This window comes from Fulvivirga sp. M361, assembly GCF_007097395.1.
Taxonomy (GTDB): Bacteria; Bacteroidota; Bacteroidia; order Cytophagales; family Cyclobacteriaceae; genus Fulvivirga.
This window is the reverse complement of sequence record NZ_VKDC01000018.1, coordinates 57,672-238,075: the sequence shown is the minus strand read 5'-3', so window position 1 is coordinate 238,075 and position 180,404 is coordinate 57,672. Positions and strand designations below refer to the sequence as shown.

Here is a 180,404-nt window from a genome sequence, read left to right as displayed (position 1 = left end):
ATAGTAAAAAAGAACTGATCGAAAGAATCTACCAGGGAATAAGTGCCATCAATGAAGAACCCGTCGTATTCAAATGGAAATACAAAATGGATGATTTGATTATTATTTGATATGATATTTAAAGAACGGTGTACTAGTTTCGTAAGCTACAGGCATACTGTTGATAATCTCTATTTAATACATTTTTTAACTTATAAATAGCCAATGAAATATTAATTTTAAATAAATATTATAATTTTAACATTAATAAAAAATATAATATTCTTATAGATGACGTGTTGTTTTTACTTTCTGTTTAAAACCTATAAACCTAACTTTCCTCATTCGCTTTTCAACTTCAAGCATAAGAAGTGGGATAATTACAGATGTTTGTCAGAAATTTCACATATATTGTTTTTAAAGATAAATTAATTGCAATTCAACATGGATGATGTGAGCCAACGGTACAATTCCGGGGGACTTATTTTTCATAAATAATTAATTATTAAACATTTAATAATGAGGTTTTCAATAATCAGCTTTAGACTCTTGCTACTGATTCTTTTTGTCAGTTTTTTTATCAGCTGCAGTAAAATAGGAATGTATTCTGTGATTCTGCAAAGCCCGGTTCAACACGAGAAAGAAGAATTAAATGAGTTGGAAAGTAAAATTTACCGCTATAAAAAAGTGAATTTCCCTGTATCTATAACAGACATGAGCGAAAGTACCAGGACGCAGAAATATCAAGCATTTCAACAACTGCCGACACATCAGTTAGACACTACAATAAAAATGAATCTTACCAGTGTACCCGCACAAGCCATCGTTCAAACACCGATTTGTAATAAGGGAATCGCTATGGTCATTCACAAGAACTCACGACTTCGAAAACGAGGAAAACTGCTGGATATAAGTTTGGAATATGTTTGTGTTCAAGAAGATATCAATATGAACTGGATCTCGGATGGAAAATATCTGATTGAGCCCATAGGTGATGGTGTTTGCTCATCGGGTTTCCATTCTATCGAATGGATGTTTTACAACGCGGGCACCCCGAAATTAGCCAGGGTTTTATATGTGTGTGGTGAGCGTTAATTAAACTATTTTATGAAAATATCAACAGACAGAATTCCTCGCACAGAATTGAGCACATGGCATAGCAATGGTCCTTTCCCCATCGAATTGATGTATCGGGCTCAACAAAAAGGAGAAGTGAGTTATGACTTGCATTATGCCACAGTTATAGAAATACAAGGATTGTTGAAAGAATGTTTGGAAGAAGGAAAACGATTTCGTGCCATTGGTTCTCGATGGTCACTAAATGACATAGCGTTTAATGGCAGTAGGATCCATGCCAATGCAGCGTTAGATATTCGCTTACCAATTACAAGCGATCAGTTACACTTGGCGAATCAAACGATTAAATATGATAATTTGGTATTCAGCCAATGCGGAGCTACGGTGAACCAATTAAATGTGTTTTTAGAGGATCGTCAAAAATCATTAAAAACATGTGGAGGCAGTAATGGTCAAACCATTGCCGGAGTCATTTCGACCGGTGTACATGGCAGTGGTTTAGAGCGTCAGTGTATGTCAGACTATGTGAGGGGAATGCATTTAATTATTGGGCCGGAAGAAAATGATCGTGTGTACATTGAGCGTGATTCAGAACCAATTCTGAATGATGAATTCGTCACGAATCAACTACGTAGTCGTGTGATACGTAATGATGCGCTTTTTAATGCTGCTCTGGTTGGTTTAGGGTCTTTTGGCTTTATTGCGGCTGTTGTGCTTGAAGTGGAAGATATTTATTCTTTGAAGCGCTATATTAAACCTATCGAGTACAAAGACGCCATTCAATTACTTCAAACATTAGACTTTAAAAACTCCGCGTTTCAAGTGAAAGAAGAGTTGAATGATGAAGGAGAACCCATTATCCCCTATCACTTTAAGCCTTATATCAATCAATATACTAAAAAGAACACCGTAGCTGAAGTTATTTACAAAATTCCTTATCAAGCAGGCACTCGTTCTGAATATGATATCGCCACGGAGCTACATCCTGATATGTTTAGTATCATTCATTGGGCATTGGAAAAAAGTGAAGGGAAGCTTACCAGGCTTATTACAAAGTTGTTGCAGGGACAAGTATTCCCTGATCCTAAAAAAGAGATTAAACCGGTAATTGGAACCCTGGGAGATATTTTTCATCCGGTAGATTTTGATTCACCCGGTTTTTCTTGGGCCATTGCAGTTGATCATTCCAAAATAAGTGATGCCATGGCAGTGTTTTGCGGTATATTTAAAAATCATAAAGTACCTGGTTTATCAGCCATTAAGCTAGTTCAACAGACTAAATCGACCCTCGGGTTTACCCGTTTTCCTCTAAGTGCCGTGATTGGCTTGGATGGCATCCAATGGAATCCTTTCGGAGATTTAAGGTCTCAGGAGGAAGTTGAACAAGTAATTATAGAAACTTTTGTCAATGCCGGTATTGAGTTTACGGTCCACTGGGGTAAGAATACGGACTGGAACCGTCCTGATTTGGTTAAGACGATGTACGGAAACGATAAAGTGAATGAATGGAAGCTACAACGAAACAACCTGCTTCGACCGGAAATGATGGAGGTATTCGACAATGATTTTTTGCAACGTGTGGGGCTAAACAAGGAACGGATTGCTTAGTCAATTCTTTTGGTGAAAATTGGATGACGTACCATAAAACCATCTGACATGAGCGCGGAGAATAGGTGAAAGTTTGTTGCAAAACTTAGACATGGATTATGAAAACAACGACTGAAAAAGATTTTGACTGTGTTAGTACCGTTCGAAAATCCCGTGAAAGGATCGTACAAGATACCAAAGGAAAATCTTCAAAATTAATCGACATTTTGTGACAAATGCCCAAAAATTTCCGCAATACGAGGTACGAGTATTTAATACAAGATCAGATATATAAACTGTATGTTAGCCTGCGCATAATCGAGGTTCAATATCTCAATTAAAAGAAATTATTTTCTGATCACCCTGTGCCACTCGGCTTTATTCTCAACAGGTACTTTTATAATGATCGTTTTGGGGAGTTGCCCCGGAAGTCTTGTGGTGTGATAGGTTTGATTTCCAACAGGCTTAAGCGAAACTTTGCCAAGGTAGTAACCAGACAGGTCATATAATTCTATATTTTCAGTAAGCCCTGCCTTTTCGGGCATGTGAATAAACAGCTGATCCTCAAAGGGGTTTGGATAGACACTTGTCTGTTGAACTATTGGTTCAGGGATGTTAAGCACAGGATCAGGAGGAAATAATCCTTTAGAGGTAAGAAGAGACTTTCGTCTTGGACTGTTTTCAAGGACTGTGCGCATGCGTTTGACCTGATCCCTCGTGAATATATTCATGCAGGCATCGTCGCTGTAATCCATATAATTTTCAATCATAGCCTTGGACCCATCACAGGCAAGTTTGTTAGCAGGACAACCAGTGGTAAGATCAGACGTAGGGGGAGTATCTTCACAAAAGTCATCACCATTGCACGTACCTTCGAATTTCGCAGGCCCCCAGGTGTGGTACAACCCAAGGAAGTGTCCTGCTTCATGTGTCCCCGTTCTTCCAAGGTTATAACTTGATTCAAGATCGACCCTTCCAAAATGATTGGCATTAATGGCTATGCCATCGAGATCTCTGACTGCAACACCATGTACTGTCTCAAATCCTGGTATGATAAGTTCCTCTTGCCCATCAGGAAGGGGAATTAGATCCGTTATCGGAAACCTTGCATATCCCAATCCGAAATCAGGAATGGAAGGCACCGAATAAACATTGAGGTATTCATGTGGATCCCATACATTGAAACTCCAGCCAACTGCAAGCAGGTCTCCACTTAAGTTAAGATGGTCGGATGTGGTCATATCGATGCGCACAATGCCGTTAGTCGGTTCACCATCGGGAGAGGTTTTGGCTAATATGAATTCAATTCCGGCGTCTGCCCCATCCGGATGTTCGTTGTATCCAGATGTACCTTCTTTCTTTCTGAAGTCCTGATTCATCACTTCTATTTGTGAATGTATTTGCTCTTCGGAAAAATTAAAGCCCTCTCCCATGGGGTCCCCCATATGCAGTACATGAACCACTACCGGAATACGATAGATCACATCAGAGGTAATGCTGTACCCTCGTTGTACGGATTTGGATTGTAGCCAGGATTCAAAAAATTCAAAATCACCAGGATCTTTCACCAGGCAGTCCTGTCTTTGATCGACAGACTGGGCGGAAATACATTGGATTACCACTAGGCTGATAAGAGCGCTGATCTTTATCCGTTTCATTATAAGCAATTTTAGCCTTTGGTATAAACAATACGTACAAAGATCTTAATGGTTGAGATACTGTCATGAGAGGCCAACGTTCATAGCGTTTCATGTAATACAATGTCTAAATGAAATTAGTTTGGACATTATTCCAAATCGACCTGATATACTGGGTCAAAGCGAAACATACTACAAACCGGCTACCACCCTGCATTTACCACGGATCTTCCCGGTCAAACTTATCCATTGTGGTAGCACGCTAATTTTTCGCTCCGCAGGTTGTGCGTTTGGCAACAAGAATTGCATCGTTTGTTACAATTTAACAAGCGTCGTTATTGGTATCCCGTCTTAAACTGTAAAATCAAACGGATATAATTATGAAAAAGAATTTGTTTCTGATTACGGTGATCACAGGGATCATTACCGTCGTAGTTGTTTTTACCTTATCGGCAAAAGGTGACATACTCAGTGAAAATGAACTCAGAAAAACAGCCAAGAAATTTGTAAAAGTTGTCGATGATAACAATGCAGAGGCATTAGAAAAAATGCTACACCCACAATTGATACAGTATGTTCAATTGGGTGAAGATCTAATTCCTTTCAAGGCTGCTGACCTCATTCAAATGGTTGCTGATAAGAAGATTGGAGGTACACCCAGAGAGGTTACTTTTGAATCATCCACTATCGTACGAGGTAAAACAGCCAGCGTTGTGGTGAATGCAGTCAGTCATGAATATGATTTTATGTACCAGTTGTCAATGGTAGAATCAGAAGGCCAATGGCTTATTGTTGGGATCCTGGTCGATATCCAAAAGGTATAGGTATAATGAGACTACTAAAAGTATTGGCGCCTATGTTTTTCCCCTTTGCGTTGATGGCGCAAGGGGAATCTTTAAAGGTGGGTGGAATGGAATTTTCCTACGCAGTGAGAGGAGATTCAGTAGATATCTCACTCTCTGCCCCGACACTCGGTTGGATAGGCCTGGGGTTTAACGATCAGAATAGCATTGTAAGAAGCGACCTGTTACTTTTCCATGTAGTAAATGGCAAGACTGAGGCGATTGATATGCATGTAGTGAGCGCAGGTAACCCTAAAAAGGACACCGCATTAGGAGGATGGCACTCAATCAGGATCAAAGGTGGGCAGGAAACTGGTAGTAAAACTATTGTCCATTTTTCCATTGCACTTCGTAACGATGACTGGTATGACTATCAACATGAATTGTCGAACGATTTTTGGCTGATCCTTGCCTATTCCACTCATGACGAGTTTGCGCATCATTCCAGCATGAGGAAGCATGTAAAATATCGTTTTGAGAATAATTGAATTAACTTTGAAGCGTGATTTTTTTTAAGCGTAAACATCTTATTTACAATTTCCTTATTTGGTCTTTGGTGGCAGTATTTACTGCCACTCAACTTTTTTTAAAAGGGTTCCAGTCAGGATCTGAAGGTACCAGTTGGATAGGCCATTTTCGAATACAACTGCTTGTTTGGTGGGTTTGGGGGGTGATCACACCACTCATTTTTTGGCTGGTCAATCGGTTCAGAATTGATAAAGGTATTTTGCTTAAAAGCATTTTTTTTCATCTTTTTTCATCCGTATCCATTGTGGCCATTTACCTCGCCTTTTATTCAATCATTTGGAATACAGTGGCATTGAATTCGCTTACCTATCCAATGTTCCGGACCATTTACATTGCCCTGTTCTTAAACCTCTTTCACTGGCACCTTTTTATTTATATGGCTATTTTGGGAGTGATGCACGCACGAGAATTCTATTTTGAGGTGAAAGAAAAAGAACTGCGGAGTATTCACTTAGAAAAAGATTTATTAGAGAGTCGGCTGATGACACTAAAAATGCAACTACAACCTCATTTTCTTTTTAATGCTTTAAATAGTATCGTCAGCTCTATCCATCGTGAAAGGTTGGATACTGCTATTAACATGACTACAGGCCTGGGTGAATTATTGCGAATATCGCTGGCTGAGGCAGACAAGGAATTAGTACCCCTTTCTAAAGAGTTACATCATTTAAAAACCTACTTAAACATTGAAACACATAGATTTAAGGATCTGGAAATAGTCTATGATGTTTCAGAAAAGCTTATGGATAAGTTGGTTCCAAACTTTTTACTACAACCCATTGCAGAGAATAGCATCAAACATGGTATCTCAAAACAGCAGGATGCCAAAAAAATTACTGTGGCCATTAAGCAGCAAAAAGGTGCAGTTTTGATCAGTATTTTTAATGAAGGCCCTCCATTAGCGAAAGAAAAAAGCGAAGGAATCGGGATTTCCAATATTAAAAAACGACTACAAACTTCTTATGAGAAAGGGGCTTCGTTTGCTATGAAAACAGTTCAAAACGGTGTGTTAGCTGAAATACACCTGCCAGTATGAAGTATACAGTCTTAATTGTAGATGACGAAGAGGATGCCAGGGAACTGCTAAAAGTTCACCTTAAGCGACATCCGGACCTTCAGTTGGTGGGTGAGGCAAGCAACGGCTCTGAGGCGCTGGAGTTCATAGAAAAAAAACAACCGGAAATTGTGCTTTTAGACATACAAATGCCGGAAATGAATGGAATTGATGTGGTGGAAAGAACTGAGGCCTCCCCGGTTTTTGTTTTTGTAACGGCTTACGACCAGTTTGCAGTGAAAGCCTTTGAGTTGAATGCGCTGGACTATCTTCTTAAGCCTATTTCCAACAGCCGCTTTGATCAAACGATTCTAAGAATTAAATCAAACCTTCAACCTTCCCAGGGGAAAGAATATAAAGACCTGGTAACTCATGTAGCTGCGACACTTTCCGGGCGAAAAGGGTACTTGCAGCGCTTTACCTATCGATCCGGACTAAAAACGGCCTATATTTCAACGGACGAAGTAACGATGATTTCATCTGCTGATCAATACGTGGAGATCCATACCACAGATAAAAAGTATTTACTGAGGCTTAGTATGGATTATCTTGAGCATGTACTGGATCCGGCCATTTTTTTCAGGACGCACCGCTCATTCATTATTAAGGTGGACGAAGTATTGTCAGTTGAACAATATGAACCTAGAAATTTTATTATTCATTTAAAAAGTAGCCTCACAGCGAAGCTTACACGAGATAAAAAAGACGACTTGAACAGGTTATTAACCGGAAGGCCATAACACTCTTATTCAGCAGGATATTTTTTAAACATCTTCCTGATCATTTTCTCCACCTTCTTTTTCCTGTTACCTGGTTTTATACGCAGAAAAGACTCTCCCATCCACACTCCCGTCCAAACAATTTTGTCACTCTTTTTATCTATAATTTTTACTACCAGTCGGGCTTTTTTTCCTTCTTCTAAAGATGTGGTATATACAGGGCCTACATACATGTTACTTGACCCCGGAGCCATATGATTCCTGGAGTAAACCATATACGAATGTTTTTTTACATCGATTACTTTTCTGAAGCCTATACTAACTTCTACAATGGCATCGGCTTGGCCCGTCATCTTTTGCATCCCTTTTTTACCCAAGTTTTCAATTAAGACCTTAGCTATATAGGGCGGGTTTTTAAATTTTCGAACCAGGTGATAACTTGATTCACTAAAGTCAAACGTTTTCAATGATTTAAAATCAAAATCTTTATTATAAACTACCGAGATCTTTTTTTGAGCAGTAACAGTGCAGTAAATCAAGGTGAGACAAATGATAAGGTGAAGTTTCCTCATCTGAAAAATTTTAAATAATCGACAATTTGCTGAAATAGACTACAAGTGATCGGGCGGTCAATTTTATTGATTTGCCTTGTCAGACTTATGAGAATCAAAAAAAGATGTCCAAAGTTTTTTGGCCTTTGACAGATCAAAGGGTTTAATGAAATAATCAGTTACTGAAGGGAATTCCTTAGCTTTTGCTATGTCCTCCGGGTTATTCGAAGAGCTTATAAAATAAACGAGTGATTGAGGGTATTTCTGCCAATACAAGGCTTCATACCTTTCAACGAACTTGAAGCCATTCATAATAGGCATATTTATATCCACGAAGATCAAATATGGGAAGTCTATTTGTGCTGTTCTTAGAAAGTTGAGCGCTTCTATACCGTTCTTCGATTCGAACAAGTTGGTATGATCAAAAACATGCCTAATGAGTGATATGACAATCATTCGATCAATCTCGTTATCGTCGATAATTAGAACATTAATAACTTTTTTCAAGGTTCCGTAGTTTTTGTTTTTGATTTCTCATAAAACGGAGGGAATTTTCACCGGAAAATGTAATAGAAATCGCGGTGCACGAGCGCTCTTCTTTTGTTATAAGAGAGCGTCGCAAAAGACGCTCCCTTATAACCTTTATTCGTTCTTTGCCTTGGAAAACGGGCGGCCTTAATTATTTTTAACCACACTATAATGCGTCATGATTTTGGTATTTAAGATGAAGGAAGACCGGAAAGTGTGTAGATTACGCATTAGATAAGCCTATATAATTATCAATTGGTTTCTTTTTCAGGTGGTATAATGGCAATCCCAAACCGGAAGTATTGGCTATTGGCTATATCATAATTATCATCGTCAAATAGACTGCCCTGAAGTTCTACCCTTCGGGCCACCGAAACACCTCCGGAAGCTTCCAGTTGTATAACTTTACCTATCCGATAGCTTAGAGAAGGCCCGATGATAACCCTGGTATAGACCAATTTATCAACGGGTTCCGTAGCGTTGAGAAAGTTGGTCCTTGAATAATTGACATTATAGCGTGAACCACTGGCTGCCATCTGTAACCCTGCAGTAAACCTTCCAAAAAAGCGATCATAAGTGATATTTCGAGGTAAGAGTACCTGGAATTTGCTGTTTTCTGAGCGGATTGTTAATTGTAGTGTTGGGATCAAAATAGGCTCTCCAAACCTGGACGTGAAGGCGATACCCCCTCCGTATGACAAGCGGTCAGACTTTTTCTTAACAAATTGTAAAAGACCATTGAAAAGGAAATCATCCCATTCCAGCGCTGTGTTGAACGTAGAAGATAACGTAGGATTTAGTGAAACTAATGCACTCCAGTTATTGGCTAACGGATGAAATGCCATCACGCGGTAACCTATGAGATGAAGGTGCTGCTCATCCAAACCCAAATTGAGATTATTATCTGTAAAAGTGGTCACCAGCCGATATTGAAGTCCGTTGATTAAAATGGTCTTCTCATTTTTAAGTCGCTTGGGAAGATTCAGAAAGAAATTATATTCATTTACTTCTACTTCCTGGTCCAATGGTGAGTCTGTTATTTGAGCACCTGGAAATCTTGTAAAGCTGATTCCTGCCAGTTGAAGGTCTTGTGACCAGGTGGGTAAGCTGCTTAATAAGAGTAGCCCACATACTATGTTCCATAGTAGTTTATAAGAACGCATCTTAAAGTAATTTTTTATATAGTGTATCGGAATACTCATAGTATGGCTACTTTATAAAATAATTTGTAAAGCACTGGCACCAATACCAGTGTGATAACCGTTGCAAAAAGCAACCCGAAGATGATGCCTATCGCGAGGGGTTCCCACATGTCACCTCCCCCCAGCCATAGGGGAATTAAACCCAAAGAAGTAGTAAAGGTAGTGAGTAGAATGGGACGGAATCGTTCCTGTGCAGCGACTAATATGGCATCGTATGGAGTTCTTTTATTCTCATCCAGCTCCAATTGGATCCGATCGATAAGTACGATGGCATTATTGATCACAATACCTGATAGAGAAATGATGCCCAGGAATCCGGTGAAGCTCAAATTGGTACCGGTGATCAACAGTCCACCCACAACACCAATGATCCCAAAAGGAACGGCAAGTAATACGATGCTACTTTTTCGTAGGGAGTTAAATTGCATCACAAGAAGCAGTACGATGATGAAAAATGAAATGGGAAGTTTGGCCATGACCGCCCCCATTGCATTACCGCTTGCTTCGGACTCTCCTCCAAGTTCAAAGGTATAATCACTCCCCCATTCATCCCGCTGCCCGTTCAGCCATTTCAATAATTGGCCAGTGATCTCAATGGCCGTATATCCAGTCTGTAGCTGAGATTCTACTGTAATGGTTCTATTAAGATCGCGCCTGATAATTTTAGCCAACTGCCAGTCCACACTGATATCTGCTACCTGGGCCATCGGCACAGTTTTACCTGTTCGTTGGCTGTATATACTCAAGCCTTCAATATCTTCATATGCTACTTCAAGACTACCTTCCGTTCGCATGGCTATGGGAATGTTGTCCTCTTCTTCGCGGTATTCCCCTACGGTATAGCCAGACAAGGTAGTGTAAGAAGATAACGCAACATCCTGATTGGTCAATCCATTGTAACTAAGCTTCGATTGATTGATATCTACATAAACCTTCTTAATTTTTGGGCCCCAATCATCATCTACATTGCTGCTTCCGGCAATTGTCCGTAGCTGATTCTTCGTTTCGGAAGCAATCCGGGTTAACTTTTCTGCATCAGGCCCACTAATTCTGACTTGAATGGGGACACTGGCCCCACCCCCGCTCGTTAGTCTTTTTACCGTGACTTTGGCATCTGGAAGATTATTAAAAGCAAACGCATTGATCCGGTCGATGACCAACTGATTATCGTTACCGGAAGATGTATTGACCAGCAAATGTGCGTAGTTAGACTGTTTTTGGTCAGGCTGATAACCCAAATCATAAGACTTAGGGCCTTCACCAATGAAAGAAGACCAGCTCCGTACACCCTGAGACCTCTCACTATTGATGAGCAGGCTGTCAGACAGGTACCTTTCTATCTTTAAGACTTGTGAATCGGTCGTTTCTAAACTTGTACCGGTGGGTAATATAATATCAACGGTAACAAGGTTACGATCACTATCCGGCATAAACACGAACCCAAGTTTACCCATACCTACAAATGATAATGCGAGACACCCCAGAACCACCGACAAAATCAAAATGGGTTTAGACAATGACCAAACGATGATTTGCCTGTAATGAATATTGAGTTTTTCGAAGAAACCTGGCTTTTGATTACTGCTGTTTGACTTAACTTTAATGAACAGAATAGCCAGCATGGGTACAATGGTCAATGCCATTAGCCATGATGAGAGCAACGTAATGGTGATTACTGAAAATAATGGCCCCATAATCTCCCCCATAATTGAATCTGCTATGAAAAAAGAAAGAAAGGCCGCCGAAGTAGTCAAAGAACTTGTCAATAAAGGCACCATCAGCTCTTTGCTGGAAGAAACCGCAGCATCGAGCGCCTTACTACCTCTTTCCATTTTCACCATCATCGATTCAGCCATCACGATGGCATTATCTACTAACATTCCTAATGCCATGATCAGTGCGGCAAGTGAAACCTGGTTGAGTCCAATGTCAAACGCTCCCATTAAAAACGAAGACATCACAATGGCGGCGGGTATCAAACTTGCTACGACAATCCCTGTTCTAAGCCCAAGGAACATCAGCATAACGGCCAATACAATGACAACACTTTGAATGAGGTTAGAGAGAAAATCACTAACACTTTTAGATACTGAGGTATCCTGTGAGGCAATTCGCTTTCCTGTGATACCCACAGGAAGGGTTTGGTTGAAGCTGTCAAGTAATTCGTCAACCTCTTCGCCTAATTGAATAATATTGGCTCCTTCTTTCAGTGAAATATGCAGTCCAATAGCTGGCCGGCCATTCATCCTTGCTATGGTTTCCCGAGGAGAGATGTAGTCTTCATATACTTCGGCTATATCTTTCAAATAGACTGATTCTCTGCTGTTTCCCACTGGAATAAGCATATCCTGAATGTCCTGGATGGTTTCAAAATTTCCGGAAGGCTCCAGAATGACGCGTTCATCTTCTATACTGATCTCACCTGCTGGTATAATAATATTTGTGCCGGATATGGCATTCTTAAGCTCATTAGCAGACAACTCGATTTTTGCCAGTTCTGCATCGTTATAATCGATAAATACGCGTCGTTCCGACACACCAGAAAGCTCTACTTTAGCGGCATCTCTTAATCGGATCAGCTCATTTCTAAGTTTATCTGCATACTTCTCCAACTCCTTGGGTTCGTATCCGTCATTTGCTAAACCTACCGCTATACCATAGGTAATTCCTAAGTCCTCGTCTTTCAAATCCGGGCCTACAGTAACTCCTGAAGGCACAACTACATTGTCAATTTTCCTTCTTAGACGGTCCCAAATGGGTCTAAGCTCCGACTCTCCAATATTTTCTTTCAGAGCAACTTTAACAATGGAGATACCTGTTCTGGATTCACTTTGGATATAGTCTACTTCAGGAATCTCTTGTACTACTTTTTCCAGTGGGTCAGTTACAAGAAGCTCCATTCTTTCGGGGCTCGCCCCAGGGAAAATCGTGACGACGCTTGCCATTCGGAGCGTAAAAGGTGGCATACTATCTCTTGGTAATGAAGTATATCCCGTAACCCCCAGAATGAGGACGATCCCCATGAGCAAATAGGTAACACGATTATTATTGATGGCAATAGCAGTAAGGTTCATCATTATTGCGTTAGAAGTGTGACTTTCATTCCATCATAAAGTGTCCTCAGACCAGCAATAGCTACGATTTGATCCTCTGTCAAACCAGACCTCACGATAAACCCTCCGGAAGTGAGACTGCCAATTTCTACGATCTTTTTTTTTGCTTCATAGACCTGATCACTCAGTGGGTTCAGGAGGTACACAAATTGCCCGTTTTGATCTTCGCCCACTGCCTTTACAGGGACTATGAGTTGCTTTTCCTGGTTCTCATCGCCGAAGGTGAAGGTGACCTCTACCGGCATCCCTGGCCTTACCTGGTTTGAAGGATTATTAATTGAAGTGATTACCGGATATGTACCTCCGGAAGAGGTATAACCTACTTCGGTAATGACCCCGTCAAAATTGCCGGATAGCGTGGGGATCCTTATGTTAGTTGGGCTTCCTTGCTTCAACTTGCTGATGTACTTCTCAGGTACACCGGCTTGTGCTTCTATATCCCTGGAACCTTCCCTGCTCATGGTCAGGATGGGCTGACCAGGCCTGACTACTTCGTTAGTCTCTACACTTACTAAAGACACAATGCCAGACATTGGAGCTGCGATGGTGGTATAGGAAACTTGTGACCGCTGCAGGTCCAACCTCTTCACAGAGATCTCATAGGAGCTTTGCGCACTGGATAACGTACTCTTTGCCTTCTCGTAATCACTTAATGAAGCATTATTGGTTTGGTAAAGTTGCTGGGCACGTTCAAAGCTGGCGGAAGCAGTTTCCAGCTGGACTTTGGCATTTTTTACATCCGCTTCAGCCTGCTGTAGTGCGAGTAAGGCATCCGTTTGGTCTAACTGTGCGAGTAGTTGCCCCTTTTTTATACGTTGGCCTACTACCACATTCAATCTTGTAATCAACCCTCCGGTGCGAAAACTCAATTTAGTCTCCGAACCGGAGTGCGTGATCCCGTTAAAGGTCCGTGTGGTTAGACCTCCAAATGATTCCACCACTCCGCATTTGATAGGTTTGACCAATGCTGCCTTTTCTGACTCACCTGAATTTTCGCATCCATAAAGAAAGGTGAGTGAAAGGAGTGCCAGGTAGGCATGTTTCAATGTTTTCATTAGTTCTGATTCGTTAAGTATTGTTGAAATCGGTTATTGAATGCCTGAAGCTGATCTTCGGGCATTAACATGATAAAGGAACCCACGTTGAATTCTAATTGAAGGTGGGCCTGGATATATTCATAGATGGAAAAGGCGGCCGCTAACCGGGCTTCCAATGCGGTCTGCTGCGCATCTATCAATTGAGTAATCGTTACCTGACCCTGTTTGTAATTTTCCTGGATCAACTCAAAGTTCTCACGGGCACTCTCTGATGCAGATTTGCTAAATCGAATGTTTGTACTGGCACTCAATAAATCAAGTACGCCGGCACGAACGCCCAGTTCCAGGCTCTGATCGAGTAGTGTTTGGGAATAATCCAATTGATCAAGGCTGACCCTGGATTGTTGAATAGCCGCCTTTCTGCTGAGTCCGTCAAAAAGCGGGAATGAAAGTGAGATCCCTGCAAACCAGGAATTGTCTTGTAATTCATTCATTCCTAATGCCATAGCAGAAGCATCCAGTGTAGAGCCTACCCCTCCTCTGCCTAAAACCCGGGAGGTCTGTGCCTGTATCGCCACTGTGGGTGTATAAAGCAATCTCTTACTCCGTGTGAGCTAACGATCTACCGCATGTATGCTTTCCGCCAGCTCTTTCTTATTGGGGTTATAGCGTTGACTTTCTGCCACTAAAAAATCTGAAACTACCTTCAGACGTTGAGGCGTTTTTACAACTTCAGCAAGTGGACCCTGGCTAAAAGCTTTAAACAAATCGTCCTCTAAGGATATGTCCTCAACGTCAAATTCTGACTCCAAAGTATTCGCTAACAGTGTGTTCAACTGAAGTTTAGAGGCAAGAAGTGTTGTTTGAGCATCAATCAGAGACTGGTTGGCAAAAGCTAATTCTGATTCCCATCGATAGAGATCAGTATTATTAGACGAACCAAGGTCTACACGGATACTTGCCAGGTCCTTGTTTTTTTGAGTGTTTAAGAGGTTTTCCCGCTGTATCAGCACGTTTGTCTTGGCCGACAATACATTTAAATAAGCCGTATAGGTCTCAAGCATCACCCGTAATACCTCAGCTTCCGTGTTGTACTCCTGCGCTTTTTGTAAATACTGAGAAATCTTAAATGTCGCTACAGCCTGTTCTGAATAGATCAACTGGCTAAAAGTAAGATCTGCCGTTAAAGACCTCTCCGGCGTATTGAATGCAGCATTGGCCCTTTCTTCATTGATCTGTGAAGCAGTCAACCCTGACTCCAATGATGGAAATAAGTTTGCCTTGACGGATTTTATGCGAATCTTACTCAATTCCACATCCTGGTAACTGATTTGAATGTTTAGGTTTGCTGTCAAAGACTTTTCGGCAATCTCTTCGAACGAGTATGTTTTAAGCGCTTCTTCATCATTACCTATAAGAGTAGCCGTAAAAAGTACTTCAAAAGGAATAGGGAGCCCGATTTTACGTGCTGTAGTAATATTGATATACAGGTTTTCTTTAGTGTCCAGCCTAACAGACATAGATGAAAGTTCCGACCCTGAGGCAATTCCATCGATCATTATGGCGAGCTTTCGAATCACCTGTTGCAGATCGTTTTCATTGGCCATAGATCCAAGCACTCCATAGTCAAGTAGCCTGGCGTTACCGGAAAATGTTGGAACTTTCCGGTCATTTAATTGATCGATCAGTAACTGGACCTGGGACTCGGTTTGACTAAGGAGAACCGTAAAATAGGCAGCATCGATTGATGCAGGTATTTGATTGATCACTTGCCTGATATCGGAGCCGACCGGAACGATGGAAAGTTCGGTATTCCATTTTTTCGAAAGCGAATCAATAAGGATCCGCACTTTTTGCTTATTAACAGTTGATGCGGCTTTCTCATCGGCAAAAACTACCACTTTCTTGAAATCATGGATCTTATTAAAAGCTTCCAGCTCCTTATCCAGGTCCCGTGTCTGCCAGATGTACGTGAAATTTTGCTTTCCGGAGGCTCCATTTACATATGGAATTTCCTGCAAATTGGGGTCGATAATTCCTAAAGCAACAACAGGTGTTGAGAGGTCTCTCATCAATGACAGACCTTTAGCCGTGATACTTCCTAATGCGATGACGAGATCAGCCTTACCATCCAATTGGCCATAAGATCTTTGAGCGGACTCAGTATCGGTAATTCCAAAGAAGGTGGCTTCCAAACTGATCTGTCGTGATGCGCCTGTCGTCCGGCTTGTCTCTTGTATCATTTCATATACAATGGCCTCCAAATTAGTCGAATGCTCAAAGTCAGAGATCACACCAATTTTAAAGGGTTGTGCCTGTACAGGAGCCCAACACGCAAGCAAGACAAAACTTATCGCAAACTTCATGATTTAGCTATCTGGAGTGTTCAATTATTTGGTCCGGGTCCACTCAAGATCTGCGGATATAAATCGGGCGGTTACTTCCAGAAGAAGTTTATCTCCTTCCACCTGACATGCTACATTTAAAAGCCTGCCTCTTTTTTTGGAATATATTTTACCCACCCATTTTCCTTCTTTATACTGAAGATTTAGAACTTCGATTTCCTGATTTCTTTCTCCCTCCGAATTGATAGGGTTTCCTATATATCTTTCATCCACTTTATAGATTTCTACTTTTCTTTCACCAGTATCCCAAACTGCAATTATTTCATCTTGCTTATCTTGAGCGAAAAGATGGGTGGATAGGACCCATAAGGTAATGGCGAACAAATGATTGATAATTCTCATGCTTGTATAATTTTGATTTCGATGCGAAACTATTTCGGTAATCCACCAACACGAAAAAATATTTACGAACCATTAGCGTCTCTAAACCAAATGACGATTGTGATGAACAAAGCCTTTTAATTATCGAAATGGATCATTCATACACCAAAAACATCATTTCATTCATTTCATAAGGTTTCAATAAAATCTGAGTATATTATTGTAATGATGAGTAAAGCATTATCGAGGACGGAACAATTTCTCAAAGTGGGCCCCTACATCCTTTGGTTTGGGATGCATATCGCCATTACCCTGATATTAAGTTATCAGAGAAGTATGGTAGATACTGTTTACTATTTGGTCACCTATGTCTTTTTTGGCTCCCTGATTATTTGGCTTTTTGGATATAAATTCTTTCCGGAATATTTAGCAGGGGAAGGAAAAATCAATCGAAGACTCGGATTATTGATGGGGATCAATATCATTTTTTTTGTCATCGGAATTTATGCTCATACCCTAATGGCTGAAGTACTGAAATTATCACAAATCCGTGACCAATATGCTCCCAAATCTGTCCGGGTAGCCATATGGCTATTGATGGTTCTGCTGGGCATTATCTTTATGGCCAGTATCCGGGTAGCACGTGTCTATTATCTCAATGCTGTTCAAAAAATTGAGCATAAAGCGCAAAGAGCAGAGGCCGAATTGAAATTGTTAAAAAGTCAAATAAGCCCGCATTTCCTTTTTAACACACTCAATAACATTTACGGTCTTGCCTATTTAAGAGATGGACGAGCCGCTGAAATGATCTCAAAACTATCCAAGCTGCTGCGCTATTTATTGTATGATTGTGATCAGCCCAAAGTGCGATTGACTAAGGAAAAGGATCTGATAGAACACTATTTGAGCATACAGCTTCTTAAACATGAAGATGCCTTGAACGTAGATTTTTACCATGCCGGGGTCACTCATCACCAAATGATTGCACCAATGATCCTGATCAATTTTATAGAAAACTGTTTTAAGCACTCCGATTTGGAAAGCAACCGCCAAGGTTGGATCAAAATCAGCCTGGAGGCAGAAAACAACAAAGTGAACTTCCGAACAGAAAATACGATCAGGAAAGAAGTGAAGGAGGACCCAATGGATCGCAGGGGAATCGGACTTACAAACTCATTGAAATTGCTGGAAGCTAATTATCCGGGAAAACACGAAATTGAGATAACTGAGGAAGGCCATATTTATCAGTTAGATCTAAAGATTATACTATGAATATGAAATGAGCATAGATCGAGAGTCCTTTGATATGTCCGCGGAGGGATCAATAGATTTATGGGAATTCCAGGTGGCCTATAAAAATTAAAACACAATACACAATGAAATGCCTTATTGTCGATGATGAACATATTGCCCGAAAAATTCTTTCGGATTATGTCAGTAAAGTTCCCGAATTGGAACTGGTTGCCTCTTGTAATTCTGCACTAAAAGCACTCAACCATATTAAAAGTGATCGTATAGATGTTTTGTTTCTTGATATACAAATGCCTGATCTTACCGGTCTTGATTTTCTGAAAATTTTACCGAACAGGCCTGCCACTATCTTAACCACCGCATATTCCGAATATGCGGTACAGAGTTATGAATTGGATGTTGTGGATTATTTATTAAAACCTATCGATTTCGACCGGTTTTACAAGGCCATCACCAAAGTCATCTCTTTGAAAGATGCCAGGGTCGAATATCACTCTGATTCTACCTCCCCCCAACATACGGATAAACTTTTCATCAAGGCCGATAACAAGATTATTAAAGTTGCATTTCATGAGATAGTAGTTATTCAAGGTCAAGGGCCTTATGTTCAGATTATCACCGTAGATGGTCGCAAAATAATGTCATTGCAGTCCATGAGTAAGTTAGAGGAATTGCTTCCCGCTAATTTTTACAGGATCCATCGCTCCCACATTGTCAATATCGACCATATAGACAGCATTGACGGCAATATGATCAAATTACAAGATCAGACGGCCATATTGAGCAAAAACAAACGAGACGAATTCCTGAAGTTGATCGATCAGCTCAATTTATTAGGAGATTGATTTATTTAATTTATGGCTTCTTCATGTTTATCTTAATAAGGACGTCAGGTAGGTTTTGATAGTATACCAGCAATATATTCAGGCATTTCTACACTAATTTTATTGCTGGTATACTATTAAATAAGTGATAATATTATTTACTAAAATTCATACTTCAACCCCATCATCACCGTAAACCCATTCCCCTCTTTTCTTACTTTGCCAAAGTTATCACGTACGCTGTATTGTATTTGCCGGGTATTGGGATCGAAGCTTTCAATGTTGTAAAGGTCTTCATTGATGATATTATCAAACCCTCCCCATTCTTCATCAAGCAGGTTGAGAAAATTGAAAAAGTACACATTAAATACCAGCCGGTGTTCCTTGACTATAGGGATCTCCTGGGTTACCCGCACGTTCATTTCCGTTCTCCATGGCTTCAGCCCTCCATTGGGCTGTGCATACCTGCCGATATTATCTTCCAGGTACTATCTATCCTGTGCCTGAGCGAACTTTGGAACCGTTGAGATCCGTACTTGCGATGTTGACTGAAAACTGCCCCCTTCTCACGGCATTGAAAAATACTCCTACCGTGTTACCTCCAAACTTTGGGGTAGTCAGGTTGACCATGACCTTATCGCTGAAATCCTGAGGTGAAAAGCCGTTATTGATAAAATCATAATCAAAGTAAGATGCCCCGGTAAAGCGCTGGTCGTCTTCATTTCTAAACCTGTCCGCACGACGGCTAAGCAGGGTCCCATACAGCAGAGGTCCTTACGAGGAAAAATATTGGTTTTATAAATATGATATGTATAATATCAATTTGATTAATAAGCTCCGGGTCTAAATATTTACATCAAAAAACAAATTCGGATGAAGAGAAAATTATTAAGTGTATCCATTATCCTAGCCGTAACTACAGCAGCGGTGTTAACGGTTTTGCCTTCTTTTAACTCCAGGGAAAACAATGGGGAAAAGAAGGCTGGCGAAGGTTGCCCCTTTGGATTTGATAAATTAGGTAAGTCTACAGGGGAAGTAATTAAAAGTGAGGGAAATACCGTACGTGATTGGTGGCCAAATCAGCTCGATCTAACCGTTTTGCGTAAAAACGCTATGCTATCTAATCCGCTCGACGAAAATTTCAATTATCAAAAAGAGTTTGAAAGCCTTGATTATCATGCATTGAAGAAAGACCTGGAAGCTTTGATGACAGATTCTCAGGATTGGTGGCCTGCAGACTTTGGTCATTATGGTGGTTTATTTATTAGAATGGCGTGGCATAGTGCAGGTACGTATCGCACGGGTGACGGTAGAGGTGGAACCAGAGAAGGTAAACAAAGGTTTGCCCCGCAAAATAGCTGGCCTGATAACGCGAATCTTGATAAAGCCAGAAGATTACTTTGGCCCATAAAGCAAAAGTACGGGCAGAAAATTTCCTGGGCTGACTTATTTATACTCACAGGGAACGTAGCATTAGAGAGTATGGGTTTTGAGACGCTTGGTTTTGCCGGTGGACGTGTGGATACGTGGGAACCACAGACGAATGTGTATTGGGGCGCTGAAAAAGATTGGTTGGGTGATGAACGGTTTGATGAAGATAGAGAGCTTGAAAAACCATTGGCGGCGGCACAAATGGGATTGATCTATGTGAACCCTGAAGGCCCTAATGGGAACCCTGATCCTGTGGCGGCTGCTCATGATATCCGAAAAACATTCGGTAGAATGGGGATGAATGATGAAGAAACGGTGGCACTGATAGCAGGCGGTCATACTTTAGGAAAAACACACGGACAGGCAAGCGGAGAAGAGCATTTGGGAGCGGCACCGGAAGGTGCAGACATTGAATCTATGGGGCTGGGCTGGTCCAGCGATTTTAAATCCGGTAAAGGCCCGGATGCCATTACTTCCGGTTTAGAGGTAATTTGGACTGAGACCCCTGCGAAGTGGAGCCACGGTTTCTTCGAAGGACTATTTGAAAACGAATGGAAATTAGTCAAAAGTCCTGGGGGTGCATGGCAATTTGAAGCGGTAAATCCAAAAAAACTATACCCGGATGCATTTGATCCAACTAAAAAGCATAAGCCAACCATGCTGGTGACAGACCTTTCATTAATTAAAGATCCGGCTTATGAAAAAATCTCGAGGAGGTTCTATGAAAATCCGGAGGAGCTGGATAAGGCATTTGCGAAAGCCTGGTTTAAACTAACTCATCGTGATATGGGGCCAAGATCTACTTACCTGGGGCCAGAAATTCCAAAAGAAGAATTTATATGGCAAGATCCAATCCCAGCAGTTGATCATGAATTAGCGGATCAGAAGAATATTGCTGCTTTAAAAGGTAAAATCCAAAATTCAGGGTTAACCACCAATGAGCTGGTAACTACGGCCTGGGGTGCAGCTTCTACTTACAGAGATTCTGACAGAAAAGGAGGTGCAAATGGTGCCAGGATCCGGCTTGAGCCTCAGGTGGATTGGGAATCAAATAACCCTAAGCAGCTAAGGAAAGTAATTGCATTCTACGAAAAGGTAAAAGCAGATTTTGACACAGACGGCAAAAAGATCTCCATGGCAGACCTAATTGTTCTTGGTGGAAATGTTGCCATTGAAGAAGCGGCTAAAAAAGCAGGGTTTGATATTAACGTGCCGTTTACTCCTGGCAGAATGGATGCTTCTCAGGAACAAACCAGTCTTCAGAGTATGGAATTGTTAGAGCCGATGGCTGACGGTTTCAGAAACTACCAAACAAAGGAATATACACTTACTTCGGAGCAATTATTGGTGGATAAAGCACAGCTACTTAAGCTTTCAGCACCTGAGATGACTGTATTGGTCGGTGGAATGAGAGCATTAGGCGCTACTTATGATGGATCAGATCTTGGAATTTTAACCGATACTCCAGGGACTTTGAATAATACGTATTTCAGGAATCTGCTGAGCATGGATTTTGAGTGGAAAGCGGATGATGATAAAAAATACATTTTCAATGGGTTTAGGAGGGGTACCACCGAAAAAGTTTGGACCGCTACACGTGCTGACTTGATTTTTGGTTCAAATTCCGAGTTAAGAGCATTGGCTGAAGTATATGCAAGTGATGATGCTAAAGAGAAGTTTATCAACGACTTCGTAGCTGCCTGGACTAAAGTGATGAACCTTGATCGGTTTGATGGCACTAAAATAGCCATGTAAAGCAAAACATAGATTTGGAAATAGGTTAATTAGTGCATCGAAACCATTATATCCGTTTCTTTTTTCGAATATCCGATTTCAATAATTCAATGTGATAAGAGAGTATGGCTGACTATAAACTGTAGCTGCCACTCTCTTTTTTTTCGAAAAGCAAAGGCCAACCAGTCAAAGCCATCAGGGCCCTTTACACGAGACCCTGATGAGGAGAAAGTCTTGGTTAATTCTCAAAACCATTATAGTTTTTGATAAGCTCTTCCTGAATATGAGCAGGTACAGGCGCGTATTCAGCAAATTTTTCCTTGAAACTGGCCCTGCCTTGTGTCAATGATCGCAGCGAGGTAGTATAACGGTCTAACTCGGCGGTTGGTGTCTTGGCTTTAACCAGCTGATACTGGCCTTTAGCTTCGATTCCCGTGATGGTAGATCTTCGCGTTTGTAAATCGGTCATTACATCACCCAACAGCTCTTCGGGCACTAAGATGTCTACCTGGCTTACAGGCTCCAGAATTTTTGGGCTGGCTTTAATAAAGGCCTGCTTGAAGGCTTTCATACCCGCGATCTTAAAGGCAATATCATTAGAGTCCACTGCATGCATTTTACCATCATAGACAATTACCCTGACATCCCTCACATAGGAGCCGGTGAGAGGCCCCTCTGCCATTTTCTCCATGACACCTTTGAGAATGGAAGGTAAAAACCGGGCATCGATTACCCCACCTACTATGCAATTATAAAACACGAGCTTACCTCCCCACTCCAAATCAATCACCTCCTTATTGCGAATGTTTACCCCGGTAGGTTCCGGCATACCTTCATGATAAGGCTCAACTCTCATGTTGACTTCTCCAAATTGGCCGGCACCGCCGGATTGCTTTTTATGTCTGTAAGACGTATCCACCATTTTTTGTATCGTTTCCCGATAAGGAATTTTTGGCTTGACAAAGTCTACATTTAACTTATGGATGTTCTCAATGCCCCATTTGGTAACAGTCAGATGCAATTCACCCTGTGTCGATACAATCAACTGTTTCAGTTCAGGCGAAAATTCATAAGTAAACGTTGGGTCTTCCTGATGGATTTTGTGTAGAACCTCTCCTAATTTATCATCATTAGAATTGTTTTGGGCAACAATTGCCATGTACATTTTGGGGCCCGGGAATTCAATGGGTTGGACACCCACGTTGAAGTTTTGACTGCAAAGGGTATGATTGGTCTCAGTTGACTTAAGTTTTAGCGCTACTCCTAAATCTCCTACTACAAGTCGATTGATCGGGTTACGCTTGTCACCATCCATGATGAACAATTGACTGATCCGTTCCGTCTGACCGGTTTGATGATTGATCAGTTCATCTCCAGTAGTTACCTGGCCCGATATTACCTTAAAGAATGACATTTTGCCCAAATTGGGTTCTATCACTGTTTTGTACACAAAAAGAACCTCGGGGCCGTCCGGACTATGAGACAGCTCCTTGCCATCTTCCAATACTTCCGGTTGAATATCTACGGATGAAGGCGCCACATTGTCGATGAAACCCATCAGACGGCCGCTGCCCATGTCGTTTTTTGCTGAAATGCAGAACACAGGGAATACCTCGTGGTTACGCATGCCGATCTTCAGTCCTTCACGCATTTCATTTTCATTTAAGGTGCCTTTTTCAAAATACAATTCCATCAAATTTTCATCGTTTTCGGCTGCCTTTTCTACTAACTCATTATGCAGTTGATTGGCCTTATTTGCTTCACTCTCCGGAATAGGCAATTTTTCAGGTTTCCCTCCTTCCGGTGAAAATTTGTAGTACCTCATTTTTAACAGGTCGATGATACCGTTAAATTTTTCGCCTTCATTTACCGGGTATTGCATTAAGGTAACAGCGTTTCCGAATTGATTTCTTACTGATTCTAACGAAGCCTCGAAATTGGATTTGGGATGGTCGAGTTGATTGAACGCGAAAATGGTAGGCTTTCTAAACTGATCTACATAATTCCAGATCAGCTCAGTACCTACTTCAACACCGTGTTGTGCATTGATCAGGAAAACGCATGTGTCAGCTACTCTTACCGATGAGGCCACCTCACCCACAAAATCGTCCAGGCCAGGAGTATCTATAATATTGATCTTATAATTACGCCACTCCGTGTGTAACAAAGTGGCGTAAACCGAGCCTTCACGTTCATGCTCTATTTCATGATAATCGGAAACCGTATTTTTGTTTTCCACAGTTCCTCTGCGATTGATCAATCCGGCTTCAAATAACATTGTTTCGGCTAACGTAGTTTTACCAGATTTTGGGCTGCCGAGTAGTACAATGTTCTTTATGTGTTTTTCGTCATAGACTTTCATGGGCTAAAGGGATAAAAGGGTTAAACAAAGAGTGAGAGGGCATGTCATATATCATAAAAATAGAGACGCATGTTAACATTAAAGATGTTACAGGTCAGCATTTATAATGACGTTTGTTTTGTGTTTTGTGACTTAGACCTAAATTCCGGATAACCAAATTGAAGTACACAGGAAGACTTCGGAAAAGTCATGCACAATCAACCGAAAACGTCATTTAATTTAAGAAAATTTAAGGAAAAATACCTGCTGATCCAGGATCATTATCACCGTTTGAAGTTACTCATGGAAGGGGGATCAGGTAATCTGATTTTTCATCGTCTGTTTGGATAACCAGGTCAATGGCATGCTTAAACCTTATTACCCTTTAGCAGACTCTAATAATCATCAAAAAAGCCATATTGCCGATGATAACAGACACTTCTATTGCAATCAGACGTTTCACCTTGTTTGTTGAATTTAATAACCAGTGGTTCCAATACCAGATGATCAAAAGAAAAGAAGAGGCTTCCAAATATCTGAATACTAACACCGTCCAATGGTCTCCGGGAGAATCCGTAGAATTGGTAATGGCATTCATTGCAGGGATAAACGCTGCAAGAATAAAGGGAAGGTACTTCTCGGCCTTTGACATGGTTGAAATGTACTAATAAAAACCATAGTCCGAAATACTTTCATTGCATGGACTGCTCCTGTTGGGCCTGAAGCTTGATAAGGCTGAATGAAACGGTATTTTTTGACTCAGTCTGGTGTCTTGCCCGCTTTGCTTGCTGATTATTTGACCCTTGAATATTGCCGTATTAATTTGACCAATTGTCAACTAAATTTCTCAGGTTCATCAACATAGGGTAACAATGAATCAATCGCTTCTTAAAGTATCTTAGATCTCATGAATTCAAAATCATACTCACCTGTATATTGAAGAAATCTTGGTGCCAAAAGTCTCGTGTTGGTGGGTATGATGTTTCGGTTTTCAAGTTTTTCTTCCGGTATAATTTCCAATCGAATTTGACGATCTTTGTATGAATATATGATATCCTACAGGTATAATGTGTTTTATGCGGTTGCTGCCAAGCGAAGTTTTTCAAAGGCTGCTGATGAATTATTCATCTCCCAGCCTGCAGTAAGTAAGCATATAAGGCAGCTGGAACAGGAAGTAGGTGTGGCTTTGTTTAAAAGAGAGCGGAACAACATTTCTTTGACCAATTCCGGAGAACACTTGTTTGAGAAGTTAAAAGAAGCAAAACTTATTGAAAAATCCGTAAATGATATTTTCCTTTCAAGAAAGAAAGAACTGGAAATAGAAGGAGAAATATGTATCGGGGCAAGTACCACCATTTCGCTGTATGTCCTGCCAAAAATACTGGCCTCCTTTCACAAGAAATTCCCTAGTGCGCGGATAAAATTACTGAATAGAAATAGTGAACACATCCTTGAGCTTTTGGCCCATCATGATATAGATATCGCGTGTGTGGAATCTAGTCACAGGGATCATTCTTTTCATTATGAGAAATTTATGCAAGATTGTATCATCGCAATTTGCTCGGATCACAGTCCGTACGGACTGTCTAAGTTAACCGTTTCTCAATTGCCTTCTATACCTTTAGCCTTGAGAGAACGTGGTTCAGGAACGCAAGAGGTAGTTTCTAAAATGTTAGAAGAAGTAGGACTGAAGCTGAAAGACCTGACGATCATCGCCAGACTTGGAGGCACTGAGGCACTCAAAAATTATTTGGTGCAGGCGGAAGCCATAGGTTTTCTATCTGAACTTTCAGTTAAAAAGGAATTGGAAACCGGTGAGCTGAGAAAAGTGGATATTGAGGGGTTGAAAATAGTCCGATCGTTTTCATTTGTGAGCAGGACAGGTGAGGAAAAGATCGGGTTACCCAGATATTTTGTAAAGCACGCAAAAATGACATCTACCTCATGAATCAGATTAGGTAAGCCAAAAGGAGCAAGTCACCCAAAGTATTCGGCTAAATAGAGAAGGCTTTACTCCAGATTGTCTTAGCCGGTCCGTAGAGACCAAAGAACCTGTGAAAAATAGTCCGACGATCATTCTTTTTTTATTCGCTAAGTAGAGTTGGCTGAGACAGGCATTCCTAAAACCAATATCATCCAGAGGTTTAATAGGTGCCAAACAAATCCATAAAGAAGGGGAAGGAATACTCACTTCCTGACTACGAAACTTTTCAAAGACCGTACATCTGATTTGACTTGTAATGATGTTAAAAATCAGAGGAGTATATTGTCAGGATCTTATCATAACTATTTGTTATGGGTTATAATTATTTCGAATTCTTTAGTTATATAAAATCCATCAATTTTACAGAGCTATTTAAAAAAATACTCACGCTGCCATGGATCACATTTGTTCGGCCACTTTGGTCTGCTCACATTGCATGTCAAATTATGATATCACTCAGGTAAATACTTTTTGCCCAAACTGTATCAAACCTTTTCTGGTTGAATTCGATCTTCCGCTCTGTGAACCATCAAAAGTCATTTATCAGGACGAACATTCCATGTGGAGATATGCTAATGTACTGCCGCTTATGGATCAGTCCAATCGGGTATCCTTGGGAGAAGGCATGACTCCCCTATCACAAATGGACATTCTGGGAAAAAGTCATGGGTTAACTAATCTTTGGCTCAAAGATGAAGGGCTCAACCCCACGGGTTCATTTAAGGCAAGAGGACTGAGTATGGCCGTTTCGAAAGCCAAAGAATTGGGAATAAAAAAGTGTGTGATCCCAACGGCAGGCAATGCCGGGGGAGCTTTGAGTGCCTATTGTGCGAAAGCAGGTATAGAAGCCATAGTAGTCATGCCTAATGGCACACCCCGAATATTTCAGATGGAATGTGAACTACACGGAGCTAAATTAACTCTTGTGGACGGACTGATTGATGCGTGTGGAAAAAAAGCAAAGGAAATCAAGGATGAAACGGGGGCATTCAACATCTCCACTTTGAAGGAACCTTACCGGATTGAGGGAAAAAAGACTATGGGCTATGAAATTACGGAACAAATGAGCTGGTCACTGCCTGATGCCATCATTTACCCCACAGGAGGAGGTACCGGACTGATCGGTATGTGGAAGGCATTTAACGAGATGGTCCGGATGGGATGGGTTAATTCCCGATATCTACCTAAAATGATAGTGGTACAGTCGGAATTGTGTGCTCCGATGGTTGATCTCTTTAAAGGAAAAAAGTCAGCCCGTTCATTTCAAATGTCCATTGCCAATGGGCTTTCAGTGCCAAAGGCATTCGGTGAAGATTTGATTATGAGTGTGCTAAATGAGTCTGAAGGCACCGCTTTGACCGTGTCTGATAAGCAAATGGTGGAAGGTATGCATGAATTTGCCCAAAAAGAGGGTATCATCGTTTCACCTGAAGGAGCTGCTGTGTGGGAAGCAACGAAACAATTAGTCGATCTTGAATTTCTTCATCCCGATGAAAAAATTTTGATGATCAATACCGGCAGTGGTTTTAAGTATTTCGAGAATATCGACAGGGACCTGTTGAATTGACTGGATCATGTAAAGCCCATGTAATATATTCATTCACTGCATGAATACCCTATCAAAGACTTAAGTCTAATAAAGCAGTGTTAGTGTCGTGCCATAGATTGACACGACACTGGTAATTCAAATAGTGCTGCTGGCGAACACCTACCCCTTAAAACTGGCCTGGACGTCTCGTAGACTCAAAATAGCCTCTGACTAATCTTCAAATTGGGGAACATTTGGAAGTGAGTATGGTGTATAAGGTGCTCCTGATTCCATTAGCTGGTCTTGTAAGCTTTTCAAATCTTCATTCACCAGCTTTTGTAATGATTCGAGTATAGATTTAAATTCTTCAACTGCAACCGCATAGCTATCCCTATTGGTCTGAGTTGGATCAGAAGTGGAGGCAAACAATTGATATACCAACATTCCAACCCGATTACCAACGCTTGGTGGACGCCCCATATCCAAAGTGCCTGCTACCCCATCCCCACTTAGTTGAGTACTGATCTCAGCAACTGTCTTTTCTAAATTCCTGGCATTTGTGACCAATTCACCATCATGTTGCACCTCTGCTCTCACAAGTGCATCGTTGATATGCTTCATCTGGTTGTTAATTTCACGCAACGTCTGTCGGGTTGCTCCAACACTACCGGATAGTTTTAATACCTTTCTATTGAACTCGTTCAATGCAAGGCGATCGGTAGCTGGAAGTGACTTGTTATTTAAAGTTTTGATCGTAAACGAAACGGGTCCTGCAATTTGTATCACATCATCTAATACAATTTTGGATAAAGTAACTGTGTAGTCCCCGGGAGATACCAAAATCCCTTTATCACTGTCTCCCCAGGGATTGTAAAATGAGGGTTTAGACAGGTTAATGGGATCCGTATCGGTGTATCGCAGGTCCCAGGTAACCCGATTCAATCCTTTACCTGGCTTGGTCATGATTTTTCTTACTACATTACCCTTACTATTGCTTACAGTAAACAATAATTGCGGCGCTTTTTCTTCACGTTCCGCTTTCAAAGCGTCATACGAAGGATATGGATTATTCTGTCCTGTCTTCTTCGCCTCTTTCTCTCTTTCCTGGCGTCGCTCCTTCAATGATTTAATGTCATCTTTCAAATAATAAGTGAACATAGCAACAGGTCCCAGATTATCCCCCAGGTAGTAGCTATCTCCCTGGAATGAGACGCCCGGTAAGCCTAAAGGATAGCTATGTTCATACAGGTAAGGGTCTCTAACGTCAAACAATTCCGCTTCTTTTGCAAGAGTAGATTCACCGGTGTTCCTTAAAGCGGAGTAATCATCCAACACATAGAATCCACGTCCGAACGTTCCCAACACCAGGTCATTTTCCCTACGCTGAATGGCAAGATCACGTACGGCAATGGTGGGTACCCCGGCTTTCATTTGTTTCCATTTTCCTCCCCCATCGTTACTTACAAATACGCCAAACTCTGTCCCTACGAACAAAAGGTTTGGGTCTACATGATCCTGGACGATGGAATAGCTTGAGCCTCTTCCAGGTAAATTAGACGTGATTGATCTCCAGGTTCTTCCTTTGTCTGTACTCTTAAACACGTATGGTTTAAAATCTCCGTTTTTGTGGTTATTGAAGCATGCAAACACGACATTCACATCATGTTGTGAGGCTAAAACCATGTTGACATACGTTCTTGAAGGAACGCCCGGGAAACTGCTTATCCGGGTCCAGCTATCACCACCATTTTCAGTGACCTGGATCAATCCATCATCCGTACCTACATAGAGCAGGTTTTCATTTTTTGGAGATTCATCCATGGCAACGATGGTTCCATAGGGAGAGGTAGATCCATTTTTGGCTATGGCATCAATGCCCCAAATCCGGCCCATAACCTTCAATTCATTCCTATTGATTTGTTGGGTCAGGTCCTCGCTGATCACTTCCCAGCTGTTCCCCTGATCATTGGAACGAAAAACCTTATTAGCAGCGAAATACAAACGCTTGTTGTCGTAATTACTAATAACCAGTGGCGCATCCCAGTTCCAACGATATGCATTTTCATTTTTTCCGGGTTGTGGCTGAATGCCAACTTCCTCACCACTGGACTTGTCATACCTCACCAACACACCATATTGTGACTGGGCATAAATGATATTGGCATTGGTTTGATCTACCTGTGTTTCAAATCCATCGCCTCCATGTGTGATCCACCACTCTTCGTTGGCAATTCCATTGCCGCTGACAGACCTGGAGGGCCCTCCCAGGCTAAAATTATCCTGTGTACCGCCGTAGACATTATAGAAAGGTTCTGCGTTATCTAATGCAACTTTATAAAATTGGGTCACGGGAAGGTTGGCTTTAAAGTCCCATGTCTTAGCACCATCCCATGACTCATAGATACCTCCGTCACAGCCTGCGATAAAATGATCTGAATCGTTGGGATCGATCCACATGCAGTGATTGTCTACATGTTTGGAAACTTCACCTAATGCTTTGAAAGTTTTTCCTCCATCACGTGATACCTGCATCCAGGTGTTCATCCCATAGATGGTTTCCGGATCGTTAGGATCGACCACAATTTCCTGGTAATAGTTTCCGCTGGATTGATAGCTTCCCTGCTTAACCCATGAAGCTCCTCTGTTTGTTGTCTTGAAGAAACCTCCTTTTCCTTGCGAAGCTTCAACAATGGCATAGATGATCCCAGGATTTGATGGAGCCATCGCCAAACCTATTCTACCCATGTCTACTTCCGGCAATCCTTTGTTAATTTTATCCCAGTTGGCGCCCCCATCAGTGGTCTTATACATTCCTGAACCGGGCCCTCCACCGAGGTAAGTAAAGACATGCCTGCGTCGTTGATAGGCTGCAGCATATAATACATCCGGATCTTCAGGATCCATAATGATATCATTCACTCCTGTGTGCTGATCTATTGTCAAAACAGCCGTCCAGGTCTTGCCTCCGTCTGTGGTTTTGTATACCCCACGATCGCCTCCTTCACTCCAAAGTGGTCCAATAGCCGCTACATATACCACATCCGAATTCCGGGGATCAATAAGGATCTTACCAATGTGTTCAGAATCTTTTAACCCCATGTGAACCCAAGACTTACCTCCGTCTGCAGACTTATATATACCGTCTCCATAGGCAACACTTCGCTGGTTATTATTCTCCCCGGTTCCGACCCAGACAACATTTGGGTTATTTGGATCGATAGTGACACATCCAATAGAATAGCTTCCTTCACTGTCAAAGATGGGGGTATAGGTAGTCCCTGCGTTGGAGGTCTTCCAAACTCCACCTGAGGATACCGCTACATAATATTCCTTCGGATTCGTTGAATGGAATGCAAAGTCCGAGATACGTCCGGAAGTCAAGGCCGGGCCGATACTTCTAAACTTCAAGCCAGGAATAGAAAGCGCTTCAAATGCACTTTTTGCCTGATCACCATTTTCGCTTTTTTTTCGTTGCGCATCAATGGTAAGCGATAACAGTGTTAACAGGAGAATGAGAATTCGAGATTTCATGTTTAGGTTACGTTAAAATTGGGAACTCAATTTAAATCAGGCATCTCAAAATAAGACTCAATCCTGGATAAATTTGATAAGCGGCTTGGTAATAACTAGTTCATCATTTGTCCTACAAACACCGGTTCAGAGATCATCTTTAATTCTTTTATGTAGTTTGATTATTTCTACTTTATCCAGGGGTTTATCAATAGTGATGATTCTAGTAATCTCGATGTCATCCGAAAATACCATTAAAGTTTTAATTACGGTATTGCCGGTAAAAAAGCGACGGTAAGAATAGTTACTGATTATCCCCCTGGAAGCAGATTTCCTCAACATCCTGACCCGGGAAGTCACCTGACGTTTTTTTACTCTGTTGTTAAAGCTTATTGTTTTCAATCACCAGCTCTATTCTACATAGGACAATATCCACAAATCACATCAATTAAGAATAAACTATGTGTATTGCCATGTCGAGCGAAAAGGAAAGAACATTTTAGCCCCTACTTCTTGATAAATTTTATCCGCGTGCTGAATTGACCATTCTCTTCCGCAATACGGACCATGTACATTCCGGCAGGTAAATCAGATACATCCAGACGTGTGTTGTATTTTGCTTGAGAAGCCGAATTGTTTATCAGGGTCTTCATTTTCATTCCTGAGGAATCCAGGATATCCAGACTGGTCCAGGTTGATCCCTCATTCTTTAAGGTTATGTTCAAATGATCTGCAACAGGGTTTGGAAACCACCTGATTTCATTTTCCAATGCTGCACTCAAACTTGTCACTTGATCTAAGGTAAAAGTGACCGTAATTTCCATATTATCATTCATTACCAGTGTTTCCGGATTAGTAGTACCAGACAGGTCATTGCTCCACCCTGTAAAAGAATATCCCTCCGCAGGAATAGCGGTAACGGTAACGGTAGTACCCTTGGCATATATACCGGAGGGTGGATCAAGCGTAACTACGCCATTACCCTCATGATTGATGGTAAGCATCGCCTGGTTCTCCAGGTTCCTTAGATATACCGGCCCCGTATTTTCTGCTGTGGCTACAGGCTGGATAGTTACATCATGCGGAGACTCACTACAGCCTAAATCCTTTGCAGCAATATCGACCGGTCTTGACTGTTGCATTAAATCAAGTGCTACCGTGTGATCAGTTTCAAGTCCATCATATTCGGGGAAAGCAGGAAAACCGGGTACAGCAGCATCAATAGCCGGACTATTGACTGACAAGCCATAATAGCCTTCACTATTTATTTCCATCTGTGGATCATTGTTCGTGAGCCCATTGGCAGGTAGGGTAATTCCTAAAAAGCCGCTGTAAATATTGCCCAGCCAGGTTTCTGTACCTGTGGCATCATCAAACAAATTTTCAGCAGGCTGTGTGAAGATATTATTGGCAAAGGTAATGTTGGTGGGTTTATCATCGCCTGATTCACTCAGTCGTATCTCTTCACTACCGATGAAAGAATTGAATGCAACCGTAATATTGCCTACCGGGAAATCAGCGTCATTTTGCAAATAGAGTGAGCGTCTGGTAAGCCCCGAGAAGTAATTGTTGAAAATTACATGTTCCCGGCCCTCGCGAACTCTTACCCCACCCATGCCGTTAAGGAAAAAATTACCATATACCACGGCCTGGTTTCCATGACGCAGCACTAACTCGGCTAAGGGGTTATCCTCAAAAGTATTATATCGATAAACGTTTTGAGTGGCTTTACTTGAAATTAACTCACCATCTCCATTGCACTGGGTGAAGTAGCAATATTCTACCGTCGACCGGCTGATAAACTCTGCCTGGGTACTTACCCCGATTCTTATGGGCTCTATGCCCAAATCGTTGCCACTGCCATCAAAATTCTTGAAAGAGCAATATTGAACTACATGGTAGCCGGGTTCTGTATCATCCACCAGGATGGAAAGAATATTTTGATCATCAAGATTTATTCTATTTTCGAAATTACAATAAGCGACGGTATTATATCTGCATTCTTCTTCTATGATCAGATACTTATAGCTGGTGTAATCCTTTATATTTAGTTGTTCAAAAGTATTATGGCTTCCTCTGCTTCTTATCACATGGTTCGTTCCAATATCACCATTTAAAAACTGAAACCCTTTAAGTGTTATATCGCTGCCATTGACAGTTACTCTGGAAGCTCCGGTAAAAATAGTTTGCCCCAATACTTCAGCCATGATCACCAGGTTACTCTCATCAATTTCCAAATGGATATCCTGATAGGTACCCGATTTCCACAAAATGGTATCGTTCTCCGATGCACTTGTTAGTGCAATATTAAATTCGGATTGCGAACTCACCGGGAATATACCGGCCTCCAAAGGTAGCTTCACAAACAATACAAGGACAACTACGCAAATAACTAAACCTGTTCTTTTCACTATATTATGCATCTCTAATAATCTGTTCTTATAGATTGTATAACAATACTGTGAAGCAAAAGTGGCTACTGAACACTAACATTTCACTATTTTGAAGTTTTATTATTGCTAAACAGTTGTTTAGAAGCTGACAAATGAACCGTTTTCTTCCAGGGAGATGAACTCCTCAAATTGATTGGGAACCGGATTTGATTGGACTGATCTTCTCCATCGCCTTTTCCTGAGGTAGGTTAAATATGATATTTAGGAATACTCCTAAAGCATGTATATAGAAGGGCCGGTAATGGCTCATTTCTAATGAACATATTCATGGGCCAATAGGTCACTCAATTATAAGGGCTTTCATTTCAAATTACCTATCTACATGACTCCAATCATATTCCTATTATTAGTAGAAATCTATCTTGCAAAAAAAATGGAATGAAAATCCTCCTTATCTCACCTACCATCGATGCAGAAAAGAGAACCAATAAAGGGCTGATGATGCCCCAACTGGCGCTCTACATATTGGAGGGCCTGACACCCAAGGAGCATACCGTAGAGATCATTGAAGAGGAAGCGGAAGATGTAGACCTGGGGTATGATTGTGATCTGGTCGGTATCAGCTGTATGACTGCCAATGCCCCCAGAGCCTACGAGTTATGTCAGGAATTCAAAAAGCGAGGGAAGACCGTAGTACTTGGTGGGGTCCATCCCACCATTCTGCCGGACGAGGCGTTACAGCATGCCGATAGTGTAGTGATAGGTGAAGCGGAAGGTGTCTGGGAATCCTTACTCCTGGATATGCAGAACGGAAAGCTGAAAGATAAGTATCATGACCCCATACCTGATCTGCAGAAATATATCCCAAAAGACTTTAGTAAAATTCTAAAGAAGCGGCTATTCAAACTCTTGCCGATCATGACTACCAGAGGCTGTCCTTATGACTGTGACTTTTGCTGTGTCACGGATCTATTTGGTAAAAAAATCAGGCATGTAGCCATTGATAATGTAGTCAGGGACATCAAAGAATCAGGCGCCAAAAACTTCATGTTTCTCGATGACAACATCATCGGACGACCGAAATATGCAAAAGAACTATTCAAAGCGCTCAAACCGCTAAACATATCCTGGGTGGGTCAGGCATCGGTATCCCTACTGGTAAAAGACGAAGAACTCATGCAGCTGGCAGCGGATAGTGGATGCAAGGCACTATTTTTTGGTGTGGAGTCCGTATCCGAAGAGCAGCTCAAAACCATGCGAAAGGCTTTCAATGAAATCGAAGACATGGAAAAAGCCTTCGCAAAAATCAAGAAAATGCGCATTCTCATCCATGCGTCCATGGTTTTTGGGTTTGACAATGACAAAAAAGAAATATTTGACGAGACCGTCGACTTTCTGATCAAGAATAAAATCAGCACCGTTTCATTCAATGTCCTAACCCCCTATCCCGGCACAAGGATCTATGATAAAATGAAGCGGGAAAATCGTCTGACGACGACGGACTGGAGATATTATGATCACAACACTGTCGTATTCAAACCCACCAACATGACTCCCTACGAACTCCAAATGGGTAAGATCAACGCCCGAAAAAGATTCTACAAGAAGCGTTCGGTCCTCAAACGACTCACCGGCAACCTATACAATCCGATCCTCTATTTTGCCACCAATTATGGCCATATGAAACAAGTAAAAGTGGAAGCCAGTCGTATGGAAAGAATAAAATCCGACCTGTTTGATCTGAATCAGAGAAAATAAGGATGGTTGCCGGTAATGATCGGGTGCTGATAAGTTGCAGATGAGGTTAGTATCCGGTTTTCAACCCGAGGCTATATCTAATATAACACCAAGACGTTTTCCCGGATTATGAGCAATGTTTGATTCCTCATAGGTTGAAGACCCATCCTAAAGTCAGCGTCAACTTTGTGACTAAAGTTACATAACCCCCATTTTGAGAGAAAATCATATAAAAGTCTGATTACAATCATACGTGTGCGGCTTGCCTGTATATACCTTCGGTGACAACAAATAATAAAAACGTCATCAAGCAATGAAGACTACGCGACGGAATTTTATAAAAATATCAGGTGCTGCGCTGGGAACGGCCACCCTGGCCGGAGCTACCTTTGACTGGGTTTCCGGCAGTGCTCTCAATAAGGTTTCGCCATCTGCACTGCAAGCCATTCGCACCCCCACCTACTGCGAAGTATGCTTTTGGAAATGCGCCGGATGGGTAACTAAAAATGACGACGGCGATATCTGGAAAGTAGAAGGGCACAATGATGACCCTCATTGCAACGGACGACTTTGTCCCAGAGGAACCGGAGGTGTAGGCATGTACTATGATAAAGACCGGTTGAAACACCCGTTGATCCGGGTGGAGGAGAACGGGAAGCAAATCTTTAGAAAGGCCACCTGGCCGGAAGCTTTCAGGGTAATTGGCGATAAGATGAGAACCATCGCCGAAAAGCATGGCCCGGAATGTGTTGCGCTCTTCACGCATGGCTCAGGGGGTAAATTTTTGGGTCACTTATTAAAAGCCTACGGATCGCCACATATCACTGCACCCTCTTTTGCACAATGCAGGGGACCGAGGGAAGTTGCCTTTTACGCCACTTACGGAGAAGGGGTGCTTTCGCCTGAACGTACCGATATACGGGATACCAAATGCCTGGTCCTGATTGGATCCCATCTGGGAGAAAATATGCATAACGGGCAAGTACAGGAAATGTCTCAGGCTATAGATAAGGGAGCTACCATTATCACTGTTGATCCGCGTTTTTCTACCGCCGCCAGCAAATCCAAACATTGGTTACCGATCAAGCCGGCGACTGACATGGCTTTATTGCTGGCATGGATGAACGTGTTGATCAGCGAAGGTTGGTATGATAAAGAGTATGTGGAAAAAAACACCTATGGTTTTGATCAGTTAAAAGCCCATGTTCAGCCTTTTACCCCCGAATGGGCCTATGGCATTACCACCATTGAGCCGAAAGCGATCCGTGACACTGCCAGGGAAATGGCCAATGCATCTCCTGCCGTGATAGTGCATCCGGGCCGGCATGTGACCTGGTATGGTGATGATACTCAGCGACTACGGGCCGTAGCGATCCTGAACGCGTTGCTTGGGTCGTGGGGAAGACGAGGTGGTTTCTATAACCCGGAAAGGATCAGTATACCGGACTTTCCCCACCCACCTTATCCAAAGTCAAAAAAGTCCTACCTTGATGCGCTTGACGGAAAATATAGCCTGGCCACAGAGGTGATCTCTAATGGTATCTGTGAAATGACCACCCCTTCTCCGGAGCGTGATTGCAACATCAAAGGCTGGATTGTGAACGGAACTAATCTCATTCATACCCTCCCCGATCAGGAGGCCACTCTCAAGGCCATTGAAGCACTGGAAATGCTGGTAGTTATTGACACCATGCCTATGGAGATCACGGGGTATGCTGATGTGGTGCTCCCGGAATGTACTTACCTGGAAAGATATGACGCCATCAGGAACTCCCCACACCGTGAACCGGTCCTATCGCTACGCATGCCTGCCGTAAAGCCAAAATATAATTCGAAACCCGGTTGGTGGATCGCCAAACAACTAGGCACAGAGATGGGACTGGAGAAATATTTTCCTTACAAGAATATTGAAGAAGTGCTGGACTGGCAACTGAAACAGGTGGGTAGCTCCCTGGAAGAAATGAAAAAAACAGGTGTAAAAAAATTCAAACGAGAATATGATGACTTATACTTTGCAGATAGCCAGGAATATGAATTCAATACCAATACCGGTAAGATAGAACTATATTCCACTGAAATGGCTGCTGCAGGCTTTGATCCTCTGCCTCAATATACGGAACACGAGCAGCCCCCGGCAGGATTTTACCGGCTGAACTATGGCCGTTCTCCTGTTCATACCTTTAGTCGTACTGCCAACAATCCCAATCTTACGGACATTATGCCTGAAAATGATCTTTGGGTCAATCCACGTGTAGCAAAACAATGGGAGTTAAAGAACGGGCAGTACGTCTGGCTGAAAAACCAGGATGGAATTGTGTCTGACTTTTCTATTAAAGTAAGGTTTACAGAGCGCATCCGGTGGGATTCCGTTTACATGGTGCATGGCTTTGGGCATGGCGCAAAAAAACTCACCCGGGCCTTCGGAAAAGGAGCCAGTGATACACAGATGATAAGTAATGTTAAAGTAGACCCTGTCATGGGGGGTACGGGGATGCGATCCAATTTTGTGACCATCCTTTTGGAAAAACCGAATGAAAAGGAGGTGACATCATGAGATATGCTATGGCCATAGACACCAAAAAATGCGTAGGCTGCAGTGACTGTGTGATCGCTTGCCAGCTTGAAAACAATGTACCCGTGGGCTATTGTCGTGAATGGGTGGTGGAAAGTACCAATGGTACATATCCTAACCTGGAAATGGAATTTCGTTCTGAAAGATGCCACCATTGCGCCAACCCACCCTGTGTAAGGTGCTGCCCTACGGGTGCCAGCCACATAGAGGAAGGCGGCGTAGTGTTGGTTACACATGAACAATGTATTGGCTGTGGTGCTTGTATTGCCTCATGTCCCTATGATGCAAGGTACCCGCATCCTGAAGGATATGTGGATAAATGTACATTTTGTATCCACAAGGTGCGCAAAGGTGAGCAACCTGCCTGTGTCAGTGTTTGCCCTACTCAATGCCTTTATTTTGGTGACCTGGACGATCCTAATAGCGAAGTGTCCAAAAAAATTGCGATACGCAAATACAAACGCCTGAAAACCGAAGCAGGCACTGACCCTCAACTGTACTTTCTAATTTGATATTACAATGGAAGAAGAATTGATCATTAGCGGCCGAATGAATTACAAAGTAGACCCTATGCTGCACATATGGGGCTGGGAAATACCTTTTTACCTCTTTGTAGGAGGGGTAGCAGCAGGCATACTTTTTTTTGCCTCTTTTTATTATCTCCGGGGTAAGGAGCGTGTTTACCCTGCTACGATTAAAATAGCCCCATTGCTTACCCCTTTTCTATTGATTACAGGTTTAGTAGCATTGTTTATGGACCTGAACCATAAAATGTATTTCTGGAGGCTCTACACCCATATCCGTATGGAGTCTCCTATGTCCTGGGGGGCGTGGACGTTAATGGTGGTTACGCCGTTATCCATCATCTGGAGCTTTACCTATGTCCGTGAGGTATTTCCCAAAATAGATTGGAAGAAAAGATGGATTTATCAGTTGGAGGCTTTCCTTGTAAAACACAGAAGGACAATGGCATGGATCATGGTGTTTTATTCTGTGATCCTGGGTATTTATACAGGGATATTATTATCAGCCTTCAATGCCAGGCCCTTGTGGAATACTTCTATTCTTGGTCCCCTCTTCCTGGCCAGTGGGTTGTCAGCAGGAGCGGCTTTGATCATTGTATTTGCTAAAAACAAGATAGAACGAAAACTCTTTAGCCAGATCGACATTGTGATCATTGCGGCAGAGCTTTTTTTCATTGTTCATATGTTCATGGGGTTCCTGGCCAGTACAGAAGTACAACAGGAGGCTGCTGCCATGTTTCTTGGAGGTCGGTACACCTTACCCTTCTGGATCTTTGTAGTCTTTTTGGGGATGATCGTTCCGGCGATACTTGAATTACTCGAACTTCGGGGGCAGCGCATACCGGTTTATATTCCTGCAATACTGATCCTTATCGGTAACATCATGCTAAGATTTATAATAGTAGAAGCCGGCCAGGCGAGCCGGTATTTGTATTGAGTACGTAACAGGGCCGACCGCCTGAAATAGTCGCGTGACCTTCAGGTTCAGCGGTCTATGAATATACAGAACAGAGAAGTCATGAAAAGAGAACGTTAAACAACTAAAAAACGATGTCACATCATAATTATATTACAGGTACTACGAAGTACATGAACCCTTATGTAGCGGGGATACTTCTGGGTACGGTCCTGCTATTGTCCTTTTACCTCACAGGCAGAGGACTCGGCGCCAGTGGAGCGATGAAGAGTGTGGTGGTAAGCGCTGTAGATGTGGTGGCGCAGGATCACGCCGGGACTTCCGGGTTTTACAGTAAATATATTGCTGATGGAAAGAACCCGTTGAACAGCTGGTTGGTTTTCCAGGTGCTGGGTGTTTTGGTAGGTGGGTTTTTATCCGGAGCTCTCGCCGGGAGACTTACCTGGAAAACAGAGCACTCTCCCAATATTACTTCAAGAAAGCGTATCATGCTGGCCATCGCAGGAGGTGTGCTTTTTGGTTTTGGCTCGCAGTTTGGCCGGGGATGTACCAGTGGAGCGGCACTTAGTGGTATGGCTACTCTGTCGCTGGCGGGTTTTGTGACAATGATGGCCATTTTCGGCACCGCCTTTTTATTTGCCTACTTCTTTAGAAAAAACTGGATTTAAACTATGGGACCGATCATACCAATCAACGATATTTCTACTGAGCTCAATTATCTGATCGCTTTTCTGATAGGGATAGGCTTCGGGTTTGCGCTGGAGCAGGCCGGGTTTTCCTCCAGCCGCAAGCTGGCAGGCATGTTTTATGGCTACGATACCGTAGTGTTAAAAGTGTTCTTTACCGCTGCCATCACCGCTATGCTGGGGCTGGTTTTTCTTAACCACTTTAGAATGATAGACCTGAGCATTGTGTATGTTAACGAGTACTATATTGAGTCAGCGATCATCGGTGGAGTAATTATGGGAGTGGGATTTATTGTAGGAGGCTTTTGTCCCGGAACAGGTATCTGTGCTGCTGCTATCGGTAAGCTGGATGCCATGGCCTTTCTTGGAGGTAGTTTGCTGGGGATTCTATTGTTTGGAGAGACCTACTCTCTTTGGGAAGGGATCTACATGAAAAGTTACCTCGGAGGAATAAAGCTTTCCGAAGTGATCGGTATTTCCGACGGCCTGCTCGTGTTGGCGATCATTGGAGCTGCCGTGCTCATGTTCTGGGTGGGCGAATGGGCGGAAAAACGATTTCAGAGACCAGATATTACTAAGGACATTTAAATAAACAGCCTAATGAACACAAGACTAACCCTTTCAACCATCATTTTGGCGTTGGGCACAGTAGCCGCTATGCTACCGGGGAAAGAAAATGATTCCGTCATGCTTAACGAGCGGCAAGTGCTGCAGGAAATGCTTTTAGATGCTAACTATTTTTCTGTGGATGAGCTGGCACACCTGTTGATCAGCGGAGACCCATCCATTCAGCTTATCGATATCAGGCCTGCAGCTGATTTTAAAGAACCTATCAGAGGAGCTATCAATGTGCCTTTTGACAGTATTTTCACTGATAACTTTGCTTACCTGTTTGACCAGGGGGTAATGAAGAACATACTTTACAGTGATGACGATCATACTGCCGCTCAACTCTGGATGATCACTACACAGCTGGGCTACCAAAACAATTACCTGCTGAAAGGGGGCCTTACGGAATGGAAATCCAGTATTTTGGATCCTAAATATCCCGAAAGCACGGCCCCAAAGGAGGCTTTCGACCTTTATCAACGGCGGGCCGCAGCCAGTCAGTATTTTACAGGCGCCAGGGCGTTGCCACCGACCGATCTGTTCAAGCCATTGTCACCCATAAAAAGAAAGAAAAAGAAGAAGGTAGAAGGTGGATGTAGTTGATACATTATAAAACAAAAAGCAATGAGATCTACAATACTTACATTAGGCATTATCATGGTCGCCTTTTTTGCTTTGCTTATCATAGTAACAAGCGGGGTTGAAAAGAGCAGTTTTAAGCATAGCGCACAGGAGATGCACCGGTTGGCTACTACCACGGACTATGTCATTCTACCCTCGGAGTTAGCAAAAATGCCTGAGTATAGATTGATTGACCTGCGGAAGCCAAAAGCCTTTATCATTGCTCACAAGGATGGAGCACTGAATATTCCTGTTTCAAATATATTGGATGACGAGTTCAAAATGCTTTTTGCCTCGGCAGTTCCAAAGGTATTTTTAGCACATGATCCCATTCATGCTCATGAGACCTGGATGTTGCTCTCTCAGCTGGGATATCAAAACCTGCTGGTGATGGAGTTATTAGAAGAAGATTGAACTTTATCTGAGCCGGCGAAGTGATCCGGATCAAAATCACAGTTTTTAAAGAAGCAACAGGCTTTTGTTGCATGTTTTACGTCCTTTAATACCTCAGGTATTCCGCCCGGAGGTTAATATACTTACCCGGTTTGGTCCCTTGGGGATTTTCCCCTGGTCCTATTGCCTGTCTTTCCTTTTATGATTTGGTTATCCGATCTTACTATTTTTTCCTGTTTGTATATCAGTAACCGGTCAAAGGCCCCGGCACCGTTCAATTTCGATAAGATGTGTCAAAATGCGACAAACGCTTATCTCAAAGTGTGTCAAAATAGAACGAAATAGATTGCTAAAATTAAATACAAATAATTGAAAATCAATGATTTATAATCATGGCACGAAAATTTCGCTTGATGATTATAGAAAATAGACTCACCTAAAATGATTTTGAAACACCTGAAGACGTCAATTCGCAACTTTAGACGCCACCGGATTTATTCAACGTTGAACATACTTGGTCTTACCATTGGGTTGACCACTTCCTTCCTTATCCTTCTGTATGTTCAGCATGAGTCCAGTTATGACCGATTCCATAAGGACGCTAATCGCATTCACAGGGTGACCATGTCCTTCAAAAATGGTGATGCTTACACAACTACTACTACCAGTCCTTATAAAGTGGCACCTATGTTGGAAGAGCATTTCCCAACCATTGAATCTACTCTCCGCCTGTTTTATACCTTTAATGACAGAAGTGAAATCATTTATAACAGCCAATCCACAGAAATTACGGATTGGTTTACCTTCACGGACCCCAATCTCTTCTCATTTTTTTCATTCAAATTATTATATGGTGATGAGGAGTCTGCCCTTACTAAACCCAATTCGATCGTTATAACCCAATCTGAAGCGAAGAAGCTATTTAGGGATAAAGATCCCACGGGTCAATTAGTCACCTTCAGGAATATCTATGATGGAACTCAGACAAATTTAACGGTGACAGGTATTATGGAAGATATGCCGGTTAACAGCCACATCCCTTACCGCTACTATATCTCCATGAAAACCAAGGAAAACTTATCAAGAGGTATGACCACGTCCTGGGGTTGGACCTCTCAAAACAATTACTTCAAATTAAAGGAAGGCGCCGATATTGCAGCCATCAAAAATAGATTAACAGATGTGGTAAAGTTAAGCACACCGGAATGGTTTCAAAATTGGGCTTATCTGGACACACAACCTTTATTGGATATTCACCTGCATTCCAACCTTAAAGAGGAGATTCGTCCGGGAGGAAACGTCACCTATGTGCAGATGTTAAGCACAATAGCATTTTTTGTGTTATTGATCGCTGCTATTAACTATATGAATATATCCACTTCCCTTGCCAGTAGTCGGATGAAGGAGATTGGGATCAAGAAAATTGTAGGTGCTGATCGCAGACACCTGGTAATGCAATTTCTATTTGAGTCTTTCCTGCTGCTGATCGTTGCTTTGATGACGTCCATAGCGCTGATCCAATTCATCCTGCCTGATTTCAGCCAATTGGTGGGGAGGCAATTGTACATAGACAATATTCCCCTGATCTATTTTGGTTATGCCACACTGATCGTTTTGGTACTTGGGCTTATCTCCGGAAGTTACCCTGCTTTGTTTTTATCTTCGTTTAAAATTGTCAGTGCACTTTCCGTTGATCGTTATCGGTTTGGGAAAAAAGCAGCTGCCTTTCGCACAGGGCTGGTCATTTTGCAATTTGTCATTTCCTCGTTCTTAATTTGTTCCACTCTGGTGATCCTGAACCAATGGGATTACCTGAAAAATCGTGCTTTGGGATTGGATACAGAGCAAATCATTTCCATTACCCTTCCTTCACGCTCAGCCCAGGGAAATTACGAAATTTTCAGAAACGGAATTATTGGTCAGTCAGATGTTTTGGAAGTGGGCACGTGCAGCAAAGAAATGACAGGTTGGTATGATAATTTTGGAATTTTTTCCTACCAGGGCCTGGAATATAGCGTTCCCATAGAACGTGCCGATAAGCATTTTTTCGAGGCGGTGAAAATTGAATTGGTAGCTGGCCATTACTTCCAGGGGTCTCCGGCAGATTCTAATGCTATTGTCCTGAATGAAAAGGCATTGATCCAGCTTGGTATTAATGACCCTATTGGTGAAGTAATCAATGCGAATGATAAAGAGTATAAAATCATAGGCGTGGTAAAAGATTTCCACTTTGAACCTCTATATACTGAACTCGGCCCGATCGTATTTTTTAAAGCTGTAAGTGGAGCAAATTATGTATATGCTAAATTAAACATGTCCAATATTGGTGAAACCATTTCGGGAATAGAAGAGGTTTGGAACGAGCTTAACCCCGGGCGTATCATGGACTATTCCTTCGTGGACAGCGAGATAGAGAGGGCATACCAGTCAGAAAAACAATTTTTCGGAGTATTTACTTTGTTCTCCGCACTCGCCATCTTAATTGCTTGCTTAGGTCTGTATGGTCTGGTGACCTTCAGCGTGTCGCTGAAAATTAAAGAAATTGGTATTAGAAAAGTTTTTGGGGCTTCTACAAAATCAATCCTGGCATTATTGTCTGAACGTTTTTTTATATTGATACTGATATCCAATTTGTTATCATGGCCATTGAGCTTCTATGCCATGTCTCGATGGCTGCAAAAATTCCCATACCGCGTAGATTTCAGCCTTACCATTCTCATCATTGGCACCCTTATTTCCTTGGGAATATCTTTGTTTGTGATAGGTGCCAGGTCTTTGCGCGCCAGTTCTTTAAATCCGGTAAGCGCCTTAAGGTGTGACTAATGGCTTACAGCGCCTTTCTGTCCTTAGCCGAACTTGATGGAAACCAAATGCTAAAAACCTTTGATCCTACCTGTTGTAGCTGCGCTTTAGCTGGTTGAGTATGGCAGAAGTTAACTTTGAGGTGTATAAAAACAAGGGATGACATGCTACCAAAGCGCATAGCACCCCTTGTTGAATTTCTTATGGACCTATCCTGCTCCCAGGGTCATCTACAGATCCGGGACATATTCCCATAATGTATTAAATGTTTCGTTCCTATTCCCAATCCCAATATATGCCTTGTCATCGATCACCAGGCTGACACCAAAATTCATTGTCCCTCCTCGAAAATCGTCTTTACGACTCCAGGCATCTTGCGCAGGGTCATATTCCCAAACTTCGGACAGGTCGGTATTACCACGTATCCCTGTAGCCACAAAACCTTTCCCACCTAATGAAAATGTAACGGCACCTCTAAACCCATCACCCGGCAAGCTGGCCTTTTGCGTCCAACTATCGGCGCTGGCATCATATTCCCAAAAGTCGTTCAAGGGGGTGATCGACGCAATTCCAAAGCCTGCGTATATCTTATCATTGATCACAACACCAACTGTCTGACTTCTTGCGTTATTTCCCGGAAGCAACGCTTTTTCTGACCAGGAATCGTTTTCAGGATCGTATTCCAAGAGAGTTCTATCACCCTGAATATACCCTTTTCCGGCGGCATTGAGACCTCTGCTCCTGAGAAAGGACCTGGATACATTGTTTTTCTTTGTCCAGGCATCAGCCTGCGGATCATATTCCCAAAAGTCCGATTGACTACCGTTTCTGGACACTCCCAAGCCCATGTACGCTTTATCATCAATGACAAAACCCGCCATCGCAAACCTGTCACCCCCTCCAAAAGCGGCTTTTTCAGTCCATGTGCCAGTCATAGGGTCGTACTCAAAAAGTTCATCGTAGCGTGTACTGCCGAAGCTGCCTCCTACAACATACCCTTTCCCTCCGATCACAAAACCCGCCATTTGATTTCTAACGGATACATTTTCCTTGAATGAATTACTTTCTATCCAGGTATCCAAAATCGTGAAATTTTCATCACTGATCGTGACCTGGTTCCCTACCCTAACTGAAATTTGACCGGCATCTGCTCCTTCCGGAACCACTACAGTCAATTCATCAGGTGCAGCGGAGATAACTTCGGACGAAACACCGTTAAACTCGACGGTGTTATTGGCTGCAGTGCTGGAAAAATTCGTACCTCTCAACACCACCTCTGCCCCGGAAGCCCCCCGGGCAGGTGTAAAGCTTATGATAACGGGTGATGCCGGAAGTACGGTAAACGCATTGGCGCTGGTGGCCGTGTTATCCCCAACCCTGACCGTGATATTCCCTGTGGTAGCTTCCGCAGGCACAACTACAACGAGTGATGTGCTGGATGCAGAAGTAACGGAAGCGGCTACATTATTAAATGTTACTGTATTACCCGCGATGTCCGGTGAAAAATTGGTGCCGTTAATGGTTACCGTAGTACCGGGGCTCCCGTTTTGCGGTATAAAAGCGATGATGGAAGGGTCGCCGGGCGCTGTAGGAATGACTTCAAAATCCGTCGTGCTGACTGCCGTTTGATTGCCTACAGCCACACTTATTTTGCCTGTGACGGCCCCTCCGGGTACCAGTACACTTAGGCTGGTAGCAGATGCCTCTCCTACCGGTGCGGTAATTCCATTAAATGTAACCTTGTTTTCACCAGGTGTTGGTAAAAAATTGGTGCCGGTAATAGTGACGCTCGTTCCGGCCTCACCACTTGTAGGAGAAAAGCCGGTTATAGTAGGAGCATCAGCCGTTTTGGGTACCACGGTAAAATCCCGGTTACTCTCGACTTGCCGGCCATTTACCTCGAGGGTAATTTTACCCGTACTTGCCCCGGCAGGAACGGTGGCTACAAGTGAAACATCCGAAGCCACTGAAACGGTGGCCGGCGTGCCATTGAATTTTACTACGTTTTCACTGGTAGTAGTAGAGAAGTTAGTGCCAATGATGGTGACTACGGCACCTTCTGTTCCCTCTACAGGAGTGAAACTAACCAAAGTGGGCACAGCGGGAGGTGGATCTCCGTCATCATCATTCCCACATTGCCAAAATAGAATTGAAAAAATGCTCAATACAACTATAAAACGAGTTAAGTGGTTTAGCATAATAAAATATTTAAGTGGAATATTTATTAATTATAAAAAGTATGCTACTCATGAAGGCCTACAGCAAAAAATGTCAGCCCAGGAAAGAAGTATGAAAGAATGACAAGCTTAGTCTTGTTCGGCCAATGATTGAATTTCACTTGTGGTTAATGTTCTGTTGTAAATTACCAGATCATCCATAGCCCCATTGAAAGGAGCACACAAACCTGACGCACAAGAGGCTGTTCCAAAATAAAATGGACTTTCTGACTCCACAAATTCATCACAGATATCGCGGGCAAGCCCTGACTCAAAGGTGGCATTATCTCGAATAACGCCATTCACATAAAGTTTAAAGGCATTATTATTCTCAGTTCTTCCATCCCAGGTGCCTGCTATATGATACCAGGTGTTGAGCTCAAAAGTATTGGCAGAGGTTGTTCTCCCTCTATATTTGTTTGAATTCGTGCCATATGTCATTCTCAGGCTGCGATCAGATTGGATAATCAGATTAAATCCTATTCTATTGCCGGGGGTACATTGATCAAGAAAAGATCCCTGACCGTTGAAATTGCTGATAATTCCCATGCTAGCCCCTGTCTCGGTTGACAAATAGATCCAGGCAGCAAAAGTTACCCCGTTGCCCATAGTATTATCCAACTCATTAGTCGTTCTTACGTGGCCATTGGAATCATCAAAACTTAGTGCCATCCCTGGCCGGTCATTGCGATCAGTAGCAGGTGTTATTCCACCAAAAAGAGTGCCGTCAAACCCCATAGCTCCATTATCTGTTCCATTTCCGTCAAAAGGGTAGTAAGCAATTAAACCGACGTCAGGTAGGTCAGACACCAAGATATACTTGTCTTTTGTTTCTGTTTCAGAACTTGTAGCGTTCGATACAGTGAGCGAGACCTTATATAACCCCGGGGTAGAATAGACCACAGAGGGACTTGAGACTGTTGATGTGGCTGGGGTACCTCCTTCAAAAGACCATTGCCAGTTGTTGGGTGTTCCGAGCGATAGATCAGTAAAACTAATTTCTTCCCCAACGTTAGTACTCAACTTATCTGCCTCAAATTGGGCCTTGACCGTCCCGACAACAGTAATAAAAGCTTCCTTTTCTTCCGTGTCCGAACTAGCTTCATTACTCACATTTAGCGTTACGCGATAGGTGCCCGCTGTAGAATAAGTAACCTCAGGGTTTGAATCGACAGACGTGCCTGGCGTGCCACCTTCAAAAGTCCAACGTCTGCTTTGAAGTGTCCCTTCAGAAGTATCTGTAAAATTAACCTTACCTCCTTCATTAATGGTCATCTGATCAGCGGTAAAACTTGCATCTACCGGCAAAAACACCTTGACGAATTCCTCTTTCTCTGTCATGTCGGCAGAACTTCCATTGGAAGCCGTTAACTTCACAGAGTATTCCCCTGGTTGATCGTAGGTGACTTTTGGGTTCCTGCCCGAAAAACTGGAAGGACTTCCGCCTTCGAAGCTCCATTCCCAGTTGGTAGGTTCTCCTGTTGAGGTATCGGTGAAAGTAACCTCTTGTCCTACAACTATTGAGCTGTCATTCACGAAGAAATCGGCTTTGATCTCTGAGATGACCACAATAAGTTCCTCTTTTTCTATGGTGTCAGAATTTCTCCCATTGGAGACGGTTAACTCAACAGAATATTCCCCGGGTTGATTGTAAGTAACTCTTGGGTTCCGATCTGAAGAACCAGAAGGGTTTCCTCCTTCGAAGCTCCATTCCCAACTGGTCGGCTCTCCTGTTGAGGCATCGGTGAAAATAACTTCTTGGCCCACTACTATTGAGCTATCATTCACGGAGAATTTCGCCTTCACCGGCATAGGAGACCCCTCGTCATCTCCACAGGAAAAAAACACTATTGGAATCAAAAATATACTGGTGAGTACATTAATTAATTGCTTCATTTTCAGGATTTTAATTCCCGAAGTTGTTAAGCTCAGATGGCAAAATGTCATGATAATAAGGGTCTGGTTCTGTTTGAGCGGTTATTCCGACCTGTTGTAAAACACTTGATAATAGAAGCCTTAATAGAGTCAAAAAAATATAATAGTAATGACCTGAGGTCATAAACAAACACAAAGCTATGACCATACAAACACCTAAAAAATGACCAAGGTTGGTCATTTTTTAGGTGTATTTAGGCAAGTGCCTGCGATAAGATTGAACTGAAAGATCCTGTCATAGGATATTTTTAATGCCAGTATGACAAGTATGGACTGACTAATGGCGACAGGTTAATGGTATCAAAGCTTTCTGCCGGCAGGTAGGACGTTTACCATTCTCTTTGGCAAATTTCACAGAACAAAATGACTGTTTTAGCTCTTGCATCCTGTCTGTAACAGGTTATGCTTTCTATGAAAAACGCTGAGCCGGTTTAACCTGCATGATGCAACGAGGCAGGATAACAAAAGACCAAAAAACTGATCAATGCGGGAACGAATGTTTGCTAAATGAAATGTCGGTGCTTCTGAGTTGAGGAAAGTACATGTTTCGGATGAGCTACCTCATTCCCGGTTCGCATGCATAAACCCTACCGTCCCGGAGGTAGTTCCTTCATCCGGGCCTTCGGTCCAGTTAAAAACGGACGATATCCGGATGTTAACAGATTGCCCTGTATCGCCAAGGAACCTTCCTTTACTATTCGTAAATGCATCGAAATTGGCCGTTCTGCCATCCTGTGTCAATTCCCCTTCCTGTACTCTGAAACGAAGGCCGAACTCATCTCCTCCCAGATCATCCGGGCCACGGATAGATCCACTAACATTGAGTGTTCCTTCGGGATTCTCAAATCCTTCAAGATTGGTGGTGAAATTTACCAGCTGGCCGGTAAATGTCTGGGCTTCGAAATCCAGCGTAAATTCTACATCGGCGAAGTAATCCAATTTAGTGTCAGAGGTGGTATTTCCTTTAAAAAACTCCCCCGTATGCATTCCTTTATAGATCATGACGCCACTTTGGGGGAATCCGGCCTTTCTCGTGAGTCCTAGTGTGAAACCCTCTCTCAACACCTCATACTGAGCTTGTGCATCAGCAAACGAGCGCTGTGAATTGTCATCATTATCTGCAGTGGGCTCATCGTCTTCACCACAACTCCAAACGGCCAATGAGACTAAAAAAATAAGTGAGATCTTCTTCAGGATATCCATAAGGATTATAACAATAGATTATCAAATTATACTTTCGACCAAAAGTAAAGATCAACACTACGTTCTTATGCCACAAATCCGGCAAATGCTTGTAATATCCCGACATGGGAGGGGTTAAGGTAAATCTATGCAAAGGGTAGTTTTCAAGCGTTGTGTTAAGCAGCGCTACACTTTCAAGATTTATTCAAAACTCAGCCTGAACCCATATGAATAGCTTTTTTCCAGCAATCGATAAATGTCTATTGGCCGGGCTTTCATGCTCCAGGAATCAATCCCTCCGACCCCTGCCTGGACCAGATCTATGTTTAACGTGTAATAACCGGCATCCTCCAGTTCCCAGGTGAAGTTGGAAGCTGCTAAATTCTCTTCGCTAAACGGCCATACGGCAAAAGCAATTTTATCCCGGGCTTCAATCTTTAACATTTCCCCATTATCTGTTTTCATTTCTAGCCATTCTACACCGGTCCTGTTACCGCATTCCTGCGGTTTTACATAGGATTCGGTCAATGCATTCGTAGGCATAGCATAGACCCCCTTGAATGCTGACCGGTTGCGATCTATATAGTTTTCATGAGGCCCTTTTCCGTAAAAACGGGTTTTCACAAAGTCTTTGTTAATGCCGGTTTGCATGCCCACTCGAATCATTTCCGGGGCAGATCCATCAATTTGTATATCAAAATTCACCTCTATTGTTCCATTGCCATCAATCGTGTATTTTTCCTCGATTTGAGCTGCATTGGGGACACTACGTTTCACCGATACTTCTATGAGCTTACCTCGTTGCTGTGCATTAATGCTTTCAACTTTCATGTTCGACCTGGCCTTTTCCCAGACCGCAAGCTTCTCATGGGTTCCCCATCCCCAGCCGTCATTATCAGTCGCCGGTCTCCATAAATTGGGGAGCAGCGGTTTTTTTATGACTTCTTTACCCTGAAATGTTAATTCTGACAACGCTCCAAGTTGTTTATCAAAAACTACTCTAAATTTTGAGCCCGTTAAAGAAATGGTCTTTTCATCCTCGTCCATTTGAGGCGCTGTAGCTGCCAGTGGTTTCAGTATTGGATCATTATCTTTGATCATGAGTTGTTCTTCCGCCACCAGGTAACCGGTATCCGCCCAGTCCTTTCTTTCCCCGGAGAACATTTTGATCTGCACCCAATAGTCATGCCCTTTCTTTTGCCTGATATTTTTGTATTTTAATTGTACCTCTCCCTTCTCTCCGGACTCAATATCCGGCCCTTTGAACTCTCCCTTTTGGACCGTATGACCACTTTCCACCACCTCCCAGGTAAAATGGTATGACGAAAGGTTAGTAAAGTTAAATCGATTCTCTAATGCGATGACCCCTTTCTCAACATCCACTGCGCTTATTACCACGGGTTGGAATACATATTTACACTCGTAGGTCTGCGGTCGCAAACTTTTATCCGAATTGAAAATACCATTTATGCTCACATTTTTGTCGTTAGGAACATCTCCGAAATCACCTCCGTAGGCAAAATACTTTTTACCATTCTTCGCGGTCCTTTCTATTCCCTGGTCGATCATGTCCCATATGTAGCCTCCTATCAAATTTTCATGGGAATAGATGATGTCCCAATACTCTTGAAGGTTACCCAGGGAATTACCCATGGAATGGGCGTATTCACATAGTACGATGGGCCGATTGATATATGGACTTGTGGCCATCTCTTTTAACTGTTCCAGTGAAGGGTACATGCGGCTCAGCACATCTACATAGGCAGGGTCCGTTGGGTTGGCATAGTACTTTTCATTATAAGTCCTGTACTTGTCCGAACCTACTTTAGTGTATTCCGGATGATTGGGGTCACCCTGGGCCCCTTCGTAGTGAATAAATCGTGTGGGGTCAAAATCCCTGACATACCCTGACATGCCTGCGAAAGTGGGCCCGCAACCCGATTCATTCCCAAATGACCAGGAAATGATAGAGGCGTGGTTCTTGTCCCGTTCCACCATTCGCACCACCCGGTCCATCATGCTGGCTGCCCATGAGGGGTCATTGGCCAATGCTCCACGCACACCATGAGACTCTATATTTGCTTCATCGATGACATAAATCCCATACTTATCACACAAGTCATAGAGGTAGGGATCATTTGGATAATGCGAAGTGCGAATGGAATTGAAATTATTTTGCTTTAACAGAAAGACGTCCTGCTTCATTTCTTCACGTGTTACTGTTTTGCCCCCGGCAGGGCTGTGATCATGCCGGTTGACACCGATCAGTTTAACCGGCACACCATTAATCAGTAAGGCACCGGATTTGCTAAACCGAACGTCCCTAAATCCTATTTTGGCACTACGGGCCTCAACGGTATTTCCGCTTTTATCTATCAGACTTAACACCAAAGTATACAAATAGGGGGTTTCGGCATTCCAGGTGATTACCTCCCTTATTTCTGCCTCTAACAGCCCAAAGTATACATTGTCTCGCTGAGGGTAAAACTCGTTCGTTACAGCATCAGCATTTAGTTTTAATTCCTTTGCCAAAACAGGGTCGTTCTCCTGATTGAATAGTTGAGCAGTAATGGTATAATCTTTTGATTTTATGTCTTTTGAAAGATTGATTTCCGGCCTTACCTGAAGCAATGCATTGGAATAAGTCGAATCCAGTTTAGTACGAACGAAGAAGTCGTTAATGGTGATTTCAGGCTGAGCCAGTAACATCACTTCACGATGAATTCCACTCATTCGCCAATGGTCCTGGTCCTCAAGGTAGCTGCCATCACTCCACCGGTATACCCGAACAGCTAAGGTGTTTTTTCCCGGGCGCAAAAGCTCGCTAATAGTAAACTCTACCGGTAAGCGGCTGTCCTGGCTGTAGCCTACGAATGCTCCGTTTACCCAACAGTAAAAGGCCGAGCTTACACCTCCAAAATGAAGAATAACCTCCTTGTCCTGCCATTCTACCGGAAGTTCAAACTCTTTGATGTAAGAACCTACAGGGTTATCCCGATCAATAAAAGGCGGATCTGCTGTGAACGGATAGGTTGAATTGGTATAGATCGGTGTACCGTATCCCTTCATCTCCCAACATGAAGGTACTTCGATGGTTTTCCAGGATTTGAAATCAAAATCCTCTTTATAAAACTCGTCTGACTTATCTTGTTCCCTGGCTGCAAATTCGAATTGCCACTGGCCATTGAGCATTAAGACCCTGGCATCTTCCCTATCGCCCATTAAGGCAGTCTTTGTGTCTTCATAAGAGTAGGATGTTGCCCTGGCAGGCAATTTATTGACACCAAATACATGCTGATTTTCCCACCAATCCGGTTGCATCATTTGCCCGGTTGCCTCCAGGTTAAATACCAATAAACCGATAGAAAGAATGGCAAAATTTCGCAAGTGACTCATTTTATATATTTGATTCTCAGTAACTTATATATCATAATTTCATTCAATCTCACATGACTTGCATCATAAAACCCCATTGGGTATTATTTTGAAAACCAGTGTATGCTCCAAACCGGAGGCTTGGGGGACCTGTATGGTCAGCTTTTCTTCTGTTTGTTCAAATGTCATTGCTTCATTGTGACCCAACAGCGCTATGGATTTTATATCAATATGGGAGGTATTGAGGTATTTGATCTCAATTACTTCCTCCGAAGGGACCAGGGCAAATACATAGAGCATGTTGTCTTTGGTGGTAAAGCGGATGTCTTCAGAAGTAAAGCGTTTGTTTTTATTTTCAGAGAGGTGACCTGTATTGGTTTTGGTGGGGCCTTCCCCATACACCTCCCAGTAACGTGAGCCATATATGGCTTCTCCGTTGATGTCTAACCACTTCCCTATGTCCAAAAGTGTTTTTTGCTGGTCTTTTGGAATGGTACCGTCTTTTTTCGGGCCAATATTGAGCAGGAGACATCCATTTTTACTTACAATGTCCACCAGATCAGTGATCAGTTCACCGGCCGACTTTGGGATCCAGTTTTTGGCATAATACCATGAATTTTTGCCAATGGATGTGTCTGTTTGCCAGTATTCACTTCTTAGAGAGTCCATTTTACTACGCTCCAGATCCAGCATATGCGTACCTTCTTTGAAGGATTCATAGTTTAAGTTTTTAGTTTGAAGCACAACTGTTTTATTTCTTCTGAGACCGGAGTTGTAGTAGTAAGCTGCTAATTTCTTATGATAAGGAGCGAATTCCGGACGATCCAGGTAAAAATCAAACCATAAAATATCGGGTTGGTATTTATCTATGATCTCCTTTGTCCGCGGCCACCAGGTATCGGCTAACCACGCTGCACTTGCAGGAGTGTAAGGCTCATGCGGAGGAGCATATAAATCTGCATATTGTGGATCTCCGGTATCAAAATGGGGTTTTTGAGTATAGTAGTTCCAATTAAAAGCTAAATGCGAACTTGCTCCACAAATTAAGCCTTGTTTTTTAATTTCGTCAGTAAGTTCTTTAAAGACATCCCGTTCAGGCCCCATGGCCTTCGCATTGTACGGTGTGATGCTTGACTCATAAAGTGCATACCCATCATGATGTTCAGCCACCGGCACCACATACTGTGCTCCTGCTTTCTTGAAAAGATCCACCCAGGCTTTCGGGTCGAAGTTTTCCATTGTCCACATGGGAATTAAGTCTTTGTAACCAAAATCTTTGGGGTTACCGAATTTTTCTTTGTGGTAAACAGACGCGGGGTGAGGGACGTCATTCACCTTTTTTCCTGTCGTATGGTTAACATGTCCTGAATCAAGGTACATCCAACGCGGGTACCAATCGGTGTGTAATTCTGCAACGGAGTTTGGACCCCAATGAATGAAAATCCCAAATTTGGCATCTTTCATCCACTGTGGAATTTCGTAGTTCTTTAAGCTTTCCCAGTTTTCTTCAAACTTAAAAGTAGTCTCCTGCTGCTTTTGAGAGGTACAGGAGACAAGAACACAAATGACTATTAAATTTATGGCTCTCATCGTTAATTTTAATAAAGGTTTACTCACGTTAAGGGTTTAAATAGCCTTCGTTATCTGGTTCAACCGTTTTTGAAGTTTTCTGCATTTCGATACTTTACCGTTTGTAAGTGTTCACAATACAATACCAATTCTCCTGGTTGCTTATATACCTCATAACTCACTGTAATAAGGCCCATTTCATCGTATTTTGGTGTTTTATTCAAATGCGTGCGCACAGTATAAATTGTGTCATCAATGAAAACAGGTTTTATAAAGCGCAGTTTGTCATAGCCATAACTAAACGTATTTACATTGTTGTTGGCCATCAGGCCTAATCCGAGCGCAAATACCATTGCTCCTGCCACCAACCTTTTTCCGAAAAGCCCTTCTTTTTCAGCGAAGACCTGATCACCTACATAGGGATGCATGTCTAACACCAATCCATTAAAAAGCATGGCTTCTCCTTCTGAGATCGTCCGACTTATGGATCGATCTTTCTGACCAATTTGAAAATCTTCGTACATCCATGTTTCTGTATTATACAATGGGATATCTTTGTGTTGAGATAGAGGTGTGTTCTCTGGCATATTGATCTTAAGCAAAAAGTTTGTTCTTATATCAGTTTAGAAATTATTTCTTAATTGATTTTAAACACAAATGCATGTTCACAGGGCTTATTGTCAGGTAACTGAATTTCTAATGCAGTGACCTTCTGCTCCCATGCTAATTTGGATTTATGACCTATTAATTCAACCTTTTCTATTTTACCATTGTACAGCGAAGAGCTCAATGATTTAATAGGAAGAATGCCTGACTCAGGCCATCCTAAAGCAATAGCGTACAATTGTCCGTCGCGGGTGGTGAAACGGATATCTTCATCGCTGAAACCATGGAACTTTTGATCGGCCAAATGGCCTGTTTTCGTTTTGGTCGGGCCTTCACCGTAGATTAACCAGGGACGACTTTCGTAAATAGCTTCTCCGTTGAGCCTTAGCCATTTTCCCATGGCTCTCAAACGTTGTTTCTGCTCCTCCGGGATATACCCGTCAGGGTGTGGTGCAACATTTAGCAACAGGCATCCATTCTTACTGACAATGTCTACAAGGTCATCAATCAGGCGGTTTTCCGTATAGCATTCCAGGTCTGTCGACCAGGTCCAGGAGGTACGAGATACGGAATTATCAGTTAACCAGGGCTCCGGATATATTTCAGGCATACGAGCACGTTCCAGGTCAACAGTTCCTGTCCCTAACGGAAAATCCGGACGTTTAAACGTAAGCACAAAATCCTGTTCAATTTCAACAGCATGATTGTATGCATAGGCCATCATTTTTTGGCGCACCTCTTCCGAAAGTATTTGTACACGATTGTCAAACCAAAGCAAGTCGGGAGAATAGCCGTCAACTACCTCTTTCACTTTTTCGAGCCAAACACGTTCGAACCCGGCACTTGGCATCGGGTCGACTTTGTAATAGTTTTCAGAGCTTTGCATTCTCCACGCTGTTTCAGGTACTTTTTCTCCATACAGCACTGCATTGGCAGGGTCGTAACAATCGGTGCCTTTCTGCCAGGTTGGAAACCAGCCCCAAAGCCACGAATGGTGTAAACTCACTACATATTTTAATCCGCGCTTACGGATGGCTTTTTCCATCTCAGCGACAATATCACGTTTTGGACCTTTCTTTACCGAATTCCAGGGGTTTACTTTTGAGTCCCACATAGCGAAACCGTCAGCATGCTCTCCAACCGGTCCTGCAAAACGGGCTCCTGCCTCAACAAATAGATCGGCCCATTCATCGGCATCAAATTTAGGCGCCGTAAAAAGTGGAACCATGTCCTTATAACCGAATTTGTCCAGCGGCCCATAGGTTTCCAAATGAAATGTATTGTTTGGATGCCCTTCTACATACATATTATGACCATACCAGTCCGGGGTTCCCGGGCATTTGGCAGTGGAATAGACACCCCAATGTGCATAAATACCAAACTTAGCATCCTGGAACCACTCCGGGCATTCATACTGTGATAATGATTCCCAGTTGGGTTCATATTTTTTTTGAGATTTTTGAGAATAACTATTTTGACTAAAATTTAAAACTATCAGCCATACAATCACAATTACGATTTTGTTCATTGTTCCAGTTTGGTTTTATTGTTATGGTTTTAAAGTACTATCATATCTTTCCATTTCTCCTGAATGGAACTTTCAGGGTCTGTTCTTTGAAATTTGGCTACATAAGCCTGCCATTCTTCTTCACGAGGCAGCTTTTGCCATTTTGGACCAACTTCTTCCAAATTGAAACCGGGTTTCGTATCCATGATTAAAACGACCTGTTCCTTGTGTATATAGATCTCCATGTCTTTAACGCCCACAGATTTCATGTTTGCGGTAATTTCAGGCCATGCCTGACCAATACCATGTACTTTTTTATACTCGGCAATTAACTCCGGGTCTTCTTCCAGCAGCAATGTCCATACGAAACGTTTATAAGGTTTAACGGTAGTTTTTAGTTGTCCCTCAACGGGTTTGTAACTCACTTTCTGATCCAGTTTGTAAATGCGTTCCAATGCCTGGTCGTGTTTTGGAAATACCACTCCCAGGGCGCTCAGGCTGTTTTCAAAAGACAAAAAGCCTTCGGATCCCTTAAGCATACCCATCAACTTCTTGCTGTTAAATGAAATGTCAACATCAAAAACCAGGAAATAGTCACTTTCTTTTTGGTAGACATTTATCTCATGAATACCTTCCATGACTTTCAGTTTAACCCATGAATCAGATTGAAACAATTTGGGTAATTCCTTATTTTGAGATTGGATAAAAAAGGTAAAGCGACGAAATTGATTTTCAATAACTCCCTTATTTTCAGATGTAGTATTTGAAGACTCTTGTGTTTGGTTTTTACAACCAATACATGCAAGGATTAAAAATAAGAGGATGTGTTTCAGTGTTCTCATAGTATCATGCCATTACTTCAATGATAAACCAAAGCAGGATTAAGAGTAACAGAACCGCACTCCCAAGGATGCGGTAATCGAGAGCGCTTTTAACTTTTGTGAAATATGCTGATGATGAGAAGGTGTAGCCTTGTTGTTCTGTGGTGGGTTGTGGCGTTAAATAACTTACCAGGATAAAGATAGAACAGCAAATTACAAAAGCCCACCACGCTTGCATCATAAAAGGGATGCCCCAGGAATCTGTGATAAGTTTCATGCCTTCCGCATCAGGAAAATCAAATCCAAACATAAGCCCGCCTATCAATAGTCCAAAGGCAAACGTTATCTTTGCGGCTTCTTTTGTACCCCGTTTCCAAAAATAGCCTAATATAAAAACGGCTGAAATGGAAGGTGCAATACTGGAACCGATAGAATTTACAATAGTGATAATAGAACCACCTTTGGCACCTGCCACCAATGAAAACAGGATGGAGATAACCATGACTGCAAAAGCGGTAATTCTACCGATATAAACTAACTTATTGTCTTTTGTATCCGGGTTCAACCGTTTTATGATGTCTATTGAAACAAGTGTTGAAGTACTGTTTAAGGCCGCAGCTACTGAACTCATTAAAGCAGCCAGTAAAGAGGCAATGACAATGCCTATCAAGCCGGTGGGCAGTACTTTACTTACTAAAATGGAATAGGTCTGTCCGGTACCGGAAGCATCTATGGTGTCTTTGAAAAGGATGTAGGCGATCAAGCCGGGAAGCAACATAAAAAATACCGGTGCCAGTTTTAAAACCGCGGTGAACATCGGACCGATTCGGGCATCGTTTTCCGATTTTGAGCCCAGGGCACGTTGAACGATGGTCTGGTCGGTAAACCAGTACCAAATACCCAAAACGGGGTAACCTAAAAGTACAGCATACCAGGCAATTCCACCGGTTTCTTTTACTACTGCATCACTACGCAGCATGGACAAACTTCCGGGCTTAATGGCCGCTTTAAAATCTTCAAAACTACCAATGCCGGCCTCAGGCAACATATACAGTCCGAAAACCGTGATCAAAATGCTACCCCCCAAAAGCATCACAGATTGAATGGTTTCCGTTATAGCGACAGCTTTTAAACCGCCAAGGATGGTATAAAGAGCCGTTAGAAACGAGATCAGGAGTACACCCCAAAACTGGTCTAATCCAAAAAACTCTTTCATAATGGTAGCTCCTGCATATAAACTTATGCCAATATGAATTAGCAGGGCTGTTAAGATGGCAAATATGACCATGAATGTCCTGGAGGAACCGTCGAACCTTTTTTCGAAATATTCCGGTAGGGTAGCAATCTTTTTTCTAAAATAGAACGGGGCAATAAAGATCCCCAGGAATATGAGACACGGAATGGCCATCCATTCGAATATTCCGTCGGACAAACCGGAGGTAAAACCGGACTCGGCAAACCCAACGATATGGACCGTTGAAATGTTGGATGCAAAGAGTGATGCGCCAACAACCCCCCATCCCAGCGACCTTCCCGCCAGGAAGTATTTGTCAGACGATTGCTTTTTGAAGCCACCTCCGGCCCAAATACCTATGACTACGATACCTACCAGGTAAACAGCAATGATCGTAAGGTCAAGAAATGAAATATTCATAGTATAACGGGCCTAATGATGTACAGCAGTTTCAAGAGGTCAGGTTAGGTTTAGTGATAGTCAATAATGGCTTTGATCAGTGATCCTCCGTATTCATAAAGGTCCTTAAATTTCTCTGGCACATCGTTAAAATCCATCCGGTGGGTGATGTAGCTCCCGGGATCTATTTTTCCTGCTTCTATCAGCCTGATGATCCGACTGAAATCAGTACTTAGTGCGGCACGGCTGGCTTTTAGCGTCAATTCTTTTTTATGGAAATAAGGGTCATTGAAAACTACATCTCCCTGAAATAGTCCAATGAAAACGATAGTACCCCCCGCCGAGACATACTTAAACGTATTGAGCATGGATTGGGCACTACCTGTTGCATCCAGTACGATGGTGGGTAAATCACCTTCCAAAAGGTGCATTAAATCTTCTTCGATATGGTCCGACGCGAGTAGAGTATCTTTCACCTGGGTAATCTCCCGTGCCTTTTTAAGTTTGCCCGGATCAATGTCCATTGCGATTACCCGCGCTCCTGCCAATTGTGCAAACTGGATTGTGCCTAACCCGATAGGCCCCGCCCCTATCACCAGTACGATATCGTCATGCTTCACCTCAGCCCGGTCAACCGCATGACATCCAATTGCCAATGGTTCAATCATAGCCAGTTGATCATCTGACAAATTATTGGATGGATGCAGAAGCGCAGCCGGGACCTTCATAACTTCCTGCATCCCGCCGTCTACATGGACGCCATAAACTCTTAAATGATCTCCGCAATTTGTTTTTCCTCTCCTGGCGGCCTGCCCTGTTTTTACATTATAATAAGGTTCAACAGAACACCTGTCTCCCGCTTTCACATGGGTGACCTCCGCTCCTGTTTTCAATACTTCCACTGCTAATTCATGCCCTAGTATTCTTGGATAAGCAAAGAACGGTTGGTTACCCTTGAATGCGTGCAGATCGGTACCGCAAACTCCCATTTTATTTATCTTAACAAGCGCTTCTCCTGCCTGTAAATTTTTGTCAGGTTCATCTGTCGAATAGGTCTCCCAAAGTCCCGGCTCTTTTAGTCTTATTACTTTCATCGTGTGCTTAGTCTGGTATCTTGCTCAACAATTTCTTTATCCAACTTGCCTGATTTCCGATCCAATGGTGCTTATAGTGTAGTTTCCGATATAAGAAGGTCTGTTCATCCATTAAAAATTCACGGTTGCGCCACCATCTACCGGTAATACTACTCCCGTTATGTATCGCGCTGCTTCAGAACTTAGAAACACAGCAGCATTACCGATATCACTGGTTTGACCGAAACCGTCCATGGCAATACGGTTAGTGATTTGTTGCTTGCGTGTTTCGTCCTGGTTGATGGCATTCAAAAACATATTGGATTCGATCCAGCCCGGTGCAATAGCATTCACACGGACATTGCTGGTGGAATATTCTGTTACCAGTGCATTGACTAATCCTGTCAAAGCGGTTTTAGACGTTCCGTAAGCCACTACCTTGTCAATGCCGAATAAACCAGCCATGGAGCCAATCATCAGAATAGAACCGCTTTTTCTTTCCAGCATGTATTTGGCACATTCACGTGTAAGTGCAAATACACTCATGACATTGGTCTGAAGGATGCTCTCGAAGACCTCATCGGAGGTTTCCTGGGCCATTGCCTTGTGGTGTATTCCAGCATTATTCACCAAAATTTCTATCGGCCCAATGGTCTTTTCTATCTCTTGTACCAGGGCCGGGATCCCTGCTTTATCGGTAATATCATTTACCAGATACCTTGCCCCTTCTCCTAATTCAGCAACTGCTTCTTTCAATACTTTTTCGCGGCGACCTGTAATCACCACGCGCGCACCAGCTTCGATGAAGGCTTTTGAAATGCCTAAACCAATTCCAGTACCCCCACCGGTCACAATCGCCAGTTTTCCTTTTAATGAAAATACAGACAATGCCATGTTTATTTAATTTCCGTTAATCTGTCTTCTATAAAACTAAACCCCCAGCCCGGTAGATCATGTGGTTGTGCATAACCATCCTTTATCACCATAGGGTTATCAATTAAAGGATCCACCCAATCAAAAGACTCGGCTCCTACCCCATTCTGGATCGTACATAGCAATGGCACGTCATAATCCTTGTAGTAATGCGGTAATACCGGAAGGTGAAAACTGTCCGCCAAAGCTGCACTTGCTCTCCAGGCCTCCACTCCTCCTATTCTCAATATATCAGGTTGCCAAATATCCAGTGCATTCCTTGACACCAATTCGCGAAGTGGTAAGGTGTCAAACTCTCTTTCTCCCATGGCGAGTGAAATGCCTGTTTGATTTTTCAATATTTCATAAGCCTGAAAGTCCTGGTGATCCACAGGTTCCTCGAACCAGTGGATGTTCAAATCTTTTGCGCCGTTGGATAACTTAATGGCTGATGGCAAATCCATACCCTGATTGGCATCCATCATGATGTCTACCGTATCTCCTACTGCTTCACGGACCTTTTTAAGACGTACTAAATCCGTACTGACTTTGGGCGATCCTACCTTGATCTTTACCGCTTTGAAGCCACGGTCAGCATATCCTGTTACCTCTTCGATCAATTCATCAATAGAGTAAGAAATCCATCCGCCACTACCGTAAATACTTACTTTCTCCCGGGCAACCCCCAGTAGTTTATGAACGGGTTGCCCCTGGGATTTTGCCCAGGCATCCCACATGGCAATGTTCACCGCTGCCTGTGACCATCGGAGTAAGCCCTGATTGCCAAAATACTCAAAAAGAGTTTCTAATTTCTGGTATATAAATCCTGTTTCGTAAGCTTTGTGCCCCTTTACTGCCGGGATAACATCCTTCAAGGCACCCATAATGGCATAAGGAGAATATTGGAATGACAAGAGGTAGGACTCACCTACCACCCCATTTTCCAGTTGAATTCTCATCACGATAAAGGAAATCTCCGTCAGGGTATGGGTTGAATCCGAAATGGGTTTCTTGAGCTCTGAAGATGCTTTGTATATTTTTACATCCCTTATGACCAGGTCATTCATATTGGTATTTTAACCATTTTATTGAATACAAATATTGTGTATTGAAATGAAGAATCGATACAGCATATTGCACATTTTGTACACTATATTGATTTTTCAATCTTATAAACTAAAATTTTAAGTTAATAATAGTCATTTTAGCAGAAGCTTTACAGAACTGGTAGAACATGAAAGCCCATCTTAGAGAGGTCACCACTTCACCTGACAATTCTTTTAAGGTCAAAGTTTTTGAAGATAAAGAATTCAAAGCCGAATGGCATTTTCATCCTCAATACGAACTGACCTACATGGTGAGAAGTACAGGCATTAGATATGTGGGAGATTCTATGCACCCTTTCAAGCGCGGTGACCTGGTCTTGGTCGGTAAAAACGTGCCACATTCGTGGAAAACCATAGATGCCAAAAGCGAGCATGTTAAATGTGTCATTATACAATGGGACGAAACGCTCCTTGAGGGCTGGCTGGACAAACCTGAATTGACTCCCATAAAAACTTTGTTACAAAAGTCATCTCAAGGGGTATTCTTTGATTACGAAACGTCCGTGTCCCTGGAGTCGTCATTTGTTTCCCTTATTGACCAGGCGCCTTTCGAAAGACTGATGACCTTATTGAACATTTTAAATACACTGGCTACCCGATCCAAAACAGAATTGTTGGCCGGCCCGGGTTTCGGCAAAGCCCTTTCTTCCAAAGAAAGTCATAGAGTTAATGTAATTAATAATTACATCAAAGATAATATTCATGACCAGCACTCTCTGGAAACACTTTCGGAGAGGTTATCCCTCAGCAAAGAGGCATTTTGCAGGTTCTTTAAAAAAACCTTTGACAAAACTTTTTCAAAGTATGTCAATGAATATAAAGTCACAACAGCGAGCAAAATGCTTATTGAAACAGACCTGTCGGTTTCCGAAATAGGGTATCGATCAGGTTTTAACAACCTGTCTTTTTTTCACAGGCAGTTTAACCTATACAAAGAAATGTCTCCTAAAAGTTATCGTCAGCAGTTTCAAGGGTTATGATGATTGCAATGTGTTTTCTTTATGTGCAGATTTTTATCCGTTTGACCAGCGCAGGGGCAGGAATAATAACCTCTTAATCCTACTATTGCCGCTAACTATATCCAGTGCATGTTGATTTGAATGCGGGCTAACATCTCATGTCGGATAAGAAACACTGCTATTTACACGTTGTTTGTTGCCCATCATTCCCTTTGTCATCTTCAACTCCAAAATGTTGTGTTGCTTAATTATTAGCACTTGATTATTTCGCGCCTACTATCGTTCGTAACCTATTCACAATAGCCTGGAGCATTCCATAAACCAGCTCGGAAGAAAAGCCTCCCAGCAAGGCGAAAAGTAATCGATTCATTTCTACGGACTGTCCGTCAAGGTTGCTCTGATTTAATACGATCATTTCAGACATGATCAGGCCACTAAGAATACCCATAATGAGCATAGCGTAGTAGTAGGTAATATCGTTTTTTACCAGGGTAGCCTCCTTGACTTCTTTGGTAAGTTTGGATAAAAGAAAGAACACGGTTCCTATGCCTGCTCCGGAGCAAAGAAAAACAAGGTTTTTTAATAAAGGTAATCCTGAGTTATTAAGAATACCTTTTGATAATATTTCGCTATTGACATCTTCTGATAACCCTATGCCTAATAATAATGTGACCGATAAAAGTGCTATGACGATAAAGTTTCGTGCCAACGGAATAGGGCTGAATAGATACGGTTTGGAATGGAGGTATTGTCTGAGGTATAAGATAGATTCCGGAGTAGAAGGTTTAATAAGTTCACACAATTGGCCATGGGCCAGCAGCAGCTCGCTTAGCTTATGACTGACAATTAACTGACAAACCTGTTCAGGGATCTTCTTCCCTTTACCAAGTACGTAAGTAGTGATGATGTCTACTTCTGAGCGAGTTGTAGTAAAAATGTCTTCTGAGTCTGAAGGCATATTCACGGGTTTCTGTGCAGTTTCTTCCAACGCATATTCATATTCGGACACGTCATCATTTTGCACTGTTGCTGCCGGATCTTCATATTCAGCATCGTTACCTTCTTCCACTGTCTCAGTGTCGTCTGTACTATCCTCCTGCGGAAAGTCCTCTACCGCATATACTCTTCTATGTTTTATTTTGTCCTGAATATTCATTTCTAAAACACTATTATATAGTTCAATTTATCTGAACAGAAATGATATCGAGCTCCCTTTTTAAGGAGCTCGATTAATGGATTAATTGATCTATTGATCATGGTTAAATTCACAAGGAAGACGCATAATTTTCCAGCATTCTTTCCCAGTTATCTGCATTATTTAGGCTTTTCGCCGTACAAAGTTTTTGACTACTTTTTCCATAGTCCCAATCTTCCGTACGCTTCACATCTTTCCAGTGTGTGGCTTCATGAATTAATGTTCCCCACCGGGAATCATAACCGGTCATTTTCAAGGATTGGAAATAGAACTTGGTAAGGGTCATTTTATGCGTCATGTCTTCTGCGTAAACAGAAGCCAGGTATGGCTCCTTTTTTTCATCAAGACCTATACTATCGTAATTGAAATTGTCGCGTTTCAGTGCGTCAATTGTAGCTGCGGTCTTCAGAAAAAAACCGGCATAGGCACTCTTGCGTTCCGGCGTTGGTCTAATACTTAGATACTTTGGTATTAAAGTATCAAATGAAGTACCTGCTGTCGTTATATTTTCTGCGGCAGATTTCAGAATTCCTGTAGCAATTCCTTTAGCTTCAACGACCATACGCCATTGCTCATTATTTAATACGGTACACATGATTAATTATTCATTCGTCGGATTTCATTCTCGGCCAGGTTGGCATTGCTAAGCTGTTCGAAGGCATAGTCTTCATTGTAGGCATCGTTAAAATCGTCATCTAAGGGCCTTACCAGGTGACCACGGGAGGGGTGTGGCTTACGAATAGTTCCATCTTCGTCGAGAAATTCATAGAGACGTATTCGTGATTCAGAATCAAATTTTCTCAATTTCTCTTCAAGATTTTTCTTATTCTTTTTTACAATATTCTCCCTCCTCTTACTTCTTATCGATTTTATAGCATTTTCTGCCTCTTCGTAGCTCAAATTATCACTTATTACCACCAATTCTCTCACTTCTCCCAGCTCCAGGGTTGCGTTAATTCTGACATGGTTTGGCTGGCGGTTCCTCAGCGGATGCCATCCAACGTTATCAGCATGAGGGTGCTCTTGTGTTAATCGGCCATTCTCGAAATATAATGTAGGGGGTTGGCCGCTACCCTGCGTATATCCAATATACTCTCCGGATTCTTCTTTAGTAAATCCCATAATACTATTTGATTAAATTTTTGCCTACTCTACGCAGTTTTCGGCTTCCCTGGTTCCTTAATTTTTATGTTTATCAAACCACACTTTTTATCAGATGATCATTGATCCTGAGGAATGATTCCGAGGGATCTCCTGCTTCAAAGGTGATTTGGATGTCTGCTTTAGCCTGGTCCTTGCCAAACTTGCCACCACTACCCCCCATATCAATGTCCAGCGAAGCTTGCATACCTTCCTTTTCCTTATTGCCATCGCTGATCTTTATCTTACCCAGGGCCACCTGAAAGCTTACTTTCATCTCCTTGATCTTAATGGCGGAAGGTGGCAGCAGGCTCATCAGCGGTACTCTGAGTGTTACCATGTTGTCAGGGTCATCGTCGGGGTCCAGTGAAGGCACCTGCATCTCCTGAATAATGGGCAAGCCGTCATCATCAAAGTATTTACTGATTTGATGAATGTGCTGCTCTTCGGTGAGTTCCTGCGCCCTGAGGACAGCATTGTGTATGGCCTGTAAAAGGTGATCGAATCGCTGTTGTGACATTGTTATGAAGTTTTAATGGTTATCATCCAACCAATGAGGCTTGCGTTCAAACCCTATATGGTAGGTTGTTTTTTGCATGTTCATTTGATGTTCACCCAACTGAAAAGTCGCGATGGTTAAATCCCTGCCTATGATCTTACCCCTTGGATAATCATTCAGACATCGGTTAAGCAAATCCATTTGCTTGTCATGTTCTTCTTCTGAGAATGTAATCTGTGGGTTGACAGACCCTATGGCAATCTTCTTTACAAACCGTACATGTTCGAGTGAAAACTGTTTTGGGGGCGACTTTAGTGGGTTACTATTCATTATTCTTTGTCTTTCTCTATGGGTTTGTTTTCAGCATCCAGTAGTACCGGCTTCTCTTTGATCTTACCGTTTTCATCTCTGCCGATCTCACCGTTCTCGTCAGGTTTGTACTGTTCTACTCTTCTTGGGGCCACCGCCTGGTTCATCATGTCCAGTACCCGGGACAGGCCTTCCGGTAATCCGAAATTGGCAGCGTTGATCTCGACATGATATTTGGCAGAACTGTCACTGGAGCGGGTGTTCTCACTACTGGAAGAAACTGACCCGGAAATGCTGACGGAACCTGAAACCGGTCCAAAGCCAAAGGTGGCGCTGGCTTCAAGGCTTGCCTCTTTGCTGGATGAATCTTTGGAAGAGGTAGAACTTTTCACCTCCATGTCAAACGTAACGTCTACATTATTTACCTGGAGGTTAGGTATAGGAACAATGGCGAGGATCGGAACTTTGAGTTTCACAAGGTCAATGGCAGGATTACCATCTGCATCGGTTCCCGGTTTTTCAAAAGAGAAGTCTACCATCCTCGGGGCTCCGGGGAGAATATTGCCCTCTGCATCTCTCTCCGGCAGAAAACCGACATCTTTAATAAATGAAGAAGTAGCCTGGGCCATCAAAATGTTGGCATCGCATGCGGCTTTGAGTGGCCCCCCTATAAGACTTTCCATAGGCAGACCTTTAAATTGATTTGCAATTTCCATATTACTTATTGTTTATATTTACTGGGTTAAAAATCCTTCTCTTCTAAAAGAGTGTATGTAAATGAGTTGCCGTATAGCTGTACTGCTTTCCGGCATAGGTTCATAAAGAAGTTAAAGTCATGGACACGCTTAAACACCTGGCATCCTGCTGACCATTTTTCCACCCTCTCCGATTCGGAACTGGCATTACTTCTATGAATGTTGATCCCGAAGATGCCCGTATAAATGGTTCCGTTCATGTCAAGGACATCATCGTTGTTTTTGTCCCGCCAGACTTTCATGTCAGCCTTTTGGCACAGCGCATCGTATCGGCCCTGGTGTTTTCTTATCTCGTGTGATCCTCTGTATTGCCCGGGCACCAGGATAGCGGTACCATTGACGTTGGTAGGATTTTGAAGCCAGTAATTACCAGGATCGGTAGTGACAGGAAACTCATGTAGCTGTGTTTCCAGCGCATCGTTTCGAAAGATAAGATAAAGCCAATCGTCAAAACTATTGGCTACTTGTTCGTTGCTGCGTATCCCAATAATATTTAGGTTATAAGGCTTGTGAGCATCGAAAAACTTATATCCTTTTTGTTTCAGGACATCTGTAATTTGTTCAAGACTGAATTTCATAATGATTTTTTTATTGATATTTCAAACCTGACAAGTTCCCATTAAGGGTCACACTTACCAGGCGGCTGATGGATCAAACTTGCTAAGGGTCAGAAGGAAAGAAAAAACAGATGAGCGGTTGAGGTAAATACTTGTGTGTGTATATATAATTATTGAGTAAATGATTTTAAAAAAGAAGAATAATCCGGTACGTTATTGACTTTTATTCCATGAAAAAATGTGATAACATTATCAACACAATCGTTCTTGATTGTTTGCATTTTTTAACCCAAACCAATATTTATTATGTCCTCCTTCATCGTCACTGACTCGTCAACGTCCACCAACTCTATACACTTTGATATTCCTACAGGCGACCTTCTTTCGTTTTTAAAAAACCTGAATATGGGGCGGGGAACAAAAAGCAGGCCTCTGCCCATCGAGAATTTTGTTGAAGTATTCAATCATGATGGAAAACCAATTACAGGAGTGCCTAGCCTGAAAACGGACTACCTGGAGTTAGAATGCTCACATGAGGGAAAAGATATTATCACTCTATCGCATTGCATGTTGGATATAGTTGGTGATATACCCATTGAAGGCGTATTTGACACTCATAATGATACTCGAGAGACAAGAAAGAACATAGGTGAGATCACAGTAGCACCTGATGATTTTCTGTTCATTAAAAGTTTCGAAAATAAATGTGGCATTAAAATAAAGCCCCGCCTAAAGGATGTTTTTTTGAATTACAGAGTGGTTTTTTCAATACTTTTTTCCGAAGAGTCTGAGGGAAACCTATCTTCTGAGATTAATATGCCTTATTACTGTATTTTAGACCCTTTTGTAAAAGTAAGTTCAGGGAATTAGAATCCGCAATAGCCATGACCCATTGGTTTTTATCAATGTGCTTTAAACCTTTAGTGATCAGTAGCATGTTATTCTTCCAGGATGTTAAAACCACTGATAGTTTAATAAAACAGCTTGATGAAAAGGACCTTACTACAATAGAAATAGCGCAGCTTAAACGTCGCATAGCTTTCTATCATACCGACTATGTAACAGGGCTTAACTATGCCACGCAATCACTTGATTTGTCGGAGACTATTGGCAACAAGGTTTTGCAGGCAGAAGCATGGGAAGAAATAGGTCATATTCAACGAAGATTAGGGAATACAACCGCTTCGTTTGAAGCAGCTTTAAAGGCATTGGAAATTTTTGAATCACTCAACCTGAAAGAAAAGCAAGTCGCTGTTTATAATCAAATTATTCAGAATTATGTCGTTGATCAAAACTTTGAGGAAGCTATAAAGTATCTTAAGACGGCGATAGACATATATAGAAACATACCTGATTCATTGAGGTTTGCATTGACCATGATAAACCTGGGTGAGGTGTATCGCATGGGGGGACAACCGGACAGTGCTTTATCCTCTTTTGAAATGGCATTGTCTATGAACCATTCATTAAAAAGTGAGGTAGTGAGGGGATATTCGATCGGTAATATGGGCATGGTCTATTCTTCGAAAGGTCAGATGGTACTGGCAAAAAAAAACTTAACGAGTCAATTGATATCATTACACCGCTTCAGGACCCTTATTCTTTATCCGTATATCTTGCCGAACTGGGTCACATTTATAAAGTAGAAGAGGAATGGAAGCTGGCGGAAGACAAAATAACACAAGCGCTGAATATTGCTATTCAAGCCGGACTTAAAGAGCAAATTCGAGATATCAGCGCCTTTGCCGTTAGCTTATACGAACAAATCAACCAATTTTCTCTTGCACTGAAGTACCAGAAGCTTTATCAGGTCTATCAGGATAGTCTGGTTAACAAATCCAATCTTCAAAAAATAGAACAGATAAAGGCCAGCTATGAAATTGCCAAACGTGAGTCTAAAATAACACTGCTCAACAAAGTAAATGAGCAGCAGCAAGACATCAACATGGTACTGGTTCTTGGAACGATTTTATTGATCGGGCTGATGGTATTGATTTATTATGGAAATAGAAAATTGAAAAAATCGAACATAATTTTAATTGATCAGAAAGTGGCTATTGCCAGGAGAGAAAAAGAAAAGGCACTTTTACTTAAAGAACTCAACCATCGTGTAAAGAACAACTTGCAACTGGTTTCAAGTTTACTCTCATTGCAAGGTAGGCAGCCGGCTCATAAGAAGGTGAAGGAGGCCTTGATGAAAAGCAGGTCCCGGGTGGAGGCACTGTCCCTGGTACATGCTATGCTTTACCGGCAAGGAGCGGATACTAAGGTAGACCTTAGCGTTTACATAAAAGAGTTAGCGCTGAACCTGTGTCATTACCATAAAGTGAAGCTGAAACTCAGCTTCAATATGGACAGTATATCTATGAACATTGACAAAGCGGTTTCTTTGTCTTTGATCGTAAATGAGTTAATTAGTAATGCGCTGAAGTATGCATATCCGGATATTTCTAACCCAAGGCTAACCATTGCCCTGAAAGAAATCGATCAACAATTAATAATTGATGTAATCGACAATGGAATCGGTTTTAAAGACCATAATTCCAAAGGTTCTTTCGGCCTTTATCTCATCAAGTCACTGACAAAGCAGTTAGGTGGGTCCTTTGAAAAGGTGGCCTCTCCGGGCACACACTGGAAAGTAATTTTAAGATATAGAAAGTTTGTTAATTGAAATGGAAAATGACGGATAAGGCTTTAAATGCGAAAATTCTGGTGGTTGAAGATGAAGTATTACTCGCCAAAGATATTTCGCTCAGACTTGAGGAGATGAACTACGAAGTGGTGTCCATGGTGCATGATGCCGAAAGCGCACTCAACGCAATTGAAAAACACTCTCATATAGATGTTGTTTTGTTGGATATTGTTTTAAACGGTGACCTGGATGGTATAGAACTAGCACAGATTGTTAAAGAAAACTATGCTATACCTTGCATATTCCTCACGTCTTATTCGTATAAAGACTTCATTGTACGGGCTAATGACGTAAGGCCGGGAGCGTACATTCTTAAACCTTTTAACGACCGTCAAATTAGTGTAGCTATTGAAATGACGCTGATTGGTAATCCAAAAAATGATGACAGTGAGCAACAAGTGCCTGGAAACAGTTTGACTCTCGAACCCCCTATTCCTCAAATAAAAGACAGCTTATTCCTGAAGAAGGATCATCATTTTCTCCGTGTGCCGCTGAGTGAAATACTATACCTTGAGGCCGATAGTAATTATACAAATATCTTCACGATCTCAGAGAGGTATGTTTACTCCACTGTGCTGAAAAAGATAGAGGTTCAACTGCCCAGAAGTCAATTTTTACGGGTTCACAGAAGCTATATAGTCAATATTCAGTCAATCCGTGGCTATCAGGGAAATATGGTGTTCGTAGGTGATGAAAAGATCCCGGTGAGCTCAGCTAATAGAGAAGTCGTTTTTAAACTGTTTAAAACACTCTAGGCAAATTAGAGCTTGTTTTAGTATACAAAAACATGTCAGCCTGAATCAGAGCCGAAAACGCTTGATGAAATGCTCTGAAGTTATCAAAGGTTAAAATCCAATGTAATTTTAAAGCTATTCGCCTTATCATCCAGTGGGATACCTTCCAGGTCTAAGTCAAGGGCTTGTTCGTGATGGTCCCATTTTACGGACGTGCCGCTGCTCAGATGTGTGATAGAAATAACATCCTCTTTCCTTAACTTAAAAGAAGCGTTGAGGGATGGGATGCTCAATTTATCGCCCGGGTTACCTAAACAGGTGGCATACAGAAAATCCCCTTTGGTAGTAAACCGGATATCTTTGTTTGAATAGGCAATACCGGCGAAATGATTGTTGTGATGAAAAGAATAGTTACCCAGGGGGACTTCATTGGGTCCTTCGCCATAGATGAACCAGGGAGAAGTGCCGTAGATGGCCTCTCCGTTTTGTCTGAGCCAATCACCTAATTCAGTAAGGGTAGCTACCACCTGTTGCGGGAATGTACCATCAGCCCTGGGCGGGATGTTGAGCAGAAAGATCCCGTTTTTACTGACCACATCCACGATCATATCTACCAGTTCATCCGCCGACCGAAGCGGTATACCCTCTCTGTAAAACCACCCATGCGTTTCCCAGTCGGGGGGCACGCTCATATCCATGTCAGTCATCCATGGGTCGTAGGCGGTTTCGCTGAGAATACCATTTTCAAGGTCCCGCATACCCACACCCGGAGGGATGTCGTTGGATTTGTAAACAAACTCCACTTCTTTACCCCTTTCAATGGCCCGGTTGAAGAAGTGCGTGATAAAAGCGCGTTGGTATTTTTCCGGAAAGACCGGCCTGTCGGCTTCAGCCTGCCCCACATACCTGGTGCGAACCAGGGTCTTGTGATGATTAGCCCCTTTCGTTCCTCCAAAGCTCGCATCCACCCAAAAAATGTCAGGATCATATTTTTCTACCCCTTCCTTGGCAAAGTCTATCCAATCCTGCTTTTCTATGGAGTGGTAGGATACCAAAAATTTCATACCTTTTTTTCTAACGGCTTTCGATACTTCACCTACAATATCAATTTTCGGCCCCATAGCAGAAGAGTTGTATTCGGAGAGGTCACTATCCCAATGTTTAAAGTCACTTCCATGCCAACCGATCACGCCACCAAACTTTGCTCCGGCAGTTTCAAACAATGCCGCCCAGTGATCTGCATCAAACTTCTCTCCCTTAAACAGCGCTATTCGTTCATCTACAGACAGGTCGGCATACTCAGGGATATATTCCAGTGTCTGAATACCCCAGTGGCAGTAGATGCCAAATTTGGCATCGATCAACCATTGCGGTGTTTGATGCTGCCTTAAGGAGGTCCAGGTGTTATCAAATGGCTTAAGCGGTGATGCTTCTTCTTCCTTTTCGGGTGAGGTGCAACTGATGACCAGGGGGATCAATGTGCCCAATAGTAGTTGTTTTAAAATTTTGATTTTCATTGGGTTAATTATTATATATTAAATTATTAATTTAATTAATAGGTCATTGAAGTACTACATCACACAAGTTACCCTCCCATACATATATCAAATTGTTCCTTTCAACATACTTTGTTTAGGCATGTGAAAATATAACTGTCAGCCCGGATCGTAATCGCACTTGGTTGAGTAAGCAGATCATACTCCAAATATGACTAGAATCGAATTACCGGTCAGGGGGTAAAACGGAGATAAAAGCAGGGGGAAAATGAAACATGAAAGCCCAATGACGATGGATGTGTGATGACACGTGTTACCGGAGATTTTAACAAGCCGGACTAGCTCATTATTCAAATTGATGCTGCCAGCAACATTACTTAACTCAAGTAAACTATTAAAAAGCAGGACGCTACTTTACGGTGCCTCCTTTTAACCCGGGTTTACTCCCCTATTAAATTCAGTTAAACCAAACCGCATAGCGCTTCCTTCTCAACTCCAGCGCCAGCTGTTCCTCCATCTTCAGGGCTTCTGCCCGGGTGGCCATGGGCTCAATATGATTGTAGAGATTAGGACGAAGGTACATGCCATATTTCTGAACAATATTAGAGGACAGTTTATGACCTTTCTTGTTCCTGTACCCTCTTTTGTGTTGTTCGAATCGTTCCTTAGGTGTTTTGCTGGTCATCCCAACGTACAAACATTCCAGTACACCGTTGAACTGTGGATTGGCAGTTCGAAACCGGGTGTTTTCTGTAAATACCTTTTTGGATAATTCGATAACGTATACCCGATAGATCAATCTCATTGGACATTTACCCTGATCCCCTGCGAATGACTACTAAACTCAGGAGCATACATGCACTGAATAGTGGTGACCCCGTTCGAAAAATCCCCCTTTTGAGACGCTCGTAAGTCATATTCAAATACGTAAGTTCCCTTTGATAAGTAGCCCATGAAGAAGTTCGTGGCAAGATCCCCGGGGCTCTCATAGTAATGCAACCCATCCTGATACTTGTATGTTGATAGCGTGGATACGGGTTCAAAACCGGCAGCACGCATATCCTTGAGGTGTACATACTCCATGTCCCTGTCTACCCGCAGTTCAACCCTTAACTTGACAAGATCTCCAATCTTGAAAGACGATTGATCATTGACAGGAGTGATGACTGGTCCCCTATCCGTATTCTTCTGAACAAAGAGATCTTTCTTAATTTTTAAAGGCGTCTCGGCAGGCGATATTTTGTCCAGTTGTTCGAAGTATTGCCAGTAAACAGCTCCCCAGGCGACTCCGTCATCTTTCTTAGTCACTTTGATGTTGCCCATCTCTCCGGTAATAGCTCCAGCTTGCCAGGCGGTTTTGAAGTAGCCTGTACCTGCTTCCACCCTGGTGTCTTCACGTTTGGAAGGATCAATCACTTCATTGCCGACGGTCACTTCGACCAGCTCAGTACCAGCCAGCGCATCGGTTCCTTTAAGAAGCAACGCATAGCAGGCCTCTGCTGTCGCTTTAGTTGTTTTCCAATCCTGGGTTTGTTTTTGTTTGAGCAACCACACTTTCAGGTCTTCTACAGATTTAATGTCCTCAGCTACTTCTTCGTACACCTCTATCATAAGGGCTTGGGTCTCTATGGGTGCCTGGTACCAGTAGTATCCTCTTTCGTTTTTCCAGTACATCCCCATCTCTTCCGAATGCAAGGCACGCTCGCTAAATGATTCGATCATATCAGCAGCTACTGTCTTTTCACCAAATCGATGGAGGGCTAAGCAGGCCATTGCTTGTATAGACAGTGTATTTTTTGTCCAGTACTTCTTTGCTTGTCCTAAGAAGTAATCAAAAGCCTTTTTATCACGCTCAGATACTTCCACATCCATAAAGAAACTCCGCATATACAAGTATTGAAACTGAAGCTGGGAAATATGTCTGTCACTCATTTTTATCGTTCCTTTCTTCTCCAGTCGCAATAATCTATCGTGATCCGCCTTGATTTTGGTGTCTAAAAACCCAATGCCATTGACCACCACAGTCCGGGTACGATCATCCTCCCTGACGGATTTTACACCCAAATGATCCAGATGCCCCATACCCGTTACAATGTGCTGGGTCATGTATCGATCTTCCGGCATACCAGGAAACCAACTGAACCCACCATTAGAAGTCTGAGCTTTGCGAAGCTTTTCCAGTGACTTCTCCTGCTGTTGCGACATCTTATTCAGATCAAAGAGCAATCCTACGTTTCGTTTTCTTTGACTTTCATCTTTGGCATGCAATACCCAGGGGGTCTCTTCCAGAAGTGCAGATTTCAATTCCTGGTTCTTCTCTAAATTCGATAGTAAAGCATCGGGCTGGATGTTTTTCCAGGTATCAAATACCTTTTTAATCTTCGGGTTAGCATTTGAAATATGAGTTGCAATGCTGTTGGCATAAAACTTACTAAACGTTTGCTCCACGCACTCATAAGGATATTCCATCAAGTAGGGCAATGCTTGAATGGCATACCATGCCGGGTTGGAAGTGAATTCCAAGGTATACCGATGATGGCGCAGTGTTGTCGACTTATTCTTTAGGAGTTTTTCGAATCGAAATTCTTTCGTTTGGTTGCCACGAATCGGCAAAGGCAAACTCTCGGTCACAAGCATCCTATTGGTCACTACGGGTAGGGTCATCTCCTCGCCATCCGAGAAGTCCCCGGCCCTGGCTACGATTCGATAACTGATGGCCTGCAGCCCCTCAGGGATTTCGATATCCCATTCCATACTGGTGCTCTGACTTGGCTTCAAACTAAAAGACCGGCTCCTGGTTTGGTTCTTCATGAGATTATCCACTGACTTCATCGTCAATGCATCAAAGAACTCCAATTGGGCAGTTCCTGATAGCTCTTTGTCCACCAAACTGCTGATTTTGGCGGAAAACTTCATCTTGTCATTTTCCCTGAAAAATCTTGGTTGGTTAGGCACGACCATGAGCTCTTTTTGGGTTACCAGCTGGTTATAAGCATAGCCTGACTTCAGATCTTTGGTATGGGCAAAGCCTAGCATCTTCCAGGTGGTTAATGCCTCGGGAATAGTGAATTTGACGATAATCTCCCCTTTTTCATTGGTTTGTAAATGGGGGTAAAAGAAAGCGGTCTCATTGAAGTTGGTTCTTACTTTTACTTCCGAAAAATCCTCAGCTTCTCCCGGTTCTTCAGCGACATTAGGAGCAGAGGCGTTTTCTTCAACAGAAATATTGTCCATTTCTGCTTCTATATCTTCTGCAACTATCTCAAATGCGACTTCTTCCATAGGCGCTTCTGCACTCATCGATTTCATCATCATTCTATCACGCCTACCACCAAATCGATAGTAGTTATAATCGAACCAGTTGAAGTAGGGATAAGAAGGCGAATTGTATCCCTTTGAATTATAATAATTCCACCCATCGGTATATCCTATTGCATGTTCTGTGGTAAAGCCATTGGTGCTGTGCCAGGATAGCTGTCCATATTGCGAATCATAGAAGTAGGCGGAAAAACTGTAGGCGCTAAACTCATCCAACGACTGATCATAGAGCGTAGCAACCATTTCAGCCACGATCTTGTCGGCATTTTTTCCTTTCACCACAATCTTCCATTGCTCCTCTTCGCCCGGTTTCAGCTTGTCGCGAAACGTCTCAAAAGACACGTCCAGTTGCTTGTTGGTATGAGGCACATAAACCGTCACTTGCCGTGTGTACATTCTGTTGTCCTTCACAAAAGCATATTGCGCAGTGACATTTCCCCGATAAGCTTCTTTAATTGGGACTTCGATCTTTACTTTTTCATTTTTCAGCGACAACCACTTCTTTTCTACGATACGTCCATCGTGTTCTAATTCATACAATAATTTCACATCAGGCTCAGAAGTTCCCACATAGAAAGATGCCGTTTCTCCGGGTTCCGCGGTCAGTTTTTCTTCCTGAAAATACTGAATGGCAGGAACGGAAAGCTCCTTTGCTGAGTTAGCCAATACTTCAAAATAAGACACCTCTTTTACTACTTGCTCATTCTTATCTTTGGATTGAATTTCAAGGATATAAATACCACTATTCCAGGATTTTAAACCTCCTATTTTAAAGCTCTTTTCCTCCCCTGTATCGAAATTAGTGGCAAACACTTCTTCCCCTTTTTCCCATTTGTATTGATTGCTTTCATCTTTATACTGGTCATGAGGAAAGTGATCATAATATTGCTGCCGCGAATAAATGGTACGGTCAGCCTGTGGCCACAATCTTTTTCTGAAGGCCCGGTCAGGCATTTCCAAACGAGAGATTTTAATACTTCCTTTTGCCGCTAAAAATACGCCCGACTGATTAGTAGTGCGAATAGCAAATTGCCTGTCCGAAGACAAAGTATCCTTATCTATGGTACCCATGCTAACCCCCACCCTCAAGGATTTGTAACCGGCTGCCATATATGTTGATGAACTGTGGGTTTCTCCATTGATGTCCGTTACATCAGCGTAGATGGTATAACTAAACGTTGGATCAGAATTTGGGTCTACGGACAAATCTGGCAGCGCCTCAAAGGCAATCTTGAATTTACCATTTTCATCTGACTGGGTTTCACCGCTTGTTATCTCCATTTCAGGAGAAGTTGGATAATATCCCCAACGACACCACCACCAAAATGGAAAATTGGCCTGACGAACTACTCTATAGTTGACATTCGCCCCATCTATCTGCGCACCGGAGTAGGCAGTGGCGTACCCTTCCACGTTGATTTCATCGTTCAGCTGGAATGCTCCTGTTACGGGGTTGAATCCCACATAAAACTTAGGCCTTTTATATTCTTCCACATGAAAATAAGTGCTTCCGCTTCCATCTGTGTTGCTGAGTTGCATCCGTCCTGTCAGGCCACCAGAAGGAGCCGTAAAGCTGCCGCTGAACGTTCCGAACTCATTCGTTTTGACCTCCAAATTCTCCTTAGGCTGATAATTAACATCTATCAGCTGGATAGTGGTCGAATAATTTGGTTTGATCGTAGGGTTTTTCTTGTCCGGATGGATGACTAAACCTTTGAAATAAACCGTTTGTCCGGGTCGATAAATAGCCCTGTCTAAAAAGAAAAAGGTCTGTGCGGGCTGCTCATAATGCTCTTGTTTGTATTGACTAAGCATACCTCCCCCATGACGGTAGCTATCTATAGGCTCGGTACTGTTAAAATCACCCTTTTTCCTAAACTCAACATAGAAACTCCTTCTTTCACTGTTTTTGATATAGCCCACCCTGGCATAACCGTCTTTATCGCTTGTGAAATTACCTATGTGGATCGTTTCATATTTCCGTTTTTTATAATTGTATTCGTTGGATATAACTTTCAATGTGACCTCCTTCACAGGCTTTCCGGAGGTTCTGTCCAATACATAAAACTCCGTCTCGCCATCAGGTGTATTTCTATGCATATAGCTGATATCCGTTACAATCGTAAACGCATACGCCATACCATTTTTGGAAGGGACAAAATCTTTATCATGGCTAAATAGTACCATGTACTCCCCCACCGGAAGTTCATCTAACTTTACTTCTACACCGTGCATCTGGAAATCTCCATCATCTGTCAATTCAAAACTGCCGTTCTGGACAGGGAAGACTGACGAAAATTGTTTTATAAATTCTTTCTCGCGATCTACATCATAATTTTCATTCAACTTTTCTCTTAATGCTCGGATAGCCTTCCTGTCTACTTTGATGATGCGATAGTGTAACTGGTCGAGGTTCTGGTATTTAACCAGGGCTCTAAACGGTACGCCCGGCACATTCTGTTCTTCCATGGTCACTTGAAGGTTTTTATACTTAAGTTCCTGCTGGAAGTTGAAACAGGCTTTGGCGCCATCAGAGTCAGGAAACCGAGTTCTGGCTTCTTCACATAGCTCCATAGCACGTTTCAAGTCCCACTTATGATCGTCAGAAATCAAAGGCTTGTATAAGTGGGCCGTTTCCTGATACGTTTTCGCGAGTTCCAGTATGACCTTCGCTATGATGGGATGATCTATCACGCGCTGTCGCAATGTTTCCAGGGCTTTTCGATAGTGTTCAATGGCATTGGGAAGCGTTAGATTACTTTTCACAAACTGTAACCTCGCCAGATCCAACTCCACCAGGGCAGAAGGGTTCTCATCCTGTAAATGAAATTGAGTCAGGTCCTGGTAAATCGTCAGAGCATAAAACTTCATGGATAATTCATCCTTCGTTTCCAGTTTCAACCTGGAGAAGCTTTCAGCATCCGTTAGGTATTCCTCCTTGTTCAAGGTAAAAGCGTAAGCAGGTTTGATCAGTCCCGGCTCTTCTGAAGAGAAAAAACCAACCGCTCTATGGGCCAGGAAATCATATAAGGTAGGACGATAGCTAAGACCCAATTCATTTCCGCTCCTATAAATGATTTCAAAATCAGTGATATCTTCTTTTTTGCTTTGTTCAGAAGAAGCCAGGCTCAAATTATATTGCTTCAACGTCTCCTTTACGATCTTAGCCAAACTCCAGGTTTCAATATCGGAGTCATCAAAATCAGTGGTTTCACTACGATTTAGAAAGGTATATCTGTTATTTTGATAATACTGCCAGTACATTTCGCCTAGCATGGAGTGCAGGATAGGCTTGGCTGGAAAAGAAGCCTGATCTGCTTCGGATTTTAGTCTATTAAGATTTTTAATAAAAGCATTTTCCTCTTTGTAATCTACAAACTTGAGTTGGTGAACCACTGCTTTAATTAGTTGGCCTGTGTTTTTTTCAGCCCTGGCAGCAGCATATATTTCATCAACAAGTTTCAAAGCGGATTCAGGAAGTTGTTTGTTGCTCAACTGTGTGACTTCTTTCCAGGCTTTATCGTAATCAAATGTGGGCATAGGTTCCGAATTGTTTTGGATAAAAAGTATTGGACTGATGAATAACACCAATATATATAGCACTTTACTCATAGTTAGTAGGGTTGGATGCTTTGTATAAAATTCAAACGCATTGTTCTGATGATTTCTATCGTTAAGATGCAGTCATTCATCGGATTCCATAAATGAAAAAGAGAATATTTTTTTACCAGCCTATTCCCTTAGCTACTTAATGGACAAAGGTCCTAAAAGTCACTAAAGTCAACCCGGTTTAAAGGAATAATTCGATGCTCCCTGTCTGGTGAGTAAATGTTTTATGGATCATTCACTTATTGATGAATCAGTTGGGCATAATCAAATTCACAATTACTTTGCGCTTTTCCCAAGTCCAATGGTAAATCCAAAAGACAGTCCAAAGAAACTTAGATCAATGGTTCCTATTGTCTGGCCATCTGGTAATTCAATATCCGCTTTTGGAGTGAAATTGTATTCTAACCCAATGATTAACTTATCGAATTCAATCCCTCCCCGTACTAAGAGCCCTACTTGATTACTGACGCTTCCTTTAATTTCATCTTCGGAAGCATTCGCTTTGTCTAGCTGAGTAACTTCTATGTAGGTACCCAATAAATAGTACCCTACGCCTAAACCTAAGTAAGGACGAAAAAAATGCTTATTCAAAAAGATATTTTCATTCAGGTAATGGTCAAAGGTTGGTACAAACGAAATGATCCCGTTACCTGACTTTTCATTGATGATATATTCAAAATCGGCATTATTTCCAGTGGTTTGCGTATCAATTGTACTGACACTTTTTGTTCCTGAATAGCCAACAACTCCAACTCTCAATCCGATGACGGAATTTTTTGTAGCTCTTACTTTGGGCTCCACATTAAGGAATAACCCTGGTTTTTCGAGATCAAACCCGGCTTCTATTTTTAGTTTTATATTGCCCTGTTCCTGAGCATTTAAATTGAACAACCGGAACAACAGTGTTACAAGTAGTAATATCTTTCTGAGCACGGTACTTTTATGGTATAACGATTTCAGCTAAAATATCTTATAAACATTTAATTATCTTATGGTTAAGTATGGATCTTAGGCTTGCTTTTTTATCTCCAAACCGGAGCTTCAAACGAGCCTGACTTACTGTCCGATCAAAAGTAGCAGGTCCAAGTTACTGTATAGAGATCCTATGCTTCTGAAAGAACTGAGTCTGTTCTGGTTTGAATCATTGGACGATACAAATCTTCATTTATTCTTCGTCTCCATATTTATAACCTTTCACTGTAATCTTAACTGTGTAGACATCAGAAAAGAATCTATCATGATCATTAGGGTTGGCAGGTTTTAAAATATATTATTTTGCAAACTTAAATTCGAGCTGCCCAATTAGAATAAAAAACCTGTCGAATGGAGTTTCCGATTAAAAGAGTTGCCACCGGCTTATTGTCTTAATTTGACAAGGTCATAGCCTATGATTATTCCATGAAATGGTTGATTCTGGAACACCCAAGACTCACTTCCATCACCATGTGCTCTTTCCCAACCATATGCATATCCAACATCCCATTTCTGAATTCCTAAATTCAAGTAAAACCCTTTCTGAGTTGTAAGCGCTTTTCTTGAGAAATTGTAGACTGGAGCTCGAGTCGTCTTGTTGTTTATATCAGTAGTGCCAAACCCAAAAAAACCTCCTATTGTAAGATCAAATGTAATTTTTTTACCATCTGGCTGATATTGGTTTCTAGTAATTGTATACCCCATAGCAAGGGCTGGACTGAATGAAGATGACCATGTGGAAGGGAATGTATCACGAACTGCCTGAGATAGTCGTTCATCAGGATTAAATCTATTTTTAAAAGTAATGTTTACTGCCTGCAGTGATAGATTCAAGCTAGTATAACCCTTTGCGCTTGACGAAAAATCCTTGTCTGGTAGGTAGTAGCTTCCAGGTGATAATGCAGATCTGAAAGGATCCGTTACCTTGCCAGTCAAAGTAGTGCTACTAACAGATGAAGTCGAAATGGTTGAGCCTGGACGGGGCGAAATAATAACTCCCTTACCTGCCACTTCAGTAATATTAACGTTTACACCATCTGTGACCCTTAAAGTCTCGATTCGATCGTTCCCACCAACAGCGCTAATTTGGTAGATAATCTGACCTCTATGGATTCGATTCGCACAGCTTGACCATAGTAAAACGGCAATAAATATTAAAACTATACTTTCGGTTCCTCTCATGAGTTAGAATTCATATTAGGGCTATTATTTAAAAATGCCGTTAGTTCAGATGAAGAAAAATCTATTGATTTTACTCCTTCAGACCAGAAGCGTTTTATTACCTTATCGTAATAGATATCATGATCACTTTGAAGCATAGCTGCAGATGCAACAAACTGACTCATTCTGTTTTGAGAATATTGAACAAGATCGGAATCATTATTGTCTAAAAACACCTCTATGACTGCACTCGCATTAAGTTGGTTAAATATTCGGTAAGCAATAACTTTCATTTATTCTTTTTTCTGGTAAGGTATCCAGATCTTCTTGAGAAGAAAATACCCAACCTTGGGTATTTTTCATCACTAGAAATGAGGGTTGAGTTAGAAATTAATCGCTACTAATCTCCTTTGCCAGCCTGATTTTGTAAAAAACTAAAGCCGTCAAAGTTCAAGCGATTGAAGTCATTTAGACGAGGTGCTCAATTGCAATAATAAGTGGAAAGGGTGGTTGTTTAAAGGAAGAAAAACGAAGTATTAATACTTCATTATTTTTCTTGCAGTTCTTTTTCAGCTAAGATCAGAGAGTCGAATAAAAAATTCAGATCGCATCATCAAATCCGTACAGAAATTGTACAATACCTGCTCGACGAACTGAATACTAACTTTTTATGGTAAAGCTTCTAAATCGTATATGAGGCATGTGGTTCTTTAACCACATAACGGATTAATATAGCCAGATAATAGATTTCTTGAATTGGAAATTACTGAATCCCTTTGAAATACCGTATTAATTAATCACTCATTTATGATCGGCTATTGCTAAGGATTATCATTTGTTTATAGCAGCAACCTATGCCTTTCTAAATAACACTGATTGCCTTCCCTTAACCCGACGATCTTCTCCTCTCCCGTTACCTTGATTTTATCATAGGAATATTTTTTGAGTTCCTTGCTCAACATAATTTTACCCGTCTCATCAAATGAGATTAGTTTTTTATCGAAAAGAGCATCATAAGTTGGAGACAATAAGATGCCGTTATCAACATCCAGTCTTTGAGCATGAGTAGATTCCTTCCAGGGCAGGATGTGAGAAGCTATTAGCACCTTGGGATTATTGAAGGCCGTGACCGCACATTTATATTTCCATCGGTGAAGGATACTTTTACGATAGGCGCCTTGCCCTACTCGTGATGTTACAAGGCCTTTTCTTTCTGTTTTGTTGGGAAGCCTGATTCCGTAAGGTTCATTTTCCTCATGGGCGAGGCTAAAGTTCAATTCATCTGGTATCTCATACAATCTTGTGGCTTCACGCTTAAAAAAGAATTTAATACCCATACGCACTTTCCCATTTGTATCATGAGTTTCAAAGTAATCGCAATCCAAAAAACCAAGTTCATTGATATACTCTACAGTGCCTTTTGCGATGTATTCGAATAGGAAAACTCGTTTACCATTTATTAAGTGATCTCTTAGCGCAAGGTTACCTTTTGTAAATTGCATATCTCCCACTTGCCCCTCCCCTGTATATGAAAAGATATCTTCATTCAACCATTCATCTTTATAGCCATACTGATTTCCGCTAGCTCCGGTAAAAATAAAAATGTAAGGGTTTGTTGCTGAAGGACAAATACCACTTTGCCGATTGCCACCATATCGGTCGTGAATTTCACTTCGTTTATACACTTGTCCCTCAACAAACATATTGAGAGTAAATTACACAATTTATCTTATGGAAAAGTGATTCATTATTATCTAATAATAAAGTTATTCGTGACCTTGACCCAGTATCTATACCGAACCGTACACTTTCATTTCGGCTCCTTAGGCCTAATCAGTGTCAAAGTAAACCAGACAAAAACCCACATAACTCACTTTATTCCATAATCTTCGACCCAATTGCATACTTTTACCGTATACCGAGTGTATACCCGTAAAATATACAGCGCATGATTTACAACGGAAAAGAAGTGGAATTCCCGGCCGTAATGCAGATCAGTTTCTACAAAGTTATAGAAACCCTGGAGCAAATGGCTAAGGACAAAGATAAGGATACAGCGACCTATGCCGGGCAAATGCTGCAGGAAGTGGAAAAGCATCCGGAATTAAGAGATGGCATTGCTGACGTGGATCAGCTGGACAGGTTAATGGGGTCGGTCCGAAAAATAACGCGTGTCCTGTTTCCGGATGCACTCACCACGAATGAGATCAAGGCTATTACACCCCCGTTTTTTTTCAAACCTCTCCATACGTCCACACGATTTGATAACATCATCAAGGCCTCCGGTGAAGCGTTTGATTATAGCATGAAGGATGTGGATGAAGACACCTTCTACTTCTATTGCTGTTATTTCATCCTGGGAAGCTATTATGGTTACCCCGCTCCCGGTGGTGGGTCGTGGAAGCTGGACATCCTGAATAAAGATCAGGGCCTTACCCGCACTTACAAAATGCTGATCAATGCGGATATGTCGGAATTCATACCTACCGATAAGGCCGTAGACATCACCCGGGAAGACTTCGAAGAGCTCATCGATAATTTTGGAGACATCAGTCTTTGGAAGAAAAAATTCCCGCCCAACAGCTGGATCATGCGTGGGGTGAACATCATTAACCTGGTGGACGTCACCATTGACGAATCTGTCGGATCGATTACTTCCAACCTTCTCCAAAAATCCGATGACACCTTTGAGAATATTCAAAACGGAATGCGGAGCTTGCTTAACAACGCTGAACTGGAAATTGGTGTGCTTACGTTGGAAAATAACCACTTGATACCCATCGGTAAAGAACATGTAAAAAGCGTTTTGCTAAAAACCAATGAAACGTTGGATTGCAGTTTGGAAATGTGCGAATACGTATCCGGTCAATTGCTGCAAAGGAAGGAACCGCTGGTCATTTCAGATGTAGACCGTTTTCATGAACGGTCCGAGAGTGGCATGTCTTCCAAACTGGTAGCGTCCAAAACAAAAAGTTATATTCTTGTTCCCTTGCTTCATGAAGAGCAGATGCTGGGCTTCATAGAATTAGCCTCTCACAATCGGTATGCCCTGAACAACGGCACGCTTCATAGATTAGATGAAATTGTACCTATCATCGCTATGGCCCAGAAGCGTTTTATCGATGAGGCCCAGAACCGGATTGAAGCCATTATCCAGCAGGAATGTACTACGATCCACCATTCGGTAAAATGGCGTTTTGAGCAAGAAGCAGAGAAATTCATGCACAAGCAGTTCAACAATGAGCAGCCGGTTTTTAAAGATATTATTTTCAACAATCTGTACCCCTTGTATGGGCAGATGGATATCAAAGGCTCGTCCGTTAAACGGAATAAGGCGGTCAGCAGTGACCTGATCAAACAGATCAACGGGGTCAAAAAGGTATTGAAATATGCCTGTCAACAAACCCGCATGCCTGTATTTGAAGAATTGATATTTCGTTTAGAGAACTACCGGTCTGATCTTAAGAAAGGGCTTTCTGCCGGTAGTGAGCATAGAATTTTGCGTTTTCTGAAATCCGATGTCTATCCGGTTTTTGACCACTTAAAGGAGACGGATGGCCCGTTAAGGAAATTAATCCGGCAGTACGAAGATACGCTGGACCCTACCCTGCAAACCGTTTACGAGGAAAGAAAAAAGTATGACACGAGCATCAACCAGATCAACCAGCGCCTGGCATCCTTTTTAGACCAGAAGCAGGTAGATGCTCAGAAGATGTTCCCGCATTACTTCGAACGATATAAAACCGATGGGATAGAATACAATATGTACATCGGCGAATCTATCACGAAAAATGAGAAATTCAATACGATCTATTTGCGTAACCTTCGCGTATGGCAGTTGATGATCATGTGTGAAATGGAAAACGAATTCCATAAGATGCAACGGGAGCTGCAAACCCCGGTGGAAATAGCTTCTCTTATTTTAGTATATAACACGCCTCTCTCCGTGCATTTTCGAATGGATGAAAAACGGTTTGACGTAGAAGGTGCGTATAATGCACGTTATGAGATCATAAAAAAACGGGTGGACAAAGCCCTTATCAGAGGTACTAATGAGCGCATTACCAAACCGGGTTCGATCGCTATTGTCTATTCACAGGAGCAGGATGCTAAAGAGTACCGGGAATACCTACATTTTCTGGCGGCAAGAGGTCATGTGAAAAAGCAATTCGAAGACCTTGAATTAGAAGACCTGCAAGGCGTAACGGGTCTGAAGGCCTTAAGGGTGGAAGTGGTGTATGCAGAGGAGTTGTCTGTGGGTAAACTCATGGAAGCGATTGAAAGCGGATCAGCTCATTAGCGCAATTCTTTACATTAACCTATGGAGGTTTATGGCTGCATAACCCATTGCAAACATCTGTGTCTTTTGCAGCTTTTCGGTCACTCGATGGCAGGTTTTAGTAGTGTTCTGCCTTGAAACCTGTTCTTTTAGTTAATTTTTGAGGTTTCAAGCTCTCATCAGTTCACTAAAAATTTTGTTTGGTGTACCTCACCTATAACGCTTGTCTGAAGTATGTACAAACCTTTGCGGAGCGATCGGATATCCACTCTAGAATCAGTGTTCGATAGCTGCCCGTACAGCAGCTTTTTGCCGTTGAGGTCAACGATGTTCCAACGTGCCGTCTGGTCCGTATTTTTGATGGAGATATGTAATTCATTCTTTGCCGGATTGGGGTATACTGCTATGGGATTAGACCGGAGTGGGTCATGAACACAGGTCACGGTATCCTCATCGTCCGGTTCCGGAAGGGTAGTTACTTTCACTTCCTGTTCCAAAATTGAGATACAATTCGCACTGTTTATCACATACAGGCTTACGGTATAGTTGCCGTTTGCGGCGTAGGTATGCTCACGCGTGTCCGAGTCACGATCTTCATCTGAACATATCTTGTTTCTGTAAGAGCTTTGACCGTCGCCGAAGGTGATGGAGTAAAAGTCCAGGTCTGATGTGGTGGTTGTGATGTCGAATGAGACCTTGCCCGGCTCTTCCTGGGAGGAGATGGAAGACGTCAGTTGTACATCACTGTCACAGGCCTCAGGCGCTTTATGCAGCAAAACAGAGTCACTCAGCGATATGCCGAAGTATGGGCTGGAAGCATCGGTGTCCTCAATGGTCATTTTTAATTTCGTCGTGGTATTTTGGCTGTCCATGGGCAAGGCTACGGCAGACAACCCCAGTCCGGCCTTTTCCTTGTCCTCTACCTGCCATGAGTACATATAATTGCTGCCAATATTCCGGGCCATCATATAGATGGAATCCTTTTCGGGCCAGTAGTTGAACAATGCGGAAAAATCCCAGGGACTGCAAAATGAATCGTCCACCTGCACCACTTTTTGGAAGGTGCGCTGGCAATTCGCATAGAACACTTCCAGTTCAACCGTATGCTCCCCATTGGTTTTGAACAGGTAATCCACAGTTTCCTGTTCAAACACCTCCTCATGATCGAATTTCCACACCACTTTGTCAAATACAGCGCCGGGGTCGGGCAGGTTATGTGTGAAGGTAAAGCGGTGTTTCTGGCTGTTGGGTAGGTCTTCTTCAAAGATGGAGACCTCCAGATCCTGGCATTCCTGATCCAGTTCGAAGATCTCAATGACCTTGCTGGTTTCCATCAGTGTACAGCCGGCCATCGATAGTACCTTGAAAGACACCGTGTAAGAGCCGTTCTGTGCATATTTATGGGATGCTTTACTGTAGTAATCGTAATCGAGAAGAGCTGAAGTCCTTGGAATTATCTTCGTCTCGCCGTCACCAAAATCCCACTGTATCTCCCTGGCCTGAAGCCAAAAAGCGTAGGCATGATGTTGCATCAGGTCATTGGTTTCAGGCGCTCCCGGGTACTGGATACGGAACGTCCTTTCTCCGGGTGTCAGTTCTTTGCCAGGCCATTGGATATAACTTTCCAAGGTAAGGTCTCGCTGCCATGCATCGCAGTTGGGTACTACGGGAATGTCAGATACGTTCACCATCGCCTCTCCCGTGACATCGCATTGAAACAGGTTGCCTTCAGTGTCTTCAAAACTGAAGGCCCTTCTACCCTTGACGTTATACTCTCCTTCTTTCAGGTACATGTGCTGCCCTGGTGAAAGGTGTATGTAGGGTTGTGTCTGCTTATATACTATGTTTCCCTTATCTGTAAAGTAGTCATTAAACCCCCTGGGAGTTAATCTTTTGACGGAGGCAAGCGAAGTGGGTACCGTGATCATGACAATACTATCGTCATATTCGTAGATCTGATGTTCTGCAGTGAATTGATAAGGCTCCGGAAGATCAAGATCGAACGATAGCTCTGACCATTGCACTTCGTAGATCCCCAGGTCCTCATTCACCAACTGTACCTCCATAGAAGCGCTGCAATTTATGGAATGCTCCGCTCCGGCTACTTCGATGGTGTCTTCGATGCTCATAAAACAATCGGGAGACATAAGGTACAGGTGGATAGCGTATTGCCCGTTCAGGTCAAATTGCAATGTTTGCTCAAAATTCCCGGTGGTGAAATCATAATCGTGGATCTCCTGGTCTTTAGATGGATAATTCGCATCCAGATAGATGATAAAAACCGACAAATGGGCATTATCAAGTACTTGTTCTGTAGAAAATGAAAGAAGGTATTCTGCAGGCTGGTTGCCCGGTGTGATCACCATTTTTGCACTTTCGTCAGGACAGTCATTGGCTTTGGCTCTAAGGCCTGTGAATAATGTTAACAACACCAGAAAACTCCTGATAATAGCATGTGGTATTTTGAGATGGTTCATTTTGTTGAAAAGGTTTAAACGGTATAATCAAAAAATACATTTGGGTATGTAAATCCCTATGTTTGAATTGTTTAATGGTGGTTGATCGACCATAGTAAACGATAACCGCTTGAAAATGGGAAAAGTGAGCGTCTACAAAGTGTATACAGTGCCCGTAGAGTTGTTTAACGCAGGTTTTTTGATGTTACGGCATGAAATTCTTCTATGCTATTTTGGTATCTTCAATGACTTGCGGGCCTTATATAGCTATGAGATTAAGCCTTACCCCTGGTCACAAATCAAAAAGTGTGAGCTGAAAGCAGTTGACCGGGAAAACCAGTAGTTACCTTTTGATAATATCATTTCAATAGTTCTATGGCATATTCAAGTTGTGCATCTCTGCCCTGGTCATATGCCTCAGATGAGTGTGGAATAAAAATATCTGGTGCCAGTCCCGAACTTTCATATACATTTCCATTCAGTGAAATGAATTTACAGGAAGACAATTGTACGCTCATAAAATTTTCAATTTCAAATGATCCACTGGCATATACCTTGAAAGGTATAACCGGACTTGTGGCACCAAAAGTAGTTTCACCTATAAAAATACCTTGTGAAAATGCCATTATGGCGTTCGTTATAACTTCTGATAGTGATGCAGAGTAATTATCCGCCAGCACAACTATAGGCAATTGCACATTTTTTGTGCTTGCCCCAGGGTTAACATAAGCTTTTATCCGGGGGGTAAGATCATAGCAACTATCACCATTTTTGTACTGGCAATAACCGATATGCAACGGCTGATCAACCAACTTTCCCAAGAGAAAATTAAGGTCTTCCAGATTGCCTCCCGGATTATTTCTTACGTCTATTATAATCCCTTTTGAGCTTTCTAAGTTATTTTCAACCCAATTGAAAAAGAAATCAAGGGTGGCTTTTATATTCTCACCAGTGTTTGAATAGTAGGACTTTGACAGTTTGAAAAAGTTGCAGGAAAAATATAAGATATCTCCATTTATTTCACCACAGATAATAGTTAATGGTTGGTTATTGAGCGTATTTTGAGCATCATGACCTACGAAATAGCCTGTATCCAGGTAAACGGTATCCCTGAGAAAGTAAGAATAAGGTTCATTCAAAACTCCCAGATTGTTTTTTCTTTCCAGTAGAGGGTCTATGACAGAATCCACTATAGCGGGATGAGAGAAACTGATCCGGCAGTGGCCGTCCACCAGGTATTTAGTCATTTCACGGTAATACCTGACAGATGACCTTACATCGTTTTCATCGTTTAGATTGAGTTGAGAGAATATTCCTTTATATTGGGGATAGATCCCATCCCAATCCGTGGAATCAATATCCCAGTAGACGTAATTTTTATTCATTTGCCGCCAAAATGACTCAAATAACTGCTCAAAATCCACTGTTGTACCTGTAGGGGCCGGATCTTCCTGATGACAGCTTACAAACATGATCAAAACAAGGGGCTGTAAAAGAATATTGAGGTATTTCATTTTAATGCAGTTGATACATGACTCCTGTGGACATAACCAGTGTTCTGTTGACTATGGAAGATCCGTTATCATGAGATTTTTTTTGTTGGCTGATCAATGCATGTTGATAGCCAATCCGGATACTTAGCGACCAGGTAGAATTAATAGTATAGATGACGTCTGATTCAAATAAAAGTCCGAATTCTAAACGGGTATAATTGTCTCGATCCAGATTATTTCTTGTTGAATATTCAGAAACCCGGAAGTTTTGAACCATTTCCTCGTTTTCGATGGTGGTAAAAGTGTCAAAGGCATTGGGGATAGTACCTTTGATGGAAGATGAGAGCCAGTATCCGCCAGAAACTCCGGAACTCAGGGTGAACCTGGTCTTTTTTGTGGAAATGAGCGGTAAGCCGATACTAACAGGTAGTTGTAAATAGTGATTATTAATTTGTTTATAAACAGCGTTAAAGGGAGAAACACGTCTCAGTCTATACCTTTTTTGGACCCACTCACTTCCTAGTTTGAAAAAGAGTCTTTTATTGACATAATACGTAAAAACCATTGCCACATAGCCTCCACCCGAAGCTTCTATGTCTTCAAAGGTGATGGATTTGAAATCCTGACTCAGTTGGTTGCGGGTATAACCGCCTCTTATCTCTATGTACGTTTGTGCATAGATTTCTGAAATAGTAACAAAAAATAAAAATGTTAATAAGAATGATCTAGGCCAGAACATAACGGTGGTGATTAACCAAACTTTGAATATAAGTAAAGGTTTTTTGCATCTGAATATTATCGTTTCATAGAGAACTGCCACAGGAAATATGCCTGTGACAGTTCTAAAACCTATTTTTGTCCTCCTGTGATTTAGATAATAATGAATGTATAAGATATGCCTCTAAAAACTAAAAGTATACCTTACCGGAAAACGGTTGTAGACAAAATCGCCGTTAGCGAAGGTAATCCTAACCGCAACACCCTCGGGTAAGCTGGAAAGACCGGGCGAACCGACTTCATATAAGCCGTTGAATCCTATCGACTGAAATTGTGATAGCGGACGGAAAACCACGTTGTTTTTGAATTTAAGGATCCATCCGGCTTCTATGTTAACGACATCATTGCTTATTGCCGGGTTTAAGATCAGTATATTATTGAAAAAACCGTTTGGTGTCTTTACTTCTATTCTGATATCATCACGGTTGGGCCCCAGAATGAGCCTTCTTTGATTGATCTGTGCTGCGTCAGAATAGTTCATTACCCCCCAGGGAATGGACTGCAATGCTCTGGGCTGATTCGAATGGACGGCATCATTACGAAGGTATACTTCTACGGCGCCTCTCGGCGTGGTTAATGAAATGGTTCCATCAAGAGAAAGGTCTGCCTTCAATGAAATATTATAAGTAGGCGCTTTACCGGAACCTGTCAAAGCGTCGATAATACCAGCTGCAGCACTAGTAATGGCAAAAGGGTTTTTGGCGATGTTCTTAACAATATTTTTGAAGGTGCGTTCTCCAAGTTCCGGGAGTTTGTCCCAAAATTTGGAGGTATGAGAGGTGACCTTATATACTGTCCCACTCACACTTTTTTTTGAAGGCTTTGGCTGTGCTACTCCATCGATAGTACCTCCTCCCTCAAGATTGACATTATGGGTGGCTACTTCGCGGAAATTCATCACAAAGCGTGCTTGTCGATGGACGGAGGCATCATAAGCCTGAAGGTTAAATTCAGTCACCATCCATTCCTGAGATCCACTTTTCGTAGTGGCAAATTGTTCAGTCTCATCAACAAAAAGAAAGAGGTCCGGTACGGTAACAGAATTATCAAAGCTTAATTCAGTGCTTTGATAAGTGGTTAACAACTCTGATGTTTTTAGGGCACATACCCTTAAAAGACCGCGGTATTTGTTGTATATGATGATCCACGGTATTCTGGGGGCATCATTAGGGGTTCCAAAGTCCCTGGCCACCAACATCCAACCATCAGAGGCTCTCATATCTATTTTAGCAGGGTCTGCATTTCCGTAGACCGGATCATTAAAAAAGGGGTTTACAGTATTTACTGCAGGGCTTACATTACCATTAGCACCTCGAAAATAGACCGTCCACTGGGAGCCCTCCCAATTCCAATTTGCATTCAGGTTGGGGTCACCGGGTAAAAGAGGTCTTGTAGCGATTCCATCCTGTACCGGAATGTAGGGAGTAACATTTTCCTGGTTTTCGCAAGCCGACAATGCCAGGACAATAAAGCAAAAGCAAAATAACTTTTTCATTGTTAATAGGGGTTTTAAGTTTATAGGAGTTACAAAATAGGTGTTCAGTACTATCAGCGATTCAGAGGCTTAGTTTTGTATTAAGAGCACTGTCACAAGTTTATAATCGCAACAGTCTTCCTACTATCTTATTCCTCTCAGTTGGTTTTATTATAGATCAGGTATTTTTTAATGCTAAAAGTCCAGTGTATCAGCATTGGTTTTGACCGATGAGGTGCTATTCAAACGGCTTGAAGTTAATCAGGTATGCTGATCCTAATCAGGACATTATGAAGCAAAAATTTATTCGTTACATTATTATAATTGTTTATGGCAAATAGCTCTAAAGTGGGCTGCCTGGAAGAATGTTTTCCAACTTAGTCACTTCCGGGTAACCGTTACAGGGGAAACTATTCCCAAGAAAGGAAATTATGATCAAAATATAAATTGTTCTATTTTTTTTATTTTATCTTCAATAGACAGATTGTGTATTAAATATTTGATTGTCAAGTCATAGTATTTTTCTAAGAAAATTAAACTTGAGGTAGTATCTCGTTTTCACACCATTCGCTACTAACTTCCCATTGTTATTTACGATTTGATAAATTATATTCGTATTAGTTATGTCTTAAAAAAACACATTAAAAAAAAAGAATTATGAAGTACTCATCAAATGAAATTAATGCTATGATGGACAGCATTAAACCGGATGCTTTAGCGGAAAGTAACTGGTCTACCTCAAACGTTAGCCCCAGTTGGGTTAGTCCTTCCATCTGTAGCGAAGACTCTTCTGCATTTTGCGAGGACAGGTATCCAGGATTTAACGAAGATTAAGGAATCTTGATACTATTTGCTAAAAACCACTAGAAATCCCGAGCATAAAATCCGTTCGGGATTTTTGTATCTCAACCAACGACGCCCATGAATAAAGAAGTTATTTTTATTCTCAATACACATATGCCTTATGTGCTGAATAATGGTCCGATTTTCCAGGAAAAAGAGAACTGGCTATTTGAAGCCATCACTGAAACTTATATTCCGCTGTTCGAGGCATTTGAAGCATGGGACCCTACAGTCCAGGGGGGTAAAAAAATGATCTTTTCCATGACTCCATGCTTGTTCAACCAACTGGTTGAAGGCAAAGAGCGTTACCTGGCTTATTTGGACATCATGGAAAAAATTGGAGTGTATGAAGTAGAACGAACCTCAAACCCTCATGAGTACAACCGCTTCTTAAAAAACAAAGCGGACATACCTTCCGACCAACTGGACCTGGTGCATGACATGGCCCATTTCTACTTAAATCGTGTTCGCAAAAGCCGCGCTTTTTGGGAAGATCGGGATATCGCAGCTTATTTAAATGATTTGTTTGATCGTAAAAATGAAAGCATCGATGTATGGACCTCCTGCCCTTTTCATAATTTTATCCCATTTTTTGAAGGCAGGACCGTCGATCACCTTATTCGAAGAGGTGTAGAAGAATTTGAAAACGTATTTGACCGAAAACCTGATGGCTTCTGGATGCCTGAGTGCGCCTATTTTCCGGGAACGGAAAAGTACATGAAAAAATATGATATCGGCGCCACGGCATTAACTGTCCCGGGAATAGGTGCCTATTCAGGAAAAGACAAGAGTGGAGTCTATCGTCATGGCGACCTCGATATTTACGCCCATGACTACCGCCTGTCCATGTACTTATGGAAAGCGCCTGATACTACTTTTCCGGCAGATGGCCCCTACCGTGAGTTCTTCAGGGATATTGGCTTAGATGTAGTTCCAGAGTATTTCAAACATATCGGAGTAGAAGTACATACGGGTAAAGCCAGAAATGCCTGGACAGGATACAAATACTTTTCAATCACCGGTGAGGGCGTAGACCTTGGGTTTAAGTCGTTGTACAACCGAGCTGCGGCCAGGCGTAAACTACAAGAGCATCTGGTGGATTTTGATGAGATCCTTGAAGACCACCGTGCTTTCAGCCATGACGGCAGCACATTCATTGTGGCTTTTGATACAGAGCTGTTTGGCCACTGGTGGCACGAAGGGGTCGAGTGGTTGTCGGGTTTAATGCAGTATCAATTTGATCATGAAGAAGTACTGACGTAATACTACCATTTAAGAATTCAACAAAACGAATCATGCTGACTACTGCCCCTGAATTGCCTAAGCTTTACTATTCCACCTGGGGATATGATTTTTACAGCGAAGCCTGGATGGCTGAAGCAAACTGCTGGATGTACTCGATGATCAAATTTGCCGAGGCCAATATCGATCTGGAAAAAGACCGGGAGGCCACTCCACTGTTCGAGCTCTTTTCCGGTAGCGACTACATTTTCATGCACGCAGACCCTACTCAGTGGCCTGCGGCCCAGGAATCCTTTTTAGCCCAGTATGAAAATGCGATGCAATCTGTACCGTTAAGAAAGAAGGAAGTGATCAGCGTATTTCCGGTCGATCCTTTTCTTAGTTTTTTCACGTACATATCCACGGAAAAACCCAAAACCCCACCGGTTTTTGAAATCTACAAACTGATCGCTGAAGGCGATGAGGTTCCCCTGGATAACCTGAAACATGTGAAGCTTGACCCAAAGCTATACGAAAAAGGCGGGTTGTTTATCTATGGCCAGTATTTCCTCTTACACCCGGAATCTCACCACATGTTCAAAGTTTCCGGTTCGCAAGAGTCTCCGTACTATTTCAAAAGCCCTGACTTTGGTTTACCCATGCTGACCATGAACAACATGCGGGTACATGCCAAATACGATTATTCAAAACTTTCGGACCAATTAGAAGGGATCTGGGATGTGAAAGAACGGATTGCAATCGATCTTGAACATAAGAATAAGAGTGTTGCCATCTTCAGAAAAGAAGAAGTGGAAAATGTGCTGCGTGGAAAGAATGTAGCCATTTTTAAATATAACAAAGAAGCTTACAGCCTGCTGCGGTTCCATGATACGCTTTCGTTTGAGCCCGTAGTGGTGTTTGATGATACGGTGGAGCTGCAAGATTCCTCTACGTACATCTATTCGAAAAAAACATCGATACCGGTAGTCAATGATATTGACGCTATCGATACCATGGATTTTGATGCCATTGTCCTCACGTGCTCCTTAAATTTCGAATCTGAAGTTCATTTTTTGAAGCGTATCATGCGCCGAGCCAGGGCAGAGAAGATGCCGGTGATTTCCCTTTACGACGATGTGCTGATGTACACCGATATCTTTGACGGATCAGAAGATAACAGCCATTTTTATAAGATCCATGTCCAGGATTTTTCAATCACCAAAGCTGATAGCAAGAAATACCACCAATTCAAACCGAAAAAGACACTGGGAATATTTGGCACGGATACCGTGCAAGGCAAGTTCACCACTCAGATCTATCTACGCGAAGCGCTGAAAGATAAGCTGCGTGTAACTCATTTTGCTACTGAACCTACAGGTACGCTGGTGGGCGCCGATATTGGATTTTCCAGGGTGGAAGATGAAGATGAAGGAAAGCGCCTTACCATACATCGTATGTTACAGAAAGAACTGGAGATAAAAAGCGATTTGCTGATTACCGGAGGTCAGAATTCTATGATCTATTCGCCCAGGGACCAAACCCACCGGGGTAATGCCTCTACCAAGATCTATCATCAGTTCCAGCCTAACTATATCATCCTGACCATGTCCGTAGACACTTCTTCAGAGACAGTGACGAAAACCCTTGACTATATCCGGGAGCTGGCCCGGGAACGTGGTATACACTCAGAAGTGCTTGGTTTTGCCATTATGGGAGGGCGAAAGATACAAGGATCACGCTGGACGGAAACTTATTTTATGGATGTACGGGATGAAATGATTGATCAGGCTAAAGAAAGGATTGAAAAACTCACGGGTATCAGCGTATTTTCAGTTCCCGAAGAAATGGACAAACTTATGGATACCGTGCTATCTGCCATTTCTAAATCAACGCAACCGGCAATACAACCGGATTGAATACATAGCTTGGAGAACCTGAAGGTTCTGTGACTTGACGACTTTATCAACAGAGCAGTGAAAGACAAAAAAGAAAGGAAAAATATAGGCCTAAAGCAATCTTTTCGATATTTCCTTCGATTGACCCGGCTGATACGCCCTTACTGGTCTTTACTAGGAAAGGGAATTGTTCTTGGGCCTGTCATTGGTTTACTTGCTATCATAACGCCTTTTTTAAGTAAACTACTTTTTGATTCTGTATATCCTACCGGTAGTATAGCCCTGATGGAAGTGATCGTTGTGGGCATTTTGGCAATCACCATTGCCTCGACTTTTGCAGATATAGCGCTGGGGTATTATACCTCTTATATCAGCACTAAAGTAGGAAGTGTATTTAATCTGCACTTTCTCAATCACCTGCAGCATTTGCCCTCTTCCTTCTTTGTTCGCCACCAGGTAGGCGAGATCAAAAGTCGCTTTACGGACGGGCAGAGTGCTTTGAACGCTATTGTCAATGCGGTACAGGTATTATTTGGACAAGGGATCTATCTTCTGATCGTCCCTCCTTTTCTTTTTTTTCTGCATTGGAAATTGGCCCTCGTGGCTATCCTGGTCATACCTGTTTCAGGGCTGATCACATTTTTATCGGGTAAATATTTGCGCAGCAGCTGGAAGGACGTTTCAGAAGCTCATGCCGACTTTGATGCCCTCCAGGTGGAAATGTTGAACCAGGTGCAAACCTTCAAGGGGCTTGGATTAGAGCATTATAACTTTAAGCGGGGAGCAGCTATCCAGCAGAAAGCCTTGAAATCACATCTCCGGGCACATTCGATCAATTCGGCATTGGGGATTTCAGACCGTCTGCTGAGCGCACTGAACATGGCTTTGTTTACCTGGCTTGGTTGGAAATACATCATTCAGGGTGAAATGAGCCTGGGAGATTATGTAGCATTTACGGCCTATATCGGATACATGTATGGGCCATTTTCAAACCTTGTCAATTTATTCACCAGCTTCCAGCACGCGGCGGTCAACTTAAACCGTGTGTATGAATACCTGGATGCAGCACCCGAGCAAGATCCGAAGTTAGCGTATGAACCACCGCCGGAAATTAAATTACATCTGCAGGGAGCTATAACGTTTAACAATGTTTCATTTTCTTATCAGCGTAACCGGCCCATACTTGAACGGATCAGCTGTAAATTAGAAAGTGGCAAGTTCTATGGCCTTGTAGGAGCCAGTGGCTCCGGAAAAACGACCCTTTTGCGATTGTTGAGCAGGTTCGAAAAACCTGTGGAAGGAAGCATCTACTTTGATGACGTTAACTCGGAACACGTGCCACTTATTGATTTTCGCAGACAGATCGCTACCGTGTGGCAAGAGGTTCAACTGATCAAAGGTACGGTTTGGGAAAATCTCACGTTAGGGTTGGAAAACCCTTCCCTGGATGAAGTGAACGAAATTATTAAGATCTCACATTTAGATGATTTGATCCGTTCTTTTCCCGAGGGGTATCAAACACCCATATCGGAATGGGGATCGAGTCTGTCCGGCGGACAGCGGCAAAGGTTTGCCATCGCACGGGCGTTGATAAGAAAGCCACGCATCCTGATACTTGATGAAGCCACTTCCAACCTGGATGTCAATACTGAAATGGGATTGATCAATAGCTTATCCATGTTTATCAGCAAATATGGGATAACCACCATTTTTGTTACGCATCGGGTGAAAAACCTGATCCATTCCGATGAGATCTTTATTTTGAAAAATGGCGCAGTTGAGTCAAAAGGCTCGTACACTGAACTAATGAGTCAAAACGAGCAGTTTCGTGATATGATCTCACATGCCGATGTGCCCGGGCCAATGGCCAATGACATGAATACCATCTACTTCAAATGACCAGGGCAAAATGAAAACAAATAGTGATCACCATACCCGGAAGGCAGACCATTCTCTTCCCAGACTTGAAGACCCCGATCATCCGGGTATATTTTTGATCTCTCGTATCGTATTGTTTTCTGTGGCACTCTTTCTTACATTGATCTCTCTCGCTTTCTATGCAACGACCAGTGTTTCATTAAACTTTGAACTACCCCTCAATGGAATTATGGCGTCGGATCATATCGTGTTATATGCTGAAACGTCTAAAGCATCAGTAATTGAACCCGGAGATAAGGCAAATGTGGTGCTTGACAATGGTGATGTGATGGAAGCTGAAGTCGTCGATATCCGGATAGATCATATGAAGGGAAACAAGCGTAATTCTATTGTACTCAAGCCTGCAAAGCATTCAGAAGACGCCTCACCCTATCACATGAAGAAGCAGCGTGTTGGACAACCGCTTTCAGCTACTGTTTTTACCAGGTCTCGTACGTTGTGGTCGTTTATACGGGACAAAACTGGTTTCTGGCCTGATAAACTTCCCTAAGGATTTCCGGGCGAACGATTTTATACATTAGATCTTTTCCAGCCAACCTAACCTTTTTTGTAAGCGTTTCTCCAGTGCCCCTTGTATCCGCTGTTCTTCCACCAACCTTTCTTTCCCAAATTTTGCTTCGATGGCTATTTTTCTTTCACCAGGATTCCATTCGTCCCGGGACGGCAAGTAGTTTGAAAAACCAGGCATGCTCGCAGGGCAGTTCACATAGGGATAATCGAGTTTTTCAAACTTAGGTACATTTCCACCTACGAAAACACCTTCACTATCACCACAACCACAGGCGCCGCACACAAAAGACCCGGACTTTTTTTTACTTTCAATTCTAAAGGCACACGCGGAAATGGTATCGCCATCCCCATTGCAACTTACTTTTCGCGTTTTCTTTATGGATAGAGGTACTTTACCTGTTGGCACAATGACCCTGGAAAGCATGGATTTCAAATACCACCGGGCTTTTTCCGAAAATTTCGGTTTGGGAGGTGCTGAAAATTCATGATCGTTATTAGGCTGGCTGACCGTCGTAAAGTTTAGCTTATCCAGATCGGGTAGTCTGACGGGTTTAGCTTCATTAAGACGTGATGAGGTGATTTGTGTTCTGATCATTTTACTTAACACCAGGGCGCTGGCAGTTTCATTTGAGAGCGCCTGTTTCACCCACGTTCCGTTTTCATAAACTACCACGGATTTTTCATCCACAATAACATCAGGGTTACTGAAAGTAAATCCGGCTTCCATAAAACCACGATCGGAAACAGAAATGACATGTTCAAGCAACGCAGGGAAAGCCGGGGGTACGCCAACAGGGCAAATAATTTTACAACCTTGTTCGTGCAGTTTTTGTACCCACTCATTTTGCTGCCTTTGGTATTTCCCTTCCTGGCTGGAAAAGCTCACATGAACAAAATCCGGTTGAATCACTTCCGCCATCCATTGCAATGCCGTGGTGAATGCCGTCATAGCATCTTCCGCCGGAAACATCGGGACCTGGGCGATATTGAATGCAATATCATCGTATGAGGTCATGGCCTGAAGCAAAAGGCTAATAACTTTTGTATTGCTTGTGACCCTGTTTTCGCCGTTTAATTTGACCTCTTCTCCGACCCAGGCATTAAGTTGGTCTGTGTAAAATTCTGCTTTTAATGTTCCTGTTCCATCAATGTGAACCAGTCTGTTGAGCAGGACAGGATGTCGCTGAAGCAGCGTTTTATCCATACCATCCCCTATCAATCCTACTTTTAGCATAGAGTAATAAAGCTAGCCAAAAGGAACTCTGAAAAGAAGGTTATTTAGGCTTAGGTTTAACCGTATTCTAGTCAAATGAAATTCTAACAGGTCCTCGTTTGCCGAACGTGGACCTGTTAGAGTAGTGACCTCTGATAATCATCCCTGCGTATGTGCTCTTAAAGTAAAGTCTCATTTACCCTTCCCCTGCCGCACAAATACCCGGAAATGTATAATTTGACTATTATATTTCAGTGAATCCGTTTTTAACCATACTGTCTACCGCACTGTTCAGTTGTATAGTATGTACATGGCTTAAATCGCGGATCTGCAGAACTTTAATTTCTTCCCTGTTCGGCGCTAAAACGTATAAGAACTGATCAGAACAGATCAAAACCGGGCTGGGTTCTTCCATCTTTCTAAGGATTTCTATTTCTGAACGTGAGGACCTGCCGTTCGTTGTTTCCATAGCTGGTATGTTTTCCATTTCTACCACTCTTTCGGTGATAGCATTCCCATTTTCAGCATCATACACTCGTATCGTGTTATCTTCTGTGTGTACAAGGTAATACTCGCCATTGAAGCTCAACATATCACTGACCACATCAGACCCTTCATATAAGCTGGTAAGATCCTGCGATACGGGATCTATGACATATATCCCCAGTTCCCTGGCCCTGCCAAAGAATAGGTTGGTATTATCATGCCCTTTTAATGTCCCTATCCAGTTTCCACTTTCACTGTTAAGATCTCCGGTATTTTGGATTAGACTAATGTTATCCTGATCATCCACTAAGATCACCCCGTCGGTAGAACCGAAAACTCCAAAGACACCATTGGTGGCGTCGCCGTGGATACCAGTAACTTCTACCTCACCGTTGTCGTCTATTACCGTTCCGTCAGCGTTAATGAATTTCACCATTTGAGGAAGCCCCCCGGGTTCGTTGGTATTTTTGAAGGTAATGGCAAATTTCCCGTTTTTCAACCTAAACCCTGCGCCGTGATGTGCCACAGTGTTCTCAAACGTTATCACATTGGGCTCATACGATGGAATCTCTAGTTGCGCCTCGTTAATATGGGTAATAGAACCGTCTCCATCATTGAAAACGACCATATGGCCACCGGTACTGGCGTAATGCGTAGGTACAGGAGCATCCACCGTTTTATCCAGCCATCTCGTGGCTTCCTGATGACCATGGTCTGCATGATTGATCACTCCTGAGTCAAAAAACCGGAGTTGATTGCCACTTCTATCAATTACTGCCAAATACTGACCGGAATTACTGGTATAAAGACGGGCTGCTTCCGGTAGACTTTCATTCACCGAACTTACAATTTGGCCTGTATTCGCCTGCATGAGGTCTATCCCGCCTTCACGCAGAAGGGTAATACGTACCCAATCACTCTCACTTTCTTCAAAAGTGATGGGCTCCGTATTCAGTGAATTATCGTCATCATCACACGCCACGGTGAAGATCAGTAAAGCCAGAATAGACCAAAGTTTTAGCGTTAGTTTTTTCATCATAGTTATTGTTTTTGTTTGTTATTGGATGGATCACAACCTAAAGCTGAGGAAGCTTGATACATGAGACTTAGGACAACCTTCTTTCAGGCCACGGTCATGATATAGTGTAACTTGTTTAAAAAGATCTGACAGAAATATTTCCGTTAGCATCTTCCGCCCAGATCGTAAGGGTTTCAGTATCGCCCATTTGACGTACTGCTTCTTCTCCTGCCAATAGTCCGGCCAGGTCTATATTCTGAGGATTAGCCAGGCCTTCGCCAGTATCACCTCTGAACTGGTGTGGCCAGTTTGACTCCCCCCAAACCCATTCCTTCCGGATCTCCCCTTCCTGTGCAGGGTTGCCAAAGTCAGGCCGTGAAATGTAGGCCCATAAGAATGTAATATCCGATGAAAATTCATGGTCCGAATTCCTGCGGACGCTCCCTTCCACAGTGCCTGTGGTCCTGTCTATTGCGTCCACATGTATCAAAGGAGCATATTCGCGATGAATGTAGAGGGTGGTATGGTAGGTCGAGTTATCCGCATAAGAAGTTTCATTACCCTCTGTATCTGTGGCTTTGATGGAAAAATGATAAGGTCCCGCCAATATCAGTCCGTTATTGGGTATCAACACGTTCCTGTCGTCCAGGTAAATGCGCAGATCATCGGCCACTTCACTTTGAAAGAGCCTGGGATCTTCCAGGTCTTGCTGCCTGATCGTATGGCTGTAGCCGAAAAGCACAAAGTTATTCGAGTTGGCCTTTCTGCCATGGGTATGGCCGTCAAAACCACTGTGCGACTCAATCGTGATCTCGGAAATACCCGTTTCATCTTCCACTTGAAAAGCCAATGGAATACTAAACACTTTCGTCCCAACTTCCAGGAAGTAACTGGGCATGATAGTCTGCATATCATCGACTGACCCAATGATCGGGCCTTTCAGATCTAAAGTATCCTCATCCCCTGAATCTAAACATGCATTGAAAAGAAGGGGAAATAGGGCTAAAAACAAAACAAAACCTTTTTTCATGGGCGGATTTTTAGATGCAACATTATTGCAAATATAATGGTTGATATTTTATATGCAACAATGTTGCATTTATTATTCTCACAATTTTACCGGCACTTTGAGAGACACCACAAGGTTCCTTCCTTGTTCCGGGAGGTTGATGAGCCTGTATCTGCTGATGTGATTGAAGTAAGAGCTGTTGAACACATTGTTTACGTTCATTCTGAATTGTAGCTGGCGTCCGGCAACTTGTATACGGCACCCCATACCAGCGTTGAGGATAAAGCTGTCCGGGGTCGTTCGTTCATTCCTATCCACCCTGCTTTGCTCAAAAACCTGTTCCGCACCCGTAAAAATATAAGCATCACTGAAAATCGAATGGGCCCAGTTAAAACCACTATATTCCAAATTTAGCAGTACAGATGCAGCCGGGGTAAGTGGCAAAGGCAGGTCAGTGCGCAGATTGAGGTTTTGGACCCACTCAACGGCCATTTCTACTTTCAGATCAAATGGGAGTTGATAATTGGCCATCAATTCCAGGCCATTGAACAAAGCGTCATCCTGCCGGTATTGCCATAAGGTCCCTCCCGATGACAGGTCAGAGAACCTGCCTGTGGGCGCCAGGTAGATGTATTGCTGGTAGTAGGCATAAAAGGCGGAAAGTTCAAAAAGCAGGCGCTTACTCTCGTGTGAGAAAGTAACATCTGTTTGATAGCCTCTTTCAATATCCAGAGAAGGATCACCGGCTTCGTGTCGGAAGTTTCCATGATGTACCCCGTTACTGGACAGTTCAATGGCTGAGGGAAATCGAAAACTATTGCCGAAATTCACCTTTATGTTATTTCCAGGAGTTAAGAGGTAGTTCACCCCCGCCGCACCGCTGAAATTCTCAAATTCCCGGTCGAAGTCGGGTGTCCTTTCCATGAACTCGCCGGTTGGCTGTAAAGTAGCTCTGTCATAGAGCGGCTGCAAGTGTTGTTGAATGGTATGTTGCCCATGGTCATAGCGTATACCTGCATTAAGTATCCATTTGGGGTTGACCTCCCAAACATGATAATTGAAAAGCCCGAATTGTGCAGAATAAAAATCCGGGAGTAAAAATTCGAAGCCCTCTCTTTCGTTATCCATATATTGGGCCTGCCCTCCAAATAGTACCTTATGACCATGGGCCCAGCTTGCCTGGTAGCGTACATTCGCCGTATAAGTAGTGAGCCTGAGGCCCAGCGCCAAATTACTATTGACCGCAGAGGCCTCGATACCATGAGCACCTGGAAATGACAGCTCTTTACGCTGGTTCCATTGGATCCCCAGGTCTATTTCGAGTTTATTCTTTCCCAGGGTAAAGGTATTATTGTTCACCAGCATCAAATGTTGGTTTTCCTGCCTTGGAAAATCTATGTCCCGGTGACGGTTTTCATGCCTGAGGTTATAGCTTCTGGGAAGGCCTATAGCTCCGGTAAAAATACCTGCCTCCTGGTTAAAAGCGGAAAACCGGACCGTAGAAGTAACGTGCTCACTTGTTCGCCCCATCATTACACTGTAGTGTAACTCCCGGCCTGCTGTGTTCTTCAACCGGTTCTCATAGATCGGTAAATTGAACCCGGCATACGTAAATTCATTGGCCGGCACGGTATAATCTCCATACGCCTGATGGGTAAGCCGGGCACCGTACACCCAATTGTTTTTTCTGCCTTGCCAGCCCATAGAGTTAGAAAATGCATCATTGTTGGACTGGTAAGAGGAAATCCAGTTGATCCGGTCTCCATCAGCTTCTAAAAATTTATCGGCGCGGATATTGATCACACCTCCCAGGCCATCAGAACCATACAGTAACGATGCGGGTCCCTTTATGACCTCTACTGATTCTACATCAAACGGATCAACCTCAAGACCATGATCTGCTCCCCATTGTTGCCCTTCTTGCTTTATACCCCGGTTATTGACCAGTATCCTGTTAAAACTCATTCCCCGGATCACCGGCTTGGCAATACCCACTCCGACATTCATGGTGCTCACGCCGGGTAGCGAGGCCAAAGCCCCGGAAAAAGTACCTGTATTATTCTTTTCAATAAATTCTCTGTCCACCACTTGTATGGGCTGGCTTTCCTGTACCATTGCGGTTAACAGGTTTTGATGGTATATCTCCACTGTCTGCAGAACTTGTACTGCGTCGTGCATGGTGATGATTATGTTGACATGGTTTTCAATATCCTGCAATAGGATGCGGACGGGTTGGTATGCCAAATGGGATACTTCCAGAAATTTCATTTTTTCACCAGTAGGACATGACAACATAAACGTTCCGTCCTGGTTAGAAACAGTATGCCTACTCCCCGGAGTGATTTTGATGGCAGCGGCATCGATAGGTTGATTGTCCTGGTTCTTAATAACACCGCTAAACACCCATGGATGTCCCTGCCCTGCCACTAACGTTGTGGTAAATAAACAACCGGCGAAAAACAATAAGCGATACAAATGCAACATTGTTGCAAATGTATAGAATTTATTAATATCTTAACGTTGGAGTTCGTAGCTTTTGCACAGTATCTTTTCTAATGTGCCTTTTGCTATATTCATATTTCTTTCCTCATTCAGTTTTCTTCCATTAAGCGTACAAGAATTTGGAAAGTACCTTCCAACACTATCAACAGCAGCGTGTTTAGCTCTTGTTTTACCAAATCCCAGCCATATGTAGGGTCATTTGTCCGGGACAAGGTTGATTTTTGGCTCTGACAACGTTCGTCAAGGATATCTCAAAGATCGATTTTACAGTTTAGATCTTTTCCAGCTAGCTTAGTCTCTTTTGTACGCGTTTCTCCAGTGCCTATTGTATCCGTTGTTCTTCACCACCGTTTCCTTACCAAATTTTACTTCGATGTCCCCTTTTATTGCATCACGGTTCCATTCGTCCCGGGTTGGTAAGTAGTTTAAAAAGCCTGGCATACTAGTGGTAAAGTTTGCCAGTCTTTTCTCGGCATTGTCCATATGTCCTGTTACAGATCAAACTGACGTTGTAAACATGATATACAGATTCTCCCTATATAATGAAGAATCTGCAAGATTTTAACTATAAATAGTCAGGCTTAATCATTATGGAAAGCTTATAACACTACAAGCAGAAGCGTCGCCACGTTTATCTTCTGTAAAAGTCCACCCGTGATCATTCATCAATTTACTTCGTGCAGTCTCACCAATATTACAATAATTGAGATCTCTCGCCCCCAATTCAATGTTTTTAGGAACATTTTGAAGTCTTGACCATCCATCCAGCGTAAAATCATAACTTGCCGTGGACAAACCTGCGCCATTAAACATTCCTTTCATTCTTTCTACTAAGCGAATGTCCCAGTTACCCAGTGATTGATCAAAAGAATTACATAGTTGAAACATAAACTCCATGTTTTTTACTTTACTTACATCCCAGTTGCTCAAACTTTGATTAAAGGAAGTAGCTTGCGAGAACATAAAAGACATATCTGTCATAGAACCTACCTCCCATTCATTTAGGTCCTGATTAAATGCTTCGGAAAATTGAAACATACCACGTGCACTCACAAGCGATTGAGTGTTCCAACCTCCGATATCCTGGTTGAACGAAGTGGCTTTATCAAACATACCATTCATATTGGTCACTGAGCTAACATCCCATTCACCTATATCTTGATTAAATGAAGTCGCTCCACCAAACATAGCAGTCATATCTATAACACTGCCCACTTGCCAGGAACTAATATCCTGATTGAATGCTGCGGCATCGGCGAACATTCCAAACATCGTTGTCACTGAGCCCACCTTCCAATTACTCAGATCTCCATTAAAGGACCTGCATCCCTGGAATGTTCTTGTCATTTTCGTAACTCTGCTAACATCCCATTGACTTAAATCTCCACTCAATGAAGAAGCCTTGAAAAACATGTGACTCATATCAGTGACTGATGATAAATCCGGAACATCGGTCGCGGTTACTTTTAGACGAGTACAAGATTCAAATGCGGAAGCCATCGTTTTCCACTCTTGCTTACCCCACTGAACCACTTCCAGAAGCGATTGGTTTTGAACATCCCCATCGGACCATATAGCCGGGAAATCACCTGTGATGGTTACTAAATATGTTCCCTCTTCACTATATGTATGGGACGGGGCAACAGTCAACCCTCGCTCGGCAGTTCCATCCCCCCAATTTATATTAAAATTATAGGTGTGATTATCATTAATACCAACCGTTATTGTTTTATCATCTTCCTCAATTTGCCATTTCGTAATAAACCCGGCGGCTTCGTCAACATCTGTTAATAGGATATTAACGGTACCCTCGGTACTCAACACACCATCAGATACAATCACTGTCAATGAATAGCTATTTTCTGATTCATAATCCAACACGGTTCCTTCAACTAACTTTAACACCGTCTCACCTTCCAGATTCGTAAGAATGAATATTCCATTAAAGACATCAGGGTCTTTTAAGGCATAAGTAAGGTCATCTCCATCAGAATCCGTGGCTTTAAGAATACCGATCACTTCGCTGGGAGTGTAGTCCTCGGGAATTGTAAAAGTCAGGTCCTCCATCTCAGGGGCTACATTCTCGTCTACATCGGTGACATTTATTGTAATTTCAGCATTCGAAGATTGTTTTTCATCGCTTACTGACACGGTAATAACATGTTTATTCTTAGTTTCAAAATCTAAGCTTTTGCCCTGTGCCAGGCTCAGACCTCCTGTCTTGCTTATCGTAAACAGATCCTCATCATTGGTGTTGATACTAAAGGTCAGTTCATCTTCCTCAGGATCATTTGCTACCACCGTTCCAAACACATTACCAGATTCCAGCGTCTCAGACACATTAAATGACTGTGCTATGACAACTGGCGCTTCGTTTTCAGGCTCTACACTGTCATCATCTCCACAGCTTATTATGAGGAATGACGAAAAAATTAAAAGTAAGAATTTGGGTATTAAGTCATACGCTTGAGATAAGTGCACGAGGGCTCTTCTTGCTATACTTTGATAACTGCCTGAAATTGAACACGTAGCATCATGCATAAGCCTCTTTTTCAAGCTGTTTTGTAAAGAATTCATTTTAAAAAATTTAATGGTTAAATAAAAAAATAGCATTCAAACCAACATAAAATGTAGTCTAGAGTGCTTGACCATACATAGGGTAAATCGGTCGTATGGATAATGAACAGATCATTTCACGACTTTAATTTGTAGTGACCCACCGGATAGTGACGATATACTAAAGCTACAGAGCGGGAGATAATCACTGGTTGTTGCATTCTTCATTCGAGGCGAAATCATCATTGACAAATCTCCAGAACCTATCGTCAATGAGCATTTCTCTGGCTGTTTCCCCGCGCTCACAATATTTCAGTCCCTGAACACCAATTTCAATGTTGTTGGGAGTATTTGGCCCTTCAGACCAACCTTCAAGGGTCAATGCGTAGTTAGCTATGGAAAGTGCACAATTGTTTAACATACTACCCGCAAAGCGGACAGAACTTAAATCCCAGGCTCCAATATTTTGGTTAAAGACCAAGGCATTTGAAAACATGAAACTCATATTAGTTACCTCACTTACATCCCATTGACTTAAATCCTGATTAAATGAACGAGCATCAGATAACATACCTGACATATTAGTTACAGAACCTACTTTCCACGAGCCTATATCTTGATTAAAAGCATAGGCATCATCGAACATTCCTGACATATTTTCTACAGACTTTACATTCCAACCACCTATATCCTGATTAAAAACCAGCGCCTCATCAAACATTCTGGACATATCGACCACATTCTCCACATTCCACGAACCAATTTCCTGATTAAATACCACTGCAGATGAGAACATTTGCGACATATCTCTGACAGAACTCGTGTTCCAGGTACTTACACTTCCATTGAACGAAGTTGCTGCGGCAAACATATTCCTCATATTCGTAACCGCACTTACATCCCACCTACTTAAATCGCCATTGAATGAAGAAGCGCCAGAGAACATTCCCTCCATATCCGTCACTGACGACAGGTCAGGTGTGTCTTTAGCGGTGGATATGACATTGCTGCAACTGGAAAAAGTTCCTTTCATGCTTTGCCATTCAATAGTACCCCATTGAAGGATCTCCTGGATCGCATCATTATTATCATTCAGGCTGAATGCCGGGAATCTGCCTCGTATAGCTATCTCATATGTACCTGAATTTATATACTGATGAGAGGGGGCTTCTGATAGACCCGTTTCTATGGTTCCATCTCCCCAATCTATGTCATAGCTATAGGTATAGCTGCCATCGGTTACCATGCTTATCTCCTGATTATCAACTGTAGTTTCCCATTTTGTAATGAAACTTTCTTCATCAACATCTTCGACCGTGATATCGACCATCCCTTCTGCACTGAGCATCCCATCAGATACAACAACCGTCAGGCTATAACTTGTGGTGGTTTCATAGTCCAACATTTTGCCTTCGGCTAATTTCAAAACTGTTTTTTCTTCCTGATCCGATAAAGTAAATAATCCATCGAAGATGCCGGGTTCTTTAAGTGAAAAGGTAAGTTTATCTCCATCAGCGTCAGTAGCGACTAGTACGCCGATTTCCTCCATAGAAGTAATGTTTTCAGGAACAGTGAACATCATGGCCTGGATATCCGGTGCAACGTTTTCATTTATATCCGTCACAGTGATCGTAATATCAGCAGAGGCAGATAACTCTCCATCACTAGCTGAAACGGTAATAACATGCTTATTTTTAGTCTCGAAATCCAGGCTTTTACCACTTGCAAGGCTAAGGTCTCCGGAATTGCTTATAGAAAACAAATCTTCATCATTGGTTTTGATACTGAAGGTGAGTTCATCTTCTTCAGCATCTTTTGCGGTAACAGTGCCAAATACCTTACCAGGTTCCTCCGCTTCTGAAACATTAAAAGATTGTGCTGTTATGGTTGGAGCTTCGTTTTCAGGTCCTACATTGTCATCATCTCCACATCGAAAAAAAAGTATAGCCGATGCTGCGGATAGATATAAAAAAAATCTGATACTCATTTCGTTATTCATTAATAGATATGCAAGGCAACATGAACAGTGAGGTTAAGAATCACCATTGATACTTTCAATCCATACTTATTGAATGGATGTATTAACTGATTAAATATTCACTCTTATTTATTATTCGAAATTAATAATGCCACCTCTCATGAAAAATGACCAACCTTGGTCATTTTTTGATTGTTCCTTGAATAGGGATATTGAATTGTTCCTCTAGGTCATTAGGAAGTAGTACATCGGCATAGAAGCCTTTAGCGAGGCTTCCAACTTCCTTCTAGCTGACCGTTGCGAAGGTACGTTCCTATCAAACTCCGATCTACCTGAGCGTTGTTAAAGAAGATGGTTTGTTGAGCATTATCCACCTGCTCTGTAATATTTCCTGCTGCATCGAATACATAGTTCAAGTCCTGAAGTATGTCTGCTCCGGTATTTCTTGTGGTGAGAAGTCGTGTAAGTCTGAAGGTGTTCGGGTCGTAAGTGTATTTTGTTTGGCTACCATTAATTACCATAGGCGATTTTCTCTCTTTGGCCCCTGGCATTGTAATCGATGTTGGTAACAAAAGAAGTCGCTGTGCCTGAGCCTCGCAAATTAGCTTCTACGCTTTCTAACAGATTGGTTTCGTTGTAAGCAGGCCGGACCACCGAGTTATCCGGCATAGTCATGGACACCGGTCGGTTCGGGGCGTCATATTGCATCTGCTGAGTAAAGGTTTCGCTTTCTAATAAGGGAGTGGCTACTGCCATCGCATCGGTTGCTCCGGGAAGTGCAGACCAGTCCGGTGTGGTTTTGTATTCTTTAGCGTATTGACGCGAACTTTCCAGTAGATTTCCTTCAAAATCAAATCCATACGAGCAAGTTCATAAACTTGTCACGATCTATAGAATTAAGTAAATGCTCCGATCATACTTAAACTAGTGGGGGATGTCAAATGCTTATGTATCGTTTAGGGGCATAATAAAACCATCTACTTAACGTATAAAACATTGGTCTATCTGAGATCATACCCTACTAGATTATGCGTGCCGTTTAGACTGATAGCTTCACTTCTGGACAAGAAAACCCATTCATACGTATGCAAAAGCCATATGCAACCGGCTAACACAGCACCTCGTTAGAGATCCATTAGAAAATAGATCATTTTGAACATTTAAGTTTGTAATGGTTTGTTTCACCAACTTTATCTTTGATATATGAAGTATTATAACCACTTAAATATTTGCCAGATATCCAATAACTCTCGTAAAATTTTTCAGAAGAGTAATGCGCCAGATCAACTTTTTCAAAATATCCGGATTCTTCAGGGTTTTTATCCTTAAAGTCTTTATTAAGTTCTTTAGTTTCATAGTAGAAATTTCTTATTCTAATAATATTTCTATCAGACCCACAGTCCTTCATACGAGATACTTGATTAAAAACTTCAATAAAATCTTTAAGCTGATACTCCTCCTTTGGAGCATTGCTAATTAAAAATACCTCAGTTATTTTGGTGAAATCATTTTCTTTTTTTTCTGTACAATGCGATTCCAGTTTATAGATTTGAGGCTTTTCCATTGAACAGGAATTCATTATAACACAAATAAAAAACCAATATATTCCTTTAAAATTCATCATTCATTAGATTTAGTACCTGAGAATTGACGTGTTATACTCACCCTTGTAACAAATGGGCGGTAAGCCCTCGTTGTTTCACGTTGCAGTCTATACCAAGCCCTAAAACCAGCCTGGATATATAAATTCCAAATTGGTGTCACATCTCCGCGGTCAAGACCAAAGTGATCATAAATTGTAAGTGTAAAACCTCCTGAATATGTTCCGTCTTTACTAATCTCTAAATTTTCCAATGTTACATCAAACGCCTGAGTGTCGGTAATTGCGATGGTTAGTCCTCCCCAAAAGGTATGTTCCATCCTATCATTAAATGCTGGACGGTTTAAACCTTCTATTGTAATTTTGTCCGGATGTATCCCGCGAGTTAATTGTTCTGTTATCTGATTACTTATGGTAGTTAGCATTTGCTGACCTTCAGCACTATTTTCCACTGCTCGATTCAATCTTTCATCCTCAAACAACGCATATCCACCTTCGGTAAAGTTTCTACCCATTGGTCCTCCGTTGTTATCTCTGAATAATGTGATCATATCCTGAACCACTTCATCCATTTCTCCACTTGTATAAATTAATGCAGCCATTAGCCGAAAATCAGTAAAGAACTGTTCGTCTGATTTATCTGAATCTATACTATTTAAATTTATCAAATAATCACTGGCCTCATCATTAATTTGTTGATTTGTTAGGTCGCCAAAACGAAGATCATCTCTTAAAGTTCCGGGTTGATTCACCGCATGTAGAGGTCTCCTAGCTGAGGCCGCAATGACTCTCGGACTTGACAAGCTAGGGCTTATAATCAACTCGGACCCAATTGGTAAGCCAAGATCAGGATATCCATTCCAGGTTCGCAATTGATCAACCGAGACGCCAAATTTTCGTGATAAGCCCCAATAGGTATCACCTTCTTTGATCGTATGTGTCCTTTTTTGAGAACTTGTATCCGTATCAGGATTGGGCTCTAAGCCATCTAAGTCCATGTTGTTGATTGGCCTGTTTCCAGCATACTGATAAGGTGTATAAAACGGGTATTCATCTTTCAAAGGATAAGTACTGACAAACCTTACCAACCAGCTGGCATAGTATCGAGCTCCATAATAGTATAGTCCAGTTTCTTCGTCACGTTCTTTTCCCACATAACGGTACCTTTTTAAAGAAGTCTCCATGCTATTCTTTCCGCTTCTATAACTGCTTGTGCCAAACGGATGATATTCTTCATAAGAAATAATGGCTGTAGTACCATCAAGTTCAAGGGTGGCCGATCCCAGATGATTGGAGAGTTGATACCGGATTTCATTTACGGGAGTACCTACCTGAGTACCTCCATCTATGGTTTTGGTATCAATCAAAACCATCTTACCAGTACCATCACCGAGGTGCAAAGTCTCTCGTTCCAATTGTACCGTACCACTCTGGCTTTTGCGGTAAATCTCCCAATCGGTCAGGTATAGACGTTCTTCCTTCACACCACCATTTCGTTCAACTACCTTCCTAACTCGTGTTCCAATCCCATCATACACATAATAAGCCATTCCCCCACCCCCCAGGTCAGCCGTTTGTAACCGGTCAGCAAAATCCCAGGCCATGGAAGTGAGGTGAGGCATCGATAGCATACTTCCATGTGTATCATAGGTGTATTGATCAGTGGCAGGTGGGGTATTATCCGGTGAGGTGCTTAGCAAATAATTGTTTTGCATAAAATTATAATGATAATGCCTGGTCCAATTTCCCCCGGTGGCCTGGTGGATCATTTTCAGGATATTACCGATTTCATCGTATTCATATTCCTGTGTGTAACGTCTTAACGCCTGGGTATTTTCAGGAAGTGGGTTGAAGTTGATATCTCCCGGGCCCGGGGCTGAGTTTAATCCGATCAGTTCCCTTCCTTCCGCCTTGAGTAAGCGATAGAGTGCATCGTAGGTGTATTTGCCATGGGGATCTACCTGAGCGTTGTTAAAGAAGATGGTTTGTTGAGCATTATCCACCTGCTCTGTAATATTTCCTGCTNGATCAGTGGCAGGTGGGGTATTATCCGGTGAGGTGCTTAGCAAATAATTGTTTTGCATAAAATTATAATGATAATGCCTGGTCCAATTTCCCCCGGTGGCCTGGTGGATCATTTTTAGGATATTACCGATTTCATCGTATTCATATTCCTGTGTGTAACGTCTTAACGCCTGGGTATTTTCAGGAAGTGGGTTGATGTTGATATCTCCCGGGCCCGGAGCTGAGTTTAATCCGATCAGTTCCCTTCCTTCCGCCTTGAGTAAGCGATAGAGTGCATCATAGGTGTATTTGCCATGGGGATCTACCTGAGCGTTGTTAAAGAAGATGGTTTGTTGAGCATTATCCACCTGCTCTGTAATATTTCCTGCTGCATCGAATACATAGTTCAAGCCCTGAAGTATGTCTGCTCCGGTATTTCTTGTGGTGAGAAGTCGTGTAAGTCTGAAGGTGTTCGGGTCGTAAGTGTATTTTGTTTGACTGCCATTGCCATAGACGATTTTCTCTCTTTGGCCCCGGGCATTGTAATCGATGTTGGTAACAAAAGAAGTCCCTGTGCCTGAGCCCCGCAAATTAGCTTCTACGGTTTCTAAGAGGTTAGCTTCATTATAGGTCGGTTTGACCACTGAATTGTCCGGCATAGTCATGGACACCGGTCGGTTCAGGGCATCATATTGCATCTGCTGAGTAAAGGTTTCGCTTTCTAATAAGGGGATGGCTACTGCCATCACATCGGTTGCTCCGGGAAGTGCAGACCAGTCCGGTGTGGTTTTGTATTCTTTAGCGTATTGACGCGAACTTTCCAGTAGATTTCCTTTAAAATCAAATCCATCCGATTGAAGTAACCCTGCGCTGTCAAAGACCTGGTGGATCTGACCTCGCAGATTGTTTGTTTCAGGGTTACTCACTTCTTCGCCATAGATGGTGAACGTTACCAGCTTTTCAGAGTCATTCCCTTGTTGAACCCAATTTTGTTCAGGCCGCTGTAGTTCATCATAAACATTGCGAAAAGCCTGATCCCGATTATCCCACATACGGACAGGGCTATTCAATACATTACTCAACATCCACCGGTCACCTGCATCCCTGCTTTCGGTATTGATGGGTTCATCTAACAGGTTATACCGGTTGGTGGTGATCAGCCTCCCCTTTGCATCAGTCACAGTGATCACATTTCCTTTGATATCGTAACCATTGCGGGTTTCATACTGGCCGAGGCTTCCGTTGTCATCTACGGTCAAAAAAGGGCGCGCCAGGGTATCCAGGTGTACAATCTGTGGCGTATTGGCATGTTGCGCAGCTAACCAGGCGGCCCGCTGGTCAGGGTCGGTCGGTTCAGTGCCTGCCGGATCAGGGCTGTTACGGTCTGTGTACCAGATGCTTTCCAGCACGGTGTCGTTTCGGTCAAAATTTTCCTGGCGCCAGGGGTCAAATATCACTTTTTCAAGGCTTCCATCCGGGTGCAATGTCCTGACCACTCTGCCGACGGGATCGTAGAACAATTCAACGGTAACGCCGTATTCCCGTAGTTCACTTTCGTCTTCATAGTCAAACGTACTGCTGAAATACGGTTCGTATTGCCGGACTGCTTCCCCTTTGTTATTCAATACGGTACGACCGTTTCCTATCCAACGGCTGGCGACAGGCTGTAATACAGGGGCGCCCTGTGTATCTAATATTAAATTACCTTCGGCATCTCTTCCAAAGGCTTCGCCAGGTTCAGCTTGCACTTTGGTCAATAGTTCCTGCCCCAGCCCGCCGGTATATACGTAAGATTCCTGGAAGCGTGGATTGGCAGCGCCGTGCTGCTCCCGGGCAAACGTATGTACGAAGTTGGGCTTTTGATGATCGATCCAATTGAAAAGCTCATATTCCATTCGAATGGTAGGGTCCTGAAGCGTATCTCCTGTTTTTTCAGGATCGGTTTCCCCCACTTTACCCATAACAGCAGTGGCCACTACCATTCCGCGAACGTCAAAAGCCACCTGTTGCCGGTTCTGATTAGGGTCTTTCACCTCCCGGGATTGTAGCACCCGGTAATCATTTTGTGATTCGGTACGATTAGCCAGTGCGTTTTCCATGGCGACGGCAAGTATATAATGGATATCATAAGTAATAGTGAGTGAATTACCGAATGGGTCAATGCTCTGAGTTGGAAAATAGAAATGAGCAGCATCGAATACCTGCCTGGGTGAAGGCTGCCAATAGCCCTGAATATCAGCTATATAACCTGATTCACTACTTGTTAGCAGCGCGTTGTCTACTTTTGAATCGTACACCTGGGTTACCAGTCCCGGGGTAAAAACCAGGGCGTATTGCCTGTAGGGAAGGGCATGAAAAGCCACCTGACCTTGGGGTAATTCGGCAGTAAGGTCTGCACTATAATAGGTGACCCTGTTATTAGATAACAGCCGTTTGTTTAAACCTGCACCTACAGCCTGCGACTCAAAAGCTATTTTTGTTGCGCTGTCAAAAGCTTGCTGAATTTCTTCCAGGGAGAAAATCGTAATGCCCGAATTGCTTAATCCGGTCAGTTCATAGCTTCTGCCTGAATCAGGCACCCCCAGCCGATAAAATCCGGCGACTTCCTCCGACACATTGATCCATTGGTTTTCCGAGATAGTTATGTACAACTGACCTTGTTCAACATACGCCGGAACCCGTCTTGGGTACCCAATGGCCGCCGCCTGTATAACATTGCCAAAATCATCCACTTTCATCGTAAAACTGTGGCTCAATCGTGGATCATTAGGATTTCGCTCATAGTCAAGGGTCAGGCTTTCGCGTTCATGGACAAAGAATACCGCATAAGGATTGTTCGCTCTTGGCTGTAATGGCTTGATCGTATACCCGGCTTCCAGGACCTGGTATGGATGGACCGAAGCCGGGTCATTGTCATCCGCATAGATCTCCTGACGCAGCAGCGTACCTCTTAAGGCTCTAAAAGCCTCTCTTTCTTCTTCCGGAGACAGCCCTTTGGGAAGGTTGGTCGCTGTTATGTGAGGAGCCTGAGCATCCCCCTGATAGTATTCACCCCGGTACATTCCTAAAATGTGCCCTCTGCCGGAGAAGTGCCCGACGTGAAACCATGTTTTTGTCAGAGTAGGCGCTACATAGTCATTCGCGTTTTCATTGGTATTGTTCCCTCCGAAAAGTGTATCGGATTGTAATATGTCAAACGCTTCGGTATCCCACTGGTCGACCCTTCCGAAGCCTCGAAATTCACGTTCTACTCCATCATAATAGCCATGATGATAAGCGTATCGTGTGGTCAATCGTTGCCCCGTGATCTGATCATAGATCTCGGTGCGCTCCAACACTTGTACAGGAAAGGGTAGTTTGGTGATCCATGGGGTGCCTTCCCGCTCGTCACGCAGGTAAAATTGGGTGGAAGGGGCATATTGCATGCGGGTCAGCGCTCCCATATTATTGTCAATTTCACTGAGCAGGAAGGGTTTTTTACTGCTCATCAAGTCGATGTAACGCAAACGTTGGGAGGTACTTGCGGGTAAAGGTGATGTACTTACCAGGCAGGCCGTACCGTTTCCAAACAAGTCGGTTATGGTAAGGGTACTAAGATCATCTACAGGAAATCGGTGACTAACACTTATTTTCTTTCCAAAACCATTGCCACTTTCGTTGGGCCAATAGTCCACTTTATTGTCGTAGAAGTAGATAAAGTCTGCGTTGCCGGTGCCATCAATATCAGCCAGACGCACTCTTCTCCTGTCAAAAAGGTCAGGATAATCAATGTTTGGCGCATGGTCCATACGTACCTGCTTCCCAAACTTTCCATGCCCCATATTAGGCCAATAGTGGATCGACCCGTTTCGTACACGCACGATATCCGTCAATCCATCGCCAGACATATCCGCCAGGTAGATCACCTGTTCTTCATCCGCAAATACAATGGCCGGACCTTGCCGTTCGTCTAACGCTCTTGCGGTTTGTCTGGCCTGAGCATACCCCTCTTTTACCAATGATTCGTACCATGTGAAGCAAAGGTCTTCTGTCATGAGAATATCAGCGTAGCCGTCTCCGGTAAGGTCAATAAAACGTAGATTGGGGTCATTCCAATCTATGTTAGGGCTTTGCCGGAATGCCTTAAAGTGCCTCCATTGTCCATGGCTGTCCTGTTCATAAAAGCCGGCCATATCCGTTTCTTGTATCAATAGCTCGGGTACGCCATCGCTGTCCAGGTCAGTGAGTTGCATTCGGGTGTTGGTACCAACGGTAGCAGGTTTGGGCGCTACCTGGTCAAAAGGGTCCATGACCAGTTGCGGAGTATCTTCTCTGCTGGCAGGATTATAATCATAATACCGTGAGTCCCCTTTGTTACGTTGATACCACCATGCTCCGGCATCTTCGTATAAAATACCTTGAAGGCCTTCTCCATACAGGTCCGTCCATTGGGTTCGAATACCATCCACCCCTCCCGGAATGGACTGTATTATGTCATCATTCGCCTCGTATATAGAAGGATCAATGGTGGCTTCTGTATAAGAAAAGGTTACCGGGGGCATGGTCTCCGGGGCCTTACCTGCTTCGTAATACCGGTATTGCACAGCCTTTAGCAGAGTATAGGTGGTCTGCTGATCGAAATTTAACTCTGTTGCACATACCAGATAGGGGTCAGGTCCCAGCTCCGGAAAATTGTGGAACATCAATATCCGCTGACATAAGCGATAGGTCCGTATTTCAAACCCGGCGGTGTAAGTGGAGAATGCATCCTTACGATACGCCCAGCTTTGAGCCTCTTCGGGAGTGGGAGCATCAGGATCATGCTCTCCGTAGTCCATCACTGCTTCGAAATGCCAGCCGGTAGTAGTAAAGAAGTCAGTGTCATCAGCATGGAACGGTATAGTATTGCCATACTTAATTCGCTTGGGATAGCGATGGGCCATTATCGCATCTCTGCGATGCGCTTCGTGCGCCGGATTAGGTACGTTGACCCGGTCTTCAGCTTTGTATTCATAGATAATGATGTTACCCTTGTCATCGTATGTTCTTTCCAGTAGCCACTGGAACACTTTCTTTTCGTCATTCGGATCGGCAACTCTTCCCAATGCAGATGTTCCATAGACGGATGTGGTATTGTCTTTGGTGGTCACTCGCCAGTGTGAGATCCCCGAACTTTGATCCAACCACCTTTCTATCCGGGCGAAAAGCCCTTCGGTACGCGGACGGTATCGTGTGATGAGGTGTCCTTCTTTTTCCAATTGGACCGTTTGATATGCATCATTCTTCTCTTCTAAAAAAGGCACCAGGTCTTCTGCCCCACTCAATAAAAACGTATCGCTTTCCGCCGGGTCATTATATTTAGGAAGGCCTTTAGACGTTTTTCTTGAAATGGAAGGAATACCAACACCCCACCCCAGCCCGAATACACCATTACCATTTCCAGAATCATAGCTCAATACTAATTGTGGTGTAAAGCCTGATCGGCCGGGACTCACCTTTACCGGAACGGAAAAAGAAGCTGTACCTGTTACCGGGTTGGCCTGGAATTTCTCGCCCATTCCACGAATAGCGCCACCTCCTGTAGGCAAGCTGATCGGCGCCTGCTGTTGCTGCGCTTGTTGCTGTTCATTTTGAGTGCTGTTTTGATCTTCAGGGTGAGTACTTGAGGCACTCCCCTGGAAGTTATTGGTATTATTTTGGGGTGTTGGTTCTTGCATTGCTTTGGTTTTTTTAGTCTTTAGTCTTTAGTCTTGAGTCTTGAGTCTTAAGTATTAAAGCGTCACTTAAGACTAAGGACTTAAGACTGACGACTCCACATCATCCAAGTTTAAATTCCAACAATACATAAATGTCATCGATCACGTTCGGGTCAAGACTCTTGCTAATAGGAGTACCTGTAGCGTCCTTCAATTTGAGTGTATCTGATAACGTTGTGATTGAATCACGCTTGATCAGTAGTTCCCAGCTGCCGTCCGCATCACCGGTTACCCCCATAAACCCTGAATACTGTAAGTTGCCATACTCGGGTACAACACTCGCGTTATCCACTACAGTCTTGAAGTTGACCGTTTCTCCTTCTCTCACCCATTTTAGCATGAGTCCATTAAGATGCTCTGACTGAAACTCTTCCTTCAACCTTATCAATACAAAGGCATTATCCATATTGAGGTTTCTTCCTCGCAAGAAGTATGGGAAGTTCCTATCGGAGAGTTTGATCGTGGTTTTATAATCCTCCGTATCAGAAGATGGATGGAGCAAGGCAGTCATTTCAGTAGAAAATTCACGTTCAAGACTGAACATTCTTTGAAGGCCTGTTTCAGTAGCCGCCAGTTCATCGAGCAATTTGTCCAGCTCACTCTGAAGATTGCTCTCCACAGACTGACGGAAGTTATCGCCACCGTCCCGCGCTGTGTAATTGACATGAATTATTGCATCGGATATGGTATCATAGTCAAACTGTCTGAATTCTTGTGGCAATTCCAGACGCCATGTACTGACCGCCCCTAATCGTTCAAAAGGCAAGTAACGTTCATCTCTGAAATTGAACTCAAACATACCGCTGTCCCGCTGGGCGCTGCTGGTGGCGATAGCTTGTGTGCCGGCGAAGTAGTGGGTAAAACGAAGGTCATCGGCCCCCTGGTAGGCATAGTCTGTCACGTTTGAGCCTATCTGTGTACTTTTTCTCACCCGGCTGTTCAGTAAAGTTAACTTACAATTGACATTGGTGTAAGGCCCGGTTACACACGGTATGGTAACGCTCACCGATTTAATGCGGCGCAGGTACTGTCCCGGGTGGTCCATATCAAACAGTACTTCAGAAAGATGTACTTCACATTTTCCATTCTCCCGGAGTTGTAACAAGGCCTGAGGGCTGACTTTGCTGATCGAAATGTGCTTGGTCAATTCAAACTCCCTCTTATTCTGCTCGATATAGGCCATTTCCAACCTTCGAAGGTCTTTCTGTAGCTGCTCTCCTGAAAGCAGGCCTTTCTTCAGGCTGTCCCAATAGCCAAATTGGATGTAATTGGTGTTTTCCAGGGCCAATTCGAACTGCATATTTCGCTCCACCCTCTTGGCCATATCATAAGCCATTTGGAACGTTTGGAAGTAAATACTTGATAATTGAGTCGTCATCCATTGATAGAGATCACGATTAGTGTATTTATCTTGTAAAAATGCATTAACCTCTTGGGACTGATCTGTCTGCAGGTCATGGCTTTCCAGTTCATGTTCCATCATGGAGAGACGGGCTCTGGCAGACAGGATTTGTTTATCAATTTGTTCTATTTCTTTTTCAGCCAGTTCTAATTGGAAGTCCCAATCTTCTTGACGACGCTCGTAGCCGCCTAACAATCCTGCCTTATTAGCTTGAAATGATTCTACCTGGGATAAAATACGCAGAACATTAGACGCTGTAATTACTGCTGTACTCAAACCGGTACCACCCGTTTCGGCTGTAACAAATGGGCTTCCGAAGGCTCCTGCTATTCCCAATTGAAAGTCTGGAATTACAGCCAATGCTCCTGCTAAAGCTTCAATCCCGCCAGCTACAGTATTTAGAACCAGCGCCGATTCCATTTTGTCTAACTGCTTCTGTTCCTTTGAGTTTATATTTTCTCTATTACCATAATATCTTTCTCTAATGCGGGCGAGCTCTTTAGCTTCCTCAAGAGAGTCTAAATTCTCCCTTGCCTCTCTAACAGCGTCTTCCCTAATTCTTCTTACTTGCTTCAAAAGATCCACTTCATGACCGGCCCTTAACAAAGCCAGGTCTTCACCATCTTTTTTCTCTAAAGCAGAAAGCATGGCATTTCCCAGGTTTCGAACTTCATTACTGAAATCATATGCCCTTTGAAGCATATACTCAAAGCGGTAGATCGGAATTGGAGCGTTCAAATCGCTAATGGCGCTGCTCAGGTCAATCCCTGCCGCCGCAGCCCTGACCAATAATGCCGGATCGATCGGTGGTTCGAACAATGCCAGTTGCCGTGTAACTCCTTCGATATTCTGACAATTTCTGATCTTAAAGAGCCGATCTGCCACGGTATCCCAATACCCAAGCAATTTATCATTCGGGGGAAGGCAGAAGTATAAAATGGTATTCAAGATATTGATCTGGTCGTTCTCTTCTACACTGATATTCTGAGTTTCTTCCATATCCAGGAGTAGCTCTGTTTCAATCTCCACCAGGGCATTACTGAAACTATCTATTTCCGGTTTAATGTCGTTGTAAGATCTCGTTTCCGTTTCTTCACGACTAATGATCTCCGGTCGTTTTCCAAGTATTTGCGCTGCCAGGACATACAATTGCGTGGCTTCATTGATGGACTCTATGGTATCTCTTCGGAACAGATGGTCCCCCCAGGCAATCAGGTTGTCCAGGTACTTCATAACCACCGTTTTCATGTAAGCCACTATTCTTAACCTGGCAATGACATGTGGTTGGAAAGGGTTCTTTTGCCAATCTGTCACCTGTTTTTTGAAGGCCCGGCTTCCCTGGTTGATCAGGTCGAATATTTCAGCGGTCTGATTGACTCCCTGGTACAAATGGAAGGGCTTGGTTTTCCAGAAACGCGCCGGGGCCTGCCCTTCCGTTTCCGTCGGATCAAATATATAATGGAACCATTTCTGTGCTTCTTCAAACCGTTGGTTAGCTGAAAGCTGCGTGGCAATGGATAAAGGCGCATGGAAGAACAACTCCCAGTTGTATTGGCTGTAGGCCCCCGTATATCCAAAGTCGATTTCTTCTTTAGGATATTGTTTAAGTGTAAAATCGAACTCAAGCGGCGCCTTCAGGACGGCTCTTGAGGGCTGATAAACGGTAGTAAAATAGTCGTTTTCGATTTTTTGTCTGTCCAGTGCACGGATCTCGGTTTGCTGTGCCGGAGTTCCTTTCACATTGGCCAACGGATTCAATAATCCATCGATACCAAATTTATTGACTTGTTTGATGAAAAGTCTTGTATACGGATGGTAAAAACTTTGGAACTCATAATTGGTCCTTATGGAAGTGATTCTCCTGATCTTATACAAGGGTCTGATCCGAATGGGCATGATAACGGGTTGTACCCTGGGTAACTGTGTTAACCTTGATCTTTGCACCGTAATTCTGCTTACCTCAGGACTACGTTCTTCAAAGGTTCTTACATTTCTCAAAAAATCAGATGAATCCAGCCGCGTTAATGTTGGAGTGGCTAAATTCAATTGTAAAAAATCGTTAGAACGGACGACCGAAAACCTGTTGTCTCCCACAAAAAAACCATTTACGGACCTTGGATTGATCAACGGCGCCGGAGTGAATGTAGGTCTGACCACAGGCAGTCGTGTGCCTGGCGTTGGCCTTACGAATGGCAATTGAACAGGCCTGGGACGCGTGAAAGGCCGGACCGTTGGCTTGATCAACCTGAACGGAGGCCTTCTGAAAAACGTGAACCTCTCCTTTTTGGGAACGATAAGAAAAGTCCGGAAATCATCCTCATAGAACGTAGGCGCTTCCAATTCATCCTGGTCCCAATATTGGTGTAACATGAGTGTTTTAAATGCTCCCGGGGTTTTCCTGAGTAATACAGAGCTGTTTTTATCAAAAGCAGAAGCCCTTGAAGGTGTATTAAAGGTGAGTGAATCGGTTTGACTTCCTTCTTTAAATTTCATATTAAAAAAGTCAGACCCAACGGGTTTAGGAAATGCCAGTTCTTCCTCAACGGCTTCAGCCGCCTGATTTAATACTAAATGGTTAGTGTAATCGTTGAATTTAAAGCCGTTGAGTATGAACAGACGTTCCTTTTTCTTGATCCTGGGAAGGAATATTCTGGGTGAAATAAAATTGAAAATGCCTCTCCGGGATCTTCTTACACTCCTGAAAATGGGCGTCAGTTCTACTCCGGGATATACGATATCGATAAAAAGCTCGTCGTTTTCGATACTGCTCACCAGGAAATGCCTGGAAGGCTCACTATATTCGCTGTCCACTACCTCTTCGGTCAATTTAGGGTCAGTCCATTGTCCCCGGTAGAAGGAAGTCCATCCGATTTTGATCTCATGGCCCAGCTTTGGGTTTCTGCTGGACTTTTGATCCCGGTCCGTAGTTACCTCCAGGTCTGAATCGTCTGGCTCTTCAGCCATTTGACTGAATACCACCCAAAAGAGGTATAACCTTCTATTGTAAATGACTGGGAGTATGTGGTCACTTTCTATTTCCAGGTCAATTTTTTCCCAGGGTGTCCAGAATGACCGGTCCACCCATCTCCGCATATAATATATATTTGGCTTATTGGCTGTTCTACCGATTACATAATAAGTGCCTTTCTCTTCGTCGTCCAGGTCTTCCTCATTTTCATTGTCATCATATACTCCGACGATCTCCAGTCTGCTGACCTGATCGAGTTTTCTTAAGTAAGTAAGATAAGCTCGTTCTGCGGTTTCTATAGTCAATTCATCCTGAAGAAGTTCGTTTTCCAGTTCTATGAAAAACGGTGTTTTATCATCTCGTAATTCCGGCTCTATCCAGTTTTCAGGATACAGGAAGATCTTACGATTGGCCTCCCAAACCCTGAAGTTTTTCCTCCAGACCCATTGTTTGGCCAACTCCGGATCGAAAACAAGGTCGGGCTCCAGGTTGAGCAGGATCCGCTGCATCCAAAGTTGCACACTCGAAAGGGCTAATTTGATCCGCGAAGTAAGGGTGCAGGCACTCATTTGAGTGTCGATCAGATAATGGCTGTACAACTCATCAGCATCAGCAAACCCACCGTCCTTTATTACAAATACCTGGAGAGCATCGCGCTGTTTTTCTCTCAAGAGGTCTCTAATTTCAGGAGCTATTTCCAGCCATTGTTCAGTAGAGTAGGAAGCATTAGCTATTGTTCGTGAGAGCCTTCCCTGGTCAACCGTGGCGTCCGGTGTATTTAATGACCATAATTGTGAGGCCTCTGCCTCACTTTTATCGATCACGTCAAAGGCATCGGATAAATACTTCACCCATAACTCACTGTTAAAATCAGCCCTGACCAGGTTAAACCCTGCAGCACTCGTCAGATAATCAATGTCATCACGATTCCAGCCTGTCGCATCGGCCAGGGACTGACGTATCTGATCATCCGTATTGGCAGTATCCAAAGATTGCCTAATCAGTTGATAAATAGTGGAATCCCCATTGAAACGACTTCGTTGTAAATAGGCGGTTTCTATCAATCTCAACCAGGAAGCGCCTTCAGCAGCTCCCAACGCGCCTTGAGGGGTCACAGGAACCCCGGCAATATTGAACCAACCTATCGCCGGTCCCTGGGAGAGCACAAATAGCAGGTCTTCAGAAGAAATGCGCAGTGTGTTTGCCAGAAGACCGATCTTCAACAGTCTTTCCAGGGTCTGTATCTCTTCCGGATTGTTAGTGAAGTTTATTTCGTCAACTCCGTTAACATAATTAGTATCCAGAAATACATCAATGGCCGCTTTCGTATTGTCCTGTGTGCTCTTGACATAGTCATTGAGCATGGAAATAGTAGTAGAAACTTCAATGTCCAGTTCAGCTGCCATCTTTTGAAAAACGAAGTTTCGTGCGAGAAACTGTAACATTGGAACCAGTACATAGTCAATTCTGGCGCTTGTATCCGTAATCACGCCTGCACCGGAACCTACTAACTTACCGGTAGCATCGGCTGTATCTAAAAATGACGAAAAGCTGGTAGTTATAAAATCTGTTTTCTCCTGATCGGTCAAAGTGGATGAATCATCTACTATGGCCAATGCCGTCGCTAAACTTTCTTCTTCTAATAGTGCCGAAAGGCTGTTTGATAATTGATCAGCTTTAAGGTTCTCCTCTTGTTCAATGGCCAGCAGTTTTTGTAATTCAATGCGTATTTGAGTCAAAGTGCCGCTCAGCTCAATTTCAGGAATACCTGTATTCTCGTCTTCTTTTTTATGTTGAACCAAATAGGACAGTTCACTTACCGAAACACGAAGGTTTTTCAGCCGAAGTACGAATTCATAAAAGTTTTCAACCTCTTCAGGAGAATCGAACGTCAGGGCTGTCATATCTCGAAGAGACTGTAATTCTGCTACATCCAGTTTAAATGCTTTCGCGAGCGTGGCCAGTTTGTAAATGGCGGACAGGTTGGCAACGGTCAGGTTGGCTCCGGGTAAAAAAGCTATAATTTCTTGGAAGTCTTCTGTTTTAATGTTTATAGCCGCTCTCACGACCATATTAACGGTTTGATCTGTCAGCAATGGTGTGGTATCTGCCAGCTCCGTACCGGCCAGATTCAACGTAAAAAGAGTGCTGGCATTGTCGAAACTAGTGGTGATGGCAGGGTTCAGAAACAGCTCTTCATAGAAAGAAAGACCTTCCTCATAGGCACGTGTATCGAGGTTGGTAAACCAACCGGTCAATTCTCTTACCGGCAACTTTACTGCAACACTGAGGTCATGTATGAAGCCCAGTTGTATAAGATATTCCTCGTTGGATACTCCGATAAAGGTTCTGAACACTCTGTCCAGGTCATAAACAGACCATCCTGATTTTAACTGAAGTCTTCGAAAACGATTGAGGTTATGAAACTCTTCATTGGTAAAATTCAAAGTAGCTATGCCCAGGTCACATTCATCAGGGCTGGGGAAGTTTACTACCTTATTACCCGGGTTTACGGCTTCACATTCTAAAAATTTCAGCAGATCGTCAAATGTAAGGTCAAGTGACTTCAACAGATCGCTTACATTGGGTAAAGCCGTAAGAATTTCGTTTCCACCGGCTGTTAATCCGGTGAGCGTAGTTAAATCATAATACAGCCCGGCATCAGCAACAGAACTATTGAAAATTTCAAAATCCTTTTGGGTAAGGTTCAATATGGCCAGCGCCCTGTTTCGCTTTTTATCCACATTACCTGTCTGATTCAGCGTTCTGATCACCTCACTTCGTCTTATACCCAGATGGCCAAGGTATGCGTTAGCTTCTTCTGTCCATAAATTGAAAGGCAACTGTATCGGGAAGACTTCAGTGGCCAATTTATCATAAGCATCTTTGTTGATATACTCAGGCATGGCCCTCAGAGAAGCAGCATCTCTGGTTGTCTGCCCCGTATAGCCCGCAGTTGGAGGGCTCACCAGGTTTTCAAGAAACTCATTTACCAGGTCGATGTACGGCATTACCGTATTGGTATTGGTACAGTTCAATTGGATTTGCTGGATATCCGGCCTTCTTTGGTCTAATACTAATCTGGCATTTGATGCCGGATCACTGTTATTTTCTCCAAGTTCAACAAACTCCAGCAGGTCCACTAAAAAGGCAGCCGGGCTTAGTACCGAACGACAATGCCGGCAACTACAAAAGTCAGTGGTTTCAAATAATGACTGCAGGTTGGGGATCTCCTGGGGAGTGGCTGCAGCAGCGCCCACCGTAGAAAAGCCTGCGGAAGGGCTTCCATCCACGCCGCCGCTAAACACAGAAGTATTCACAGGGTTAAACCGATTGCCATATTTCGCCATTACCTGCAGAGTTTGAGAAGAGACATTGGCGGCACGGTCGTAGATCTTTTCTGCTGCCTCTTCTCCTCCCAGCTGATCGGCATAGCGGTTAATAAAGGTCTTTTTTCCCAGTCTTCTTATCTTAAATGCGGAATCCAAACCATTATTGAGAAGTGTTTTAATCGTCTCAGATTTGTCAGTTTCCGGCGCCATGAAGAACACACGTCGCATGGCTTCAAGGTCTTTAACAAAACCCGTCGGATCTGTTATCCCCTGAAGTGCGTCGGGGTTGTCGCTGAGGTATTGATTGATATTGTTTTCTTTGAAATCGAAATCAGGGTTATTGGCAAAAAAGGTATCTAACCGGGCAGTGTCAAAATCAGGAGCTGCACTAAGCCCCTGAGATACTACTGAGGTGGGGAATGCATCTTCCAGCAGTTTTAGTATCAAAGACTTGTAACTGGCCTTACGCTCTTCCTCCGTATCTCCTTCAATGGTTTCCGGGATACCGGCAACATGAGTAGTGATAAGCGCATCCCAATCCGCACTGCTTAGTCCTGTGAGGTCTTTCACCTCCGTTATCGCGGGATCGTCTACCATGGCCTGGACCATTGAAAAGTTGTTTTGGGTAACGGCTGCAGTTCTTAATGCCAACTGTAATTTATCTACATCAGCAGCTGAAAAGTTAGTATCCGCTTCCAGGTCGGTCCATATTTGTGAATCGTCGGCTTCATCTATGTTTAAAGACTTTTCAATTACAATTTGTTTTTGCGTGTCATTGAAACCTACGATTTGCAATATCCGACCTAGTGAGCCTTGATTTTCGGGATCGTTACTTTCAGCTAATGCTACTGTTTTTTGAGCTGCTTCCAGCTGATCGAGGAGAGTTTGTATATCACTAATGAGATCGGAGGCGATCACATTATCAAAAGCAGCTGCCTCCAGCTCTCGCTGAAGGATAGATCTGTCTTCAGATAGCAGGTCGGCAAGATCGTCGGGTAACTCTCGGCGCATCAACCCGTAATATATCTCAGCTGCAATACTGGTCTGGTTAGCAAAAGCCCTGGACTTAACATAATAGTTCGTCCAATCGGCATCAACGTCAAATTTACCGGCGACTACTATAATATCTTCTTCCTGAAAAGTAGCCGGGTCATTATTAGAAATCGCAGGAGCCAGCTTATTATTTACTTGTTTGAATTCCGAAAGACCCACGAATACATCATCACCGATAACGAGATTGACCACTTCATTTTCAAGTGCATCGACCAATAAGGGAGAAACGGCCAGTGGATTTTCAGAATTGGTGTCGGTTTGCTCAAAGACCCGTACCCTTAGATCTGCCTGGGTCCTGCCCACCCCAGTCAGGTCATTGCTATTAAAATCTATGCCATAGGTACCGTCGGGATTAGTGATGGTATTTCCTACTTCCTTTTCACCCACAACGTCTTTGTCATAAGCCACCACTTTGACAGCAGGAATAGGAACGCTACCATCAGTTCTCTGTATCGTCCCTGATACACTGAGTGGGATACCCGGGCCAGTAGTGGCTTCAACAAAATTGATCAGTTGAAGCTTGACATTGGTCTCTTCATTCTGATCTCCTCCTACCCTCGTATCCAGAACCAATGCCCCGGAATTAGAATAGATCAGAAAATATGTCTGCGGAGAACCATTAACATAAACATCCTGAAAGTTTTGATCCGATATATTCACTGTGGCCTGGCCTGTGGAATCAGTGATCCCAGATCCCATGAAACGATTTTGAGGGCTTTCCTCATTCCATACTTCTATTCTGTAGTTGACTAAAGGTTCGGCTACGGTGAACTTTTGAGCGCCGAGGGTCATGATCATGTTGGGCATAAGGGTGTAAGTTATTGAGTGAGAGATTAATGACTATATTTCTACACGATTAAATATTTTTATTTTAAATAATTATTGCAATAGTTATATTAACGCCTTTGCACACTAATTCCCTAAATAAAGTGAATCAGCTGCAATTGAATTATATCCTTATGGTGTGAATGTCACATCAGTGATTCCACCACCATTTACAACAACATCTTCACTTTGACCGGTAACTCTAATAAATACATTGCCAAAGAAGTTGCCATAAACCAGATCATAAGTACCCGGATCAATTTCAAATGTGAATGAGCCATCGCTATTCACAGGAGTACTGGTAATGGCATTTGAAAAACGCTGTCCACTGCCATTGGGCAAGGTTTCATCATTGTTGAATGTGCCATTCGCATAAAGATATGCTATGTTATTGCCCGTTGGTAAATTTTGATATGTCCCATTAATAGTACCTGTGCCTTCAATAATTGTAAGTGTTACTGCGGGGTCAAATATGAAAGCGCCTTTTGATGAACCATCTCCGTCATCGTCGTCGTCTCCATCATCATCATCGTCGCCCCCTCCGCCAGAACCTACTCTGGTAAATGAATTGGCAAGATCTATTTCCACAGAAACCTTGAGCGTTTCTCCATGTGTGAATTCTAAAACAGAACCTGTCGAGGCACTTGCTTCTCCGTCAACAATACATAATGGCAAGAGAGTGCCATCATCATCAGCCAACCTTACAAAATTCTCTGAATCTGTATCCACGTCCGATGAGCCTCCACCGTCATCGTCGTCATCTCCATCATCATCATCGTCGTTGTCATCATCACGGTCCCGAATGTTGTTACAGACAGTACTGTTATTGAAACGAACCGTCGCGTTTTCATACGTCCCGCTAGGGGCATTGTCAATGCGCAATATCAATTGACCAGGCACATCCTGAATGCGAAGCAGGTCATACGGAGTTGCGTCGGAGTTTTCAAGGACTATCCGTCCGAATTCAGTATCAAATTCCACCTCTTTAACAGATAGAAATACTTCTGCCAATTCTTCAGGAGGGTCATTCGTTGAAGACAGGAAAAATTCTACACTTCCGCTCTGTCCTAAGTTTACGCTACCATCGTCATCTCCACTACAACTCAATATATTAGCTAGTGTCAAAACGATAAAAAAGAAACCAAAAGGTAATTTTGTATTCATAATTTTAAAAAAGTTAATGAAATTTATCTAAAAAATTCATTCCTTACAATAGTCAGATGTGACTGATTTTAGTAAGATCTTGTCGAATTCCGGTGTGATTCATATGATCTGTTAAAGTGTATTGAGAATAAGCCGCTGATTATCATATTTTTCGGAGAATCTAAATCCGATACACTCCTGCGCGAATTTTTTTTGTAAAAATTTAAATAAATGACATAAACTTATTACATGAGCAACTTATTCGTAAATAATTATCAAAAAGATCATATTTAGTTCATCGAGTACATTCGCATTTTTACATTTGCCATGTTCCAAATGAAATTAAAGACATTCCAGCACATCAGAGAGATAAGATTCTATGGGTATTAAAGACATAAGAAATACGATCATTTATGGAAAGCAGCCTGCCGACAGCCTGGTTATTTTCCGGATTCTTTTTGGCTTGACCATGTTATGGGAAGTATATCGATATTTCCATTTTGGCTGGATCAGAGAGTATTGGATCTTACCGAAATACAATTTTCATTATGAATACTTCGAATGGGTTAAACCCTGGGAGGGCAATGGTATGTATATCCACTTTGTTGTGCTGGGTATATTGGCTTTGTTTATAGCGCTCGGGTTATTTTACAGGTTGAGCGCCCTATTGTTTTTTATTGGTTTCACTTATGTTTTTTTACTCGAACAGGCCCGGTATCTCAATCACTTCTATTTAATATGTCTGTTGAGTTTCCTGGTAATTTTCTTACCGGCCCATCGTCACTTTTCATTGGATGCGTTATTATTTAAAAAAATCAGCTCCCGGACGCTGCCTGCCTGGCCGTTGTCCCTGTTAAAGTTTCAATTGGGTATCGTCTATTTTTTCGGCGGGGTAGCTAAATTAGGCAAAGACTGGCTGGCAGGAGAACCCATGCGAATGTGGCTTTCAAACAGAAGCTCCTTCCCGCTGATAGGAGGATTCTTCGAACAGGAATGGTTTGTTTACTTTATGAGTTATAGTGGCTTGTTGATAGACCTACTGGCTTTTCCATTGTTGCTACACAGAAGGTCCCGGCCCTATATTTTTCTGATCATCACTGGGTTTCATTTCTTCAATGACCGCTTGTTCACCATAGGTATCTTCCCCTGGTTTATGTTGGGAGCTACTTCGATTTTTTTCCCTGCCGACTGGCCGCAGCAGTTATGGAAAAAAATGGATTTTCAAAGGAATGCTTTATCCGGCTGGCTTCCTATACTTCTTCCGGGAATTATCCTGGGGGTCTTAGTGGGTATTGTCCGTGACAGCTTCGCTCCTATCCCGATATTGGTAGGTTTTATGTCCGGTGCCTTGTTGGGCTGGTCATTACTTGGCTATGACCGGGGCCATGATCTTGAAATTGGCAAAATCCGGCATCGAAAGTTAGTGCTAATATTGATTGTACTATGGTGTATTCCGCAGGTACTACTCCCCCTCAGGCATTACTTTATTCCGGGAAATGTAAATTGGACAGAAGAGGCACACCGGTTTTCCTGGCATATGAAACTCAGGGATAAAAGTGGAAAGGTCAACTTTTATTTTACAGACCCTACAACAGGTGAAAATAAAAGGATTGATTGGTACCACATAATCAAACCCTGGCAATATAGAAAGATGGCCACCCGTCCCTACCTGATTAAACAATTTGCTTGTCACCTGTCTGAAGAACTTCAAAGAATGGGTGTTAATACAACGATTACCGTCCATGCCGAATGTAAATTGAACGGAAGACCCTACCAATTATTGATCGATCCTGAAGTCAGCTTAAACACAGTTAATTATAAAGTGCTGACCCATAATGATTGGATCTTCATGATAGAAGAAAAATAGTTATTGACAGTTGTTCTTTCGGTAGTAATTAAACCTGGAATTTATGGCTTTAGTGAGAGTCATTTTGATCTTTTTGGGAAAGCCCGGGAAATTTTTTTACTGCTTATCCATCTTTACCAACTCATCATCCTTCCAAATACCTTTGGCCACTACTTCACCCTCTTCTCCATAGAAGGTGCCTTCACCGTTACGCTGATCATTTTCCCAGTATCCCGTAAATTTTTGTCCATTGGTCCAGTGGTATGTTCCCAACCCATGGCGCCGGTCGTCTTTGTATTGACCTTCGTAATATTCGCCATCCGGCCAGTAAAATGTACCCTGGCCATCACGCAAATTACTCTTCCATTCACCTTCATAACGACTGCCTGTGTTCAGTAGCGCCACCCCGTGCCCCTGGGCCATTTTGTTTTTCACCTGCCCTACGTAATGCGCTTGTTTCCCCTTACTGGTACTGAATGTCAGGTAAGCGCCGCTTGTATTCTCTTTCAGTTGGCTTTCCAGGTACTTTATTTGCATATGAGCTTTGTCCAGGGCGAAATTAAGAGAATCAAACTGCTTTATTTCTTCCGAGGTAACGTCTTGCATCGTGACGGTGATGATCGCCGTCGAAGCAGTGTCTTTCGTTTCTACCTGTGCTTTGTGTTTATCCATCAGCTGGTGTGCCAGGTCTATGCGTAAGCGAAGTGCCCTTAAAAAGTGTGGATCATCCGACTGGTCAGCGTGCTTTTGGTATGCTTTTATGGCCTCGGTATACCCACCGGCAAGAAGCAATGAGTCAATCGCCTCTAATGCCAAAGACTGCCGGAAGGTATTGGTATCTTCCAGTATCCTGACCTTCTCATTTATTTTTTTGAGCTTCTCATTGAGTTGTTGCGTTTCGAAAATATAGTAAACCACTATTAAGCTTGTCACAACCAGTAGAGAATGAGATATTATTGTAGCTTTTGATTTGGGCATGTGCGATGTAAATTAATGATTATCTCTAATCACCGTGGTGAATGGAGGGTAGCTTACGCTTCACTTTTCTGAAATCCGGCGAGAAATAGACATGGAATCGCGTCGTCCACTTTTGTTTGTAGATGTTGCCATCTGCAAGGTCCTGCCCCTGGGAATACATAATGCCCGCAGCCACGGTAATCCTTGGGTTTAAAATGTATCCAAAAGAGGTATGTAAGCGCAGATCTTCCAGGGGGCTATCTATGACAGGTTTTCCACTTTGCATGATCAATTCCACTTCCGGGGAAACGTAAAAGGTATTGGAAGATAATTTTGGCTTATTAAGGGGCATTTTCAGCTTAAACATGTATCGCCATCGGTTTCTGAAAATGTATTGACTATCTGTATTGAAGCCCTTGGACCAACGGTGCTCGACACGAATACGATGATATACCATCATTCTGGACATGGGCATGGCAAATAAATATTGATGCCAAATACGCCATTCGGGCACTTTGTTTTTTTGCTCCGAAGTCCCATTTGTATTATAGTTAACCCGTAAAACCCCACCCAGACTGACATTAAAGTTTTTAGAAAAGAGATAGCTTAAGGCATGCCGGTTATAGAGTTGCGCTACTTGCCCTACAAAAGGAGTACTTCCCTTCTCTTCCATTCTGAAATGTGTCTGGGCAATCCAGAACAGCCGGTTAGAAACCCGAATATTTCCATAGGTATTGATCCAAAAAGCGGTGACAGGTTCCTTATATTCGGTCTCTCTGGCTACTTCCTGGGCCTTACTGTGAAATTGAAATAACACCACGAACAAAAACAGCCCAAGGGTATTTTTTGTGTTAAGCTGCTTCATGGTCCAACCTCTTTTCTATCTGTTTGAATATTGAACAATTGTAAGATGGTCATTGGATCACGTTCCCTTTTCAATTTTCGTTCAAGTTTATCCGTATTCTCTTCCCGCAGCTCTAACATCCTTTGGTGGGTATTTTCCATCAGTAAGATTAAATGGGGTATGTTACTGCAGGAAAGAGAGTCGCTTAGCTGATTCAGCATGTGTGGAATAAGTACATCTTCATAAGCTTCAGTTATACGTTTCTTCACTTCTTCGCTCATCACTGTTGCAGTAAATGGGTTCCATACCTCATCGGTATAGGCCGTTTTGATCTCTTCCATACGTACTTCATTCCTGGAAACGGTAAGCGCCAGCTCCTGCATCTGATCAAAACAATTTGTCAGCAACCGTGCCAGGTCCGGTTTCTCCGTCATATCTTCCATGGCTGAATATGCACTAAGCTCTTGTTTAGCTACTTTTTTGATCGTATTCAAGGCATTTTGAAGCTCACCTGCTGTTTCTTGTCGAAGTGAGTCCGCCATGCGATTTAAAGTGGTTATTTCTGAGATCAGTTCAGCTTCCAACACAACCAACTGCTTCTCCCACTGCTCTTTGGTCAACTTCTCATTTAACCTGGATTGAATGGACTCGAGGCAGTTGGACACATACGTAGCAAGCTCGTGAATACCTTCTATCCCGTCTTTTTCAAATTGGTATGAATCCGCATCCGGACCAGTATAGGACCTGGTTCGGGTATCATCAGCCTGTTCATTGATAATTATAATTTCGGTCGATGGCCTGCCTTCGGGCCATAACTTTGACAATATATGTTCCCGAGGAACAAAGGAAAGTATACGCTGATCATAAAACCGGGTCACTTCCTTCAGGAAGGATAAATGCTTTTTGGAGATCTTATCTATGACCGAAAGTAAAAAAAGAGCTTCATCATCAGACAGTTTGAGGATATTGAGATAAGTGCTTTTAACCAATTTGTTACTGATCTTTTCACTTTTTCTATAAAGAGTTTTGATAGCATTGAGCTGTATTAATTCATTGTTTTTCAAAGGGTTGTGATTTGCCTTTACTTTGAATTCAGGCATAAATCGAGCGTCTCCCAATTTGGACAGAATGTTATCAATTTTTTGATAGTAGCCGGCATTTTCGGCAAGCAGATGGGTCACTTCGCCTTTGATCTTTATTTCATTGTCCGTGGTTAACCGTTGATTAAGCTTGACAATGTTAAGATACCTGTCGTCCAGGTTAATTACCTTAGGGTTTTCAAGGGTGGTATCGTACACCTTCACAATGAGTGTAGAGTCGTTATTCTTTAACAGGATCTTATCGAGTTTGCCATCTGAAAAGTACCAGCTTTCAATAGCGCCCGGGCCTTCAGTAGAATACAGTTCCCATACATCATGGGCCAGGCCATCTCTCAGGAACCGCCCCATAAGCGTCATACGTTCATTTTGAATTTGAAAACTTTTCTGAGGAACCCCCTTGTCAAAATCAATCGTACTTTTGAAAAGAGTCTCTTCTACCTGAGAGCTTTTAATCTGCTGTATGGTGTGCGTCCATCTGCCGTCAGGCAGACCTTCAAAAATATCACCTGAGGCTTCGTGATGAATACCGTTGGTTTTTACCCTGTAATGATAATCAACCACTTCTAAACCATCCGAAGCATCAGCGGTAAATTCACCAAATTTAAAACTCCAGGGCCCCTCGGGTAGGTTATTCTGAAAAGTACCTTCAAAAGAAAAGAACGGGTCCTGTTTGGACAGCAGGTCTTGCAAGTCAGAATGTTGCATTCGAAAAGGGCCATGAAAAGTAGTGTCCCCAGCCAATAACTTGTATCCAAAATCCGCATTTCCTTGATATTCAGCCACTTTGTACGGACCGCTGTAGTTTAGTTCGATCTGGCTATAAAGCGAATAATGGAAGAATATCGATAGTAGTAAGAATAAGGTGATTTTTTTACGCAGGAGCATTGCTCAAATAAATAAAAATAAATGGAAACGAGACGACAGCACGTAAGATTAAACCGGCTTTTAAGCCTTTTTTTAAACAGTAGAAATGATTCCGGTTGGAAAGGTGTCCAGATGGCATTAATCCATTGATTCAATTATGCTATTATCAGCCGTAGTAGCTAACGATACAAAGGTATCATATATAAATGAAAGGTTAAGAATTTTGTACCCACCTAAGAGCCTTTTTAAATGGATTCGTGGACCTGTTTTGATATCCATGGATACTGATATTGATCAATAAAAAGACTGCCATAAAGATTGCGGTCCATGCTATTAAAGGATAGGTCTCCTGATGCCTGATATAGATCGCTACCAAAGCCCATACACCTACCAACGCGAATTCCCTCATATTACGACTCCAGATCATAAAGCAATTTATCACTGCCGCAACGAGGATCATGGCGATCGTCCACTGTTCTTCACTCAGAAAGCCTCCATTCCATTGGAGTTTGCTGAGATACGCAGCGATGTTCGCAATAGTGGCCACTGATATCCATCCCGCATAGAGGCAAATGGGCCACCATACAAATGCTATTATGGTCAAAGGAGCGTCCCACCGCTCCATATTCGTTTTGATCACTATGGTCAATAATCCAAATAGCATGAACAGCATTAATACCACTGAAAGACCTGTGTATTCATATAGCCACGCTACTACCCAGCTGGCATTGGCCAGGTTTACGTAGGTGAACCAGTAGCCTGCATTTTTATATTCAGCTACCTCCTTATGAAGCTCTAAAACAATTATCCATTGATAAATGACATAGGTGATCAACCCCAGGAAGATGATCCCCCAGATGGCAAAGGCATAACCTGCCGGGGTAAAAAGATTGTCATACCGGGCACTTAATTCTCCGATGGTTTGCTGGTTGATCTTACCGGTTTGAGAATAATAGTTTACCGTCAATACCACGCCGACGGATAGAGTATTGAGAATTGCCTGCCATTTCTGATCCATATACTTAAGACCATTTTTAAGTGATTTTGTTTTGGAATGGAGTTTATTTAAATAGGATGCTTTAGCATATCCATTACAAGATTATAATGTTGTGATTCATATATAAGAGGTTAGGTGTAACATTAGGATTATAGTCCACCATATGATGATCTTTACCTGATATTCATGTCATTTTCTTCCCGTCAACAATTTTATATTGCTACACATGATCATCCGGAGTTCTCCTAAAAACCCTAATAATCTAAAACAAACTTAGATAGGTTCTGAGAGGTTGTCAGGTTTAATTTTTTACGTAAGCGATAACGCGCCACTTCCACCCCCCGGGATGAAATGCCCATTAAATTGGCGATCTCTTTTGTATTTAAATTCAGCCGTAGGAAAGCACAGAGCTTTTGTTCGCTGGGAGAAAGATCATGAAATTCATCTCTCAGGCGGTTTAGAAAGTCGCCATGGACCTTGTCAAAATGGTGTTCAAACTGTTGCCAGTCTTCCTGTAATCTCAAGGTTGAATCGATCTCTTTTACAATCTGTTCCAAAGCCTGCTTCGTCTCTACAATTTTGCCTTTTTGCTTCACCTGTTTCAGCTCTTCTTTTACCGCTTCCAGAAATTCATTTTTTACAACCAGGTTCATCGTAGAAGCAGCCAACAGGTTGTTTACATGTCGTAGTTCGCTCTTTATTTTCGCGTCTTTGAGTTCTTGTACTTCATTTTGTTTTTCCCTCAGCTCTGCTTGTTTGGCTTCATTCATTTTTTCTTCTTTTCGCCTAAGACGTTGTTTTTGAAACCTGTACGCCAGTGTAAGCATTAGAGTGGCCAATGCTACATACAGAATCTTGGCGACCAAACTTCTGTAAAATGGCGGTGTAACTTTTAACAGCAGAGGAGTACTGGTGACTGTTTCTCCCAGGTAATTTAGCGTTTGTACCAATAGCTCGTACTCTCCTTCTCTCATGTTGGTATATTCCTTAGTTGTAGTATTAGTCCACTCTCCATAGTTCTTGTCAAAGCCCTTCAGAAAATAACGAAACTGCTGATCACTGGCTCCTTTGAATTTAAATGACTCTACCTCGAACTGTAACACTTTTGCCTTATGGGTGATCAATACTTGTTCCGTGCTAACACGTCTTTTTTCAAAGGGTAACCGAACGTATAAAGCCCGATCTTCAGTCACACTATATACCTTGCTAATAACGGGTTCTTTTTCAACGGTCACGCGATCTTCTAACTCAGGATTATAATGGATAAACCCTTCGTTTGCATTAAATAAGACCCCGTTACTGGTGTTTACAGATACGTTCAAAAGATCATTGTTAAAAGAATACCTTAGCTGGAACAACGAGGAAGGCACATAAATATAATTGTTGGCGCTGATCTGCTTAAAAAAGCCTACCAGGTTTTCGGTGAAAATATGGATATGTTTTTGGTTGCCTTGTACCAGGAAATGGACCTGCTCTTTTCCTATGATATCAGAAAAAACTTCAGCCTCTAAAATACGGTCTTTGGTTTCATCAAATTTATATACCCCGGTTTCTGTGGCTATATGGATCTCGTTATCTACATTGCTGAGAATAATACGTTCTTTAATGGGTAGATCGTATAAATCAGACACCTTAGTAACAGTTGCTGCGGTTAAGTCCTCATTCAAGCTTAACTGGTACAGCCCCTTGTAAAACTGTCCTACCCAAATCCTCCCCTCATGATCTTCTTGAAAAAAGCGACTTGATTCATTGAATCCCTTTATCTTTTGAACCGGCTGTAACTCTTTACGTTCGTTTATTTTAAAAAGGTACAGTCCCGAATAGGTCCCACCGATGGCGAAGTCCGGTTTGGCACGCAGTTGCTTTAAGTGCCATAGCCCCTCAGTAGTCGCTATATGGGTGGCTTTACCATTTTCTATATGAAATAAGCCTGTATGATGCCCTGCATAAAGTTTACCGGTGATCTTTTGCATACCATAGGCAGGGCCTTCGGTTCCCTTGAGAAAGACACAGCGTGTAGCGTTTTTAGCTAAGAAATAAATTCCGTTGGACGTAGTATAATAAGTACCTTCATCGGTTTCAAATGCTTCATACCCACTCCCCTGTATATTGATCTCCTTATTGATCAATCGCATAGGAGAATTTATATCTATAAGGGCCATCCCATTTTGCATGCCTACCCAAAGGTTTCCGGCATAGTCCTGAAAAGTATTTAAACAAGCACTACTTTGCAGGCCACCTTCTGTCGTTATATTCTCTATGCGCTGTTGCTGCAAATCATATAAAAACAAACCGGATGTCTGGGTAGATATCACCAGGCGTGTATCGGAAAGCTGCATGACGTGATTTACGTATTTTCCCTGTAAGGCTTGAATTAGGTCAGAGTATTTTTCAACTACGCCGAAAGAAGTGGAAAATTCAATCTGCCCGGAGTTATAAAATAACAGGTATCCTTCACCTTGAGGTATTATACCTGCTATAATCTGGTCCGTCAGACCCTTAGGAAAAGTAGGTACGAGTTCCTTGCCTTTGATCTCAAAAAGTTCTCCTGAAGGACTTTGGGTGAATAATTTATCACTGGTACTAAAAGACCGGTTAAATCCACCACTGCGTTCAATCACTGAAACAGATTGTCCGTCATAAGCATAAATACCTTGAAATGTGCAGAAATAAACGTTTGAGTTGAAAAAGAAAACATCCCATACTTCATCAAAATCGCGTGAAACCGAGGGGACTTTATCGACAAGGGAAACGTAGTCCCAATCTTCTTCAAAGTATCCAAACTCTCCCTGCGAACCCACATAAAGTCGATTGGTATTTTCATCAAAAGCGAGCGACCGCTGCTTCTTGCCGGTCTTAAGAGCGTGGGTTTCCCATTGGGTACCATTGAAAGAAAGTATCCCCAGGTTATTAGCTACAAAAAGGGTCATGTCCCTGTTTTGAGCAAAGTCAATATTCTGAATACCAGCTTTATAATGAGTCGGAGTAAAATTATGAATGGGATATTTCCCCAGAAAAGCATGAGACCGGTGGACGCATAACAAGGAAAAAGTCAAATAGAACAAGAAAAAGGTCAGAGGAAGACTGTAGTTCCTGTAGCAATAAAAATTCGTCATGTGCAGGTAGTTGAATATTGTAAGTTACTAATTATTAGAAAGTTAAATAAACAATTATGTGCATTTGTTGTAGTATTTAAAAGAAGTGACGAAATATTTGATGAAGTCCTTTTTTAGCTCTGAAGGTAAAATAGTACCAATTTGAGCAAATATACAACATGTTGAAAATCAGCAGCGAGAACCTTAATCAGACAATCTGCTCGTGCTTTTTAGTGAATTAAACATCATTTAAAATCTATGAGAAACATCTACATGAAAAACATCTTTCTGGTATTCATTCTCTTCTTACTTACGGCATCTGTATATGCCCAGGCTGATAAAGTATCAGTGGTAAGTAATGATCAGGGAATGAAGCTAGTGGTCAATGGTCAGGATCTAATGATCAATGGCATGAACTGGGATTACGTCCCTATCGGCACCAATTTCTCCTATAGTTTATGGAATCAACCCGATGACATAATAAAAGCCGCACTGGATGCGGAAATGTCTTTGTTAAAGAATATGGGGGTAAACGTTATTCGCCAGTATACCGGGATCCAATCCAGATGGATAAAGTATATCTATGAGGAGTATGGTATCTACACCATGCTTAACCATTCCTTCGGACGTTACGGACTCACCTTGAATGGTGCCTGGGTAGCAAATACCGAGTATGCTGATCCTGGCACACGGCAATTGCTTTTGTCAGAGGTTACAACGATGGTGGAGGAATACAAAAACACCCCGGGCTTGCTCCTATACCTGTTGGGAAATGAAAATAATTATGGCCTTTTCTGGGGGGGCGCCGAAACGGAAGACATCCCTATCGAAGATCGAAAGTCCACCATAAGGGCCACCGCCATGTATAAGTTGTTCAATGAGGCTACGGTAGCGATGAAAGCAATTGACAGTTCACACCCTGTAGCCATCTGTAATGGCGACTTGCTTTTCCTTGAGCTCATTAAAGAAGAATGTAAAGACATAGATATCTTAGGTACGAATATGTACCGCGGAGTTTCTTTTGGCGATGCATTTCAACGGGTAAGAGATGAATTGAACAAACCCATCTTATTCACTGAATTTGGGGCTGATGCTTTCAATGCCATTGAAAATGCAGAAGACCAGCAATCACAGGCCTATTACATGGTAGGCAACTGGAAGGAGATCTATGAAAATGCTGCCGGGCTGGGAAAAGCTGATAATTCGCTTGGTGGATTTACCTTTCAATTCAGTGATGGTTGGTGGAAGTACGGTCAAACCAGTAACCTTGATGTACATGACAATAATGCTTCATGGGCCAATGGTGGTTATCAGAGAGATTTCCAGCAAGGTGAGAATAACATGAACGAAGAATGGTTTGGCATTTGTGCTAAAGGCCAGACCAACGCCAGAGGTTTGTATACGCTATATCCCCGTGCGGCCTATCATGCTTTGAAAGAAGCGCATCAATTCAATCCTTATGCTGGCGGTGTAACGCTTCAAGGGGTAGATAATCATTTTTCCAATATTCAGATAATGGATGCGGTCATTAAAGCAAGAGGTGATAATGCCGCGCTGATAGGAGAAAGTGGAGGTAAGCTCAGTCTCAGTGAATTGCGGGCAGAATTCACCTCTTTTAATACCGGAGGAAAACTCATTACAACACCTGACGCCCCGGACCCAAATAGTCAGGTCTTTCCCAATAAGCTGGGGTTTGACCATATGGAGTCTTACTTCGTTGGTTTTGAAGCAAATCCCGCAGCTAATGTCAGTGCAAATGTTTCTTTTAATGTGCTGGGAAATGTGGCGCAAAACCCGATCAATGAAATCTTCTTCGAAAACAGGGGGCGTCTACAAACTGTAGTAACCCAAAATGGAAACCCGGTACCCACCACTTTAGATCGCTTGCAGGTATACCAGGCAGAATACACCTGGAACCATAAACTGTTCGACCTGAAAGGATTCTACCGGACAGGACATTTTCACTGGGGGCATGAAGGCGACTTTTTTGGGTTATATCCTGAAGCCAATTATGGCTCGTCCATAGATCTTTATAATGCTGCTACACCCAATGGCCTTGAGATAGAAGGCAAGAAGTTTTTTAAAGGTGTGAAAGTAGCCTACGGACGTGAGCTCTGGTGGGGAGCAAACCCTGCCGTTTTGGTAAAATACAGGCGAAAGGTGGGTGATATTGACCTCACCGGTATTTTTCATGAAGACATCGACGAGCCGGGTGCAGCGGTCAGTTCCATTGCTATTCCCCAACCTAAGACCCGACGAGTCACCTTGCAGGCAGAGACCGAGCTGGGGAAATTAACCGTAGAAGCCGGTGGAATATGGGGAGGTCAACCGCTTGTAGGGAGAGAGTTTCAATTCGTGCGTGGTGCGGAAGGCAGTTATGAAGTATTTACCGATAACGTAAAATCATCAGATACATGGGGTGGTAAGGTAAAACTTAAATATTCTGCCGGCAGGGTAAACTGGTATGCACAGGCTGCTGCTATGGGACTTGTAGCCAATGGCGGCGGAGATTATATCCCAACTTTTACCGGGTGGAGACTCAGGGACAGCGGTAGCGGAAATCAAAACAACTTCCTGACCGGGTTTACTTACAGCATAGGTAAATGGCAGATAGCTCCGAATTTCTTATGGCAGAAGCCTTTGGTGGACCCCATGCCGGGAGATGCAGGAGGCCCCGGAAGACTTAGAAATATTTTGACAGATCCTTTTGTGGTAAGAGCGAACAGGGAAACCGTAGCCGGAGAGCTTTTATTGACCTTTGACCCTACACCAGGCACCTGGATGTACGAGTGGGACAACGACCGTGCGGAAGATGCCACGCTGGCGGGTAGTATCGGGGTGGTATACCGGCACTTACCTACATCACAAGATGCCGCCATTATTTTCCCGGGTACCAGACGGATTCCCAGTGCAGCTGACGGAGCTCCTCCGGCGCTCGACCTGTGGGAGGTGAATGCACGTATCGTATCTAAATTGAATCCTGAGTTAGGGATCATAGCGAATTTGTATGGAGGAAATGGCCAGGCCAACGGCTCCGACCCAAGGACTGTCGAACGTTATGGGGGTGACGTAAGAGTGATTTACAAAACAGTGAAGCTCTCCTCACATATCAAATTCAACGATTGGGGGCCATTGGATTACCAAAGAGATTTTAACCTGACCTTCCCTTTACAGATCATGGCAGATATATCTACTACTGTAGGCAAGCAGGATTGGTTTATACTGCCCAGCACTTCACTGGGGATGCGTTTCACCTGGCGCTCGCTGGATGAGAATTCTCCCAGGTATCTTCCAAATGCAACAGAGGAATTTGCCACTGACCCTACCATAAGCCCTGTCGGATTCCCCAATGGGAACGAATGGGAATTAAGGACTTACGTACACATCAACCTTGGGAAATAAAGCGCAAAAAAATGAAAGACATAAAAATAATCAGCTTAAAAATTGCCGTTCTTTTTGGCGTCATTTTCACAGTTACCTCCGGCTGTGAGAGAAGCCTGTCCGGCGATGTGGATTTCGCCTCTTTTCCGGTTACCGCAGAAGTTTTTATTGACGGTTTTAGCGGAGGCCTGGAATACCGGCCTTTTGAAGGTTCAAAACTCGATGCATTTATCGTGGATGATCAGGAACGTTATGAAGGGACTGCTTCCATGCGATTCAATGTACCTAATGTAGGCGATCCTGCAGGTGCTTTTGCAGGGGCCATTTTTCCCGATAACGGAGGTCGGAACCTGTCAGGTTATGATGCGCTTACTTTTTGGGCCAGGGCTTCACAGGGAGCTACGATCAATGAAATAGGTTTTGGAAATGATTTTGGTGAAAACAAATTCCTGGTGACCCTACCGAATATGAGGATCAGCACCGCCTGGACAAAATATATCATCCCTATCCCCGACCCTACCCGGTTAACCAATGAAAAGGGGATGTTCTGGTACTCTGAAGGACCTGAGAATAACAACGGCTATACGTTTTGGATCGATGAGCTAAAATTTGAAAAATTGGGCACTGTGGCACAGCCCAGGCCTGCCATTTTCAATGGAGAAGACAGAGTGGAACAAACTTTCATAGGTTCCAGCTTTACCGTTACCGGAACCCAGACCTTTAATTTAGCCTCTGGCCTCAATCAAACGGTATCTGCTGCTCCTTCTTATTTCACCTTTACGTCTACTAACCCTGACGTGGCAAGAGTAAATGAGTTGGGCGTGGTTTCCATATTAGATCAAGGTACTGCCAAAATCACGGCTGTTTTAGCAGGCGTACGGGCGGCAGGGTCATTAACGGTTGAATCGTTGGGCAATTTCACGCCTCCTCTTATTCCTACCAGGGACGCTGCCAATGTCATTTCTATTTTCAGTGATGCTTACACCAACGTACCGGTAGATTTTTATAATGGCTTCTTTGGAGGTCAAACCACCCTGGGTGGAGCAGACCTTGTCATAGATGGTAATAATATCATACGATACACGGAACTGAATTTTGTAGCCACAGAGTTTAAAAACCCTACGATCGACATTACTCAAATGACACATCTGCATGTCGATGTCCAGGTTGAAAATCCTGTGAATACCGGAGACTTTGTCACTATTGAATTGGGAGATTTTGGGGCCAATGCCGCCTTTGGCGGTGGTGATGACTCCAGCGGGCGTGTTACCTTCACCAGTGACACCCTGAAAACAAGAACCTGGGTTCCCTTCGATATTCCTCTCACCGATTTCGGGTTAACCAATAGAAGTAATCTGGCCCAACTGTTTTTTATCACCGAAGGCACTAATGACACCCAGCCCGGGACTATAACAGATCTCCTGGTAGATAACATGTATTTCTATAGGCAAGAATAAAAAATTAACCATGATGAATAAGAGAAATCGATATAAAAAAGGGACCCTGATCATGTCATTCCCGGGTCTTCTTTTGTTGTTACTAATTTTTGTCCATTCGGGCTGCTCTACGGATGATACCCAAACCGTGGTAAACTTCGATGAACTGGTACTGCAAGATGAATTTGATATGGATGGTGTTCCCGATACCGCTGTCTGGGGATATGATATCGGCAGAGGTGTCAATGGATGGGGTAATAACGAGCTCCAGTATTATACAGACCGTACTGAAAACGTCAAAGTTGAAAACGGCTTCTTACTGATCACTGCGCAACAGGAGTCTTTTAAAGGAGCTTCGTACACCTCCGCACGACTTTTAACCAAAGGACTGTTTGATCAGACTTATGGGCGCTTTGAGACCCGTATCAGGTTGCCCTGGGGGCAAGGCATCTGGCCGGCTTTTTGGATGCTGGGGGCCGATATTGACACAAACCCCTGGCCGGGAGCAGGAGAAATCGACATTATGGAATTCCGCGGACAAGAACCTACCACAGTACTGGGAAGCGTGCATGGCCCGGGCTATTCTGGCGGAGAATCCATCACCAAAAGTTACACGTTGGAAAATGACCGTTTCGATACAGGCTTTCATGTATTCGGCATTGAGTGGGGTACGGAATATGTAAACTTTTACGTGGACGATGTATTGTACAACCAAATTACACCGGCCGATGTAACGGGCGAATGGGTTTTTGATAAACCCTTCTTTATCCTGGTAAACCTGGCTGTTGGAGGCACTTTCGTGGGTTCTCCCAACGGCGAGACCGTGTTTCCACAAACCATGTTGGTGGACTATGTACGGGTTTATAAATAATAGCAGACTAAAAAAACATCAAATACTATGAGACCATTATTACTTAAAAATGCCAAGATGATTTCAATTTTCATCCTGGCGATAGCTTTACTGGGATGTTCGGATGATGATGACGATGATAAACTCCCCCAGGTCGTTGCCGGCTTTACCCAAACACTGAATGACGATACGGGCACAGTAACGTTCATTAACGTATCTACCAATGCAACAAATTATGTTTGGGATTTCGGAGATGATGAGACCTCTACCGAGATCAACCCGATCAAGACGTATGCTACAGGCACATACAAAGTGACCTTGACGGCATCCAATGACGCAGGTGTGTCCGCCATTTTCGAAGATTCCATCACAGTACTTATTAAGAGGATCATTTCACTGCCTGCCACTTTTGATGACACTAGTGTGAATTATGACGCCGAAACTTTTGATGGCACTGCATTTGAAATTATCGATAACCCGGATGTTTCCGGTACCAACGACAAAAACTCCAAAGTCGGGGCCATCACCAATAGCGGAGCTGAATTTGAAGGAGTGGCTTTTGATTTGGGAACTGAAATAGACCTGGCTACGGATAAAAGAATTACCATGAACTTTTGGGCAGATTCTACTGTGGCCGTTTTGTTAAAGTTAGAAGAAGGGACAGCAGGTGACATAGAAACAAGCGCAAACCACGGTGGTACAGGATGGGAAACGCTTGCCTTTGATTTTAACGCTTCCGGGAAATATTCAAGGCTCACATTATTTGTGGATGGTCCGGGTACAAGGGCAGGTACTTTTTATATAGATGATATCATGCAGGCTGAAACACCTCCGGCACCCTGTACAGAGGAAACGGCCCAATCACTAAGTGCAGCAGATTTTAATTTAACGTTTCAATCCGACCCTAGCGCCAGTATTATTTCAGACAATGCCGGTTTTGAATGGGTAACCAATCCTGATTCTGAAAATGATGTAAATAGTTCTTGTAACGTGGCCAAAATCTCAAGGACTTCTGCTTCTGCGTTTGCTAACAACCAAATTAATTTAGATGCAAAATTGGATTTTGACACTAATTCCGGGTTTAAAATTAAAGTATACTCCGGTGTAGCAGACTTTAGGGTTTTAATAAAATTAGAAGAGCAGGCAAATTCAGATAATTTCACAGAATTGGAAGTTACGGCTACTAAAACGAATGAATGGGAAGAACTCACTTTTCCTTTTGCCAGTAGCGAAAGTAACCAATATGATAAGATCATTCTGTTCTTTGATTTGAATACAATGAATGAAGCGATCTATTATTTTGATGACCTGATGCTTTATGGCACCGGCGGTGGTGGAGGCGGTGGAACACCTGCCACATTTCCGTTAGATTTTGAAGATGGCCTTAATTTCTTTAATGCTTTTGAAGGTGCCACAGTAGCGGTGATCAATAATCCCCAACCTGCAGGTAACTCATCTGCCAAAGTATTGGAACTTGGGAAACCTTCTGGAGCTCCCTTCTTTGCGGGGATCAATTCAGACCCGGCCCTTAACGGACCTTCGATAAACCTCGCCAATGGTTTAACCTTTACCGTTAAAATATGGTCCCCTAAAGCCGGCATTAACGTCAGAATGCGTCTGGAACAGGAACCCGGCGTCCTCGATCCCCCGGCTTTTGAGATCTTTCAACCACTTGCGAATGCCAATCAGTGGGAAACTTTAACCTTTGATTTTTCAACTACCGCCGCCACTTCGGGAGCCTCTTACACGCGATTAGTCTTAAATACGGATTGGGATACTGATCCGGCAGGAGGCGAAACGTATTACATAGATGATATAGTGCAAACTACCGGCAGTGGTGGAGGCGGTGGTACCGGATGTACCGATACGATGCTGGAATTACCCATAGATTTTGATTGTGAAAGTACTACATATGATCTATCCGTCTTTAACGGGGCCAGTTATCGCGTGATCGATAACCCGGAACTTTCAGGAATAAATAATGTGGCTTCAAAAGTCGGAGAAATTGTTAACACAGGTGCCGCTTTTGAAGGTGGGTCATTTACGCTGGATAACGCATTAGATCTAACCACTGACAAGGCCGTTACCATGAAGGTTTATTCCACCGTAGGTCTACCTGTATTATTAAAACTGGAAGGAGGTACTGGCCCGAATATTGAATTGCCTGTAAATCATACTGGTTCCGGATGGGAACAGCTCACGTTCGAATTCACATCATCTGATGCATTCACGGTCGTGACCTTGTTTATAGATGGCCCTGGCACCACCGCCGGCACTTTTTATGTAGATGATATAGAACAAGTTGCAGCTTCCGGTGGTGGTGGCGGAGGAGGCTCACTAGCTACTTTTCCACTAGATTTTGAAGATGGCGTTACTATTTTCAACCCTTTTGAAGGTGCTACGGCAGCGGTCATTGACAACCCACAGCCTACAGGTAATTCATCTTCCAAAGTGTTGGAACTTGGCAAGCCTTCAGGGGTACGGTTCTTTGCGGGGATCAACTCGGACCAGACCCTTAACGGACCGTCCATAGATTTGGGTAATGGCCTGATATTTAAGGTCAAAATATGGTCTCCTAAAGCCGGGATTAACGTCAGAATGCGCTTGGAACTGGAACCAGGCGACATTGATCCGCCCGCTTTCGAGATCTTTCAAACACTTACACCCGCAAATGAATGGGTCACGTTAACGTTTGATTTTTCTACCACCCCGGCATCATCAAGCGCTGTATATACAAGACTGGTACTGAATACAGACTGGGACACTGACCCGGCAGGGGGTGAAACGTATTACATTGATGATATAACCCAGGAATAAGCCTGTAAATCAAAATAGTACAAAAGCTATTTCAACCAGACCACTTCCATTGAATAGGCTGGGCAGATACTACTCAGCCTATTCAATTACTACACTAAAACATCAATTGATCTCAATATCAAATCATAGGACCCACCTGGAACGGATAGAACAGGTCAATGGAGATCCTGTAAGGACGGTATTCCGGTTTCATATAAAATGACAGATGAGATGATCATTGATAAGCATATCAAAACAAACACAACCACCAACACAATCCGTGAGATAACATCCATGCAAAACGTTAGGACAACCGACCATATACACATAGAACAAGTTCCGATAGACAACGAAACGTACTATAAAATTTCCAATGTAGATGCTATGCGCTCCTTTTTTATGAGCATAGTAAGCGATTCCAACCATTGGATGTTCATAGGAAGTAACGGCGGAATCACGGCGGGACGTAAGCATGCTGAAAATGCTTTATTTCCCTATTATACAGATGATAAGATCATTGAATCTGCTGAAAATACAGGCAGTAAATCGATTTTTTTGGTCCACAGGGAAGGTAGATCACAGGTCTGGGAACCGTTTTCAGAACGATATGCCTGCCTTTATAATATCAGCAGGAACCTGTACAAGAATGACTATGGAAACAAGATATTGTTTGAAGAGGTAAATCATGATCTGAAGCTGACCTTCAGGTATCAGTGGAATTCAAGCAATACCTATGGATTTGTTAAAAAAGTCAGGGTCATCAACCATGGAGAGGATGAAGTAAAGCTATCGGTACTGGATGGTATACAAAACATCATGCCCTGTGGTGTGGGTAGCCCATTACAAAATCAGACCAGTAACCTTGTCGATGCTTATAAAAGAAATGAACTTAAAAAAGAGGTTGGCATAGGGATTTTTGCGCTTAGCGCGATCATTGTAGACAAGGCAGAACCCAGTGAAGCATTAAAAGCCAATATTGTATGGTCATTGGGCCTGGAAAACCCCAGGTACCTCCTTTCTTCCTTACAGCTTGACCTATTCAGAAAAGGACTTCCGGTCCGCCAGGAAGAAGATATTAAGGCTGAAAAAGGCGCTTATTTTATCAATGCGGACCTATTACTATCGCCCGGGTCTGAAAAAGAGTGGATGATCATTGCCAATGTGAACCAGAACCTGTTCACTATAGCGGAGGTCTCTGCGGCTATCCGAAATGAAGCACACCTGACCCGACTGGTAAACCAGGATATTGATGAGGGAACAAAACGCCTGATAGGATTATGCGCCGCTGCCGATGGCTTACAGCTCACCGCCGATAAATTCCGGGACACACGCCATTTTTCCAATACCTTATTCAATATTATGAGGGGTGGGATATTTGATAATAATTATCAGGTTGAGAGAAATGATTTCATAGACTATCTGTCCAAGGTTAACCGGGAAGTATTTGAATCGTTCAAATCAACTCCTCACCCACTTCCCGAGGAGTTTCCCCTGGCCGAACTCAAGGCACTCGCTGCTCAGAGCGATCAAAGGAATTTGAGCAGGCTGTGCCTGGAATATATGCCGTTAAAGTTTAGCAGAAGGCATGGTGACCCAAGCAGGCCCTGGAACCAGTTTTCTATCAATACACACAGTGAGATCGATGGATCTAAAATCCTTGATTACGAAGGGAACTGGAGAGACATTTTTCAAAACTGGGAAGCGCTTGCCCACTCCTACCCGGGTTTTGTAGAAGGTATGATCTGTAAATTTTTGAATGCTTCCACTTTTGATGGTTATAATCCGTATCGGATTACAAAAAATGGTATTGACTGGGAGGTGATCGAACCGGATGACCCCTGGTCTTATATCGGTTATTGGGGAGATCACCAGATCATCTATTTACTCAAATTTCTGGAGTTTACCGAAAAGCATACTCCGGGCAGATTAGAACGCTATTTTGATCAGGAACTGTTTGTTTACGCCAATGTTCCCTATAAGATCAAAAGCTATTTTGACCTGCTTAAAAACCCCAAAGATACGATAGAATTTGACCTGGAATCAGACCGACATATACGAGAAAAATGGTCGTCATTAGGGGCGGATAGCGCTTTATTGCGGGATGGTAATGGGGCCATCCTTTATGTGAATTTTATTGAAAAAATGCTGGCTACTGTGCTGGCAAAAATGTCAAACTACATTCCTGAAGCTGGCATATGGATGAATACCCAGCGACCTGAATGGAATGATGCAAACAACGCCCTTGTAGGTAATGGAGTATCCATGGTCACGCTTTATTATCTGAGAAGGTTCCTGAAATTCTTTGAGGGGATTTTTCATTCAACGAAAATAAAAGAAGTGCAGATAGCTGACGAGTTACTACACTTTTTTGACAGTACGGTCTACATACTTGACAAATACCAACATCTCTTGTCTGGTAAGATCAATGACAGAGGCCGCAAACTAATATTGGATGGATTAGGGCAGGCTGGCAGTAATTATAGGTTATACATCTATAATCAGGCGTTCAGAGGTAGAAAAAAGTCGGTATCAATCAATCGTCTCAAGTACTTTGTTGGCTTATGTCTTGAATACCTGGAGCACACAATCAAGGCCAATAAACGACAGGACAATTTGTATCATGCCTATAACCTGATGACCGTGACAAATGACGATGAAATTTCAGTTGCTCAATTAAGCGAAATGCTGGAAGGTCAGGTAGCTGTATTAAGCTCAGGTTATTTATCCTCAGAGGAATCATTGCAGGTGTTAGATGCACTTAAAAACAGTAAACTTTTCAGGGAAGATCAGTATAGCTACATGCTCTACCCGGACAAGGATCTACCGGGCTTTACAAAGAAAAATAATATCCCTGTTGAAGCTGTTAACAAATCAGCACTGCTCACTCAATTGATCAACGAAGGTAACCCTCAGGTTATTATAAGAGATATTGAGGGGGCTTATCACTTCAATGATAATTTTAAAAATGCTAATGACCTTCAGGAAGCGCTAGATAAACTCGCCCGTACCGGATATGCCCGGCTCGTGGCAACAGATAAGAAGTTGGTACTGCTCATTTTCGAAGAAGTATTCAATCATAAGGCCTTTACAGGAAGATCAGGAACGTTTTTCGGATATGAAGGCTTAGGATCCATCTACTGGCACATGGTATCCAAGTTGCAATTGGCCGTACAGGAGTGCTGCCTGGAGGCCATTCATCAACAAGATAGTGAAGAGTTGATCGGCAGATTACTGGAACATTATTATGAGATCAACCAGAGCATAGGTATACACAAGTCTCCCTCACTTTACGGGGCCTTCCCTACTGACCCTTACTCACATACGCCAGCCGGAAAAGGCGCTCAACAACCAGGCATGACCGGTCAGGTGAAAGAAGATATTTTATGCAGGTTCGGAGAGTTAGGGGTTTTTGTCTCAGAAGGTAAGTTGTCCTTCAACCCATGCCTGTTACGAAAAGATGAATTTCTGAAAACGCCCGGAACCTTCCACTATGTAGACGTCCATTCACAACGGCAACAACTGCCATTGGAAGAAGGATCGCTTTGCTTTACCTACTGCCAAATACCGGTAGTGTATACACTCTCCAATGATAAACGATTGGAAGTCGTGTTCAAAAATGGTGAAACGACAAGGTTTGAAAGCTCAAGATTAGATGAAGTGATCAGTAAGCAAATTTTTGATAGGACCGGCAAGATCATACGGGTTATTGTCCATTTAAACGAGATGGAGTTAAAATGAAAGTAAAGACCGAAATATATATTATTAATATGCTGATTATTAATTGTTTAATTCTTTCATGCAAGCAACATAAGATGGGCAATAAAATAGAAGCTGATGCAGTCATCGAACAAAAAATTGATTCGTTGCTATCCTTAATGACCCTGGAAGAAAAGATTGGTCAAATGACACAAGTCAGGCATTTTGACGACATTTCAGAAGGCGATATTGCTGCCAAGTTCATTGGGTCCGTCATCCATACACAAGGCCCACTTCCGGGGGAAAGCGCCCTGGACTGGCAGGAGAAATTCAGCGCGTTGCAAAAGCAGGCACTATCCACGCGTCTGGGCATTCCTTTACTCTTTGGAGTAGATGCCGTTCATGGTCAGAATACCTACGAGGGTGCCACCCTATTTCCTCATAACATCGGGTTAGGCGCCTCCCGGAATGCCGACCTGGTGGCAAAAGTAGCTGCTATAACTGCCATCGAAGCCCAAGCCACAGGTTTTAACTGGGTGTTTTCTCCGTGCATAGCTATCCCCTATAATGAAAAGTGGGGGCGCGTATACGAAGCCTTTTCGGAAAGTACAGAGTTAACCACACAGCTGGCAAGGGCATCCATTAAAGGGCACCAGGGTAATCTACTGGAAAACCATACGGTAATGGCCACAGCAAAGCATTTCATTGGTGATGGGGCCACCGATTTTGGAGTAGAAGGTGGAAATACGTCTTTGAGCATGGCCCATGTTCACAAGCGTTTGCTCCCACCTTACAGGGCCGCTGTAGAAGAAGGTGTGGGTGCCATCATGGCTTCTTTTAACACCCTGGAAGGCACATCCATGCATGCGCACCGGCCACTTATCACGGATACCCTGAAAGGGGCCATGCAGTTTGACGGTATCATGGTGTCAGATTGGAAAGGTTATTCAAGGTTTGGAGAAGCCGATATCATCAATGCGGGCATAGACATGGTCATGGCCGTGGACGGAGATCTCGAAGATTACCAGGAAGGTTTAAAAAAAGCAGTAACAGAGGGTGTGGTTGCTCCAGGCAGGATCGATGATGCCGTCAGTCGCATTCTACGGCAAAAGTTCAGGTTAGGGCTTTTTGACAATCCATTCCCGGACCAGGGGTTAGTGGCAAAAATAGGAAGCCCTGAACACCGGGAGGTGGCCCGGCAAGCTGTTCGTGAGTCCCTGGTATTGCTTAAAAACGAAGCAAATATACTCCCTCTAAGTAAAGATCTATCTAAGATTTTGGTGGTGGGTGAGTTTGGCCATAATTCAGGATTACAATCCGGAGGGTGGACCATTGACTGGCAGGGACGCAAGGAAAATTATACCGGAGCAACCACTGTTCTTGAAGGCATTCAAAAACTTTCGAAAGGAGAAGTGATCTACGATAAAGACGGTACAGGAGACTACGAAGATGCTGACGTAGCCATTGTAGTGGTAGGAGAAACACCCTATGCCGAATTTTTCGGAGACATTGGAGGCGAAATGGATGCCTACCAACACACTCTGACGGAAACCCACCAGAAGTATATTGATACCTATGTAACCAGAGGCATCAAGGTAGTAGTGGTGTTGATTTCAGGCAGGCCTTTAGTTACAACGCGGCAGATCGAGCAGTCCAATGCATTTGTAGCTGCCTGGCTACCGGGCTCTGAAGGCGACGGCATTGCACAGGTGCTGTTTGGCGAGGATGATTTTAAAGGAAAGCTCCCCCACTCATGGCCGGCATCTGAACAAGATTATGCAGGAAAGTATGGCCCCAATTTCTGGGACAAGTCCATTACCCCCCTATTTCCATTTGGGTATGGGTTAAGCTATCAATAAGATAAAAGATCAATAATGAATAGGAACAACCAAGAAACAATCATGCAACAAACTTCACGATCATGACATGGACATCAAAAATATTGCTGACAGGAATAATGGTAGCAATAGGCCTTTCCTGTGGCCAACAACAAAAGAATGAAGTACAAAAACGAACGAACAACAACAACAACGTGACAGCAAAAGATATTTTAGGCAACCCGGACTTTCCGGCCATTTCATATGGCGGATACAGGCAGAACTCACGAGATATTCAACCCACAGTTGACGAACTGAAAGAAGACATGAAGATCTTGTCTGCCATAGGCATTAAAATATTGCGGACCTATAACGTGCAGCTACCGCATGCTTCCAATGTGCTAAAAGCCATACAAGAGCTAAAAAAGGAGGATGCCAATTTTGAAATGTACGTGATGCTCGGGGCGTGGATCGACTGTAAAAATGCCTGGACAGGCGAAACGCCGGACCATGAAGTGGAAAGCGAACAAAATGAAGGGGAGATAGCAAGAGCGGTGGCCCTGGCCAATCAATATCCGGATATCGTAAAGATCATTGCAGTGGGTAACGAGGCCATGGTAAAGTGGGCCGCAAGTTACTATGTGCAGCCCGGGGTTATCTTGAAATGGGTGGACCATCTTCAATCCCTGAAACAATCCGGAAAGCTGCCCAAGGACCTCTGGATTACCAGTTCTGATGATTTTGCTTCATGGGGAGGTGCGGATTCCACCTACCATACCAAAGACCTCGAGAAACTGATCAAAGCTGTGGATTATATTTCCATGCATACCTACCCTTACCACAATTCACACTACAACCCGGAGTTCTGGTGGGTGCCCGAAGAAGAAAAGCAACTCCCGGTGATTGAAAAAGTGGATGCAGCTATGGTCCGGGCCAAAGACTTTGCACGGTCCCAGTATATGGCAGTCTCCGCATACGTAGAAAGCCTGGGGGTAAGCAAACCGATCCACATCGGTGAAACGGGATGGGCCACCGTTTCAGACGGGTTTTATGGCCCCGAAGGCTCAAAAGCCACTGACGAATACAAGCAGGGATTGTACTATCAGCATATGCGTGACTGGACCAATGCCTCCGGTATATCGTGCTTTTATTTCGAAGCATTTAACGAGCGATGGAAAGATGCCGGTAACCCAAACGGTTCGGAAAACTACTTCGGGCTTTTCACGATTGAGGGCCAGGCGAAATACCCCCTGTGGAAGTTGGTGGATGACGGTGTTTTTGAAGGGTTAACCCGGAATGGGAACACCATAAGTAAAACCTACAATGGAAACAAAGAAGCCTTATTGGCTGAAGTTCTGGAACCCCCGGCCGGAAATGAACCATTGACCAACCATTAAACTAAAACACTAATTAACAGGATGTAGAAAAATGGAAAAACGCACGAAGTATACGCTCTTACTATCATTTGCCTTTATGTTCAATGCCTGTCATACACCTATGGAAAAGCTAACGGTAGAAGTTTATGAAACCTCTGCAATGGGAAATAAACTTCAAAAATTAACACAGTTTCCTATGGAAGGAGCAGCAGCAGCGATTCACCTGCTGCCCGATGAAACCTATCAAACGATCACCGGATTTGGAGGATCGTTTACTGAAGCATCCGCCTATTTACTGAACCAATTAAGCCCCGAAAATCGTGACAAAATACTGGAAGCCTATTTTGGAGAAAGCGGCGCAAACTACTCCCTGACACGCACCCACATGAACTCCTGTGATTTTTCTTTGAGCAACTATTCCTATGCTCCGGTGGAAGGAGATAAAGAGCTGGCACATTTCTCCATTGACGAAGACCGTGATGATCTTATCCCAATGATCAAAGCAGCGATGGCAAAGTCCAAAGACGGGTTTAAAATACTTACGTCCCCATGGACAGCACCCCCCTGGATGAAAGACAATAAAGATTGGCGCGGAGGCAAACTATTGCCCGAATATTATGATACGTGGGCCCTGTTCTTCTCTAAGTACCTTGATGCCTATCAGGCCGAAGGCATTGACATCTGGGGCTTCACCGTGGAAAACGAGCCGCTGGGAAATAACAACAACTGGGAGAGCATGCATTTCACTCCTCAAGAGATGACAGACTTTGTAAAGGACCACCTGGGTCCAAGGCTTGAAGCCGATGGACACAACGTCAAAATACTGGGGTATGATCAGAACCGTGGAGAAGAGTTAAAGGACTGGGTCAATGTGATGTTTCAGGATGATGCCTCTGCCCACTATTTTGATGGAACAGCTATTCACTGGTATGCCAGTACTTACGATTGGTTTCCTGAGTCCTTACAGTTCGCCCATAATGCTGCTCCTGATAAATACCTGATCCAATCCGAAGCCTGCGTGGATGCCGAAGTACCGAAATGGCAGGATGATGCCTGGTACTGGTCTAAAGAAGCCACGGACTGGGGATGGGATTGGGCCCCCGAACATGAAAAGCATCTGCACCCTAAATACGTGCCTGTGTATCGCTATGCGCGGGATATCATTGGCTGCCTGAACAACTGGGTGGATGGATGGATTGACTGGAACATGGTACTGGACCGGCAGGGTGGTCCGAATTGGTTCAAAAACTGGTGTGTGGCCCCCGTCATTGTAGATCATGAGGCAGATGAAGTGTATTTTACCCCCCTCTATTATACAATGGCCCATTTTAGCAAGTATATCAGACCCGGAGCTAAAAGGATCGGGCTTGAGCTATCGGACGAATCCCTTATGGCTACTGCTGTACAGAATACGGATGGCTCCATTATAGTGGTACTATTAAACCAGGGTACCGCGGCAAAGAACCTCACGCTTTCTCTCGATGAAAAAACCGCCGATCTCACCATTAGCGCCCAGGCTATCCAGACCGTGTTAATTGAAAAACCAACCCAAATGCAAAAATGAACATCAACTTAACTATACCGCAATGACATCGCATACAACGGCCGCAAAAGACAGAGTGCCTATTATACAGAAAGCCGCCTTTGGCGCCGGAAACTTAGTCAACAACTTACTTCCGGGATCATTGGCCATTTTCATGTTCTTTTTACTCACTGCCTTTGGCATGGATCCTTTTTTAGCAGGATTACTGGGAGGCCTTCCGCGCATCTTTGATGCACTTACGGACCCTATCATGGGGTTCATATCTGATAACACAAGTTCGAAATGGGGACGCAGAAGGCCTTATATCCTTGCAGGAGCCATTTTAAGCGGACTGTTTTTTGCGATTTTATGGCAACTTGATCCGGAAAACTCACAGGCTTACAACTTCTGGTACTTTCTTATATTCTCTATGGTCTTTTTAGTTGGGAACACCATGTTTTCCACTCCGCTGATCGGTTTAGGATATGAAATGACCTCCGATTACAATGAACGCACGCGTTTAATGGCTTTTTCGCAAATTGTAGGACAGATTGCCTGGATGATCGTTCCATGGTTTTGGGTACTTATCGCAGATCCGGAATTATTTGAAAGCCAGGCCGTGGGAGTTAGAAATCTGTCGGTAATTGTTGGTGCCATCTGTGTTGTATTCGGGGTATTGCCAGCTTTTTTCTGTAAAGGGATAGATTCAGCCCATATGGAAAACAGAAAAGAGATCAGCCTCAAAACATTATTCTCAAATTTGAAGGACCTTTTTAAGGGCATCGTTCAGGTGGCTAAAAACAAGCCTTTTATGAAACTCTGTGGCGCCACATTTTTGGTCTTTAACGGGTTTCAATTGGTAGCGTCTTTCAGTTTTTTTATCATCGTATTTTACATGTTCAATGGAGATTATGGGTTAGCCGGAAACTGGCCTGCCTGGTTTTCTACCATCATGGCCATGGCCACTGCATTCTTAATCATACCCATCGTTACATGGATGGCCAACAATTGGGGAAAGCGAAAAGCCTTTATTATTTCCACTGTAATTTCAATATTTGGTTATCTGTTGAAGTGGTGGGGGTTTAACCCTGAAAATCCATGGTTGATCTTTATGCCCATCCCATTGATCGTTTTCGGGATTGGCGGCCTGTTTACCCTTATGATGAGCATGACGGCTGATGTCTGTGACCTGGATGAATTGAACAATGGAATGCCCCGTAAAGAAGGCACTTTTGGCGCCATCTATTGGTGGATGGTAAAGCTGGGTCAGGCATTGGCCTTGGTACTGGGTGGCCTGGTATTGAAACTGGTGGGTTTTGATCAAAACGCTGCTACACAAACTGCAGAAACCATGACCAATTTACGTATCGCCGATATCGTTATCCCGGCGTTTACCGCGGCGTTGGCCATTTTAGTGATGTGGAATTATAATCTGAATGAAGAAAGGGCCCGTGAGATTAAAGCGGAATTGGTAAAACGAAGAGGTGAATTATAATACATCAATGCTCAAGTAAATAAAAAAATATGTCCTTAAGAACAGAAAAAGTTTTAGCGCTGGCCGGTCTCAATTACCAGGACAAAACGACCGCGGAATTAACTTACCTATTCAAAGAAACCTTGAAGGGCGGTATGCACGGCCTGTGCTTCAGCCCTTACGTAGAAGGCCAAAAGCCCGGAGATCAGATCACCGAAGACCAGATACGCCGAAGGATGCAAATCATCAAGCCTTACACGAAATGGATACGTTCCTTTTCCTGTACCGACGGTAATGAGAACATTCCAAAAATTGCCAAAGAGTATGGCATAAAAACACTGGTAGGTGCATGGTTGGGCGATGATGACACCATTAACCAGCGTGAGGTAGAAAACCTGATACAAATTACGAAAGAAGGCTATGTCGATATCGCCGCTGTGGGCAATGAAGTAATGTATCGTGGTGACTTAACGGAAGAAGAACTACTCCGCTTCATTCACCGGGTAAAAGAAGCCGTTCCCGGAACACCCGTAGGCTATGTAGATGCCTACTACGAATTTGCCGACCGGCCCGAAATTACCGAGGCCTGCGACATCATTCTGGCTAACTGTTACCCCTACTGGGAAGGCTGCCATGTGGACTACTCCCTGGTATATATGAAAGACATGTATCATAAAGCTGTCCGCGCAGGCAAAGGAAAAAAAGTCATCATCTCCGAAACTGGCTGGCCCAGCCAGGGCACCAGCCTGCAAGGCGCCCGGCCCTCGGGTGAAAATTTTATCAAATATTTTCTCAACACACAACAATGGTCCCGGGAAGAGGACATAGAGATCTTTTACTTTTCTTCCTTTGATGAGTCCTGGAAAGTGGGTGCAGAAGGTGATGTAGGCGCGTACTGGGGGCTGTGGGATAAGGATGAACGGATTAAGTTTTGAGGTTTGTGGTATGAGGCGGGCAGTCTTCCCATCGCCTGACGTGGGCTAAGTTAATTTACCTGTCACGATAAGGAGGTGGCTTAAGGTTGGACAGAACTCATTCAAATGAGTTACCAACATACATTTAAGCCGTCCGCCAAGCACTTCATTCCATTGTAAGTTTTAATTATACCCACAGACCGACATTGCGAGCCTTTTGGTGGCCCATGCGTGAGGAAAGGCGCGGCAATCTCCAAGTTCAAAAAGATGACCCTGGCTTTCCCGCTCCAAACCTACCTATTTGCACAACCGGTATGGCGATGACACCCTATTTAAGAGGAAGCAGCCCTCCCCCATGGGTAAACGTAGAACAGGACACTCCCGACACACGATAAGGAGATTGCTTCACGCTACCCACAAACCCACGCTCGGGGTTCGCAAAAACGACCGGTAGGTAGTTTATCTTCTTATTCCTATCAAACTGGCTTAAGACAAACTTAGTTATAACTACAGACCGACATTGCGAGCCTTTTGGTGGGCCATGCGTGGGGAAAGGCGCGGCAATCTCCCCGTTCAAAGAGATGGCCTGCCTTTCCTGCTCCAAACCTACCTATTTGCACAACCGGTATGGCGATGACACCCTAAGTAAGAGGAAGCAGCCCTCCCCCATGGGTAAACGTAGAACAGGACACTCCCGACACACGATAAGGAGATTGCTTCACGCTACCCACAAGCCCACGCTCGGGGTTCGCAAAAACGACCGGTAGGTAGTTTATCTTCTTATTCCTATCAAACTGGCTTAAGACAAACTTAGTTATAACTACAGACCGACATTGCGAGCCTTTGGGGGGCCATGCGTGGGGAAAGGCGCGGCAATCTCCCCGTTCAAAGAGATGGCCTGCCTTTCCTGCTCCAAACCTAACCATTTTGCGATGCCTACCTAAGTAAGAAGAAGCCCTCCCCCATGGGGAAACATAGAATAGAACACTCCCGACACACAATAGGGAGATGGCTTCACCCTACCCAGCAGCTTACGTTCTAATGTCTTATTGTTCATAAATAAATCTTTAAGGGTTAAAAATTTGATGGTCTTTTGAGGCCTCAAGCAGTGATGAAATGCATCAGCGATGTACTTCTGACATAGATGCCTGCCGTTTTACCGTTCTTTTCCGGTGGAGTGTCATTTTCTAATGACCTGCTGTGGTTTCCCGGTGGCCTGGAGTGATATTCAGGCGGCCCGGAGTGGTTTTTTGATGTGCTTTTGTCATTTCTTGGTGACCTGGAATGATTTTCTTATGGCCTGGAATGATTTTTTAATGACCCGGAACGATTTTCATGTGGCCTGGAATGATTTTTTAGTGACCTGGAACGATTTTCATGTGGCTTGGAACGATTTTTTAGTGACTGAAAATGATTCTGTACCGACCTTTAGTGATTCTGTACAGCGTTTTCGGGTATTGATCTTGCTGAAATACAGTTCCCACTCTTTTAAGTACTATTTTTTAGCGTTTTACGCCCGGCTGCCCGGCTACCTTTCCATGGCAATGGCTCAGGCAGAAAGAATGCGTGGAGGGGGCTAACGGGTGAAGGACTTTTCCGGGTGGTGGGCGTTTTTTATTTATTTACCCCGGACTATCGCTGTTGTGAAGGCAAGGTGTCAAGGATAGGTTTTCCCTCAATAGACATAAGCTAAGCCGCTGCATAAAACTACAAAAACAGGTACCGGCCACACCCTGCCAGGCGGTACCGTCTTGTACATCAGCACAGATCAAAAAGAGGTGAAAGCCACCCAAAACAGCAAGACCGTACACCTTATGGGCCGAATGCCCATAAAGAAGGCAAAAGGCCAGGGTTAATCAATGCTATCCAGGCCAAGCTGCTCAACGGCCTGGCGGATCATAGTGACGTAATGCAGGATCTGCTTTTTACCATGGATACCTCGGTGTGGGGGGAGTTATCAAATACATTATAATAACATTCCAGCAGGGTGTCCCGCAGCTGCCCGGTAAATTGTGTACTCGGGTCATTGCTTATACCCCCCATGGAGTATTTCTTAAACAGGTTTTCATAGGTGGCCTGGCCCAGCAGGTAGATGACCAGCGCCTTGCACTGCCCTTCGTTCAGCGCATTTAGATCATGAGGAGTCGGATGTGTTGACATAGTAGTTGGTATTTAAAGAAAGGGGCGGTCACTGTCAACACATCCATTTGAGAAAACAGATAAGTCACGGGACTTTCACCCGCATGCACGCCCCTATGGGTTAATATGATACTGTACTATTGAGTATATTTTCTCCGGGTTAGTTCGTACTAATTTAGATGTGTTGACAGGATCAATGTACAAAATAAGCCTGTATTTCACCACACCGTTAGACCATTTTTTTCAGGCCCAACACCTACTCCCTTCATCCTTAAGGCTTTTTAAATCCACGAAATATTGACCTATATTTAGTGCCAGGAAATAATCCATTATCTTACTCCCGTGAACGAAGCATTACAGAAATTACCCCTTACCAAGCAGGAAGAACTACAGAACATCACCAAGCTGCTCAGCAGCATGAAAAAAGTAGAAATGGTGATCCTGTTCGGCAGCTACGCCCGAGGCGAGTATGTGGAAGACACCTACGTAGAAAAAGGCATTCTCTACGAATACAAAAGCGACTATGACCTGCTGGTAGTTACCCTCCATGACGACCTGAAGTGCCACTTGAAAATAGAAACCAAAGTGAACGAGGTATTACGGGATACCGGCATCGTGAAAACACCCGTCAGCCTCATCTTCCACTCCGGCAAGCACCTGAACCAGTCCCTGATGCAGGGCAACTACTTCTTCAAGGACATTAAAAAGGAAGGTATTGTACTGTATGACACCGGCAAGGTACACCTGCAAAACCCTAAGAAGCTCACCGCGGAAGAAGCCCGGGAAAAAGCACAGGGGTATTTTGATCAGTGGTTTACTGGTGCGAATGAATTTTTAGAAGGATACAAATTTTACCTTTCCAGAAAGAGCTACCACCTAGCAGCCTTTCAACTCCACCAGGCCACCGAACGCTACTACACCACCATCCTACTGGTCTACACCGACTACCGTCCCAAAGAGCATGACCTGGAGCGGCTGGACCTGCGGGTGAAAAACTGTGACCCTCGCTTTGCGGTATTCCCCTACTCCACCGATGAGGAAAAACAGCTTTTTGAGTTGCTTCGAAAGGCCTATGTAGACGCTCGCTATAAGATGGATGAGTATAGTATTTCTAAAGTAGAGCTGGACTACCTGGCCGAGAAGGTGGAGCGGCTAAAAGGGCTTACGGAGAGGCTTTGTAAGGAGAAGATTGAGGGGATTGGGAGGGGGAAGGTTTGAGGGGGCATGAAGTAAAAATATGCGAATTAGAAATGCTGCATGTTCTATTTTAGAAGAAAATTAGACTGTTTAACTTTAAAGAGGAAACGTTTGTATGTCGTTTGTAAACATTTGTAAGTGTTTGAAAGTAGAATGGCGTATATACGGTTGTTACCTGCCATAACTGCGAATGGAAAAAGTCAGTAAGAAAACAGCACAATCAGGCAAGATTCAATATGGGAAGCCAATAGTTCTTCACGAATCTTCTAGAACAAGGCAAGTAATGGTCCCATTCTTTATTCCTCGAACGGAAGGAACGGAACTCGCAGTAAAGCTTGTGACCTACAAAAAGTCTCCACCGCCAATGGATTGGGCTGTTGTTGAAGAAAAGAGCATGAGTCTTAATGGCTCTGCATCCCAAGAGCTTCTAAAGGCGTTAAAAACTCACTTGATCACTGCCGGAGTAGACGAAGAAGGTGAATTTGTAATGATCAAATTGAATGGTGAGTCTTCAGATTTAACCAATGTTGATTCATCAACTCTTAGTAAAGCGATTGCCGGAATACTTTCACGTGAAGAAATTATCGAACATTTAGCGAGTCGTGATCTATCACAGGAACTTGTAATCGCATTCAAATCAGCAATCAGGCTTAGGGAAATGCAAAATGCATGTTCTGAACTTAGAAATTATTTAGAATCTGGAATAACAGATGAGAAAGTCTATCAGGATTGGTGCGACAACCATAACTGGGTCTTTGGAAATGCTTACCTGATTAAAGATGATGTCAGAGCGATAAGCGAAGGAGATAAGTTGGATCTTCTTTTACCAACGGTAATTTCTGGCTATCGTGATATAATTGAACTTAAAAAACCAGACGAAACTGTCTTGAATTGGGACTCCACGCACAATAATTTTTATTTCGCAAGTCCAGTTTCCAAAGCCATCGGTCAATGTCATAGATATCTGGATGTATTCCAGGAAGTTGCGATTAAAGGGTTAAGAGATCACCCTGAAATTGTTGCATATCATCCTAGAGCAATTATCGTGATTGGCAGATCAAACGAATGGGATTCCAATAATTTTCAAGCTTTACATGGGTTAAACGCTCGTTTAGCCAATATCACAATAATCACTTATGATCAACTTTTAGCGCAAGGAGAAAGACTAATTGAAATCTTGATCAAACATGATCAAACCGATGAAGCCAACGATGAAGAATTTGACCTTCCATTTTAACACATAGAAATGACTCTCTCAGTCGCTCGGGTTTCCGAGTGACGACTATCAATTAGGCCTCCGGCCGGTTTTAGTGATTAAGACTTCAAATGTCATCTTTCACCCCTAAACTGGTCCTCGTTTGTAACGAGGATCATTGAGCCATACAGAAACGTAAACGCCAGCATTTGAAATGCGGGTCTTCAGTGAAAAACATCAATGATCAGAAAAGTCAATCTTAATGGATAAGTTAGTAGTTTGAGCTTTCTAATTGAGGTGGTACCACCTAGCGCACCCGACACACGATATGGAGATTGCTTCACGCTACCCACAGGCCTACACGCAGGGTTCGCAAAGACGACCGGTAGGTAGTTTACCTTCTTAATCCATATCAAACTGGCTTAAGGCAGGTTTAATTATAACTACGGACCGACACTACGAGCCCTTTGATGGGCACAAGCTTTAGCAAACCGAAAAAACCTCCCACTTAGTCAGGTTATTTTCTGGTTCTTAATTAGTTAATTAAAATAAATCTCACTTATATTACCATCCTGAATCATATCCTAAACTGGTCCTCGTTTGTAACGAGGATCATTGAGCTATATAGAAACGTAAACGCCAGCATTTGAAATGCGGGTCTTCAGTGAAAAACATCAATGATCAGAAAAGTCAATCTCAATGGATAAGTTACTAGTTTGAGCTTTCGAGTTGAGGTGGTATAACGTGCGTTACAAACGCACTATACGGGCATCCTCGTTACAAACGAGGACGAGGTGGGGTCATGCGCGCTGATTTAGGAATAGGATTTGTAATCCGGCTGCGCCACCTTGGTAGATTCGTATTTACCGCTTTTTTCAATCCATTCTTTAGCCTCAACGGCCCTCAAAAAATATCGAACGGAATTCAGCGATGGATTAGGCTGTATGTTATGTCTTTTGGAGGATTTTTTAACTTTAAGGAGAAACCGTTGGTATGTCGTTTGTAAACATTGGTAAGTGTTTGAAAGTGGAATGGCGTATATACGGTTGTTATCAGCAATAGAAATAAACAATTGCCATGGAAATAAGGGGGTCTGAAAAGAAAATTTGCAGGAATAGGGTAACTATACCGAATCCACTATTACATCAAGTTCTTACTTATATCGTTGTACTGATTTTTTGCTGTGTAACTATAGTATCTTGTATTTGGGTTGTTATACTAGTAAAAACAGAAGGGGTTTTATCTATTGGTGGCATTCCTGTTATTATATTTTTTGCGGGGTATAGTTCTTACATAGGCTTATTAATATTAAGGTATAGGACTGCAAGGGTTGCCTACGATGATAATTGCTTTACAGTTACCCAAGGAGGAAATAGCACTAGTTATATTTGGTCAGAAATAATGAAAACCAAATATCATGGTATGTTTCAGGTTTTGAAACTACTTAATGCCAAGGGTAAAACTATTTATACTATTCATGGCATAACTAGGGATAACAAAAAGTTCATTCAAAAGATTGGCAAAACCGCTGGGTTTACCATTGATGTATTTTGAACCTTAAAAGAATAATGCTGATAATCGAGTAGCCTGACCTGAGCGTCGAGCACTTCATTCCATCAGGAATTTTAATTATATCTACGGATCGGCATTGCGAGCCTTTGGTGGGCAAGGCGTGAGGAAAGGCGCGGCAATCTCCCCGTTCAAGGAGATAACCAGGGCTTTCCTGCTCCAAATCTACCTATTTGCATAATCGATATGGCGATGACGCCCTAAGAAAGAAGAAGGAGCACTCCCCCATGGGTAAACATAAAATAGAACACTCCCGACACACGATAAGGAGATTGCTTCACGCTACCCGCTAGCCTACGCGCAGGGTTCGCAAGGACGACCGGTAGGTAGTTTATCTGTTATCCATATCAGACTGGCTTAAAACAGGCTTAATTATAACTACAGACCGATACTGCGAGCCCTTTGATGGGCACAAGCTTTAGCAAACCCCCATCTGGCGCGCATATAGCGATAGCGCCATGCGTGCTGATTTAGGAACAGGATTTTTAATCCGGGCTGCATAAGCAACTCACTAGTAGTAAAACGATGGATCAACGAATGGATTATCTTCATAATAATCCTATGGTGGAAGAGTATGTCTATTCACCGGAGCAATGGGTGTATAGCAGTGCAGCGTTTTACATTTTAAATGAGAAGAATCGAGGGGCATTGGAAATGCTGGAATAAGGTAGGGTGAGGCGATTGCGAAGGGGAAGGTGTAAAAAGGTGGTTGGTGAGGTGTTCTTAAAATCCTAGTTAAAATGGATTTGCCAAAAGTATCCGCATTAGAAATGCTACGTACTCGACTTTATAAGAAAATGGGAACGCATTACACTTTGCTAAATGCGCTCCAGAAGGGATTTGTAATCCGGGTGCGCCACCTTGGTAGATCCGTATTTACCCCTTCTCTCAACCCATTCTTTGGCCTCAACGACCCTCAAAAAAGATCGAACCGTAATTTAGCAATAGATTAGGCTGTATGTTATGTCTTTTGGAGGATTGTTTAACTTTAAGGAGAAAACGTTTGTATGTCGTTTGTAAACATTTATAAGTGTTTGAAAGTGGAATGGCGTATTTACGATTGTTATAGATCATCAAACGAAAAATGATAAAGAAGATTATTAAATTTTTTGGAATAGTAATTCTTGTTTATGTTCTTCTTTGTCTAATCACTCCATTTAATAAAACTCTCAGAAATAGATCAATTAAGAATCAAATCAACTACTTATCAAATATTCTCGACAAAGGGTATGATGATAAGCTACAAACACGATTTCCTGAAGGCAAACTGTTCAGTAATTGTCTCTTAGCTCTATCAACAATCGAATACTTTAATAAAAACCCCCAATCAGACCAGAAGTATGCAAACATAGTGGACCACTGTATCAAAAGAATTCAATCAGAAAGGGCTTTAGGTATGTTTAACCCTAATCTTGAACCCAAATACGGTATGTTTTATCAAGGATGGTCAAACCTTGTATACTCAAAATATGCAAAAAGTGATCTAATCAAATTCTCAACCATTTCAGAGCTTGTGAAAAATAAGTCCAATGAAATTGAGTCAAACTTTAATCAAATTCAATCTGACAGTCTAAGAATAATTAATACCTATGTAGAATCCAATTGGCCTGCCGATAATTTGATTGGAATATCATCAATTGAGAATGATAATTTACGAAACCGATGGATAGAATTAATATTAAGCACATCTAAACATCAAAGTGGCCTAATTCATCATGCAGGAAGCCAAAAAAATACAATAAGAGGCTCGTCTACAGCGATGATAACTTATTGTCTCAATAAAAGCGGATATTCTGATATCGAAAAATATAATAACAAATTTGAAGATATCTTTATTGACAACTATTTAGGTGTTCAACTTGTAAAGGAAAATGAAGACGGCACGAATAAAATGGATGTCGATTCTGGACCGGTATTATTTGGCTACGGAGCATCAGCAACAATTATGAACATTAAAACACAAGCAAGTTTAGGAAAATCAAATGCTAAAACTACTTGGGCCGCAATGAACCTAATCTCGCTACCAATTAATCTATTTAGAAAGAAGTACCTAATACTTAAGAAAGAGCCAATGCTTGATTTGTTCATGCTATGGTCAAGTACCGAATTATGAAAGAAAGACGATCTATAGCACATGATCATGATGTCCCAAACTGGCTTAAGATTGCATCTTATGCCTAAACTGGTCCTCGTTTGTAACGAGGATCATTGAGCCATATAGAAACGGAAACGCCAGCATTTGAAATGCGGGTCATCAGTGAAAAACATCAATGATCAGAAAAGTCAATCTTAATGGATAAGTTAGTAGTTTGAGCTTTCTAATTGAGGTGGTACCACCTAGCGCACCCGACACACGATATGGAGATTGCTTCACGCTACCCACAGGCCTACGCGCAGGGTTCGCAAAGACGACCGGCAGGTAGTTTACCTTCTTAATCCATATCAAACTGGCTTAAGGCAGGTTTAATTATAACTACGGACCGAAACTACGAGCCCTTTGATGGGCACAAGCTTTAGCAAACCGGAAAAACCTCCCACTTAGCCAGGTTATTTTCTGGTTCTTAATTAGTTAATTAAAATAAATCTCACTTATATTACCATCCTGAATCATATCGCCATGAAACATTTAACACTGCTGACTTTTTTTATATGCTGTTCAATTATCCATGCTCATAGTCAAGATTTTGAAGGAACTATCCAATACGAAGTTTCCTACATGAATTTGACTAAAGAGATGAAGGACATGTTGCCAGAAGAAAATCCGAAATCCATATTCAGCATCAAGGGTACCAAAACCAAAATGGAAATGGATATGATGGGAACCAAGATGATTATACTCTCTGACATTGAAACCAATACCAGCACCTCCTACACAGACATTATGGGGCAAAAGATAAAATCCACTACGCCTATGGAAGATGTGGAGGGGGTAGAGATAAAACTTATTGATGGTGCTACTAAAAGAATAGCTGGTTATCTATGCAAAAAGGCGATTATGAAACAACCTGATTCTCCAGATGTAGAAGTTTATTATTCAGAAGATCTTAAATCCAGTGCATTCTCATCCATGCAATCCCAGTTTAAAAAACTAAAAGGTATTCCTCTTGAATATCAATTGAATCAACAGGGTATTACTATGACCTACTCCGCTAAAGAGGTAATAAGAAAGCCGCTCAACAATAGTGTTTTTAATCCGCCCGAAGGAGATTATAAAAAAGCTCCGGAAATGCCAAAATATTAAAATATCAAGGAACCCAAACTGGCTCAAGATTGCATCTTATGCCTATCAATAAATAAAAACTTAGTAACCAAGAAGTCTGTGAAGGAATAGGATTTAAAATCCGGGTTATTTACATATGCAAAAGCAATTTATTACCCTTGGAGCACTCAACTTCCTACTTCTGCTTCACAATAAAATCCACCATCCTGGCCGCCAAACCCGCGGTCATATTGTCCCTGTCAAATTCCGGGTTCAACTCAGCAATATCACAGGAAATAACCTTTTGAGAGCTGAATAGATACGCTAGAACTTCAAATACAAAAAAGGGTGTAAAGCCCATAGGTGACGGTGCACTGACACCCGGTGCATAAGCAGAAGAAAAGCCATCCATATCAAGGGTAATGTATAACCAGTCATTTCTTTCAATGAAAGGGGCCAATTGGGAAATTATTGCCCCAATATTCCGGGATTCACAATCGTAGTTTAAAATGTACTTTACATTGTTTTCTCTCGCAGTGTCAAAGAGCTCTTTCGAATTGGAGGGTTCCTGGATGCCTATCACGAAGTATTCTGCGTATGACTTATACTGATCTAATATTTGAGCAAATGGAGTTCCCGAATGGGTTTCTTTTTCTACAGGCCGTAAATCAAAGTGAGCATCAAAGTTAATAATGCCAATGTCAGGCTTTGACGTGTCTTTAACGGCCTCTACAATTCCTTTAAAATGGCCATACGCTACATCATGCCCCCCGCCAATGACTATCGGAAAAACACCTTTTGAAATCAATGGAGAAATCACAGAAGCCAGGCTGTCCTGGCAAGCTTCCATGTCTTGGTCCGTACAAGATAGATCTCCGAGGTCAGTGATGTTTTTTCCATCGTGATGGAACGCAAGTTTGGCCAATTGTTTCCTCACCTCCTGCGGCCCCAACCTGGCGCCTTCTCTTCCCATATTTCGCCGCACTCCTTCATCGCAGGCATATCCCAATAAAGCGATTTCAGGCTTATTGAATTCGAAACGCTTTTTACCAGGACCATTAGCGTCAAATAATTCGACGGCCTGATACCAGTATTGATTTCCTGAACCAGGATTTGTTTTTCTCCCTTTCCAATGCGCATTAGCAGGAGGTTGATAATTCGTTACTGTATTAAACAGATCTTCTAGTTCCATTTTTCTCCTGCTAAATAAACTTGATCGAGATGGTTTGTTCCAAATGCGTAGGCTAATACACCATAAGAATTAATGGGTTTCGTAAGTAGTAGATTAGCCTTTTTTCCTTTTGATATGGAGCCAACTTCATTTTCCAATCCCATAGCATAAGCTCCGTTGATGGTGGCCGCATTAATAGCTTCTTCCGGGGACATCTTCATTTTGATGCAGGCAGCAGAAACAACAAAATGCATATTGCCGGAGGGTGCAGAGCCCGGATTGAAGTCGCTGGCCAAAGCCAAAGGTAAACCCGAGTCAATGATCTCTCGTGCGGGTGTATAAGGTATCCCCAGAAAATAGGAACACCCGGGTAAAGCAACGGGCATGGTAGCGCTGTTTTGTAGCGATGCTATGTCTTCCTTCCGGATTAGCTCAAGATGGTCGACCGAAAGCGCATCATATTTAATGCCTGCCTGCACGCCTCCAATGGCATTAAATTGATTGACATGTATTTTAGGAGTCAATCCAAATTTTTTCCCGGCTTCCAAAACCAATTCGGTGTCTTCTACTGAGAAATAACCCTCCTCACAAAAGACATCAATGTAGTCGGCCAGGCGCTCCTTTGCTACTATGGGCAGTACTTCTTCCAGCATCAATCTCAGAAAGGCACGTTTGTCAGAGCTGTATTGATCGGGAAGGGCATGTGCCGCTAAGAAGGTAGCTTTGATGGGAATGGTATAGTTTTCCTTTAGACGTTGGATCACCCGAAGCATTTTCAGTTCTGCATCCATAGTCAGCCCATAACCTGATTTGATCTCTATGGCGCCGGTTCCTGATCCGATCACTTCTTCCAGCCGCACTTTACTTTGTTGGTACAGCTCTTCCTCTGAAGTTTTTTGCAGCGTCTTCGCCGAATTCAGTATCCCCCCTCCTCTATTAGCTATTTCCTCATAGGTCATTCCGTTGATCCGGTCAATGAACTCTCCTTCCCTGTTTCCCGCATACACCAGATGTGTATGTGAGTCGCACCAGGCGGGTAAGATCATTTTACCTGTGGCGTCCTCTGTTCTATCAACTGCTACGTCCGGGCAGTTATCCATCGTACCATAATCTGCTATGATACCATCTTCAATCAACAGGTAGGCATTTTTGAGGGTAGGTAATCGCTTTAATTCTTCACCCACAAGAGCCGACACCGGTCCTTCGCGTACCTGGATTAACTCTTTGATATTTTTAAATATATGTTTCATTCAAACAGACCTTTAATGATGTGATCTTCGACCAAATTAGGGAGGGTCACTTCCAGACTTGGGCTACGTTCCATTTCACGTTTTATAGCAAATAAGGCTTCCTCATTTCTTGCCCAGGATCGCCTTGCAATCCCATTGTTTACATCGTAAAAAAGCATCCTTTTCAGCCGGATATCCGCTTCTTCGGATCCGTCGAGCAATAAACCAAATCCACCATTGACCACCTCTCCCCAGCCCACTCCGCCGCCGTTGTGAATGGATACCCATGTAGCTCCTCTAAAACTATCTCCTATTACATTATGCATGGCCATGTCGGAGGTAAACTGACTGCCATCATAAATATTGGACGTTTCCCTGTAGGGGGAATCTGTTCCGCTCACATCATGATGGTCTCGCCCGAGGACTACAGCCCCTATCTCTCCACGTGCTACCGCTTTATTAAATGCCGCTGCAATTTTGGAACGGCCTTCTGCATCTGCATATAAAATACGTGCCTGAGAGCCCACGACCAACTTATTTTTTTTAGCATCCCTGATCCAGGTGATGTTGTCTTGCATCTGCAGTTTTATTTCCTGCGGAGAAGTTTCCATGATCTGTTGCAGGATTTCCATGGCAATCTCATCCGTTCGGTCCAGGTCTTCCGGGTTTCCGGAAGTACACACCCAACGGAAAGGGCCGAACCCGTAATCAAAACACATAGGCCCCAGAATAGCCTGCACATAAGAGGAATATTTGAAATCAATTTTGTTCTCGGCCATTATATCGGCATCAGCGCGAGATGCTTCTAACAAAAAAGCGTTGCCATAATCAAAGAAATACGTGCCTTTTGCGGTGTGTTTGTTTATGGCCGTTACATGTCTGCGCAGCGATTCCTGTACCTTCTCTTTGAACCGCTCAGGCGCTTCGCGCATCATTCTATTGGACGCTTCAAAAGAGACCCCAACCGGATAGTAACCGCCGGTCCATGGAATATGTAGTGACGTTTGATCGGAACCCAAATGAATAAATATATTCTCCGTATGAAAACGTTCCCATACATCCACCACATTGCCAATAAAAGCGATCGAGACCACTTCTTTGTTTTCCTGTGCTTGTTTGACCCTCCGGATCAATTCATCCATGTTATCTGTCATTACATCCACCCAACCTTGTTCGTGCCTTTTTGCCGCCGCTTTAGGGTTAACTTCTGCGCAAATACTGATGCATCCGGCAATGTTTCCTGCTTTTGGCTGAGCGCCGCTCATACCTCCCAGCCCTGAGGTTAGGAATATTTTCCCATGAGGGGTCTCATTTTCCGGCAAGACTTTTCGAAAGGCATTCATCACCGTAATGGTGGTGCCATGTACAATCCCCTGCGGACCGATGTACATAAAAGAACCTGCGGTCATTTGTCCGTACTGTGTTACGCCCAGTGCGTTAAATTTCTCCCAATCGTCAGGTTTTGAGTAATTCGGGACCATCATACCATTCGTTACTACCACCCGGGGTGCCTCTTTCGAAGAAGGGAATAAGCCCATAGGATGCCCGGAGTACATATGAAGTGTTTGATCGTCCGTCATTGTAGCCAGGTACTGCATGGTAAGAAGGTACTGGCCCCAGTTCTGGAAAACGGCGCCATTGCCTCCATAGGTGATCAGCTCTTCAGGATGTTGGGCAATGGCAGGGTCCAGATTATTCTGGATCATGAGCATAATGGCTGCTGCCTGGGAGGATCGTGCAGGATACTCCCCTATTGGCCTGGCATAGATCTCGTAGTCCGGCTTAAAGCGATACATGTAGATCCGCCCGAAGTCCCGCAGTTCCCGGGCGAACTCCGCTGCAAGTTCCCCATGCCATTCTTTTGGAAAATACCGCAGCGCATTACGGACGGCCAGCTGTTTTTCCTCTTTAGATAAGACATTTCTTCGCTTTGGGGCCCGGTTAATTCCTTCGGGGTAAGCCCTTCCGGGAGGTAGTATATCGGGTATGCCTGCTAGTATTTTTTCTTGGAATGTCATGATGTTACTTCATTATCCACAACCAATGATCGCAATTTAACCAACGCTATCATGGCGTCTATGTCCTCTTTCAATAATCGGTCGTCTTCCAGTTTAGGAACACTCTTTCGTATGATCTTATAATTTCTCTCGATCAGGTCGGAACACTTGTTAGTCCTCCTGAATTCCAATGCTTGTGCACCATACATTAGTTCTATGGCCAGGATCTTTTCCAGGTTTTCTAAGATCTGATTCAGTTTTCTTCCGGAAATACTTCCCATGGAAACATGGTCTTCCTGACCTAAAGAAGTTGGTACGCTATCTGCGGAAGGAGGAAAACATAAAGACTTATTTTCAGCCACCAGGGCGGCTGTGGTATACTGCGGGATCATTAAACCAGAGTTCAACCCTCCTTTTTCAGTTAACATTCGGGGTAAGCCATATCTTCCTTCTAATAATAAATAACATCTTCTGTCCGAAATGTTCCCCAGTTCCGAAGCTGCTATGGATACATAATCCAATGCCATGGCCAAAGGCTGACCATGGAAGTTACCACCGGAAATAACTTCCGTTTCGCTCAGTACAATGGGATTATCCGTAACAGAATTCAATTCGATTTCCGTCAGTTCTTTTAAATGATAAAATGCATTTCGGGAAGCACCATGTACATGTGCGATGCAACGCATGGAATAAGGGTCCTGGACCCGGTCACAGTTTTCGTGGGCCTTTAGGTTTTCCGAGCCTTCTAACAACATCCGCATACGCTCGGCCACTACTTTAGTACCCTTGAATGGACGGATCTCGTAAAGACCGGCGTTAAACGGATCAGCACTTCCCTGAAAACCCTCCAGGCTCATGGCCCCGGCGACATCCGCCAGATCCAGCAGGTATGCCATCTTCTCCAATGCCTTTACGGCATGGGCTACAATAAACTGAGTACCATTGATCAAGGCCAGACCTTCTTTGGCCTGGAGCCGGACAGGTTGTAATCCATGTTGCGCCAAAACAACTTTGGCGGAAACAATTTCATCTCCCACCCAAAACTCGCCTTTACCTATGAGAGGCAAAAAAAGATGTGATAATGGGGCCAGGTCTCCGGATGCACCTACCGAGCCTTGCTCCGGAACAACAGGCAAAAGATCATTTTCTATAAAAAAAAGAATTCGTTCGATGACTTCCAGTCGGATACCCGAGTAACCTTGACACAAAGCATGCACTTTGCATATCATCATGATTTTGGACAGCTCCTTATCAATCGGCTTACCTACACCTACAGCATGCGTCAAGAGCAAATTCTCTTGCAGCTGAACGGTTTCCTGAGCCGTTATCTGGGTGTCGCATAACGGCCCGAAACCTGTATTGATGCCGTAAACTGCTTTGTCTGATTGCGAGATCTTTTCTACTATATTTCTGCTCTTATTGATCTTTGGAGTGACCTCCTTCAAGATACCTGTTCGCTTTCCTCTGGCCAGGTCTATGACTTTGCCGATGGTTAACTGTTCTACACCATAATTGAATTCCATAGCTGAAGACTTTACTTATCCCAATATTACATCTAATTTTGATGCTTAACGAGACTATTTAATTACCCATTTAATAACCATGAGTTATCAAATAGAATTAAGGCATATGCGTTATTTTTTGGCAGTCGCCGACCATCTGCATTTCAGAAAGGCTGCAGAAAGTTTATATATTTCTCAACCAGGGTTGAGCCGGCAAATAAGAGAAATGGAAGAAGGATTAGGTGTTCGGCTTTTTGAGCGTCACAATAGAAAAGTAACCTTGACAAATGCAGGCTCCTATTTACTCCGGGAGTTCAAGGGCTATTTCACCCAACTTGAGCGTTCTATTGAACATGCCAAACTGCTAAACGACGGATTACAGGGAAGTTTACGATTTGGTTATGTCGGGTCCGCTATGCAACAGATCATTCCCGATCTGCTGCTGGCATTCAGGAAAGAACACCCTCAGGTGCTTTTCAGCCTGAAAGAAATGGACAATCAGCATCAAATTGACGGATTATTGGCTAACGACATAGACATTGGATTTGTAAGACAGGAACGCATTCCGAAAGCGCTGCAATCGCTTCCGGTATTGAAAGAAACTTTTTGCCTGGTATTACCAAAAGACCACGCGGTCAATACCGGAAATTTTACAAGCATGTCCCAATTGAAAGAGGAATCATTTATCATGTTCGACCCTACCTACAGCCCTTCCTATTATGAAAAAATAATGCAGATCTTTGATGATAGTGGCTTCACTCCCAACATTACGCACAGCACCATCCATTCGGGTTCTATTTATAAATTGATTGAAAATAATTTAGGGGTTTCCATTGTTCCAAGATCTTTGCGGCAAGATCATTTGCCGGGAGTAAAGTTTATCGAATTAAAAAGCATCTCTCAGCGTACTGTTTTATCCGTAATATGGAACCCCAATAGCAGGAACCCAATATTAGGAGGGGTAATTTCAAAAATTAAAGGAAGCCTTGTTACGGAAACGGTTTGATTTCGGGAGAGGAATTAACGTTGAGATGTAAAAACCCCGAAGACTTTCGCCTCCGAGGCTACCATTCAAATAAAATGGATCAAGTGCGTTTAGTCATGGACTTATGTGATCGATTAGATCTTGCCTCCTTCTCAGGGACAATTTCAGTTCTTGAAGACCATTTCACGTTGGTTTAAAAGCAACTACCTGACGTAGGTAACCTGATTGTTCCTGCCATGGAAGAAAAGACAGTAAAACTTTCACACGATACAACACCGGAAGGGTTCTAAGCGCTTATGTCCCATACTAAGTGTAATGCATCTCCGTCAGCATCTGTAGCAAAAATACTGTCTATAGAGGTTTTATCATTGATGTTTTCCAAGGCATCAATATACTGGTCCAAAATAACCGGGTTTGTGTTCTCGTTTTCATCCACCACTTGATCGTAATGCTGGAAGTACCGGACAACGTCTGGTCTAAAACGCCTACCTCAATGGTATGTACAGCTTTCGTCTCGAAATCCAGTGTGGCTCGGGGAGCCACACTGCGATATCCATAGCTCATAGTAGTCCACCCAATCTGGTAATAAGCATCCACCATTCCTTTATAGTAGTGTATTTTGCCGGCCCTGGTTATGGCTTGATTTGCATAGGTTGTGGTTTGTATGGAATCTGAATAGGAATATTCCTTCGCTATCAGGTTCAGCGTATTAATTCGGTCTTTTTCAGTAAGGCGTTGATTATCTAAAGCCCTATGCAACGAATCCAACAAAGCTTCATCCTGACCATAAGATGAAATGAATATAATCGTAAAAGCAGGGTTAAAACCTTGTTCATGAGTTAATAGCTGGTTTCGCAGTTTTTTTAAATAGGCATTTCATCTCACAGACTGACGATCGTCCGTTTTATTGTCTGACCAGGTTTTTCCCATATCGAACCTTGTTATGCAGGTGATCTTAGTATGATGGCTTTTATTTTCGTTTCTGGCGGGATGGTGGTTTCATCAACATCAAACGTGTATAGATAAGCGTCCAAAAGGAACTGAAAGTACCCCTTATATACACTGGTCCGTCCCTCAATCTCTGAGCCATGGACTTCCACTTCACCCAATACTTCTTTCAACTCTGCAAAGGTACTTCCTACCCTTAAACCGTCCCATGTGCTGGCTTTAGGCGTGGTAATAACAATAGTCAGTACTTTATCGCCTTCCACCGGTATATGCCCGAGCTGTGAACCCTGTGGGTCTGTAATGTAGTACACTTCGAAATCCCCTTCACCCGTTTTTAACCATCCCTTTTTCAGGCTTCCTGCAACATCTTCGATCTTTTGGCCAATGGTGATACCGTAAAAGTAGCGGTCGCCTATACTGAGTTGGTCAGCATCCGAAGACGGACCTTTTGGGCCATACATGAAAAACACCTCGCTCAGCCAGTGTACATCATTCAAGATATCATTGCCTCTCTTTCGGAATCGCTCGCTTTCAGGATCTACTTCTTTTTTGTCTTTATCCAGCCAACGTACCAAAGTCTCTTCATCCCGGAAGTAATACCGGTTTTCCAGGACATAAGGTTGATTGAACTCATCTTTCAGGTACTCTTGGACGAAGGCAAAAATAAACCCCTGACTGCCGAAATAGTAATCGGTGACCAGTTTACCACTTGCTCTCCGTATGGTCGCCTGCATCTTAATTTCTTTTCCCTCGAAGCGCCAGCTTTTTATTTCCATAGGTCCGTCAGCATGCAGTGTGTCGGACCGGAATATAAGCGGATCTACGTTGGCACTGCGTTTATTGATCAATTGGAATTGTTCCCGGATATATCCGATGTGCCCTTCTAAGGCAGATTGGCTAATACCCTGTACCCAGACCATCAGAAAGATACTTGTCAGCGCTGCACATTTGGCAACACCTCTTAAGGAATGTGTCTTCATACGAATGTGATTGAAAGGTTTGACAGTGGTGAAGTTTTGTAGTCCCAGTTAAAGATACATCTTCGAAGATAGTTTAGAAATGTGACAAGTTTAAGAATAAGGTACCAGAGCCTTGCAGGTAGGAAGAAAAATATAACCCCATTTTTGTTCGGTTGTAGTCCCAAGCTACTTTTATGCTTTAGAGCCCCCTCTTACTTTTTCGGTTTAATTTAATACTTAAATCCATCAATATTAGGTAGTTTGCAACAGTCGTTGGTTCAGCTTGCTATTGTGAAATTCCTGAAAATCAATCAAATACATGAACAGTTTATTGCAATTTTTGAAGTAAAGCCGTTCATTTGAAAGGGTTTATTATTAAAATGGAATTTCAAATGAAGGTCTGTTTTAGTAAAATTGAACACAAATAAGAATGCTAAGCGATTCCAAACGCCCTGAAAATAGATCTTCCACCAGAAGATTGGATGAGTCCGGTGTAAGGCCTGGCTTTGAAACCGAAGGCGAGGACCTCATCTGGGAACGTTTCAAAACAGGCAGCGAAACGGCACTCACCTATGTATATCGCAATTATTCCAATCAACTCTTTAATTACGGCATTCAGTTTACCAAAGATCGCGGTTTATTAAAAGATTGTATCCAGGACCTGTTTGAAGAGTTGATTACACGTCGTGAAAAGCTTTCTTCTACCACCTCCATCAAGTTTTATTTGATGAAAGCCTTTCGTAACAGGCTGGTAAAAGCCATTCGCAAAAATAAACGAAGGGAAGAAAGTGAAAGCAAGTGCTCAGAAGAAGGTTTTCGGGTAGCAGTATCTGCTGAAGTCAGGTTGATCAATAGTCAACTGGATGAGGCCAAGAAAAAATTACTGGAAGAAAAGCTGAACCAATTGCCCCCTCTTCAGCGGGAGGCGCTAATTCTATACTTCTACGAAGGACTGAAATACCAGCAAATCGCGGAACTACTCGGGATCAAGACCAAATCTTCACGTGAACTGGTCTATCGCGCGATAAAATCTCTTGGAGACCTTATCGAACCTCATAAGGACCAAATGATGTCACTCGCAGGAGTCATTTCAATTATGAAATCTTTATTATAGAGAGTATTAATAGAAAATATCGCAATAATTAATTCGAATTATTGCATAAAATTTAATTTTCGACAATCCCTATGGTCATTTGAGGTAGATCGGACTTTATAGTATTGAAAGCTTAGGTGTTATCAACCCATGGACTATAAAGACTTTGATCTACCAGACTTTTTACAGGACGAATATTTCGTCGGATGGGTATTACACCCTGATATGGAGTCTTCACATTTTTGGGAACAGTGGCTAGTGACCCATCCGGATAGAAGGAAAATGGTTCAGCAAGCCCGTGAAGTCGTCTCCTCCATCACTTACCGGGAATCAGATACCCTGAACGATAACGAATACAGCGAAATTCTTGAGCATCTCTTAAAAACCAATCAAAAGAAAAATTCGCAGGGTTTCCGATGGACATTAAAACACACCTTACGATTAGCTGCGAGTATAGCCATTTTCGGTATAGTTTATTTCGCCTTTAAACAGGCGCCCGTAAGTGAGCCACCAGGTATTGTATCGCGTGAAGTGTCCGTAGAGGCCCAAATGGGACAGAAAAAAACAATAAAACTACCGGATGGCACCTCGGTAATGCTGAATTCGGGTAGCACGTTGGCCTATACTGTACCTTTTGAGGAGAAAACCCGGTCCGTTTCATTGAGTGGAGAGGCTTTTTTCGATGTGATCCGCGATGAAAAGAAACCTTTCATAATAGAGACCGCAGGTCTGCAAACCCAGGTATTGGGCACCTCATTCAATATACGTGGATATACCGGAGATTCCTTTGTATCGGTGTCCGTTTTGAGTGGCAGTGTTCAGTTAAGCTCCGCAGGTTTGAATCATCGCATTCTTAAACCTAATGAAAGAGGGATCTATCATGAGGCCTTAGACCGCATAGAGCTGACTTCATTTGATCCGGATGAGGCTACAAACTGGACACGAGGAGTCCTCTCATTTAAGGATGAAAGTCTGATAACCATATTCAATGAACTCGAGCGATGGTATGGGGTAAAAATAGAGATTAAAGACGGTGTCAAACTGGAAGGTAAATACAGTGGACGATATAGCAATGACCCGCTGGAGCTTGTCTTAAAAGGGCTGAGCTATACTTCCCATTTTAAATATCAAATAAACCAAAAACAAGTCATTATATATGAAAACAGTTAAAAATATGTGTTGAGATCGTACCAGGTACGTTTTCGACATTCTTTATAAAACCAAAAACCCTTGTAACTACAAGTTGGCGAACTCCGGTCACAAGGGTTGGTTTTAGTAATCTAAATATCCACTAAAACAATCTAAAAGTATGAAAAATATTCTACTGAAGGAAGTATTAATTATGTCCAAATTCCTTTTCTACGTAGTTTTTCTGCAGACACTGTTTGCGTCTCTGCTTCACGCCGGTGAAAGTAAAGGCCAGCAAAAGAGTCTCTATGAAGTCAAGGTCCGGATTGGTCCCGGTACCCAGCATGTATTGCATATTTTCCGGGAAATCGAACGGGAAACCGATTTTGTTTTTTCTTACAACGACAAGTACGTAAGGAACGCTGAGGTTTTCGTGGGCACATACCAGACACTGGGTGAGCTCCTGGAAGAAATCTCACGTAATGCAGACCTGCAATTCCGAAGGATCAATGAAAACATCCACGTAGACCGCAAAAAACCTTCCCAAACCCACGTTTCTGAAGTTTACGAGAAATACCAGGACATAGAAATAAGTGGCCAGGTAGTAGATGAAACCGGGGAAGGCTTGCCAGGGGCCGCCGTATCAATACTGGGTACTAATAAAGGTACCATCACGGATGTAGAAGGTAGATTTTCACTTATGGCAGAGCCAGGATCTACACTTATCGTGTCCTTTGTTGGATACATTTCTCAAAAAATTCAGATTACAGATCAAACTGTTCTGAACATTTCTTTAGAACTAGACATCCAATCTTTACAGGAAATAGTGGTTATAGGCTACCAGGGCGTGAAGAAAAAAGACCTTACCGGCTCAACAGCCATCATTAAACCCGGCGTATCCAATCGAGTCACGACAAACTCATTGGCTGAATCTTTACAAGGGCTGGCTCCAGGGGTTACTGTGAGAAATGGCGGTAGTCCGGGTCAGCAGTCGGTGATCGAGATCAGAGGAGTAGCAAGCTTTGCTGACACGAACCCTTTGTATGTCATTGACGGTATGCTTGCAGATGCTAATCCTACGATCAACAACAACGACATAGAGAGTATCCAGATACTAAAAGACGCGTCTGCAGCGGCTATTTATGGATCCAGGGCGGCAAATGGCGTTATCATTATCACCACAAAAAAGGGAAAAGTGGGACCTATGCAGGTCAGCTTTACCGGGAAGCGCGGAATCCAGCAAATCCCTAATACATGGGATGTCATGAACGCGGAAGAGTTTGCCGCCATGCAACGTGCCCAATATGAAAATTCAGGACGTACTCCTCCGGCATTGGTAGACGTTGACTTTAATCCGGAAATAGATACCGACTGGCAGGAAGAGATGATCCGGACCGGTACAATGCAGGATTACAACCTAAGCATTTCCGGTGGTTCGGAAACATCTTCTTATCTCGTTTCCGGAAGTTATTATGATAACCAGGGTATACTGAAAGGCAGAGATTTTGAGCGCTATAGCTTTCGCTTGAACAGTGAAAGTAAAATTGGCAGGGTCACCTTTGGTGAAAACCTCCTGTTTACTCATACAAGGAACCAGACCCCGGGAGAAGGCAATCCGTTTTATGACATGCCGCAGCTACTACCGGTTATA

General features: G+C 42.9%; 123 protein-coding genes (1 of these 123 only partly in view). 55 read left to right on the top strand and 68 right to left on the bottom strand.

Annotation, left to right across the window (positions count from 1 at the left end; translation table 11 throughout):
* Nucleotides 1-579: 579 nt before the first annotated feature.
* Nucleotides 580-1,074, top strand: coding sequence for a hypothetical protein (locus FNH22_RS19265; protein WP_143400060.1), 495 nt, complete (start codon nucleotides 580-582; stop codon nucleotides 1,072-1,074).
* A 12-nt stretch (nucleotides 1,075-1,086) separates the two neighbouring features.
* Nucleotides 1,087-2,664 carry an FAD-binding protein gene (locus tag FNH22_RS19260; RefSeq protein ID WP_143400059.1) on the top strand — a complete coding sequence of 526 codons (1,578 nt, stop codon included), beginning with the start codon at nucleotides 1,087-1,089 and terminating at the stop codon, nucleotides 2,662-2,664.
* Nucleotides 2,665-2,990: 326 nt separating this feature from the next.
* Here the strand turns inward: FNH22_RS19260 and FNH22_RS19255 are convergent, their stop codons facing one another.
* Nucleotides 2,991-4,301, bottom strand: coding sequence for a M43 family zinc metalloprotease (locus FNH22_RS19255; RefSeq protein WP_143400058.1), 1,311 nt, complete (start codon nucleotides 4,299-4,301; stop codon nucleotides 2,991-2,993).
* Between the two features lie 359 nt (nucleotides 4,302-4,660).
* Between FNH22_RS19255 and FNH22_RS19250 the strand changes: the two genes are divergently transcribed.
* From FNH22_RS19250 to FNH22_RS19235, 4 genes are all read left to right on the top strand, one after another.
* Nucleotides 4,661-5,104 carry a nuclear transport factor 2 family protein gene (locus FNH22_RS19250; protein WP_143400057.1) on the top strand — a complete coding sequence of 148 codons (444 nt, stop codon included), beginning with the start codon at nucleotides 4,661-4,663 and terminating at the stop codon, nucleotides 5,102-5,104.
* A gap of 5 nt (nucleotides 5,105-5,109) precedes the next feature.
* The gene (locus tag FNH22_RS19245; protein WP_185154307.1) at nucleotides 5,110-5,610 is read left to right on the top strand and encodes a DOMON domain-containing protein; all 501 of its coding nucleotides are present in this window, start codon (nucleotides 5,110-5,112) and stop codon (nucleotides 5,608-5,610) included.
* A gap of 68 nt (nucleotides 5,611-5,678) precedes the next feature.
* Entirely contained in the window at nucleotides 5,679-6,686 is a 1,008-nt protein-coding gene (locus FNH22_RS19240) for a sensor histidine kinase (protein WP_143400055.1), read from the top strand.
* Nucleotides 6,683-7,444, top strand: a complete 762-nt coding sequence (locus tag FNH22_RS19235) for a LytTR family DNA-binding domain-containing protein (protein WP_143400054.1) — start codon at nucleotides 6,683-6,685, stop codon at nucleotides 7,442-7,444. The genes FNH22_RS19240 and FNH22_RS19235 overlap by 4 nt, the downstream gene beginning before the upstream one ends.
* A gap of 5 nt (nucleotides 7,445-7,449) precedes the next feature.
* On the opposite strand, the gene FNH22_RS19230 is transcribed toward FNH22_RS19235, so the two are convergent.
* From FNH22_RS19230 to FNH22_RS19195, 8 genes are all read right to left on the bottom strand, one after another.
* On the bottom strand, nucleotides 7,450-7,995 hold the full coding sequence (locus tag FNH22_RS19230) for a DUF4136 domain-containing protein (protein WP_143400053.1): 546 nt from the start codon (nucleotides 7,993-7,995) through the stop codon (nucleotides 7,450-7,452).
* A 63-nt stretch (nucleotides 7,996-8,058) separates the two neighbouring features.
* The gene (locus FNH22_RS19225; RefSeq protein ID WP_143400052.1) at nucleotides 8,059-8,481 is read right to left on the bottom strand and encodes a response regulator; all 423 of its coding nucleotides are present in this window, start codon (nucleotides 8,479-8,481) and stop codon (nucleotides 8,059-8,061) included.
* 272 nt (nucleotides 8,482-8,753) lie between these two features.
* Nucleotides 8,754-9,704 carry a DUF6268 family outer membrane beta-barrel protein gene (locus FNH22_RS19220; protein WP_143400051.1) on the bottom strand — a complete coding sequence of 317 codons (951 nt, stop codon included), beginning with the start codon at nucleotides 9,702-9,704 and terminating at the stop codon, nucleotides 8,754-8,756.
* Entirely contained in the window at nucleotides 9,701-12,781 is a 3,081-nt protein-coding gene (locus FNH22_RS19215; protein WP_221420308.1) for an efflux RND transporter permease subunit, read from the bottom strand. Before FNH22_RS19215 ends, FNH22_RS19220 begins: the two co-directional genes overlap by 4 nt.
* Nucleotides 12,781-13,872 (bottom strand): efflux RND transporter periplasmic adaptor subunit, encoded by a 1,092-nt coding sequence (locus FNH22_RS19210; RefSeq protein WP_143400050.1) that lies wholly within the window; start codon nucleotides 13,870-13,872, stop codon nucleotides 12,781-12,783. The genes FNH22_RS19215 and FNH22_RS19210 overlap by 1 nt, the downstream gene beginning before the upstream one ends.
* Nucleotides 13,872-14,450 carry a TolC family protein gene (locus FNH22_RS19205; RefSeq protein ID WP_143400049.1) on the bottom strand — a complete coding sequence of 193 codons (579 nt, stop codon included), beginning with the start codon at nucleotides 14,448-14,450 and terminating at the stop codon, nucleotides 13,872-13,874. Before FNH22_RS19205 ends, FNH22_RS19210 begins: the two co-directional genes overlap by 1 nt.
* Before the next feature lie 18 nt (nucleotides 14,451-14,468).
* Nucleotides 14,469-16,220 carry an ABC transporter substrate binding protein gene (locus tag FNH22_RS19200; RefSeq protein WP_143400048.1) on the bottom strand — a complete coding sequence of 584 codons (1,752 nt, stop codon included), beginning with the start codon at nucleotides 16,218-16,220 and terminating at the stop codon, nucleotides 14,469-14,471.
* Nucleotides 16,221-16,244: 24 nt separating this feature from the next.
* The gene (locus FNH22_RS19195; RefSeq protein WP_143400047.1) at nucleotides 16,245-16,601 is read right to left on the bottom strand and encodes a hypothetical protein; all 357 of its coding nucleotides are present in this window, start codon (nucleotides 16,599-16,601) and stop codon (nucleotides 16,245-16,247) included.
* A 207-nt stretch (nucleotides 16,602-16,808) separates the two neighbouring features.
* Here FNH22_RS19195 and FNH22_RS19190 point away from each other — a divergent pair, with 207 nt between their 5' ends.
* Together FNH22_RS19190 and FNH22_RS19185 are read left to right on the top strand one after the other, a co-directional pair.
* On the top strand, nucleotides 16,809-17,852 hold the full coding sequence (locus FNH22_RS19190; RefSeq protein ID WP_185154306.1) for a sensor histidine kinase: 1,044 nt from the start codon (nucleotides 16,809-16,811) through the stop codon (nucleotides 17,850-17,852).
* Nucleotides 17,853-17,956: 104 nt separating this feature from the next.
* Nucleotides 17,957-18,676 carry a LytTR family DNA-binding domain-containing protein gene (locus tag FNH22_RS19185; RefSeq protein ID WP_143400045.1) on the top strand — a complete coding sequence of 240 codons (720 nt, stop codon included), beginning with the start codon at nucleotides 17,957-17,959 and terminating at the stop codon, nucleotides 18,674-18,676.
* Between the two features lie 140 nt (nucleotides 18,677-18,816).
* Here the strand turns inward: FNH22_RS19185 and FNH22_RS19180 are convergent, their stop codons facing one another.
* A complete protein-coding gene (locus tag FNH22_RS19180; RefSeq protein WP_143400044.1) occupies nucleotides 18,817-19,077 on the bottom strand; it encodes a hypothetical protein in 261 nt (86 codons plus the stop codon).
* 451 nt (nucleotides 19,078-19,528) lie between these two features.
* On the opposite strand from FNH22_RS19180, the gene katG reads away from it, so the two are divergent.
* Entirely contained in the window at nucleotides 19,529-21,841 is a 2,313-nt protein-coding gene (gene katG / locus FNH22_RS19175) for a catalase/peroxidase HPI (RefSeq protein WP_143400043.1), read from the top strand.
* A 217-nt stretch (nucleotides 21,842-22,058) separates the two neighbouring features.
* Here katG and FNH22_RS19170 read toward each other — a convergent pair whose 3' ends face one another.
* A complete protein-coding gene (locus FNH22_RS19170; RefSeq protein WP_143400042.1) occupies nucleotides 22,059-24,182 on the bottom strand; it encodes a translation factor GTPase family protein in 2,124 nt (707 codons plus the stop codon).
* Between the two features lie 404 nt (nucleotides 24,183-24,586).
* On the opposite strand from FNH22_RS19170, the gene FNH22_RS19165 reads away from it, so the two are divergent.
* The 3 genes from FNH22_RS19165 to FNH22_RS19155 all read left to right on the top strand — a co-directional run bounded on the left by FNH22_RS19165 (nucleotide 24,587) and on the right by FNH22_RS19155 (nucleotide 27,712).
* Nucleotides 24,587-24,829: a hypothetical protein gene (locus tag FNH22_RS19165; RefSeq protein ID WP_143400041.1), complete on the top strand. Its 243-nt coding sequence runs from the start codon at nucleotides 24,587-24,589 to the stop codon at nucleotides 24,827-24,829.
* Nucleotides 24,830-25,209: 380 nt separating this feature from the next.
* A complete protein-coding gene (locus FNH22_RS19160; RefSeq protein WP_143400040.1) occupies nucleotides 25,210-26,109 on the top strand; it encodes a LysR substrate-binding domain-containing protein in 900 nt (299 codons plus the stop codon).
* 430 nt (nucleotides 26,110-26,539) lie between these two features.
* A complete protein-coding gene (locus FNH22_RS19155; RefSeq protein ID WP_143400039.1) occupies nucleotides 26,540-27,712 on the top strand; it encodes a threonine synthase in 1,173 nt (390 codons plus the stop codon).
* Between the two features lie 192 nt (nucleotides 27,713-27,904).
* Here FNH22_RS19155 and FNH22_RS19150 read toward each other — a convergent pair whose 3' ends face one another.
* Nucleotides 27,905-31,204 carry a glycosyl hydrolase gene (locus FNH22_RS19150; protein ID WP_143400038.1) on the bottom strand — a complete coding sequence of 1,100 codons (3,300 nt, stop codon included), beginning with the start codon at nucleotides 31,202-31,204 and terminating at the stop codon, nucleotides 27,905-27,907.
* A 485-nt stretch (nucleotides 31,205-31,689) separates the two neighbouring features.
* Nucleotides 31,690-33,606 carry a chondroitinase-B domain-containing protein gene (locus tag FNH22_RS19145; protein ID WP_143400037.1) on the bottom strand — a complete coding sequence of 639 codons (1,917 nt, stop codon included), beginning with the start codon at nucleotides 33,604-33,606 and terminating at the stop codon, nucleotides 31,690-31,692.
* Between the two features lie 408 nt (nucleotides 33,607-34,014).
* Here FNH22_RS19145 and FNH22_RS19140 point away from each other — a divergent pair, with 408 nt between their 5' ends.
* The 9 genes from FNH22_RS19140 to FNH22_RS19100 all read left to right on the top strand — a co-directional run bounded on the left by FNH22_RS19140 (nucleotide 34,015) and on the right by FNH22_RS19100 (nucleotide 44,457).
* Nucleotides 34,015-35,334, top strand: coding sequence for a B12-binding domain-containing radical SAM protein (locus FNH22_RS19140; RefSeq protein ID WP_143400036.1), 1,320 nt, complete (start codon nucleotides 34,015-34,017; stop codon nucleotides 35,332-35,334).
* Between the two features lie 292 nt (nucleotides 35,335-35,626).
* On the top strand, nucleotides 35,627-37,867 hold the full coding sequence (locus FNH22_RS19135; RefSeq protein WP_143400035.1) for a molybdopterin-dependent oxidoreductase: 2,241 nt from the start codon (nucleotides 35,627-35,629) through the stop codon (nucleotides 37,865-37,867).
* A complete protein-coding gene (locus tag FNH22_RS19130) occupies nucleotides 37,864-38,397 on the top strand; it encodes a 4Fe-4S dicluster domain-containing protein (RefSeq protein ID WP_185154305.1) in 534 nt (177 codons plus the stop codon). Before FNH22_RS19135 ends, FNH22_RS19130 begins: the two co-directional genes overlap by 4 nt.
* A 7-nt stretch (nucleotides 38,398-38,404) precedes the next feature.
* Nucleotides 38,405-39,346 (top strand): NrfD/PsrC family molybdoenzyme membrane anchor subunit, encoded by a 942-nt coding sequence (gene nrfD, locus FNH22_RS19125; protein ID WP_143400033.1) that lies wholly within the window; start codon nucleotides 38,405-38,407, stop codon nucleotides 39,344-39,346.
* Between the two features lie 113 nt (nucleotides 39,347-39,459).
* A complete protein-coding gene (locus FNH22_RS19120; protein WP_143400032.1) occupies nucleotides 39,460-39,993 on the top strand; it encodes a YeeE/YedE thiosulfate transporter family protein in 534 nt (177 codons plus the stop codon).
* A 3-nt stretch (nucleotides 39,994-39,996) separates the two neighbouring features.
* Complete coding sequence (locus FNH22_RS19115) at nucleotides 39,997-40,599, top strand: YeeE/YedE thiosulfate transporter family protein (protein WP_143400031.1); 603 nt, start codon at nucleotides 39,997-39,999, stop codon at nucleotides 40,597-40,599.
* A 12-nt stretch (nucleotides 40,600-40,611) separates the two neighbouring features.
* Nucleotides 40,612-41,223, top strand: a complete 612-nt coding sequence (locus tag FNH22_RS19110; RefSeq protein WP_143400030.1) for a rhodanese-like domain-containing protein — start codon at nucleotides 40,612-40,614, stop codon at nucleotides 41,221-41,223.
* A gap of 21 nt (nucleotides 41,224-41,244) precedes the next feature.
* Nucleotides 41,245-41,655 (top strand): rhodanese-like domain-containing protein, encoded by a 411-nt coding sequence (locus FNH22_RS19105; protein WP_143400029.1) that lies wholly within the window; start codon nucleotides 41,245-41,247, stop codon nucleotides 41,653-41,655.
* A 483-nt stretch (nucleotides 41,656-42,138) separates the two neighbouring features.
* Complete coding sequence (locus FNH22_RS19100; RefSeq protein ID WP_185154304.1) at nucleotides 42,139-44,457, top strand: ABC transporter permease; 2,319 nt, start codon at nucleotides 42,139-42,141, stop codon at nucleotides 44,455-44,457.
* A 209-nt stretch (nucleotides 44,458-44,666) separates the two neighbouring features.
* On the opposite strand, the gene FNH22_RS32685 is transcribed toward FNH22_RS19100, so the two are convergent.
* The 12 genes from FNH22_RS32685 to FNH22_RS19040 all read right to left on the bottom strand — a co-directional run bounded on the left by FNH22_RS32685 (nucleotide 44,667) and on the right by FNH22_RS19040 (nucleotide 62,332).
* Nucleotides 44,667-46,634, bottom strand: a complete 1,968-nt coding sequence (locus FNH22_RS32685; protein WP_143400027.1) for an IPT/TIG domain-containing protein — start codon at nucleotides 46,632-46,634, stop codon at nucleotides 44,667-44,669.
* 108 nt (nucleotides 46,635-46,742) lie between these two features.
* Nucleotides 46,743-48,548, bottom strand: a complete 1,806-nt coding sequence (locus FNH22_RS19090) for a LamG domain-containing protein (protein WP_185154303.1) — start codon at nucleotides 48,546-48,548, stop codon at nucleotides 46,743-46,745.
* A gap of 600 nt (nucleotides 48,549-49,148) precedes the next feature.
* Nucleotides 49,149-49,790 carry a hypothetical protein gene (locus FNH22_RS19085; protein ID WP_143400025.1) on the bottom strand — a complete coding sequence of 214 codons (642 nt, stop codon included), beginning with the start codon at nucleotides 49,788-49,790 and terminating at the stop codon, nucleotides 49,149-49,151.
* A gap of 180 nt (nucleotides 49,791-49,970) precedes the next feature.
* Nucleotides 49,971-53,165: a glycoside hydrolase family 2 TIM barrel-domain containing protein gene (locus tag FNH22_RS19080; protein WP_143400024.1), complete on the bottom strand. Its 3,195-nt coding sequence runs from the start codon at nucleotides 53,163-53,165 to the stop codon at nucleotides 49,971-49,973.
* Between the two features lie 63 nt (nucleotides 53,166-53,228).
* Nucleotides 53,229-54,734, bottom strand: coding sequence for an alpha-L-fucosidase (locus FNH22_RS19075; protein WP_143400023.1), 1,506 nt, complete (start codon nucleotides 54,732-54,734; stop codon nucleotides 53,229-53,231).
* 59 nt (nucleotides 54,735-54,793) lie between these two features.
* The gene (locus FNH22_RS19070) at nucleotides 54,794-55,300 is read right to left on the bottom strand and encodes a MaoC family dehydratase (RefSeq protein WP_143400022.1); all 507 of its coding nucleotides are present in this window, start codon (nucleotides 55,298-55,300) and stop codon (nucleotides 54,794-54,796) included.
* Between the two features lie 50 nt (nucleotides 55,301-55,350).
* Nucleotides 55,351-56,847: an alpha-L-fucosidase gene (locus tag FNH22_RS19065; protein WP_143400021.1), complete on the bottom strand. Its 1,497-nt coding sequence runs from the start codon at nucleotides 56,845-56,847 to the stop codon at nucleotides 55,351-55,353.
* A 29-nt stretch (nucleotides 56,848-56,876) separates the two neighbouring features.
* Nucleotides 56,877-57,464 (bottom strand): L-rhamnose mutarotase, encoded by a 588-nt coding sequence (locus FNH22_RS19060; RefSeq protein ID WP_185154302.1) that lies wholly within the window; start codon nucleotides 57,462-57,464, stop codon nucleotides 56,877-56,879.
* 208 nt (nucleotides 57,465-57,672) lie between these two features.
* Entirely contained in the window at nucleotides 57,673-59,301 is a 1,629-nt protein-coding gene (locus FNH22_RS19055; RefSeq protein ID WP_143400019.1) for a sodium/solute symporter, read from the bottom strand.
* Nucleotides 59,302-59,351: 50 nt separating this feature from the next.
* Nucleotides 59,352-60,374, bottom strand: coding sequence for a zinc-binding alcohol dehydrogenase family protein (locus FNH22_RS19050; protein ID WP_143400018.1), 1,023 nt, complete (start codon nucleotides 60,372-60,374; stop codon nucleotides 59,352-59,354).
* A gap of 111 nt (nucleotides 60,375-60,485) precedes the next feature.
* The gene (locus tag FNH22_RS19045) at nucleotides 60,486-61,247 is read right to left on the bottom strand and encodes an SDR family NAD(P)-dependent oxidoreductase (RefSeq protein WP_143400017.1); all 762 of its coding nucleotides are present in this window, start codon (nucleotides 61,245-61,247) and stop codon (nucleotides 60,486-60,488) included.
* A gap of 2 nt (nucleotides 61,248-61,249) precedes the next feature.
* The gene (locus FNH22_RS19040) at nucleotides 61,250-62,332 is read right to left on the bottom strand and encodes a mandelate racemase/muconate lactonizing enzyme family protein (protein WP_143400016.1); all 1,083 of its coding nucleotides are present in this window, start codon (nucleotides 62,330-62,332) and stop codon (nucleotides 61,250-61,252) included.
* A 167-nt stretch (nucleotides 62,333-62,499) separates the two neighbouring features.
* Here FNH22_RS19040 and FNH22_RS19035 point away from each other — a divergent pair, with 167 nt between their 5' ends.
* Complete coding sequence (locus FNH22_RS19035; RefSeq protein ID WP_143400015.1) at nucleotides 62,500-63,351, top strand: AraC family transcriptional regulator; 852 nt, start codon at nucleotides 62,500-62,502, stop codon at nucleotides 63,349-63,351.
* A 241-nt stretch (nucleotides 63,352-63,592) separates the two neighbouring features.
* Here the strand turns inward: FNH22_RS19035 and FNH22_RS19030 are convergent, their stop codons facing one another.
* The 7 genes from FNH22_RS19030 to FNH22_RS19000 all read right to left on the bottom strand — a co-directional run bounded on the left by FNH22_RS19030 (nucleotide 63,593) and on the right by FNH22_RS19000 (nucleotide 67,806).
* Nucleotides 63,593-64,486: a hypothetical protein gene (locus FNH22_RS19030; RefSeq protein ID WP_143400014.1), complete on the bottom strand. Its 894-nt coding sequence runs from the start codon at nucleotides 64,484-64,486 to the stop codon at nucleotides 63,593-63,595.
* A 109-nt stretch (nucleotides 64,487-64,595) separates the two neighbouring features.
* Nucleotides 64,596-65,120 carry a M35 family metallo-endopeptidase gene (locus tag FNH22_RS19025; protein ID WP_143400013.1) on the bottom strand — a complete coding sequence of 175 codons (525 nt, stop codon included), beginning with the start codon at nucleotides 65,118-65,120 and terminating at the stop codon, nucleotides 64,596-64,598.
* Between the two features lie 2 nt (nucleotides 65,121-65,122).
* Entirely contained in the window at nucleotides 65,123-65,647 is a 525-nt protein-coding gene (locus FNH22_RS19020; protein ID WP_143400012.1) for a hypothetical protein, read from the bottom strand.
* A gap of 73 nt (nucleotides 65,648-65,720) precedes the next feature.
* A complete protein-coding gene (locus tag FNH22_RS19015) occupies nucleotides 65,721-66,185 on the bottom strand; it encodes a DUF2589 domain-containing protein (protein ID WP_143400011.1) in 465 nt (154 codons plus the stop codon).
* 12 nt (nucleotides 66,186-66,197) lie between these two features.
* Complete coding sequence (locus FNH22_RS19010) at nucleotides 66,198-66,494, bottom strand: hypothetical protein (RefSeq protein WP_143400010.1); 297 nt, start codon at nucleotides 66,492-66,494, stop codon at nucleotides 66,198-66,200.
* Nucleotides 66,494-67,189, bottom strand: coding sequence for a DUF2589 domain-containing protein (locus FNH22_RS19005; protein WP_221420307.1), 696 nt, complete (start codon nucleotides 67,187-67,189; stop codon nucleotides 66,494-66,496). The genes FNH22_RS19010 and FNH22_RS19005 overlap by 1 nt, the downstream gene beginning before the upstream one ends.
* 26 nt (nucleotides 67,190-67,215) lie before the next feature.
* Nucleotides 67,216-67,806, bottom strand: coding sequence for a hypothetical protein (locus FNH22_RS19000; RefSeq protein ID WP_143400009.1), 591 nt, complete (start codon nucleotides 67,804-67,806; stop codon nucleotides 67,216-67,218).
* 285 nt (nucleotides 67,807-68,091) lie between these two features.
* Here FNH22_RS19000 and FNH22_RS18995 point away from each other — a divergent pair, with 285 nt between their 5' ends.
* The 4 genes from FNH22_RS18995 (at nucleotide 68,092) to FNH22_RS18980 (ending at nucleotide 71,232) form a co-directional block, all read left to right on the top strand.
* Nucleotides 68,092-68,655: a hypothetical protein gene (locus tag FNH22_RS18995; RefSeq protein WP_143400008.1), complete on the top strand. Its 564-nt coding sequence runs from the start codon at nucleotides 68,092-68,094 to the stop codon at nucleotides 68,653-68,655.
* 53 nt (nucleotides 68,656-68,708) lie between these two features.
* Entirely contained in the window at nucleotides 68,709-69,431 is a 723-nt protein-coding gene (locus FNH22_RS18990) for a tetratricopeptide repeat protein (RefSeq protein ID WP_185154301.1), read from the top strand.
* 299 nt (nucleotides 69,432-69,730) lie between these two features.
* Nucleotides 69,731-70,456: a sensor histidine kinase gene (locus FNH22_RS18985; protein WP_143400006.1), complete on the top strand. Its 726-nt coding sequence runs from the start codon at nucleotides 69,731-69,733 to the stop codon at nucleotides 70,454-70,456.
* Nucleotides 70,457-70,464: 8 nt separating this feature from the next.
* Nucleotides 70,465-71,232, top strand: a complete 768-nt coding sequence (locus FNH22_RS18980) for a LytTR family DNA-binding domain-containing protein (RefSeq protein ID WP_143400005.1) — start codon at nucleotides 70,465-70,467, stop codon at nucleotides 71,230-71,232.
* 83 nt (nucleotides 71,233-71,315) lie between these two features.
* Here FNH22_RS18980 and FNH22_RS18975 read toward each other — a convergent pair whose 3' ends face one another.
* The 7 genes from FNH22_RS18975 to FNH22_RS18945 form a co-directional block, all read right to left on the bottom strand.
* Nucleotides 71,316-72,728 (bottom strand): alpha-L-fucosidase, encoded by a 1,413-nt coding sequence (locus tag FNH22_RS18975; protein WP_143400004.1) that lies wholly within the window; start codon nucleotides 72,726-72,728, stop codon nucleotides 71,316-71,318.
* Nucleotides 72,729-73,164: 436 nt separating this feature from the next.
* Nucleotides 73,165-73,512, bottom strand: coding sequence for a GIY-YIG nuclease family protein (locus tag FNH22_RS18970; protein WP_143400003.1), 348 nt, complete (start codon nucleotides 73,510-73,512; stop codon nucleotides 73,165-73,167).
* Nucleotides 73,509-79,637: an alpha-2-macroglobulin gene (locus tag FNH22_RS18965; RefSeq protein ID WP_143400002.1), complete on the bottom strand. Its 6,129-nt coding sequence runs from the start codon at nucleotides 79,635-79,637 to the stop codon at nucleotides 73,509-73,511. Before FNH22_RS18965 ends, FNH22_RS18970 begins: the two co-directional genes overlap by 4 nt.
* Before the next feature lie 273 nt (nucleotides 79,638-79,910).
* Complete coding sequence (locus FNH22_RS18960; RefSeq protein ID WP_143400001.1) at nucleotides 79,911-80,567, bottom strand: hypothetical protein; 657 nt, start codon at nucleotides 80,565-80,567, stop codon at nucleotides 79,911-79,913.
* A gap of 423 nt (nucleotides 80,568-80,990) precedes the next feature.
* The gene (locus tag FNH22_RS18955; RefSeq protein WP_143400000.1) at nucleotides 80,991-81,788 is read right to left on the bottom strand and encodes a hypothetical protein; all 798 of its coding nucleotides are present in this window, start codon (nucleotides 81,786-81,788) and stop codon (nucleotides 80,991-80,993) included.
* A complete protein-coding gene (locus tag FNH22_RS18950; RefSeq protein ID WP_143399999.1) occupies nucleotides 81,785-82,060 on the bottom strand; it encodes a hypothetical protein in 276 nt (91 codons plus the stop codon). Before FNH22_RS18950 ends, FNH22_RS18955 begins: the two co-directional genes overlap by 4 nt.
* 546 nt (nucleotides 82,061-82,606) lie before the next feature.
* Nucleotides 82,607-83,470, bottom strand: a complete 864-nt coding sequence (locus FNH22_RS18945; protein WP_143399998.1) for an HNH endonuclease — start codon at nucleotides 83,468-83,470, stop codon at nucleotides 82,607-82,609.
* A 245-nt stretch (nucleotides 83,471-83,715) separates the two neighbouring features.
* Here FNH22_RS18945 and FNH22_RS18940 point away from each other — a divergent pair, with 245 nt between their 5' ends.
* The gene (locus FNH22_RS18940; RefSeq protein WP_143399997.1) at nucleotides 83,716-86,067 is read left to right on the top strand and encodes a GAF domain-containing protein; all 2,352 of its coding nucleotides are present in this window, start codon (nucleotides 83,716-83,718) and stop codon (nucleotides 86,065-86,067) included.
* 158 nt (nucleotides 86,068-86,225) lie between these two features.
* On the opposite strand, the gene FNH22_RS18935 is transcribed toward FNH22_RS18940, so the two are convergent.
* Complete coding sequence (locus FNH22_RS18935) at nucleotides 86,226-88,523, bottom strand: T9SS type A sorting domain-containing protein (RefSeq protein WP_143399996.1); 2,298 nt, start codon at nucleotides 88,521-88,523, stop codon at nucleotides 86,226-86,228.
* A gap of 115 nt (nucleotides 88,524-88,638) precedes the next feature.
* On the opposite strand from FNH22_RS18935, the gene FNH22_RS18930 reads away from it, so the two are divergent.
* Nucleotides 88,639-88,845, top strand: coding sequence for a hypothetical protein (locus FNH22_RS18930; RefSeq protein ID WP_143399995.1), 207 nt, complete (start codon nucleotides 88,639-88,641; stop codon nucleotides 88,843-88,845).
* A 16-nt stretch (nucleotides 88,846-88,861) separates the two neighbouring features.
* Here FNH22_RS18930 and FNH22_RS18925 read toward each other — a convergent pair whose 3' ends face one another.
* The 3 genes from FNH22_RS18925 to FNH22_RS18915 all read right to left on the bottom strand — a co-directional run bounded on the left by FNH22_RS18925 (nucleotide 88,862) and on the right by FNH22_RS18915 (nucleotide 92,267).
* Nucleotides 88,862-90,016 carry a S41 family peptidase gene (locus tag FNH22_RS18925; protein WP_143399994.1) on the bottom strand — a complete coding sequence of 385 codons (1,155 nt, stop codon included), beginning with the start codon at nucleotides 90,014-90,016 and terminating at the stop codon, nucleotides 88,862-88,864.
* A 1-nt stretch (nucleotide 90,017) separates the two neighbouring features.
* Nucleotides 90,018-90,734, bottom strand: coding sequence for an outer membrane beta-barrel protein (locus FNH22_RS18920; RefSeq protein WP_143399993.1), 717 nt, complete (start codon nucleotides 90,732-90,734; stop codon nucleotides 90,018-90,020).
* A gap of 162 nt (nucleotides 90,735-90,896) precedes the next feature.
* Nucleotides 90,897-92,267 (bottom strand): hypothetical protein, encoded by a 1,371-nt coding sequence (locus FNH22_RS18915; protein WP_143399992.1) that lies wholly within the window; start codon nucleotides 92,265-92,267, stop codon nucleotides 90,897-90,899.
* 636 nt (nucleotides 92,268-92,903) lie between these two features.
* On the opposite strand from FNH22_RS18915, the gene FNH22_RS32085 reads away from it, so the two are divergent.
* From FNH22_RS32085 to FNH22_RS18895, 5 genes are all read left to right on the top strand, one after another.
* On the top strand, nucleotides 92,904-93,080 hold the full coding sequence (locus FNH22_RS32085; RefSeq protein WP_185154300.1) for a hypothetical protein: 177 nt from the start codon (nucleotides 92,904-92,906) through the stop codon (nucleotides 93,078-93,080).
* Between the two features lie 87 nt (nucleotides 93,081-93,167).
* The gene (locus FNH22_RS18910; RefSeq protein WP_143399991.1) at nucleotides 93,168-94,352 is read left to right on the top strand and encodes a hypothetical protein; all 1,185 of its coding nucleotides are present in this window, start codon (nucleotides 93,168-93,170) and stop codon (nucleotides 94,350-94,352) included.
* 32 nt (nucleotides 94,353-94,384) lie between these two features.
* Nucleotides 94,385-96,226 carry a DUF1611 domain-containing protein gene (locus tag FNH22_RS18905; protein ID WP_143399990.1) on the top strand — a complete coding sequence of 614 codons (1,842 nt, stop codon included), beginning with the start codon at nucleotides 94,385-94,387 and terminating at the stop codon, nucleotides 96,224-96,226.
* Between the two features lie 57 nt (nucleotides 96,227-96,283).
* Nucleotides 96,284-98,104, top strand: coding sequence for a peptidase domain-containing ABC transporter (locus FNH22_RS18900; RefSeq protein WP_143399989.1), 1,821 nt, complete (start codon nucleotides 96,284-96,286; stop codon nucleotides 98,102-98,104).
* Between the two features lie 10 nt (nucleotides 98,105-98,114).
* Nucleotides 98,115-98,633, top strand: coding sequence for a hypothetical protein (locus FNH22_RS18895; RefSeq protein WP_143399988.1), 519 nt, complete (start codon nucleotides 98,115-98,117; stop codon nucleotides 98,631-98,633).
* Between the two features lie 27 nt (nucleotides 98,634-98,660).
* Here the strand turns inward: FNH22_RS18895 and FNH22_RS18890 are convergent, their stop codons facing one another.
* The 13 genes from FNH22_RS18890 to FNH22_RS18830 form a co-directional block, all read right to left on the bottom strand.
* Complete coding sequence (locus tag FNH22_RS18890) at nucleotides 98,661-99,887, bottom strand: hypothetical protein (protein ID WP_143399987.1); 1,227 nt, start codon at nucleotides 99,885-99,887, stop codon at nucleotides 98,661-98,663.
* A gap of 223 nt (nucleotides 99,888-100,110) precedes the next feature.
* Complete coding sequence (locus FNH22_RS18885; RefSeq protein WP_143399986.1) at nucleotides 100,111-101,391, bottom strand: hypothetical protein; 1,281 nt, start codon at nucleotides 101,389-101,391, stop codon at nucleotides 100,111-100,113.
* Nucleotides 101,392-101,506: 115 nt separating this feature from the next.
* A complete protein-coding gene (locus FNH22_RS18880) occupies nucleotides 101,507-102,400 on the bottom strand; it encodes a DUF4625 domain-containing protein (protein WP_143399985.1) in 894 nt (297 codons plus the stop codon).
* A 78-nt stretch (nucleotides 102,401-102,478) separates the two neighbouring features.
* Entirely contained in the window at nucleotides 102,479-104,863 is a 2,385-nt protein-coding gene (locus FNH22_RS18875) for a TonB-dependent receptor domain-containing protein (protein ID WP_143399984.1), read from the bottom strand.
* 309 nt (nucleotides 104,864-105,172) lie between these two features.
* Nucleotides 105,173-105,364: a hypothetical protein gene (locus tag FNH22_RS18870; RefSeq protein ID WP_143399983.1), complete on the bottom strand. Its 192-nt coding sequence runs from the start codon at nucleotides 105,362-105,364 to the stop codon at nucleotides 105,173-105,175.
* Between the two features lie 105 nt (nucleotides 105,365-105,469).
* The gene (locus FNH22_RS18865) at nucleotides 105,470-107,458 is read right to left on the bottom strand and encodes a BspA family leucine-rich repeat surface protein (RefSeq protein WP_185154299.1); all 1,989 of its coding nucleotides are present in this window, start codon (nucleotides 107,456-107,458) and stop codon (nucleotides 105,470-105,472) included.
* 184 nt (nucleotides 107,459-107,642) lie between these two features.
* Nucleotides 107,643-109,424, bottom strand: coding sequence for a BspA family leucine-rich repeat surface protein (locus FNH22_RS18860; protein WP_185154298.1), 1,782 nt, complete (start codon nucleotides 109,422-109,424; stop codon nucleotides 107,643-107,645).
* Between the two features lie 254 nt (nucleotides 109,425-109,678).
* A complete protein-coding gene (locus FNH22_RS18855) occupies nucleotides 109,679-109,966 on the bottom strand; it encodes a hypothetical protein (RefSeq protein WP_143399980.1) in 288 nt (95 codons plus the stop codon).
* Nucleotides 109,926-110,171, bottom strand: a complete 246-nt coding sequence (locus FNH22_RS18850; RefSeq protein ID WP_143399979.1) for a hypothetical protein — start codon at nucleotides 110,169-110,171, stop codon at nucleotides 109,926-109,928. The genes FNH22_RS18855 and FNH22_RS18850 overlap by 41 nt, the downstream gene beginning before the upstream one ends.
* A gap of 391 nt (nucleotides 110,172-110,562) precedes the next feature.
* Entirely contained in the window at nucleotides 110,563-110,979 is a 417-nt protein-coding gene (locus FNH22_RS18845) for a hypothetical protein (protein ID WP_143399978.1), read from the bottom strand.
* Between the two features lie 56 nt (nucleotides 110,980-111,035).
* Nucleotides 111,036-118,715 (bottom strand): DUF3289 family protein, encoded by a 7,680-nt coding sequence (locus FNH22_RS18840; RefSeq protein ID WP_143399977.1) that lies wholly within the window; start codon nucleotides 118,713-118,715, stop codon nucleotides 111,036-111,038.
* Between the two features lie 100 nt (nucleotides 118,716-118,815).
* Nucleotides 118,816-128,316 (bottom strand): neuraminidase-like domain-containing protein, encoded by a 9,501-nt coding sequence (locus FNH22_RS18835; RefSeq protein WP_143399976.1) that lies wholly within the window; start codon nucleotides 128,314-128,316, stop codon nucleotides 118,816-118,818.
* 150 nt (nucleotides 128,317-128,466) lie between these two features.
* Nucleotides 128,467-129,498: a hypothetical protein gene (locus FNH22_RS18830; protein WP_143399975.1), complete on the bottom strand. Its 1,032-nt coding sequence runs from the start codon at nucleotides 129,496-129,498 to the stop codon at nucleotides 128,467-128,469.
* A gap of 358 nt (nucleotides 129,499-129,856) precedes the next feature.
* Between FNH22_RS18830 and FNH22_RS18825 the strand changes: the two genes are divergently transcribed.
* The gene (locus FNH22_RS18825; RefSeq protein ID WP_143399974.1) at nucleotides 129,857-131,344 is read left to right on the top strand and encodes an HTTM domain-containing protein; all 1,488 of its coding nucleotides are present in this window, start codon (nucleotides 129,857-129,859) and stop codon (nucleotides 131,342-131,344) included.
* Nucleotides 131,345-131,440: 96 nt separating this feature from the next.
* Here FNH22_RS18825 and FNH22_RS18820 read toward each other — a convergent pair whose 3' ends face one another.
* The 5 genes from FNH22_RS18820 to FNH22_RS18800 form a co-directional block, all read right to left on the bottom strand.
* The gene (locus tag FNH22_RS18820) at nucleotides 131,441-132,301 is read right to left on the bottom strand and encodes an MORN repeat-containing protein (RefSeq protein WP_143399973.1); all 861 of its coding nucleotides are present in this window, start codon (nucleotides 132,299-132,301) and stop codon (nucleotides 131,441-131,443) included.
* A gap of 25 nt (nucleotides 132,302-132,326) precedes the next feature.
* Nucleotides 132,327-133,145, bottom strand: coding sequence for a DUF2490 domain-containing protein (locus tag FNH22_RS18815; protein WP_143399972.1), 819 nt, complete (start codon nucleotides 133,143-133,145; stop codon nucleotides 132,327-132,329).
* Nucleotides 133,142-135,109: a hypothetical protein gene (locus FNH22_RS18810; RefSeq protein ID WP_143399971.1), complete on the bottom strand. Its 1,968-nt coding sequence runs from the start codon at nucleotides 135,107-135,109 to the stop codon at nucleotides 133,142-133,144. Before FNH22_RS18810 ends, FNH22_RS18815 begins: the two co-directional genes overlap by 4 nt.
* 193 nt (nucleotides 135,110-135,302) lie before the next feature.
* Nucleotides 135,303-136,106: a tryptophan-rich sensory protein gene (locus tag FNH22_RS18805; RefSeq protein ID WP_143399970.1), complete on the bottom strand. Its 804-nt coding sequence runs from the start codon at nucleotides 136,104-136,106 to the stop codon at nucleotides 135,303-135,305.
* 233 nt (nucleotides 136,107-136,339) lie between these two features.
* Nucleotides 136,340-139,201 (bottom strand): triple tyrosine motif-containing protein, encoded by a 2,862-nt coding sequence (locus FNH22_RS18800; protein WP_143399969.1) that lies wholly within the window; start codon nucleotides 139,199-139,201, stop codon nucleotides 136,340-136,342.
* A 237-nt stretch (nucleotides 139,202-139,438) separates the two neighbouring features.
* Between FNH22_RS18800 and FNH22_RS18795 the strand changes: the two genes are divergently transcribed.
* The 11 genes from FNH22_RS18795 to FNH22_RS18745 all read left to right on the top strand — a co-directional run bounded on the left by FNH22_RS18795 (nucleotide 139,439) and on the right by FNH22_RS18745 (nucleotide 160,022).
* Nucleotides 139,439-142,582 (top strand): glycoside hydrolase family 2 TIM barrel-domain containing protein, encoded by a 3,144-nt coding sequence (locus FNH22_RS18795; RefSeq protein WP_255518100.1) that lies wholly within the window; start codon nucleotides 139,439-139,441, stop codon nucleotides 142,580-142,582.
* An 11-nt stretch (nucleotides 142,583-142,593) separates the two neighbouring features.
* Nucleotides 142,594-144,018 (top strand): carbohydrate-binding protein, encoded by a 1,425-nt coding sequence (locus FNH22_RS18790; protein ID WP_143399968.1) that lies wholly within the window; start codon nucleotides 142,594-142,596, stop codon nucleotides 144,016-144,018.
* Nucleotides 144,019-144,028: 10 nt separating this feature from the next.
* Nucleotides 144,029-144,868: a family 16 glycosylhydrolase gene (locus tag FNH22_RS18785; protein WP_255518099.1), complete on the top strand. Its 840-nt coding sequence runs from the start codon at nucleotides 144,029-144,031 to the stop codon at nucleotides 144,866-144,868.
* Nucleotides 144,869-144,895: 27 nt separating this feature from the next.
* Entirely contained in the window at nucleotides 144,896-147,664 is a 2,769-nt protein-coding gene (locus FNH22_RS18780) for a PKD domain-containing protein (protein WP_221420306.1), read from the top strand.
* A 210-nt stretch (nucleotides 147,665-147,874) separates the two neighbouring features.
* Nucleotides 147,875-151,381, top strand: a complete 3,507-nt coding sequence (locus FNH22_RS18775; protein ID WP_255518098.1) for a hypothetical protein — start codon at nucleotides 147,875-147,877, stop codon at nucleotides 151,379-151,381.
* Nucleotides 151,382-151,455: 74 nt separating this feature from the next.
* Nucleotides 151,456-153,198 carry a glycoside hydrolase family 3 N-terminal domain-containing protein gene (locus tag FNH22_RS18770; RefSeq protein ID WP_143400067.1) on the top strand — a complete coding sequence of 581 codons (1,743 nt, stop codon included), beginning with the start codon at nucleotides 151,456-151,458 and terminating at the stop codon, nucleotides 153,196-153,198.
* Between the two features lie 62 nt (nucleotides 153,199-153,260).
* A complete protein-coding gene (locus tag FNH22_RS18765; RefSeq protein WP_255518097.1) occupies nucleotides 153,261-154,553 on the top strand; it encodes a glycosyl hydrolase family 17 in 1,293 nt (430 codons plus the stop codon).
* A gap of 31 nt (nucleotides 154,554-154,584) precedes the next feature.
* On the top strand, nucleotides 154,585-156,096 hold the full coding sequence (locus tag FNH22_RS18760) for a glycoside hydrolase family 30 beta sandwich domain-containing protein (RefSeq protein ID WP_221420305.1): 1,512 nt from the start codon (nucleotides 154,585-154,587) through the stop codon (nucleotides 156,094-156,096).
* A gap of 22 nt (nucleotides 156,097-156,118) precedes the next feature.
* A complete protein-coding gene (locus FNH22_RS18755) occupies nucleotides 156,119-157,549 on the top strand; it encodes an MFS transporter (protein WP_143399967.1) in 1,431 nt (476 codons plus the stop codon).
* 29 nt (nucleotides 157,550-157,578) lie between these two features.
* The gene (locus tag FNH22_RS18750) at nucleotides 157,579-158,463 is read left to right on the top strand and encodes a glycosyl hydrolase family 17 protein (RefSeq protein WP_143399966.1); all 885 of its coding nucleotides are present in this window, start codon (nucleotides 157,579-157,581) and stop codon (nucleotides 158,461-158,463) included.
* A gap of 1,151 nt (nucleotides 158,464-159,614) precedes the next feature.
* Entirely contained in the window at nucleotides 159,615-160,022 is a 408-nt protein-coding gene (locus tag FNH22_RS18745) for a hypothetical protein (RefSeq protein ID WP_143399965.1), read from the top strand.
* Between the two features lie 316 nt (nucleotides 160,023-160,338).
* On the opposite strand, the gene FNH22_RS18740 is transcribed toward FNH22_RS18745, so the two are convergent.
* Entirely contained in the window at nucleotides 160,339-160,602 is a 264-nt protein-coding gene (locus tag FNH22_RS18740; RefSeq protein WP_143399964.1) for a hypothetical protein, read from the bottom strand.
* 321 nt (nucleotides 160,603-160,923) lie between these two features.
* Here FNH22_RS18740 and FNH22_RS18735 point away from each other — a divergent pair, with 321 nt between their 5' ends.
* The 6 genes from FNH22_RS18735 to FNH22_RS18715 all read left to right on the top strand — a co-directional run bounded on the left by FNH22_RS18735 (nucleotide 160,924) and on the right by FNH22_RS18715 (nucleotide 167,783).
* Nucleotides 160,924-161,799 (top strand): HEPN domain-containing protein, encoded by an 876-nt coding sequence (locus FNH22_RS18735; RefSeq protein ID WP_143399963.1) that lies wholly within the window; start codon nucleotides 160,924-160,926, stop codon nucleotides 161,797-161,799.
* Between the two features lie 169 nt (nucleotides 161,800-161,968).
* Complete coding sequence (locus FNH22_RS18730) at nucleotides 161,969-163,015, top strand: Shedu anti-phage system protein SduA domain-containing protein (RefSeq protein ID WP_143399962.1); 1,047 nt, start codon at nucleotides 161,969-161,971, stop codon at nucleotides 163,013-163,015.
* A 1,035-nt stretch (nucleotides 163,016-164,050) separates the two neighbouring features.
* Nucleotides 164,051-164,527 (top strand): hypothetical protein, encoded by a 477-nt coding sequence (locus tag FNH22_RS18725; RefSeq protein WP_143399961.1) that lies wholly within the window; start codon nucleotides 164,051-164,053, stop codon nucleotides 164,525-164,527.
* A gap of 540 nt (nucleotides 164,528-165,067) precedes the next feature.
* The gene (locus tag FNH22_RS32080) at nucleotides 165,068-165,208 is read left to right on the top strand and encodes a hypothetical protein (protein ID WP_185154297.1); all 141 of its coding nucleotides are present in this window, start codon (nucleotides 165,068-165,070) and stop codon (nucleotides 165,206-165,208) included.
* Nucleotides 165,209-165,626: 418 nt separating this feature from the next.
* The gene (locus tag FNH22_RS18720) at nucleotides 165,627-166,655 is read left to right on the top strand and encodes a hypothetical protein (protein ID WP_143399960.1); all 1,029 of its coding nucleotides are present in this window, start codon (nucleotides 165,627-165,629) and stop codon (nucleotides 166,653-166,655) included.
* A gap of 504 nt (nucleotides 166,656-167,159) precedes the next feature.
* Nucleotides 167,160-167,783, top strand: coding sequence for a DUF4412 domain-containing protein (locus FNH22_RS18715; RefSeq protein WP_143399959.1), 624 nt, complete (start codon nucleotides 167,160-167,162; stop codon nucleotides 167,781-167,783).
* A gap of 154 nt (nucleotides 167,784-167,937) precedes the next feature.
* Here FNH22_RS18715 and hutG read toward each other — a convergent pair whose 3' ends face one another.
* Genes hutG through hutH form a run of 4 tightly spaced genes read right to left on the bottom strand, consistent with a single transcriptional unit; the run spans nucleotide 167,938 to nucleotide 173,661 of the window.
* A complete protein-coding gene (gene hutG, locus FNH22_RS18710; RefSeq protein ID WP_143399958.1) occupies nucleotides 167,938-168,933 on the bottom strand; it encodes a formimidoylglutamase in 996 nt (331 codons plus the stop codon).
* Complete coding sequence (gene hutI / locus FNH22_RS18705; RefSeq protein ID WP_143399957.1) at nucleotides 168,924-170,162, bottom strand: imidazolonepropionase; 1,239 nt, start codon at nucleotides 170,160-170,162, stop codon at nucleotides 168,924-168,926. Before hutI ends, hutG begins: the two co-directional genes overlap by 10 nt.
* Nucleotides 170,159-172,159, bottom strand: a complete 2,001-nt coding sequence (locus tag FNH22_RS18700) for a urocanate hydratase (protein ID WP_143399956.1) — start codon at nucleotides 172,157-172,159, stop codon at nucleotides 170,159-170,161. The genes hutI and FNH22_RS18700 overlap by 4 nt, the downstream gene beginning before the upstream one ends.
* Nucleotides 172,156-173,661 carry a histidine ammonia-lyase gene (gene hutH / locus FNH22_RS18695; protein WP_143399955.1) on the bottom strand — a complete coding sequence of 502 codons (1,506 nt, stop codon included), beginning with the start codon at nucleotides 173,659-173,661 and terminating at the stop codon, nucleotides 172,156-172,158. The genes FNH22_RS18700 and hutH overlap by 4 nt, the downstream gene beginning before the upstream one ends.
* Nucleotides 173,662-173,740: 79 nt before the next feature.
* On the opposite strand from hutH, the gene FNH22_RS18690 reads away from it, so the two are divergent.
* Nucleotides 173,741-174,646 carry a LysR family transcriptional regulator gene (locus FNH22_RS18690; RefSeq protein WP_143399954.1) on the top strand — a complete coding sequence of 302 codons (906 nt, stop codon included), beginning with the start codon at nucleotides 173,741-173,743 and terminating at the stop codon, nucleotides 174,644-174,646.
* 330 nt (nucleotides 174,647-174,976) lie between these two features.
* Here the strand turns inward: FNH22_RS18690 and FNH22_RS18685 are convergent, their stop codons facing one another.
* Both FNH22_RS18685 and FNH22_RS18680 read right to left on the bottom strand, forming a co-directional pair.
* Nucleotides 174,977-175,384: a hypothetical protein gene (locus FNH22_RS18685; RefSeq protein ID WP_143399953.1), complete on the bottom strand. Its 408-nt coding sequence runs from the start codon at nucleotides 175,382-175,384 to the stop codon at nucleotides 174,977-174,979.
* Between the two features lie 182 nt (nucleotides 175,385-175,566).
* A complete protein-coding gene (locus tag FNH22_RS18680; protein WP_143399952.1) occupies nucleotides 175,567-176,553 on the bottom strand; it encodes a hypothetical protein in 987 nt (328 codons plus the stop codon).
* A 409-nt stretch (nucleotides 176,554-176,962) separates the two neighbouring features.
* Between FNH22_RS18680 and FNH22_RS18675 the strand changes: the two genes are divergently transcribed.
* From FNH22_RS18675 to FNH22_RS18665, 3 genes are all read left to right on the top strand, one after another.
* The gene (locus FNH22_RS18675) at nucleotides 176,963-177,646 is read left to right on the top strand and encodes an RNA polymerase sigma factor (protein WP_143399951.1); all 684 of its coding nucleotides are present in this window, start codon (nucleotides 176,963-176,965) and stop codon (nucleotides 177,644-177,646) included.
* A 129-nt stretch (nucleotides 177,647-177,775) separates the two neighbouring features.
* Nucleotides 177,776-178,795, top strand: a complete 1,020-nt coding sequence (locus FNH22_RS18670; protein ID WP_143399950.1) for a FecR family protein — start codon at nucleotides 177,776-177,778, stop codon at nucleotides 178,793-178,795.
* 139 nt (nucleotides 178,796-178,934) lie between these two features.
* A protein-coding gene (locus FNH22_RS18665; protein WP_255518096.1) for a TonB-dependent receptor crosses the window boundary here: on the top strand, nucleotides 178,935-180,404 show its 5' portion. Its footprint extends 1,908 nt past the window's final position; the window shows 1,470 of its 3,378 coding nt (coding positions 1-1,470); it begins with the start codon at nucleotides 178,935-178,937; its stop codon lies off the right edge, out of view.

Excerpts from the sequence above, each read along its gene's own strand:
- FNH22_RS19265 (WP_143400060.1), top strand. The coding sequence starts at position 580 with ATGTATTCTGTGATTCTGCAAAGCCCGGTTCAACACGAGAAAGAAGAA.
- FNH22_RS19260 (WP_143400059.1), top strand. The coding sequence starts at position 1,087 with ATGAAAATATCAACAGACAGAATTCCTCGCACAGAATTGAGCACATGG.
- FNH22_RS19255 (WP_143400058.1), bottom strand. The coding sequence starts at position 4,301 with ATGAAACGGATAAAGATCAGCGCTCTTATCAGCCTAGTGGTAATCCAA.
- FNH22_RS19250 (WP_143400057.1), top strand. The coding sequence starts at position 4,661 with ATGAAAAAGAATTTGTTTCTGATTACGGTGATCACAGGGATCATTACC.
- FNH22_RS19245 (WP_185154307.1), top strand. The coding sequence starts at position 5,110 with ATGAGACTACTAAAAGTATTGGCGCCTATGTTTTTCCCCTTTGCGTTG.
- FNH22_RS19235 (WP_143400054.1), top strand. The coding sequence starts at position 6,683 with ATGAAGTATACAGTCTTAATTGTAGATGACGAAGAGGATGCCAGGGAA.
- FNH22_RS19230 (WP_143400053.1), bottom strand. The coding sequence starts at position 7,995 with ATGAGGAAACTTCACCTTATCATTTGTCTCACCTTGATTTACTGCACT.
- FNH22_RS19220 (WP_143400051.1), bottom strand. The coding sequence starts at position 9,704 with ATGAGTATTCCGATACACTATATAAAAAATTACTTTAAGATGCGTTCT.
- FNH22_RS19215 (WP_221420308.1), bottom strand. The coding sequence starts at position 12,781 with ATGATGAACCTTACTGCTATTGCCATCAATAATAATCGTGTTACCTAT.
- FNH22_RS19210 (WP_143400050.1), bottom strand. The coding sequence starts at position 13,872 with ATGAAAACATTGAAACATGCCTACCTGGCACTCCTTTCACTCACCTTT.
- FNH22_RS19200 (WP_143400048.1), bottom strand. The coding sequence starts at position 16,220 with ATGAAGTTTGCGATAAGTTTTGTCTTGCTTGCGTGTTGGGCTCCTGTA.
- FNH22_RS19195 (WP_143400047.1), bottom strand. The coding sequence starts at position 16,601 with ATGAGAATTATCAATCATTTGTTCGCCATTACCTTATGGGTCCTATCC.
- FNH22_RS19190 (WP_185154306.1), top strand. The coding sequence starts at position 16,809 with ATGAGTAAAGCATTATCGAGGACGGAACAATTTCTCAAAGTGGGCCCC.
- FNH22_RS19185 (WP_143400045.1), top strand. The coding sequence starts at position 17,957 with ATGAAATGCCTTATTGTCGATGATGAACATATTGCCCGAAAAATTCTT.
- FNH22_RS19180 (WP_143400044.1), bottom strand. The coding sequence starts at position 19,077 with ATGAACGTGCGGGTAACCCAGGAGATCCCTATAGTCAAGGAACACCGG.
- katG (WP_143400043.1), top strand. The coding sequence starts at position 19,529 with ATGAAGAGAAAATTATTAAGTGTATCCATTATCCTAGCCGTAACTACA.
- FNH22_RS19170 (WP_143400042.1), bottom strand. The coding sequence starts at position 24,182 with ATGAAAGTCTATGACGAAAAACACATAAAGAACATTGTACTACTCGGC.
- FNH22_RS19165 (WP_143400041.1), top strand. The coding sequence starts at position 24,587 with ATGATAACAGACACTTCTATTGCAATCAGACGTTTCACCTTGTTTGTT.
- FNH22_RS19160 (WP_143400040.1), top strand. The coding sequence starts at position 25,210 with ATGATATCCTACAGGTATAATGTGTTTTATGCGGTTGCTGCCAAGCGA.
- FNH22_RS19155 (WP_143400039.1), top strand. The coding sequence starts at position 26,540 with ATGGATCACATTTGTTCGGCCACTTTGGTCTGCTCACATTGCATGTCA.
- FNH22_RS19150 (WP_143400038.1), bottom strand. The coding sequence starts at position 31,204 with ATGAAATCTCGAATTCTCATTCTCCTGTTAACACTGTTATCGCTTACC.
- FNH22_RS19145 (WP_143400037.1), bottom strand. The coding sequence starts at position 33,606 with ATGCATAATATAGTGAAAAGAACAGGTTTAGTTATTTGCGTAGTTGTC.
- FNH22_RS19140 (WP_143400036.1), top strand. The coding sequence starts at position 34,015 with ATGAAAATCCTCCTTATCTCACCTACCATCGATGCAGAAAAGAGAACC.
- FNH22_RS19135 (WP_143400035.1), top strand. The coding sequence starts at position 35,627 with ATGAAGACTACGCGACGGAATTTTATAAAAATATCAGGTGCTGCGCTG.
- FNH22_RS19130 (WP_185154305.1), top strand. The coding sequence starts at position 37,864 with ATGAGATATGCTATGGCCATAGACACCAAAAAATGCGTAGGCTGCAGT.
- nrfD (WP_143400033.1), top strand. The coding sequence starts at position 38,405 with ATGGAAGAAGAATTGATCATTAGCGGCCGAATGAATTACAAAGTAGAC.
- FNH22_RS19120 (WP_143400032.1), top strand. The coding sequence starts at position 39,460 with ATGTCACATCATAATTATATTACAGGTACTACGAAGTACATGAACCCT.
- FNH22_RS19115 (WP_143400031.1), top strand. The coding sequence starts at position 39,997 with ATGGGACCGATCATACCAATCAACGATATTTCTACTGAGCTCAATTAT.
- FNH22_RS19110 (WP_143400030.1), top strand. The coding sequence starts at position 40,612 with ATGAACACAAGACTAACCCTTTCAACCATCATTTTGGCGTTGGGCACA.
- FNH22_RS19105 (WP_143400029.1), top strand. The coding sequence starts at position 41,245 with ATGAGATCTACAATACTTACATTAGGCATTATCATGGTCGCCTTTTTT.
- FNH22_RS32685 (WP_143400027.1), bottom strand. The coding sequence starts at position 46,634 with ATGCTAAACCACTTAACTCGTTTTATAGTTGTATTGAGCATTTTTTCA.
- FNH22_RS19090 (WP_185154303.1), bottom strand. The coding sequence starts at position 48,548 with ATGAAGCAATTAATTAATGTACTCACCAGTATATTTTTGATTCCAATA.
- FNH22_RS19085 (WP_143400025.1), bottom strand. The coding sequence starts at position 49,790 with ATGGATATCCTGAAGAAGATCTCACTTATTTTTTTAGTCTCATTGGCC.
- FNH22_RS19080 (WP_143400024.1), bottom strand. The coding sequence starts at position 53,165 with ATGAGTCACTTGCGAAATTTTGCCATTCTTTCTATCGGTTTATTGGTA.
- FNH22_RS19075 (WP_143400023.1), bottom strand. The coding sequence starts at position 54,734 with ATGAGAGCCATAAATTTAATAGTCATTTGTGTTCTTGTCTCCTGTACC.
- FNH22_RS19070 (WP_143400022.1), bottom strand. The coding sequence starts at position 55,300 with ATGCCAGAGAACACACCTCTATCTCAACACAAAGATATCCCATTGTAT.
- FNH22_RS19065 (WP_143400021.1), bottom strand. The coding sequence starts at position 56,847 with ATGAACAAAATCGTAATTGTGATTGTATGGCTGATAGTTTTAAATTTT.
- FNH22_RS19060 (WP_185154302.1), bottom strand. The coding sequence starts at position 57,464 with ATGGAAGGTATTCATGAGATAAATGTCTACCAAAAAGAAAGTGACTAT.
- FNH22_RS19055 (WP_143400019.1), bottom strand. The coding sequence starts at position 59,301 with ATGAATATTTCATTTCTTGACCTTACGATCATTGCTGTTTACCTGGTA.
- FNH22_RS19050 (WP_143400018.1), bottom strand. The coding sequence starts at position 60,374 with ATGAAAGTAATAAGACTAAAAGAGCCGGGACTTTGGGAGACCTATTCG.
- FNH22_RS19045 (WP_143400017.1), bottom strand. The coding sequence starts at position 61,247 with ATGGCATTGTCTGTATTTTCATTAAAAGGAAAACTGGCGATTGTGACC.
- FNH22_RS19040 (WP_143400016.1), bottom strand. The coding sequence starts at position 62,332 with ATGAATGACCTGGTCATAAGGGATGTAAAAATATACAAAGCATCTTCA.
- FNH22_RS19035 (WP_143400015.1), top strand. The coding sequence starts at position 62,500 with ATGAAAGCCCATCTTAGAGAGGTCACCACTTCACCTGACAATTCTTTT.
- FNH22_RS19030 (WP_143400014.1), bottom strand. The coding sequence starts at position 64,486 with ATGAATATTCAGGACAAAATAAAACATAGAAGAGTATATGCGGTAGAG.
- FNH22_RS19025 (WP_143400013.1), bottom strand. The coding sequence starts at position 65,120 with ATGTGTACCGTATTAAATAATGAGCAATGGCGTATGGTCGTTGAAGCT.
- FNH22_RS19020 (WP_143400012.1), bottom strand. The coding sequence starts at position 65,647 with ATGGGATTTACTAAAGAAGAATCCGGAGAGTATATTGGATATACGCAG.
- FNH22_RS19015 (WP_143400011.1), bottom strand. The coding sequence starts at position 66,185 with ATGTCACAACAGCGATTCGATCACCTTTTACAGGCCATACACAATGCT.
- FNH22_RS19010 (WP_143400010.1), bottom strand. The coding sequence starts at position 66,494 with ATGAATAGTAACCCACTAAAGTCGCCCCCAAAACAGTTTTCACTCGAA.
- FNH22_RS19005 (WP_221420307.1), bottom strand. The coding sequence starts at position 67,189 with ATGGAAATTGCAAATCAATTTAAAGGTCTGCCTATGGAAAGTCTTATA.
- FNH22_RS19000 (WP_143400009.1), bottom strand. The coding sequence starts at position 67,806 with ATGAAATTCAGTCTTGAACAAATTACAGATGTCCTGAAACAAAAAGGA.
- FNH22_RS18995 (WP_143400008.1), top strand. The coding sequence starts at position 68,092 with ATGTCCTCCTTCATCGTCACTGACTCGTCAACGTCCACCAACTCTATA.
- FNH22_RS18985 (WP_143400006.1), top strand. The coding sequence starts at position 69,731 with ATGGTACTGGTTCTTGGAACGATTTTATTGATCGGGCTGATGGTATTG.
- FNH22_RS18980 (WP_143400005.1), top strand. The coding sequence starts at position 70,465 with ATGACGGATAAGGCTTTAAATGCGAAAATTCTGGTGGTTGAAGATGAA.
- FNH22_RS18975 (WP_143400004.1), bottom strand. The coding sequence starts at position 72,728 with ATGAAAATCAAAATTTTAAAACAACTACTATTGGGCACATTGATCCCC.
- FNH22_RS18970 (WP_143400003.1), bottom strand. The coding sequence starts at position 73,512 with ATGAGATTGATCTATCGGGTATACGTTATCGAATTATCCAAAAAGGTA.
- FNH22_RS18965 (WP_143400002.1), bottom strand. The coding sequence starts at position 79,637 with ATGAGTAAAGTGCTATATATATTGGTGTTATTCATCAGTCCAATACTT.
- FNH22_RS18955 (WP_143400000.1), bottom strand. The coding sequence starts at position 81,788 with ATGAGAGGAACCGAAAGTATAGTTTTAATATTTATTGCCGTTTTACTA.
- FNH22_RS18950 (WP_143399999.1), bottom strand. The coding sequence starts at position 82,060 with ATGAAAGTTATTGCTTACCGAATATTTAACCAACTTAATGCGAGTGCA.
- FNH22_RS18945 (WP_143399998.1), bottom strand. The coding sequence starts at position 83,470 with ATGTTTGTTGAGGGACAAGTGTATAAACGAAGTGAAATTCACGACCGA.
- FNH22_RS18940 (WP_143399997.1), top strand. The coding sequence starts at position 83,716 with ATGATTTACAACGGAAAAGAAGTGGAATTCCCGGCCGTAATGCAGATC.
- FNH22_RS18935 (WP_143399996.1), bottom strand. The coding sequence starts at position 88,523 with ATGAACCATCTCAAAATACCACATGCTATTATCAGGAGTTTTCTGGTG.
- FNH22_RS18930 (WP_143399995.1), top strand. The coding sequence starts at position 88,639 with ATGGGAAAAGTGAGCGTCTACAAAGTGTATACAGTGCCCGTAGAGTTG.
- FNH22_RS18925 (WP_143399994.1), bottom strand. The coding sequence starts at position 90,016 with ATGAAATACCTCAATATTCTTTTACAGCCCCTTGTTTTGATCATGTTT.
- FNH22_RS18920 (WP_143399993.1), bottom strand. The coding sequence starts at position 90,734 with ATGTTCTGGCCTAGATCATTCTTATTAACATTTTTATTTTTTGTTACT.
- FNH22_RS18915 (WP_143399992.1), bottom strand. The coding sequence starts at position 92,267 with ATGAAAAAGTTATTTTGCTTTTGCTTTATTGTCCTGGCATTGTCGGCT.
- FNH22_RS32085 (WP_185154300.1), top strand. The coding sequence starts at position 92,904 with ATGAAGTACTCATCAAATGAAATTAATGCTATGATGGACAGCATTAAA.
- FNH22_RS18910 (WP_143399991.1), top strand. The coding sequence starts at position 93,168 with ATGAATAAAGAAGTTATTTTTATTCTCAATACACATATGCCTTATGTG.
- FNH22_RS18905 (WP_143399990.1), top strand. The coding sequence starts at position 94,385 with ATGCTGACTACTGCCCCTGAATTGCCTAAGCTTTACTATTCCACCTGG.
- FNH22_RS18895 (WP_143399988.1), top strand. The coding sequence starts at position 98,115 with ATGAAAACAAATAGTGATCACCATACCCGGAAGGCAGACCATTCTCTT.
- FNH22_RS18890 (WP_143399987.1), bottom strand. The coding sequence starts at position 99,887 with ATGCTAAAAGTAGGATTGATAGGGGATGGTATGGATAAAACGCTGCTT.
- FNH22_RS18885 (WP_143399986.1), bottom strand. The coding sequence starts at position 101,391 with ATGATGAAAAAACTAACGCTAAAACTTTGGTCTATTCTGGCTTTACTG.
- FNH22_RS18880 (WP_143399985.1), bottom strand. The coding sequence starts at position 102,400 with ATGAAAAAAGGTTTTGTTTTGTTTTTAGCCCTATTTCCCCTTCTTTTC.
- FNH22_RS18875 (WP_143399984.1), bottom strand. The coding sequence starts at position 104,863 with ATGTTGCATTTGTATCGCTTATTGTTTTTCGCCGGTTGTTTATTTACC.
- FNH22_RS18870 (WP_143399983.1), bottom strand. The coding sequence starts at position 105,364 with ATGGACAATGCCGAGAAAAGACTGGCAAACTTTACCACTAGTATGCCA.
- FNH22_RS18865 (WP_185154299.1), bottom strand. The coding sequence starts at position 107,458 with ATGAATTCTTTACAAAACAGCTTGAAAAAGAGGCTTATGCATGATGCT.
- FNH22_RS18860 (WP_185154298.1), bottom strand. The coding sequence starts at position 109,424 with ATGAGTATCAGATTTTTTTTATATCTATCCGCAGCATCGGCTATACTT.
- FNH22_RS18855 (WP_143399980.1), bottom strand. The coding sequence starts at position 109,966 with ATGCCAGGGGCCAAAGAGAGAAAATCGCCTATGGTAATTAATGGTAGC.
- FNH22_RS18850 (WP_143399979.1), bottom strand. The coding sequence starts at position 110,171 with ATGGCAGTAGCCACTCCCTTATTAGAAAGCGAAACCTTTACTCAGCAG.
- FNH22_RS18845 (WP_143399978.1), bottom strand. The coding sequence starts at position 110,979 with ATGGAAAAGCCTCAAATCTATAAACTGGAATCGCATTGTACAGAAAAA.
- FNH22_RS18835 (WP_143399976.1), bottom strand. The coding sequence starts at position 128,316 with ATGCCCAACATGATCATGACCCTCGGCGCTCAAAAGTTCACCGTAGCC.
- FNH22_RS18830 (WP_143399975.1), bottom strand. The coding sequence starts at position 129,498 with ATGAATACAAAATTACCTTTTGGTTTCTTTTTTATCGTTTTGACACTA.
- FNH22_RS18825 (WP_143399974.1), top strand. The coding sequence starts at position 129,857 with ATGGGTATTAAAGACATAAGAAATACGATCATTTATGGAAAGCAGCCT.
- FNH22_RS18820 (WP_143399973.1), bottom strand. The coding sequence starts at position 132,301 with ATGCCCAAATCAAAAGCTACAATAATATCTCATTCTCTACTGGTTGTG.
- FNH22_RS18815 (WP_143399972.1), bottom strand. The coding sequence starts at position 133,145 with ATGAAGCAGCTTAACACAAAAAATACCCTTGGGCTGTTTTTGTTCGTG.
- FNH22_RS18810 (WP_143399971.1), bottom strand. The coding sequence starts at position 135,109 with ATGCTCCTGCGTAAAAAAATCACCTTATTCTTACTACTATCGATATTC.
- FNH22_RS18805 (WP_143399970.1), bottom strand. The coding sequence starts at position 136,106 with ATGGATCAGAAATGGCAGGCAATTCTCAATACTCTATCCGTCGGCGTG.
- FNH22_RS18800 (WP_143399969.1), bottom strand. The coding sequence starts at position 139,201 with ATGACGAATTTTTATTGCTACAGGAACTACAGTCTTCCTCTGACCTTT.
- FNH22_RS18795 (WP_255518100.1), top strand. The coding sequence starts at position 139,439 with ATGAGAAACATCTACATGAAAAACATCTTTCTGGTATTCATTCTCTTC.
- FNH22_RS18790 (WP_143399968.1), top strand. The coding sequence starts at position 142,594 with ATGAAAGACATAAAAATAATCAGCTTAAAAATTGCCGTTCTTTTTGGC.
- FNH22_RS18785 (WP_255518099.1), top strand. The coding sequence starts at position 144,029 with ATGATGAATAAGAGAAATCGATATAAAAAAGGGACCCTGATCATGTCA.
- FNH22_RS18780 (WP_221420306.1), top strand. The coding sequence starts at position 144,896 with ATGAGACCATTATTACTTAAAAATGCCAAGATGATTTCAATTTTCATC.
- FNH22_RS18775 (WP_255518098.1), top strand. The coding sequence starts at position 147,875 with ATGATCATTGATAAGCATATCAAAACAAACACAACCACCAACACAATC.
- FNH22_RS18770 (WP_143400067.1), top strand. The coding sequence starts at position 151,456 with ATGGGCAATAAAATAGAAGCTGATGCAGTCATCGAACAAAAAATTGAT.
- FNH22_RS18765 (WP_255518097.1), top strand. The coding sequence starts at position 153,261 with ATGACATGGACATCAAAAATATTGCTGACAGGAATAATGGTAGCAATA.
- FNH22_RS18760 (WP_221420305.1), top strand. The coding sequence starts at position 154,585 with ATGGAAAAACGCACGAAGTATACGCTCTTACTATCATTTGCCTTTATG.
- FNH22_RS18755 (WP_143399967.1), top strand. The coding sequence starts at position 156,119 with ATGACATCGCATACAACGGCCGCAAAAGACAGAGTGCCTATTATACAG.
- FNH22_RS18750 (WP_143399966.1), top strand. The coding sequence starts at position 157,579 with ATGTCCTTAAGAACAGAAAAAGTTTTAGCGCTGGCCGGTCTCAATTAC.
- FNH22_RS18740 (WP_143399964.1), bottom strand. The coding sequence starts at position 160,602 with ATGTCAACACATCCGACTCCTCATGATCTAAATGCGCTGAACGAAGGG.
- FNH22_RS18730 (WP_143399962.1), top strand. The coding sequence starts at position 161,969 with ATGGAAAAAGTCAGTAAGAAAACAGCACAATCAGGCAAGATTCAATAT.
- FNH22_RS18725 (WP_143399961.1), top strand. The coding sequence starts at position 164,051 with ATGGAAATAAGGGGGTCTGAAAAGAAAATTTGCAGGAATAGGGTAACT.
- FNH22_RS32080 (WP_185154297.1), top strand. The coding sequence starts at position 165,068 with ATGGATCAACGAATGGATTATCTTCATAATAATCCTATGGTGGAAGAG.
- FNH22_RS18720 (WP_143399960.1), top strand. The coding sequence starts at position 165,627 with ATGATAAAGAAGATTATTAAATTTTTTGGAATAGTAATTCTTGTTTAT.
- FNH22_RS18715 (WP_143399959.1), top strand. The coding sequence starts at position 167,160 with ATGAAACATTTAACACTGCTGACTTTTTTTATATGCTGTTCAATTATC.
- hutG (WP_143399958.1), bottom strand. The coding sequence starts at position 168,933 with ATGGAACTAGAAGATCTGTTTAATACAGTAACGAATTATCAACCTCCT.
- hutI (WP_143399957.1), bottom strand. The coding sequence starts at position 170,162 with ATGAAACATATATTTAAAAATATCAAAGAGTTAATCCAGGTACGCGAA.
- FNH22_RS18700 (WP_143399956.1), bottom strand. The coding sequence starts at position 172,159 with ATGACATTCCAAGAAAAAATACTAGCAGGCATACCCGATATACTACCT.
- hutH (WP_143399955.1), bottom strand. The coding sequence starts at position 173,661 with ATGGAATTCAATTATGGTGTAGAACAGTTAACCATCGGCAAAGTCATA.
- FNH22_RS18690 (WP_143399954.1), top strand. The coding sequence starts at position 173,741 with ATGAGTTATCAAATAGAATTAAGGCATATGCGTTATTTTTTGGCAGTC.
- FNH22_RS18680 (WP_143399952.1), bottom strand. The coding sequence starts at position 176,553 with ATGAAGACACATTCCTTAAGAGGTGTTGCCAAATGTGCAGCGCTGACA.
- FNH22_RS18675 (WP_143399951.1), top strand. The coding sequence starts at position 176,963 with ATGCTAAGCGATTCCAAACGCCCTGAAAATAGATCTTCCACCAGAAGA.
- FNH22_RS18670 (WP_143399950.1), top strand. The coding sequence starts at position 177,776 with ATGGACTATAAAGACTTTGATCTACCAGACTTTTTACAGGACGAATAT.